147 protein-coding genes, 1 tRNA gene, 5 pseudogenes and 1 riboswitch (1 of these 154 running past the window's edge) are annotated in these 184,251 nt (G+C 60.9%); of the genes and pseudogenes, 54 read left to right on the plus strand and 99 right to left on the minus strand.

The genetic code is table 11. The annotated features are described in order from the left end of the window. Together HS101_18830 and HS101_18835 are read right to left on the minus strand one after the other, a co-directional pair. On the minus strand, positions 1–436 hold the start of the coding sequence (locus tag HS101_18830) for a matrixin family metalloprotease (GenBank protein MBE7508318.1). Its footprint begins 2,147 nt before the window's first position; only the first 436 of its 2,583 coding nucleotides appear in the window; it begins with the start codon at positions 434–436; its stop codon lies beyond the left edge, outside the window. A 1,230-nt stretch (positions 437–1,666) separates the two neighbouring features. Next, complete coding sequence (locus HS101_18835) at positions 1,667–3,022, minus strand: hypothetical protein (protein ID MBE7508319.1); 1,356 nt, start codon at positions 3,020–3,022, stop codon at positions 1,667–1,669. A gap of 176 nt (positions 3,023–3,198) precedes the next feature. On the opposite strand from HS101_18835, the gene HS101_18840 reads away from it, so the two are divergent. Next, the gene (locus tag HS101_18840; protein MBE7508320.1) at positions 3,199–4,485 is read left to right on the plus strand and encodes an IS256 family transposase; all 1,287 of its coding nucleotides are present in this window, start codon (positions 3,199–3,201) and stop codon (positions 4,483–4,485) included. A 28-nt stretch (positions 4,486–4,513) separates the two neighbouring features. Here HS101_18840 and HS101_18845 read toward each other — a convergent pair whose 3' ends face one another. Continuing rightward, positions 4,514–5,155: a hypothetical protein gene (locus tag HS101_18845; protein MBE7508321.1), complete on the minus strand. Its 642-nt coding sequence runs from the start codon at positions 5,153–5,155 to the stop codon at positions 4,514–4,516. A 951-nt stretch (positions 5,156–6,106) separates the two neighbouring features. On the opposite strand from HS101_18845, the gene HS101_18850 reads away from it, so the two are divergent. Beyond that, on the plus strand, positions 6,107–6,628 hold the full coding sequence (locus HS101_18850; protein ID MBE7508322.1) for a helix-turn-helix domain-containing protein: 522 nt from the start codon (positions 6,107–6,109) through the stop codon (positions 6,626–6,628). A 20-nt stretch (positions 6,629–6,648) separates the two neighbouring features. Further along, the gene (locus HS101_18855; GenBank protein MBE7508323.1) at positions 6,649–7,176 is read left to right on the plus strand and encodes an IS630 family transposase; all 528 of its coding nucleotides are present in this window, start codon (positions 6,649–6,651) and stop codon (positions 7,174–7,176) included. 18 nt (positions 7,177–7,194) lie between these two features. Here the strand turns inward: HS101_18855 and HS101_18860 are convergent, their stop codons facing one another. The 6 genes from HS101_18860 to HS101_18885 all read right to left on the minus strand — a co-directional run bounded on the left by HS101_18860 (position 7,195) and on the right by HS101_18885 (position 12,791). Then, entirely contained in the window at positions 7,195–7,893 is a 699-nt protein-coding gene (locus tag HS101_18860) for a hypothetical protein (GenBank protein MBE7508324.1), read from the minus strand. A gap of 79 nt (positions 7,894–7,972) precedes the next feature. Then, positions 7,973–8,827, minus strand: coding sequence for a hypothetical protein (locus HS101_18865; GenBank protein MBE7508325.1), 855 nt, complete (start codon positions 8,825–8,827; stop codon positions 7,973–7,975). A 23-nt stretch (positions 8,828–8,850) separates the two neighbouring features. Then, the gene (locus HS101_18870; protein ID MBE7508326.1) at positions 8,851–9,291 is read right to left on the minus strand and encodes a hypothetical protein; all 441 of its coding nucleotides are present in this window, start codon (positions 9,289–9,291) and stop codon (positions 8,851–8,853) included. 163 nt (positions 9,292–9,454) lie between these two features. Further along, positions 9,455–10,627, minus strand: a complete 1,173-nt coding sequence (locus HS101_18875; GenBank protein MBE7508327.1) for a cystathionine gamma-synthase — start codon at positions 10,625–10,627, stop codon at positions 9,455–9,457. 75 nt (positions 10,628–10,702) lie between these two features. Next, a complete protein-coding gene (locus HS101_18880) occupies positions 10,703–11,584 on the minus strand; it encodes an HDOD domain-containing protein (GenBank protein ID MBE7508328.1) in 882 nt (293 codons plus the stop codon). Between the two features lie 94 nt (positions 11,585–11,678). Next, positions 11,679–12,791 carry an N-acetylneuraminate synthase family protein gene (locus HS101_18885; GenBank protein MBE7508329.1) on the minus strand — a complete coding sequence of 371 codons (1,113 nt, stop codon included), beginning with the start codon at positions 12,789–12,791 and terminating at the stop codon, positions 11,679–11,681. Between the two features lie 102 nt (positions 12,792–12,893). On the opposite strand from HS101_18885, the gene HS101_18890 reads away from it, so the two are divergent. Continuing rightward, a complete protein-coding gene (locus HS101_18890; GenBank protein ID MBE7508330.1) occupies positions 12,894–14,024 on the plus strand; it encodes a cysteine desulfurase in 1,131 nt (376 codons plus the stop codon). Positions 14,025–14,050: 26 nt separating this feature from the next. Here HS101_18890 and thiC read toward each other — a convergent pair whose 3' ends face one another. The 8 genes from thiC to HS101_18930 all read right to left on the minus strand — a co-directional run bounded on the left by thiC (position 14,051) and on the right by HS101_18930 (position 20,512). After that, a complete protein-coding gene (gene thiC, locus HS101_18895) occupies positions 14,051–15,667 on the minus strand; it encodes a phosphomethylpyrimidine synthase ThiC (GenBank protein MBE7508331.1) in 1,617 nt (538 codons plus the stop codon). Positions 15,668–15,716: 49 nt separating this feature from the next. Further along, entirely contained in the window at positions 15,717–16,238 is a 522-nt protein-coding gene (locus HS101_18900; GenBank protein ID MBE7508332.1) for a hypothetical protein, read from the minus strand. A gap of 10 nt (positions 16,239–16,248) precedes the next feature. Continuing rightward, a complete protein-coding gene (locus HS101_18905) occupies positions 16,249–16,977 on the minus strand; it encodes a dienelactone hydrolase family protein (protein ID MBE7508333.1) in 729 nt (242 codons plus the stop codon). A 211-nt stretch (positions 16,978–17,188) separates the two neighbouring features. Continuing rightward, positions 17,189–17,641, minus strand: coding sequence for an IS200/IS605 family transposase (gene tnpA / locus HS101_18910; protein ID MBE7508334.1), 453 nt, complete (start codon positions 17,639–17,641; stop codon positions 17,189–17,191). A 170-nt stretch (positions 17,642–17,811) separates the two neighbouring features. Beyond that, positions 17,812–17,939: riboswitch (TPP riboswitch) on the minus strand. Positions 17,940–17,983: 44 nt separating this feature from the next. Further along, a complete protein-coding gene (locus HS101_18915) occupies positions 17,984–18,565 on the minus strand; it encodes a DinB family protein (GenBank protein MBE7508335.1) in 582 nt (193 codons plus the stop codon). A 109-nt stretch (positions 18,566–18,674) separates the two neighbouring features. Further along, positions 18,675–19,169, minus strand: a complete 495-nt coding sequence (locus tag HS101_18920; GenBank protein MBE7508336.1) for a DinB family protein — start codon at positions 19,167–19,169, stop codon at positions 18,675–18,677. Positions 19,170–19,191: 22 nt separating this feature from the next. After that, positions 19,192–19,425 carry a hypothetical protein gene (locus HS101_18925; protein ID MBE7508337.1) on the minus strand — a complete coding sequence of 78 codons (234 nt, stop codon included), beginning with the start codon at positions 19,423–19,425 and terminating at the stop codon, positions 19,192–19,194. 10 nt (positions 19,426–19,435) lie between these two features. Next, on the minus strand, positions 19,436–20,512 hold the full coding sequence (locus tag HS101_18930) for a DinB family protein (protein MBE7508338.1): 1,077 nt from the start codon (positions 20,510–20,512) through the stop codon (positions 19,436–19,438). Positions 20,513–20,593: 81 nt separating this feature from the next. Here HS101_18930 and HS101_18935 point away from each other — a divergent pair, with 81 nt between their 5' ends. Both HS101_18935 and HS101_18940 read left to right on the plus strand, forming a co-directional pair. After that, positions 20,594–20,977 (plus strand): NfeD family protein, encoded by a 384-nt coding sequence (locus HS101_18935; protein MBE7508339.1) that lies wholly within the window; start codon positions 20,594–20,596, stop codon positions 20,975–20,977. Between the two features lie 133 nt (positions 20,978–21,110). Beyond that, positions 21,111–22,430: an IS1380 family transposase gene (locus tag HS101_18940; protein MBE7508340.1), complete on the plus strand. Its 1,320-nt coding sequence runs from the start codon at positions 21,111–21,113 to the stop codon at positions 22,428–22,430. Between the two features lie 191 nt (positions 22,431–22,621). On the opposite strand, the gene HS101_18945 is transcribed toward HS101_18940, so the two are convergent. Both HS101_18945 and HS101_18950 read right to left on the minus strand, forming a co-directional pair. Continuing rightward, a complete protein-coding gene (locus HS101_18945; GenBank protein ID MBE7508341.1) occupies positions 22,622–23,113 on the minus strand; it encodes a beta-hydroxyacyl-ACP dehydratase in 492 nt (163 codons plus the stop codon). Positions 23,114–23,296: 183 nt separating this feature from the next. Continuing rightward, entirely contained in the window at positions 23,297–23,482 is a 186-nt protein-coding gene (locus tag HS101_18950; GenBank protein ID MBE7508342.1) for a histone H1, read from the minus strand. Positions 23,483–23,950: 468 nt separating this feature from the next. On the opposite strand from HS101_18950, the gene rpmH reads away from it, so the two are divergent. The 3 genes from rpmH (at position 23,951) to HS101_18965 (ending at position 26,838) form a co-directional block, all read left to right on the plus strand. Then, positions 23,951–24,094: a 50S ribosomal protein L34 gene (rpmH, locus tag HS101_18955; protein MBE7508343.1), complete on the plus strand. Its 144-nt coding sequence runs from the start codon at positions 23,951–23,953 to the stop codon at positions 24,092–24,094. A gap of 345 nt (positions 24,095–24,439) precedes the next feature. Next, entirely contained in the window at positions 24,440–25,684 is a 1,245-nt protein-coding gene (locus HS101_18960) for a cell division protein FtsW (protein MBE7508344.1), read from the plus strand. A gap of 32 nt (positions 25,685–25,716) precedes the next feature. Then, positions 25,717–26,838, plus strand: coding sequence for a UDP-N-acetylglucosamine--N-acetylmuramyl-(pentapeptide) pyrophosphoryl-undecaprenol N-acetylglucosamine transferase (locus HS101_18965; GenBank protein MBE7508345.1), 1,122 nt, complete (start codon positions 25,717–25,719; stop codon positions 26,836–26,838). Positions 26,839–26,866: 28 nt separating this feature from the next. Here the strand turns inward: HS101_18965 and HS101_18970 are convergent, their stop codons facing one another. The 6 genes from HS101_18970 to HS101_18995 all read right to left on the minus strand — a co-directional run bounded on the left by HS101_18970 (position 26,867) and on the right by HS101_18995 (position 32,463). Further along, positions 26,867–27,088 carry a NifU family protein gene (locus tag HS101_18970; GenBank protein MBE7508346.1) on the minus strand — a complete coding sequence of 74 codons (222 nt, stop codon included), beginning with the start codon at positions 27,086–27,088 and terminating at the stop codon, positions 26,867–26,869. Positions 27,089–27,153: 65 nt separating this feature from the next. Beyond that, complete coding sequence (locus HS101_18975; GenBank protein ID MBE7508347.1) at positions 27,154–28,131, minus strand: alpha/beta hydrolase; 978 nt, start codon at positions 28,129–28,131, stop codon at positions 27,154–27,156. 39 nt (positions 28,132–28,170) lie between these two features. Then, entirely contained in the window at positions 28,171–29,007 is an 837-nt protein-coding gene (locus tag HS101_18980; protein ID MBE7508348.1) for a hypothetical protein, read from the minus strand. 139 nt (positions 29,008–29,146) lie between these two features. After that, a complete protein-coding gene (locus HS101_18985) occupies positions 29,147–29,929 on the minus strand; it encodes a hypothetical protein (GenBank protein MBE7508349.1) in 783 nt (260 codons plus the stop codon). 12 nt (positions 29,930–29,941) lie between these two features. After that, positions 29,942–31,051, minus strand: coding sequence for a hypothetical protein (locus tag HS101_18990; GenBank protein ID MBE7508350.1), 1,110 nt, complete (start codon positions 31,049–31,051; stop codon positions 29,942–29,944). Then, positions 31,051–32,463 (minus strand): cytochrome c, encoded by a 1,413-nt coding sequence (locus HS101_18995; protein MBE7508351.1) that lies wholly within the window; start codon positions 32,461–32,463, stop codon positions 31,051–31,053. The genes HS101_18990 and HS101_18995 overlap by 1 nt, the downstream gene beginning before the upstream one ends. Positions 32,464–32,562: 99 nt before the next feature. On the opposite strand from HS101_18995, the gene HS101_19000 reads away from it, so the two are divergent. The 7 genes from HS101_19000 to hisH all read left to right on the plus strand — a co-directional run bounded on the left by HS101_19000 (position 32,563) and on the right by hisH (position 39,208). Next, positions 32,563–34,197, plus strand: coding sequence for a type I 3-dehydroquinate dehydratase (locus HS101_19000; GenBank protein ID MBE7508352.1), 1,635 nt, complete (start codon positions 32,563–32,565; stop codon positions 34,195–34,197). Between the two features lie 163 nt (positions 34,198–34,360). Then, the gene (locus HS101_19005; GenBank protein MBE7508353.1) at positions 34,361–35,215 is read left to right on the plus strand and encodes a metallophosphoesterase; all 855 of its coding nucleotides are present in this window, start codon (positions 34,361–34,363) and stop codon (positions 35,213–35,215) included. After that, a complete protein-coding gene (locus HS101_19010; GenBank protein ID MBE7508354.1) occupies positions 35,212–35,745 on the plus strand; it encodes a shikimate kinase in 534 nt (177 codons plus the stop codon). Before HS101_19005 ends, HS101_19010 begins: the two co-directional genes overlap by 4 nt. 24 nt (positions 35,746–35,769) lie before the next feature. After that, a complete protein-coding gene (locus tag HS101_19015; GenBank protein MBE7508355.1) occupies positions 35,770–37,209 on the plus strand; it encodes an A24 family peptidase in 1,440 nt (479 codons plus the stop codon). Positions 37,210–37,214: 5 nt separating this feature from the next. Next, complete coding sequence (locus tag HS101_19020) at positions 37,215–37,583, plus strand: hypothetical protein (protein MBE7508356.1); 369 nt, start codon at positions 37,215–37,217, stop codon at positions 37,581–37,583. 173 nt (positions 37,584–37,756) lie between these two features. Further along, entirely contained in the window at positions 37,757–38,455 is a 699-nt protein-coding gene (locus HS101_19025; GenBank protein MBE7508357.1) for an OmpA family protein, read from the plus strand. Positions 38,456–38,557: 102 nt separating this feature from the next. Then, complete coding sequence (gene hisH / locus HS101_19030) at positions 38,558–39,208, plus strand: imidazole glycerol phosphate synthase subunit HisH (protein MBE7508358.1); 651 nt, start codon at positions 38,558–38,560, stop codon at positions 39,206–39,208. Positions 39,209–39,267: 59 nt separating this feature from the next. On the opposite strand, the gene HS101_19035 is transcribed toward hisH, so the two are convergent. The 8 genes and pseudogenes from HS101_19035 to aceB form a co-directional block, all read right to left on the minus strand. Continuing rightward, a complete protein-coding gene (locus HS101_19035; GenBank protein MBE7508359.1) occupies positions 39,268–40,905 on the minus strand; it encodes a protein kinase in 1,638 nt (545 codons plus the stop codon). 138 nt (positions 40,906–41,043) lie between these two features. Beyond that, complete coding sequence (locus HS101_19040; GenBank protein ID MBE7508360.1) at positions 41,044–41,583, minus strand: hypothetical protein; 540 nt, start codon at positions 41,581–41,583, stop codon at positions 41,044–41,046. Positions 41,584–41,607: 24 nt separating this feature from the next. Next, entirely contained in the window at positions 41,608–43,008 is a 1,401-nt protein-coding gene (gene der / locus HS101_19045; protein ID MBE7508361.1) for a ribosome biogenesis GTPase Der, read from the minus strand. A gap of 85 nt (positions 43,009–43,093) precedes the next feature. Next, on the minus strand, positions 43,094–46,255 hold the full coding sequence (locus tag HS101_19050; protein MBE7508362.1) for an efflux RND transporter permease subunit: 3,162 nt from the start codon (positions 46,253–46,255) through the stop codon (positions 43,094–43,096). Between the two features lie 18 nt (positions 46,256–46,273). Then, positions 46,274–47,950, minus strand: a complete 1,677-nt coding sequence (locus HS101_19055) for an efflux RND transporter periplasmic adaptor subunit (GenBank protein ID MBE7508363.1) — start codon at positions 47,948–47,950, stop codon at positions 46,274–46,276. Between the two features lie 828 nt (positions 47,951–48,778). Continuing rightward, positions 48,779–48,859: pseudogene (locus HS101_19060) on the minus strand (50S ribosome-binding GTPase). Positions 48,860–49,316: 457 nt separating this feature from the next. Continuing rightward, positions 49,317–50,630, minus strand: a complete 1,314-nt coding sequence (gene aceA / locus HS101_19065; protein ID MBE7508364.1) for an isocitrate lyase — start codon at positions 50,628–50,630, stop codon at positions 49,317–49,319. 26 nt (positions 50,631–50,656) lie between these two features. Beyond that, the gene (gene aceB, locus HS101_19070; protein MBE7508365.1) at positions 50,657–52,264 is read right to left on the minus strand and encodes a malate synthase A; all 1,608 of its coding nucleotides are present in this window, start codon (positions 52,262–52,264) and stop codon (positions 50,657–50,659) included. Between the two features lie 175 nt (positions 52,265–52,439). Here aceB and HS101_19075 point away from each other — a divergent pair, with 175 nt between their 5' ends. Continuing rightward, positions 52,440–53,366, plus strand: a complete 927-nt coding sequence (locus HS101_19075) for a LysR family transcriptional regulator (protein ID MBE7508366.1) — start codon at positions 52,440–52,442, stop codon at positions 53,364–53,366. Positions 53,367–53,460: 94 nt separating this feature from the next. Next, entirely contained in the window at positions 53,461–54,354 is an 894-nt protein-coding gene (sucD, locus tag HS101_19080; GenBank protein ID MBE7508367.1) for a succinate--CoA ligase subunit alpha, read from the plus strand. A 43-nt stretch (positions 54,355–54,397) separates the two neighbouring features. On the opposite strand, the gene HS101_19085 is transcribed toward sucD, so the two are convergent. The 3 genes from HS101_19085 to HS101_19095 form a co-directional block, all read right to left on the minus strand. Further along, entirely contained in the window at positions 54,398–56,098 is a 1,701-nt protein-coding gene (locus tag HS101_19085) for an NAD(P)-binding protein (GenBank protein ID MBE7508368.1), read from the minus strand. A 276-nt stretch (positions 56,099–56,374) separates the two neighbouring features. Further along, positions 56,375–56,932 (minus strand): hypothetical protein, encoded by a 558-nt coding sequence (locus HS101_19090; protein MBE7508369.1) that lies wholly within the window; start codon positions 56,930–56,932, stop codon positions 56,375–56,377. A 112-nt stretch (positions 56,933–57,044) separates the two neighbouring features. After that, positions 57,045–57,764: a hypothetical protein gene (locus HS101_19095; protein ID MBE7508370.1), complete on the minus strand. Its 720-nt coding sequence runs from the start codon at positions 57,762–57,764 to the stop codon at positions 57,045–57,047. Between the two features lie 334 nt (positions 57,765–58,098). Between HS101_19095 and HS101_19100 the strand changes: the two genes are divergently transcribed. Beyond that, entirely contained in the window at positions 58,099–59,853 is a 1,755-nt protein-coding gene (locus tag HS101_19100; GenBank protein MBE7508371.1) for an acyl--CoA ligase, read from the plus strand. A 59-nt stretch (positions 59,854–59,912) separates the two neighbouring features. Continuing rightward, positions 59,913–60,395 carry a transposase gene (locus HS101_19105; GenBank protein ID MBE7508372.1) on the plus strand — a complete coding sequence of 161 codons (483 nt, stop codon included), beginning with the start codon at positions 59,913–59,915 and terminating at the stop codon, positions 60,393–60,395. Positions 60,396–60,471: 76 nt separating this feature from the next. Here HS101_19105 and HS101_19110 read toward each other — a convergent pair whose 3' ends face one another. From HS101_19110 to HS101_19135, 6 genes are all read right to left on the minus strand, one after another. After that, the gene (locus HS101_19110) at positions 60,472–61,797 is read right to left on the minus strand and encodes an ABC transporter permease (GenBank protein ID MBE7508373.1); all 1,326 of its coding nucleotides are present in this window, start codon (positions 61,795–61,797) and stop codon (positions 60,472–60,474) included. Next, positions 61,790–62,713, minus strand: a complete 924-nt coding sequence (locus HS101_19115) for an ATP-binding cassette domain-containing protein (protein MBE7508374.1) — start codon at positions 62,711–62,713, stop codon at positions 61,790–61,792. The genes HS101_19110 and HS101_19115 overlap by 8 nt, the downstream gene beginning before the upstream one ends. A 250-nt stretch (positions 62,714–62,963) precedes the next feature. Next, the gene (gene recQ, locus HS101_19120; GenBank protein MBE7508375.1) at positions 62,964–65,168 is read right to left on the minus strand and encodes a DNA helicase RecQ; all 2,205 of its coding nucleotides are present in this window, start codon (positions 65,166–65,168) and stop codon (positions 62,964–62,966) included. A gap of 95 nt (positions 65,169–65,263) precedes the next feature. Further along, on the minus strand, positions 65,264–65,851 hold the full coding sequence (locus tag HS101_19125) for a histidine phosphatase family protein (protein MBE7508376.1): 588 nt from the start codon (positions 65,849–65,851) through the stop codon (positions 65,264–65,266). Positions 65,852–65,945: 94 nt separating this feature from the next. Further along, entirely contained in the window at positions 65,946–67,190 is a 1,245-nt protein-coding gene (locus HS101_19130) for a phosphoglycerate kinase (protein ID MBE7508377.1), read from the minus strand. Next, positions 67,171–67,770, minus strand: coding sequence for a type II secretion system protein (locus HS101_19135; GenBank protein MBE7508378.1), 600 nt, complete (start codon positions 67,768–67,770; stop codon positions 67,171–67,173). The genes HS101_19130 and HS101_19135 overlap by 20 nt, the downstream gene beginning before the upstream one ends. Before the next feature lie 214 nt (positions 67,771–67,984). Here HS101_19135 and HS101_19140 point away from each other — a divergent pair, with 214 nt between their 5' ends. The 4 genes from HS101_19140 to HS101_19155 all read left to right on the plus strand — a co-directional run bounded on the left by HS101_19140 (position 67,985) and on the right by HS101_19155 (position 71,375). Beyond that, positions 67,985–68,683 (plus strand): hypothetical protein, encoded by a 699-nt coding sequence (locus tag HS101_19140; protein MBE7508379.1) that lies wholly within the window; start codon positions 67,985–67,987, stop codon positions 68,681–68,683. Between the two features lie 73 nt (positions 68,684–68,756). Beyond that, positions 68,757–69,764, plus strand: coding sequence for an ATP-binding cassette domain-containing protein (locus HS101_19145; protein ID MBE7508380.1), 1,008 nt, complete (start codon positions 68,757–68,759; stop codon positions 69,762–69,764). Beyond that, positions 69,761–70,570, plus strand: a complete 810-nt coding sequence (locus HS101_19150; protein ID MBE7508381.1) for an ABC-2 family transporter protein — start codon at positions 69,761–69,763, stop codon at positions 70,568–70,570. Before HS101_19145 ends, HS101_19150 begins: the two co-directional genes overlap by 4 nt. Before the next feature lies 1 nt (position 70,571). Next, positions 70,572–71,375 carry an ABC-2 family transporter protein gene (locus tag HS101_19155; protein ID MBE7508382.1) on the plus strand — a complete coding sequence of 268 codons (804 nt, stop codon included), beginning with the start codon at positions 70,572–70,574 and terminating at the stop codon, positions 71,373–71,375. 797 nt (positions 71,376–72,172) lie between these two features. On the opposite strand, the gene HS101_19160 is transcribed toward HS101_19155, so the two are convergent. From HS101_19160 to HS101_19190, 7 genes are all read right to left on the minus strand, one after another. After that, on the minus strand, positions 72,173–74,128 hold the full coding sequence (locus HS101_19160; GenBank protein ID MBE7508383.1) for a 1-deoxy-D-xylulose-5-phosphate synthase: 1,956 nt from the start codon (positions 74,126–74,128) through the stop codon (positions 72,173–72,175). 64 nt (positions 74,129–74,192) lie between these two features. Further along, on the minus strand, positions 74,193–75,089 hold the full coding sequence (locus HS101_19165) for a polyprenyl synthetase family protein (GenBank protein MBE7508384.1): 897 nt from the start codon (positions 75,087–75,089) through the stop codon (positions 74,193–74,195). Between the two features lie 177 nt (positions 75,090–75,266). Beyond that, a complete protein-coding gene (xseB, locus tag HS101_19170) occupies positions 75,267–75,503 on the minus strand; it encodes an exodeoxyribonuclease VII small subunit (protein ID MBE7508385.1) in 237 nt (78 codons plus the stop codon). A 19-nt stretch (positions 75,504–75,522) separates the two neighbouring features. Continuing rightward, the gene (xseA, locus tag HS101_19175; protein MBE7508386.1) at positions 75,523–77,148 is read right to left on the minus strand and encodes an exodeoxyribonuclease VII large subunit; all 1,626 of its coding nucleotides are present in this window, start codon (positions 77,146–77,148) and stop codon (positions 75,523–75,525) included. After that, positions 77,145–77,621, minus strand: a complete 477-nt coding sequence (locus HS101_19180) for a GNAT family N-acetyltransferase (GenBank protein MBE7508387.1) — start codon at positions 77,619–77,621, stop codon at positions 77,145–77,147. The genes xseA and HS101_19180 overlap by 4 nt, the downstream gene beginning before the upstream one ends. A gap of 19 nt (positions 77,622–77,640) precedes the next feature. Beyond that, positions 77,641–78,462 (minus strand): TIGR00282 family metallophosphoesterase, encoded by an 822-nt coding sequence (locus tag HS101_19185; GenBank protein MBE7508388.1) that lies wholly within the window; start codon positions 78,460–78,462, stop codon positions 77,641–77,643. A gap of 209 nt (positions 78,463–78,671) precedes the next feature. Next, positions 78,672–79,022, minus strand: coding sequence for an RNA-binding protein (locus HS101_19190; protein ID MBE7508389.1), 351 nt, complete (start codon positions 79,020–79,022; stop codon positions 78,672–78,674). Positions 79,023–79,379: 357 nt separating this feature from the next. On the opposite strand from HS101_19190, the gene HS101_19195 reads away from it, so the two are divergent. Next, positions 79,380–80,435, plus strand: a complete 1,056-nt coding sequence (locus tag HS101_19195; GenBank protein MBE7508390.1) for a TolB family protein — start codon at positions 79,380–79,382, stop codon at positions 80,433–80,435. Positions 80,436–80,446: 11 nt separating this feature from the next. Here the strand turns inward: HS101_19195 and HS101_19200 are convergent, their stop codons facing one another. After that, a complete protein-coding gene (locus tag HS101_19200) occupies positions 80,447–81,265 on the minus strand; it encodes a sulfite exporter TauE/SafE family protein (protein MBE7508391.1) in 819 nt (272 codons plus the stop codon). Between the two features lie 77 nt (positions 81,266–81,342). Between HS101_19200 and HS101_19205 the strand changes: the two genes are divergently transcribed. Continuing rightward, positions 81,343–82,695, plus strand: coding sequence for an HlyC/CorC family transporter (locus HS101_19205; GenBank protein ID MBE7508392.1), 1,353 nt, complete (start codon positions 81,343–81,345; stop codon positions 82,693–82,695). Further along, the gene (locus HS101_19210; GenBank protein ID MBE7508393.1) at positions 82,692–83,720 is read left to right on the plus strand and encodes a DUF21 domain-containing protein; all 1,029 of its coding nucleotides are present in this window, start codon (positions 82,692–82,694) and stop codon (positions 83,718–83,720) included. Before HS101_19205 ends, HS101_19210 begins: the two co-directional genes overlap by 4 nt. Positions 83,721–83,774: 54 nt before the next feature. Here the strand turns inward: HS101_19210 and HS101_19215 are convergent, their stop codons facing one another. After that, positions 83,775–84,824: a TlpA family protein disulfide reductase gene (locus HS101_19215; GenBank protein ID MBE7508394.1), complete on the minus strand. Its 1,050-nt coding sequence runs from the start codon at positions 84,822–84,824 to the stop codon at positions 83,775–83,777. A gap of 108 nt (positions 84,825–84,932) precedes the next feature. Between HS101_19215 and HS101_19220 the strand changes: the two genes are divergently transcribed. The 3 genes and pseudogenes from HS101_19220 to HS101_19230 all read left to right on the plus strand — a co-directional run bounded on the left by HS101_19220 (position 84,933) and on the right by HS101_19230 (position 88,229). Beyond that, positions 84,933–85,679, plus strand: coding sequence for an arginyltransferase (locus HS101_19220; protein ID MBE7508395.1), 747 nt, complete (start codon positions 84,933–84,935; stop codon positions 85,677–85,679). A 375-nt stretch (positions 85,680–86,054) separates the two neighbouring features. After that, entirely contained in the window at positions 86,055–86,999 is a 945-nt protein-coding gene (locus tag HS101_19225) for an HDOD domain-containing protein (GenBank protein ID MBE7508396.1), read from the plus strand. A 97-nt stretch (positions 87,000–87,096) separates the two neighbouring features. Next, positions 87,097–88,229 (plus strand): annotated as a pseudogene (locus tag HS101_19230) (IS630 family transposase). Positions 88,230–88,631: 402 nt separating this feature from the next. On the opposite strand, the gene HS101_19235 reads toward HS101_19230, so the two are convergent. Genes HS101_19235 through HS101_19255 form a run of 5 tightly spaced genes read right to left on the minus strand, consistent with a single transcriptional unit; the run spans position 88,632 to position 93,978 of the window. Further along, on the minus strand, positions 88,632–89,879 hold the full coding sequence (locus HS101_19235; protein MBE7508397.1) for a glutamate-5-semialdehyde dehydrogenase: 1,248 nt from the start codon (positions 89,877–89,879) through the stop codon (positions 88,632–88,634). Between the two features lie 9 nt (positions 89,880–89,888). Continuing rightward, positions 89,889–91,013 (minus strand): glutamate 5-kinase, encoded by a 1,125-nt coding sequence (proB, locus tag HS101_19240; protein ID MBE7508398.1) that lies wholly within the window; start codon positions 91,011–91,013, stop codon positions 89,889–89,891. Positions 91,014–91,018: 5 nt separating this feature from the next. Next, complete coding sequence (argH, locus tag HS101_19245; GenBank protein MBE7508399.1) at positions 91,019–92,329, minus strand: argininosuccinate lyase; 1,311 nt, start codon at positions 92,327–92,329, stop codon at positions 91,019–91,021. Next, the gene (locus HS101_19250) at positions 92,235–93,536 is read right to left on the minus strand and encodes an argininosuccinate synthase (protein MBE7508400.1); all 1,302 of its coding nucleotides are present in this window, start codon (positions 93,534–93,536) and stop codon (positions 92,235–92,237) included. Before HS101_19250 ends, argH begins: the two co-directional genes overlap by 95 nt. Then, a complete protein-coding gene (locus HS101_19255; GenBank protein MBE7508401.1) occupies positions 93,526–93,978 on the minus strand; it encodes an arginine repressor in 453 nt (150 codons plus the stop codon). Before HS101_19255 ends, HS101_19250 begins: the two co-directional genes overlap by 11 nt. 249 nt (positions 93,979–94,227) lie before the next feature. Here HS101_19255 and rpoN point away from each other — a divergent pair, with 249 nt between their 5' ends. The 3 genes from rpoN (at position 94,228) to HS101_19270 (ending at position 96,790) form a co-directional block, all read left to right on the plus strand. Continuing rightward, complete coding sequence (gene rpoN / locus HS101_19260) at positions 94,228–95,775, plus strand: RNA polymerase factor sigma-54 (GenBank protein ID MBE7508402.1); 1,548 nt, start codon at positions 94,228–94,230, stop codon at positions 95,773–95,775. Between the two features lie 127 nt (positions 95,776–95,902). Beyond that, positions 95,903–96,394 (plus strand): YfcE family phosphodiesterase, encoded by a 492-nt coding sequence (locus HS101_19265; protein MBE7508403.1) that lies wholly within the window; start codon positions 95,903–95,905, stop codon positions 96,392–96,394. A 72-nt stretch (positions 96,395–96,466) separates the two neighbouring features. Next, positions 96,467–96,790: a hypothetical protein gene (locus tag HS101_19270; protein ID MBE7508404.1), complete on the plus strand. Its 324-nt coding sequence runs from the start codon at positions 96,467–96,469 to the stop codon at positions 96,788–96,790. 45 nt (positions 96,791–96,835) lie between these two features. On the opposite strand, the gene HS101_19275 is transcribed toward HS101_19270, so the two are convergent. From HS101_19275 to HS101_19285, 3 genes are all read right to left on the minus strand, one after another. Further along, positions 96,836–98,170: a PQQ-like beta-propeller repeat protein gene (locus HS101_19275; protein ID MBE7508405.1), complete on the minus strand. Its 1,335-nt coding sequence runs from the start codon at positions 98,168–98,170 to the stop codon at positions 96,836–96,838. A 124-nt stretch (positions 98,171–98,294) separates the two neighbouring features. After that, complete coding sequence (locus tag HS101_19280; protein ID MBE7508406.1) at positions 98,295–99,416, minus strand: hypothetical protein; 1,122 nt, start codon at positions 99,414–99,416, stop codon at positions 98,295–98,297. A gap of 228 nt (positions 99,417–99,644) precedes the next feature. Further along, positions 99,645–100,940: a hypothetical protein gene (locus tag HS101_19285; protein ID MBE7508407.1), complete on the minus strand. Its 1,296-nt coding sequence runs from the start codon at positions 100,938–100,940 to the stop codon at positions 99,645–99,647. A gap of 478 nt (positions 100,941–101,418) precedes the next feature. Here HS101_19285 and nifJ point away from each other — a divergent pair, with 478 nt between their 5' ends. From nifJ to HS101_19320, 7 genes are all read left to right on the plus strand, one after another. Next, positions 101,419–105,048, plus strand: coding sequence for a pyruvate:ferredoxin (flavodoxin) oxidoreductase (gene nifJ / locus HS101_19290; GenBank protein ID MBE7508408.1), 3,630 nt, complete (start codon positions 101,419–101,421; stop codon positions 105,046–105,048). Between the two features lie 61 nt (positions 105,049–105,109). Next, entirely contained in the window at positions 105,110–106,102 is a 993-nt protein-coding gene (locus tag HS101_19295; GenBank protein ID MBE7508409.1) for a dihydroorotate dehydrogenase-like protein, read from the plus strand. Between the two features lie 160 nt (positions 106,103–106,262). Further along, positions 106,263–106,634 (plus strand): transposase, encoded by a 372-nt coding sequence (locus tag HS101_19300; GenBank protein MBE7508410.1) that lies wholly within the window; start codon positions 106,263–106,265, stop codon positions 106,632–106,634. Beyond that, positions 106,631–107,212, plus strand: a complete 582-nt coding sequence (locus HS101_19305) for an IS630 family transposase (GenBank protein ID MBE7508411.1) — start codon at positions 106,631–106,633, stop codon at positions 107,210–107,212. The genes HS101_19300 and HS101_19305 overlap by 4 nt, the downstream gene beginning before the upstream one ends. A gap of 67 nt (positions 107,213–107,279) precedes the next feature. Further along, on the plus strand, positions 107,280–107,990 hold the full coding sequence (locus tag HS101_19310; protein ID MBE7508412.1) for a cytidylate kinase-like family protein: 711 nt from the start codon (positions 107,280–107,282) through the stop codon (positions 107,988–107,990). A gap of 63 nt (positions 107,991–108,053) precedes the next feature. After that, positions 108,054–108,743, plus strand: a complete 690-nt coding sequence (locus tag HS101_19315) for a DUF4405 domain-containing protein (protein MBE7508413.1) — start codon at positions 108,054–108,056, stop codon at positions 108,741–108,743. After that, a complete protein-coding gene (locus HS101_19320; GenBank protein ID MBE7508414.1) occupies positions 108,740–110,074 on the plus strand; it encodes a PLP-dependent transferase in 1,335 nt (444 codons plus the stop codon). The genes HS101_19315 and HS101_19320 overlap by 4 nt, the downstream gene beginning before the upstream one ends. A gap of 232 nt (positions 110,075–110,306) precedes the next feature. On the opposite strand, the gene HS101_19325 is transcribed toward HS101_19320, so the two are convergent. Further along, positions 110,307–112,382 (minus strand): S46 family peptidase, encoded by a 2,076-nt coding sequence (locus HS101_19325; protein ID MBE7508415.1) that lies wholly within the window; start codon positions 112,380–112,382, stop codon positions 110,307–110,309. A gap of 134 nt (positions 112,383–112,516) precedes the next feature. Then, complete coding sequence (locus tag HS101_19330; protein ID MBE7508416.1) at positions 112,517–113,584, minus strand: metallophosphoesterase; 1,068 nt, start codon at positions 113,582–113,584, stop codon at positions 112,517–112,519. A 421-nt stretch (positions 113,585–114,005) separates the two neighbouring features. Between HS101_19330 and HS101_19335 the strand changes: the two genes are divergently transcribed. The 4 genes from HS101_19335 (at position 114,006) to HS101_19350 (ending at position 121,020) form a co-directional block, all read left to right on the plus strand. Continuing rightward, complete coding sequence (locus HS101_19335) at positions 114,006–115,154, plus strand: radical SAM protein (GenBank protein ID MBE7508417.1); 1,149 nt, start codon at positions 114,006–114,008, stop codon at positions 115,152–115,154. Between the two features lie 135 nt (positions 115,155–115,289). Then, the gene (locus HS101_19340; GenBank protein ID MBE7508418.1) at positions 115,290–116,378 is read left to right on the plus strand and encodes a hypothetical protein; all 1,089 of its coding nucleotides are present in this window, start codon (positions 115,290–115,292) and stop codon (positions 116,376–116,378) included. A 767-nt stretch (positions 116,379–117,145) separates the two neighbouring features. Further along, a complete protein-coding gene (locus HS101_19345; GenBank protein MBE7508419.1) occupies positions 117,146–118,423 on the plus strand; it encodes a DUF11 domain-containing protein in 1,278 nt (425 codons plus the stop codon). A gap of 1,256 nt (positions 118,424–119,679) precedes the next feature. Then, positions 119,680–121,020 (plus strand): phosphonate ABC transporter ATP-binding protein, encoded by a 1,341-nt coding sequence (locus HS101_19350; GenBank protein MBE7508420.1) that lies wholly within the window; start codon positions 119,680–119,682, stop codon positions 121,018–121,020. A 21-nt stretch (positions 121,021–121,041) separates the two neighbouring features. Here HS101_19350 and HS101_19355 read toward each other — a convergent pair whose 3' ends face one another. From HS101_19355 to HS101_19370, 4 genes are all read right to left on the minus strand, one after another. After that, a complete protein-coding gene (locus HS101_19355; GenBank protein MBE7508421.1) occupies positions 121,042–122,346 on the minus strand; it encodes a hypothetical protein in 1,305 nt (434 codons plus the stop codon). 28 nt (positions 122,347–122,374) lie between these two features. After that, positions 122,375–123,631, minus strand: coding sequence for a hypothetical protein (locus HS101_19360; GenBank protein MBE7508422.1), 1,257 nt, complete (start codon positions 123,629–123,631; stop codon positions 122,375–122,377). A gap of 29 nt (positions 123,632–123,660) precedes the next feature. Next, complete coding sequence (locus HS101_19365; protein ID MBE7508423.1) at positions 123,661–124,293, minus strand: NAD(P)H-dependent oxidoreductase subunit E; 633 nt, start codon at positions 124,291–124,293, stop codon at positions 123,661–123,663. A gap of 407 nt (positions 124,294–124,700) precedes the next feature. Next, positions 124,701–125,885: a PEP-CTERM sorting domain-containing protein gene (locus HS101_19370; GenBank protein ID MBE7508424.1), complete on the minus strand. Its 1,185-nt coding sequence runs from the start codon at positions 125,883–125,885 to the stop codon at positions 124,701–124,703. Between the two features lie 779 nt (positions 125,886–126,664). Between HS101_19370 and HS101_19375 the strand changes: the two genes are divergently transcribed. Next, the gene (locus HS101_19375; protein MBE7508425.1) at positions 126,665–127,372 is read left to right on the plus strand and encodes an NAD(P)H-dependent oxidoreductase; all 708 of its coding nucleotides are present in this window, start codon (positions 126,665–126,667) and stop codon (positions 127,370–127,372) included. Positions 127,373–127,413: 41 nt separating this feature from the next. Here the strand turns inward: HS101_19375 and murD are convergent, their stop codons facing one another. Beyond that, positions 127,414–128,802 (minus strand): UDP-N-acetylmuramoyl-L-alanine--D-glutamate ligase, encoded by a 1,389-nt coding sequence (murD, locus tag HS101_19380; protein MBE7508426.1) that lies wholly within the window; start codon positions 128,800–128,802, stop codon positions 127,414–127,416. Positions 128,803–128,846: 44 nt separating this feature from the next. Further along, entirely contained in the window at positions 128,847–130,196 is a 1,350-nt protein-coding gene (purD, locus tag HS101_19385) for a phosphoribosylamine--glycine ligase (GenBank protein ID MBE7508427.1), read from the minus strand. A 209-nt stretch (positions 130,197–130,405) separates the two neighbouring features. Here purD and HS101_19390 point away from each other — a divergent pair. After that, a tRNA-Met gene (locus HS101_19390) sits at positions 130,406–130,478 on the plus strand. A gap of 46 nt (positions 130,479–130,524) precedes the next feature. Here the strand turns inward: HS101_19390 and HS101_19395 are convergent. Continuing rightward, entirely contained in the window at positions 130,525–131,517 is a 993-nt protein-coding gene (locus HS101_19395) for an acyl-CoA desaturase (GenBank protein ID MBE7508428.1), read from the minus strand. A gap of 645 nt (positions 131,518–132,162) precedes the next feature. Between HS101_19395 and HS101_19400 the strand changes: the two genes are divergently transcribed. From HS101_19400 to HS101_19410, 3 genes are all read left to right on the plus strand, one after another. Then, a complete protein-coding gene (locus HS101_19400) occupies positions 132,163–134,256 on the plus strand; it encodes a tetratricopeptide repeat protein (GenBank protein MBE7508429.1) in 2,094 nt (697 codons plus the stop codon). A gap of 776 nt (positions 134,257–135,032) precedes the next feature. Continuing rightward, entirely contained in the window at positions 135,033–135,524 is a 492-nt protein-coding gene (locus HS101_19405; GenBank protein MBE7508430.1) for a hypothetical protein, read from the plus strand. 22 nt (positions 135,525–135,546) lie between these two features. Then, positions 135,547–136,158 carry a hypothetical protein gene (locus HS101_19410; protein ID MBE7508431.1) on the plus strand — a complete coding sequence of 204 codons (612 nt, stop codon included), beginning with the start codon at positions 135,547–135,549 and terminating at the stop codon, positions 136,156–136,158. Positions 136,159–136,173: 15 nt separating this feature from the next. Here the strand turns inward: HS101_19410 and HS101_19415 are convergent, their stop codons facing one another. The 6 genes from HS101_19415 to HS101_19440 form a co-directional block, all read right to left on the minus strand. After that, entirely contained in the window at positions 136,174–137,730 is a 1,557-nt protein-coding gene (locus HS101_19415) for an FG-GAP repeat protein (protein MBE7508432.1), read from the minus strand. Between the two features lie 18 nt (positions 137,731–137,748). Beyond that, positions 137,749–142,212 carry a tetratricopeptide repeat protein gene (locus HS101_19420; GenBank protein MBE7508433.1) on the minus strand — a complete coding sequence of 1,488 codons (4,464 nt, stop codon included), beginning with the start codon at positions 142,210–142,212 and terminating at the stop codon, positions 137,749–137,751. Positions 142,213–142,404: 192 nt separating this feature from the next. Further along, positions 142,405–143,247 carry a trypsin-like peptidase domain-containing protein gene (locus tag HS101_19425; protein MBE7508434.1) on the minus strand — a complete coding sequence of 281 codons (843 nt, stop codon included), beginning with the start codon at positions 143,245–143,247 and terminating at the stop codon, positions 142,405–142,407. 608 nt (positions 143,248–143,855) lie between these two features. After that, positions 143,856–144,542, minus strand: a complete 687-nt coding sequence (locus tag HS101_19430; protein MBE7508435.1) for a hypothetical protein — start codon at positions 144,540–144,542, stop codon at positions 143,856–143,858. 328 nt (positions 144,543–144,870) lie between these two features. Next, complete coding sequence (locus tag HS101_19435) at positions 144,871–145,536, minus strand: hypothetical protein (GenBank protein MBE7508436.1); 666 nt, start codon at positions 145,534–145,536, stop codon at positions 144,871–144,873. A 104-nt stretch (positions 145,537–145,640) separates the two neighbouring features. Further along, a complete protein-coding gene (locus HS101_19440) occupies positions 145,641–146,234 on the minus strand; it encodes a hypothetical protein (GenBank protein ID MBE7508437.1) in 594 nt (197 codons plus the stop codon). Positions 146,235–146,504: 270 nt separating this feature from the next. Between HS101_19440 and HS101_19445 the strand changes: the two genes are divergently transcribed. Together HS101_19445 and HS101_19450 are read left to right on the plus strand one after the other, a co-directional pair. Beyond that, entirely contained in the window at positions 146,505–149,429 is a 2,925-nt protein-coding gene (locus HS101_19445) for a hypothetical protein (protein MBE7508438.1), read from the plus strand. A gap of 238 nt (positions 149,430–149,667) precedes the next feature. Then, a pseudogene (locus tag HS101_19450) lies at positions 149,668–150,868 on the plus strand (transposase). Positions 150,869–150,912: 44 nt separating this feature from the next. On the opposite strand, the gene HS101_19455 reads toward HS101_19450, so the two are convergent. The 6 genes and pseudogenes from HS101_19455 to HS101_19480 form a co-directional block, all read right to left on the minus strand. Next, positions 150,913–152,937, minus strand: coding sequence for an alginate lyase family protein (locus HS101_19455; protein MBE7508439.1), 2,025 nt, complete (start codon positions 152,935–152,937; stop codon positions 150,913–150,915). A gap of 9 nt (positions 152,938–152,946) precedes the next feature. Then, positions 152,947–154,197, minus strand: coding sequence for a glycosyltransferase (locus tag HS101_19460; GenBank protein ID MBE7508440.1), 1,251 nt, complete (start codon positions 154,195–154,197; stop codon positions 152,947–152,949). An 18-nt stretch (positions 154,198–154,215) separates the two neighbouring features. Next, positions 154,216–155,351 (minus strand): IS630 family transposase gene (locus tag HS101_19465; GenBank protein MBE7508441.1). Its coding sequence is split into 2 segments (ribosomal slippage): positions 154,216–154,919 and positions 154,919–155,351, totalling 1,137 coding nucleotides; the frame shifts between segments, so codons are not numbered across the junction. 97 nt (positions 155,352–155,448) lie between these two features. After that, a complete protein-coding gene (locus HS101_19470) occupies positions 155,449–156,243 on the minus strand; it encodes a WecB/TagA/CpsF family glycosyltransferase (GenBank protein ID MBE7508442.1) in 795 nt (264 codons plus the stop codon). Between the two features lie 263 nt (positions 156,244–156,506). Then, positions 156,507–157,529, minus strand: a complete 1,023-nt coding sequence (locus HS101_19475; GenBank protein ID MBE7508443.1) for an IS630 family transposase — start codon at positions 157,527–157,529, stop codon at positions 156,507–156,509. 199 nt (positions 157,530–157,728) lie between these two features. Beyond that, positions 157,729–158,862, minus strand: a pseudogene (locus HS101_19480) (IS630 family transposase). A 153-nt stretch (positions 158,863–159,015) separates the two neighbouring features. Here HS101_19480 and HS101_19485 point away from each other — a divergent pair. Together HS101_19485 and HS101_19490 are read left to right on the plus strand one after the other, a co-directional pair. Next, a complete protein-coding gene (locus HS101_19485; protein MBE7508444.1) occupies positions 159,016–159,519 on the plus strand; it encodes a transposase in 504 nt (167 codons plus the stop codon). 13 nt (positions 159,520–159,532) lie between these two features. Beyond that, positions 159,533–160,000 carry a transposase gene (locus HS101_19490; GenBank protein MBE7508445.1) on the plus strand — a complete coding sequence of 156 codons (468 nt, stop codon included), beginning with the start codon at positions 159,533–159,535 and terminating at the stop codon, positions 159,998–160,000. A gap of 28 nt (positions 160,001–160,028) precedes the next feature. Here the strand turns inward: HS101_19490 and HS101_19495 are convergent. The 8 genes and pseudogenes from HS101_19495 to HS101_19530 form a co-directional block, all read right to left on the minus strand. After that, positions 160,029–161,312: pseudogene (locus HS101_19495) on the minus strand (IS256 family transposase). 1,665 nt (positions 161,313–162,977) lie between these two features. Beyond that, positions 162,978–164,045 (minus strand): IS630 family transposase, encoded by a 1,068-nt coding sequence (locus HS101_19500; GenBank protein MBE7508446.1) that lies wholly within the window; start codon positions 164,043–164,045, stop codon positions 162,978–162,980. A 149-nt stretch (positions 164,046–164,194) separates the two neighbouring features. After that, positions 164,195–165,205: a glycosyltransferase family 2 protein gene (locus HS101_19505; GenBank protein MBE7508447.1), complete on the minus strand. Its 1,011-nt coding sequence runs from the start codon at positions 165,203–165,205 to the stop codon at positions 164,195–164,197. Then, the gene (locus HS101_19510) at positions 165,160–166,545 is read right to left on the minus strand and encodes a hypothetical protein (GenBank protein MBE7508448.1); all 1,386 of its coding nucleotides are present in this window, start codon (positions 166,543–166,545) and stop codon (positions 165,160–165,162) included. Before HS101_19510 ends, HS101_19505 begins: the two co-directional genes overlap by 46 nt. A gap of 208 nt (positions 166,546–166,753) precedes the next feature. Continuing rightward, a complete protein-coding gene (locus HS101_19515; protein MBE7508449.1) occupies positions 166,754–168,040 on the minus strand; it encodes a Coenzyme F420 hydrogenase/dehydrogenase, beta subunit C-terminal domain in 1,287 nt (428 codons plus the stop codon). Between the two features lie 86 nt (positions 168,041–168,126). Beyond that, the gene (locus tag HS101_19520; GenBank protein ID MBE7508450.1) at positions 168,127–168,495 is read right to left on the minus strand and encodes a hypothetical protein; all 369 of its coding nucleotides are present in this window, start codon (positions 168,493–168,495) and stop codon (positions 168,127–168,129) included. A 355-nt stretch (positions 168,496–168,850) separates the two neighbouring features. Then, positions 168,851–170,332 carry an oligosaccharide flippase family protein gene (locus HS101_19525; protein MBE7508451.1) on the minus strand — a complete coding sequence of 494 codons (1,482 nt, stop codon included), beginning with the start codon at positions 170,330–170,332 and terminating at the stop codon, positions 168,851–168,853. Continuing rightward, the gene (locus HS101_19530; protein ID MBE7508452.1) at positions 170,287–171,681 is read right to left on the minus strand and encodes a polysaccharide pyruvyl transferase family protein; all 1,395 of its coding nucleotides are present in this window, start codon (positions 171,679–171,681) and stop codon (positions 170,287–170,289) included. Before HS101_19530 ends, HS101_19525 begins: the two co-directional genes overlap by 46 nt. Before the next feature lie 159 nt (positions 171,682–171,840). Between HS101_19530 and HS101_19535 the strand changes: the two genes are divergently transcribed. Beyond that, the gene (locus tag HS101_19535) at positions 171,841–172,272 is read left to right on the plus strand and encodes a hypothetical protein (GenBank protein ID MBE7508453.1); all 432 of its coding nucleotides are present in this window, start codon (positions 171,841–171,843) and stop codon (positions 172,270–172,272) included. Between the two features lie 119 nt (positions 172,273–172,391). Here the strand turns inward: HS101_19535 and epsI are convergent, their stop codons facing one another. From epsI to HS101_19590, 11 genes are all read right to left on the minus strand, one after another. After that, positions 172,392–173,132, minus strand: coding sequence for an EpsI family protein (gene epsI / locus HS101_19540; protein MBE7508454.1), 741 nt, complete (start codon positions 173,130–173,132; stop codon positions 172,392–172,394). Positions 173,133–173,169: 37 nt separating this feature from the next. Further along, positions 173,170–173,496: a helix-turn-helix transcriptional regulator gene (locus tag HS101_19545; GenBank protein ID MBE7508455.1), complete on the minus strand. Its 327-nt coding sequence runs from the start codon at positions 173,494–173,496 to the stop codon at positions 173,170–173,172. Between the two features lie 219 nt (positions 173,497–173,715). Next, the gene (locus tag HS101_19550) at positions 173,716–174,669 is read right to left on the minus strand and encodes an exosortase/archaeosortase family protein (protein MBE7508456.1); all 954 of its coding nucleotides are present in this window, start codon (positions 174,667–174,669) and stop codon (positions 173,716–173,718) included. Between the two features lie 67 nt (positions 174,670–174,736). After that, the gene (locus HS101_19555) at positions 174,737–174,970 is read right to left on the minus strand and encodes a hypothetical protein (GenBank protein ID MBE7508457.1); all 234 of its coding nucleotides are present in this window, start codon (positions 174,968–174,970) and stop codon (positions 174,737–174,739) included. A 72-nt stretch (positions 174,971–175,042) separates the two neighbouring features. Further along, entirely contained in the window at positions 175,043–175,807 is a 765-nt protein-coding gene (locus HS101_19560) for an NTP transferase domain-containing protein (protein MBE7508458.1), read from the minus strand. A 93-nt stretch (positions 175,808–175,900) separates the two neighbouring features. After that, positions 175,901–177,865: a sugar transferase gene (locus tag HS101_19565; protein MBE7508459.1), complete on the minus strand. Its 1,965-nt coding sequence runs from the start codon at positions 177,863–177,865 to the stop codon at positions 175,901–175,903. Between the two features lie 131 nt (positions 177,866–177,996). Beyond that, positions 177,997–180,267: an AAA family ATPase gene (locus HS101_19570; protein MBE7508460.1), complete on the minus strand. Its 2,271-nt coding sequence runs from the start codon at positions 180,265–180,267 to the stop codon at positions 177,997–177,999. Positions 180,268–180,312: 45 nt separating this feature from the next. Then, complete coding sequence (locus HS101_19575; protein ID MBE7508461.1) at positions 180,313–181,320, minus strand: NDP-sugar synthase; 1,008 nt, start codon at positions 181,318–181,320, stop codon at positions 180,313–180,315. Positions 181,321–181,323: 3 nt separating this feature from the next. Further along, the gene (locus HS101_19580; GenBank protein MBE7508462.1) at positions 181,324–181,785 is read right to left on the minus strand and encodes a hypothetical protein; all 462 of its coding nucleotides are present in this window, start codon (positions 181,783–181,785) and stop codon (positions 181,324–181,326) included. 340 nt (positions 181,786–182,125) lie between these two features. Beyond that, complete coding sequence (locus HS101_19585; GenBank protein MBE7508463.1) at positions 182,126–182,674, minus strand: hypothetical protein; 549 nt, start codon at positions 182,672–182,674, stop codon at positions 182,126–182,128. A gap of 623 nt (positions 182,675–183,297) precedes the next feature. Further along, positions 183,298–183,528 carry a hypothetical protein gene (locus HS101_19590; GenBank protein ID MBE7508464.1) on the minus strand — a complete coding sequence of 77 codons (231 nt, stop codon included), beginning with the start codon at positions 183,526–183,528 and terminating at the stop codon, positions 183,298–183,300. Between the last annotated feature and the right edge of the window lie 723 nt (positions 183,529–184,251).

Raw genomic sequence — 184,251 nt, forward strand, 5'->3', positions numbered from 1 at the left:
GGCTTGCGCCGCCCCATCGGCTGTTGTCGCTGAATTGATATCGCAGGAGCGGATTCAACTCTGGGACAAGCTCCCACACGCGCTGCATCGCCTCGGTCGACGTATCCGGCGCGAAGCAGAAAATCGGCGGCGACGTGTCCTTGTAAGGATTGCCGTCGACGATCCGCTTGAACCTGCTCGCCATGATCAGCGTCGCGTCGTCCGTCGGACCAGACAGCGCCGCGGCGCGATCCACGATGTCCTGATCGATCAGTTGATTGCGATCCGGCGCTGCCTCGACCGCTTGCGACGCGACGGCGACCGGGGCCTCCTCAGGTGCCAAGTCGCTGACACACGCCGTGGATTCACATGGGGCGACCGGCGCCAATGTATATAAAGAAGCCGCAACGCCAACGACCGCAATCGCCGTGACGCTCAAGATACGAAGCAATGACATCAGGGATTTCTCCTTGGCTAATCGGGGAAACGCCGGCGACCCGTCGCCGGGTAAACATTCAGCGCACAGGACTGCATCCCGCGACGCGCCTGCTCTGCTGTAAACTGGATCCCGTCAGCCTTGGGTCGGAAGGCTTTTTCCCACCCTCGATCAGTGGTTTTTCGGCGGGTTACTCCACGTACATTCTACTTTTTCGGGCCCATCGGGGTCAATGTGTCCATACGTACATGGGGATCGGTTTCTTCCGGGAATACCCTGATTTGCGGTGAATTGATCCGGTTTTTGGATTCTTCGCGGGCGGACCTGAGGAATTGTGGGTGATGCGGAGGGGGCAAGAAACGTCAAAACGCCAAGAATTCAAAACGTCAAGATCAATCCAATTCGCGGTGATCATTCGCTCCTCCGGCTTGAGATTCCAGGGATGAACGGCAGCAATTCGAAGGTGACAATAGGCGAAAAAAGTTTTGGGGAGCGCCGGCAAGTGCTTTGACGGGCATGGGTTGGGGTGGGGTGGGGCGAGATTTGGGTGGTTTTTGGAGGAGAAGACCTGAGGCCTGAGGCCTGAGGCTTGAGGCCTGAGGGGCGGAGGACTCGGAGAAGCGCGGGTGATGCAAGGGCAGCGACACTGGGCAGCGCGGCAGGTGGGCCATCGCCCACCCACTTCGCTGCGCTGCATGGGCGAGAGACAGGGGCCGAGGGATTGAGGGGCCGAGGTGCCGAGGGTGAAGACAAGCGCCGATCGCGCGCAAGTTTGGCGAAATCGAAGGTGACATATAGTGACACACGGGATTTTTTTCGCTTGCAACTCTTGCGGCGGGCATGGGTTGGGGCGGGGCGAGGTTTGGGTGGTTTTTTGGTGGAAACGGCGAAAAGTCGAAACGTCGAGATTTGGAAGACCTGAGACCGGAGGCCTGGGGCTTGAGGCTTGGGGCCTAATGGCTGGGGCTTGGGGCGGTGGAGTTGTGGATTTTGCATGGGTGGGATGGCCTCCAGTTGATAAGACTTGCTCACTGTGCGCGCCTTGGAGGAGGTGGGGCAGGCTGAAGGCACTGGGCTTGGGGCTGGAGGGACGGACGAAGACCATTGGAGGTCGAAACGAAGCTTGGGGGCCGATTCCGCCTCCATGTGATCTTACGATTCGAGATCGAGTTTTCGATCTTACATGTCAGGGAAAGAGTTCCCCTTTACGCATGCTTAAGATCGAAACGGTAGAATCTCCCCTATTACTTCCTAGTTCCCCTGCATCATCGCGTCTGCAAAGGGAATTACATCCTGCACGTCCAGCAGACGATCATGATTGAAGTCCGCTATGCAAACGGACCCGGCCAATCGAACGCCCGAGAGTACACTGTCAATAAAGATCTGAATGTCAGCGCCATTTGTGGACCCGTCGTGATTCAAGTCGCCATTGGGCCGTGCCCCACAACACGGAACAGTTAGGAGAGCCGGCTCACTGCTGGACGTCCCACAATTGTCGGAGACGCGAAGCGAGTATTCCCCCTCATCCGCAAGGTCTGCCGCAGCAATCGTTAACTTCGGACCGGTCGCCCCGGAGATGTTGCCGCCATCTTTGAGTTCTACGCCGTTTCGTAACCACTGATAAATGGCAGAACCGGTCGCTTCCGCCGTCCCACTAAATGCCGCTGTTCCACTTGGGCACACCCAACTCGAAGTCGGCTCACTCGTGAACCTGGGCCCCTGGGACTCCCATAACGAAAAACCGTGAGAGACTCGCCCTGAGAGCGAATCAAAAAAACCGGATCCGCACGCAAGACCACCTCGAAATGTGGTCATTGCGCTTGTCAGTCTATTGAGCCCATGACTCATCGGCAGCCAGGAAGACCCATTCCACATGGCGATGTTTTGAACACTTACCCCCCCTGCGCCGCTGAAGCTGCCTGCAACGACAAGATTCCCGTCGAAAAGTGCAAGACTATTGACCTGGGTGAAAAACTGATGAGTTACGCCTCCGCCGAGTCTCCGCCACGAAATCCCATCCCATTCGATGACGCCCGGAGTTGGACCGGACTCCCCGGAAATGAATACCTGTCCGGCCGCAACTAACTTTCCATCATACACGGCTAGTGCCCGAACCGGGTTTCCCTGAATGCCGGTACCGATTGGCATCCACCCATCAACAGTCAATTCGGCGACGCATTGATTGGATGTGGTCACAGTAAAGAGATCGCTGCCACCTGCGATCAGCTTTCCATCGAACACGGAGAGTGCGCTCACAAAGGGCCTTCGACTGGTAAACCCAACGTCTACGGGGTCCCATGCGCCATTATTCCAAACGCGAACACCGTAGCGTTCACTACCGACACCAGTCGGAAAGTTTCCGCCCGCGAAGAGTTTCCCGTCAAACTCGAGAAACGCAGTGGCAACTCCCGGGCCCATTTCACCCATCGCCGCCCAACCCTCACCGTCCCAACGGGCAACCCTCGAAACCGATACGTCGCCTGCCCTGTCGAATGAGCCAGAGACGATAAGATCGCCTTGGAATTCGACAATTCCGGAAACCGACGGGATGAAGCATCCATTTGTAGTAATACCTGAGAGACACTCGTTCCAAAGACCAGTTTCCATCGGCGCAAATTCGTCACCAGTCCACCGTACGATACCGTTGACACGACGTGTCCCCGCATGACTGAAGTTGAGCTATAACCGAATTTCGTTGATGGTGGCGGGATAAAAAAAGGCGGCGTACTCTCGGGACTTGTTCGAGGTTCCGAGCCGCCCACGATGGGCAGAGGAGTACGCCGATGCAGGAGAGTAACGAGTCGATCGAGACGATTCCAGTCCCCAGCCGAGACGTTTTGACGGAGATTCTGCGGGACGGGGCCCAACGGCTCCTGGGCCAGGCGATCGAGGCGGAGGTCGATGGCTGGATCGAAGGGCACGCCGATCTGCGCGATCCGCAAGGCCGCCGGCAGGTGGTCAAGAACGGCCATCATCCCACCCGGACCCTCGTCACCGGCGTCGGGCCGGTGGAGGTGACGCAGCCGCGGGTGTGGGACCGTCGGATCGTCGGCCGCGGCGAGGCCGGCGAAGCGTTGGATGCAAATGGCCAGGCCGTGGAGCGGTTCTGTTCGTCGATTTTGCCGCCGTACCTGCGGAAGACGAAGGCCATCGAGGAGTTGATCCCCTGGCTGTACCTCAAGGGCATCAGCACCGGAGACTTCAGCGAGGCCCTGCAGGCGCTGGTCGGTCCCCAGGCGGCGGGGCTCAGCGCCACGACGATCACGCGTTTGATGACGAGTTGGCAGGACGAGTACCAGTCATGGAATCGCCGCTCCCTGGAAGGCAAGCACTACGTGTACCTCTGGGCGGATGGGATTCACTTCAACATCCGCCTGGAGGAAGACCGGCAGTGCATTCTGGTGCTGATGGGCGCGAGGGCGGACGGCCGCAAGGAGCTGATCGCGGTGGTCGACGGCCATCGCGAGAGCGAGCAGTCGTGGTATTCGCTGCTGCTGGACTGCCAACAACGGGGCATGACGATCGACCCGAAGCTGGCCACGGCGGACGGAGCGCTGGGCTTCTGGGCGGCGCTGCCGAAGGTCTATTCGACGACCCGGGCGCAGCGCTGCTGGGTGCACAAGACGGCCAACGTGTTGGACAAGATGCCCAAGCGGGTGCAGACCGGCGCGAAGGCCAAGCTGCACGAGATCTGGATGGCGCCGACGCGGGAGAATGCGAACCAGGCGTTCGATCACTTCGTGGCCCACTACGCGGCCAAATACCCCGGCGCGGCCGAGTGCCTGGTGAAGGATCGCGAGGTGCTGCTGACGTTCTACGACTTCCCGGCCGAGCACTGGCGGCACCTGCGGACGACGAATCCGATCGAAAGTACGTTCGCCACGGTGCGGCTGCGTCACCGCCGGACCAAAGGCAACGGCAGTCGGATCGCGTGTCTGGCAATGGTGTTCAAGCTGTGCGAGTCCGCCGCGAACCACTGGCGGCTGCTCAATGGCGCGACGCTGCTTCCCGATGTCATCGCCGGTGTGAAGTTCGTCAATGGAGAAAAGGCCGAGAGAAACGCCGCCTGATTACCGCGTCATCAACGAAATTTGACCATTACTCCATGACATGCCACAAGTTGCCGTCCCAGCGGACTATACCTGGCGATGAATTGCCCCCGGTGGGCGGAAAAGCTCCGCCGCAAAAGAGGTCTCCATCGAATTCCGCAATGCACAAGTATGTTCCGAGCGGGTCCCCGTCGAAATCCGATAAAGGCTCCCAGTCGCTCCCAGACCAGCGCGCGATGTTTCGTGCACTGCCGGCTGCAAATTCCCCAATGATTATTAATTCTTCGCCACGAATGAAAAAGTCTATTACATAGCTGTTGGGGGCCATTGGAGGTCCAAACGGCTGCCACTGCCCATTCACTAGTTCGGCAACTGGTGTCGTCAAATCGCCAGTAACGGCGTAGCCACCCGCGAGAATTCGGCCTTCGAATTCAACGACTGACATCCCATACCCCAGGGCGTTCCCGATCGGTTGCCAGTTTGTTCCACTCCACTCGACGAAGCCATGTCGCCCTCCCTCCGCGTCCGTGAAGTCTCCGGCCGCCATCAAGCGATTACCGCACACTTTCAATCGATTTGTGTAACCGAACCAACCTTCGCCAAATGACCGCCATTTCATTCCGTCCCACACGGCAGTCATGTCGGTCATGGCCCCGCCAGCGACCGAGATTTCACCGCCGACGATGACCACTTCCGGTTCCGGCCCGGGTCCATCAGGGTCCCAATTGGTCATAGCGTAGACGGTTCCTTGGACTCCTGGGAATCCACGCCCCGGAGTCCAATCAATGGGGCACGCGCCCAAGGCAGGCGGCGACGAAACGACCGCCACGATAGAAAGTGAAAAAGCATACCAGTGCGCCGGACTGAGGTAACAATTCGGGTACGGTGATCGGTGATTATCGTCGGATCGCGACATGAACACCTCCTCAAAGGCCCATTTACCATCCCGACTGGGTGCTTCGAATCAGTCATGTAGCGCAAATGGACGGCGCGCACGCCGAGCGCTCATGATCAGAATCAAAACGGCTGAGCTTCAAGAAAAGCACAATAGCAATCTTTAAGCTCAATATCGTGATGTCTAGGAGTTCGAGAGTTGGCCGCGACTTTGGAGCAATCGGTCATTTGGACCGATCGTCAGAATAGATATAGAAAGAATTAATGGCAAATGGATGAGCGGCTCCAGTGTCGTAACCGAATCGAACGACCCTTACATCTCACACTACAAATAATACTCGACAGCCCTCTATTATCAAGTTAAACCCTCAATTTCGGTCGAAATTGATGAATTGCGCCAAACGGAGAACAATTCTGAGCTCCCATACGTCATCGAGGGCAAAGCGTCGATTACATGGGAACGGTCACATTGCAGATACCGTTATGTGAACGCCGATCCCAAGCCCCCAACGTACAATCGTCGCTCACCGACGTTTGCCCAACGCAATACCTACGGTTAAGCGCGATAATCCCAATGTAACCGTTCGGCACTATGTGGTTTGCAAGTAATTCACCCTCGCTTGCGCTTCGGGCTGGTATGGGGCGCATCGTCTGCGGCAAGTGGCTAAGTAGAAACGCAAAATGATTTACCCAATTGCCTGTCCTTTGTCGACTTACTTCTTAGCGGCGGAGCCGCTGGGAGGTTGGCATGGGACGCGGTATCAGACTGACTCCGGGAGAGTGGGAAGCCTTGGATGGTCTTCGATTCGGCGCGTCCTCGGCGGATGTGTTTCGCAACTGTTTGATCATCTTGATGTCGGATTCGGCCTCGACCATCGCGTCCATCGCCCGGACGCTGGGTTGCAGCCCCGAGACGGTCAAGCGGATTCGCAAGCTCTACCGCATCGGCGGGATCGATGCCCTGCAACCGATCAAGCCGCCTGGCCGCAAGACGCGGGCCACGCCGCGCTATCTGGAGGCCTTGAAGAAGGCCGTGCAGACCAACCCCCTCGACTTGGGATACGGCTTCTCGGTCTGGTCGTCGGGTCGGCTGGCGGCACACATGGTCAAGACCACGGGCGTGCCCTACAGCGACGATCAGCTCCGTCGGATTCTCAAGCAACAGGGCTTCTCCTTTCGTCGTCCCAAGCACACCCTGAAGGGCAAGCGCAACGAGGTGGCCTACGAAAAGGCCCGCCGGCAGTTGAATCGTCTAAAAAAAACGCCGTAAAGGACGATGCCACGGAGGCCGTGATCTATCAAGACGAGGTCGAAATTCATCGCCATCCAACCCTCACTCGGATGTGGGCCCCGATCGGCCAGCAGCCCGAGGTGCCCGCGCCCGGCAAGAATGAAAAGAAAGTTGTCTACGGTGGGGTGGACTATGCCACCGGCCGGATCGTTCACACCATCGCCGACACCAAGAGCGGCACGAACTTCCTGATATTTCTGACGGCGCTGGTCAGGGTCTATGCCGGCCGAAAGATTCGGCTGATCTGCGACAACGGAAGATTTCACCATACCCAGGCCGTCTACGAATGGCTGGCGGCCCACGCCGACCAGATCACCATCTACTGGCTGCCGCCGTACTGCCCGAGCCTCAATCTCATCGAACGGTTGTGGGGACATCTGAAACGGACGGTCATCGCCAATATCCTGTTTGCAACCGTCGATGATCTCGTAGATGCGTTCCGCCTCGGCATCGCCCGTGTCAATGGCCACCGCGACAAAATGGGATTCATGTACGATCATGACGAAGTTTACAAAAAGGCAGCGTAAAGGATTCTGCGTTTCTACTTAGGCCGGATCGCTGCCGCCCAGTTCCTTCAGCAGCTCCACAATCCGCGTCGTCGTGAATTCGTGGGCGATCTTGGCCCGGTCCACCGCTACCTGCGGGTCCCAGGGGCCGGGTTGGGCCCAGCGGGCGTCTACCTCGATGAACAACTGCCGCACGTCCTCGATCAGGGTCTCCACCTTCACCTCGGCCTGCCAGTTGGGCTTGTCCGGGCCGGGCAGCGGCGGCAGCAGGAGCTTGAGACCGACGGCGTGGACCGGGCGGCCGAGCGGGCTAAGCCGGGCGTCGAGGCCGAGGCAGCGCTGGCCGAGGAAGACGCGGGCGTCGTCGCCGGCGGACTGGGCGGTGAGGCGGATGATGATGCCGGTGGCGACGATCAGTCGCGGGTTGAAGACCGACGCGACCGTCTCCAGGGCGAGCTTGAGATTATCGAGATAGACATCGAAGGGGCCGATGGGGAAGAAATCCTCGAAGTTGAGCAGGTCGGGACTGACCGAAAGCTTGAGTTGGCTGCGCGGGTCGCCCTGCGACTGGGGGCTGACGAGGTGCCAGGCGTTGTCGGCGTATTCCTGCTTGCGCCAGTCGAAGCCTTCGCTGGCCTTGATCTGGAACTGCTGCTTGTGGGCCTTGTCGAGAACGGCGGCCGGGGCGAAACGGACGCCGACATGCAGGCCGCGGGTTTTGATGGTCTGTGGAAGCATTGGCGCACTTGTACCGCGAAGGGGGCGAGGCGGCAATGAGGCGGCGGAGCGGGCTGGAGCGGGCCGGGATGGGCGGCGATCAGCCTCCGGTGGCGGGCTGAGTCGTTGGGACGGCGGGCGGCGTGGGCGGGGTCTGGCCGGCCTCTTCACCGGGCAGGACGCGCACGGGAATCGTCTTGCCGTCAGTGCCAACGGCCTGGCCCGACTTGAGGTCGATGGTCTTCGACATGATCAGGGTCTGATCGTTGGTCGAGCCGGGGGTTGAAGAGGCGGGCGTCGATGAGGCGGCGCCCGGATCGGGCGCGGCAACGGTCAAGGCAGCCGGCGGGAACGAGACGGGCTTGGACCACTCATCGAGACCGGCGAGGCGAAACTTCGCCTGCTGGGGAAGGGGCGTGTTCTTGTAGGCGTCAGCCTCGGCGACCTTCTGGTAGTGCGCACGGGCCGCTGCGAAGTCGCCCTTGTTTTCGGCGAGAACGCCGAGAACGATCTCCGCCTGGCCGCGCGCGACGGCATCGGCGGGGCCGGCCAGGGCGGCGACCTTGGTGTAGGCCTCTTCGGCGGTCTTCTGCCAGTCGGTGGTGGAAGCGGTGGCCTTATCGTTGGCGACGATCTGCCCCATGGCGACTTCGCCGATGCGGCTCCACGCGGCGAGGACCAGGGCCGCATCGCTGCTGGTGGTGGCGACCTCCTTGTAGCGGAGGATGGCGCCGGATGGGTCGGCTGCCAGAGTGCTGTCACTCAGGCTCGCCCAGCCGTCCATGACCTTGGCGCGCTGGCCGGCAATGAACCAGTAGCCGCCGAGAACGACAACCAGGGCGATGCCCCCGCCGAGGAGGAGGTGAATCGCATTCTTGCGGACGTAGTCGCTGACCTGATCGATCTGCTGGGCCAGTTCGTTGGTATGTAATTCGCGCCTTCGTTCGGTCTTCATGATCGGTGGGTGCTCAAATGGTGCTAGTAGTTGGACTCAAGGTGAGGCGTCTTCACGGTGACGACGATCTGCGTGCTGGGTTTGAACAGCTTCGCGGGGATCTTCTCGATGCGAACTTCGCAGGCCTCTTCGAACTTCTTGTATTTCAGGGTGTACACGCCGGAAGCAAGCGTCTCATCGACGAGGCGCCACTGGCCGGAGGGCATCTTGTCGTAATAAAAGTTGCGGACAGACTGGAGATCCTGGCTGCCCATGTAAAAGTGCTTGATCTTGCGGCGACCCTCGGTGTAGCTGTGGTCTGACTTCTCGCGGTCGAGGTTGAAGCCCTTGGGGACCGGCACGTCGGCCACGAAGGGCTGAGCGCGCGATGGGAGAATCGTCGGCGCGCCGGTCTCTTTCTTGCATCCCGGGAGGATGAGGGCGAGCGCCGCAATGTAAAGCCAGGACTTCGATTGGCGGGTCATCGATCTGGACCTTGGCAAAAGGAGGTTGTCAGCTGGTGGACGGCGGCGCTTGCCACCGACAGGACCGCTGCTAACTCACGAGCAGGAAAAGGCTAATGGGATGACGGGCGCGTGTCAATTGCGACGGCGGGCCCTGCGATCATCCCGTAAACGCCCCGAAGGACTAAACGCGCGCCGGTGTCGGCCGGGCGGCGGCCAGCGGTCGGAATGCGGCCTCCAGGTCGGCAATCAGATCGTCAACATCCTCGATGCCGACGGAGAGGCGCAGCAGGCCGTCGGTGATGCCGCGGGCCTCGCGATCGGCCCGGGGAATGCTCGCATGGGTCATGGTGGCGGGATGGCCGATCAGGCTCTCAACGCCGCCGAGGCTTTCGGCGAGGGCGAAGAGATGCGTCTTTCCGGCGATGCTGCGGGCAGCGGCCTCTCCGCCCTTGATGACGAAGGACACCATGCCGCCGAAGCCGCGCATCTGGCGCTGGGCGAGGGCGTGCTGCTTGTGGGAGGTGAGGCCGGGGTAGATAACTTTTTCGACGGCGTCGTGACCCTCGAGCCAGCGGGCGATCTCCAGGGCGTTTTCGCAGTGGGCCTTCATGCGGACTGCCAACGTCTTGACACCCCTCATGACCAGCCAGGAATCGAAGGCGCCGGGCACGCCGCCGACGGCGTTCTGATGGTACTTGATGGTGGTGTAGAGTTTTTCGTCGCTGGTCATCATCGCCCCGCCGACGACGTCGCTGTGACCGCCGAGATACTTGGTGGTGCTGTGAACGACGATGTTGGCGCCCAGCTCGAGGGGCTGCTGGAGATATGGACTGGCGAAGGTGTTATCGACGACGGTGATGAGTTTGGAGGCCTTGCCGATCTCCGATATGGCGGCGATGTCCACGAGATTGAGCAGCGGATTCGTGGGCGTCTCGATCCAGAGCATTTTGGTGTTGGGGCGAATCGCCTTGCGGACGTTGTCCGGGTTGGTCATGTCGACCCAGGAGTATTCCATGCCGTAGCGCTTGAGGACGAGCTCGAAGAGACGGTAGGTGCCGCCGTAGACGTCGTCGGCGCAGACAACGTGGTCGCCCGAGGAGAGGAGGTTCATGACCGCGGCGCTGGCGGCTGTCCCGGAGGCGAACGCGAGGCCGTACTTGGCGCCTTCGAGCGAGGCGAGACAGGCTTCAAGAGCGGCACGGGTCGGATTGCCGGTGCGGGAGTATTCAAAGCCCTTGTGCTCGCCGATGCCCTGCTGGGTGTAGGTCGAGGTTTGAAAGATGGGGACGATGGTGGCGCCGGTGGAAGGGTCCGCTTCCTGGCCGACGTGGATCGCTCGCGTGGAAAATTGCATGGGTGCCTCCGGATAATTTCTTCCGGAGGTCATTGTAGCGATACGGCGAAGCGAGGCCAGCGATGGGGCCGGGGGTTAGTCGGAGAAGATCGACTCGGTGATAGCGACCTGTTCCGGCAACTGGGCGACGACTTCCTGCACCTTTTCCTGGTCGAGGTGGAGGAGTTCGAGCATCGCGTCGTCGTAGGTCTCGTTCACGGCGGTGCCGGAGAAGCCGAGTTGTGCCTGGCATGCCAGGACGTCGGCGACATGGACGAGGGCGCCGAGTTCGCGGGTTGCCGCGGCGAGTTCCATGGGCTTGTGGTGGTAACCGATGGCGGCGCAAAGGTGCATGGGGAATCGCCACTTATTGGCGAGGGCCATTCCGAAGGCCTGGTGGTCGGCGCCGATGATCTCCTGCTCGAGTTCGCAGAAGCTGCCGCCGTCGGCGCGATGGCGCGTGACGACGTCGGCCAACTGCTTCGGGAATACCTGGCGTTCGACAAGAATGCCGAGATCGTGGATGAGGCCGACGAGGAAGCTCTCTTCGACCGGCGGGTGTCCCTGTGCCTTGGCGAGCATTCGGCAGGCGACGCCGACGGCGACGCTGTGTCGCCAGAGTTCCGAACCGCTGAAGCCTTCGATGGAGCTGCCCGCGTTGAACAGGTGCGTCATCGAGGCGGCGATGGCGATGTTCTTCACCGCCGAAAGCCCGAGCAGCACGATGGCGCGATCGACGCTGGCGATCTGGCCGGGCAGTCCGTAGAAGGCCGAGTTGACGACCTTGAGGAGTCGTGCGGACAGGGCCGGATCGTTCTTGATGACTTCGTGGAGGTCGCGGGCGGTCGATTTGGGATTCTCGACGACCTGAATGATCTTGACGGTGACTTCGGGGAGCGTTGCGATCTCGCCGAGATCCGCGATCGCGGAGGCCACGAATTTATCCGTCTCGCTTTTGCCTTTGATCGCCGTAAGCATGACCGACCCTCTCTAGTTTCAGTTGTGCAGGTAAACCCGGTCTGCGGGCAACCTTGCTGCTCAGTATCGGCGCGGCAGCGAGCGACCTTCATTTCTAAACAGTACGATCCAACTGGGCGGGTCGGCACAAACGGCCGGATATTGGAGATTGGAGGTGGGAATACTGTAGAGGGGTTCCGGCGACAATATCGGTCGCTGCGGTGGCGCCGACGACAGCGTCCCAATCGGCGGGTGAGATTCCGTCGCCGGGGCGGCGGACGGTGAGCGAATCCGGACGAATGACGGACCCGGCCGGAATGTGCCGCGCAGCGACGATGCTGCCGCGAGACAGATTGCGGACTTCCACTTCCTTTTCCGTCGGCGCGACAACACCGGAGCCGCGGGCGGCGAATGCTTCCCGGGCGGCGGCCGTGTATTTTGCGAAGTCGTCGGGCGTCAGCGAGAAGAAGTGATCGGGGCCTTCGGCGCTGCGGTCCAGGGTCAGATGCTTTTCAAGGATTACCGCTCCGGCGGCGACGGCGAGCGCACTGAATTCGCGTTCGGCGGTATGGTCGCTGAAACCGACCGGGAGGTTGAACTCCTGAGACAACGCGGACATGCAACGGAGCCGAGTGTGGGAAACCGGCGTCGGATAGGCCGAGACGCAGTGCAGCAACATGAGTCGATCAGCGGCGCCGGCTCGGCGGAAGATGTCGACGGCTGCGCGGACCTCGTCCAAGTCTGCTGCGCCGGTGGAGGCGATGATCGGCAGGCCGGTTGAACCGACGGCGCGAAGGAGGGGGACGTTTACGATGTCGGGCGAGGCGATCTTGATCGCGGCGACGGGAAGCCGGGCGAGCGTGTCGACTTCGGCAACGCCGAAGGGAGTGCACAGGAAGTCGATGCCGAACTCGTCCGCGCGGGCTTTTAGCCGGTGGAAATCATCGGGCGGGAGCTCGAGCTTGCGCAGCATTTCCAGTTGCGAGGATGCGCCGTTGAGGTGAACTTTCTGGTATTGGCAGGTCGGGGCATCCGGCGAGGCGAGACGGTCGGCGGAGAAAAGCTGGAACTTCACGGCGTCGGCGCCCGATTGCGCGGCCGCCTCAATCAGCCTGCAGGCCGTCGCGAAGTCTCCGTTGTGATTGACGCCAGCCTCGGCAATGACGTAGACGGGATGATCGAGGTCGATCAACCGGGAACCGATCTGAGCCGAAGGGGTCTTCTCCATGCTGTTATCATCGGCTTCTGATCGGCAATGGGTTCGCTCCGTTCTGCGGTGATGGTATCATGAAATCGCCGGCGCGGACCGAGAGACTACGGGGATACCGCGATGATTTATCTCGACTACAACGCGACGACGCCGATTGACCCAGCCGTAGCGGATGCAATGCGGCCGTTTATTGAGACGCATTTCGGCAACCCGTCCAGCGGCCATGACCTCGGCAAGAAGGCCAAAGAGGCGGTCGCTTCGGCGCGGCGGTCGGTTGCCCGGCTGATCAATGCCGATACGTCGGAGATCATTTTTACCAGCGGCGGGACCGAGGCCGGCAACATGGCGATCAAGAGCGTCGCCGAGCTTAGCGCCTCGAAGGGACGGCACTTTGTCACGACGGCGGTCGAACACCCGGCGACGATTGAGCCGATGCGCCGGCTGGAGAAACGCGGTTACAGGTTTACGGCGGTGGGCGTCGATGCCACGGGTCGAGTTGATCCTGAGGAAATTCGGCGGGCCATCCGGCCGGAGACGATTCTCATCAGCGTGATGCACGCACAAAACGAGGTGGGCACGCTGGAGCCGATTGCGGAGATTGGCGCGATCGCCAAATCGGCGGGCGTGGCATTTCACGTCGATGCGGCGCAGTCAATGGGCAAGGCGCCGGTTGATGTGAAGGCCATGCAGGCGGATTTTGTCTCCATTGCCGGGCACAAGCTGTATGCGCCCAAGGGGATCGGGGCGCTGTACGTTCGCAGCGGTGTGGAGGTTGAGCCGCTGATTTGCGGCGCATCGCAGGAGTCCGGCCGTCGGGCGGGGACTGAAAACGTCATCATGTCGGTCGGGCTCGGCAAGGCGGCGGAGCTGGCGGCGGCGCACTTGAGTGATCCGACGATTGTGCGGCTGCGCGATCGACTGTGGGCGGGGTTGTCTGAGGCCTTCGGCGATCGAATCGTGCTCAATGGTCATAAGACCCTGCGTCTTTCGGGGACGCTCAACGTGAGCTTCCTCGGATTCGTCGGCGGCGAGCTGCTTGCGCGGGTCCCGGAGATTTGTGCTTCGACCGGGGCGGCGTGTCACTCCGGGGATGCCAAGCCGTCGGCCGTCTTGACGGCGATGGGGATTTCGCGGGAGCGAGCAATCGGCGCGGTGAGATTCTCCATCGGACGACCGACGACGGAGGACGAGATCGATCGCGCGATCGGGCTGATTGTCAGAGCCGCGAATTCAGATCGCCCCATTCATTGAACGCCGCTACCAACCATCACGGAGCGCTACGAATCTGATCGGCCGATCTGCACGTATTCGCGTTGGACGCGCTTGGCTTCTTCGACGTCTTCCACGTTTTCGCTGTGGCATGCATGCTTCTGTCCGCGGTGGGCGAGAAACTCAACCTGCTCCTGGGTGAGGCCGGGGCTCTTCGCGGCCGCCTTTTCTGGAGTGAAGCCTTCGGCCTTGCCGCTGGCCCACTCGGTGATCTCCTTGCTGATACGCATGCTGCACCAGTCGTGGCCGCACATGGCGCAGAAGTCGGTATCGACGTCGAGGTCTTCGTCGTGCAGGGCTCGCGCCGTCTCGCCGTCGAAGGCGATCTCGAACTGCTTCGGCCAGTTCAAGGCGGCGCGGGCGCGACTCATGTCGTCGTCCCACTGGCGGGCGCCCTGAATGCCGCGGGCGACGTCTCCGGCGTGTGCGGCGATCTTGTAGGCGATGCAGCCCTGCTTGACGTCGTCGGCCTTGGGCAGGCCCACGTGTTCCTTGGGCGTGACGTAACAGAGCATGGCCGCTCCGGCGCGGGCCGCCTCGGTGGCGCCGATGCAACTGGTGATGTGGTCGTAGCCGGGGAAGACGTCGGTCACGAGCGGGCCGAGGACGTAGAATGGGGCATCGTCGCAAATGCGCTGCTCGATCTGCATGTTCCAGGCGATCTCGTGGAGCGGGACGTGGCCCGGACCCTCGACCATGGTCTGCACGCCGATTTCGCGTGCGCGAAAGACCAACTCGCCGAGCGCTTCCAGTTCGGCGATCTGTGCCGCGTCGCCGGCATCGGCCAGACAGCCGGGCCGAACGCCGTCGCCGAGCGAATAGGTCACGTCGTACTCCGCCATGATGGCGCTGATCTCATCGAAGAGCGTGTACATGGGGTTTTCTTTGTTGTGGTAGATCATCCACTTGGCAAGGAGCGAGCCGCCGCGGGAGACGAGGCCGGTGATGCGCTTCTTGATGAGGTGCAGGTTGTCCTTGCGGACACCGGCGTGGATGGTGAAGTAGTCGACGCCCTGCCTGGCCTGGCGTTCGACTTCCTTGAGGATGTCGTCGTGGGAGAGGTCTTCGATGTTGCGGCCGATGATCATGCTGTAGATCGGGACGGTGCCGATGGGGATGGTGCTGTGGTCGATGATGGCCTGGCGACACTCGATGAGATTGCCGCCGGTGGAGAGGTCCATGAGGGTGTCGGCGCCGTACTTCTGGGCCCACATGAGCTTTTCGACTTCGAGCTTTGTATCACTGGCGACCGGGGATGCGCCGATGTTGGCGTTGATCTTGGTGGTGATCATGCGCCCGATGCCCATGGGGTCGAGGCGCTTGGGGGCGCGCTGGCCGCGGCAGTAGGCGGCGTCGTTAATGACGGTCCATCGCTGGGTGACGGACTGGTTGACCCAGAAGGAGGAGCCATCGCGGAAACCGGGGTGGCCGGTCGGGGAATCGGGGTGGTCCACGTCGACGACTTGCTGGCGATCGCCGTTGTGGCCGATCGATCGGGTCTTCGGCGCTTCGCCGGCGCTGCCCGCGAGGTGACGGACGTTTGCGGGAATGACGAGGCGGCCGCGGGCGACTTCGTCGCGGATGAACTCAGGCGTGGTGCACTCGCGCTGGGCGACGCGGATCATTTCGGGGGTGATGAGGCCCTTGCGGGCTGCTTTTAGTTGGGTCATTGAATTACCTTTCCACCATTGAAATCTGAATTGGATCGAACGGCTTTGCGCATTCCGGGCATCTTGGCTCCTTCAGCCCCACGAGGAAATAGCCGCAATAGGTACAAGCTCGCGGGTCCGGCGGGGCGCCGACTTGTCGCCAGAATCTGACAACGACAACGGTGCCGGCGGCCAGGATGTGATAGATCACGAAGGCAACTGTCCCGACCGGGCCGATCGACTGGAGCAGCGACCGGACATAGGGCGATGTGATCATCGTGGGCCCCATTCCGGCGGCGAGCATGAACGCAAGTGTTGCGAGAAAGGTCCCAACTACGGCGACACTGAAACGCGGATAGAGCGCTGCGAGTCCGACGATCACGCTTGGCAGGATCACATTGATGACGGCGAAGACGGCCAAGCCGGCTCGTCCAAACTGCGACGCGGCATAGGCCTTCATCGCAGGAAGGGCCAAACCCATTGCCGCCCCACTCAATGGATAGGCAATTAATACGGCCCTCCACCAGCTTGTCCTGACATAGGTCATCTTACCGTGCTCACATTGGACTCTTGCTGCGCAAATTCGCCGTGAAAAAACCGTCGATCTCCGCCCAGCCCTTTTTCGCCTGATCGGCGTTGTAGCCGCGCTTGTTGGTTTCATTGAGGAAGGCGTGGCCTGCGCCGGGGTAGATGTGGTGCGTTGCCTTTACGCCGGCCTCTTTGAGGGCTTTTTCAAACGGGGGCACTTCGATGCCGCGGTCGGTCGCGCCCCAGATGCCGAGCAGCGGGCCTTTGATCTTTTTGAGTTGGTCGACGTCGATGACGGGGCGGCCGTAGCACATGACGGTGCAGGCCAGCTTCGGTTCGGCGATGGCCAGCTTGAGTGCCAGCCCTCCGCCCATGCACCAGCCGATGATGCCGATGCGCTTCTTGTCCACCGACTTGTGCGTCGCCAGATAGTCGAAGGCTGATTTCATGTCGGCGATGGCGCGCTCGTCGGCGAGTCCGCGCATGAGTTCGTGGGCGTGCTCGCCGTCTTCGGCGACCTCGCCGTGATAAAGGTCCGGCGCAATGGCGACGTAGCCCTTGGCGGCGAAGCGATCGGCCTGCTGCTTGACCCAATCGTTGAGCCCCCACCACTCGTGGATGAGGATGATGGCGGGGCCGGGTTTGGCGGACTTTGGGATCGCCGTGTAGGCGGAGAACTTGTGCTCGCCGGAGCCGAGGGTGATTGTTTCTGTTTCGATTTCAGGCTTCGCATCGGACTTGGCTTCCTGCCGCGTCATGGAGCCGGGTTGAGCGCCTGCGTATTGCGGGGTGAGGCAGCAGACAATGAAAACGCATAATGCCTTCAACGGTGCTTGAATGATGGACGACTTGAAATTTGCCCCGAACGGGGCCGACGGCTCGTAGCCACGGGCGAAAGCCCGTGGAGAGTTCGCGTTGTGAACACTGAGCCCCAATGGGGGCGACAGAGCGCCCCGATTCGCGCACTCGTTAGTCCCAGAGGAATCGTTCGTCATAATCCACCTGATGTGCTTTCAAAAGATTCACATATTCATCCTGAAAGGACCGCCCGCGATGGTTGGCATCCTGGTTCGCGATGTATCGTTCCACCGTATCCTTCTGCGACTGGCTCACGGTGAACGCTCCGTATCCATCCTGCCATGCGAAGGCGGCCATGTCCGGGAAAGTCTCATGAACCCATCGCGACGAATTGCATTTCATGTCACGCATTAGATTCGAGAGCGATTCGTCCGTTCTCCAACGAAAAAGAAGATGGACATGGTCCGGCATGCCGCCGATGGCGTAGGAGATGCCGCCCTCACTGCGAACGATGCCGCCAAGGTATTCATGAATGCGGGGTGCGGTATCGGCCTTCATCATCATTTGTCGGCGCTTGGTGCTGAAGACGACGTGATAGAGCAATTTGGAATGCGTTCCGGGCATTCGATTGACTCCGCCGCCCCTTCAGGGCTAGGTCCTTTCGCAACGACTTGGTCCACGGGCTTACGCCCGCGGCTACGAGCCTGAGCCCCTATCGGGGCAAATGCAAGAACGGCTGCGCGCGGGGAACGTAGCGGAAGCAGCGGCCAAGGCTAACATTGTGGAGTACAAGACCGACATGTCGCCCGCTTCCCTACGCACCTCGTTCCGCATTTGCGGACATCGGTGATCAGGTTCTAAGGGTTCCGGCTCGCGCGGCCGGCTCTCAGTCCGTATCTGGCGGACACCCCTAGCGAACGAAATGATCCTAGTTTGAAGCGGCCGGGTTAGCAAGCGATGGCGAAATCAGCCGCTCACTGCGGCTGCGCGGCGAGATGCGCCATCGGCGTCCATTCTTGTGACCGGTGTTCGCAAGACGCCGAGGAACTCGCGCCAGGGGCCGACAGCTTCCTCGTACTGCGTGGCCATGCACTTGGCGATCTGGGCGATGTGGTTCAAATCGTGCGCGACCCAGGTCGAGAGCAGGTTACTCAGCGTGACCGATCCGAGGGCGGGGTGAACGCCTTTTCTGGTGAAGTCATTTTCGGCCAGACCCATTTTTGCGAGCGAGTCCAGATTGGATTTTCGCAGCCGCTCGAACTCATTGAGAAGTTGATCGAGCGATTTGCCCCGGCTGTCTTCGAATTGCGCATAGCGGTCGACGGGATCGAAGGGGCGCGACTCGCCATGTTCGAGGAGGACTTTTATGCGGTGGAGCCAGTCGTTTTTTTCGCCGGCGATGAGATGTCCGACAACGTCGAAGGGACTGAAGGTGTCCTTCCCGTAATTGCTGTGGGTCCACTCGCGGTCGAGGCCGGCGAGCATTGCGCGAAGGACGCCCGGTGTTCGTCGCAGGACTTCGATTGCCGATTTCAGATCGAACTGCATCAGGTTCTCCTGTGGGTCACAAGAAATCTACGATGTCGATGTGGGCGCCTTGCACGAGCAGATTCTGGGCCCGTGGGCGCTGCCCATCATCGAAACTTGTTGCCGCCGATCACGCAGGCTTTCGCACCGACATCATGTAATCCAGCTCGACAGCGGCACCGGCCGCGCGGCGGAGCATGTTGACGGCCTGGGCGCGGTGATGGGTCGAGTGCAGGATGGCCTGCATGATCATGTCGCCGAGGGTGGCCTTAAAGAGGCTGCCCTTGGAGTCGCGGTAGGTGATCGGGTTTTGCAGATCGCCGTCGGTCACTTTGGAGAGAAAGGTTGCCCGCTCTTCGTAGGTCCTCGCGAAGTGGGCGGCGATTTCGGCGACTGGCGTCTTTACGAGTTCATTGGGCCACGGGGTCTCGGTGCGGCCCTGCCAGCGCTGGAGCCAGACGTGCTCGCCGGCGTGAATATGAATCAAGGTGCGGCGCAGACAGCCCAGGCCCATGTCGAAGGGCTGATCGAGCTGGGCGTCGGTGAGTTTTTCGCTGTGCCGGAGGATTTCGCTATTTGCCCAGTTGCTGTACTTGAGGAATTCGGACAGGGTTGCAAGTTGCATGATCAATGCTCCCGTATTCGCGCTAATTGGGATTATCGTTGGAATCCTTGTCTTCCGGGATTGAATCGCGAAACCAGGTCTTCAGAAAGCTGAAAGCGCTGAATGCGAAGATAAGCAGACAAGTCGAGAAACGGGCAACCTCCCAACCGGTGCGATCCTCTCGGAAGAGGCCATTCCAAAACACGGTCGACATGATGCCGAAGAACAGGCACGCGAGAAGCTGAGCAACGTCAACGTAGTAGTGACGCGTAAACATCGTCGGTGCCTCAATTCCTGGGTAGTCTTGCCCAGCCGATCAGGTCCAGGGCCGGTGTCATCGCTCCGACATGCCGGAGCATGTTGAGGGCCTGGGCGCGATGGTGCATGCCGTGGCCGGCGACCTGAAGAATGACTTCGCCGAGCCGTAAGTACAGGCGAATTCCCTCCGCCCCGCCTGCGATAATTTCGCGGTGCAGCGATGCGTCGTCCAGCCCTTCGAGATACGCCCGGCGATCTTGCGTGGTTCGGTCGAACTCGGCCTTGATGTCGCTGACCGGCCTGCCGGGCCGGGGCGGGGCGATGACAATTTGAGCGCCGTCGCGCCAGTTTGCGAGCCAGCCTGACTCGGCGGCGACGATGTGGTGAAGCGTCTTGCGCAGCGAGCCACAGCCGAACTCGAACTCCTTGTCGAGGGCGGCGTCATCAAGCGCGCCTGCGATTGCAAAGATCTGCTCGTTGGCCCAGTCGCTGAAGTCGTGGAGGTATCGAAGCGTGCCGGCGCAGAGGAGGGCCGGGTCGCTGAGCGTCGTGCCGACGATACGCCCTTTGGCGGTGAGTGCGTCAATGGTTCGCTGGTCGGCGAGTCGCAGCGTCGGGCGCTCGATGCGCATGAAAATGTAATCGAGGTTGATAAGCGGCTTACCGATTTGCCGCAGCATGGCCATGACCTGAGCGCGGTGGTGGATGCCGTGGGTGCAGACGTGAAGGAGGATGTCGCAAAGCTTATTGGTGTAGGGATCGCCCTTCATGCTCTTGTAGTTGATGGGTTGGCGCACAGCCTCGTCGGAGAGCCCTGCGAGCCAGGCCGATCGGGCGTCGTCGAGTTTTTGCGAGGCGTCGATGAGCTGGGGAATCGCTGCAAGGTCGCGGGCGTGCGGCATGGCGGCGGCGTTGGCACCGCCGATGCGTTCGAACCAGATTCGATCGGCTCCGTAGATATGACGCAAAGTCTCACGGAGGGAGCCGGGGCCCATGTCGAACTTGCGGTCCAGGGCCTCGTCGGGCAGCTCCTTCGCGGCGGCGAGGATCCGATCATTGGCCCATCGACCATGGCAGAACCACTCGCGGATTGTTTCTACGCGCATATGATTGCACCCAATGGATTAAGTAAACTTGATTACATCGTAGCTAAGTAGAATACTTGCGGCAATTGACGGGTTCACACTATGAGCCAGCTTACCATTGCATGGGCGCTTCCACTGCTGATCGTTGCCATTGTGGCATACCTCATTTTTCGCTCGCGCGGTGGAAAACGGCTCACTTGCACAAAGTGCGGCTACGACCTTAACGAAAACGAGAACGGCCGGTGTCCTGAGTGCGGCGCGACCATTGCCAAACCGATCGGCGAAGTGGGACGCGTGACGATGGAAATCCGCGGCACGGCGATCGGCGAGGTGAAGGTGAACGGTCGAAGGTGGAAGGCAGGTCAGGCCGCGCCGATGATGCCGCTCACCAAGGGCACGAAGGTGCGCGTTGTCGCTTCGAAGGGCATGGTCCTATTGGTCGGTCCGACGAAGACGGGGCCGGGCGGCCGGGTGAGACAGGGCTAACCCGAATATTTCATCAGGTCGGCGTTGAATAGGAATAGAAAAAGCCTCGAAGCCCTGTAGACTGGGGTTTCGTAAGAACATTCCGGTCCATAGGCAGGGAGGCTTTTTCGTGACAGACTGTAACAGCAAACCGATGTTCTTTTCCAGTCTCGGCCGCAAGAAAATCGTGGCCGATTTCACAGGCGGAACGCTCACCTCAGACGCCGGGGGTCTGCTGCTTCGGGAGGTCGAGCGGCGTCTGGGCCTGGTCGATCAACTGGCCGGGGTCATCAACGACCCGCGTGATCCGGCCCGAATTCAACATGACCAGCGGGTCATGCTGGCCCAGCGCATCTTTGCCATTGCGATGGGCTACGAAGATCTCAACGACCATCAAGCCCTGCGGAGCGATCCCGTGCTGGCGGTCCTGACCGGGCGGCCGCCGAGCGCGGATGAGCCGCTGGCCAGCAGTCCGACCTTGTGCCGGCTGGAGAACCGCGTCACGCGCGGCGACCTGGCACGAATGTCGCGTGTGCTGGTGGAGCAGTTCATCGCGTCCTATGAATCGCCGCCGGAGGAATTGATCCTCGACTTCGACGCGACCGACGATCCGATCCACGGCAACCAGGAAGGCCGCTTCTTCCACGGCTATTACGACCACCACTGCTTCCTACCGCTGTATGTGTTCTGCGGCTCGCGGCTGCTGGTCTCCTACCTGCGGCCCAGCAACATCGACGGGGCCCATCACGCCTGGCCCATCCTGAAGCTGCTGGTGCAGCGCTTGCGACAGGCGTGGCCCGGGGTGCGGATCATCGTCCGCGGGGATTCCGGCTTCTGCCGCCGGCGAATGATGAAATGGTGCGACCGGCACGGCGTCAAGTACGTGCTGGGCCTGGCCCGCAACACCGTCCTGGAGAAAGCGGCCGAGTCCTTCATGCAGGCGGCCGAGGCCCAGTTCGCCACCACGCAGCAGAAGGTGCGGAACTTCCACGAGATCGAGTACGCGGCGCAGACCTGGGATCGCCCGCGCCGCGTGATCGTCAAGGCCGAGCGGCTGGTTCAGGGGCCCAACGTTCGATTCGTGGTGACCAACCTGACCGACCGCACGCCGAACGATATCTACGACGGTCTGTACACGGCCCGCGGCGACATGGAGAACCGCATCAAGGAGCAGCAGCTCGGGCTCTTCGCCGATCGCACCAGTTGCCACGCCTTCCTGGCCAATCAGTTCCGGCTGCTGTTGTCCTCGGCGGCCTACGTCCTGGTGGAAACGCTGCGCCGCACGGCCCTGGCCGGCACCGAACTGGCCGAGGCCCAGGTGAACACCATTCGCCTGAAACTCTTCAAGGTCGCCGCGCGGGTGGTCGTCTCCGTGCGCCGCGTCGTACTGCGACTGTCGAGCAGCTGCCCCCTGCAGGACCTGTGGCGATCCCTGGTTCCACGACTCCGCCTGATCCCGCCCGCCCCATCATGACCCGAAAAACAACCTGATCACCGCTTGGGGGTAAGGGGGCTCTGCGCGCCCCAACCTCCACCTTCATCCCTCCGCTCACGCACAAAGCCGAAAAACTCCGTCCATCACCATTCGAAGATCACTGATGAAATATGCGGGCTAATGCGATGTGACTTTTCGGCGAACCTGCCGACTTGAGAGATGAGGCTGAATCACAGGGCCATCTTGAGCGGCATACCGTAGATGCTGGCTTCGAAGACCATTTCGCCGTCCAAGTACGACTGCACGTCGCACACGAATCTGCGCTTGCGTGCCTCGGTCATCCGCCCCACCAGGATGATTTGTGCAGGTGGAATGACGCTTCCACGGAACTTGCATTTTTCGACGCCGCCGAATCCGAGGAAGTAGTCCGCCTCGAACGGCGCGAATTCGTGCTGTACGAAGCCGGCTAATTGCGCCGCACACTCCAGCATGAGGACGCCTGGAAAGATTGGATGGCCGGGCATGTGACCGCGACACCACCATTCATCGGGGCGCACGTTTCGAATGCCCGCCGCGTGGTGAAGCGTGGTATCGACGTGGATAATCCCATCGAGTTGGGCAAACTCGAAGCGCTGGGGCAAGTATTTATAGATTTTATCCCGGTCGTGCAGAATCCGGCCTGTATCAAGGGTCGACGGGTCGATGATGGGCGGGGGTGGCATGTCGGGGCGCTCTATTGGGGGGCACTCGATCTTGCCCGTCCGGTGATGATTCCTGGGCGTGAACCGTTGAAAGAGTCCCAGGACTGATCGCCGGGCGCGAGATCAGAATGGACCAACATCGCTCGGCCTTAGATCAATTGACCGGGGCAGAATCCACTACGGGCGACCCCGACGCTTCAATACTTATGACGCGGCGTCGTCCGTGGAACGCACTTCAAGAATCTTCTTGCGCACGTTCTGTGCGGCATTCTTGATATCCTGCATCGCCTTCCGAACGCGGGTTCCGGCCGCCTTGTTGCCGCCTTCGGCCTTGGCTACGTCATCCGCGCATGCTTCCACAAGTTGCTTGAGGGCTTCATATTCCTGCATGGATCGCTCTCCTGATCCTGTTGCGATGGGTTGTAAAGACCAGTTGCTGCTTCGGCACGGCCCATTGCCGGGCAGAAGTTGGGCAGAGTCTAACCGAGGCGTATTCCGAGTCAAACCCCCAAAACGTCGATTTTGGCATTATAAATGGGGTCCACTGGGCAGGATTGGGTGAAAAATGGCGGTTTTGGCGGTTTGCCAAGGGCGGATTCTCGGCCTCCAGGGCCATATTCCTGGTTCTCTCGGCCGACCTCATGTACTGCGTGTTGAGGCGTTTTGAAATATCAGGCTGAGGGAATTGTGCAAGAATGTCGCGCGGCGTCTCACGCGAGCTACCGTCTGCGGAGGCGCCGTTTGTGGCCCTCATCGGCGGCCTTGAAGGATCACTCGCCATCCAGTAGCATTTGGCGATCGGTGGCCGGTTGAGCCGCCTGGCTGTGAGAGAATCGGCTTCCGCAAAGGGATATTCCCGTGCATTATCCACATCGCAAGAGCTATCGTAAGCGACTTCGCAAACAGGGTTTCCGCGCCAGAATGCGAACCGCCGGCGGCCGAAAGGTTATTTCGCGAAAACGCGCTCGCGGCCGACAAGTCAACGTTCGGGCAAAGTACTAGCCCCGACAACTCCCCTGTTCTTATTTACCTCTCTGCCGCCACGGTCGTTTTTCGCCCGTGGACCCATGACTGTCTTGCTGTTTCTCAGATCGCGTTCCTTTGGGCTGGAGGAGACCACGGCGGCCGTCTCAGACGTTCACTTTCGAGCGACCTCCCAGATTTCGTGTGTCCTTCGCTACGGTCCTGCGGCGGCATATTCACTTGCGGAATCGCCCCCGCTGGGCTTGGGCGGGCGGACACGCCGATGTAGAATCATGCGCTGATCGCGCACGACCTGCCCCTTTTCGCGGGATTCCCAGAGGGGACTGGGCCCACGCTAACGATGGCGTTGCACGGAGGCGACCCATGATCTGGCTTGAGAGCAAACCATCCGCAGCGGGTACGACGGTCTCGATCGTCGCGGCGTCGCTCATGGGTCTTGGCGTGGTCATGGTCTTTAGTGCCGGGGCAAGCCTGACCGCCCCACCGATCACCGATCGAATTCTCTCCAATCCATCTTTCCGCCAGGCGACGTTCACCTTCGCTGCGCTGGTTACGATGCTCATGGTCGGATTATGCCCTTACCACTCGTGGCGGATTCGGCCGCGTACATGGTTTCAGCCGACCGTTTTCCTGGCGCTGATCACGATCGGCCTGTTGGTCGCGGCGCTGATTCCCGGCATCGGCGAGGAGCGCAATGGCGCGCGGCGCTGGCTTTCACTGGGCCCCGCGAACGCAGGCCTGAGCTTTCAGCCGTCCGAGCTTGCCAAGCTCTCGGTCATTTTGCTGATCGCGGGGATCTGCGGACAGATGGGCGATCGGATTCGCAAGTTCTTCACCGGCCTGTTGCCGCTCATGTTCATTCTGGGCATTTACGGCGCCTTGGTGGGAATCGAAGACTTTGGAACGGGCGCACTGCTCCTGCTCGTCGGCGGCTGCATGTTGCTCGGTGCCGGGGCAAAGGTCTGGCACCTGGCACTGACCTGTCTGCCGGCGGTGGCGGGGATGTGCTATCTCCTCGCGGCCAAGGCGTATCGGCTGGAGCGACTCAAGTCGTTCCTGGACCCGTTCGCGGATGCACAGGGCAGCGGCTATCACCAGGTGCAGTCGCTCATCACCATTGCGTCGGGCGGATGGTGGGGGCAGGGACTTGGCGCCGGCATTCAGAAATATGGCTATCTCCCCGAAGGCCGAACGGACTTTATCTTCGCGGTGATCTGCGAAGAGCTGGGGCTGGTCGGCGGGTTGGCGGTGCTTGGGCTTTTCGCCGTTCTGATCTGGAGCGGGCGAAAGGCGATGAACAATGCGGATACGGAGTTCGGCAGGCTCATCGCCCTTGGGGTCACGCTGACATTCGGGTTTCAGGCTGCTATCAACGTCGCCGTGGTCACGGTGTCGGTTCCGACCAAGGGAATCGGCCTTCCGCTTGTTTCCGCGGGCGGCACCGGGGTGATCCTTTACGGCCTGCTACTCGGGCTTCTCATTAACGTCGCGCGGCGTCGCATCGGAGCGACAGCGACCGAATTTTCCGGGCTGACAGCCGCCCCGGCGCGCGGCCAAGCAGATATGCGAGATTTCCCCAGTCACGCAGCGCTCTCCGCCCAGCTTTGATCCCGGGCCATCGGTGATATGCTGGAGGCGTCATGAGCGCGACACGACCCTGGTTTGTTATTGCGGGCGGCGGAACCGGCGGGCACCTTTTTCCCGGGCTGGCGGTTGCCGAAGCATTGCGCGCCATTCAGGAAGACTTCGAGATCACCGTCTTCGGTACAAAGCGGCCGATCGATGAGATGCTGACCACGCGTCGCGGGTATGAGCTTGTTCCTCAGCAGGTGCGCGCTTTCCCGGCGAAGATCTGGCAATGGCCTGGATTTCTTCGGGCGTGGCGTCAGTCGATGAAGTACGCCTGCCATCGTTTCAACGAGCGCACGCCGGCGGTCATTCTCGGCCTTGGCGGATACGGCTCGGGGCCGGCCATTACAGCGGGAGTGAAGCTGGGAATACCGACGGCTCTGTTCAATCCGGACGCCGTGCCCGGTCGGGCGAATCGCAGATTTGCGCCGAAGGTGAATCAGGTTTATGTGCAATGGTCGGACTCGCAGAATCAGTTCGGCGATGGGATCGACGTGCGCGTGACGGGCTGCCCGATCAGACCGGAGTTTGGGAAGACCAATCGCCAGGCGGGCTGCCGGGCGCTCAAGCTTGATCCGGAACGGCCGACGCTGCTGATTACGGGCGCGTCGCAGGGCGCGCGATCGATCAACGAGACGATGATCGAGCTGATGGACCTTTGGAGAGTTGCGACGGAATGGCAGATCGTGCATTTGACCGGGTCCGCGGATAAGGAATCAAGTGCCGCGAAGTACAAGGGGGCGGGGGTCAAGGCGACCGTGATCGCGTTCACGGAGCAGATGGCCCACTGCATGGCGGCGGCGGACATCGTCATTTCGCGGGCGGGCGCGTCGACCCTTGCGGAGATTACGGCGATGGGATTGCCGTCGGTGCTGCTGCCCTATCCGTTCGACCGGAAGCGCCATCAACACGCGAATGCGAAAGTGCTGGTGGATGCCGGCGCGGCGGAGATGATCGACGACACCAATGCGCCGAAGAAGAATGCCGCGAAACTTCGAGACTTGCTCCGTCAACTCATGCAGAGTGAACATCGGCGATCCCGGATGCGCCAGGCGGCGTCGGCGCTGGGGCGACAAACTGCGGCGGCTGAAATGGCGCACCTGCTGCACGAACTGGCGCGAACCGGGCGCTAGGCGAAGTGGATTTTACGTAGAGGATTGATTAGACGCAGACGACTTCCTTGATCTCGGGAAGCCGGTCCTTCAGGGATTGCTCGACGCCCATCTTGAGGGTCATGCCGCTGGACGGGCAGCCGATGCAGGCGCCGAGGAGCCGGACGCTCACCACGCCGTCGTCGCCGACATTGACCAACTCAATGTCGCCGCCGTCGCCCTGCACGAACGGGCGAAGCTCAGCGATGATCTTCGCGACTTCCTTGCTCAGGCTTTCATGTGTTCGGGCCGTTGGCGTCAAGAACTTATCTCCCATCAGAAGGGCCACCTTGGACATTATAACGACGGTGGAGTCGGTTCGCCAAGCGAGGCCGGTTTTTCCGTCAGGCGCTGCATGTGGGCGGGCGCTTCGCTCTTTAAGGGAAAGACGCGCCGCAGAAAGTCGATCATGACCGGTAATGTGCGCTGGCTCTCGATGCCGTTAAACCGCAGACCCCAGCCGTGCCCCGACCCCTTCGCCCGGACGATCTCGCAGGGGCCGTCGACTTTGCGGATCGCCTCGGCAAGCAGCTCAGCCTGCGAAAACGGCACGACTGTGTCCCGATCGCCGTGGACGATCAGGACCGGCGGCGCATCGTGTCGGACATAAGTGATCGGCGAGGCCGCGGCCCACTTGTCCGGGCAGTCATCTGGAAGGCAACCCAGAAAGCCCTCCCCGATTTTTCTGACCATCCAGCCGCCCTGACTGTAAAGCTCGGGCATGTTTGTGGGGCCGTAGATATCAATGGCTGCACAGACGTCGGAGCGCACGCCGGGATGGGAATCGTCGCCGAAGGCGGCATGATCTTGGGCAAGAGCAAGCAGGAGGGCCATGTGACCGCCGGCGGATTCACCGCAAGCGGCAATTCGATCGGGATCGATACCGTAGTCGCTTGCCTTCGAGCGGAGAAACTTCACGGCGGCGAGGGCGTCCTGCACCGGGGCCGGATAGACGTCGCCGTCGAGCCAGAGTCGGTAGTCGGCGGTCGCCGCGGTGTAGCCCATGGAGGCGAAAAAGGCGGCCATCTCTCGGTTGTAGCCGCGATCCCCCACCGCCCAGCCGCCGCCGTGAAAAATGAGAACGGCGGGTCGCGGGGTTGGGGCGTCGAGCGGAACAAAGATGTCCATGAGGATCGGCTTCTCGCCGCGCCGGACGAACTCGACGTTGTCAAAGGACTGAGTTTCGTAGAGGCCGAGGGGAGGCTTGGCGCAACCGACTGAGATTGTGCAGACGGCGAATGTTAGAAGTTGGAGATTCCGCAAGGCTTTTCTCATGGACCCTTCCTTGATGCTTGGGCAGATCGTGCCGCGATCTTAGGTTGCGGGAGTAGCATCCGGCAACGCGGCGCTTGTTTCAAGGAAGGGCGTGCCACATTCCGGGCATGCCCCCGAGCGGATCTGGTAAAGCGGGTAGCCGCATTTTTCGCAGTGTTCTTCCTCGATCTCAATGGTGATTTTGAGTCCGCAGCCGGTGCATGATGATCGGCCGGCGGAGAACTCCTGCGACCTATTGCAGCGCGGGCAGGTCATGCTGAATGATACCCCGGAGGTGAGCAGCACGGGAGTCACCTTTGCATTTCCAGTCTGATGCAAGATCGGAATCGTTACACACCCACACCCGCAGAGAATGGTAAGCGTGGCCATCAGTTGAAACCACGCATCAGGCAACCCGTAAAACTGAAGCGCCAATGTAGCCAGTTGAATTGTGAGCAACGCGGCTAGAATGAGCGTCGCGCGCCGTACCCACAACCACTGTCGCTTTAATCTTGCCAACGACGTTAACGCATTTAACACGAAGCAGCCGGATAGTGCCCATGCGCCAACCACGACCCCTTCCGGATTGTAATGATCGCGTGCCGGCCACGAATACCGCGGAATCCAGATGAGGAGAAGCGTGATCGCCACTGCGAATAGAATTGAAATATACGCAACATATCCTAGAGTGCGCCAACGATTGGTGAGCATGGGCATGGTCACGGCGACCGAGGCGACGACACCGACCCCTATTGCGAGAAGCGACTGGAGAGTCTGCTCGGATGTGGTTCTGAACGGCCCAAGAAGAATCACTGATGTCCCGAGAAAACCGATGGTGCAAATAAACAGAACGCGAACCAGGAAGAGCTGACGGAGTTTCTCAGCCGACAATTCCATAGCGCACCAATCGTTCCGTAATACCCATACGAAATCTCCATTCCCGGAACGCCGCTCAATTGATCCGCAGCCGCGAATCCATCGAAAATGGCGTCTTCCGCCCGCAAATGTCTGACTCGACGCTTAGGCCCATTGCGCCCTAGCGTTTGGTCGGGGCGGACGCCGTGACGATCGCGGGAGCGAGATAATCGCGTGCCCAATTGCGAGCCAGCCATCCAATGTGACCGCCGTCGTGGCCGGTTTTGATCCAGTCAAGCTCCCAGGCGATCTGCGTCAGGCCAGACGTTTCGCGCAGCTTTCCCTCACCATCCAGAAAGCCGACGTGCCCGGCGGATGATGTATTCTTGCGGTCGATGGTGCCGAATACCTGCGTGCCGACGCCGAGGATGAACCAGTCGGCGGCGCTGTAGAAGTTAATAACGCCATGACTACATCGAGAAAGGACGTGGGCGAGGTCATGATCGGGTGCGACCGCGGCGCCGATGAGGATCAATCGGTCGAGCGTAACGTCATTCGGCAGGACCTCGGCGGCCATGACAGCAAGACCGCCGCCACCGCTGAACCCGATCAAGGTGACCGGTTGATCGGGAAATTCCCGGTGATAGTCGGCGATGCGCGTGGCGATGCGCTGGGCTCGCTTCTGGTTCTCCGCGTAGTTGGTCAGGTTCTGGATCGAGTGCAGGGGCGGCGAGCCCCAGGGGATGATGTCGATCTCGCGGTCTAGCCCGGCGTCGCGCAGACCGTTTACAGTGCCGGTCAGTTGCCACTTGTTGCCCTCGACACCGGGGAGGATGACGACGAGGCCCCCGCCTGAAGCAGTCACCTGCGAGGGCTTGGGGTCGGCGCAACCGGTTGGTAGCAATACGGCTAGGACTCCGAAGAAAAGGAGGAAACAGTTGGCCCGACGATCGATCGCGCTCATGGTCGGTCCATTCTACGCCGGACCGCTGGTCGAGTGGGCCCGATTGCCGCGCGGGGAGACGAGTCGCAGGCACCAGGCGATCAGAATCGCATTTGCAATGAGGAAAACGAAGAAGACGATCATTCCACCCTTGCCCGCTGCCTCGGCATGCTGGGGGTAGAGCGGCTCCAAGTCGGTCGCGGCTAGGCGGATGGCCTCGCGGACCACGGACATACACGTAACGGTAAGTGCGACGCCCAATGTGATTGCCCAAAGCGATCGGCGACAGAACATTTGCTGGCGTCCCTGATCGACCCAGCCGACGATTTGTATCGCGAGTCCGATGATCGCGCATATCAGGAAGGGCCTGGCCAAAGGACCGGTGATCGCCTGCCGGGCGTGTTCGTTCATGCGGAGCCAGTAAAGCCACCCACAAGTGCCGCTGAGGATCATGCCCCATATCGCCAATCGGGACAGCATGCGCGTCTGCGATACGGCGATCACTTGCCCGCGGCGCTGGGCGACGCACAACTGCCATCCGACGAGCAGGCACATGGTTGGAATCGCCCCGACCGCCCACAGGCCCAGCCGTGGAAGCAACTGCGGATGAGAGTAGACCATGGACCCGGACTCATAAAGCCCGGGCCACGAGCCTGTATCGGTGCTGAGCAGGTGATTCTCCGTCCACGAGAGTCCGGTGAAGGCGAAGCACGCCAGCGCCCCCATGCTGATCGTTGCGAGCGCAAGAGTTGACTGCCGCGCGATCCATTTCGTTTTCAGCAGGTAGAGCAGATAGAACCCCACAATGAGGACGGGCAAGATTGCCATCCAGCGATGGAACAGGAGCAGGTTCGCCGTGTAGAAGTTCTTCTTGTAGAGAATCTGCACGAAGAGGAGCGGGGCCACGCCGGCGGTGATCGCGGCACTGGTCGCGAAGGTCATCCAGTCGGTCAGAATCGAACGCGCCGACATGGCGCCGGGGGTTTCCAGTTTCTTGCCGCGCGCGATGGAGGACACGGCCAGATAGCCTATGCCCGCGAGGACATAGTTCATGAACACGACGTGGATGATCAGCGTACCGACGTAAATCGCAAGGTAAAACGCCGTAGGGCCGGGAAAGCCGAGCGGAAAGAAGCGGTCCATCAGTTCACCTCCTTCACTGCGACCATTTCCGTCGAGGGGCGCGTCCCGGCTTCCTCCAGCCACTTGCGGATTTCGGGCAGGTTGGCCGGCGCCGCTTCAGCGGTCCACCGATCAGGCCTACCGGCATTCTGCCAGTCGAGGAATTGGACCAGCGACTCCAGCTCCCCCGGGGTCCCGGCGAACGGCGGCATGAACGGCTTGGTGCGCTGTAACTGGGCGATGTTCATCCGCTTCTGCACCGGCGTCCACGAACCGGTCAGGTGAGTCATACCGTTGACGCCGTCGATCGTGTGACAAACACTGCACTGGAAGCGAAAGACCTTTGCCCCGGTGCGAACCTGGTGCGTCGGATACGCGGCGGCGTCCTTTAAGGGAAAGGGGTCGCCCGCGGTGCATCCGACTTCGCGCAGGTATACCACCTCATCTTCGCGAATCGAATTGGAGTAGAGATACTCGCGAATGGTGAAAGGCTTGCGCACGCCTTCGCGGACGAACTCGCCGCCTGCCGTGGCCCCGAACGCCAGGGCGAGAAGCAGTGTCGCCGTCGCGCCGCTCACCAAGAGCTTCTGCCAGATCAGGCCGACCAGCGCGTAAAGCCCAATCAACAGGGACGCCCCGATCGCGAAGGCCATAAACATGGTCATGGCGGCGCTGCCGCCCAGCACCCACGAACGGCTGTCCTCGGGAATCACCTGCAAGAACCAGATTCCGAGAAACGGCATCAGCACCATGGGCGCGAGACAGACGGACACCCGATTGATCAGCTCCCGGCGCTGCTCGCGGCCGAGGCTCGTCATGGTGTTGATCAGCACGCACGCCACCAGGGAGGCAATCGTGATCGAGACGATGGTGCGGAAGATCAGCGAAGGCCAGAAGCTCGGATTGAAGAAACCCGACCAGACCGTCCGATCGGCGACCCACTGGCCGGGCGTCAACTGCCACGAGAGGATTCCATTGATCCAGAAAAGACTGAACCACGCCGCAATGGAATAGAGCACGAGAAGGGTCATCCTTGCCCGATCGGAGAGGTTCTTGCCGCAGCGGTAAAAGCTGTATCCCGCGACAATCTCCAGACAGAAAAACGTCCACTCCGTCGCCCAGATCCAGTGGAATTCGTCGACCATGACGCCGATGGTCCGCGGGCTGATCTGAATGGTCGTGAACCACATGCCGACGCCGGTCAGTGCGCCGACGACAAAACTGATGAGCACAAGAAACTTGAAATAGCCATCCAGAAAAGGTCTTGCCAGGGCACACCTGCCCGACTGGGCAAGCCACTGGAAGTAGCACATCAGCAGGCCGCCGCCAATCGCGAACTGCGCAAGAAAGACGTGAAGAATCCCGAGACTGCCGATGACCATCCCCTTGATAACCGGGCCGAAGTCGTTGACGGGATAGTACGGAACATCCATGTCAAGCGCGCTCCTGTTGACGGTTTCGAGACGAATTCGTCGAGCGATACCGGATGATAGCGACTGCCAACTGCCGTGCCATCACGCCGAGCATGACGCATGGAAATTCGCGGGTATTATGACGGCATGACCCTGTTAATCGCGCCGGTGTCCGGCGAACACATTGACGACGTTCGCGGGCAGGTCGAAGCGGCGATTGCCGGCGGAGCGGATGCCATTGAGCTGCGCCTCGATCTGATCGGCGAGCTATCGGCCGACGACCTGCGGACGCTGCGACTCAACACCCCGTATGAGGTGCCGTTCATCCTGACCATCCGCTCGGTTGACGAGGGCGGACAATGGGACGGCGGCGACGACGACCGTGTGAGCCGGATGATCGAGCTTGGGCCGTTCGTTGACTACATCGATGTCGAACTCGAATTGTGGCGGCGATCGGCCAATATCCGCCAGAAAATCGAACTCGCCCTGCATCGGGCCGATCCGGCGTACCAGAACGGCGGCGAGGACGCTTCGTCATTTGTCGCCCGTCGAAAGCTGATCCTATCCAGGCACGACTTCACCGGCCGCCCGGCGACACTTCAGAAAGACCTCGTGGAAATGCTGTCGGAGCCCGCCTGTGAGGTGCCGAAGATCGCCTGGCGGGCACGAACCGTCCGCGACAACTTCGAAGCGCTGGAGTTGACCCAGGGCTGCGCGAAGCCGCCGATGCTGATCTGCATGGGTAATGAAGGCGTATTGTCGCGCGTTGCGTCGCGTAAGTTTGGGGCGTTCGGCACGTTCGCGGCCGTGGGGAGGGGTCTTGGCACCGCAGCAGGCCAGCCGACGATAGAAGAGTTTACCTCGCTCTATCGCTGGGACTGCATCGATCGTGAGACGGCGTTGTACGGCGTAATCGGCGACCCGGTCGCCCATTCGCTGAGCCCCATGGTTCACAATGCCGCCTTTGCCGGCGCGGAGATCAACGCTGTTTATGTACCGCTTCGCGTCTTGCCGGGCTATGAGTCGTTTAAGGCATTCATGGTCGAAGTGCTGGCGCGACCCTGGCTGGGCTTTCGCGGCTTCTCGATCACCATTCCCCACAAAGAAAACGCGCTGAGATTTCTCCTCGAATCGGGCGGCGACGTCTCGGCCGATGCGCAGCGAATCGGGGCAGTCAACACGCTGCTTATCCATGACAACGGGCAAGTGAGCGGCAGCAACACCGATTATGACGGCGTCCTGTCATGTCTGCGCGAGATGATTGGAAGCGTGCCGGTGTCGAAGTCGCCATTGCGGGCGGCGGTGTTGGGGGCCGGGGGCGTCGCCCGTGCCGTCGTGGCGGCGCTTCGGCAAATTGAGGCAGAGATCACCATCTACAACCGGACGCCCGGAAGAGCCGCGAAGCTTGCCTCGGCATTCGCCTGTGGACACGCCCCGTGGGAAAAGCGGATGACGGCGGATTTCGACCTGCTCGTTAACTGCACAGCCGTCGGCCTGGCCCCGGATTCCGGCGACTCCCCCATGCCCGCGGAAGCTCTGTGGCCGCCGTTGATCGTGTTCGACACGGTCTATCGGCCAGTGCGGACGCGGCTCCTTCAAGACGCCGCACTGGCCGGGTGCCGGACGATCAGCGGCCTGGAGCTGTTCGTGCGGCAGGCCAAAGCACAATATCGAACGTGGACTGGGCGAGAGCCACGCGACGGCGACTATGACTCCGCGGCTATCGAGACTCTAAATGGAAACGCAGACACCTGACACCGGCGGCCCCAGGCTTACCCCGGCCCGTAACGCGGTGTGACGGATCATTCCACGGTCCTGAAAACGGGATTTGACCACCGGGGCGATTGCCTTCAAGATGCAGGATGATACGGAGGGTTGAGTTCGGGAAGCCCGCAGGTACCTTCAGGCCGACACGCTTATGGAGTTGTTATTCTGTTCAGACCTGCACGGCGACGAGGCCCATTACGGGCGCCTCCTCGCGCTAGGCGGGAGTCTTCGGCCTCAGGTCGTCATCCTCGGGGGCGACATGCTTCCGGATGATTCGGCCCTGGACCCCCGAACGATGGGCAGAGGGCAGCCCGCCTATGTGAGAGCGGGATTTCGTAATCACATCATCGCCCTGCGCGAGGCGACCGGCTGCAAACAGATATTTGTCATATTCGGCAACCACGACTGGGGCAGCAGCGTCACAGCCACCAAAGAGCTTGAAGCCGAGGGCCTTCTTTGCGTCCTGGAGCCAGACAAGCCCGCGAGCCTCGATGGGCTTAATTTCCTGGGATATTCCTATACACCGCCGACCCCGTGGTTTGTCAAAGATTTCGAACGGCTCGACATGCCCGGGGATACGCCGCCGCTACTGGGCGGGGCGCGATGGGATGCACGCTTTGGTCGGCCGTCGACGCACGGTGCGCCATTCCTCTATTCGGGTAACAAGACCATCGCCGACGACATGGCGGCCCTGAAGCCGCCGCCTGACCCGTGGGTGTTCGTGGCGCACGCTCCTCCGTATGCGAGCAAGCTGGATCGGTTTTATGATGATCAGGCCTGGGGGTCGAAGGCGATCCGGGCGGCGATTGAGAAGCATCAGCCCCTGTTATCGCTGCACGGTCATATTCACGAGTCACCCAACGTATCAGGAGACTATCAAGATCGACTCGGGCGCACGGTCGCGGTGAACCCCGGCCAGGGCCGCACCAAACTGCACTACGCCCAGATTCAAATCGACGTACCGAATTCCAAAGTTATCGCAGTCAAACACGGACAGTTCGCTTGAACCTCATACTGATCGGCTATCGGGGGGCTGGGAAGACGACGATCGGCGAGATACTTGCCCGGCGGATGGGGTGGCATTTCGTCGATCTGGACGACATGATCAGTCGTCGGGCAGGCAAGTCGATCGCCGAAGTTTTTGAAACCGAGGGGGAAAGCGGCTTTCGCCGTCGTGAACGCGAGACGTGTGAACTCCTACGAAAATCCCGGAATCAAGTCATCGCCTTGGGCGGGGGAACACTGGTTGAACCGGAAAATCGCAATCTGGTGAAGCGGATCGGCAAGGCCGTCTGGTTGAAGGCCCCGGCGGCCGTGCTCTGGTCTCGCATCAGCCGCGACAAATCCAGCGCCCTCCGACGACCCAACCTGACCGCCGGGGGCGGACTGGACGAGGTCGAAAAAACATTGCACGAGCGCGAAGCGGTATACGCAGCCGTCGCAGCTCATGTGGTCGAGACGACGGTGGACTCACCGGAAGCGGTGGCCGAGGCGATTGAGATGTGGTTCGCCGCCAACGATTCCGAATCCGGCTGATCCATTCCGCTCTCTACCTCGCGCATGCTGTCGGAGGTATTGCACGCCTTGCACCCTGCCGCATTTGTCAATCTTCTCGTCGGCCTGCTCGGGGCCATTGTCGGCAGTTTTCTAAACGTCGTTATTTACCGATTGCCGCGCGGCATGTCTGTGATGAAGCCGAGCCGGTCGTTTTGCCCCGACTGCTGGACGCCGATCCGTGCCCGACACAACATCCCCATCCTGAGTTGGTTGATGCTTCGGGGAAGATGCTTTTCGTGTCGGAGGCCGATTCCCCTGCGCTATCCCCTCGTCGAGGCCTGCTGCGCGCTGATCTTTGTCACCGTCTGGGACCAGCTATTCATCGCCGGGACACTGCCGGGCAAGATGAATCTTCCGCGCGACTGGCCGCTGCAGGTCGGCTATTTCACGCTGTTTGCCTGCCTCCTCGCTGCCTCGGTCATGGACATCGACACTTACACGCTCGATATCCGGGTGTGTGTGCTGGCGATGGTGGGCGGTGCGGCGGCGCACACGGCGCGGGGACTTTCATCGACGCCACTTGGCACGCTTCCGCCGGCGCTTTGCGCCATTGGAGCGGCCATGGGCCTCACCTGGCTGGTGGTATGGATCGCGGTCACGATGTTTTCTCGAAGGGCAACCAACGAGGCGGACGACGACCCACCGGTCGAGGAGCCGGAGTCAGGGCAGCACGCGGAGGCTTCGGCTGCGGAGTCGTTTGCACCGGCGCCGGTTATTCTGATGAGTGTGCTGATCGTCGCACTGGTCGGATGGCAGATTGTCGCACCGGACTGGCCGGCGGGACTGAGACTCTCCGGCGGCGGCATCAGAGGACTCGTGGCATTCATGGTCCTCTTCTTCATGCTGGTTCTCACCGGCTGGTCCGCGAAACCGGTCGATTCGGAGATTCTCGAGGAACTGGCGGAGACTCAACCCAGCGCGCGGCGCACCGCTTTCGCGGAGTTGCTATGGCTGATGCCATCTCTGACTGTCGGTATCGCCCTGTTCGCATGGTTACGCGGCGGAAATCTTCTGGGCGCCGACTGGAGCGACGTGACAAGGCAGCCCTGGCTGCCACACTGGCTGATGACCCACTTTGCCGGGTTGGTCTTTTCCGTGGGGTCGCTTGTCTGGGGCGCGGCATTGGGCTGGACGGTCCGGATTCTGGGGACTTTTGCATTCGGCAAGGAGGCATACGGCACCGGAGATATCTACCTCATGGCCGCCATCGCCGCGGTAGCGGGCATCTGGAATTGTTTTCTGGGCTTCTTCGCTGCCGCACTACTTGCACTTGTCGGGATCGCGGTCATCATGATCAAGCGGACACGGCGGGCGATTCCCTTCGGCCCATGGCTGGCCCTTGGTTCGTTCTTATTGCTGGTCCTGGAACGCCCCATGCTGGAGTTCTTTTCGGCAGCGGGTTCGACACTCTGGAACGTCATTCAGGGTCGCGGCCTGCATTGACAACCATGCCAAGCAAGTTCAAGCAAATCATTGTCTATGCGAAGGTTACTGGAATGTGCCTTGCGGGGGTCGCTGCGATCCTCGTCGTCTTTATGAATCGAAATTACGAGACCCGCTTCTGGCCGGGGGCGACCGACAGAGACCTCCCGGTACTTTGGCTGATGCTCGGCAGTGGGGTCTCGTCTGTGATTGCCTTTTGGCTGATTACCCGCATCCGCCGTGTGATGAAGGACGTTGCCGAGCTTGCGAGAGAGAAAAGGAAAGCCGAGGAAACGGCGGCGCAGGCTCGACGCGCCGCAGAACTTGAGAAGCAGGAAAAACGCATCGACGAGAAACTTACGAAGGCTCTTGAGGATCAGAAATCACAAGGCTGAACCGGCCGCCGATTGTCGTCAGCCCGAATCCCGCCCACGGAACGGGCGATTTTCGGGCAATTCTGATTGACGCCGGCGCAGGCATCTGATATAGAAACGGGCGCAAAAACTGCCCGTGCTTGCGCCCGGGCAAGAAAATAAGTTGCGACGTTCAACCATTGGAGGAACACACGATGACACGGATGTTGCGCACCGGCGCCCTTGGTATCGGATTCTGCACATTCGCACTGGCAATGGGCACCGTCGGATGTGGACCAGACGCCAAAGACCAGAAGATTGCCGACCTCACTTCCGAAAACGATCAGCTCAAGGGCGAGCTGGAAGACCGCGACCGCAAGTTCAACGATGCCCTGGTACGCCAGGGGGACTCACAGTCGACCATCGACGAGCTTAACCAGCAGCTTGCCAAACTCCGCGCCGGTCAGGGCAAGGAAGGCGACTGGGTCACGATGCCTTCCTTCGACATGATTTCGGTGCCGGGTTCGGTGCTGTTCGATTCGGGCAAGGCTGATTTGACGGCCACCGGACGTGCGAAGCTGGCTCAGATCTCTTCCGACATCCGATCCCGCTATTCGGATCGTGATATTTACGTCTTCGGCCACACCGACAACCAGCCGATCCGCAAGAGCAAGTGGAAGGATAACTGGGAGCTGGGCGCCCATCGCTCGCTTTCTGTCATCCGCGCCATGCGGGATATGGGCATTCCGAATGAGAGCCTGGTGCAGGCCAATTGCGGCGAGTATCGACCCAAGCTGGCCAACTCGAACGATCGAAACCGATTCGCCAATCGGCGTGTCGAGTTCTACGCTGTGAAGAAGGGCAGCTCGGCACTGGATGTCTCCACGGCTCTGCGGTCGACCAGTGATGAGTGAATCGCCTTTGGCTGAGTAGTTCCGGAAGTTAGCGCGCGAGGCCCGATGCAATCTTGTGATGAGTTGCATTGGGCCTTGTGCGTCTTATGATCAGTTCACTAGGTGGGTCGTTCCTGGGGTGGAGCAGGCTGGGTGATCGGGATTCTCGAATATGAGACGGCTGAGGCAGAGGCGGTGCAGACCGCTTTTTCGGCTGTTGGCGCGAATGCCCAACTCATCAATTCAATCGATCGCCTGGACCGCTGTTCCAAGGTGGTGCTCCCACCGACGTCTTCGTTTCGATCCGCGGTGCGATTCATCCGAGATCGTGGATTCGTTACGCCGCTCATGCGGGCGATCGATCAGCGTCGGCCGGTCCTGGGGATGGCGCAGGGCCTGCACCTTCTTTTCGACGTGAGTTACGAAGAAGGCCAGCACACCGGCTTGGGGGTCATTCCGGGAAAGGTTGCGCGCTTTGATTTCGAGGGGCATCCCGTCGAACAGAAGGCGACGTTGCCGCATCGTGGGTGGAATCAGGTCCACTGGTCGAGGGCTTGTCCCCTCTTTGAAGGCATCGAGTCCGGCGAAAGGTTCTACTTCGATCATTCTTTCCACGCCGAGCCGCTGGACATTCAACTGGTCGTCGGTCGAAGCAATCACGGCATCGACTTTTCGGCGGCGGTATGGAGCGGCTCGGTTGTTGGAACTCAGTTCCTGCCGGTTCAATCGGACAGCGCAGGCGCCAAGGTGCTCCGCAATTTCGCGGCGATCTGATTGGATCTTATTGACTGGTTTTGATGGTCTCCCGATGTGGCATTCGGGGTACTTGAAAGTTATTCCGCTTCGCCGGAACCGGCCATCATTTTCGAAGGGCGTGTTTCCACTTCGCGTGCACATCGCGGGCAAAGGCTGCGGCCCGCGTCCTTGGCTTCCGCCTCGGTCTTGAAGAGCAAGACGTTGGATGCACGAATCATCCGGCCGCAATCGGAACTGGGCAGGTGGTACACTTTTCCATGGACGCTGCCGACGAATTTGAATTGTGACGGGTCGATTAATTCAGGAACCTGCGGCCAGGGAACCTTCGCGTCTTTCAGGGAAGCGAACCGCGAAGTTGACGATGCAACCTGATCAGCCTTTGAAACCGGAGAGATCGCTGTCGGCGTCTGCTCCGGCTCCTCCTCGAAATCGGTCTGCGGACTGGCGTACTTTACGACGGGCATCTCGGCCTGGTTTTGCCGTTCGAGCAGGTCGAGGAAGTAATAGACAACCGTGCCCATCCCAATGACCACGCCGAAGATGGTCGCGACGAGCGCGATGGAAGCATGGCTCCGGCGCTGACGAGATTGCTCGTGCGGATCTTCTTCGGCGCAGGCGGTCAGTCGCTCCACCAGGGCCCGCGCCGACTTGAGGCGTTTGGCCGGATCAACCTGGAGGCAGTCTTCGAGGAGCGATCTGCCGGCGGGCGTAAGCCCTGCGATCTTGTCGAAATCCGGCTGCGGTGGGTCCTGATGCAGGGCGATGAGCTTTGAACGCGAGTTGGCGTGAATGAGCGGCTTACCCACGAGGGCATACAGCATCACCAAGCCCATCGAATAGACATCGCTGACCGGCTTGGTCCCCTTGCCCTTGGCGGTTTCGGGGGCGATCCAGCCCAATGAGCCGACGGCCCGGCCGCGCATTTTCTCGCTGGTTTCGTCGTCGCGAACATCGGCGAGGCCGAAGTCCATGAGCTTAAGATGTCCGTGGCTGTCGAACATCAGGTTGCCCGGCTTGATGTCTCGATGAATCACGCCCCGTTCGTGTGCGAGGGCGAGTGCTCGGGCGGGGCCGATCATCAGATAGAACAATTCACGCGGCCCCATCGGACCTTTTTGATCGACGTATTCTTTCAGGGTGCCGCCGTCCATCAACTCGAGGGCGAGAAACACCTGCCCCTTGTCCTCGGCAACCTCAAAGATGGATACAACGCCGGGATGCTGGAGCTTCGCAACGGCGCGGGCTTCCTGCATGAAGAGTTCCGTGCTGAGGGAGCCGACGCGGCCGGCGCCGCGCTTGGAACAGTTGAGAATCTTCAGCGCGACGTCGCGACGGAGCTTGTCATCGTGGCCGCGCCAGACGACGCCCATACCGCCCTGACCCAGCACCGAAAGAACTTTGTATCTTCCAAGTTGTTGGCCCGCCCATCGCGTGTCGATGGCGACGGAGTTTGCGCCTGCCGACGGGGGCAAATCAGAGCCGAATCGGCCTGACCCCGAGCCGGAGGAACCGGTCGCCGCGGCGGCGGGAGGATTTGCTCGAAGTTGATTAATGGCGGATGAATCGAGCTCGCGGGCGCGAAACTCTTCGCGGCAGTTTCGACAGACCAGCTTGCGGCCGAGTAGCCGCCCGGGAAGCCGATAACCCTGCTTGCATGATGGGCAGATGACCGCGACTTTGCGTTGTGGGTCACCTGCCTGATCTTTCGCGGTCATGTGGTCCATAAGCGAACGCAATTACCCCGTACCCGCGCACTACCCCTCAGTTCAATCATACCCCGCTCGCCCGCAATACCAACAGAATCTTGGTGGAATCCGGCCTATTGGGCCCTGGTCGGGGGGGCGATCGCGGGATCAGCCGAGCAAGGTGCGAAGCTGCTTGAGGAAGCCAAACAATACCGGTCGGGGCAGGGTCGGCATTCCGTAGGCCGCGAGGTCCTCTCCGGCCAGGTCGTCGAGTAAGGAAATCACAGCGGCACGGTGCGGCCGCAGTTCGCCCGCCACGGTATCCGCCGCCTCTAACCTTCCCTGGGACATGGCCTCCACATAACGGACAATCAAGGCTGCCAGTTGCTTCGATGAAGGCGGTGCAGCGGGGGTGGCAGGCGTACCGCGACGCAAGCCCGGTCGGCCCCTGCCGGCGCCTGGCTCGCCCGGGACGGATCTTTCGTGGAGCAGCCGCTGCTGAACGGCCGCGGCTTCGAGGGCGGCCCGGCGAGCCCGGGCCTCGGCCTCCTCGTCGAACGGCGCCAGCTCCAACTCGTCGGATTCCTGCAGGGGGCGACGGATGTAATTCACACCGCCGCAGTGCGGACACTTCCCCTGCTGACCGGCAACCTCGCTGGGCGCTTTGACGAGTTTGTTGCAGTGTTCGCAGCGGAACTCAATCGCCACGGCGTGCCTCCCTTGCGTCGGAGATTATTCCAGCGGCAAAGCATCCGCCCCTTTGTCTCGCGATGGGCTCCGGTTCACGGCCTCGGGACTTCGCTTCCCGGTATCGGGACCCGATCGCGCCCGCCAAAGCAATCGTACAGGTACCTCCTGGAAGGGTAAAGCTTCGCGGATGCGCTTCTCGACGAATCGACGATACTGCTCGCGAACGATTGCGGCATTATTGACGAAGAGCACAACCGACGGCGGACAAACGGAGACCTGCGTCGCATAGTATATCTTAGGCTGGGCGCCGTGCTTGCTCGACATGGGCTGCTGCGCGGCGACTGTGTCTTCGATGGCCCGATTCAACTGGCCTGTGCTGACGCGCATCCGGGCCTGATTAAACAGGCTCTGAGCCAGCTCGATGGTTCCCTGTATGTTGCGTCCGGTGAGGGCGGTCGTGAATGCCACCGGCGCGTAGCTGATCTGAGGCATGGTCTTGGAGAGATAATCCCCATAGTCCTCGGCCGAGGCGTTTCCCTTGGCCAGGTCCCATTTGTTGACCACGACGATGCAGGGCTTGAATTCGTCCACGACGTATCGGGCGAGCTTCTTGTCCACATCGGTAATCGGCGCGGTCGAATCAATGAGGAAGAGAACGACATCCGACCGGCGGATCGACGCGAGGGCCCGGTTATAGCCATAGAACTCGATGCTGTTGTTCGCCCTGCGCTTGGACTTGGAAACGCCTGCGGTGTCGATGGCCATGAAGGTCCTGCCGTCGATCTCAAACCGGACGTCGATCGAATCGCGCGTCGTGCCGGGCACTTCACTGACGATGACTCGTTCCTGGCCGGCGAGGGCGTTAATGAAAGTGCTTTTGCCGACATTTCGGCGGCCGACCAGTGTGATCTTCATCACCGGGTCAGGCGCTTCCAGAGGTGCGGTTTCGCCCAAGCGACCGACGACTAATTCCAACATTTCGCGGCGACCGCGACCATGCAGGGCGGAGATGCAAATCGGCTCACCGAAGCCGAGGGCTGTGAAAATGCTGGCCGACATCTTGTGCTGTTCGACGTCCGCCTTGTTGGCCACAAGCTGAACCGGGACGGTGACGGTTCGGAGCAGTTTTGCGACCTCCTGGTCGAGCGGCGTGATTTCCTCGCGCACATCGACCACGAAGAGGATCAGCGATGCGCCGGAAATGGCGAATTGAATCTGCTGTTCAACGTGCTCGGTGAGGTCGTCGGTATCCTCGATGCCGTAGCCGCCGGTGTCGATCAGCTCGAAATAGCGATCGTCAATCTCGCAGATGGCGCTGACCCGATCGCGCGTCACGCCCGCCGTCGGGTCGACGATGCTCACCCGCTTCCCGGCCAGCATGTTAAGCAGGGAACTCTTGCCGACATTCGGCCGACCAACAATTGCAACAATGGGCATCGCCATGTGCTACATTCTATCCGAATATCCGAACTCCGCACGTTCGTCAGCTCGCCCGATACGACGGCCCGCCACCGGTTCCCTTTCGCCCTTAGCCGGCCGAAATATCGTTCGTTGGCGATCCCTTCTTGCCGACGTACAGGAACAATGACGGGACGACGATCAGATTCAGACACGTCGAGGAGATCAAACCGCCGAGAATCACCATCGCCATCGGCGTGAGGATTTCCTTGCCGGCCTCCTGACCACCGAAGACCAGGGGCAACAGACCGCACCCGGAGGAAATCGCGGTCATTAAAATCGGCACCAGGCGCTCACTCGCCCCCCGCCGCACGGCCTCACGAAAGTCAGTTACGCCCTCACTTCCCTGCAGGTAGCGGATGTGCGATATCAGCATGATCCCGTTTCTCGTCGAGATCCCGAATACGGAGATGAACCCGATCAATGAGGCCACATTTAGAATGCCGCCCGATGCATAGACACCCGCGACGCCGCCGATCAGGGCCAACGGCAGGTTCAGTAAAATGAACAATGCATCCGCCGCTGAATGAAAGGCCATGTGCAGACAGAATCCCACTCCCACGATCACCACAATGGAAAGCCAGGTCAGTGTTCGTGTCGTCTGTTGGGCGCTCTCAAACTGGCCGCCGTATTCGACGAAATAGCCCGGCGGCATCGGAACCTCGTCGGCGATCCGGCCCTGCAATTCTTCGACCACCCCCGCCACATCGCGACCGGCCACATTGCACATCACCACGCCCTTCCGCTGAACGTTCTCCCGGTTGATGAAATTCGGCGACGCCTCTTCACGAATGTCCGCTACGGCCCCAAGCGGAACGTAGTATCCCTTGGGGGAACTGAGCGGCATCCGGTCCAGCTTGTCCTCCGACCACGCCTCCGGCCCTCCCAATTGAACGACACATTCAAACCCCACGCGCCCCTCAAATAGCCGCCCAGCGGGGATGCCCCGAAAGGAGGCCCGCAACGTTTCGGCAACATCAGCCGGACGCAGTTCGTGGCGGGCCATCGCCTTTCGATTGAATTCGTATCGAACGGTCGCCACATCGACTTGCTGCTCCTGGGCAAGGTCCACGACGCCATCGATCTGGGCGAGAACGAATTGAATCTGTGTCGCCAATTGACGAAGTCGGCTTAGGTCTTCGCCAAACACCTTCACGGCAATGCTCGCCTTCGTGCCGGACAACATGTGATCGATCCGATGGCCGATCGGCTGACCGATGGTCGCCCGAATACCGGGAATCATTGCCAAGTCAGAGCGAATCTCAGCCAGCAACTCGTCTCGACTTCGCGGCGTCCGGCCGACGCGCTTTGCGGCCTCCATATCGAGTGTGAGATCAATCTCGCTTGCCTCGACGCCCTGAACGTGCTCGTCAAGTTCGGCGCGACCGGTACGACGACCGATGGCAGCCACCTCCGGCTGGTTCATCAGTGTTTTTTCAACGATGGCCGCCAGCCGATCGCTCTCCTCCAACGACGTACCGGGCGCCGTAACCGTGCTGACCACCAAAGCGCCCTCGTTAAACGGCGGAAGAAAATCATGCCCAAAGCGAACCACGGCTATGATTGCGATTGCCGTAAGAACGAGTGCGACCGCCGCGACTCGGACTGGAGCATCAAGTGCCCAATGTAACGGGCGATCGTACCAGTCCATCATTCGGCCGCTGAATCCCGATGCGTGAGGCTTGACGATGGTCACACTGCCGGGCAGCAAATAAAAGCACAAGACCGGCGTAAGTGTCAGCGCGACGAAAAGCGATGCCGCCAGGGACACTGAAAACGCAACCCCCAGAGGCCGCAGCAACCTACCCTCAACCCCTGAGAGAAAGAAAATCGGCGTGAAGACGAGCAGAATGATGAGCGTCGCGAATGCAATCGAGTTTCTGACCTCTGCACTGGCCGAAAAAACGACCTCGATCGGCGAGCGTCGGGCCCCTTTTAAGACCGTGGCATTCTCACGAAGACGACGAACCACGTTTTCCACGTCGATGATCGCGTCGTCCACCACCATTCCGATGGCAATCGCCATCCCCCCGAGGGTCATGGTGTTGATCCCCGCTCCGATGTATCGAAGCACCAGGATCGCCGCCAGAAGCGAAAGCGGCATCGCAAGTAGCGTAATGAGGCTGGCCCTCATGCTCGCCAGAAACACCACCACCGTCAGGACGACGATGATACTGCCGTCGCGCACGGCCTCGCTTGTACTCGTCACTGCGCTCTCTATAAACCGAGACTGGCGAAACAAGTCCCGGTTGATGTGCATTCCTTCGGGCAATGAAGTCGCAATTTCATCCAGGGCGCGGTCAACCCGGGTCGTGAGTTCCAGGGTGTTGGCGCCGGGTTGCTTGTGAATGGCGATGACCACACCGGGCTCGGTGATGGGCGCCCAATCTTCAGCGCGGCGGGAGGACGAGCCCGTACCACGTTTGACGGCGGCACCGATCTGCACGACTCCGAGATCACCTACCGTAATCGGTCGACCGTCTCGGACCGCGACCACGGTCTCGCGAATATCGCGTTCGTCCTTGAACCTTCCGATTCCCTGAACGACGGACTCCTGCGCCTCCTGAATGAAGAATCCCGGCGATACATTTTCGTTGGAGGAATTAAGGGCATGCACGACGTCATTAACTGCGAGCCGATATGCCTGAATGCGGGTCGGCGAGAGTACCACCTGATACTGCTTCTCATCGCCGCCCAAGGCGATCACCTGCGAAACACCGCCGACGGCGAGCAGCCTTTGGCGGAGGTTCACGCCCGCAAATGTGCGCAACTCCATTGGGGAGTGCTTGTCCGAGGTCAGGGACATGAACATGATCTCGCCCATGATCGATGACGTGGGCACCATGACCGGCGTCGATACCTGAGGCGGCAGATTCCCCGACACCGTCGCGAGACGCTCGGTAACGGTTTGCCGGGCGCGATGGATCTCCGTCCCCCACTCGAACTCCACCCAGACGACGGCAATCCCGACGGCACTCGCGGAGCGGACGCGCCGAACGTCAGCCGCGCCGTTCAATGCCGTCTCAATAGGAAACGTCACCAGCAGCTCCATCTCCTCCGGCGCCAGGCTTTCTCCCTCCACCAGCAAAGTCACCGTGGGCGCGGTGAGGTCGGGAAAGACGTCAACCGGCATTGTTGTCGCTGAGTAGGTGCCGGCGCCGATCAGCAGCGCACTTAGAATGACCACGGCGAGCCGATTGTGGAGCGACCACTTGATCAGATTGTTCAACATAGCGGCGATCCTTGAGTCCTAGTGAACGTGCCCGTGTCCGATGCTCGCGGGGGAAGAGAGGCTCATCTTTAGGGCATTAGCGCCGCGCGTGACGACGCGCTCGCCCTCGCTCACTCCGTTTAACACCTGAACGTGATCACGATCACGCATCCCCAGTTCGACTTCGCGCTGCTCGAAGGACTCTCCGTCGATCAGCACAAACGCGTATCGCTTCCCGCCCTCGCGCACAACGGCTTCATCGGGAATCACCAGCGCCGACGGCGCAAGGCCGGTGCGGATGAACGAGTTCACCTGCATTCCCGGGCGCAGCTCTTGAGCCGGATCGGCGATCTCGTAGGTCAGCGCGATGGTCCGTGATGCAGAATCAACCTGTTTGCCCGTGTGGATGAGTTTCCCGCCGGAGGCCTGGACCTCGAAGACACGATCGGCCATTCCACACGCGGAAAAATGTGCCTCGGGGTTATCTGGGAGACGATGTAGATCGAACTCGGAAACGTGCGCAACCATCCAGAGTCGATGCGGATCGACAATGCGAAACACGGTTTCCAGTGCGTCGACAACCTCCCCATTTGCCGACGCAACCGCGACAATTTCGCCGCTCACGGGGGCTGTTAGCGGCATCAAAGAACTCATGCGACTCGCATGATCGGCTGGCTCGACCGACTCGGCGGTCGTGCCTAGTTCGGGGTAGCGCGAGACAGCCGAAGCGAACCACTCCTGAACCGCCGTCGCCGCGGTGACGTCGGCCTCGGCGATTGATCGCTCGCGCCGCGCCTCTCCGAGCTCTCGTTCGGACGCCGTATCGCTCGCAACGAGTCGCGCTACTCGATCAAATTCACTTTGCGCAAACAACAGTGCCGCCTTCGCGCGAGCCACCTCCTGAGCGATTCCATGTGCCTTTTGCCGAAGGTCGAGCGTTCGCTCGGCGACCTCCGCCGTCTCAAGCAGGGGCGCCTCTATCTGCGCAAGGACCTGTCCGGCCTCGACCCATTCACCCAGTTGCGGCAGTCGCCCGAGATTTGGCGGCAGAAGCCTGCCCGCCTTTGAAGATGCAACATGCGCCGACGCGTCCGGCGGAGACCCTAGCTCACCTGGAACTTCCAGCCACGTCGCCATATCGCGTCGCTCAGCCCGAGCGAGTCGCATGCCGATCTTCCACTGCTGCTCCATCAGGAAAGGAGCGGAGTCCACAATCGACGCATCCGCCTTCCCCGGTTGGATGTCGTGCTCGCCGGCCCATACCGTCAGCCGACCCGCAGAGAATTGATCTTCAACCTCAATGCCGGAAATCCTGAACCTCAGCTCGTATTCACCGGCAGTCGGAAGAGTCATGCGCGGTTTAAAGATGCCGTCCCGGATGGGACGCAGGCCCTCGACAATCACCGGCTCGCCGCGCGCTGGAGCAACGATGACGCTGAGCGACGAGAGGCGAATCGGCTCGCCGGTCTCAAGTATCGTGAAGTGACAGAGAAACTCGGCGGGGCGACCGGCAACGACAGGCGCGTATTCAGCGAAGAGCTCCACCGTTTCGGAAAAGACCGTCAGACGGACGGACTGCGTCTCGGCGCCACCGTGCTCATGCGCATCCTGCCGCGTCGTGGACGGCGACTCGGCCTCGCAGCCGGTAAGCGTCGCGCACAGACTGCAAAGGATGCAAATGCACCATCGCGAAAAACACTGCATATTCTCACCCATGGATTAGTCGTACCAGGCAGGCGCGGCGCCGGAATGCGGCCGAATGCCGTGCGTCAAGAAAAACCGTGAAAGAAAAAACGGCCTACGAGGATGGGGGGAGAATCAAATCAGAAATGTCTGGGAGGTCAGGAGTATGAAGCGCGCAGTGCCGCAACTCGCGTTCCACGGCGCCGGCATGGAATGATCGCTGATGCCGGTCAAAGGTGCGGAAGCGAGCAAGGGCGTACAAGAGACGGTCGCAAGCTGCGGACTTGACCTTTGAAGGTCGTCGGGCATGAGGTCGCAAGATCGACTTTGAGTGCAATGTAGATCGAACAGACGGCAAATTGATGGCTCCGGCGCATCTTCGCCGTGTCCACCGGGTAGCGAACCGCCGTGGAAACCCTCGACGTGGCCTTGCTTTTTCGTGGGTTGCAATGACTGACTGCTGCGCGTCCCGGCTGAGGCCGGGGCCTTGGTGTGTGACAGTCGATCGACTACGGAAACATGATGTACGTGCGGCGCTCCGTCGTGAGCGTGAACGAAGAATGATCGTGCTGACCAAGCGCCCCCCAACAACAAGAGGATCGCCGTCAGGACAATCGACAACGAATTGAAAATGGGCCGTGAACGCACGCTGAATTCTAACCCCGTTTATCGTCGGTACCTATACGTCGAGTACCCGAATGCGAATTCAGTCTACCACGTTTGCCAGCCTCACGTCAATTGTCACCGCCAAATACCCGGCATCCATCTGATGCTCGAACTCTCGGGCCTGCAATCGGGCATACGCCGTCATGCCTTCGGACTTGTAAGCCCTGGCCAATTTGAACATTGTCAGGTTAAGCGCGTGGAACCGGCCAGCATGTTAAGCAGGGAGCTCTTGCCGACATTCGGCCGACCTACAATCGCAACAATGGGCATCGCCATGCAGTACATTCTATCCGAATATTCGGGAACCGCATCTTTGTGCCTCCGGCCGGGCCCAAGCGCACTTTGACGCTCCAGGGCGCTACGAAACTCAAGGTGACATAAGGTGACACAAGCTTGCGCAGGCGACCGTAAGCGCTGTGGCGGGCATGCCTTGGGGCAGTGAGTAAAAAAGGCGAAAAACGGAGAAATCGCGCGTCGAAAGCTGAAAAGACCCGGAGCGTCGGGCGGGAGGTCTGTCGGCCATTGCGGCGATGTTTTCTTGTCATGCCAATATCAATATTTGCTCCATGACCGCGCCGAGCATTACCGCCGGCCGCAAGCAATGGCATTAAATAATCTCCTCATCCAGTATGAATCCACGAGAGCCCCGATCTTGGAAAAAATGCGGGATGATGCCCACCGACTTTGGCCGGTTGGGCACCATCCCTTGCAAACTCCACCCCTCCGAGGCTGCCTAGTGGGCGGCGGTCACTTTGCAGACGCCGAACTGCTCCGCTTCGGTCGATTCCGCCAGCGCCGCCGTCTCCTGCGAGCCACCGGTGATAATCTGATTCACCTCGTCGAAGTATCCGGTACCGACAAACCGCTGGTGCGTGACGGCGAGGTAGCCGGCACCCTTCTGCTCTTCAAACTCGCGGGCCTGCAACCGTGCGTAGGCCGTCATGCCTTCGGTCTTGTAGGCCTTGGCCAATTCGAACATCGTCAGGTTCAACGCGTGGAACCCGGCCAGCGTGATGAACTGGAACTTGTAGCCCATCGCTCCCAACTCGCGCTGGAATTTGGCGATGGTGGCGTCGTCCAACTGGCCCTTCCAGTTGAAGGACGGCGAGCAGTTGTAGGCAAGCAGTTTGCCGGGGTACTTCGCATGCATCGCCTCGGCGAACCGCTTCGCCTCGTTCAAATCGGGATGCGCGGTCTCGCACCAGATCAGATCAGCATAGGGTGCATAAGCCAATCCGCGGGCAATCGCGCAATCCAGACCGCCCTTGAGCCGGAAGAAGCCCTCGACTGTCCGCTCACCCGAGATGAACGGGTGGTCGCGTTCATCGCTGTCGGTGGTGAGCAGCTTGGCGCTGTCGGCATCGGTTCGTGCGACAATGACAGTCGGCACATCCATGATGTCGGCCGCGAGGCGTGCGGCGATCAGTTTCTCAATGGCGTGGCCGGTATGCACCAGCACCTTGCCGCCCATGTGGCCGCATTTTTTGGCGGACGACAGCTGGTCCTCGAAATGAACACCGGAAGCGCCCGCCTCGATCATGCCCTTCATCAACTCGAACGCGTTGAGATTTCCGCCAAAACCCGCCTCCGCGTCCGCGACTATCGGCGCGAACCAGTGGGTGCCGTCGGCCTTGCCTTCAGAATGGTGAATCTGATCGGCGCGATGCAGCGCGTTGTTGAGCCTGCGCACCAGCGCCGGAACGCTATCGGCGGGGTAGAGGCTCATGTCCGGATAGGTCTGACCGGAGAGATTGGCGTCGGCCGCAACCTGCCAGCCGCTCATGTAAATCGCCTTGAGGCCTGCGTGCACCATTTGGACGGCCTGATTGCCGGACATGGCGCCGAGGGCCGCCACGTACGGCTCGGAGTGCAGGAGCTTCCACAACCTCTCCGCGCCCATTCGGGCCAGCGTGTGCTCAATCCGCACGCTTCCACGCAGTCGCAGGACGTCCTTTGCGGAATAGGGTCGCGTGATGCCCTTCCACCGGGCATCTTTTTTCCAGGCGCTGTCGAGGTGGGTCACTTGGTCTCGTGGATCCAGAATCATCGCTCGCTCCTCTAAAAAAAATAGTCTTATGGAAGCAACTCATACGCAGGGAGCGTCAAGAACTCGACGAATTCATCGGTCGTTGAGATGTCATAGAAAATCTCGGCGGCCGATTTGAAATGCCCCCCCTGGTACCTCGTCTCACCCAGCGACGAGCGAATCTTCGTCAACTCCTCGCCGAGCATTTCTCGAAACAATTCCTTGGTGACGCGGCGGCCATCGTTAAGCACACCCGTGGGATGATGTATCCATTGCCAGACCTGGGTGCGCGAGATTTCCGCCGTCGCCGCGTCCTCCATCAAGTTGTAGAGCGGAACGCAGCCGTTTCCGCCGATCCATGACTCGATATACTGAAGGCCGACATTCAGGTTCGTGCGAAGTCCGCCTTCGGTGATGTCTCCCTTGGGTACGGCCAGCAATTGAGCCGCGGTCACGTGGACGTCTTCGCGCAGGCGTTTGACCTGATTGGGCGTTGGCATTTTGGCGTCAAAGACGTCCATCGCGACCGGCACGAGACCTGGGTGCGCCACCCAGGTGCCGTCATGACCGTCCGTGGCCTCTCGTTCCTTGTCCGCCCTGACCTTTGAAATGGCCGAGTCATTCGCGGCCGGATCGTTTTTGATCGGAATCTGTGCGGCCATGCCGCCCATGGCATGAGCGCCGCGGCGATGGCAGGTCCTAATGACGTGCAGCGAGTAATCGCGCATGAAGGGGACCGTCATCGTCACCTGAGACCGGTCGGGCAGGACGAACTCCGGCCGGCTGCGAAACTTCTTGATGAAGCTGAAGATGTAATCCCACCGGCCGCAGTTCAGACCGGCGGAGTGATCGCGCAGTTCGTAAAGGATCTCCTCGGTTTCGAAAGCGGCGAGGATCGTCTCTATCAGAACCGTCGCCTTGATCGTCCCGCGCGGAACACCCAGGGCATCCTGCGCCATGCAGAACACGTCGTTCCACAAGCGCGCCTCCAGGTGGCTCTCCAGCTTCGGCAGGTAAAAGTATGGACCGGTTCCGCGATTCAGCAGCTCCCGGGCGTTGTGAAAGAAGAAGAGACCGAAGTCGAGCAGCCCGCCGATCATCGGCTTGCCGTCGATCAGAATGTGCTTTTCCGGCAGGTGCCAGCCACGCGGGCGCACCATGAGCGTCGCCGGATTCTTATTGAGTGAGTACTTTTTCCCCTCAGGGCTTTCAAAGGTAATCGTCTTCCGCACGGCGTCGCGCAGATTGATATGCCCGCCGATGATGTTGTCCCAGGTCGGACTGTTCGAGTCCTCGAAGTCCGCCATGAACACCTTCGCGCCGCTGTTGAGCGCGTTGATGACCATCTTTCGATCGACGGGGCCGGTAATCTCCACACGCCGGTCCAGCAGGTCGTTCGGCACCGGGGCAATTTGCCAATTGCCTACTCGAATGCTTCGCGTCGATTCGAGAAAGTCCGGCATGGCCCCGTCATCGAGTTCGCGTTGCCGGTTCTTTCGCGCGGTGAGAAGGGAGTCGCGACGGTCCGCAAATTCGTGCTGCAACTGCGCGACAAAGTTCAGGGCCTCGGGCGTGAGAATCTCGCCGAATTCGGACGAAACATCCGCGAGAATCTGTATGCGATGCGATTTTGATGATGAAGTCGTTGTGGGCATTTGTCCGCCCCTTCGAGAAGAGATTACTCGGATTCTCGAAAGAGCGAGCCTTGCGGCGCAACAACACCGCCCCACTCCTTCGCCAACGCCATACCCTCTATAGGGCAAATCGCGATATTTGACTAATCAATAGTTTCAATACATCATATTGGTAATACTAATACATGGAGCCGCCATGCCCCCCGCGAATCGCCTTACGGCCTATAAGCAAAACCGTCTTCAGCAACTCCGCGGATTTTGCTACACCGCCCTGACCGGGAGCGTCTCCCGCGCCGCGGAAAAACTCCTGCTCAGCCAGCCCTCCGTCTCCCAGCAGATCAAGGCTCTGGAAAAAGAGTTCGGCGCCGCCCTCATCGAGCGGCACGGCCGCAGCATCAAGCTGACTTCCGAGGGAGAATTGCTCTACAAACTGGCCGAACCCCTGGTGCAGTCGGTGGACACGTTGCACCACGAGTTCTCCGCCCGCCGCGATCAGATCGAAGTCGGTAGACTCGACATCGCCGCGGGCGAATCGACCATCCTGTATATCCTTCCGAAGTACGTAAAGGCCTTTATCACCGCCCACCCCGGCATCGACCTCAAGTTGCACAACGTCACCGGCCGCGAGGGCCTGGCTATGCTTCGTTCCCGAGAGGCGGATCTCGCCATCGGCTCCATGATCGACCCGCACGACGACATGGAGTACGAGCCGATTTTCTCATTCGACCCCGTCCTGATTACCGCGAGGAATCATCCGCTGGCCAAGCGCAAGCGCGTCACGATGGAAGAGGTCGCGTCGTATCCGCTGATTCTTCCCCCGCGCAATCTCACGACGTTTCGCATCGTCGATGCCGCTTTTCGGCAGCGCGGACTAAAGTACGAAGTCCGCCTTGAGGCCGGCGGCTGGGAGGTGATCAAGAAATACGTCGAGCTGAACCTCGGCATCTCGCTGGTGACGAACATTTGCCTGACCGGCCGGGAGCGGCTCGCTGTCCTCCCCCTCGGTAAGCACCTTCCCCGCCGAACCTATGGCGTCGTTGTGGCGAGAAACGTACACCACTCCCCACAGGCGCGGCGGTTTATCGAATTGATGCACGACCGCCAGCTCACCCGGAAACGCTGATCGCCCGCTTTCCCGCCGCCGCCTCCCCCGCTACAATCGCCGCGCGAAAAGACCCATGAGACGGCCGACGGCCGCCAGCAGCAGAGAGAGCATCATGAGCATCATCGTCGATAAGAATACCCGCGTGATTACCCACGGCATTTCCGGCAAGGCCGGGGCCTTCCATACCCAGCAGTGTCTTGACTATGGCACGCAGATGGTCGGCGGCGTCGTCCCCGGCAAGGGCGGCACCAAGAGCGAGCACGGCCTGCCGATCTTCAACACCGTGGGCGAGGCTGTTAAGGCCGTCGGCGCGAACTGCTCCATGATCTTTGTCCCCGCAGCCTTCGCCGCCGACAGCGCGATGGAGGCCGCCGCAGCCGGCATCAAGACCATCGTCCTGATCACCGAGGGCATTCCCGCGCTTGATATGGTGAAGGCCAAGAGGTTCATCACCGAGTGCGGCGCCCTGCTGGTGGGCCCCAACTGCCCCGGCATCATCACGCCCGGCCAGGCGAAGATCGGCATCATGCCCGGCTACATCCACAAGCCGGCCAACGGATCGACCAAGAACATCGGCCTGATCTCGCGCAGCGGCACGCTGACTTATGAGGCCGTCTGGCAATGCACGACGCGCAACATCGCCCAGACCACGTGCGTCGGCATCGGCGGCGATCCGGTCAAGGGTCTGAACTTCATCGAGCTGCTCGGCATGTTTGAGAAGGACCCGCAGACTCACGCGATCATCATGATCGGCGAGATCGGCGGCACCGACGAAGAGAAGGCGGCGCAGTTTGTGAAAGAAAACGTGAAGAAGCCCGTCGTCGCGTTCATCGCGGGCCGCACAGCCCCGCCCGGTCGTCGCATGGGCCATGCCGGGGCCATCATCTCCGGCGGCGAGGGCACGGCCGAGAGCAAGATCGCGGCACTCAAGGGCGCCGGCATTCACGTCGCCGATTCTCCCGCCACGATCGGCGATACGATGGTCCGGGCGCTGAATCTCAACTGATCAAGATTCACCGGCAAGTAAGTCGACGCGCCGCCGAACACTTTCACCCCAATTCGCATGCGATTTGATCGGCGTAGAACTTCGCATCGAGCAGGGAGTTCTCCACGGCCGGCAGCCCCCAGTTATCCTGATTGACGAAGTAGATGCGCCCCTCGAACGGCCGACGGAGGTTGTCAACGACTCCATCGGCGATGAGCCGGGGACTGCAGATGGGTACGGGGTGGCCCCAACGGGTGAACCGTATCTGCTCGACACTGTCTGCAGAGAGGCCATAAAGGGCAAGGGCCGCACGGACATCGGGCGCTATGCGTTCGGCGTACTCAAGCCAAGACTCATCGGTATAGAGGCTGTAACGTCCCTGAAACCAGGGGAGCGGCCAGTACAGGGTAAGGACCGATCGCGGGCCGCGTCCATTGCGGGCGAAACTGCCGTTCACGACATCCACAAAATGCGAATTGGCCGCGAAGCTGTCGGGGGTCATCGGGAAGTTACCGTCGCGCAGCAGAAAGGTGTCATAGGGAACGTGCGGGATCGGCTGCTTCAGCAGGACGTTGGCCACAACGTATGCCATGGTGTCGATGTTGTGCATGGCCTCGAACTTGGCCGGATCGCGTTCGCCGAGTTCATGGATCATGTACTTCGCGATGTGCTTGCCGTTGGCCATGACAACCCGCCGGGCTCGGAGGGAACGGGTGACGCCTGCAGGATCGAGGTAGGTGACCAGGACGCGGTCGCCGGGAACCACGCGTACATCGAAGACCTGAGAGCCTGGTCGGAGAAGCGGAGGTCGATTGCGACGTTCAAGGGCAAGGAGCTTGCGCCACATGGCGTCGACCAGGAATGCATTTCCGCCGGGCAGAACCCAACGGCCGAACTCCTCGGCGGCGATGAAGTTCCATCCGCCGGCAGCGGAGAGGTTGTCCCATCCAATGCCGAATGAGGAATAGCAGTATCCCTGGATGGCCGCCGCGAGAAGGGGCGGGATGGGAAGGCCGTTCATCTTCTCCTCGATATCCTCGCGGAGGGTCTTGGCATCGAGGTCGATGATCCACTGATTGTCCTTGCCCTCGGGAAGCGGGATCTCGGGATAACTTTCGTCGGCGTAGTACTGGACGATTTCCGCGTACCGCTTGAATGCGAGGACGGTCTCGGGTGGCTGCCCCGCACCGTCCCAGAAGCCGTCGATGATCTTTCCGCCGAGTTCGACGGGGCTGTCGCCGGAATCGACGCGCGCGACGCGATCGAGTCCGAGCCGGCGATAGAAGCGATCGAGAAACGAACCCTCGTCCGGAGTAATAAAGTAAGCGCCGCCAAATGAAAACGGCGCGCCGCCCCAGATTTCCCCCCGAGCGTTGCCGCCGAACCGCGGCGCGAGCTCGAAGAGGACAGGACGAAGGTGGCGCAGAAGCAGAGCCGTCGAAAGCCCGGAGATGCCGCCGCCGATGATCGCGACGTCGACGTCTTCCTCCGGGGGCGGGGGACCGTTAGGCAGCGGCGGAATCGAGTGGAAGGGAATATTATCGTTTGGATAGCTGTCGCCGGTAAACCAGTCGGCAAAGGGGAGTTGATCAACGATGATCGAGGTCGGATGAAGGGGGACCGCCGCAAACGGGCGTGACTGGAGAAGCGGGCGACCGGCGGCGCCGGGGGAGTCAAAGGGCAATAGTCCGAGGGCTCGGCGCTGCGAAAGCCCTAGACAAACGGCGGAGAGTCCACCTTTGATGAAATCTCGACGATTGAACATGGTCGCCCTCCATCTGGGAAAAAACGGCACGCATGACTTCCCGGATCATCCCGCCCGGCTGCGCAGCCGTCTCTGAGTCCGACATTATACCAAGCATCCCTCGCTGACCATAAACCACATGGAAGTTTGCAGCCAGTAAAGGCGTCAAAGATTGGGAATAAGTCCCCAGTCCGCCGGATGCGTGACCCTCGCGAGTAAAAAGCATGGCAGGCAGAAACCTCCTGGCTCCTGCCTGCCAGATTGAACTCGACTGAACTTGCCCGATCGCTCAAACGGCTATCTGAAGAATCTCCGCGAAGGTGTCGATCGCGACCAGGTTCGGCCGGTCACCGTTCCGCGCGGGTCGCTTCGGCCGCCTGCCGTTGCTGCCGCGACGCTTCCGCCGGGCTGCGATCTTGCAAAGCCGCCGGCGTTGACCGAGCGAATCGGCGCCTGACTCGCGGTGCTGAGGCCGCCGGAGCTGGCGACGCTGCCGTCACGACCGATCGACACGTTGAACGTGCTGGCCGCTGCCGGAATGAATCGACCGCCGACCGCGTAGCTCACGGAGAAATCAAACCCGTCGCGATCGACGCCGTATGCAATGCCCTGCCCGAAGGAGACCGGGCCGCTTCGCGTGGTCGTCCGGGCCTGTCCGCGGCCGTCGCCGGTGTAGTTTGCGGAGGCTTCCGCCGTGCCCGGCAGGGAGCCGATTTGCGTGACGCCTGCCGAGGTCGAGGCCTCTCCGGCAAGAGCCTTGTTCGGGCTGCCCATGATCGCCGCCGCGAGGATCAGGGCGGGAAGGGTCAGTGTTCGACTCATGATCCGACTCATGTTGTTCATTTTCGTTTTCATCGGTGCATTCTCCGTTCTTTGTCTGCGATCCACTTTGGGATGTCTGGATACCTAGGGGTCCTTGAATCCCCCGGACCCTCCTCGACTCTGAAGAGGGCCGGGGGCGAAAGTGCTATCGTCTGATCTCAACGCTCACGCCGTTCGCACGGCTGCGGCCGAATCGCTCGGCCCGGCCGATGGCCGTCACGCGGGACACCGCTCGCTGACGCGGGCCGCTTACGCTGACGCCCAGGCCGTTGGCGCTGGCCGAGCCGAAGTTCCTGGCTCCGGCGTGGGCCCGAACGCTGCTGTCCGAGACGCCGCCGAAGGTGTCGGCCACGGAATCGCTGATGGCGACGGCTCGCCCACCGAAGAGACCGTCGGAGGTCGCCCGGCTGTCGCTGGTGGCGACGCCGAATCGGCTGAGGGCCAGTGACGACGAACGGCTATCGGCATGGGAGTTAAAGCGAGCGTCGGCCTCGGCGAGACTGTTCGAGATGGCCACGCCGCCGACGGTAACCGCGGTGCTGTCGCTGTTGGCGATGGAGCGGCCGCCCCAGAAGCCGCGAGCGTCTGCCCGCGAATTGCTGACGGCCAGTCCGCGATCGGCGATGGCGACGGAGTTGCTGTTGGCGATGCCCCATCCGCGGCCGATCGCCTCGGAGTTGGAGACCGCCCGTCCGCCGTTCGTGGCGGCCGAGTATGCCGTTGCGTTGGCATTACCGGATGCGACGGCGTTGGAGCTGGCGGATCCGCCGTTCGAGGCGATCGAGTACGCCGTGACCTCTCCGGCCTGCGCCGCTGAGACAAGACTGAGTGCGAGAACGACTGAGAGATTCGTGACGCGGTTCATGGGATCACTCCTTTCGTAAGAGTTATTGACCTGCGAAGCTCAAACCGGTCCGCGTTACCATCCCGGCCTTCACAGTGCGTTAGACACGTAGGCGGGGGCAGCGTTAGTCAGCGGCCGGGCCTTTGTTTGACCAAAGTCTGGCGCCATTGAGCGCGTCGGGCGCAATCCGGACGGGCAGGAATGAAATTGTGAGATTCCGCGTGAGCGCCTTGGACGCAGGCCGATATGGGTCCGGCCGCCCCACTTCCCCGGCGACGCCCCCAACGTTGACCCGCCGCACTTCGATGCCGACAATGCGAACCAGACACGCATCATCGAACAGGAGCCTGTCATCATGTCAAACGCCACGCCCGGTTTCGACCCCCTTTCCATGACGGCCGAGACGGCCAGCCACGTCGCGGCAGCACACCAATGCGAGCCGCTGCCGAGCCTCGCGGATGAGCTGCTGTTTCAGAACTTCGTCGAGATGTGGGAGTCGCTCGCATCGAATCATGCCGATCGCACGTGGATCAGCTACTACGCCTGTGCGGCGGATGATGAAACACCGACCGAGCATACCTTTCGCGATTTTTCCGACCTGATCGATCGGGTGGCGGGCCTGCTTTCGTCGCACTACGGCATTGCGGCGGGCGGATCGGTGGCAACGCTGACGATCAACCAGCCGCTGACGGTGGCCATTTATTTTGCCGCGTGGCGACTTGGTGCGCGCGTCGTGCCGGTGAACCCGGGCGAAACGGACGACCGCGTCGGATACATCGTGAAGAATTCCGACGCCACGCTGCTTGTGGCGCATGCGTCGTGTCGCGAGAGTTTTTCCGCCGTGGAAGCCGCGATCGGCAAGGATGTGCGTCGGGCCATCGTGCTGGACGGGGCCGTACGGGCGGACGCGGCGGACGCGGGGTGGGAAGACTTCGCCGCGGCTCTGACGGCGTATACCGGCAGCGCGAAGCTGCCGACGGCCAGCGAGGTGTCTTCTCACGCCGAAGCGCTTGTCGTCTATACCTCGGGCACCACCGGCAACCCCAAGGGCGTGATTCTGACGCAGCACCAGATGCTGGCCGATGCTTACGCCATCGCCAAATGGCACGGCATCGACTCGCGCACCGTGATGATGAACGTGCTGCCGATTCACCACGTGAACGGCACCGTCGTGACACTGCTCACGCCCGCCTTCGCCGCGGCCCAGGTGGTCATCAACAAGCGATTTCGCAGCGGCGGGTTCTGGCGAAAGCTCGCCAAACACGACGTGGCCATTGTCAGCGTCGTGCCTACGCTGCTTCAGTTTCTCATTGACGCCAACGAGGATCTGGAGCAGGAAACGATTCCCAATTTCCGCCATTTCATTTGCGGGGCGGGGCCGCTATCCGTTGAGCTGGCGCGCGATTTTCAGGACCGCTTCGGCCTGCGGATCGTCCACGGCTACGGCCTGTCCGAGACGGTTTGTTACTCGTGCTTTCTGCCGGTTGACCTCGAATGGGATGACCACACGCACTGGATGTACGACCATGGCTTTCCGTCCATCGGCTGCGCCATCGACGTTAACGAGATGTCGATTCACGACGAGAACGGACAGGCCGTGCCCGAGGGGCAAAAGGGCGAGATCGTCATTCGCGGGCACAACATCATGAGTGGTTACTTCCGCAACCCGGAGGCCAACGCGACGGCGTTCAAGTTCGGCTGGTTCCGCAGCGGCGATGAAGGCTTCAAGTTGCACGGACCCGGCGACCGGCAGTACTACTTCATCACCGGGCGGATCAAGGAACTCATCATCCGCGGCGGCGTGAACATTTCGCCGTTCGAGATTGACGAAGTCCTCTGCTCGATGCCGCAGATCCGCGTGGGCCTGGCCGTCGGATTCGACAATCGCTACTACGGCGAGGAAGTCGGGGCCTATGTTCAGGTGCAGAAGGACGCGAAGGTGACGGAGGCGGAGGTGATCGCCTACTGCAAGGAGCACCTGCCGTCGTCGAAGTGCCCAAAGGTGGTGCTGTTCGGGGATGACATCCCGGTGACATCGACGGGGAAGTACCAGCGCGGGAAGCTGAAGCACCTGTTTGAGGCGTATAAGGACAAGCAGTTTAAGGACTGAGCAAGCTGCGAAACAGGCTTTGGATACCAGCCCGAAGCGCAAGCGAGGGTGAAAGTGATATGGGCACGACTCCACTCGCCTATTTCCTGACATGGACCACCTACGGTTCGTGGCTTCACGGCGACCGCCGTGGCTCAGTGAGATCAGGAGAACGCGGGATTCAGCGTCCCGACATGAATTACGAGGAACTCGCAGTCCTTAGCATGAGCGAAAGCGAGATCGTGCTCTCGCCAGAGCAGCGAGTACTTGTCGATTCGACTATCCGCCGACACTGCGAAATCCGCAATTGGACGCTGTACGCGCAGAATGTCCGTTCAAATCATGTCCATGCCGTAATCTCCGCGCCTGTGTCGCCAGAGAAAGTCATGGCACAATTAAAAGCGTGGTGCTCCAGGAAACTCGGAGAATCCTGCAATCATTCGCGACGCCACTGGTGGACCGAACATGGGAGCACGCGGTGGATAAACGACGAGAAGCACCTCCGCGCGACCATTCAATATGTACTGGACCATCAGGGTCCGACGAGCTTCACGTCGGAATAAGACAAGTGGGCCAACGACTCACCCTCGCTTGCGCTTCGGGCTGGTATTGCGCCCGCAACGGTTGAATGCACTCTCGCTAACCCCGTACGACCCACTTGAGAATCTCCAACGGCTTCGGCGGTTTGCCCTGCATGAGCAGGCCGATACGGAAGATGCGGCCGGCGGCCCAGACGCAGATGAGCGTGGTGATGATCGTCCCCACGATGCCGACGGCGATCTGCCACATGGGCACGATCGGGGCCATCGACAGGCGGATCATCATCAGCATGGGCGTCGCCGGGGGGAAGAGAGACAACCAGACCGCAAACGAGCTCGATGGGTGCTGCAGGACCGTCCCGAAGGTGAACATGGGAATCAGCAGCACCAGCCAGATCGGCATGACCAGGTTCTGCGCCTCGCGGAGGTCGTTGCAACATGAGCCGGCGGCCAGGAACATCGAGCCAAACATGAAAATCGCCAGGCTGAGGAAAACGCCGAGCCAGCCGAGCAGGTGCATCGGGATCATGTCGGCGTGGCCGTAGTAGTTGGCCACGGTCCAGCCGCCGACGGCGTAGATGCCCACGAGGGTAACAGCCACGCCGACGAAGCCGACGAGCTTGCCCATCATGATTTCAAAGGGCCGGGCCGAGCCGAGCAGCACCTCGGAAATCTTCTGCATCTTCTCTTCGATGACGCCGCTGAGGATCGGCTGGGTGGTCATCATGAGGGCCATCCACATGAGCATGAGGATGGTGATGGGGACCAGAAAGGTGGCGGCGCGGTTGACCTTTTCCGCCTGTTTGATGGCGCCGGTGTCGGCGTCTCGCTCGTAGAGGCCAAGGTTTTCCAATTCGACAGGCTTCATCGCCTTGCCGACCAATTTGATGTCGAGACCGGCGGCCGCGAAACGTTCCGACCGGACCCGTTCATCGACGATGTAGGACAGCCAGCGGCGCAGGTCGTCGTAGGTCGGCTCGTTGGAGTAGTAATTCAGCCGGGCATCGCCGGAAGCGTAATCAAAGACGTCGCCGGTCACCTCGATGAAAGCGAAGTAAACCTTACTCCGAACCTGGTCCGACAATTCAACGCGCTGCTCGTCCGGCGAATCGGCCTGGATCGGGACGCGCTCGAAGACATACTTCGGCTTGACCTGCTCGCCCGTCTCGGGGTCGAGAATCCCGAAGTCGTCCGTCTTGGCCTTATTACGCGATTCCGACGCGGCGACGATGATGTCGAAGAGCCGTCCATTGGGGTCAAGGACGGCAACCTTCTTGGCATCGACATCGATCCGGTCCTCGGTGAGAGACTGAACGGCAAAGCCGCCGAGCATGAAGATCGGCATCAATACGATGGCGACGACGAAGGCCTTCGTGCGAACCGTGGTGCGGTATTCCCGCCTGGCGACGACCCACATCTTATTCATGTGTTATCTCCTGGGCCGCCGGCCCGGCGATGCGAACGAAAATGTCGTGCAGCGACGGCTGGGCAATCTCGAAATGCTGGACGCGACCACGGCCGGCCAGTTGCTGCAGGATTGCCTGCGGGTCGGCCTGCTTGTCGATGCGCAGCTCCTGAAACTGTCCGAAGTCATTGACGCGCTGAACGCCCGGAAGCTCGGTGAATTGAACCCCGTTGCCTTCCATTCGCACACGGAGTGTGTCGGAGCCGTATTTTTCTTTGATCGTGCCGAGCGTTCCGTCGAGGACCTTCTGGCCCTTGAAGATCATGAAGACGAAGTCGCACATTTTCTCGGCGACGTCCATATCGTGCGTGGAGAAGATCACCGTGGTGCCGCCGCGGCGCAGTTCGAGAATGGCGTCCTTGAGGACATCCATGTTCACCGGGTCCAGGCCGCTGAAAGGCTCGTCGAGGATGACCAGTTCGGGCTTGTGCAGAACGGTGGCGATGAACTGGATCTTCTGCGACATGCCCTTGGACATTGCCTCGACCTTTTTCCTGGCGACATCCTTCAATTGCAATCGATCCAGCCATCCGGCGATCAGGGGCTTTGCGTTCTTGACGCCCTTGAGGCCCGCGTAGAATTCCAGGACTTCACCGACGAGCATCTTTCTGTAGAGCCCGCGTTCCTCGGGCAGGTATCCGATGCGGTCATTGGCGGCGTCACCGGCGCTGGCATCCTCGCCGAGGACGCGAATCATTCCGCTGTCCGGGTGGATGATGCGCAGAATCATCCGCAGGGTCGTCGTCTTGCCGGAGCCGTTGGGGCCGATGAAGCCGTAAACGCTTCCGTTCGGCACGACCAGCGAAAGGTCCGCCACAGCCCGCGTGGAGCCGTAGGTCTTGTTGACATTCTGAATCTCAACCGCAGATGAAGTCATCCCAACTCCCTTGAATCGGGGAACCGATCCGTCGCGGCACGAAGTGTCGGACCCCGTGGCGCTACCACCCGGCAAATGCAAGAAGCCGATGTCCCGACCGCCGACGTCAGTCGGAATCAGCCGGACAATAGACGTGGAGGCTCGCCAAGTCTAATAGACAATTTCAAACGGCCCGCCGCCGAGCCGTTCACGCGGGAATTTGAAAACGACGATCCGCCCGCCCGAGAACTTTCACACGCAAGTCGCAGCCCTAGAGCGTCTGAACGCCGACCGCATCGATATGAGCGGCGACGATCCGGATCGTCTCGTAGGGAACCTCTCCGTTGAGCTTTTCGAAGATGGGCTTGAGCGGCGCCGGCCCCAGCTCGCAGACGGCCCGCGCGACCTTCTGATAGGTGGCATTGTCAACCCAGGCGTCCACCCGCTCGGGCCGTCGCTCGGCGATGAACTCCGCGAGATAGCCAGAGAGTGTGCCGGGCGCCCGCCTGACTGCGATGGCGACATCTTCCAGCGACTCATTCCGCGCAAACATTTCAAATGCCGCATCGCGCGCAGGCGATCGCGTTGGCTTCGCCCTCGGCACCGGCAGCGCATTCTCATCGGTTGATAGCCCGGCCCGTTCGCAGAAGGTGTTGATGCATTCGATCAGCGACCTGCCGAGGTCCGCCACCTTGCGATCGCCCAGGCCCTTGATACGGCGCAGGCCATCCAGGGTTGACGGCCGATGCCGCGCAAGGTCGCGCAGCGTCGCATCGCCACAGATGACGAAAGCGGGCACACCTCGACCCTGAGCGATCTCGTAGCGGAGCTTTCGCAGCGCCTCGAACAGGTCGCTATCGACGCCGGACCAGGCATCGTCGGCATAGCGAGACTTCTTGACGCCCTCGACCTTCGGCTGCTGCAAGCGTACCGACCGGTCGCCGCGCATCACTTCCCAGGAGGCGGCATTGAGCTTGAGAATCGGCCGATCGCCCGCCGAGCGATCCAGCACCTCGAGATCCACGAGTTGGTAGATGAGGTTGGACAGCGCCTTGCGGTCCATCCCTTTGAGCAGTCCGTAGGTGCTCAACTGGTCATGCTTGAACGAGCGGATCAACTCGGTGTTGGCCCCGACGAGCACGTCGGCGACGTGCTTCGCCCCGAATCGCTCCTCCACCCTCGCGACGCACGACAGAATCTTCTGTGCCAGCACCGTCGAATCCACGACTTCTTCCGTCTCGCCGAGGCAGACGTCGCAGGCCTCGCAATTGTCGCGCTGGCAAGTCTGACCGAAGTGCTCAACGAGCCGCTGATGCCGGCACTTCATCGAATTGGCATAGCGCTGCATGTGACCGAGCTGCTCTTTCATCGCCGCGATGACCTCATCCGGCCGCTCGGCCCCCTCGGCGCTCCGGGCGATCAAGTCTTCCCAGCGCATCACGTCCGATGCCGAATAGAACAGCACGCACTCGGACGGCAGGCCATCGCGTCCTGCCCGGCCGGTCTCCTGTTGATAGTGCTCGATGCTCTTGGGCAGGGCGGCATGAATGACGCAGCGGACGTTGCTTCGATCGATGCCCATGCCGAAGGCGACGGTGGCCACGACCACGTCCAGCCGCTCCTCGGCAAACGCATCCTGCGTACGGCGCCGGTCGGCGGGCTCCATCCCGGCGTGATAGTGCGCGGCGCGAACCCCGCTCGATGCAAGGTATGCCGCCATCGCCTCCGTATCCTTGCGGCTGATGCAATACACGATGACCGCCTCATTCTTGTGGCGCCGCACAACCTCCAGCGTCTGGGTGTAAAGGTCAACCCGCGGAAACACACGGTAGGTGAGATTCGGCCGGTCGAAGTCCCCCACCAGAATGGTCGGGTCCTTCAGACGAAGCTGCCGCACGATGTCGTCACGCACCCGCTGATTGGCCGTCGCGGTGAAGGCGTGGATGCCTGCCTTGGGGAAGTACTCGCGAATCTCGGCGAGACGACGATACTCCGGTCGAAAGTCGTGTCCCCAGTGGCTGATGCAGTGCGCTTCATCGATGGCAAAGGCGCTGACATCCGCCTCTCGGAGCATGCGCAGGCAGTACGAGCCCAAAAGCCGCTCGGGCGCGACAAAGATAAGCCGAAACTTTCCCGCAGCGATCCCCGCCTGGGCTTTCATCAGTTCCGATTGCGTCATGCCGCTGTTCAGGGCGACGGCCGGATACCCACACTGCCGCAGCCCGTCCACCTGATCTTTCATCAAGGCGATGAGCGGAGAAATGACGACGTCGGTGCGCTCGGCCAAAACCGGCGGCACCTGATAGCAGAGCGACTTGCCGCCGCCCGTCGGCATGACGAGCAGGCTGTCGCGCGCCGTCACGCCCGCCTCGATGGCCTGCGCCTGCAGCGGGCGCAACTGGTCGATGCCCCAGAAGTGCCGGGTGATTTCCGTGACCTGCTTCAAACCGCCGAAAACCGGTGTGGCCGTTTTCATGGCAGATAGTTTAGGGATGTGTTAGGAGACCGCAAGCGCAAAGCATTGAAGCGTGCATCAGCCCGTACAGCGCGAGGGTCGACGGTGAGTTCGCCTTACTCGACGGGCTTCTTTTTGCCCTTTGCGGGTTCGGCATCAAGCTCGCACCACCGGGCTTCTCCGTCGACGTAGTCCCAAAATTTCTCGTAATTCCCATCCTGAAGCGTGCAGCGGAGCACCGCCCAGGCGTATTGCCCGACGGCGACGGCCACGGTCTCGTCGGGATGACTCTTGACGATCCTTGAGATGCCGTCGGAGAGTCGCTTCGCTGCGTCGAGTAGCGACTCGCCACTAGGCGGCTCGACGGAGGTTGGGTCACTCCGCCATTGCCGATATACACGGCCGAACCTCTCCTTTAGGCTTTCGATGGTCAGCCCCTCCCAATGTCCGAGGTCGAGCTCCCGAAGCTCCTTGACGGTCTTAAGCTTGATGCCCAGACCGTGAGCGATGACGGTTCCCGTTTGCTTCGTCGCGTGCTCCGGGCCGCATCGAACCACGGTCGGCTTCAGCGCGGCGATGGCGTCGGCGTCGGCGACAGCCTGGCGATGCCCCACTTCCGTCAGCGGTAAGTCGGTATCTCCGGCGAGGCGCCCTTCCACCCGCCACTGCGTCTCTCCCGCTGATACAAGGGCAATGTGTGTCATGCCAGAAATTCAATTCGCGGCGCGGAGGCCAACATGGTGACGGTAAGCCAGTGAAACATCGCTCGGGGCATGTCGAATTGTGGTGGAATGGAATTCACGCATCATCCAGCAGCTCGATCGTGGCGAACGGCTTGCCCTCGAGAAACTCCAGGCTTGCCCCCCCGCCCGTCGAGATATGTGTCATCTCGTCCGCGAGCCCGGCCGCCTCCACCGCCGCCGACGAATCGCCGCCGCCGATGATGGTGATCGCGCCGCGTGCCGTTGCCTCGGCCAGCGCCTTGGCAATCGCCAGTGTTCCGGTGTCAAAGGGCGGCGTCTCAAACACCCCCATGGGCCCGTTCCAAACGATGGTCTTGGCCGTTTCGAGAACATCCCTGAAAGCGGACACGGTGCCCGGTCCGACGTCAAAACCCGCAAGACCCGACTCAATCTCGCCCGCGACGACCCGCGTCGACACGTTGGCCTCTAATTTCGCCGCACAGATGCTGTCGATCGGCAAGTGAATTTTCCCGGCGGACTTCTCCAGCAATGCCTTGGCAATCTCCAGCTTGTCGCGCTCACAAAGACTGTCTCCGACGCGCATGCCCTTGGAGGCCAGGAATGTATAGGCCATGGCTCCGCCGATCAGGATCGAATCCACCTTGGGGAGCAGGCTTTCGATGACGCCGATCTTGTCGCTGACCTTGGCGCCGCCGAGGATCGCGACGAACGGCCGCGCCGGTCGATTCAGGGCTTCTCCGAGAAACCGAAGCTCCTTCTCCACCAGCCGTCCACAACAACGTCTTCCCGCGCCTATCATCAGCGGCACGTCGTACATGCTGGCATGTTTCCGATGACAGGTTCCAAAGGCGTCGTTGCAGTACAAGTCCCCGTATCTCACCAGTTCCCGCGCGAATGCGTCGATGGATGCCCGCTGCTCGACGGTCGGCTTCTTATCCGGATTCTTTTTGGCCTTGTCGATCAGGGTCTCCGCCGCGTGAAAGCGCAAATTCTCAAGCAATACGACGCTGCCCGGCGTCATGGACTCCACGGCCCGATCGGCCGGCGAACCAACGCAGTCCTCGGCAAATGTCACCGGGCATCCCATGAGCGACGCCAGGTGAGTCGCGACCGGTCGCAGGCTGAATTCAGGCTCATGTCCCGTGCCTTTGGGCCGGCCCAGGTGGCTCATCAGAATGAGTTTGCCGCCGCGATCCACGACCGACTTGATGGAGGGCAGTGCCTGAACGAGGCGACGATCGTCGGTGATGCGATCGCCCTGCAGCGGCACGTTGAAATCCACGCGCATGAGCACCCGCTTGCCGCTCACTTCAACTTGATCAATCGTCCGTTTGGCCATGTTGTTCCGCCTCCATCGTCGTCGACGAATCGCGAATCAGGTCGTGCAGCCGAAACCCCTCGGGCCCTGGATCGTCGCTTCTCAGATTGTCGCCGATCCTGGAATCATCCTCCACTCCAAAGTCTCGATCCGGGCCGGCCGAGACAAAAATCGGCCGACCATTGTTGGCTCGCACCTGGAGGGACTCCTTCGGGTCGGACAGATATTTGAGCGGCGTTCCCCATGGATCGACGAGGTTCTTCCGCCCCGGCCCCTTCCACAATCCCGGAGGCAGTGCTTCGAGCAGTGGACGCGTTCGATCGAAATCCAACAGGGCCGTCGCCGCCCAGTTCGCTGCATTCGGACCGGAGCCTCGCGGATACTGACCGAAGGCGCGGTGATACCGGGACAACGCCTTGTCAAGATCGGAGAGCAATCGGATGGATAGGTCGCGGCGCGTGGCCTGACGCGTGGAGTTCATCCACCCGGAAAGGAAGAACAGCCCGATCCCGATCATCAATGTGGTGATGATCATTTCGACGAGTGTCATTCCCGTGGCGAACGCCGCGATGCGTCTTTCGCTGGCTCCGTGAATCGGCATTCGGCTGATCCTAAGGCGACCCATGGCTCGGTCAAGATCCGAGAAACTCGACGCCCTTTATCGGCGTGGAACATGGAAATGCGAAGGGCGCGTGATTTTCGGTCGCTGCGGGCCGGCTTGTCATTCATCCGGGGCAGGTCAATAATTGGTGGGTCACCGCTGCCAACCCGCCCTCCGCAAGGGTTCAATCGCTCATGGCCGGGAGTGTAAGTCGATGCCGATTACCGTCGGATGCAAATGCGGCAAGCAATTGAAGGTCAAGGACGAACTGGCCGGCAAGGCCGTTCGCTGCCCGGCCTGCAAATCCGCTTTGCGCATTCCCGGCGAACCCGCGGCGGCGGTTGGAAAGACCGGCAAGTCCTCCACCCCGGCGGTGGACGCGAAAGCGGCCCTGCTCAAATTCGAGGCGGCGAAAAAGAAGAAGCATCTCAGCGCCGAAGAAGAGGCCGCCTATCGGGAAGAACACAATAAACTCATCGCCAGTTACGACCAGCTTTCCGGCAAGGGCGCTACCAAGGACGGCAAGCCCGCTCCGCGCCCGACGCAGGTGCTTCCCAAGAAGCCGACGATTTTCACCAAGATCGCCGATGCCTTCGGCGTCGTGTTCGGCACCTTCACGGCCAAGTGGCTGGTGATCTTTCTGCTGCTGGGAGGCGGGGCTGTCGGCAGTGGGTTTCTCGTCAAGTACGTGACCTCCTACGTATCCGACGAGAGCGGGGCGAAGATGAGCAACGAGGAGCGGTCGAAGCTGCTCCTCAGTCAGGTCGCCGATGACATCAAGGCGAAGAAGTGGGATGACGCCAGGGACAAGCTCGACCAGATCATAAGACTCAACAAACGACTCGAGCTGCGCCGCGACTATCGCGACTTCCGCAAGCAGGTCAGCGAGGCTCTTGAGGGTGAGAAAAAATAAGACCCGTCTTGCCGGTTCTCCCCTCTCGCTGCGCTTGCGTGCCAAGCGGATTCGCTTCCATTAACATCCCGCCATGCCACAGATTGAAGTCAGCGCACTGACCAAGACCTTTCGTGTGCCCGAGCGCGAGGGCGGCTTCTGGGCGTCGGTGCGTTCCGTCGTTCGGCGCAGGTACAAGGAGGTCCGCGCCGTCGAGCAGGTCAGTTTCTCCGTTGAAAAGGGCGAGATCGTCGGTTTCCTCGGTCCCAACGGGGCGGGAAAGACGACGACGCTGAAGATGATGTCGGGGCTGTTGCACCCGACGTCGGGCACCTGCTCGGTCATGGGGCATGTTCCGTGGCGGCGCGAGTCGACCTATCTGCGCCGGATCAGCATGCTCATGGGCCAGCGCAGCCAGTTGAGCTGGGACCTGCCGGCGATGGACTCGTTCCTGGTCCACGCCGCGGTGTACGACCTGCCCAAACGAGCATATCAGGAGACCCTCGACGAGTTGGTCACACTGCTGGATATCCGCGACATCCTCAAGAAGCAGGTGCGCACCCTGTCGCTCGGCGAGCGCATGAAATGCGAGATCTGCGTCTCGCTGCTCCACCGGCCCGACGTGCTCTTTCTCGATGAACCGACGATCGGCGTCGATATCACCATGCAGGCGCGCATCCGCGACTTCATCGCCGATTACAACCGGCGCTACGGGGCCACGCTGATTCTCACCAGCCACTACATGGCCGACGTCACGGCGCTGTGCAAGCGGATCATCGTCATCGACCACGGGCGCATTCTCTTTGACGGCCTGCTCGGCGACCTGTCCGCGCGGCTGGCCCCGTTCAAGGTCATCAAGATCGATCTGGACCATCAGGCTGACGGCTACGACTTCGCGGCCCTCGGAGATGTCCTTCAGCGGCAGGAGCGGAAGATCATGCTCCGCGTCGCCAAGAAATCGGCCCCGGCTGTCACCGATCGACTTCTGCGCGACCTGCCGGTTCTCGACCTGACCATTGAGGACCCGCCGATCGAGGATGTCATCTCTCTGGCCTTCGGTCGAAAGGCGGATGAGCCTCAGCCGGCGGGAGTCTCGAAGTGAGAGTCGTCGTTCGCTCATTCGCCGCCTTCCTTCGGGCCGCCGTCGGCACGATGCTTCAGTATCGCGGGGAGATCATCCTCTGGGCCATCTGGGGGCTCATTAACCCCGCCGTTCTTTACGCCATCTGGAGCGCGGCCGCCGAGAGCAACGTCGATCAGACGCTTGCGGGCTTTAGTCGCGGGCAGTTCGCGGCGTACTACTTCTGCATCATGATCATCGGGCACTTCACGACCGCGTGGGATGCCTATGAACTCGGCTATCTCATTCGCAGCGGATCGCTTTCGCCGCAACTTCTTAGGCCCATTCTGCCCATCTGGGCTGCGCTGGCCGCCAACATGGCGTACAAGATCACCACGCTTGCCTTTGTGGGGCCGATGTGGGCCCTGTTCTTCTGGATCGTTCGTCCGACTTTCGACGCCGCGCTGTGGCAGATCGTGCTGGGCATCGTCGCCACGATGCTGGCGGGGGTTCTCAATTTTCTCCTGGGCTATGTGGTCGCGCTGGTCTCTTTCTGGTCGCCCAAGCTCGATGCGGTGGGCGAGGCCTACTTCGGCATCGGCATGATCTTCGGCGGCCGGTTCGCGCCGCTGGCCGCGCTGCCGGGGATTCTTTATCACGCCGCGTACATCCTTCCCTTTCGGTGGATGTACGCCTTTCCGGCGGAGCTGATGATGGGCAAGATCAAGACGCCGGCCGAGGCATTGTCCGGACTCACGATTCAACTTGTCTGGCTCCTGGGCATCGTTTTCGTCTTTCGCTTCGGGTGGAAGGCGGCGGTTCGGCACTATTCGGCGGTGAGCGGTTGATATGAACTTCATGCGCCCCATTCGACTGATCGCCCTGTTCACCAAGGTGAACGTGCAGAACCTCGCCGCCTATCGGTTTGACATGTACATGCGCATCGTCGTCTCGATTCTGCACCTGATCAGCGAACTGATCGGCGTCTATATCATCTTCTCCAACACGCAGGACGTTCGCGGGTGGAAGTGGCAGCACATGCTCGTCCTCGTCGGCGTCTATCGCACGGTCGCGGGCGGCATCCGCATCGCCATCGTTCCGAACATGCGCAAGCTTCTGGAGGACATCCGCGAGGGCACGCTCGATTTTGTGCTGCTCAAGCCCGTCAACGCGCAGTTCCTTGTCAGCATTCGCGAGATTGTGATCTATCGGGTGGTCGATGTACTGCTGGGGCTGAGCATTGCCGTATACGGCTGCGTCAAGCTGACCGGACACGTGCCTGTCGCGCAGGCGATCAATTTCGCCGCGACGCTGGCGGCGGGGTTCACGATCGTCTATGGCGTGTGGCTCATGCTCGGGACGATGTGCTTCTGGTTTGTTCGGGTGCAGAACATTGAGATGGTTTTCTGGAATGTCTTCGAGGCGGGCCGGTTCCCGATCGACATTTATCGCGAGAGCGTCCGCTGGACGCTGACGTACCTCGTCCCGCTCGCCTTTATCACGACGGTTCCCGCCCGGGCTCTGATCTCGGGCGATATGACGGCGGCGCCGACCACGGTGGCATGGGGCTTCGCCCTCGCTGCGGTGATGCTGGTGGTGTCGAACCGGTTTTGGAAATTCGGTCTTCGGCATTACAGCGGGGCCTCGGCGTAGGGCGATTTTTTGCGTGGCGGGCTGGGTTTGGGGGGCACAATCCAAGGTGACAATAGGCGAAAAAAGTTTTTGAAGGCGTTTGTAAGCGCTGTGGCGGGCACGTGTTGGGGCGCTTCGCGGAAAAGGTGAAAAAAGGGGCCAAGGGGAATGCAAAGGCGGTGACACATGGCGATGCGGGGGCCGCAGGTGGCCCGTCGCCAAACGGCAAGCCGCGTCCATGCTCGCGCGGGAAGCGAGGAAGCTAAAGTGACATAAGGTGACACAGCGGATTTTTTTCGGTTGCAAGTCTTGTGGCGGGCGTGTGTTGGGGTGGCGCGCGTTTTCGGTGAAAAACTGCGGAAACGGGTTGGCGGGCTGAGACAGCGCTATGGGGAGGCGCCGGATTTGTGTGTCGGGCATGTGGCACCGGTTGTTTTACGGATGCAATGGTCCCTCATATGAGGATATTTGCTCCGTGTTCGCGCCTGGGGATGAGGGCACGGGATCGCTTGATCGATCATGAGATGGAAATGGCAACCCAATGACGCAAGACATGGGAAGGGATTCCCATTCTAAGTGGGTGCGAGAAAGGAATCTCGCAGCAGCGGACCCCCGGTAATTGACCGGAGGTTAAATGTTAAAGGGGGGATGTGATTGTGCGAAAGACAGCGCCGACGACGAGGAGGAGGACCACGACGCCACCCACAAGGGGTGGCGCTACAGCATCGTGACGAGGATTGGCGAAACGGAATCAGAGCGCGGATGAGAGAGTCGCGGCGGCCCACGTGCGGCTCGCGGGCGAATGCGGTGATGATGGATTACGTCTCGTCGGCGGTGGGGACATATGCCAGGTCGCGGGCGCGTTGGAGGGCGGCGTCGGAGACGCTTGTTTTGGGCGCGCCCAGCGCTTCGCGGACTGAGGCGGCGATGCCGGCGGCGTCGATGCCGCACTCGGCGAGCTGGCCGATGCGGGGGCCGTGGGCCACGAAGCGGTCGGCGGGCATGCCGAGGATGATCACCTTGTCGGCGGCGAGGCCGAGGTCGCCGGCGGTCTCCAGAACGGCGGAACCGAAGCCGCCGCTGACGGAATGATCTTCGACCGTGAGGACCGGGACGCCGAGGGCCAGGGCCGAACCGACCATCTCCTGATCGACCGGCTTGGCGAAGCGGGCGTTGACGACGCGCGTCTCTATACCGTCGACCGAGAGCACCTCAGCCGCATCCAAGGCGGCGCGGCAGGTGGAGCCGTATGCCAGGATCACGGCATCGTCGCCTTCGCGCAGGGTGACGGAGCGGCCCAGCTCGAATGCGGGCGTCTGGCCGTCGGCGAAGAGCGGCTCGGGGATGGTGTCGCGCGGATAGCGGATGGCCGCGGGGGCATCCTGCGACAAGGCAAAGCGAAGGGCGGACTCGATCTCCGCGGCGTCGGCCGGGGCCATCAGGACCATCTTCGGGAAGACGCGGAGATAGGCGATGTCGGCGAAACCGTGATGGACGGGGCCGTCACCACCGACGAGGCCTGCGCGATCGAGGGCGAAGATGACCGGGAGCCCCTGCAGGACGACTTCCTGGAAGATCTGATCGAAGGCGCGCTGGAGGAATGTGGAGTAGATCGCGGTGACGGGACGCATGCCTGCCTTGCACATGCCTGCGGCGATGTCGACGGTGGCGCTTTCGGCGATGCCGCCGTCGAGGTAGCGCTCGGGAATCTGCTCCTGAAACTTGTTCAGCCCGGTGCCGTCGGGCATGGCCGCGGTGAGGGCAAAGACTCGCGAATCCTCGCGGGCGACCTTGATGAGGGCATCGGCGAAGGCGGAGGTATAGCTGACGCCGCCCTTTTGGATCTCGACGCGGCACCCTTCGACCTTGAAGGGCTTGGGGCTGTGGAACTTGGTGGGCTCGGCGAGGGCCCATTCGGCACCCTTGCCCTTTTGCGTGTGAACGTGGAGCAGGACGGGGTGCTGAACGTCCTTGAGGACACCGAGCAGCTCGATGAGATGCTCCAAGTCGTGGCCGTCGGTCGGGCCGACGTAGATGAAGCCCAGCTGCTCGAAGATCTGATGCGGAGAGACAGTGGCCTTGAGGCCCTCTTTCAAGTGATCGAGGGCCTGGAGGGCGGGCTTGCCGATGAGCGGAACGCTGGGCAGGTAGCGCTTCACGCCGCGCTTCAGGTCTTCGTAAACGGTGCTGACGCGGAACTTGGCGAGGTACTCGGCCATGCCGCCCTGGGTGGGGGCGATGCCCATCGAATTGTCGTTGAGCACGACGAGCAGTTGACGGCGCAGGGTGCCGGCCTGATTGAGCCCCTCGAAGGCGACGCCGTTGAAGATGCTGGCGTCGCCGACGACCGCGACGACGCGGCGGTCATCGCTCATGAGCGAAGCGCCGCGGGCCATGCCGACGGCGGTGGCAATGGCGGTGCCGGCGTGGCCGACGTTAAAAAGGTCGTATTCGCTTTCGTCGGTATTTGGAAAGCCGCTGATTCCGCCGGCCTTGCGCAGGGTGTCGAACCGAGCGTGGCGGCCGGTGAGCAGCTTGTGGACGTAGGCCTGGTGGCCGACATCCCAAAGCAAACGATCGTGCTTGAAGTCGAAGACGTGGTGCAAGGCCATTGTCAGTTCGACAACGCCGAGGTTGCTGGCGAGGTGACCTCCGTTCTTGCCGACGACCTGGATGATCCGCTCGCGAATCTCGGTCGCCAACTGGAGAAGCTCGGCCTGCGAAAATGCCCGCAGCGCATCGGGCGAACTCAGTGTGGGTAGGATATTATTCATTCCCGTCGTTCCATGCTCCATCGTTGCGGACGGCCTGTCACTTATCAGGCTGTCCCTCGCTACGTCAGCACTCCCTTGCCACTACGTATCGGGCGAGCGCGACCAGCTTTGCGGCGTGCTCGCCAAATGGTTTCAGTGAATCAATCGCCTTTTGCGTCAGATCATCCGCGAGGCGGCGACTGGCCTCTACTCCTACGACTCGTGGGTAAGTTTGTTTGCCGTTTTGATGGTCGCGGCGTACCGGCTTGCCCAGGGACTCTACAGCCCCGGTTTCATCGAGCAGATCGTCGGCCGCCTGGAAGGCGAGGCCGAGGTGGCGGCCATATCGGACCAGGGCGTCTTGCGTACGGGAATCGGCACGGGCGGCGATGGCGCCCATACGGCAACTCGCCTCGATGAGTCGGGCGGTTTTTGCGGCGTGGATTTGCTCGACGACTTCGACGGAGGGCGGCTGCTTTTCGCCTTCGATGTCGGCGGCCTCACCGCCGATCATTCCGCGCCAGCCGGTGGCGGCGGAGAGCTCGCGGACCATGGCGACGGCCGAGTCGGCGTCGGGGGTGTCGGTGGCGAGGATTTCAAACGCCAGTGCCAGAAGGCCGTCACCGGCGAGGATAGCGGTCGCCTCGCCGAAGGCCTTATGACTGGAAGGTCGGCCGCGGCGGATGTCGTCGTTGTCCAGAGCGGGAAGGTCGTCGTGGATGAGGCTGAAGGTGTGGACGCACTCGACGGCGAGGGCCGCGGGCATTGCCGCCGTCGGCGAACCGCCGCAAAGCTCGGCGGACCAGAGGACGAGGGCCGGTCGAAGGCGCTTGCCCCCCGCTTCCAGGCTGTAGCGCATCGCTTCGAGCAGCCTCAGCGGCGTATTTGCCGGGCCTTCGAGCCATCGACGCATCGCGGCGTCAACCTCGGATGCTGTGGTGCGTAGCGATGTGATGACGTCGTCAGCGATTGCCGTATCCATGCTCGAACTCAATATCAGCCGCCCGGACAAGGCAAACTCCCGTCACGGCCGAAGAAACCGCGATACATCCTAGCCGTTTTGCGGCGGTACGCACGAGGGATTCTGACTAAACTGAACTTTCAAAAAAAATGAGCAATTGCCCCCCGGATGGCAACTTACCCCTTATTCGGCGTCCTGCTACCTGGCGTTCGTCGAGCCGGGCACGACTTCGGCGCCATCGGCGCCGGCGGCCTGGAGGTGCTGAATCTTCAACTCGGCGTCTGACAGGACTCCCCGGCAGCGACGGATCAGGGCCATGCCTTCTTCGTACTGTTTGATCGACTCTTCGAGGCCGATCTTGCCCTGCTCAATGGCCTGGACGATTGTTTCCAGCCGCTTCATGGCTTCTTCGAATGTGGGTTCGGCTTTGGACATAGGCTCTCGTGCCGCCGGGTTAACTTTCGTCGTCCGACGATTCTACACGACTTCGGATTTCTCCGCCTGCCGTCTGGGTGACAATCTGCTCGCCGGCGTCGGTGTCGGCGGGGCTTCGGATCAGGCGACCGTCGGCCGATCGGGTGATGGTGTAGCCGCGTCGCAGGACGGCCTCGGAGCTTGCGGCGAGGATTCGGGCTTCGAGCGCGTCGAGCCCGTGCTGGCAATCCCGCAGGCGAGTTTGCTGGCCGCGAGTCAGGCGATCGGTCAGATGACCGAGGACGATGGCGCCCTGCTGCACGAGGCGGTTGGGCGATGAGACGCGAAGGCGGGATTCGACGGCGGCGAGTCGGCGTTCGAGTTTGAGGTTGAAGTGGCCTTGTGCCCAGCGGAGGCGGTGCTCGATTTCGCCGAGCAATTCGCGGCGGCGGCCTAGCTGGACCTCGGGCCGCACCTTTGCGAGTCTCATTTCGGATTCATGCAGGGCGGCGCTGCATGCGGACAATCGGCGCGAGATCGCCAGGCGCAGGCGGCCGGTGACTTCGTCCAACTGCTGTTGGCGATGGCCGATGCGGCCGAGCGGATCACGGAACCACTCGCAGCGCTCCAGCATGGACAAGCGCGAAGTCGCAGACTCCACGGCGCGCAGGGCGGCGCGGGAGAGGCGGTGGGTTTGCGTGTCGAGCCCTGCGATGAGGTCGGTCAATTGTGGGACGACGAGCTCGGCCGCCGCGGTCGGGGTTGCGGCGCGGAGGTCGGCGACGTAGTCGGCGATGGTGAAGTCGACTTCATGGCCGACGGCGCTGACGATTGGAATCTCGCTGTTGAAGATGGCGCGGGCGACGTGTTCCTCATTAAAGGCCCACAGGTCTTCGAGGGAGCCGCCGCCGCGACCGACGATCATGACGTCGATGCCGCCCAACTTCGCGCTGGATCGATTCACGCGGGCGATGGCGTCGGCGATTTCTTCCTTCGCGCCGTCGCCCTGCACTTTGACGGGGAAGACGTAGATCGACACGCAGGGGTAACGGCGCTCGATGGTTTGCAGGATGTCTCGGATGGCTGCGCCGGTCGGGCTGGTGATGACGGCGATCCGTCTGGGCACGGCGGGAATCGGGCGCTTGCGGGCCGGGTCGAAGAGACCCTCGCGCTCCAGTCGCTCCTTGAGCTGGCGAAAGGCGATCTCCAGCGCGCCGACGCCGCGCGGTTCCAAACGGCGGGCGTAAAGTTGATACTGTCCGCGCGGTTCGTAGACATCGACTTCGCCGGTGACGATGACTTCCATGCCGTCTTCGGGCGCGAAGCGCAACCGGGCCGCGTCGGAACGCCACATGACGCAGCGGACTTCGCTGGATGCGTCTTTCAAGGTGAAATAGACGTGCCCTCCCGACGGCCGGGACAGGTTGGACAATTCGCCGAGGACGCTGACGCTGCCGGGCAGTGCGGCGATGATGGCGGCTTTTACCATCCGGTTCAGGTCGCTGACGGTGTAGAGCTTTGGCGCGGGGGCGGGGAGTTGGGACGCGCCATCTTTGGGGGGCGATTTGGGTTCTTCCGGCGACGGGCCGAAGAGGCTGGGCTCGTCGTCGGGCTTTACCTTGCTTGGGTCGAAGGGCGGCCGGCCGGTTGGCTTTCGCTTGCTCACAGCGGCTCCTTCCAGAATCCGTACTCAAGCGCCTTGTCGGGATCGTCGCAGATGCGCTGCCCCTGCTGAGTGAATCCCAGCTTGAGATAGAGCTTATGGGCGTCGGGCAGCTTTACGTCGCTCCAGGCGATCATGCGATTGATGCCGGATTGACGGCCGTGGTCCATTGCCGTTTCCAGTAGGCGGCGGCCGAGCCGGCGTCCGCGATATTCCGGGAGCAGGTAGAGCCTGTGCAATTCGCACTCGGTCCCGTGAAGCGTCACGCCGACGCAGCCGACGACGCGGTCGGCGTCGAGAGCGATCCAGAACATGCCGCCGCCGCGCAGGTAGTAATCCTCGACGGTATAGAGATCGCGGTGATAGCCGTCGGCCTCCCAGGTGAAGCCGTACTCCTGATAGACGCGCTGGACGACGTCGATCATCGCGTCACGATCGCTCGCCGAATAGGGCACGATGCGAAGATGTTCGCCCATGCGATCCTCCGCCGCCGGCTCAGTCGTCATCGTGGTCCGCGATGGAGGTTCCGTCGGCGTCGACGCGGATTCGTTCGATGTGTGTCGCCTTTCCCGTGTCGCTGTCAACTTTCACCAGGGCCCCGCACATGCGGACGTCGTCGGTGGCGACGTCGAAGGGCGCGGGCAGGCCGGTCATCAGGTAGCGCATGATTCTGTCTTTTCGTCTACCGAGGACGCTGTCGTAGGGCCCGCTCATGCCGAGGTCGGTGATGTAGGCGGTTCCGCGGTCGAGGATGCGTTCGTCGGCGGTCTGGATGTGGGTGTGGGTGCCGAAGACCATGCTCGCGCGTCCATTGAGGTACCAGCCCATCGCCACTTTTTCGCTGGTGGCCTCGGCGTGCATGTCGACGATGACGATGTTGACGTCGCGCGGGAGCTTGGCGAAGACGCGATCGGCGGCGTGAAACGGGCAATCGCAGGGCGGCCGCATGTAGAGTCGTCCCATGATCGAGACGACGGCGACTTTCGGGCCCTTTGCGGTTTGAAAGACCGCGATTTCCTTGCCGACGGATTCGGAAGGATAATTCGCGGGGCGCACGGCGCAATCGGAGCGCTCCAGGACGGGCATGATCTCGCCCTTGCGGTAGATGTGGTCGCCAAGCGTCATGAGGTTGACGCCGTATCGGAGGAATTTGTTGTATAGGAGCTCGGTCAGTCCGGAGCCGGCAGCGGCGTTTTCGACGTTGGCGATGACGCAATCGATGCCGCGCTCCTTGACGAGTCGCGGGACGGCCTGCGAGACGATGGATCGGCCCGGTTTACCGACGACGTCCCCGATGCAGAGGATCGTGATTTCCACTTTTTCCTACCTTCTAGCCGCCCTCCGGCGGGAATGAGTCTTGCGAATAGTTGCGAAGATAATCGCTTCGGCCGTGTGGTGCAAAACGGGGCGACGGATTAATCGCGATGGGTAAAAAAGAAAGAGACCGCGATCGCTCGCGGCCCCTTCGTTCTTTTGGCAATCGAATCACCCGCGGCCGAAAATCGGCATCGGGTCATTCTCAATCCTTAGTAGCGATCGCGACCGCCGCCGCCGCCGCCGTAGCCGCCGCGACCACCGCCGCCGCCGCCAAAGCCGCGACCACCGCCGCCGCCGCCACCGCTACGATTCTCCTTCGGGCGAGCTTCATTGACGGTCAAAGCGCGACCGCCATTCTGCTGGCCGTTCAGGGCATCGATGGCCGCCTGGGCCTCGCTGTCCGAAGCCATTTCCACGAAACCGAAACCCTTGCTCCGGCCAGTCTCGCGATCGGAGATGACCTGGGCGCTGGTGACAGTGCCGTGTGCGGCGAAGAGCTGCTCAAGCTCCGAACCACTCATTGTGAAAGGAAGATTGCCGACATACAGTTTCTTGCCCATTAATCGTAACTCCTAAAAAAACACACAGGGCAATTCGACCCGATCTTTTGCTTTCAGGGTCGACATGAAAGGGTCGGACCTTTCCGACCAAAAGGTGGGATGGGCGAGCCGGCAATGAGTAGCGGAACCTTGCTGAGAAATGTCGCGGACCCTATCGCACGTTCGTTGAACCAAACCAACCGTCTAAATAATAATCTCGGCGATTGCAAGAGTAAAGCAGAAAAAGGACTCCGATTCCCAGGTCGGCCTCTGCCTTCGCGAACGTCGCCAAATGGCTCACTGCACCGCGATTTGCCCCCTTCGGGTTTCGAGGCTGTCCGGCTAACATTGCCGAGCTGACACCAGAAGGGAGTTCGTATGCAAACCCAGCAGGGTACACGGATTGCGATCATTGTTACCGTTATCTGCGGAGGCTGTGCAAAGCCGGCATTCGTGCTGAATCCTGACGCAACGCCAGAAGCGAACTGGGCGGAAAGCGAATCCCGCTACCTCTCCAACGTCCGCCAGCTCACTTTCACGGAAATGGGATTGGACCGTTCCGGCGAGGCGTATTTCAGCCCCGACATGCGGCGCATCATCTTCCAGGCGTATCCCAAAGGCGAGTCGAAATACCAGATGTTCACGCTGGAGCTCGATCAGAACGGCCACGCGCTGCCGGGCACGCTCAAGCAAGTCAGCCCCGGCGGCGGCGCGTGCACCTGCGGGTACTTTGCGCCGGACGGCAAGAGCATCATCTACGCCTCGAGCTATCTTCATCCCGACATGGAGAACCCAAATAAGTATCACCGCGAAGGCAGCACCTACACATGGGACATGCCCGGCGGGATGGACATATTGCGCGCTGACGTCGACGGCTCGAACCCGAAGCAAGTCACCGACACGCCGGGATACGACGCCGAGTGCGCCTTCAGCCCTGACGGGAAATTCATCGTCTTTTCCAGCGACCGCAACGGGAACCCCGACCTATACATCATGCGCGCCGACGGCACGCTTGTGCGCCGACTCACCGACAAACCGGGCTATGACGGCGGGCCGTTTTTTTCACCCGATGGCCAGCGCGTCATTTTCCGCGCCGATCGGAATCAGGACGATCACCTTCAGCTTTTTGTGATCAACGCCGACGGCACCGGCGAGCGGCAGCTCACGACGCACAGCGACATCGTCAATTGGGCCCCCTACTGGCTGCCGGACGGCAAGTCGGTTGTCTTCACGACGAGCATTCACGGGCACCGCAACTACGAGGTCTATTGGCTGAACATCGAAACGGGCGCGCAGCGACGCATCACTTACAGCCCACGCTTCGACGGGCTGCCGGTGATCAGCCCGGACGGCAGGAAGATGATGTGGACGAGCCAGCGCGGGCCGGACGGATCGAGCCAGATCTTCATTGCGGATTTTGACTCGCCCCAATAAACAATCGGCGGCTACCCGTGAGCCTGGGCCCAGCCTTTGGTCGCGAGCAGATATGCGCTGTAGAGCAAAAGTGCCACGAGGGCGTATCGAATGACGCGCACCGGCCAGCGGTGGACCTTCGCCGCGGTGAAGTATGAGGCGATCATCGCCGACGGCACGAGACACAGCGCCAGCATCAGCGACTCACGGATCGTGAATCCGTGCTCGGTCAGCCGGCTGTTCTTCGCAATCGCGCCGACGACGCTCGACCACAAGATCGTGCTGGCCGAATTGGCGATGGCGTTGGTCAGGGGAATGCGCAGGGCCACCTGCTGCGCGGGGACGGCCACCAGCCCCCCGCCGACGCCGAGCAGGCCGCCGAGCAGGCCGGACGGCAGGCCGACGGCGGCCACGATCAGCGACTTGGACAACTTCGCCGAGTCCGCCTCCGTCATCTTCTGAAAACGGTGACCCGATCCAAGCCTTATGAGGTTGTAGGCGATCACGTAAGCCAGAAACGCGGCGAACGTAATCTGCAAATACCCCTGACCGCTGCCGCGAAACATCGGCAGCTCGCTGACGAACACACCCAGCACCGCGCCGACGATCGCGCTGGGAATCATCCATCGAGTAACGGGCCGCAGCATCGCCCGCACCTGAGTGTGCCGCAGGACCGCCGGCCCGACGACGAAGAAGTTCACGATCATCGCCGCCGCTTGATAGAGATGCTGCTTGTCCGGTCCGAGCAGCAGGACCAACCCGGGGATCATCACCGCGGAGCCGCCGATACCCAGCAGCCCGCCGCTGGCGCCGCCCGCAAGTCCGATGATCACCAGCCAGAAATACGTCATGTGCTGTTCGTCGTTGGCAACAGTGTCTGCACCCGACTTCGACAGTAATCAGCCGTCGCCCTAAAATCAAAGGCTGGATGTCACCTCACCTGATCGACAGACTCATCGAGAATCTCCCCGCCTTTGCGCTTATCGGGACGCTGATCATCGCCAGCGCCATGGCCTCGGCGAGCGAGACCGCGCTCTTCGCGCTGACGCGCAAGCAACTTCAGGATCTGGCGGGGTTCAATACCGTCAGTGCTCGAAAAGTCGCCCAGCTTCGGGCCGATCCGCGCGGGCTTCTGTCCACGCTTCTGCTGACCAATACAGCGATCAACATGCTGTTGTATTCCGTCCTGGGGGTCACGTCGGTCCGGCTTTCCGGCGGATCGACGGCCGTGGCGACGGTCTTCGGCATTGGTGGTTTTGTGGTCACCGTGTTCGGGGCGGAAATCCTCCCCAAACAAATCGCACTGATACTCAGCGTCAAGCTCTCGCTGATGATCGCGCCCGCCATTCGGGGTCTGGTCATTGCAACGTCCCCCCTTCGCTGGCTGCTGGAGAACGTCTTCGTTGAGCCTCTGATTCGGCTGGTCAGCGGCACGACGCTGCCGGCCTCATCGATCGCCGCGGAAGAATTGCAGGAGCTTGTCAGCATCTGCGAGGACGGCGGGCTGATTGATGATCGAGAAAACAGAATCATTCATCACGTCTTCGAGCTGGCCGAAACGCGCGTCAGCGCCCTGATGGTGCCACGGGTGGACTTCAGCGCCTTCAATATTGCGCATGATCGCCACGACCTCGAAAAGCTGTTCAAGACCGCCCGGCTTCTGCGAATGCCCGTCTATGAAGGCACGATCGACAACATCATCGGAACCGTCGCCGCACGTGATACGTTTCTGTATCCGGACAAGCCGATCCGCGAGATGCTCAAGCCGGTTCAATTCGTACCCGAACAGGCGGGCGCCGAGTCGGTTCTCCAGCACTTTCGGCATACGGGCACGCAGATGGCCATCGTGGTGGATGAGTACGGCGGGCTCGCCGGGGTCATCGCCATGGAGGATATCGTCGAGGCCATCGTCGGAAATCTCTCGGCGCCGGGCGAGACGGGCGATGAACCGCGCCTCGTTCGATTAGGCCCCAACACGTTCACCGTCGATGCCGCCATGGACATTGACGACTTCCGCCGGGCCTTTGAGCTTCCCATCGAGGACACGCGATTCGAAACGGTGGGCGGCCTCATCGTCGAGTCATTCGGCAGGCTGCCGGAACCCGGCGACGAAGTGACGATCGGCCATGTGGTCTTGCGCGTCATGGTCATGCGGAAGCGGCGCGTATTTCGGGCCATGGTGACACTTCTCAAACCGACCGGGGAAAACGCCGACCTGTCGCTGCTGCTCGCCGCCGACGCCAAATCGACGGCCGATCGTCGGGAAGGAGGCGCCGCATGATCCTGGCCGAGTTGAGCCCAATGGAAGCCACGGTCGGATTTGCGTTCTGCGCCCTCTGCGTGATTTTCTCCGGCCTTTATAGCGGCGCCGAGACCGGGCTTTATTGTGTCAGCCGGCTGCGGCTGTCCGTCGCGGCATACCGAAAGAACAAGCGAGCGATGCTCTTGCAGGATCTCCTGCACCATCGGCCTGATTCCCTTGCCACCGTGCTGATCGGCACCAACATTGCGAACTATCTGGCCCCGCTCTCCCTGGCCTTTCTCATTTTGAAAAGCGCCTCCCCGAATCTCACCGAACGCCAGGCCGCCGGAAGCGCCGAGTTCTACACGACCGTCATCCTCACGCCGATGATCTTTATTTTTGGGGAAATCGTCCCCAAGAATCTATTCCAGCGACATGCCGATCGCTTCATGCCTCACATTGCCCCGATGCTTGTCTTTTCGCGAAGGCTCTTCCGGCTCGCCGGTTTGATCGGGCTTCAAAGATGGATCGGCACGCTTTTCCTCAAGCACAGCGCGTCGCCCGGCACCGGCACGTTTCTCGGGTCCAGGGCCCAGATGTATCAGCTTCTTCACGAGGGCGCGGCCGAGGGGAATCTGACGCGAACTCAGATCGACATGCTGGAAAGCGCCCACAAGCTGCGCGGGATTCCGGTCACGGCGGTCATGGTTCCGCTTTCCCGGATCGTCATGTTGCGAAGTGATATGGCCATGAAGGACATTCGCGGGGTGATACAGTCATCGCGGCATTCGCGACTGCCCGTCTATTCGGGTGAGCGCAAGCAAATCATCGGGGTGGCCCACCTGCTCGATTTGATCTACATGGGTGAAAACGATCGGCTCGATCGGGTCATCCGAGAGATCCCTCGCGTCACCGCCCAGACGACGGTTCTCGACACGCTCGCTGTTCTACAACTGAAGCGCCGGCGGATCGCCGCGATCGAGGACGCCGCGGGCCATTGCCTCGGGATCGTCACCGTCAAGGATCTGGCGGAGGAACTGATCGGAGAGATCACCGCGTGGTGAGTCTGTTCGCGTTTTCGGCGCCGTTTCGCGGTGCGGAGAGCGGATCAGGCCCGCCTATTTTGTCAGGGCCTTGGCGCTTTCCAGATAGCCGAGCACCTTCTTCATTGATTCCTTCGAGGATTCGTCGGCCAGGGCCACCGCCTCGCGCTGGGTGGCAATCGCCGCGTCGAGCATCCCGAGCTGGCACTGGACCTCGGCCAACGCCGTGAGGATGTCCACGTCGCGTCGCTTGGTCAGCTCCACGGCGCGCGATGCGCTGCGATACATGAGGCCCGCGTTGCGATCGGCGATGGGCTTCTGCAATTCGAACTCCACCAGATCGACCAGTGAATCCGGATGGTCCTGCATGGCCGCTTCGATTTTCTGGTCCCAGGCGGCTACCTGGTCCTGCATCTCGTACTCCGCCATCAACTGGCGGCGAATCAGGTAGGGTTGAAGTTCCTGCGGCTTGAGCGCGATCATCTCGTCGAGCGTCTTGAAGATCTTCTCCTTGTCGCCGTCGGTGTAGGCGGACTTCAACGTGTCCATCAGCTCTTCGTACTTCTCGGTGGTGGCGGCGGCCTTCTTGGCTACTTCGACGTTGTAGGTGCCGGCGAGGACCCCTTCGACCGCGTCATCCATCGCCGGATCGAGCGGGTTACCGGTCCAGATCACGATGCCCTTGCGATCCACGATGAAAGCGTGGGGAATCGACTCGATGTCGGCCATGTAGGTCGAGTTGGTCGCCATATCATCGTCCGATGCGACGTGGTAGGGCATCTCCAGCTTCTTGTTGGAGGCGTTCTTCTTCAGGAACTTTTCGATGGTCTCCGGTTCCTCGTTGCTCACGCTGATGATGACCAGGCCGTCCTTGCCGTGCTTGCGATGCAGCTCGCCCAGATGAGGAATGCTCTTGAGGCAGGGCGGGCACCATGTGGCCCAGAACTCCACGAGAAAGACGTGCTTCTCGCCGCCCTTTTCATTCGGCAGCGCGGGCGGAGCGGACGTCATCCACTTGCCCGCCTTTACCGCCGGGGCCTTGTCGCCGATCTTCAACCCCGCCTGCGCGGGAATCGTGACCGCCAATACCGCCACAACACACGCGCCCATCAGAAACCTGGTCATGCTGGACTCCCAATCGCAAGGGCGACCTGCGCCGCCGAGGGCAAATCAGCCCTTTATAGTAATTCCGGCCCCTGCCGGCGCCACGCGGCGCGGCGGAAGTCCGCTGCAATGGTTATTCTATCTGTCATGGACCCGCACGCCATGAGGGCTGTCCCACTGACCCAGCTACCCCTGCGACGCGGCCCGGTCCATGCCTGTCCCTACCTGCCGGGACGAACGGCCGTCAATGAGTATACGTTCGCGCCCCTGCTTCCGCCTCAAGACTATCTGGCCCTGATGGATCGCGGTTTTCGAAGGAGCGGGGAGTTCGTCTATCGTCCGGTCTGTGACGGATGCCGCGAATGCGTTCCAATTCGCGTTCCCGTGGCGAGATTCACGCCGAGCCGGTCGCAGCGTCGCGTTCTACGGCGTAATACCGACGTCCGGGTCGCATGGGGGACGCCGGAGCCCTCGACCGCGAAGTACGAGCTGTTTGTCCGTTACCTCCGTCATCAGCACGACGGGAGCATGAGCGAAGAGCGCGAGGACTTCGAGGATTTCCTTTATAAGTCCCCCACGCAATCGCTGGAGATGACCTACACGGTGCTCGACAGGATCATCGCGGTCGGCATCCTCGACCTCTGTCCGACCGCCATCTCCTCCGTCTATTTCTATTTCGATCCTGACGAGTCGTGGCGAAGCCCGGGCGTCTTCGGGGGTTTGTGCGAGATCGAGGAATGCCGGCGTCGCGCTCTGCCCTACTGGTATCTGGGGTTTTACGTCAATGACTGCGCGCGGATGAACTACAAGGCCGCGTTCCGGCCTCATCAACTGCTCGACTCTTCCATGCAATGGGTCGATCGATGTTCGGCGTAAGGCTGCACGCCGCAACCTGCCTCCAAAAATAACTCATCTGTAAAACGGCCGGACCGATAGTTCCTGTGCCGGGGACCGGCCAGCATGTTGACGACCCCATCCCGCAAGGATTGCGGGAAGCGTGCTTCGCAATTCAGGCTGCGAGGGCCTGGCGGAAAGCACCAACGGGCCGTCTGCGTGCCGCAATCATTATTAGGCGTATGGGGCCGCTTGGGGGGGCGGCCTCGTGCGTCATTTATCTCCGGCTTCTTTCCGCTCTCACTTCATCTCATGCCGACCCTGCCCTGCACCGATAAGTCAGTGCGTGGGACCCGCTCGCCATCAGCCCACGCGTACTCGCCATGCGAGAAACGCCTCGCCGATCAGGTGAACATCATGCTGCAAGTCGAGACACTCGAAGCGATCAAGCGGTCCGCCTCTATTCCGTCGATGCCGATGGTGGCGACGCGTTGCTATGAAATGACGCAGGATCCGCACTGCGACCTGAACAAGCTGGTCGAGCTCCTGGGCACCGACCCGGGGATCGCCGCGGTTGTCCTGCGGCTCTCCAACTCGTCGCTGTTCGGGTTGACCCGTCAGGTCTCTTCGCTGCACCAGGCGATGACGCTGCTGGGCATCAAGCGCGTTCGCGAACTGGTGCTCACGCGCTACCTGGTTCAGAAGACTCAGGAGATGACCACCGACCTCATCGACATCAACTACTACTGGCGGCGGTCGCTGGCCACGGCGATCCTGTCGGGCAAGTTTGCGGATGTCCTGTCGCCTACGCAGCGGGATGAGGCCTTTATCTGCGGATTGCTGGCCGATCTGGGCGTTATCGTGATGGCGCGGTGCATGCCGCAGGTTTACGCCCCCATCGTCGCGAACTACCGGCCGCACGGCACCGAGGACTGGATTCACGCCGAGTACAACGTCATGGGCGTTTCACACGGCGAAATCACGGCCCTCATCCTCGAACAGTGGAACCTGCCGGCCAGCGTGGTTGAAGGCGCGCGCTATCATCATGCCAGTCATGGCGACCTGCCCGCCAACTCGGCCGGCGCGAGGCTGGCCAGGATCATCGGCGCGGGCAGCATCATCGCCAAGACGCTGTGCGAGACGATGGACCCCGAGGTGGCCCTCAAGTCCTGCATCGAAGGCATGGAGCGCGTCAATCTCGATGTGTCGGTGCTGGCCAAGGCGCTCGACGGCCTGGAGCAGCAGATCGAGGACATGGCCAATCTGCTTCAGGTCGAAGTACTGTCCAGCCGGATCTTCTCTGTCATCAGCAAACTACTGACGCAGACGATCGACGCCGGTACGCCTGTGTCCGTCGGCTAGTGCTCCGTCATCGTTAGCTTTGCGGGTTATTTTTGGAAAGGGTCGATGTTCATGATTGGATGGCCGTGGATGGCCTGTTGATCATGGAGGATCGGCGATGAAACGGTATGTGGTTCGGCTGGAGGCGGTGGAGCGGCGGCGATTAAAGGAGTTGGTTTCGACGGGCAGGGCGGCGGCCTACAAAATTCGGCACGCGAACATTCTGCTTCAGGCGGATGAATCGAAGTCACGACCGGGCTGGCCCGATACGCGGATCGCAGAAGGCCTGGCGGTGTCGGTTCGGAGCATCGAGTACCTGCGGAAGCGGTTTGTAGAGGAAGGATTGAGGCCTGTTTGGCACCGAAGAAACGGCCCTTCCCGCCGGTGGCGCCAAAGTTCGACGGCCGCAAGGAGGCCAAACTTGTGGCCGTGGCCTGCTCGCAGCCGCCGAAGGGATACGAACGTTGGTCGCTCCGGCTGCTGGCCGACCGGGTGGTGGAATTGAAGATCGTGGACGCGGTGTCCCATGAGACGATCCGGCGTGTTCTTCAAAAACGAGTTGAAACCGTGGCAGAAGAAGATGTGGTGCATTCCGCCGGACCAGGATGCGGCGTTCGTCTGTGCGATGGAAAATGTTCTGAGGTTTATCACCGGCCCTATGATCCGAAACGCCCGGTGGTCTGTTTCGATGAGAAGTCCAAGCAACTGGTCTCGGAGGTACGTCGGCCGATGGCGGCGAAGCGGGGTCAGGCGGCGCGGTATGACTATGAATACGAGCGCAATGGGACGGCGAATTTGTTTGTCTTCGTGGAGCCGCTCAAAGGTTGGCGGCAGGTGACGGTGACGTCGCGGCGTTGCAAAACCGACTTTGCCGGCCAGATGCGGGCGCTGGTGGACCTCCACTACCGCCGTGCGGAGAAGATCACCGTGGTGATGGACAATCTCAACACCCACACCGTGTCGAGCCTTTATGCCGCCTTCCCTCCAGCCGAGGCAAGACGGCTGATGGACAAGCTGGACGTGGTGCATACGCCCAAGCATGGATCGTGGTTGAATATGGCGGAGATCGAGTTCAGCGTGATGGAAAAGCAGGCTCTCAACGGCCGCGTCCCCGATGAAAAGGCCCTAACAAAGCAAGTGAAGGCATGGGAATCAAATCGGAACCATCGATCCAAACGAATCAACTGGCAGTTCACCACCGATGATGCCCGCGTGAAGCTCCATCGGCTTTACCCGCAAATTGAAACATGACGGAGTACTAAAGCGGCTTGCGCATCTGCGTAGCGTCCGGCGCCTCTGCCGGACGTGAATCGCAAGGAACATTTCCTGATATACAACGCTGCATCAACGCGCAATCTGCCATAGAGGACCAAACGCCGTTGGCGTAATACTCGAAGACGACGTTTCCTGAATATGGCAAGAGGTAAACAAGCAAGCCCGCAGGGACTTCCATTCTGTTATATCCTTGTGAAACTCCGGCTTGGATTCGGAATAGTTGCGTCAACGAAATCGCAGATATGAAGAAGTAGGCCGCATCGGGTGTTGATGCCCGTGGCGCGCAGTCATTCTCGAACCGTCGATCATCATACTTGTGCTTGTTGCATGACGGACGCTCATTCGCCGGACAGCAAGGTCTTGCACCTGAAACCGGCATCATCGGCTGTGCCAATCCCCCTGCACCACGTAGCGCTGCGTGGTCAGTTCCTCGAGTCCCATCGGGCCATATGCGTGGATCTTGCTCGTGCTGATGCCGATCTCCGCGCCGAGGCCGAGTTGAAATCCGTCGTTAAACCGCGTCGAGGCGTTCACCAGCACGCAGGATGAATGCACCTCGTCAACGAAGCGCTTCTGATGCGCTGCGTTGTTCGAGAGAATCGCCTCGGTGTGATTCGACCCGTAGCGACGGATGTGCTCGATGGCCGCGGCGATGTCCGGCACGACGCGGCACGCAACAATCAAATCAAGGTATTCATGTCCCCAGTCCCCGTCGGTCGCCGCCGCGGCCGTCGGCGCGAGTCTCTGCACCGTTTCATCGCCGCGCAGCTCGACGCCGTCGGCGGCCAGTCGCCGGGCAAGCTGCGGAACAAAGTCGGCGGCGATCTTCTCGTGAACGAGCAGGGCCTCCACCGCATTGCACGTCGCCGGACCGCTGGTCTTGGCCGTCGCACAGATGTTCACGGCTCTCTCCAGGTCCGCCGACTCATCGACGAAGATGTGACAGACGCCGTGGAAATGCTGCACCATCGGGATGCGCGAGTGTTCGTGCACGAACCGGATCAGCTCCGTCCCGCCGCGCGGAATGACCAGGTCGATGTACTGATCGAGCCGCAGCAAGGCCTTGATCTCCTCCCGATCCGAGGTCGTCAGAAGTGTCACCGAATCGGCACTCACGTCATGCTTCGCAAGCGACTGCGTCGCCAGATTCGCCAGTATCCGATTCGAGTTTGCCGCCTCGCGGCCGCCCTTGAGGATGCAGGCGTTGCCGCTCTTGAAGCACAGGGCAAATGCGTCGATCGTCACGTTCGGCCGGGCCTCGTAGATCATCATGATCACGCCGATCGGGCATCGAACCTTGCGCACGCGAAGGCCGCTCGGCACCGCCGCGTCGCGCGTGACCTGGCCGACTGGGTCAGGTAGCGCGGCGACCTGTCTCAGGCCTTCGGCCAACTGCTGGATGCCCGCGTCGGTCAATGTCAGCCGGCGAATCTTGGCGTCGCCCAGTCCCGCCTCGCGCGCCGCACCCAGATCGAGGGCGTTGGCCTCCTTGATCGCAGCGGCATTAGTCTCGATGAGACCCGCCATTGTCGTGAGGCAGACGTTCTTCGTCGCCGTGGAAAGACCGGCAAGAGCCGCGGCCGCCGACCGGGCGCGCTGGGCGAGCTTTTCGATGTCTCTCTCCATGAGCGGTCCCTATTCCCTGAAGATCACCAGGTCGTCGCGGTTGATGATCTCTTTGATGTACTCATAACCAAGGATGTCCTTGACCTCCGCGTGCTTGCGCCCCTGAATCCGGCGCACTTCATGTGACGAGTACGACACAAGGCCGACGGCGAAGACGTGCCCTTCCTCATCACGGAGGTCCACCCGCGCCCCCATGGAGAAATCTCCCTCGACATGGCGGACTCCCGATGGCAGAAGGCTCGCGCCGCGCTCGATCACTGCCGCCTTGGCCCCGGCGTCGAGCGTCAACGATCCCAGGGAGCGAGAACGCATGGCGATCCACTGCTTGCGCGCGTTGAGCTTTCGCTCGCGCGGGACGAATACTGTTCCCAGCGGCTCGCCCTGCAGCAGCCGCGGCAAAATACCGGGCTCCAGACCGTGTGCGACAATCGTCGGCACGCCCCAGTGGCTGGCGAGATGTGCCGCGGAAACTTTCGCGTGCATCCCCCCGACGCCGGTTGTGCTCGTGTCATGGCCGATGTGCTCGTCAACCGCCGAGCCGACATCCACCTGCGGGATCACGTCGCCGTTGCCGCCGTTCGCATGAAGGCCCTTGGCAATGCTCAGGATGACCAGCAGCTCAGCGGACACGAGGCCGGTCACGAGCGCGGACAAATGGTCGTTGTCGCCGACCTTGTTCTCGTCGTCGGAAAGGGCGTCGTTTTCGTTGATGATCGGGACGATTCCGCCATCGACAAGCTTCTGAATCGTGTGCCGCGCGGAAAGAAAGCGGCGGCGGTTTTCAATATCTTCGGCGGTCATCAAGAGCTGCGCGACGTGAATGCGATGCCGCTTAAACGCCTTCGCCATGACGCCCATGAGCCGATGCTGTCCGACCGACGCCGCAGCCTGTCGCTCAACGACGTCCTCCGGCGGCGAGGCCAAGCCCATCGGGGCATATCCCGCGGCGACGGCCCCCGAAACGACCATGATCACTTCGTAGCCCTGATGGCGCAGGACCATCACATCATGGGCGATGTCGGCGATCACCTTGGGGCGAAGTCGCCCTTTGCCGGCGATGACGGCGCTGCCGACCTTGACGACGACGCGTCGAATTTTTCCAAGCTGACGTCTCCCACTTACGGGCGATTCCATGATGATCAACTCTTGAGCCCTCTGACTTCCCCCAATATCTCCCCAGCCATCCTTCGCGTCTCGGCCGGCGACGCGCCGCCGATCGTCTGGTACAAGTCGGCCCGATCCGCCCACACGTCGGCGTCGGCGTTGCCGGCAGCGGACTTCAACTCTTCCGCCACGCCGTGATGGGCCTCTCGAAGCGGTATTCCCTCGGCAACCTTTGCTTCCATGCGCAAGGTCGCCCCAATCCCTCCCTGTTTGCAGGATGCTGCCAGGCGCTCGGCACTAAATTGCATCCCCCGGCAGAAGGCGATCGTCATCTCCATCAGCATCGCCAGCCTCGCTGCCGCCTGATGCACGATCGGCTTGAGACACTGCAGGTCTCTATTGTAACCACTGGGCAGCCCCTTCAGCGTCAAAATGGCCTGGGAATGGGCCGCCTGCACCATGCAGGCCTCGCCGCGCAAAAGCTCCATCGCGTCGGGATTCGATTTGTTCGGCATCATCGAGGAGCCTGTGGCGAATTCCTTCGGATACACCGTCCAGCCAAGCGGCGTCTGAGAAAACATGATGATGTCCGTCGCCAACGCCTGAAGATGAAGAGCCGTCTGCGCCGCCACCGCCAGCCATTCCACAATCTCATCGCGGCACGACGTCGATTCCAGCGCATTACGGGACGGCCGGACAAACCCCAGTTCCTTCGCCTGAATGTGGCGGTCGATCGGAATCGACGAGCCGGCCACCGCCCCACTCCCCAGCGGGCAGAATTCCGCCCACTCGCTGACCAGAAAGCCCGCATGTCGCCGAATGCGGTCCATCGAAGCGGCGTACCGCAAGGCCCAAAAGCCGACGTTCCCGGGCGCGGCGAATTGCGCGTGGGTCTGCAACGGAAATATCATCTCGCTCCACTCGACGGCTCGCTCACACATCGCCTCGACCAGCAAACGCGAATCCGACGCGAGCCGCTTACCTGCGTCGATGACGAACATCTTCAGCAGGGTCGCCACCTGATCGTTGCGCGACCGGGCCGTGTGAATCTTTCGCCCGGCATCCCCTGCCTGGGCAGTGAGCTGCTGCTCAACCCAAGTATGCAGATCCTCCGCGTCGGAGTCGGGACACGGAGCATGGTCGAACTTTCGCTCGATGTCCGTAAGCGCCGAGTCGATGGCCGCCTGCTCGCGCTGCGAAAGGATTCCAGCGACGGTTAGTGCAACGGCATGGGCACGCTGGAGTCTCAATTCATACGGCAACAGAAACCAGTCCGCTTCGAGGCAGCGGTTGATCGATGCAAAGGTAGGATGAAGAGTCTGCTCCTGTTTCCAAAGCGCTGCCATCGGCATCCTCCACGCATCGCGGGCCCACCTGCGACAGCCAGCTCAGCTTGACAAAGCCCGCCGCATCCTGATGGGAAAAGTCGCTTTGCTCGAACGTCGCCAGGTCCTTGCGAAAAATCGCTGCGGGTGCGTCGATCTTCGAAACATGAGTCGTCGGCGTGAGCTGAACCGTGACCTCGCCCGTCAGATGGGCCATCACCGCGCCAGCCGAAGCCTGGAGCAGCGCGCGCTGATCCGAGAAGTACTCTCCCCGATACATCATCGTACCAAACTGACGGCCCAGTTCGCAGTAAGCGTCGTAGGTCGGCTTGTTCAGCGTGCATCGAGCCAGGGCGTCGACCGCGACATGCAGCAGCTTCGCCGCGGGGTTGATGTATAGCCCGCGCGATTTGATGCCGGTGAAGCGGTTCTCAATGACCATGTCCCACGCCCAGGCAGCGCTGCGGTACGTACGATTCAGCCGGGCCACAATCTGCGGCAGGCTGACCGGCAGACCATCAATGCTGACGGGAACTCCCCGGTCGAATCCGACGCGAACCTGCTGCGGGGCCGTTTCGGCAGAGGGGCCGCCCGAGAACCTGCCGCTCACGGCGCGAAGCACCTTGTTCACATCAACGAGTGCGGCGGGATCCTCAAGCTCGCTTCCCTCGACGCTCAGGTGCCAAAGGTTCTCATCGAGGCTGTAGTCCTTGGTGACCGAGAAGTCATCCTTCACGCCGTGCGCGTGAAGGTAGGCGATCATGTCCGCGCGTCCGGAAAGTTCCCAGCACTTCCACGGCGCCAGGATCGGGCACTCCGGCGCAAGGGAGTGATAGGCATATTCAAAGCGGATCTGATCGTTGCCTTTTCCCGTAGCGCCGTGAACCAGCGTCGCCTCGCCGAGGGCCTTGGCCAGTCGCACTTGCTCCAGGGCGATGAACGGACGGGCCAGCGCCGTGCCAAGGCGATAGTTGCCTTCGTAAGTGGCGCCAAGTCCAATGGCCAGCGGAATGACGGACTCGAACATGGCCGGCTTCGCATCGCGAATGATCGCCGACTTCGCACCGTGACGAAGCGCCTTCTCGCAAAGCGCCTCCATGTCTTCCTGTTGACCCACGTCGACGAGCACCGCGTGAACGTCGTAGCCGCGTTCGCGAAGCCATATGACGATCGTGGTCGTATCCAGCCCGCCTGAGTAAGCCAGGACGCACTTCTTGCTATCGCTCATGCTTGTCTCCAAACCATTGTTCCAGTCGCCGCAGTGCGACGACCTGAGTTCGCCGCGTCTTGGTTGCCACGAAAATCGCATCGTCCCCGGCAATCGTTGCCAGTATCACAGGCTCCGCGTGCTGATCGATCAGCGACGCCACGCCCTGGGCCTGACCCGTCGCCGTCCGAATGACGATCAAATTCGGACCGCAAATCGTGAAGCCCAGCACCACACCGGACAGATCAACGAGATCAGGCCCCGAGTCGGCCTCGGCCTGCTGGAAGACGTAACTTCCACCGGCCTTGCGAATGCCCATCTCCAGGAGGTCGCGACTCAGCGTCGATTGGTTCACCACAATGCCGCGCGCCCGCAGGGCCTTGCGCAGGTCTGCCTGCGTGCCGACACCCAACTCCCGAACGATTCCGCGAATCGCCTCCCATCGTTCGTGTTTCGCATCCATCAGGATTCATAATAGCATACTATGCACACATATGCAACATATATTCAGGGATGGGATCCGAACGCATGAAACGACCGGCTCGGCGGCGTCGCGGCAGGCAAATCCCGTGCCGCGAACTTGATTCTCCCGACCGCAAATCGGATATTCGTGTATAATCTTGTTGAGCCGACGAGCCCTTCGGCCGAAAAGTCCATCGTCCGGGTCTGCGTCTAAACCGCTACCGGAAAGGCGCTTAGAGAGCTCTTCTTGATGTCTCAATATCTCTCCATGATACCCTCGCAGCAAATGCGACTGGAACAGCGGCTCAGTCCGCAGCTTGTTCAGTCCATGGAGATTCTGCAGCTTCCACTCCTCGCGCTGGAGGCTCGCGTGCGCGAAGAAATGGAAATGAACCCCGTTCTGGAAGAACCGGAAACGGAACCCACCTCCCCGACGGAAGACGTTCGCGAGGAGCCCCCCACGTCCGAGAAAAGCCAGGCCGAGGCCGAAAGCTTTGAGCGACTAGATCAACTTGGCCGGGAATACGAATTCGACCCCGGCGACCTCCCGTATAGCCGAGGCGCAGGCAACGGCGATGGCGAGCGCAACGCCAAAATGGATGCCATGGCCAACACCGCCTCGCGCGGCGAAGGCCTTCGCGAACTGATGGTCCGCCAATGGGCCCTGATCGATTGCGATCCCGCCACTCGCACGGCAGGCGAAGCCATCATCGACTGGATGGACGAGGACGGCTATCTCCGACGCGAAGTCGAGCATCACGCCCCCGGCGACAACGGCGACGGCGTCGAGACGACTCCCCTCATCATTCGCAGGACCGACGAGGAGCGGCGGCGGTTGCTTGAGGAGATCGCCCTGTCGCGTACGCCTCCACTGGAGATTGACGCCATGGAGTCCGCGCTCTGCGTCGTCCAGACATTGGAGCCGATCGGCGTGGCCTCAAGGGATCTGACCGAGTGCCTGCTGATTCAGCTCGCCGCCAAGAATGAAACAGATCCCTTTTACGCCGAACTGGTCAGCAATCACCTCAGCGATCTCGGAAAAAACCAGTATCCTCAGGTCGCCAAGGCCACCGGCCGCTCCATCGAAGACATCAAGGCGGCCCTGCTGGTCATCGGAAAGTTGAATCACCATCCCGGCCTGCTCGTTCAGCCGAATGACGTCCCGCGAATCTCGCCGGACATTCTCATCGACTACTCCGATGACGGGGACGGCTACACGGTTCGCCTCGCGCGCGGCAATACTCAGCGCCTGCGAATCTCCGCTCAGTATCGAGAGATGCTCCAGGACAAGATGCTCGACAAAGAGACCCGCGCCTTCATCAAACAGCGCGTCGAGTCCGCCGGCGTCCTGATCGACGCCATCCAATACCGCCGCGACCGGCTGCTGGAAATCGCCAAGGTCCTGGTGGACCGACAGCGCGAGTTCTTCGACTTCGGGCCGCAGTTCATGAAGGTCCTGCGCATGCGCGACCTCGCCGAGGAGTTCGGCTGCGACCCCTCCACCATCAGCCGCACCGTGGACGGTAAATACGTCCAGACGCCGCGCGGCCTCTTCCCGGTTCGACAGTTCTTCTCCGGCGGGACCACCGACTCGACCGGCGAGACCGTCAGTTGGAACAGCATCAAAGCCAAGGTCAAGGAAATCATCGACGGCGAGGACAAATCCAACCCGCTCACCGACGACGAGATCATGAAACTCGTCAACGCACAGACCACCGTACCGATCGCCCGTCGAACCGTCGCCAAATACCGCTCCCAGCTCGGCATTCCCTCGCAGCGCGAGCGCAAGGCCTACTGATACTCCTTACGTTCCATCAATCGGCTGCTCGCCGGCTCCCCTGCCCACACATTGAAGCAATTCTGGTACCATGCCTGCGATCAGTGAATGAGTGCGTCAGCTCGGAAACGGGAGTGAACCGACCAACATGCTCATCGGAATCATGTCGGACAGCCACGGCGACGCCGCCGCCACCGCCCGGGCGATCAAGACCTTGACCGATCGCGGAGCCGAGTACTTCATTCACTGCGGCGATATCTGCGGTGACAACGTCCTCGCCGAGTTGGCCGGCCGCCCCTGCACCTTCGTCTGGGGAAACTGCGACGACCCCACGCCACTGGTGAAAAAATATGTCCAATCGCTTGGCCTTCCCTGGCCCCAGCAGCCCGTGCGCATCGAGCTGGCGGGTAAGACCATCGCCGTCTATCACGGTCACGAGAGAGGCTTCGCCGTCGCCACGGAAATAGACCACGACTTTGACTACCTTTTCCATGGTCACACGCACAAGCGCGCCGACCGCCGCGTCGGAGAATGTCGAATCATCAACCCCGGCGCGCTCTATCGGGCGAACCCAAGAACGTGCGCACTACTGAACCTGGTCACAGATAAATTGGATTTCTTGAAACTTGACGAGGCTTGATGACATCAGCGGGCTCGTACACCGAGTCGTCACCCGCCAACGGATTGAAGGCCTTCACACGGGAGCAATGACATGAGCGTTCAAAACATTCGGATTTCCGCCCTGATCCTGACAACCGCCGGCCTCGGCCTGTTCGCATATGGCTGCGAAAAGTCCGCCCCCGCCAATGCTGACGCATCGACCATTGAGGCCCGGCTGGCGAAGGCGGATGCGGTCGATGGAAAGACCGACAAGGTCGTCACCAAGTGCGCCGGCTGCGCCCTCGGCATGGACGGCAAGGCCGAACACTCACTCACGGCGCACGGCTACACCCTGCACCTGTGCTCAGAACATTGCAAGGAAGACTTCGGCAAGGATGTCGACAAGTCCCTCATGGCCATGGAACTGCCTGAATAAGCAGCGCCAACCCGGCAAGCGGATCGACTCAGCCGCCGGCGACCCTCAGCGCACCGATACGGCCGTCTTCTTGCCGTCGCTGACGTCGAAGGCCTTAAGGACCTTGCGATCCCGCACGTAAAGGGTGCCGTCCACGAGCGTGGGGACGGTCCATGCGATCTTGGTGCAGGCCTCGCACTTCGAGAGGATCTTCATCTTCTTCGGACTGACCCTCGCCAGATTCAGTCGCCCGTCCTCATCGAGGACGATCAGCTTCTTGTCGCCATAGACACACGTGGCCTTGGTGATGCCGCGCTTCTTGAAGCCGAACTCGCCCGTATGAATATTCACGGACGCGAAGAAGGCCGGGCCGAAGTCGCCGCTGGAGCCGTACACATAGTCGCCAATCACCACCGCGTTACCGTGGTGAATCTTCATCTTCGCGTTGTACCACAACTCCTCCGCCGACCATTTGCCGTCCTTCTTGCTGATCTTCATTCCCCGGGCCCCGTTCCCGTAGGCCGACGAGACGAAGAGGATGTTGTCCTTGCACCAGACCGGCGTGCAGATGTTCGCGTCCCACTGCGTCTTGTGTGGGGCATTCCAAATGAGCGAGCCGTCGGCGGGATTAAGTCCGCTCGCGCCGCTGTCGGCGAAAATCACGACATGTTGCTCCCCGTCAATATCAATGAGGAGCGGCGAAGCATGGGTGCCGTTGGAATCCTGATTCTTCCAGACGAGCGTGCCGTCGGACTGCTTCAGGGCGATAACGCCCCTGCCTTCGCCGCCGACCGGCAGAATAATCGTATCCTTATATGCCAACGGGCTGGCACTATAGCCGAAGGCCAGGGTGCCGGCCTCGTATTCCTTGCGGAGGTCCTTCGACCAGATCAATTCGCCGGTGTTCTTGTCGAGACAGTTGAGCATGCACATGCACCCGACGGCGAACAGTCGGTCGCCAACGATGAGCGGCGTGGAATGCGGCCCGAGGCCGAAGTCCATCTGCATGTCCTTTTCCCAGTTGGCGTCGTAGGTGTACTCCCAGCGCGTCTTGCCGGTCGCGGCGTCGAGCGCGATGATCGCTTCCTTGCCTTCCAGGTCCCACTTCTTCTCCTCAAGCTGCTTTCGCTTCGTCGTCATGGCGTAAAGCAACTTGCCATCAGATGAAACGGCGGAGTATCCATCCCCGAGCTCGATCTCCCAGAGCTTCTGCGGACCGTCCTTGGGCCACTTCTTGGCCAGATTGTCGCAGTCAACCTTAAAGTCGCGGCTGGGGCCGCCCCATTGCATCCAGTCGCCCTCACCGCGAGCCTCGCCGCTGCTTCCCATCAACGCAGAGGCAGCAACAATAAAGGTGAGCCGAGAAACGCAAACAAAACCACCATGGGCCATCTTGAACATATCAATCACTCCGATTCCAGGCTCACCAACCGAACGACAGGCAGCGTCGCCTCAATGAAAGCCATCGCGACGAATCCGGGCCACCGCACCAAACTCGTCCGCTCGGCCATCAGCCCGAGTCTGATTACTCGCCGTCGCTGTCATCATCATCTTCGTCGTCGTCCTCCTCATCTTCGGCCTCTTCTTCCGCCTGGGCCTTCTTGCGAGCGGCGATCTTCTGTGCCGCCTCTTCCTTCTGCTTGTTTCTGTCAGCCTCCGAGATCATCCGCGTGTTGGACTTGACGGCGATGCTGATCTTCATCGTGCCTTCCCCACCACCCACCTCCGATAGCGACATCCTGATATCCGACTTGCTATCGGTCTCATTGCTGACGATCACGCCCAGCTCGATGTCATATATCGCCTTCCCTTTGCCGGAGCCCTTAACCTTTGTGCCGCTACCCTTCTTTTCCCCCTTCGCGTCGTCGGCCTTCTTATCCACGTCGCCGCCCTCGCTTGATTCGTCAATTGTGTAGCTGATGAAGGCGACCTTTCGTCCATTTTCCGTGCCGATGCGATCGAGCTTATAGGTGACATTTTCCACGACAGTGCCCGTCCGGGGGCGTTCCTGTTTGGAAGTGGCCGACCATGTATCTCCCACGGCGACTTCCTTGCCGGGGTAAATCATGAGCGGATCCTCGGCATACTGGCGGCGTCCCACCTTGTCCGTGAACTCACTCTTCATCTCCGTCCAGAACATGTTCATGGTCGCCTTGGCATCGATCTTTTTGGCGATCTCATCCATGCCGGAAAAGTTCAGCACCTTTCCATCGCGCCCCACTTCATACTTGATGGACTCACCAACCATGGGCCCGAAGATGGTTGCCAACAGCGGCGCGGCCTCCTCGTTCTCAGCATCGTCGGAATCGAACTCAAGAGTGCCGCCCATCATGGGCATGTCGAAGATCTGCACCGCGCGCTCGAAGGTAGCTGTGACCTCCTTCTTGCCCATCGCCCCATCCTTCACCTGCTCGCGACGGCAAAGCACGGTGTCGAATTGCATTTTCATCGACTCGCCCTTCGGAACGTTGGGTATGCCGCTCATGACACGTGTCGCATGAATCTTCGATTCAAAAAGATAGGACGACCCGGCCTCAAACTTGCGCTTGATGACGACCGACTCCGCCATGGCGGTACTGACGGTCAGGGCCGCAAGTAATCCGAGAAGACTGACTCGACGAAATCTGAAATCTCTGACACGAAGCATAAGAATTCTCCATTGACTGAATTTACTGATTGCGCGGCAAAAACGCCGTCCGGCCGTGATTCTGCGACTATTGTTCTGTTAAATGGCTCGCGGCACAAGTGCGCGGAGGCCCACGCTTCTCCCGCGATCTCTCTGGCATCATTCAAAACGGGATTCAGCCGAAACGCTCACTCCCCAATCACGCCGACATGGGGCAACCAGGAGACCCGCATATCCACCCGGAACCGATCATTCACCGCACAGATCCTCGGCAATCGCGCTGAGAAACTCTCCTGCCCCCGCGCGACTCACCGGTCCGACGATGTACGTGGCCATCAAGTGAAGGCAGCCGCGATACTGGTTTACCTGTAACGTCACACCGGGCGGAGAAAGCGCCGAGTTGAGCGTATAGACCAGGCTGGTCGGCTGTCCGCAAAAGGTCTCCAGATCGGCGATGACCGGACCGAGAAACCCAAATCCGAAAGTGGCCGGCTGCTTCTCTGCCTGGTCGCGAATGTGACGCTCCAGCAGTTTCTCGCGCGGAGCAAGCCACGACATCATCTGCAAATTGCCAAGCTCGATGGAACGCCGAATCTGGTCCCGCATCGAATCGTGCAGCAGCTTCGAAGCCCGGTCGCGGTCTTCAAGCGCCTGCCGCCGAATCTCCAACTGAATGAACGACATGAAGTTTCGAAAGATCGGATCCGCTCGCCCCGGTGCGCGAAGGTTGAGCGGCACGTCCGTTCTGAAGATCGATCCCGGCTTCTGCGGATGCCGTGATAGTCGGGCCACGACCCGAAAGGCACTGGCCAGAATGAGCGGCGTCAGATTGACGAATCCGCATATCGCCCTGGCCCGTCGCTCAACCTGACGCGTCTGCTCCGCAGAAAGCGCATGCACCTCGATGCCGTACGGCTCACAACCCCACGCCATTTGATCCGGCGGCGTCATGATGATCGGCTTGCCGGGCAGTCGAATATTCTGCCGGATAACGGACAGCGCCGCCTTGATTCGCCTGTTTCGCGGGTATCGAAAAAGGTGCTCGGACATCTCATCTCTCGGACGAGCGTCAATCGATTCTGCGGGCCCCGCGCCTTCCGATGCAACTGCCTCATGGCAACGGCTCAACTCCCTCAGGACGAACTCCGGCGCCTTGCCATCCATCAAAACGTGGCTGAAGTGAAGGATGAACACGTCGCGACCACCCGGCTGACGCAGCAGATGAAACGAAATCGGCGCATCCCGGTCCAGGTCCATCGGAGTCACAAACAACTTTTCCCCATAGGCCCGGGCCTCGGCGGGGTCATCAGTAGGGAGTGCGGCCCGTTGCAGTCGAGGCACGCGTTGAGGATCAAAGCGCCACCTGGGAACCCCGTTGTTCGAGCCCTCCTCAAGGCGGCCGGTGATAACGGGAAATGACGCCGCCAAACGCCCGATGGCCTCGCCCAGTCGCTCGGCGTCGATCCTCCCGGCGAGCCAAACGTGGCTCTGGCACTGAAAGCCGCCGTGCCCGACGCCGCGCATGGCTCGATGGGCGATCAGCATGAGCCGATCCGCCGAGTTAAGCGGCTGACTCCCGGAGTGCGTTAGGTTTGGATCAATGTCAGCAACCGGCACGGATTGAGACCCTGGAAGCCATTGGGCGCCATCCAGCCGCCGCCCGATTTATCTCCGAGACCAGACCACGGGCCATCGGCACCCTGGGGTTTAGTAAACCCCTGGGACTCTGTCAATTAGCGCCATCCCGCCCCCGCCGCGAATCCGAAAAGTACGGGATAGATGCGGAAAAATGCCCTAAAACGCAACCCGATCATCGCGAATTGCTCGCAAAGTCGACGACCGGCCTCTGGAACGCTCGTTGCTACATGACTTCGCGGCAGTCGTGCCGGTAATTGGAATTTGTCATTCAGGTCCAGCCATCGGAGTCTCCGTGTCGCCGGGCCGGTCTGAGTTTCGGCCTGCATCGGCATTTGCAGCGTTTCAGCAGGCGCCACCTGGCCCAGACCTCGGAGGACCATTCGCGATGGAAACACCACAAACTGTGACCCTGGACGGAAACGAGGCAGTCGCCTCCGTCGCGCATCGCATTAACGAAGTCATCGCCATCTATCCCATCACCCCGTCCTCCCCCATGGGCGAGTTCGCCGACGAATGGGCAACCAGGGGCGTTAAGAACATCTGGGGCGTCGTCCCTTCGATCACCGCAATGCAATCCGAAGGCGGCGCCGCGGGCGCGATTCACGGGGCACTGCAGGCCGGCGCCCTGGCGACAACCTTCACCGCCTCGCAGGGCCTCCTGCTCATGATCCCCAACATGTACAAGATCGCCGGCGAGTTGACCGGCTTCTGCATGCACGTCGCCGCCCGGACTCTCGCCACCCACGCCCTGTCCATCTTCGGCGACCACTCCGACATCATGGCCTGCCGCCAGACCGGCTTCGCCATGTTGGGCGCGGCCTCGGTTCAGGAAGCCCACGACATGGCGTGCATCGCCACCGCCGCGTCGCTGGAGAGCCGCATTTCCTTCCTCCACTTCTTCGACGGCTTCCGCACCTCGCACGAGGTCGCCAAGATCGACCTGCTCAGCGATGACGACCTGAGAGCCATGATCCGCGACGAGTTCGTAAAGGCCCATCGCGATCGAGCGCTCACGCCGGATCGCCCGGTCATTCGGGGTACGGCCCAGAATCCTGACACTTTCTTCCAGGCCCGCGAGGCGTGCAACTCCTATTACGACGCCTGCCCGGCCATCGTCCAGACAACCATGGATCGCTTTGCCGAGCTCACCGGCCGCACCTACCGGTTATTCGACTACTTCGGCCACCCCGAGGCCGAGCGCGTCATCGTCATGATGGGCAGCGGCGCGGAGGCCTGTCGTGAGCTGGTTGAGGAGCGCGTCAAGTCCGGCGACAAGATCGGCCTCGTCGTCGTCAGGCTCTATCGCCCCTTCCCGCTCGCGGCATTTCTCGACTGCCTGCCGAAGACCACCCAATCGATCGCTGTTCTCGACCGCACCAAGGAGCCGGGCGCACTCGGCGAGCCGCTGCTCTTGGACGTGATCACGGCATTTCACGAAGCGCAAGCGCAAGGCCAACTGCCCATGCCCGCCATGCCGCGGATCATCGGCGGGCGATATGGCCTGTCGAGCAAGGAATTCACCCCGGCATGTGTCCAGGCCGTTTACGACGAGTTGGCGAGTTCAAACCCCAGGCGGCGTTTCACCGTCGGCATCGTCGACGACGTGACCCATCTGTCACTTGACGTTGACCCCGAGATGGACATCGAGCCGGACGACGTATTCCGCGCCGTGTTCTTCGGGCTCGGCGCAGACGGTACGGTCGGCGCCAACAAGAACTCCATCAAGATCATCGGCGAAGAGACCCCAAACTATGCCCAGGGCTACTTCGTCTACGACTCCAAGAAATCCGGCGCCATCACCATCTCCCACCTGCGTTTCGGACCGCGGCCGATCCGCTCGACTTATCTCATCAAGCGCGCCCAGTTCGTCGCCTGTCACCAGTTCAACTTCCTCGATCAATACGACGTCTTGGAATACGCCCGCCCCGGTGCCGTGTTCCTTCTCAATGCCCCAGTCGACAAGGACGCAGTCTGGTCGCGCCTCCCCGCAGAAGTCCAGCAGACCATTCTCGAAAAGAAGCTCAAAATGTTCGTCATCGATGCGAACAGCGTCGCCCAGGCCACCGGCATGGGCACCCGCATCAACACTATCATGCAGGTCTGCTTCTTCGGCATATCCGGCGTGTTGCCCCCCGATGAGGCCATCGCTCACATCAAGACGTCGATCAAGAAAACTTACGGCAAAAAGGGCGACGAAGTCGTCCGCAGAAACTGGGAGGCCGTCGACGAAACACTCAAGCACCTTCACGAAGTCCCTATTCCAGGCTCCGTGACGGTTTCTCGAAGCAGGCCCGCCACCGTGGCTGCGCAGGCCCCGGACTTCGTCAAACGCGTCACCGCCATGATGATGAAGGGCAAGGGCGATCTCCTTCCCGTCAGTGCGTTTCCGATCGACGGAACCTGGCCGACCGCCACCTGCCAATGGGAAAAGCGAAACATCGCCCTCGAGATTCCCGTCTGGGACGAGAAGCTCTGCATTCAATGCAACAAGTGCGCCATGGTCTGCCCTCACGCGGCCATTCGCGCCAAAGTCTACGAACCCGAGCACCTCGCAAACGCCCCCGACACGTTCAAGAGCACCGACTGGAAGACAAAGGACTTCGCAGGCGCCAAGTTCACGATCCAGGTCGCTCCCGAAGATTGCACCGGCTGCAAGGTATGCGTGTCCGTCTGCCCGGCAAAGGACAAGTCGAATCCTCGCCACAAGGCGATCGACATGCACCCGCAGGCCCCGCTCAGGGAGCCCGAGCGCGAGAACTACGACTTCTTCCTGAAACTCCCCAATCCCGACCGCACACGAATCGAGCGCCTCGACGTCAAAGGCTCTCAGTTGCTCCTTCCCCTCTTTGAATACTCCGGCGCCTGCGCCGGCTGCGGTGAGACGCCCTACGTCAAGCTGCTCACCCAGCTCTTCGGCGATCGCCTGCTCATCGCCAATGCCACCGGCTGTTCATCCATCTACGGCGGAAACCTGCCCTCGACGCCATATACCGTCAACGAAGATGGCCGCGGCCCGGCCTGGTCGAACTCACTCTTCGAGGACAATGCCGAATTCGGTTTCGGCTTCCGCCTCGCCGTTGATGCCCATCGCGGCTTTGCCCGCCATTTGCTGATATCCCTGGCGGGCTCGCTGGGAGATGAACTGGTCAACTCGATCCTCAACGCCGAGCAGGACGACGACGCATCCATTCTCGCTCAGCGACAGCGTGTGGCCGTGCTTCAAGAGAAGCTCGCAACGATTGATCGTCCGGAGGCCAGGCTGCTTCAGTCCCTCGCGGATTATCTCGTAAGAAAAAGCGTCTGGTGCGTCGGCGGCGACGGCTGGGCATACGACATCGGATATGGCGGGCTCGATCACATTCTCTCGACCGACAAAGACATCAACGTCCTCGTGCTGGATACGGAGGTCTATTCCAACACGGGTGGCCAGCAGTCCAAGGCGACTCCGATCGGCGCGGCGGCCAAGTTCGCATCAGCCGGCAAGTCCACCAACAAGAAAGACCTGGGGCTCATGGCCATGGCCTACGGGCACGTCTACGTCGCCAGCATCGCCTTTGGCGCCAAGGACAATCACACCGTTCAGGCCTTTCGCGAAGCCGAGGACTACCACGGCCCCTCACTCATCATCGCTTACAGCCACTGCATTGCTCACGGTTATGACATGCAGTACGGAGCCGACCAGCAAAAACGCGCCGTCGATTCCGGCATCTGGCCGCTCTATCGATACGACCCGCGACGAGCCGCCGCCGGCGAAGCGCCGCTGATCGTCGATGCCCCGGCCGGCAAAATCCCGGTCAACGAATACATGAGAAACGAAACCCGATTCCGCATGGTCGAGAAAATCGATCCGGTGCGCTTCAAGTGGCTCGCTGCCGAAGCGCAGAAAGCCGCCCAGCGACGAATCGCCGTCTATCAGCACATGGCCGGCCTTCGGGTTCCCGGTTCCGGCAATGGCGACGGGCAATCGCAATCCGCCCCGGCCGCGCCTCAAGAACCGGCGGTGGCCGATGTGTGAGACAGTCACCATAGGGAGTTAGTTCCATGCAACCTACCCACTGCTGCCTGGAGTTATGGATATGAACCTCGAAACCCAGTACCTCGGATTCACCCTGCCTCACCCGCTGGTGCTCGGGGCAGGCCCTCTGTCCGATACCCTGGACGGAATTCGTCAGGCTGAAGATGCGGGCGTGGCGGCGGTCGTCCTGCGATCTCTCTTTGAAGAGCAGATTTCGGCCGAGTCCATGGCCACCCATCGATCGGTCGACTATCACGCCAACTCGTTCGGCGAAGCCCTGTCGTTCCTGCCCTCGCCCGAGGACTACATGCTCGGTCCCGCGGAATACATCGAGCACGTTCAGCGCGCCCGCCATGCCGTGCAGATCCCGGTCATCGCATCGCTCAATGGCAGCACGCTCGGCCGATGGCTGGAGTACGCCCAGTTAATCGAGCAGGCCGGCGCCAGTGCCCTCGAACTGAATGTATTTCAAATCCCAACGTCCCCGGATGAATCCGCCGTCGCCATTGAAGAACGAACGGCACAGGTGGTCCTGGAAGTCCGACGCATCACGAAGATCCCCCTGGCCATCAAACTGTCCCCATTCTACACAGCCCCCGCTCACTTTGCGGCGCGACTCGAAGAAGTCGGTGCCAGCGGGTTCGTCCTCTTCAACCGATTCTTCGAGCCCGACATCTCACTCGAAGATCTGGAATACACTTCGCACCTGCACCTTTCTCACGCCTCCGAACTGCTGCTGCGCTTGCGCTGGCTCGCCATCCTTTCCGGCCATGTAGGAGGCTCCCTCGCCGTGACCGGTGGCGCCCATTCCGGCATCGACGCGGTCAAGGCCATCATGAGCGGCGCCAACGCCGTGCAGATCGTCTCCGCTGTCCTGAAGCACGGCATCGGCCACATCGGGCACATGCTCCAGGAGATCAAAACATGGATGGAAGTGCATGAATACGAGTCGATCCAGCAAATGTGCGGAAGCATGAATCTGCTTCGCTGTCCGGACCCGTCATCCCTGTTACGTGGAAATTACATCCACATGCTCCAGACCTGGCAGCCGTGAAGCGGGGTTTATCCCCCCATAGTGCCAGATGGGTACGCGTAGACGGCGGCCATTTGCTCTCCGGCTACATATGATCTTTTGACATTTAGAGCGGATTGCGCGTTCCTCTAGCGCCATAGTGCACTAGGGGTTAGGCTCATTGCCAAAGGAGTACTTTGGCATGGAAGCCTATTCGATGGATTTGCGCAGGCGGGTGCTGGCAGCGTGCGATGCCGGGCACGGGACTACTCCGGTTGCAAAGTCGTTCGATGTGTCGCCAGCCTGGGTTCGACGACTCAAGCAGCGGCGTCGCGAGTTGGGGACGATCGCGCCGCTTCCGCATCGCACGGGACCGATCCCCCGACTAAATGAATCTCGGAAAAAGCGACTCCGCAAGCTGGTGGAGGCGCAACCTGATGCGACGTTGGCGGAACTCCGCGACCGGCTGGGCCTGAAGATCACCCTGGGACATCTCTGCCGCTCGCTCCGCAAGATGAAGCTGTCGCTAAAAAAAAGTCGCTCTTCGCGGATGAGCAGAACCGCCCGGATGTGAGAATTCAGCGTGAACACTGGCGTCGGCAATTAGGAGGCCTCGATCCCGATCGCCTTGTATTCATTGACGAAAGTTCAGCGAAGACCAATCTGACGCGCCTGCGCGGCCGAGCGCTGCGCGGTCAGCGGGTCAAAGCCCACGCCCCTTATGGACGATGGCAAACCACGACCATGCTCTGCGGATTGCGCCTTCGCGGCGCCATTGCCCCGATGATCTTGTCCGGTGCCATCGACAGCGCCTCATTCACCGAATACGTCCGCCAGGTTCTGGCTCCGGCCCTGCAGCCCGGCGACATTGTGGTCATGGACAATCTGGCATCTCATCAGGCCGTCGGTGCACACGAAGCCATCGCTGCCGTCGGCGCGCACGTGGCATTCCTGCCCCCGTACTCGCCCGACTTCAACCCGATCGAGATGATGTGGTCAAAGGCCAAACAGATTCTGCGCACCGCGGCCGCCAGAAACTTTGAGGAACTATGCACCGGAATGGCAAAGGCCATCGCCGCGATCAGCCCCTCAGATGCATTGGGCTACTTCACGCACTGCGGAGTCGCTACAGAAAAGCGCAAAACGCTCTAGGCCCCTTGGGAACCACCTTATCGCGTCAGGCACGAGATTTGCTGTCCCCATCCTGCGGAGGTACGTCATGGCCGGTTCAGTACATCATCAGTCTCCCGGTATCGACCGGATTGTCGAACGCCAAATGCGAAACTGGGAGCTTGCCCAGACTCGGCGGGGCGTTGTGCCACTATCGGGCGATCGACAGGTCGCCGACTTCATCGCCATCTCTCGCGCGGTCGGCCTGCCCGGTCGCGAGGTGGCCACGCTCCTCAGCCTGAAGCTCGGTTGGCCCTTGTTCGACCGGGAAATCCTCCAGGCCATGGCGGGCAACGACGATTGCCGCCGTCAGCTCTACGAGTCCATGGATGAACGGGACCTCAACTGGCTGGAAAGCCTCATAGAAGGCATGAGCGGCGGACGCGGCGTTCTGGACGACTATTTCAACAGGCTTTCAGAGACGATTCTCTCGCTGGCGAGAAAGGGACACGCAATCTTCCTCGGACGGGCAGCGGACTTGATTCTACCGCAGCAAGTCGGCCTGCGTGTCAGAATACAAGCCGGAAGAGATTTCTGCGTCACCTCGTATGCAAAATCAAAGCAGGTCTCTCTTGAACGCGCGGCCCGAATAATCGAGGAAATCGAGCATGAGCGGGCCCGGTTCATCCGGCATCACTTCGGCAAGGAAGTTAACGATCCGGCTCGCTGCGACATCTTCCTGAACATGGAGCGCTTCACCGTTCAGCAGGCCGCCGACCTGATTCTGTCGGCCCTGCGCGTCAAGGGGACAATCAGTTAAAGCCGCGCCCCGTTCGACGCCCTCGCTCTTGCTTGTGTCGGTGCGCGGCCGAGAAGGTATCCCATGCATCGCGGAAAAGTCAACTACATCGTGGATTTACTGACCCTCGCCGTTATCCTCGCGATGACAGCCACGGGCCTCATCCTGCGCTTCGCCCTTCCACCGGGCAGCAGAGGTCGCGTACTGTGGGACTGGACGCGACATGATTGGGGGGACCTGCACTTCTGGCTCGCCGCCGGACTCTTTGCCATCATCGTCCTTCATATCGCACTCCACTGGGCATGGGTCTGCGGACTCACGCAGAGACTGCTCAGTTCCAATCCGTCGAGCCGTCCCACCTCCGCCGTCAAACGAAATCTGGTGGGCCTTGCCTTTCTTGGCGGTATCGCCGTGGTGCTCGCCGGTTTGACATGGTGGGCATCACAGATGGTGAGTGATGGCCCTTTGACCCGTGGAGGCCAAAATGGACAACGGGATTCTGTCGCCCGCGCCGTTGAAGACCACAAACCGGCCGCCGGACAACGCACCCCTGATTTGCAAATTCGGGGTTCCATGACGCTTGGACAACTCGCGGAATCCGCGAAAATTCCGGTTGAGTTGCTGCGTGATCGGCTGGGGCTTCCGTCGTCGGTCGCGGCCGACACCCGTCTGGGACATCTTCGCCACGAGTACGGGGTCCGAATGTCGGACGTCCGCCAAGCTGCCTATGCCCCGCTGGCCAGTGCAAATGACGAAGAGGAACGGTCCCCATGATGAAAGAAGAATTCGGACATACGAATGAACCCGACGCCAAGTCCTATCCGCTCGAATCCGATCGCGCCGTCCGCACGCGGCTGATTCACGGCATTGGCCGCTCGCGAAAGTGGGATTACGACCACCACGTGGTTCCCCCGATGACCTCCAGTGCAACCTTTCGCCTCGATTCGGCGAGCCGCGGCGCCCAGGGCTTCGTCGAGTTCGGCCACCTCTCCCCCGACAGCAAAGAGCGCGGCCCCATTTACATCTACGACCGCCTCGATGAGCCCACGCGCGGCATGCTGGAGGAAAATCTCGCCGTCGCCGAGCGAGCCGAGTGCGCCGTCTGTTTCGCAACGGGTATGGCCGCCATCAGCGCGGCCCTCGGCATCCTCGCTCCCGCCGGCGCCCACATCCTCAGCCATCGAACGATCTACGGATGCACCTATTCCCTGATGACCAACTGGCTCCCGCGAATCAACGTCGAAACGTCCTTTGCAGACTTCGTCGATCCTCAGTCCATCGCCAATAACATTCGCGAAAACACCCGCATCCTCTATTTTGAAACGCCGGTCAATCCCGATATGCAGCTCATCGACATCGCCGCGGCACGGCGGACCCTCGACGAAATCAACCGCCATCGCCCCGCCGAACATCGTGTCTGGATGGTGGTCGACAACACCTTCGCCAGCCCATTCTGCCAAAGGCCCGTGACCCTCGGCGCCGACGTCGTCGTCGAGTCGCTCACCAAGGCCATTGGTGGTTTCGGCACCGACTTGGGCGGCGTCGTTGCCGGGCCCAAGTCTTTGCACGATTCGCTCGTCATGTACCGCAAGGACTTCGGCGCCTCGCTGTCGCCTAAGAGCGCCTGGCCTCCCCTTGTGTACGGCCTGCCCTCACTGGCTGCCCGCATGGCAAATTACCAGAAGACGGCGCATCACATCGCCCGCTTCCTGGAGAATCATCCGAAGGTCGAATACGTCAGATACCCCGGACTGGCAAACTTCCCGCAGTTCGAACTCGCCAAGAAACAGATGGTCGACGAGGGAGGCCACTTCGCCCCCGGCTCGATGATCTACTTCGTCCTTCGCCGGAAATCTGACAATGACAATCCCGGCGAGCGACTCATCGACTGGATCGCCGCCAATTCCTACTGCATCACCCTGGCTGTTTCACTGGGTCAGATCAAGACGCTCATCGAGTGCCCATACAGCATGACCCACGCCGCCCTGCCGCCGCAGCGCAAGGCAGAACACGGTCTCGTACCCGGCGGAGTGCGCCTAAGCGTGGGCCTCGAGGATTGGCACGATCTGATGTCGGAGCTTTCCGAAGCGCTCGACCACATTTGAAGCCGGCGCGACGTTGCGGGATTTGATGCGGCGGGTCATTCCCTGGCGCAGCGGTTTCGCCCCATAGGGTGGCATGGGCCTCCGGCCCGTGCGTATTGTCTAATCATGTGTGAACAAGAGTGAACCGTTCGCACGAAACGCGCCCAAATCTCAAAGATGGTTCAAGACCGCTGGACGCAAGTCACCGGAGCGGAACGACTGATCAGTATGAATGCGTCGACGACTCGGGAGCTTATTTCCCGAGAATCTCGCTCACCAGCGAATCCGCCTCGTATACCTTCTGAAGCGCCTCAATAATCGCCCGGCTGTGAACGCCGACCGCCCGGGCGCGCTTCTGATCAAACTGGAAATCCCACACCAGTCCGTAGATGTTCCCGTCAAACACGATGCCGACAATCTCCGCGTTCTTGTTGAAGATCGGGCTGCCGCTGTTGCCGCCGATGATGTCGTTCGTGCAGACGAAGTTAAACGGCACCGACAGGTCGAGCGCATCCTTCTTCTCCACCCATCGGGGCGGAAGATCGTACGGCGGCTGGTTCTCCTTTTGCGCCGCCAGTTTGAAAAGCCCGCGCAGGGTCGTCATCGCCGGGACTGTTCGGCCCGGCTCCTCATAGCCCATCACCGTGCCCAGCGCCAGACGAAGCGTGAACGTGGCGTCCGGATACACCTTGTCGCCGTGCATATCGAAAAGCGCCTGGGCGATCTTGGCATAGGCCCCCGTCTCCGTGCTCTCGTAGCCGTCCTCGTAACGCTTGCGCGTCTTGCGAATGATCGGGTCCATCTCGCGAGCCAGCTTGATCATCGTGTCATCGCTCTCCGAAATCGCCTTCGCCCCGCCCTCATAAAGTCGCTTGCGATACCCCACGTCCTTCAGCTTGCTCCCGGCCAACAGCGCCGCCGCGCGACCCTGGGCATCAATCCCCCCCAGTGCCGTCTTGACGGCCGGGTGCTCTCCACCCAGCACCCGGGCAAGCCGGATCATGCCGTCCGCAAATCGAAACTGCTCCAGCGCCGCGTAAATCGGCGCCTCGGAAAACAGATCGAGCTCCAGCGATGGCAGATTCGCATCGCGATATTCTTCCAGTCGTTCGCCGTCCGGCTTGCCGCGCTCTTCGGCGCTTTGCACCAGCTTCAGCGCGATCGAAAAGTGCCGGCAAAGCGAGGCCCGGCGATTGGCCAGCAGAAAATACTCCGGGTAATAGCTGCGAAGTTCGTCCAGCGCCTTCGCCAGATCGGTATGCGCGCTGCCGTAACTCTTCTGGCGCGCCGGGCTCTCATGGATGAACTTACTCAGCGCCGCCTGCGCTGCCTCTTTCATGCTCATGAGTTGTTGGTCGATCAAACCTTCGAAAATGCCGTTGTATGCCTTGCGCCCGTTCTGGATGCCGAAGAGATCGTCACGCCCGATCCGATTGTTCTCCGGGCTCCGGCCGCAAAACTGATTCAGCGCGACTTCCCGCTCGTTATAGGCATTTAGGATCAGCGGAACGTGAACGTCGCGCAGAAACCTCAGATGCTCGACGGTGTAAAGTCGCTGCGTCCGCCCCGGATGACCGGCGATGAGAGTGAGTTCGCCCTCCTTGGGACCCACGGGGCTCCACTTGAGATAGTCCGGCGTCTCCGCAGGCTTCCCATTTTCATAAGCACGAAGAAAACTGACGTCGAGGTTGTATCGAGGGTATTCAAAGTTCTCCAGATCGCCGCCGAAGAAAGCGATCCCCGACTCCGGCGCAAAGACCAGCCGGACATCGGTGTAGCGCTTGTAGAGATACAGATCAAAACGAGCTCCGTGGTAAAGCTCAACGACCTCCGGTGTCAGCCCCGTGCGATCCTTCGCCTCCTTCTCAATCTCGGCCTTCGCCTTCTTGCGAAGCGCCTGGGCTTCCGTCGCCGAAGTCGTCGGCGTAACGGCCGCGTTGACCTTGTCCGTCACCGACTCGATCGACATCAACACGTCCAGCTCTGCGTGAGGAATCTTGAGCTCCGCGTCGCGCGTCGCGGCATAGAAGCCGTTCTTGATGTAATCGTGCGACTCGTCGCTCAGGTCGGAGATGTAATCCGACGCGACGTGATGATTCGTCATCAGGAGACCGTCCCGCGAGACAAACGACGCCGAGCCGCCCGCCCCGACGCGCACGCACGATCGCCGCACGTGATCCACCCACGCCTCGCTCGGCTCGAAGGTGTAAGTCTCCTTCAACTGCTCGCGCGGCAGGTGATTCAGCGGCCACATTCCCTCGTCCGCGAGGCTCGCCATCGTGAGTGACAAGACAATTCCTCCCACCGCAATCAGTGTATTCGTCTTCATGCCTTCGCCTCGTGATTGTGTCGTGACCGGGGCTGCCCCCGACGATCATTCATTCCAATTCGGGCAGTATAACGGGGAGCGATGTCCGATGCATAAGCGCGGCATCATCGGCCTTCCCCCCAAAGACCGGACGCCTATCGATCCGCGTGCGCCACCGCGGCCGGCCGATTCAAAACCGTCAGAATTGAGAACTCCGGCGGACATAGGAAGCGGATACGCGGCGCCTGACCGCGCTCGTGCCCAACGCCCCTGCTCACATAAATCTGGTTGCCGGACATCTCGTGCAGCCCACCCGCTGCAACTTCCCGCGGAACATCACTCAATGTGATGAGCGGCCCCACAAACGGAAAACAAACCTGCCCGCCATGCGTATGTCCGGCCACAATCAGATCGATCCGCGAATCCTGGCTGAGTTCAAACGCAACATCCGGGCGATGAGCCAATAGAATGCGCAAATCGTCCGAGCCAGGCGCCGTCTCCAATTCCGCAATGACCCGCCTCGACCCCTCGTCGGCATAATTGAGTCTGATCCCACCGAGCGTGACATTCCGATCGCCCACCCGAAGGCGCACAATCTGGTCCGTCAGCGGCCGGACGCGCGTGCCATCCAGCGCCCGCCGAACCTGATCCTCCCTCCACCAGTCGACGTCCCCCATCACAAAGAAAACGCCGCCCGGCGCGTCAAGCGGCGTCAGCATCTCCCTGATCGCGGACATCTGCCCTTCAAACTCATCCCGAGATCCCTGAAATAAATCCCCGGCTATGAGAATGAGGTCGGGGCGATGAAGCATCAGCCGGGAAACAGCCGCCCGTTCATATTCACCGACGTGATCGGTCTGAATGTCCGCAAGGACGCCGATGTCGATCGGCGAATCTCCCCCGCGTGCGTCCGACACAAGAATGTCGCGTTGCAATTCCTCCAACCGATACGGCTCGATAAGACTGGAGAAAACCGCGATAGGCGCCGCCGACAAAGCCAGGAGACAAATGATCCGAAGCGTCCGCGAGATTCGGAATCCCGCGTTTTTCCCGACCGACGCGAGAATCAGAATTACCGCCGCCGTACCCGGAACGACAATCGCAAGGTCCAGGTACAGCAGATTCAGCATCCCGAAGGCGTTCACCCCGAGCAGCCGGGAACACGGAATCTTGATCACGAACACGATCCCCAGAATCAAACCCATCGCAATCGCATGTCTCATGCCATATGGCGAACGTTCAACTCGATGATCCCGCCGCAATGCGACACCCAATACCGAACAGACGATCAAGACGTCGATCAGCACTGAGCCGAATTGAATGATTGAAAATGGCATCGATGGCTCCGCAACCCGACCTTCATGGTGTCTACGCTGGGACTATCGGCAGGTTCTCCAGCGGGTCAACCCGACGCCGCTGACAACCCCCGCCGCGCTTCGGCAAGTCCTGCGCATCTGCCTACAAATACGTCATCTTCCGGCAGCCAAACTCGCAAAGCGGCCTCAACGATTGAATAGATCAGCCCGCACCGCACTGTCCACCGATATTCCTGTTAACCGCCGTCGTTTTCGTCGTCACGCGGCGTGCGTCACAGTGACGTCGTAGCGCTGCCGGAGGCTGTTGTAACCGCCGATGTCCAAACGCGTGTTCCGTGAATTAACCACGCCCTTCCTGCGCGACAAGCTTCTCGATCTCAAGCTGCGCTTCGGCGAAGAGTCCGGCCAGTTCCAGGCCCTTTCTCGTCAATACGCTCGCACGGAACAAGAAGACATCGGCACCTCCGAAGCCAACCTGCGCCACTACGAAGCCGAGGTCGACATCGGCTCCCACGCGCACCCCATCCCCGGCATCGAACGTCTCTATCGCCGAACGCTCGTCATCGAACCCACCCTGGCCTGCGCGGCTCACTGTCGCTACTGCATCCGCGCCAACTATCCTCGACACAACCTGTCCGAATCCGAGCTGACCGAAATCGCCCGCTACTGCGGCAGCCCGTCGCAGCGCGATGATCTTCGCGAGGTCCTCATCACCGGCGGCGATGTTCTGCTCGTCCCGGATCGCGTGGACTATCTCCTTCGCGCCCTCATCGAACACGCGCCGAACATCAGGATCGCCCGCGTCGCCACGCGCATTCCGACTCAGGACCCGCGCCGCATCGACGATCGCGTATTGAACATCTTCCGCAATAAATCCTCGCTCCGCCTGGAGCTCGCCACGCAGATCAATCACGCCGTCGAGTTCTGCCCGGAGGTCGCCGACGCCTTTCGAAAAATCACGGCCGAAGGCGTACGCGTCTATGCCCAAAACGTCCTGCTTCGCGGCGTCAATGACAACCTCGAAAGCCTGATCGACCTCTACGATGTCCTGCGAAATGAAGGCATCGAGTCTCACTACCTCTTCCACTGCGTCCCGCTCCAGGGAATGGCCCATCTGCGAACCAGTCTCGACGAGGCCGTCGTCCTCGCACGCGGCCTGGGCAGCAGCGGTCGAATCTCCGGCCGCGCCAAGCCATTGGTCGCCGCGATGACCGACATCGGGAAGATCGTCCTCTACGACGGCGTCATCATCGCTCGTCGCGCCGGACGTATTCTCCTCCGCAGCGAGTGCACCCTGGCCCAGCGACGACAATGGAACCCGAACTGGAGGATGCCCGACACCGCTGAGTGTGATGCCGACCGAAAGCTTATGGTCTGGTACTTGGACGGCGGAGCGCACCTCCCGGAAGCGGACGATTTCCCCGCGGAAAAGAGCCTTGCCGACCGAGGCTCCCTGGCCCTTCCCGTCTTCCAGTGACCCTGATCGCGCAACAACGAATCCGAACCGAGCTATTCAAGCCGCATGGATCGCAGATTCCCTCCCATTTCACTCTCGGCAGTCCGATATTATCCATATTGTGCAAGCCTGATTCAGGAAGTTTGGAGCCCCCCCATGTTCAGGGCTGACGGATCACACCGAATTTGCCGCCTCCCGATTCTGGCAGCCGGATTGTTCGGTCTCTTGGCTCAATCGTCTCAGGCCCAGCAGTATTCCTCGCATCCCGAGAATGACCCCTGGCGAACGTCCGCCCCCGATCCGTCGCGCCGCGTTACTTCCGAGCCATTGGCGTTGCATGAATCGCCCGAAGACGAGCAGCCGACAGGCCCCAGAGTTTTTGTCGACGAATCAAAATCCTCCAACTCTGCCGCCGAGCCGGAGCCCCTGCTGTGGAAGGGCTTCCTCTATGGAAATCCGAACTTTCGAGATAAGCCGCGACCGGTGGGCTCGCCGCTGTACTTTGAAGACCCGTTCATCAATTCCGACGTTCGCTTCGTCTATTTCTATAACAAGTTCCCGAAGGGCTCGGCGCTCAAGGGCGGCGATCTGAATGTCTACCTCCTCCAGCTTCGGTTGGCTCTGACGGAGCGCCTGCAGTTCATGGTCACCGGCGATGGCTACTCGCACCTGGAGAGTCCCATCCTTGAAGACGACAGCGGCTGGAATGACCTCGCCCTCGGCCTCAAGTATGCCCTTTACGCCGATCCCGAGAATGACTTTCTTCTCTCCACCGGGCTCAGGTGGCGGCTGTCGAACGGCCACGCCGGAACGCTAAATGGCAACGTGGACGAATTGACGCCCTTCATCACCGCCTACAAAGGCTGGGGCAAGTGGCACTTCATCGCCGACGTGGCCGGCCGCATCGCCATGGACGAGCACCAGGGCAATTATCTACTCAGTTACAACCTGAGCACGAGTTACGAACTACTCGAAAACGTCTTCTTCCCGCTGATCGAGTTCCACGGGGTCCACTACCTGAGCAACGGCGACCGCCTGCCCTTCGACATCGGCGGTCTGGACTACGCCAACATCGGCTCGAGCAAGGTCGCCGGCCACGCCGCCTTCTGGGGCGGCATCGGCGCGCGCTGGAACATCGTCGAGCACGTCTCCTGGGGCGCCGTGTGGGAATTCCCCATGCAGTCCACGTCGAACAACGACATCTTCGAACACCGGGTCACGACGAATCTGATCTTCACCTTCTAGATAGACCTCCTCTGAAAAAACTTTCGCAGCCCGACGCGAAAATGTGCCCCGACCCGCAAGAAGGGCCCCGGTCTTCAGCCCGGGCGGTTCGGCATCGACCAGTTGCTCCGGATTTCGACCGACACGCATCAAAACCCAAGGTGACATAAGGTGACACAAACCTCGCGGGGATTGTGCCAACGCTTGTGCCGGGCATGTGTTGGGGCAATTCGAAAATCCGGCGGTTTTTGGGTGAAAACGGCCTGACACCGGGAGGAGCTAAGGGTTTAAGGGACGAAGGGGGCGAGGGCTTGGAAGTGGACATCGCGCGCTCCCTCGCGAGGCATAAGGGGATTGAACTCCATTCGTGAATGCTTGCTCCGTGTGCGCGCCTTGGGTGGGAGCTTGAATTGTTTGATTCATCGTGAGACATGATTGGCGTGAAGTGTTGGACGAGGCTGATCGCACGATTGCACTGAGCATGGGAGAGGCCTTCAAAAAGTGGCATGTCCGCAATGCCGCCAGTAGCATGTCCCGGATACCCCCAGCCAATTTCGAGCGGTACCGATAACTTTGAAAATCGGATGAACGTTGTTCATAACCCGGAGGGTCAGGCGGTATGATGGTGGAATGTCGCGCATCGGCGTAGACGGCCAAAGGCCACCTGGGAAATCTCGGAGAAAAAAACAGTGGCCTTACAGGGGCGCCCGTTGCCATCGATGATGGTCAAGAATGACCGCCCGTATCGGGAACACCTGACGGATCGGACGCCAGCACAGGAGAACCGCATGCAGCGCATTGACGCCTCACATTTGTTCGAGAGACCTTTTTCAGTCCTGCGGGGCCCATCCTGTGCGGCGGCCATTGCGGTCTTCGTATTGTCGGCAGCATCAGGCGTTCGGGCGCAGTCCGCCGACATCTTCCCGAGTCAGACCATCGATCCGGCCGACGTGGTCTGCGGCGATACCGTCCAGTATACGCTGACGGCCACAAACAACGGTCCGGACAATGCGTCCACAGTCGTCATGACGAACGATCTGCCGGATTGTGTCGCCTTCGCTGGTTTTGTCAGCATTACTCAGGGCAGCGCGAGTCAAGGCGCCGGCGTCATCACGACGAACTTCGGCACGATCAACACGGGGGCCAGCGCCAGCCTGGTCTTCAACGTGACCGTTTCGGTCGGCTGCACGCCGTCGTATGAGAATGTCGTCAGCGCCACCACCACCACGAATGACCCCAACCCGGGTAACAACGTCTCCACACTTGGCACGCTGGTCGGGTGCGGCGATCTGACGGTGGAAAAAATTGGCCCCGCGGACGGCGTCTGCGGCGACAGCGTCATTTATCTGCTCATCGTTCGGCAGGCCGGGCCGGGGGCCGCCGGCGAGGTTATGCTGGTCGATGACCTGCCTGACTGTCTCACGGAGGTCTCGTGCTTCTCCAGCCAGGGAACCTGTACGGTCGGCGCGGGGAATGTCGTAACGGTCGAGCTGGGAACAATCGACGCAGATGCATCGGCGATCGTGGGCATCAGCGCAACGCTTGGTGCAGCGTGTGCGCCGTCAATCAACAATTCCGCAGAGGTCAGCACGCCGGCGCCGGAGCCGAACCCGGCCAACAACACATCCGCGCCCGTGACCACCAACGTGATCTGCGAGATCGGCGCCTGCTGCCGGCCGGATGCGCCGTGCGACCTGCGCACTCAGACTGACTGCGAGACACTCGGCGGGACCTTTCAGGGCGTGCTGACGGACTGCGCGGATTTCGACAGCGACAACGACGGAATCTGTGACGCGTTCGACAACTGTCCCAACGCATCCAACGCAGACCAGGCGGATACCGACGCCGACGGAGTCGGCGATGTGTGCGACGGCTGCCCGAACGACCCGGGCAAAAGCGCGCCCGGCGTCTGCGGCTGCGGTGTCGTCGACAGCAACAACATGGGCGACCCGTGCGGCGGAGCGGCAGCACAACCCCTTCCGTGCGGCGCTTGCGGCGTGGGAATTCAACCGGCTATGATGTTGATGTTGCCGATCCTTCTTCGCCGAAGGCGTCGATGCAATTGAGTTGAGCCCGTAATCGAGGCGGGTTGCCGGGCTGGTCGATTCTCCGCTCAGGCGAAAGCTCGCCCATGCGCGGGATATGCTACGGAAAGGCACGGCGCATGGTCGAGGGTCACCGGGTGGCATGGCCGCGACTTTAGGCGGCCATGCTCGTGAACGAGCACGTCGTGAATAACGCGAATTGCAGCCCGAGAAGCGAAGAGACCCCCCGACTCCTGGGCCCAAGATTACTTGCCCGCCTAAGCTGGCTTCAAGTGGCCGCTGTCATTCTTCTCTGGGCAGCCAGCTCGCAGAGATACTTGGCAATCTGTGTCGGGCAATTAACGATTCTTGCTTTCAACGGTTTGCTTTCGGTCGACATCTGGGCATCAAGTGCCGTCAATCCTTATCCAAGAGGGGTTTATTGTTCGCAAGAAGCACTCGGCCTTGAGCTCGCCATTCAAAACACGCTAGACGTTGGGATCTCTGTGTCGAAGAGCTTAAACCAAAATTCCGTGACGATTCCAACATTATGTATGGGAGCTATTGGTATCGTTGGAGTCGTCCTTGCAAAGGTATGGGCGAATCGGCGTTTGCCCCAAGCGCGATGTCGGCGGTGCAGCTACGATTTGCGAGGAAATACGTCTGGCATTTGTCCAGAGTGTGGCACCGCGATTCCAACATCGCGATTGTGGACTAAGCGATAATCATGCCAACAGAGTTCGAGACTTATTCCGCCGAATTGGCAATAATTCGCCGTGATCGACGCCGCAGTTTCTTGCTCCTTTTCGTGACTCCGCTCGCGGCCTTCTTGACTGAAATCGCTTCCGGCCTGAGCCGAACGAATCTTCAGTGGGTCATGGCGGTGCTCTTGCTCGCTGGCTTCGGCGGGGCCTTCGCTTATGGCGTCAAGTTTTCGTGGAGCAGGTGTCCACGTTGCCGCAATCAATTCTTTATGAAGGGAATTCTCCGGTCCAACGGATTCGCCCGTAAGTGCGTGCACTGCGGCCTGCCACTCTCATAGGGGGAATTAGGGATATTCTACTCTTCCTGGGTCGCTACCTTCAGCTTCCAGGCCCGCCCCATCTACGAGCAAAACGGTTACCGCGTCTTCGGCGTTCTGCCCGATTACCCCACCGGGCACGATCGCTATTTCCTGTCCAAAGCCCTGACCCCGTCCCGAGGCGCGGATCAGGCGGCACCATGACGTGCAACCGACGATCGCTTTGTGCTAGAATCGGCTTGGTTGTCCGTCCACGAAATGCTCCCGGAGTGAAACTGTGCGTAAACTTTCATACCTCCCCCTGGTCGCCGTGTGTCTCGCGGCGTCGTTCTTCAATGTCGCTGCCGCCATCGGCGCGACCGTCACCTTCCGCGTCACGGTCCCGGCATGGACTCCGGAGAGCGACACGGTCTATATCGCCGGGAACTTTCAGGGGTGGAATCCCGGTGGCCCGGCTCATGCGCTGACCGAGCTTCCCGACGGGCGATGGGAGATCACGCTCAGCCTGCCGGACAGCGTGCAGATTCAATACAAGTTCACGCGCGGAAGCTGGGGGACCGTCGAGAAAGGACCCAACGGCGAGGAGATCGCCAATCGCACGCATACGCCGCTGGGCGTGCAGACGCTCAACCTCGTCGTCGCGAACTGGGCCGATCCGCAACCCACGATCGTCGGGCATGTGGAGTCGTTTACGTACGCCCCGTTCCTCGCTGGCCGGCGCTGCTGGGTCTATCTGCCGCCGGGCTACTTCGAGAGCACGAAGTCTTACCCCGTGCTGTACATGCACGACGGGCAGAACCTCTTCGATCAGAACACCAGCTTCGCCGGCGAATGGAAAGTGGACGAGACCTGCGAGATGCTCATCGGCAACGGCGAGATCGAGCCGATCATCGTCGTCGGCATCGAGAACAACGCCGCAAGGTGCACCGAATATACGCCGTGGCCCGCCATTCCCGCTGGCAACCCCTGCGCGGGCGGCGGCGCCAATACCTATCTTCACGCGATACGCGACGTGCTCATCCCCGAGGTGAACAATCGCTACCGCACGCGCACCGGGCCGGCGAACACTTACATGGCGGGCTCGTCGCTGGGAGGACTGGTCACAGTGTATGCGGGTTACGCGTACGGCAACGTGTGGGGACGCATCGCGGGCGTGTCACCCTCCTATTGGTGGGCGAATCAGGCGATGCTCAACTATGCCGCGGCCAACCCGCCGCCGGCGACGCTGACCCACTTCTATCAGGACATGGGCACGTCTGAATCCGGCATCAGCAATCTTCGAGCGATGCGAGACATCGCGATCGGACAGGGATTTGTCTTGGGCGACGACCTGCTTTCCATCGAGGCCTCGGGCCACTCGCATAACGAGTTCTATTGGGCACTTCGACTGCCCGACACGCTGCGCTTCCTCATCAATGCGCCGACGTCTCCGGGCGACATGAACTGCGACGGCGATGTCGACGTGGATAACGACCTGCCGCTCTTCGTGGATGCCCTGCTGGACCCGATCAGCTACGTCCCGCCCATCGGCTGCGGCATCGATCAGGCGGATCTCAACGATGACCAGAGCTACGACGGGCTGGACATCGCGGGGTTCGTCGGCGCCGCGATTCCTTAAGCGGAATGCGGGACGGCATGATTATGGCCCGCCGCCGGTCATCGCGAGGTTGGGGACCAGCGTCTGAAAGTAGAGCAGGCTCCACGCGATGCAACCGATCGTGAACCAGCCGCGCCAGCCGCCGCGCGAATACGGCGCGATGATCGCCAGCCAGATCGGCAGAAAATCCAGGGCAAATCGGTTCCACCCCGGCTGGATAAAGCCGGTCCCGTGGTAACAAAGCAGTCCCACCATCACCGGCAGCGTGCCCAGCGCCAGCAACCGCCGCCGCGCATCGCGATACCACTTCCTCGCGTCGATCAAAAAGAGCAGCAGCAGCGGCGTCGTCAGCCAGATGCTCACGCCGTGCTGATGCGGGGCGACGATGTGAACGCGCGTCGTCGAGACCTCGTCAATCCTCGGCGGGGCCAAGTGCATGTAATAGAAGTTGTCGGGCAAGAAGTGCGGCGAGAAGACGCCATGCTCCCTGCACCGCTCGGCCAGCTCCTCCGAATCGCGATTGACGTAGATATGGCGATAGCCGAAGTCCAGCGGGCTGCCGAACTTCAACTGATTGAGCGTCAGCAGCGGCGCGGCGATGACGGCGAGGCCGATGAGGCACATCGCGATTCGGCGCTGCTTTGCCGCGACAATGAGCAGCGGCAGCGCATAGAGACAGGTCATCTGCCGAGTCCACACGGAGATCGCTAAACCGAGTAGCGCGGGCCAGATGCGCTGTTTGCCGAGAAGATCGGCGGCGAAGATCAGCAGGCCGACCTGCGATGCGACGTGGTTCATCTGGGCCAGTTGGCCGCAGCCCGCGTCGGCGAGCTCGGGCAACAGCGCCGTTCCGCCCATCCAGCCAACGGTGAGCAGCGCGGCCCACGCGGGGTCGCCGGTCTGTTTTAGAAAGACGAGAAATCCGACGATCGGCACCGGCCAGAAGAAGAGCAGCACCATCGGTGTCTGCAGCCAGACGTCGGCGCCGTCGAGCATGAGGCGGTGAAGCGGCGAGAGGATGACCGTGAGGAAGCCGACCAGCGGCGGAAAGACGTTGAACACCTTCCCGTCGTAATAGGCCGTATCGTGCATGCGCGTGTGCGAAGGGTCGGCGCCCTGGTTCGGCAGGTCGAGCCGCCCATCAAGCCAGGCGACACCTTCGAGCACGCCGGCGTTTTCATCGGCGCGAACGTTCCACTGCGACAGGCGAATCTTGGGGCCCATCACCAGTTGGATCGCCACGAGCATGAGCACGAAACAGGCGATCGTCCGCCACCGCGACGCGCGATCGCCGTTTGCGATGGGCGGCGAGGCCGGGTCGGTCGGTGATGAGTGTGCGTGCGTCATGGAGCCTTGCCGGTGCGACGACGAAATTTCAGGCGGCGTACATGCCGGTGACGATGTTAAAGTAAAGCGCCGACCACGCCATCGCCGCGATTGTCACGCCCTTGCGACGCGCGCCCTCCTCGCATCGGCTCGCGATCACCACCAGCCACGCCGGGATGAAATCGAGCGCGAATCGGTAATAGCCGGGCTGGATGTAGCCGGTGCCGTGAAACATGAGCAGGCCCGCAATGATCGGCAGCGTCGAGAGCACGATCGCCCGCTGCGAGGGGATCGCCCACCACCGCCGGGCATCAATCAAGATGAACACCAGCAGGGGCATGGTCATCCAGATGCTCGCCCCGTGCGGACTGACGTCGGGCCGCAGGCCGAAGCCGCCGAGCTGCCACGAGGGAGTTTCGCAGTTCATGTACCACGCGTTGCGCGGGAGGAATTCGGTGCTGAACAGGGCGCGCTGTCCGGCACGGGCCAGTTCATCGACGCGACCTTCGTAGAGATACTTGTAGCCGCTGTCGAGCGGCGTGCCGAACTTGGCCCAGCTCAGCCCCATCGGCAAGGCCAGCGAGACTGCGACGGCGAGGGCCAGGCCAATGTAGCGTCCCCTGCCGGAGGCGGACGGGTGCCGCCGGTATGACATCGCCAGGCCCAGCGCATAAAAAATCGCCAACGGGCGCGACCACGCCGCGATGACCAGCCCGACCCATGCCGGCCATTGCCGCCTGCCCGCGATCATCGAACCGGCGATCAGCATGATGCCGGTTTGCGAGAGCAGATGATTGATCTGGCTGATCCCGCCATTTCGGGCCGAGACGAGGCACGGGAGAATCGGCGTGCCGACGATCCAGAAGAAGGTGAAGCACGCCGCCCACGCAGCGCGCGCCCCCGCCTTCCTGAAGGCCCAGTAGCCGGCGAAGGGCAGCGGCAGTGCCACCAGCATGACATACCACGGCGTGTAGATCTGGCCCGCCGCCGTGCCGAGCGACTTACCCAGCCCAAGCGCCGCATAGGACAGAAGCGTGAAGAGCGGCGGGAAGACGTTGTAGATGCGCCCCTCGAAGAGCGCCGTATCGTGCAGGCGGGTCGGCAGCGTAAGTCGGCCATCGTGCCAGGCGACGGCCTCGGCCACGGCGGAGTTGGAGTCTGCCGCAGCGGTCCATCGCGATAACTCAACAAGCGGCGAGCCGACGAGATGCAAAGCGACGAGCAGGAGCAGAAAGCAGCCCACGACCGCAGCGGTGGATTCGCGGGAGGCCGATCCACCACCGGAAAGCTCGGGAGTCTCGGGCATAAGGTCGCTTCCGAAAAATCAGATGCGAATCAGGCGTCCTGCATTTCCTTGACGTCCGACGTCTTCGGCAGGTCGTCCGGGTCGGCCGCCTTCGCGGGAGGCTTCGAGAAAAGCTCGCTCCGCGGGAAGGCGATCTGGTCGTTCTTCGCATCCTTTAAGAGCTTGGCGACCTGCTCCGGCTTGACGCACTTATGCAGCTTTTCGTTGATGAGCAGACAGGGCCCATGATCGCAGGCCGCGAGACACTCTTCCGTGAGCAAACTGTAAGTACCGTCGGGCGTTGTGTGATGTTCCTCGATGCCCAGCTCGTCCTTGACCGCCTGAAGGACCGCATCGCTGCCGAGCAGATTGCAACTGAGGCTGCGACAGGCGACGACGACCTTTACGCCCTTGGGATGATCCCAGAAGTGCGTGTAGAAACTCATCGTGTCCATGACCTGGCTCGGCGGGATCTCCAGCACCTCGGCGATTTCCTTCATCGCCTGATAGCCGACGTGGCCGAGCGTCTCCTGCACGATGTGCAGCGCCGGAAGAAGGGCTGCCCGCTTGGTCTCGTATCGCGGGAAGAAACCGCGAATCTTCTCGCGGACCGCCTCGCTCAGAACGGGCGGGGCTTTCTCATCTATGACCGGTATCGTTCGATCGATTGCCTGCCAAGCCATGCTCGGTGTGCTCCTGGTTAATAGAGGAGGCCATGATAGACCGATACCCGCGCGATTGCCAACGGCCGCACCGACGACCGCGATGCCCAACGGCTACGCCGACGACGGGTCCTTTCGCCCGGCAGGGCGCACGATGGTTGCCAGTGATTTCAATCACTGGACCCATGCGTCCCCAAACGAATCCCCGTCCGGAGGACGGACGAACGCATCCCGCTTCATACTTGACCCCCGGTCAATGTGCGCGGGTAGATGTTTGAAAAATCAAAGATGGCTGGCCAGGTGCAAGGTGCTTACTCGATTGAATCCAACTGAAGACACTGGGACGCCAGTAGAACCTTTTCTCGGTGAAATCCGTGTATTCGACCTTTATATGCGGAATTCGTAGGTTCAATTGGGAGCGCAGCCCATTAGAGTCGGGGCGGGCGTGAACGACGGCGTGGGCGGAGCATTGCAATTGCTGCGAGAGTTAGGAAGGCGGTGGCTGGCTCGGGGATGACGGCGCGGAAGGCCTCTTGTTCGCCTTGGGGGTTGATGCCTACTCCTACGATGGTGTTGCCGTCGGAGGAAATGGCAAAGGCATCCGTGAGCAGCCAGCCGGTGAGATTTAGGCCAAAGTCACTAACCAGCCACTCTCTCAAGTTCCGGAGTCCGTTTGCCCCATCCCAGATTACGGCTTTTTGTGGTCCTGATCCTTGGCTTGCTCCGACGATGCGGGTCCCAACATCGCTAACCTCTCTTGCAATACTTGCGAAATCTCCAGGCAGGATTCCGAGGTCTTGGTACCCGAAGCCATCACGCCAAACAAAGGCTTGGTCTTCGCCGGTCGGCTTCCGAGAAAACCCAACAATCTTAGAACCGTCAGCCGAGAGGTCTTCAACGAATGCTGCATTGGACCCATTGGAAGGCAGCCCCAAAGACACAGCGCCTGTAGCGTTTGTCCACCGAAACGGGCGACGAAGGCTCCCAGAATGCCCTGCAATCACCTCACCATCTGCGGATAAATCGATAGCCTGAGAACGGGAAATGCCAAGCCCCATCATCCCACCTTGCGCGGTCCACCTGAATGCTTCACTGTTCGGTAGGTCAGAGACACTAAATCCAACAACGACGGAACCATCGGCAGAAACGTTTGTTGCGCTGCTGAAATAGTTACCACCGGGAAGATCCCCCAAGCTCACAAGGCCCGTGGACTCTGTCCAACGAAACGCCTCAGCATTTCCATTTGAAAGCGTAGAGGTTCCACGCCCTACCACAACAGAGCCGTCTGCTGAAGTCGCGATTGCCGAACTGTCAAAACCGCCGCCATCAAAATCACCAAGCGTGACTAGACCGGTATCCTCCGTCCAACGAAACGCGATGAATTGGCCGTTGCCGGTGTTGTTTTGGCAGCGGCCGACGACGGTGGAGCCGTTGGAGGAGACGCCGAAGGCGACGGTGGGAAAGCGGCAGGTCGAGGTTGTGCCGAGGCCCATGAAGCTCGGTGTCGTAGCGGCCGAGGCGATGCCAGCCGTTGACGCGAGCGCCACCAGCGCCGTCGTCACACAAAACAGGTCCCTTCGGATTCTCGAAGGTGCTCCATTCAACTCTTTCACGGTGATCCCCTCGTACGGGCGGCCCGGCGGCACTCCTGCCCCCTCGCCCCCCATTATACCGCCCACCGGCCGTCGTCTTCAACCGACGCCAAGCCCTCGCCCGGCAGGGCGTACGATGGTTGCCAGTGATTTCAATCACTGGACCAATAAGCCCCCAAACGAATCCCCGTCCGGAGGACGGACGACCTTGGATGACCAGCCCGCGTCCGCCCTTGCGGGCGGTGAAGAAAAAGAAGAGGAGTTGGATGCCCGCTACCCAGTGGCTCGAAGCCACTGGCAACCATCGTTGGCCCTGCGGGCCGGGGTTGCAGTCGGCTCAGTCGCTCTCGAATGAAATCAAACGGCGCGCACGGCGAGCAAGTGTAGACATGCGGGAGGCGATACCGGCATGCTCGGCACGCAGATAACAAATCCACGAAATGCAGATTCCGATTCTCACGCGCACTTTCCAAAAAACCACCTAAAAGTCGCACCACCCCAACACATGACCGCCACAAGAGTTGCAACCGAAAAAAATCGCGTGTGTCACCGTATGTCACCTTCGACTTTGCAGGACTTGCGCGCGATCAGCGCGCTGGTCTTCACCCTGGACCCCTCTGCCCCTCGATCCCTCGGCCCCTTTTTTTTCGCCTATTGTCACCTTCGATTTTGCAAGAGTTGCGCGCGTGCAATGCTCTCGTCATTACCCTCGGCCCCTTGGCCCCTTGGCCCCTCCGCCCCTCGGCCCCTTCTCATGGCCTTCGCCATCCCGGTTTCGGCGGCCCCATCAGCGTGCTATCATGCCCCTCTTCCCGCCCCGATGGCGGGAAAACTCTCAACCCACGGAGGTCCATCGCGTGCAACCGGCAACCCCCCAGGCTCTCGTTCAGCAGCTCAGTTGGCGATACGCCGTCAAGCGATTCGACCCGACGAAAAAGATTCCCGCCGACACCTGGGCGGCCCTGGAAAAGGCCCTCGTCCTCACACCGTCGTCCTTCGGCCTCCAGCCGTGGCGGTTTGTCGTCGTGGTCGATCAGGCTACCCGGGAGAAGCTCGTGCCCCTGAGTTGGAAGCAGACCCAGCCCGCCGACTGCTCGCACTTTGTCGTGTTCGCGGCGCGCGAAACGATGACCGAGGCGGATATCGATCGTCTGTTGGAGCGCACGGCCGAGCTGCGCGGCGTCGGCGTCGAGACGCTCGCCGGCTATCGCAAGGTGATGATCGGCACACTGGTGACCCCGGCCGCGAACTTCAACGTCAAGCACTGGGCCGCCTTGCAGACCTACATCGCCCTCGGCAACTTCATGACCGCCGCGGCTATGATCGGCGTGGACACCTGCCCCATGGAGGGCATCGAGCCGGCGAAATACGACGAGCTGCTGGGACTGCCGAAGGAGGGCTACTCCACCATCGTGGCCTGCGCCGCCGGCTACCGCGCAGCCGACGACAAGTACGCAAAGCAGCCGAAAGTCCGCTTCCGCGACGAGGAGGTCATCCGCCGCATATGAACCGGCAGACTCGCCGAAGCCCCCTCAACGATGTGCGACGATTACTGTCCAGCCAGCCGGCGAAACTGCTCGCCACGGTCCTCATAGTTCTTGAACCAGTCGTAGCTGGCGCAGCCGGGTGACAGCAGGATGACATCTCCGCCGCGGGCATGGCTTCGGGCCAGCACAAGCGCCGATGGAAAGTCGGACGCGCGCTCGACGACAGCGCCGGCTCCGGCGGATTTGCATCGCTCGATTTCGTCGGCCAGCCGGGGGCCGGTCTGCCCGATGCAGATGGCGGCCTTCGCGCGATGGGCCACGGCGCGGGCCAGTTCATCGAAGGGACTTCCCTTGTCCGAGCCGCCGACCACGAGAATGACCGGGGATTCAAACGCCGCAAGTGAAGTCATGGCCGCCTCAGGGGTCGTGGCCTTGGAGTCGTTGTAGTATTTGATCCCCGCGAATTCGCCGACAAACTCCAAGCGATGCGGGAGTCCGCCGAACTCGGAAAGGGCCTGGCACGATATATCGTCGCTGACACCAAGCAGCCGCGCGACGGAGACCGCGGCGGCCGCGTTCATCAGATTGTGCAGGCCGGGCACAGTCAACTTCGCGGCGAGTTCATGCAGTTCGCCATGCGAGTCGGCGGAACGAGAGAATCGCATCGCCCGCAGTTCTCGATTCACCCCGTACCAACGCAGATTCTCCCGAGTTCGCCACTGGCCGGGAAACGCCGACAGGTCTTCGTCCAGCGGCATGAGCAGATGGTCGGACGGTTTCTGATGGCGGAAGATATTAGACTTCGCCTCCGCATACTCAGCCATGGTGCCGTGCCGATCGAGGTGATTGTCGCGAAGATTGGTGATGACGGCGATGTGCGGGCTGCGACGAATCCCAACGGCGTCCTCCAACTGAAAGCTGGAGAGCTCGAGCACGACGACGTCATTCGCGGCGATGTTCGGCAGGTCATCGAGCAGCGACTTTCCGATGTTTCCCCCGAGCCATACTTTCCCGTTGCCCCAGTCGGAGGAGCGAGCCGCCGAGTCGAGGATCGTGCCGATCATGGCCGTGGTCGTGCTCTTGCCGACGGTGCCGGTGATTCCCACGAGCGTGCCGCGACAACGCTCGAGGAACAGGTTCATCTCGCTCGTCCACGGAATGCCGCGGTCGATCGCCGACTGAAAGAAGGCTGACTTTTTCTTGTCGACGGCCGGACTGACGACGAGCAGGTCGCAGTGGTCCAGGTCAGCCAGGTCGTGGCCGCCGAGGCGGCGCGTGAATTCGAGACCGTCGAGCAACTGGAGGCTTTCGGCGAGCTTGTCTTCAGAGGCCATGTCGGTCACGAGCACTTTCGCGCCCTGCTCGCAGAGCCAGCGCGTGACGCCGATGCCGCCGCCGAATCGGCCCAGCCCCATGACGATCGCACGCTTGCCGTGAAACTCGCCGGACATCCGCGACTCCCTTCGCGCTACTTTCTAACCCACTACTCGTGAACTCATCTGCTGGACGCCTGCATGGCGATGTCACCCCGAAAGTGAGCACCCTTGAATTGAATCAGATTGGTCGCGGCATACGCCTTTGCCCGTGCGAGGTTGATTGTGTCGCCCAATGCCGTCACACCGAGGACACGGCCTCCGGATGTCACGACCTCGCCCTCCAAGTGTGTCGTCCCGCTGTGAAAGACCTGCACATCAGAGAGCGCCGCAGCTTCCTTGATCCCGGAAATGGCATCGCCTTTTTCATAGGTGCCGGGATATCCACCCGCCGCCATCACCACGCACACGGCGGCACGACGATTCCAACGGAGCTCGATCTGATCGAGCCGGCCATCCACGGTCGCCTCGATGGCCTCCAATAGATCGCTCTCCAACCGCATCAAGATGGGCTGGGTTTCAGGGTCACCCAGTCGGCAGTTGAACTCCAGCACCTTGGGGCCGCCGGCGGTCATGATGATGCCGGCGTAGAGTACGCCGCGGTATTCGATGTCGTTTCGTCGCATGGCATCGACAATCGGCACCATGATGTCGCGCTCGATGAGGGACAAGTCCGACTCCGTCAGGTGGGTGGAGGGACTGAACGCGCCCATGCCGCCGGTGTTGGGGCCGGTGTCGCTCTCGCCGAGACGCTTATGATCCGAAGCGGATTCGAGCATGTAGATGTTGCTGCCGTCGACGAGGGCCAACACGCTGACTTCCGGCCCTTTTAGCAATTCCTCGATGACGATCCGATCGCCGGCCTCGCCCAACTCGCGGCGCACCATCAGCCGGTCGAGCGTCTCCATGGCTTCCTTGGGATCATGATGAACAAAAACGCCTTTGCCCTTGGCCAGGCCGCTCGCCTTGACGACGATGCCTTCGTCTCGCGTCTCGACGTAGGTACGGGCCATGTCGATGCCGCGCTGGAACCAATCGCCGATGGGTTCGTCGGAGCTTTTTCCGGCCTGGCGGGCCTGAGCGAGTTCCTGTGAGGTCGGGCCGAAAATGCGCGCCTCGGCGGTGGGGATGCCTGACTCGCGCATGAGTTGTTTCGCGAAGGACTTGTCGCCTTCGAGTCTCGCCGCACTCGCTGTGGGGCCGAAGATGCGAAGCCCTGCCGCCTGGAATTTGTCGACGATGCCCGCGCAAAGCGGCTCCTCCGGTCCAACGATGGTCAGGTCGATAGAATTCTTCCTGGCAAAGGCGAGAAGGCCGGCAATATCGTCGGCGGGAATGGGCACATTTGTCGCCAGCGATTCGGTCCCCGCGTTGCCGGGTGCGCAGAAGAGCTGTGGTCGCCGTGGCGACTTCGAGAGTTTCCAACAGAGGGCGTGCTCACGACCCCCACCGCCGACGACAAGCAATTTCATATCGATTCGCCTACAGTCATGGCCACAACCTCCGCTCCGTCCTCTTTTCGCCTTGCAAACTCGATGACGAGACAAACGAACCAGCGCCGCGTTAAGGCGTCGTCATCTGCGCCCAGTATGCATGACTTGAGAGCCCTACGCCAGCGGCCCGTCGGGCTTGACCTTGGCCGACGTAACCCCTATAAAAATGGTGCGTTAGGAACCCCCACAGCGGCGTAGCTCAGTTGGTAGAGCAAGGGATTCATAAGCCCTGGGTCGCCGGTTCAAGTCCGGCCGCCGCTAGTCTTCTCAATCGGGCAAATTCCAAGACATGGTCATGGGTGAGGATTTACGCCCGGGCCACGAGGACGGGGGCAAACTCGACATTTGGCATCCCCATGCGCCTGAGCCAGCGAAAGTGCGAGGCCACGCCGGCGCGAAAAGTCCTGTTTGACTTATAGGTCAGCCCGAACTCAGCGCACAGCTCCTCGACAACCTTAGCCAGCGCCGGATAGTGGATGTGGCATATCTGAGGAAAGAGGTGGTGCTCGATCTGATAATTCAGCCCGCCGACGAGCCATGCGAGCGGCCGATTGCGCGGCGCAAAATCCACGGTCGTCGCGATCTGGTGCACGGCCCAATTGGACTCGATTCGCCCGGTGTCGGGACACGGCTGTGGAAAGGCGGCTTCCTCGACGCAGTGTGCCATCTGAAAGACGACGCTCAGGGTCACGCCCTGCACCCATGAGGCAATGCCGTAGATCGCCAGAACGCACCACCACGGATGCAGCAGCATGGGCACACCGAACGCAAGTGAGAAGAAGAGGGTCTTGCCTCCGAGGAAGGTCACCAGGTCCCAATTGCGCGGCCTTGGAAAGCGGTAGCTGCCGATTCGCCCGACGATGACGTCGCGGAAATCATCATAAAGGTGCCACTTGACCGGCAAAAACCCATAGAGCGCCCAGAGATAAAAGTGCTGCACGCGGTGCAGCTTCAATCGCCTCTGGTGAGGTGACAAACGCCCGAGCAGGCCGACGTCGATGTCATCGTCGTGTCCCGCGACGTTTGTGTAGCTGTGGTGAATCGTGTTGTGCTTTCGCGCCCAGACGTATGAACTGCCGCCCAGCATGTCCAATGTCATGGACGCCAGTTTGTTGATCCATCGGTGCTCCGAATAGGCGCCGTGATTGCCGTCGTGCTGAATACTGAAGCCGACCGCGGCGACGGCCAGTCCCAGGGACACCGCCAAGGGAACGGCGAGCCACCACGTGAAATGGGCAAAGAGCAGCAGGCCGAACGACAGCGCGAGCCAGGCAAGGATCGCAGCCGTCTTCAGGTACATTCGCGGACAGTCTCGTCGGTTGAGCCCTGTCTTTTCGAAGTAGCGGTCGACGCGTCGCTTCAATTCTGGTTGAAACTCGCTACGCGGGCCGAACTTCAGAGGGCTATGCGCAATCCTGGAAGGATGTAATCCAATCTGCGCGTCGCAATCATCAGACATGTTTCATCCATTCCCCAGGCGAGCGGCTGCGCGATCGGCCATGAAAATCTCAGTTTCCCGACGGCGTCGCGTCACTTATGCGATTCCGAGGAGCCGGCCAACGATGCTCGGGCCGGGGATTGTAGCCGAGAAGCATCAATCGCATAGGGTGGAATCGAACCAAGAAGAGAAACCCCCATAATTTGGACCTGGAACGTGTCTTTTTAGTTATTGAAAGGCAAGTTGGTACTCGGCGAAATGTTTCACTCAAAGTGAGACCTTTCAATTCCCTCGGGGCCAGATATCCCTAGGCGCTGTGCGGCCGAACCGATTGGTAATGGACGCGCCATCGCCCAAAGGGGGTCTTCACCTCATTGAGTACTTAGAAGGTATTGACATTCAGCAGCTCATATTTCTGCGCACGCATTTACGTTAGAATGATCTTCGGTCGAGGCAGGCGGCTTGCTCCTGCCGGAAACTTGGCTATTTCCGCACCGATGTCGTGGCATGGCTCCATCGCCCGCAATCCCCGAATCCTCGCCCGCGCCGGCCCGGCGGCTTCCCATCTGGAAAAAGGCGGGCCTCGGTCTCACTGTGCTTGCGATCTTTCTCGCCTTGCTCGAGGGCGTCCTCGCCCTTTGTGGTTTCACGCCTGACGCCGCCGATCGCGATCCCTTCGTCGGCTTCAGCGCCACCAGCCCGCACTTCATCCCTGTCGCTGATCCATTGGGCCATCGGTTCATTGAGACCGCCCCCGCTCGCCTCAAGCACTTCAATATCCAGCGCTTTCCCGCCGACAAACCCGCAAACGCCTTCCGGATCATCTCCCTGGGCGGCTCGACCACCTACGGTCGTCCGTTCTTCGACGATTCATCTTTCTCCGGCTGGCTCAGATCGATTCTTGCCGCCGCGAGCTCTTCGACAGTTTATGAAGTGATCAATGCCGGCGGCATCAGCTATGGCAGCTACCGCGTCGCCAATGTCATGAGCGAATTGTGCGTCTATTCTCCCGATCTTTTTATCATCTACGTCGGCCACAACGAGTTCCTCGAACGGCGAACGTACTCCGACATTCTCAACGTTCCGCCGATTCTCAGAGACCTTGCAGCCGCTCTCCGTAGAACCCACATCGGCGCCGCCGCGGACCAGCTCGTCGCCCGGCTCAAACCGGCTTCCGGGGCCCAGAACGTGCTTGCCGACGATGTCGAAGGCATCCCCATCAATGTGGTTGGTCCTTCGGCCTATCACCGCGACGACGCGAACGCCGCTGGCGTCCTCGCCCACTTCCAATTCACCTTGAACCGTTTCGTCGATATGGCTGAATCAGTTTCTGCTCGGATCGTTTTCGTGGTTCCAGCGTCCAACCTTCGCGACTTCGCCCCCTTCAAGAGCGAAAACGATCCCCGCATTTCGCCGGAGAATTTGGCCCGCTGGAAGGACGCTTACGCGCGAGGCGTCACCGCGATGCGGCTCGGCAATTATGACGAGGCGCTAGAACTACTTCGCAACGCCGAGTCGCTCGACCCACGCCACGCCGACACCCTCTTTCAGCTTGCCCGGACTCTCACAAAAAAGGGGCTCTACGCAGAGGCGCTGGCTCGCTACGTCGCCGCCCGCGACGAAGACATCTGTCCCCTCCGCGCCTCCTCCAAGATCCAGCAGATCGTCCGCACCGTCGCCGCCGAGCGAAGTGTTCCACTCGTTGACTTTGACAATCTCCTCCGCGAGTCGTCACCACACGGTCTTCCAGGGGCCGATTTCTTCGTCGATCACGTCCACCCCAACCTGAAGGCCAATCGCCTTCTCGCCATCGAAATCGCCCGCGTACTCACCGAGGAATCAATCGTCGCTCTGCCCGTCGATTGGCGCACGTCTGTCCTTCCCCGGGCCGAGCAGTCCGTCAACGCCGCCATCGATCCCAGGCGTCATGCCGGTGAGCTGCGGACCCTTTCCCGGATGCTCGACTGGCTCGGCCGGCCTGATCAAGCGATCGCCCGCGCCATGGAGGCCATCGATCTCGATCCGTCCAGCGCTGAGACCCTGGCCTGGCTCGGGGAGCTGCAGTGCCGTCGGGGTGACGCTTACACTGCCGCCGATTCGCTTCGCCGGGCCGTCGCTATCAACCCGGACTCGGATGTCTTCCACTGTCAGTTGGCCGCCGCCCTTTCTCTTGCCGGCCGCGATGACGATGCGAAGGTGCACCTCGCAAAGAGCCTCGCGCTGAACCCAACGAACGCCGACGCCCACGCCGCCCTGGGAATGCTCCTGGCCCGCCGCGACGATCCTGACGCCGCAACCGTCCACCTCGAGAAGGCCCTCGCCCTTCGCCCCGCCGACCCCCTATTCCACGAACAATTCGCCCTCCTCCTCGAATCCCGGGGCCGCCTCGATGAGGCTCTCTCGCATTTTCGCGAGGCCGTCCGCATTAATCCTGGCCAGCTCGGCGCGCGCCGCGGGCTCGCTCGAATCCATGAAATCAAGGGTGAGTTTGGAGATGCGATCCGCGAACTCGAGCGGGTCCATGAACTCGACCCGTTCGCGGAAGATGTGAGTGAGAAACTAGGCGTGCTTAAAGAACTAAGGGGAGGCCATTCAGACTAATGTCCGGCCTATCCGATTGAAAGAGAGCATCAAAGGCATCATCCTGAAGTGACGAGCGCGTCGGACCTCACCCGGCGACTTAGGACGATCCAGCTTCGTGAGTATTCAAGGCGTCGCCAGTAGTAGCGCTTCGATAAAGGCCGTCAGATCGACGAGCCCGATTGTCTTGTCGCCGTCGAAGCCACCGCGGCGGATCAGGTCAGCGCGATGTTTGGGGATGCAATGAGCCATGCGGTGCAGACATCGGTGCTTCCGCGAACCAGACGCCCGACCGCCCTCGGATTGGCGTGAGCCGCCGTTCCGGCCAAGCACGCCGGATCGAGCTATCCGCATGAAGGGCCACATGGCGGCCGTTCGCAGATGACCCGGGTGAGAAAGGCGCATGAATCATTCCAGAAGTCCACGCAACAGTACGGCGCGAGCCGGCGCACGGCTGCGCAGCAGACTGGGTCCTCACATCCCGGCGCCACACGACCGAGAAAACAATCTCCCTCGGCGGGACAGTTGGTCCCAGGCGTTCCTGCACTTGGAGTCGGGCCCTCATCGGCAGCTACATCTGCACTGATTGGGGTGGATAAGAGCATCGGCAACACAAGCCAACCACTGCCCGTGGTGCTTCCCAGCACCTTGCCAGGTTCCGAATAACAGTTACCGCTCCATGACGGCAGCTTAGGTCGTGCCTAGAACCGGGTGCACTGCTTGTAAATCATGTGCGGGAGTCGTAAAATCCCAAGTATCAGTGCAGCCAGCGAGTTGTCCTCTCGGGTACAAGGGCCATGCCGCAGCCTGCGAAAACATCGCGTACCGTTCTGCTTGCCGTCCTTTGCGACGGTGTAGCGGCGTTTGTCGTCTATTTAGCCGCCGATGTCCTCCGCAGTTTCCTCTACATGCGCACCGCGTGGCCCGAACACGTCGAAGGCCAGGGCAGTATGTTCACCATGCACCTCACCGTTGCCGCCCTCCTGGCCGTCGCCTGGCCGGTGCTGCTGGCGTGGCACCGTTGGTACCGCCCCATTGAAATGCCCCGCTCGTGGATCCTGTCTCGAATGCTCTTCGCCACGTTTCTTGCCGCCATGTTTATCGGCGCCGCCTCGCTCCTTTATGAGCGCGACGTCTACCCTCGCGCCCAAATTGTCTTCGTGGCCGTCTTGCTTCCACTGGTGACGCTCGCCGTCCGCCGCTTCACCGCCCCGCGATTCATCCGCAAGCAGATCCGCGGTAAAACCCCGCCGACCGTCCGGCCGCCCGTTCAACTGGTTCACCGGTGACCCCGTGGCTCAGGAGCGCTCCATGACCCGACAAGTCGCCGATTTCGTCAAGTCCGTCGCCTTGTTCGTCGTGTACGCCGTCTTCCTGCTGATCTCGTCCATCTTCGTCCTTATCGTCTTCATAGGCGAGCAGTTTCTTCCCCCCCGCTCTGATCACCACGCCGACCGATACGCCGGCTGGATGCCCGGCCGCGCCGGAATGATCGCCATGGATGTTGCCGCCATCATCCTTGCCTACCTCGCCGCCGACTATGCCCGCTGCGCCTTTTACATGCACACCGCCTGGCCCGAGCAGGTCGAAGGCTACGGCAGCACCCTGGGCATCCACCTCCGGATGCTTGCCGCTGTCGTCGTCGTCTGGCCTATCGTTCTCTCCGTCGTCGGCTGGTACCGGCCCGCCCGCCGCTCGCACTCCTGGCGCATCCGGCGAACTCTTTCGTCGATGCTCATCGTTGGCCTCACCATGTCGGCGGTCGCCCTCATCATTCAGCGCAGCCTCTTCCCGCGCGCCCAGATTGCTTTCGTGCTGATCGCCCTCCCCTTCGCCACCGCGCTTGTCCGCTCACTTACCCTTGCCGTCGGCCAACTCATCCGCCTGCAGACCGCCCGCAGTCGCTCCGTCGATTGGGTATGACGGCTCCCGCCGTCGTCAGTTTCCCATCAGCGCTGCCGTGTACCCCTGCACGTCCCGGCCGTCGATCAGCCCGTCATAGGTGAAGTCCGACTTGCAACGATCGACCGGATTCAGATTTGTTCCAAGGAGCACCGTCGCGAACGTTGGGATGCCGATCAGCGCCTGGCATCCGTCCGGCACGCTGTCCGTATCACAATCCCGGCACTTCCAGTCATTCGCGCAAAGTGCGATTTCGCAGACGTCGCCCGTGAAATCGCCGTCGCAGTCGGCCTGGTCGGGGTTGGCGATCGCTACGCAGTTGTCGCAGGGGTCGCCCCAGCCGTCTGCGTCGGTATCCTCGCTCCCCTGCTCGATCGCATACGCCGTACCCGCGGACGTCTGCCCATTGGGGCTGTCGAGATACGCCCCTACGGCGCAAGTCAGCCCGCTGATCGCTACCGAAGCTCCAAACAGCATCTCGCTCGCGGGCGTCGTCGGCGTGAGTTGTTCCGTTTGGGTCCACTTGCTTCCCAACCGGCGAAAGACGCACGCCGAACCTCCGTTTACTTCGGGAGTGTCGTCGAGATACGCCCCGACAATCGCATGCTCTGCGCTCACCCCCACGGCGTAGCCGAATTCGTCCCCGGCCACAGCATCTAACGCCGTAAGCTTTGCCTGCTGGAGCCATACTCCCGCGCTCCGCACAAAGATGTAGGCCGCGCCGGTATTTTCCCCGCCGGCGTCATGCTCCTTCGCCCCAGCGATGATCGTGTCCCCGCTGATCCCCACCGAATGCCCGAATAAGTCTCCCGCCGCCGCGTCATCCGCCGTCAGCTTGGCCTGTTCGCTCCAGACATTTCCCGCTCGTGTAAAGACGTAAGCTGCTCCTGCGTTTTCGTCGATTTCGGTTTCAAACGGCGCCCCTAATACCGCCGTATCTCCCGAGAGTGAGCACGACCAGCCCAGTTGATCATCCGCGCCGGCGTCCGAGGCCGTCAGCTTTCCCTGCTGCGCCCACGACGTACCATTTCGAACAAACACGTACCCTGCCCCCGCGCTGGCCGCCATGCCCCCGTGATTCCGCGCCCCGATCAGCGCGCTGTCGCCGTCCACCGCCACCGAAATGCCGAAGCTGTCGAACGCCGCCCCATCCGCCGGGTGCAACTTCAACTGCTCAATCCATACTCCGTTGTCGAGGACGTATACATAAGCAGAACCGCGGTCCGTTCCCCCGTCATCGTCGAAGGGTGCGCCAACGACAATCGTCTCACCGCTGATCGCTACGCTGTACCCGAAGAAGTCGCCCGCCGCGCCGTCGCCCGGCGAGATCTTGGCCGTCTGTGTCCAGCCGCCTTTTCCCCGCGAAAAGACATACGCCGACCCGGACAAGACCCCCGCCGGCTCGTCACCAATGGCCCCGGTGACCAGTGTGTCGCCGCCGACCGCCACCGACCAGCCCAGCCAGTCGTCCGTCGCCCCATCACCGGCCGCCAGCCGTGTGCTCGACGGCAACTGGCATTCCCCACCAACCACGCGTCCACCGCCGGTCAGCATCTGAGCGATCAACAGCGCCAAAATGATTCTGCGATTCATTTGCGATATCCCCACGGACTAATGCGACCCGCTCGTCAACTCTCGCGTCATTTCATCCACCTCTTCCAGCTCTTTCTGATTCAGCGGCGTCCCCACCGAAGCCAACCGTAGCGCCGAATCGATCCGCTTGGCTGTCTCCAGGTGTCCGATCGCCTCCTCCTTCGAGCCAAGCTCCTTGCACACCTTCGCCAACTTGAGTAGCGCTCGCGCCTTTTCCGGCGATGTCGCCGGCCACAGGTTCGCCGCCTCCGCGAACTGCGCCCGCGCCTCGGTCGGCCGATTCCCCTGCGCCAAAAGCACTTCGCCCAGCGTGTCCCGATAGGTCGGGTCCTTGGGACTCTGCGCCACTGCACGCACCGCCAGTGCCTCCGCCTCCTTCGGGTCCTTGTAGTCCTGCAGCAGGATCCAGGCCAGGTTGTTCAGCGCCTCGTCTCGATCCGGGTCGATCGCCAGCACCTCGCGGTACAGCTTCACCATTTCCTCCGTTCGCCCCGCGTGCGCGTGGATCAGCGCCAGCGCCAGTCGCGACGGCACCGCCTTGGGCTGCTTCGCGATCAGCGCCTCGTGCAGCTTTGCCGCCTCTTCCATCGTGGCGCCGTCGCCCGCCGAGACCAGGTACTGCGCCGCGTGCATGACAAACATCTGCCGCTCGTTCTCGCCGACCTTGTCGGCCTCGATCATTGCCCGCGCCAGCGCCGCCACCTCGTCATGCCGTCCCTGCGCTCCGACCAGGTCCAGTCGCGCCACCTTGACGCCGAGGTCCTCGCTGTGTCCCTGCTCCACCAGCGAAAGCGCCTTCTCCGCCTCGTCGTACTGCCTGGCGTCGCACCGCAGGTTCGCCAGCGTCAGCAGCAGTCCGGGGTCCTGCTCTTTGTCCTTGACGCCCTCCAGGTAGGCTGACAGTCCCGACGCTGCTTCGGTCGATCGCCCTAGCCGTTGCAGGATCCTCGCCCACGCCAGCCGAAGCCGCGTCGATGTCGGCGCCGCTTGGATTGCCTGATCCGCGTACGTCGCGAACTCCCCCAGAAACGCTGGGTCTCCGACCATGGGCGCGATGACCAGCGCGAGTTCGTAAATGTCCGCAATCGTCACATCCTGCCCTGCCGCCTTTCGCAGCGGCGCCAAGGCGGCTGCCGCCTCGCCCCGGAACATCAGCAGCATCGCCTCTGCCGTCAGCAGCAACGGTTCGTTTGCTCCGTGTTCCCGCATCGCCGCGTTGAGCAGTCGCTCCGCGATCGATTTATTTCCCGACCGAAGCGCCAGTCCGATCAGTCCGGAATAAGTGTCCACCGTCCCCTGCGGGTCCTTCGCCGCTGCCTCCAAGATCGCGCTCACTCTGCGTCCCGCCTCTGGTCCGCCCGTCAATTCCGCGATCACCGCCTCTACGAACAAAATGCCGGTGTCTCGCTCACTGGTGCTTATGCTGTCGATCACTCTCGCTGCCTGCTCCAGATCGCCCGGCGCGCGCCGCACCACCAGTGCTTTCGCCATGCCCCGCTTCAGGTCACCCGAGTCGGGGAACTTCTCAAGACCTGCCTGGGAGGCCGCGATCGATTCCGAAAATCTGCCCTGGTCCGCGTAAAACTGTCCGAGGTAGGCAAAGCCCCTCGCATCCGTCGCCAGTCCATTGAGGGCCAGGTAGTCGCGCTCGGCCGCCTTCTTGTCTCCGATGGACGCCAGAAAGCTGCCCCGCAGCACACGCGCGTCAAACGACTCCTTATTCTCGACCAATTCATCCAGCGCCTTCCGCGCATCTTCCAGCCGGTTCGCGCTCCGCAGGATTCGAACCCACGCCGCCGCAACCATCACCGGGTCTGCCCCTTCCTTTTTCGCCTCGCCCAGTGCTCGCTCCGCCGCGCCCACGTCATGGGTTCTCGCGTAATGCACTGTTGCGGCGAGTACCCTTGCCCGGGGATCGATCGTTCCCGACGCCCCCTGCAATGCCAGTTGCGACTCGATCAGTCCGAGGTCCTTCGTCGACGCCGCGAGGGCGAGTCGGCGCGAAGAGAAGGCCGACGACCCCAGAACCGTCGCATAGCGATCCATCACATCAATGGCGTCCTTGAACCGCCGGTCTCGCTCCAGAAGCCTGATCAGCCGATCGGCCACTACCTCCGTCGGCGCCGCCTCCATCGATTTTCGATACAGCCGCTCCGACGCCTCGGTCTCATTCAGGTACTCGTAGAGCCCCCCCAGCACCATGACCGGTGCCGGCCATGTCGCGTCCGCCTCGATGCAGTAGCCAAGCATCGTTTCAGCCTGAGCCCGGGCCGCCGCGTCGGACTCCCCACCCGCCGTGACGATCTCCCTCGCCGCCAGTTGCCCCGCGTGCAGATGCCAGCGAAGTCCGCGCTCTCCCTCCACCGCTTTGATCTCGTCGACCAGCCGCTGCGCCAGCGCCCGCTCCTTCTGAACCTCATCGATCCCCAAGAGCAGCGATCGCGTCTCCAGGTCTTTCGGGTCGCTTTCCGCCAACCTGCTTAGCCGCCTGATTCCCGCCTCCCGCGTCTTGGAGTCTGCCGCTTCCATCGCCCCCAAACGCCGCGTAATCATCGGCCGCGAAGTTGCAGCGACCGCGCCCAGTGCAGTTTCCAAGAGCGCCCTCGCCGCGGCCTGCTTTCCTTCTCGTGTCAGAAGCTCAGCCGAAGCCAGCCATACATCAGCCGCTTCAGCGTGCGCCTTGCGGGCATCTTCCAGCACCTGCGCCGCGGCATCCCCCCGATCGCGAAGCAAGTAAAACCCGGCCAACTCAATTTTGGCCTCCGCCGAGTCAGGTAGCGCTGCCACCGTGCCCTTGAGAATCTGCTCCGCGGACTCCATCTGGCCACTTGCCGCGAGCAGGCTCGCCAGCCGCGTCTGCACCCGCAATTCCCTGGGGTGAGCCGCTGCCAGTTCGCGAAGCACGGCGATCGCCGAGTTCCGCGCAGAGCTCGCTGCTTCCTCCGACGCCGTGCTCCCCAGCGCCAACTCCGCCTCGATCCGCAGCACTTTCAGCGACACGTCCTCTGGATCTCGCCGCTCCAGGTCCGCGATCGCAGCTCGCGCCCGCTCCACCTGACCCGCCGCCAGAAGCGCCTGCACCGAGGCCAGGGCCGCGCTTCGATTCATCAACTCCCCCGGCGAGGCCGACCGATAAAGCGCCGCCACCCGACCCTGCTGCCCCGTCGATTGGTACGCCCCGGCAAGAAGGTCTCTCATCCGTGATGTGAAGACGCTTATATCTTGCAGCGGTTCCAGAAGTTCTATCGTCCCGTACGCGTCGCCTTCGGCCATCAGCACCACCGCCCGGGCCTGCGCCTTCAGCGCCTCGTCCTCCGACCGTCCGCCGCCGATCAGCGGAAGGTATTCCTCCAGCTTCTCACGCGCCAGTTTCACATTCGAATTCGCCGCCGCCAGTTCCATGGCCACCGGAAGCAGCGTCCGCCGATGCTGCGGCGACGTGATCTCCACCAACGCCTGCTCCGCCTTCGCCAGTGCCGCCCCGATGTCATTCTCCGCCGCCAGCAGTAGGATCTTCTGCAGCCATTGGTCCAGCCGCCAGTCCGTCGCGTCCAGATACGTCGCACGCACCTGCGCCTCGGACACCTCCGCCAGCTTTGCCACCTGGGCCTTTGTCCGATCCAGTTCACCGTGCACCCGCAACTCGTCACACAGCGCGAGCCGCGCCAGGATCGACATTGCCGACGCCTTCTCCGCTGCTGCAAGGTCCGCCGCCGCCGCGCTCAGCAATCGATCCCGCTCCCCGCCAAGCTGTGCACCGGCCATCTGCCTAAGCAGCCGCGCCCGTGCTACGCGCGCGCTCGCCGCGCCCGGCTCTCGCGCCAACGCCCGGTCCATCCACGTCCGTGCCTCCTCCAGTGCCGCCGGACCTGCCAGCGTCGCCGCCGTCAGGCACGCCTCGACATAGACCTCGTCGTTGCCCGGTTTGCCGTCCAGCCGCGCCAGCAGCTTTTCGATGAGTTTTGTCGACCTTGCTGCGTCCTGCTTTCCCGCCGCCGCCTGCGCCAGCCAGAACTCCGCCCGTGCGTCCCCAGGCTCCTGTTCCGCAACCAGCTTGGCAACGTACTCCAGCTCCGCCGGGTCCCCCGTCGCCAGATAAAGCATCGCCAGTCGATCGCAGATCGCCCGGTCATACCCCCCGTCCCGCAAAAGCCGCCGATAGGTCGACACCGCCGCCCGGACATACTTCAGCTCCAGCGGCTGCGTCGAGAGCAGTGCCTCCGCGAACTTCTTGCACACGGCCGCCACTTCCGGGTCCTGGCATTCATCGATCCGTCGCCCGACATACCGGCCCAGGAGCCGCCCCGCCTCCGCCCAGTCCTCTTTTTCATAGGCGGCCAGACCGTCCGTCAAGGCGCTTTCAACCTGCCGCTCGCGCTGCCACTGCCGTATTCCGTACGCCGAAGCGCCGACAACAAGAAACCCCACGCCGACAAACCCGAGCACGCGCAGCCGTACGGCCGCGGTTCTTCGCGTCCTCATTGTTCTTCTCCGATTCTGACTAAGAGTTAAACACGGCCCGTTTTCGACTTTTCAATTCTCACGGCCGAAATGGCCCAGAGCCTTCTATCCGGCTGCCGAGAGACGGCAAGCAGTGCTTTCGATTGCCTTGAACCTTGTGTCTCGATCTTTGTTGTCGTTCCAGTCGCTGGGCCTTCGCCGCAACGTAATTTCTTAACGCGCTGCCCAAGGTATTCCAATGAGTAGTGCTGCAAACCCCTCAAGGTCATCCGGCGTGAGCATCGAATCGCCGTTCATATCTCCTCGACAGATCTCGGTCGCGCTGGCCTCACCGAAGATTGCCACAACGAATGTCGCGATATCTTGCCCGTCCGTCACCCCGTCCGTATTGAGATCCCCCGCCATATCACATCCATGACAAGGCGCGGTCTGCGCGCCAATCATTTGGAGCGTCGGCGCTAGATCGGTGAGGATCGCTGACATGGGTATTGCGTGCCCCGGCTCGCACGGGGGCCCGCAATGGCATAGCCCGACCACGCAGTGATTTGCTGCGTCGAAGATCGGCGCCCCCGATGCGCCGCCTGTCGCGATCACATCCACCCCGATCGATATCGCAATTGAGCCGCCGCCGCACGCCCCGGGTATGTCCACCGAGGTCATCATGCCCTCGTCGTACCCCTTCACCCACCCGTTGCCGTGATGGATCTCATATACCGGCGTCCCGACAATTGGCAACTGGTAGGAGACCGGGGCGACACCCCAGTTTGAGGCAGGATCGCCTTCGAGTCGCAGCAGGGCATAATCTAATTCATCGCTCTCACGGACAACTTCCACGACCGCGTAACGCTCGGTTGGACGAGGAAAAGAGCTAATGTCGCAGTCCGCGCACTCGTAATTGAATTCGACCCTTATCTGGCTAATGTCGGACCCCACGCAATGCCTTGCGGTCAGCACCAGGTTCGGCGCTGCGATCAACCACGCCGTGCAGAATGGAGTGTCAAAATAAAATAGTCGCCCGACCGGTCGACGACTTGCATGTTGCGCCGTGCCCGCCATGCAGCCAATACCAACTTTGCCGCACGCTGTCTGGCACGGAGGACGTTTGCACAAGTTGATCGCCAGGTCAGAACAGGCCGTGCTCCAGCCATCTGAACAACAAAATGGCGCGACTGAACAAATCTGTTCACAGCATGCAGGGTCATTGCAGCCCGGAAGCCCGTGTGCCCAGTAACAATTCTCCGCGCCTGGACAAGTAGGGTTGCTTGTTCCCGTCTCAGAACGCGGCACGTCACCGGCTGTTCGCTGATACGTCCAGAGCGAGAGCATGATTGCAAGTAAGGTAGCCGCGCACCCCGCTGACCTTCCCGAAGAACTTCGGGTCGCCGCCATTCCCATCCCTCCTGACTGCCCGCCGACTGTCAAATCAGCGATCAACGCGCCAGGCCTGCTTCCCTTGGCACCGGCGTGTCCTTCTGACAGCGCACGAGCCAAACGTCCGGGCTCCCCAACGCCCCAATGTCCGAAGCCGTCTGACGCTTCACGGCCCTCAGGCGCGCTGACAAAACCAACCGCAAACCGCCTGATGCGGTTCTCAGTCCATTGTATCAAATAGGGAGGAGGCGCCTGAGAGAGAGTGTGAGGGAATTTTTGGCCGATCGCTAATATTATACACGGTAGTAGCGGCCTAAGCTGACTATCGCCCCCAGCCCAATCAGCCCCAGAAGCACGGCCTGCGGTGCCGGTATTGCCGTCGGCAGGAACAGCATATCATTCTGTGCCCCTGCGTAAGTGCCCGTGGCAGCGTCGTAGGTATCCCAGAGTTGCATCACCCTCACAGCACCGATGTCCGTCCAACCCGACGCGATTGCATGCATGAATAGCGAATTAGCCACCCCGCCGCTCTCGTTCTCCAGCCGCCAGATAGCCTGCTGAAGCTGACTTATCGCCCGCAGCCGCTGCTCATCCGTTCCCGTGAAGCTCGCCGACGATGTCACGAAGGGATTAAGCGCACTTGGGTTGGTTCGCAACGTCGTGTAAAGGTAAGCCGTACCCGGCGAGATCGGATCAGGCTCTTGTCCACCGGCTCCTCCATTGTCAGCCGCTGTCTCGATCCGCACAAAAAAAGTGCCGTCCACTGGCGGCGCCGTCGTCTCGAGGCAGAACGTCTCAAAACTGGCATCGTCGCCGAGCCGCGCGCCGCCTGTGCTCGCGTCGAAGGCGACGAATGCCGCCGTGTTGGCGCCACCCGCTCGCTGTGGGTTGATGTTCTGGATCGTCGTCATCAGCGCCCCCTGCGCTGCCGACGCCGCGATGGCCCATGCCCCGAATTGTACGAAAAATTTATTCATCATGTTTCCGCAGCTTGGCCTTTGAGCGACTTTCCGATGCCGCTCCCAGAAATTGGGTCCATTCTACGTCGCGGCCTTGCCGCGCTGTGACTCTCCTCGACCCATCCGGTTCCTCCGACCAGCCGCCCTCAATGTGCATCATTGTGCGCGGCGATTCGGAGTTTTCTTCGCGCCGGGCCTTGCGCCCAGCCGCTCTCCGGGGTTCCGGGCCCCGGCCGCTAGGTGTTGCCCAACAGCCGAAGCCCGCCCCGATATCTCACTAGCAATTGAGCCACGCTCACCTGTTCTACTGCTCAACCTTCTCCTAGCGAGAAGCTCCAGCACGGTCTCATTAGATCATGCTCCGTCGTCGCTTGATCCAACCAACCGCACTGAGGCCGAGCATGCCGAGCAACACCGCACCAGGAGCTGGGATGATGGTAAGCAAATCTTGGTGGTTCTGTGTGTGCGCAGCATCGCCCCACAGATTCATCACGCGCACATTGCCAATGCTCGTCCAGCCGGCATTAGTTGCACAGGTCACGAGGCCGTTATTTGATCCGCCTTCTTGCTCAATCCACCAAATCGCGTCCTGGAGCTGAGCGGTGGCAAGCTTGCGGTCAGCCACGTTACCTCCCTGAGCATTTGTCTTGAAAGAGCCGCTGCTCAAACAGCTATCCAACGCACTCGCGTTTGTTCTGTAGGTGTGATAGAGGTAAGCAGTCTTGAAGTCGAGCGGATCAGGGTTGCCACCACCCACGCCCCCATCGACCGCAGCTGTATTGATCGTGACAAAATATGTGCTGCCGAGACCTAAGAATTCATTCGTCTCAATGCAAAATGTACCAAACACAAGATCGTCAGGCAAGCTGCCCGCCGGCGTGCTCGCATCTGTCGCCGTAAATACGCCGCCACTTGAAGCCCTATCAGGGTGATTGCTTACAGTTACCTTTAAGGCGGCTGCTGCCGGCGACACGACAATCGCCACGAGCGCTGCGATCAATAAAATCTTTTGCATGATTAATTCACTCCGATTCATTCCGGTATTTCAAGAACCCGGAAAAAGACCAAGATCAAAAAAGTCCAAAAGCAAACTGTTGAAAAGTGAAAAGGGTGGACGTCTTACTTGGTCGTGATCGGAGGGGCCCGCTGTCCGACGTTGCGAAGGACATCTTGAAGCTGAAGGAGAACGGGAGAGATCTCCCCTTCAAAACATTGGCTTCGAACGGGCGCCGCGGTGTGCGGCGTTTCGAAAATGCATGGAATGAGATCGCCGCCCGCCAGGTCCAGCGGCGTCGCGTGGCAGACCTGTACCGGTCCACCCGAGTGATACCAGTCCGGTACGCCGACGTGCAACTGCTTCATCGACCGCGTGAGCTGCCATGCCCCGGCCGACAGCACCGCGCTGAGCACAAGTTGCAGGCTCCCCGGCGGCGGCGGCATCCGAATCACCGCTCCGTCCGACAGGTCTACGCCGCCTACTTCGTCTGCGCCCGTCGTTCTGAATTCGCCCGAATACCGCCGAACGCTCGCCCCCAGGCACCCGCGATCGTCGACACCGGATTCGCCGGCCATTGTCGCGCTCTTCACCAAATCAGTCGCCGTCGGCGAGTGCCAGACTGGTGTCACCACCTCCGTCAGGCTCGCACGTGCAGCGCCGGCGTACGTGAGGCACGCAACCGCGATGGCAATCAGACTTGTGCGGATTTGCTTCATAGAGTGCCCGAGTCCTCTTTCAGATAACCCTAATTTAAATCAGCCGGTCCGGGAAATCAATCATTTTTCAAAATAATTCGTGTTTTTTTTGGGCCTTCCCAGCCCTGCGCACGTCAGCATGTTCGCCGGGATCGACTTGAGTCCTATCGATCGTGATAGGTATTAGGCAATTCCGCGTTCTTCGTTTCACATTTTCGTGATTCGAATCGTACGCTTCTATCCGGTGCCGAACAGAGGCCCATTGGGGGGAAATGGTTGGGAGCTATCGTTATGGTCAGGTCAGCCCATTGGCAATGCATCCTCTTATCCATCGCGCAGCCGCGTTCCCGCGATCATTCTGCCCGCAATGGCGATGCCGTTAGGCCTGGTTCTCCAGCCCGCCTTCTCTCATTCTTTCTGTTCACCGTCTTACTTGCGGTCCCAAATCTCGCTTGCGACCAGGCAGGATCCGAAATCCTCAATCTCCCAGGCCAGGGCCCCGCAGACTTCGCGACCATCGAAAACCAATCTCTTTCGATAACCTTTAGCGATCTGCCCGAGGGTGCCAACAATGCCTCGCGTACCGTCAACCCTGCCCCCCAGCACGGCAGCCTGCAGATGCCCGATTCCGCCCGCGATGGGGCCCTCGCTGTCACTTATATTCCCGATCCCGGCTTCGTCGGCACGGATAGCTTCTCCATCGAACTTCGCGATAGCGAAAACGCCCTGCACACCATCACCGCCGGTGTGATCGTCTACCCGGAGGTCCGTTTCGAGGTTGACATCCTCTCCGAATCGCCCATGCTACTCGTGGAGGGCAGAGCCTTCTGTCCATCGGGCCACGCGTTGCCCGAGGGCACCTACCAATGGGGCTTCGACGGGGTGGTCGAAAGCGGGACGGGAAGCACGCACATGATCAGACAGCACGCCTTTTCCTCGAGCGGTACGCATATCGTCACGCTGACGCTCGCCCTGACTTCCTTCGGCAATTATCAGTGCTCCAAGGGGCCCACCGGCGAACAAAAACAGGCCGAAGTCGCCTCTGCCAATTCCCAGCCAACCAACCCGGGTACGCTGTCCGTCAACCCCTCCGGCGCATTCGCCGCAAGCGGCACCCAGGGCGGCCCCTTTTCGCCCTCCAGCAACGCCTACACGCTCACCAATCCCGGCGATCAGCCGATTGTCTGGGCTGCCTCGAAGACTCAGAGTTGGGTCACTCTTTCCAGTAGCGGCGCCACCCTCGCTCCAGGGGGCACCGGGACGCTGACCGTCTTCATCAATGCCACCGCCAATGCACTCCTGCCGGGCACTTACAACGACACGGTGACGATAACCAACACCACCAACGGCTTCGGCACCACCACCCGTAATGTCACGCTCACCGTCAACCCCTTTGGCGCCCTCGCCGTCACCCCAGGCACGAATTTCACGACCAATGGCTCTATCGGTGGGCCCTTTTTGCCGTCCTCGACTGATTACGTCCTTTCCAACACCGGCAGCACCGCGATCAACTGGACCGCCTCCGCCACCGGCAACTGGGTTACCCTCTCCAGCGCCGGCGGAACGTTGAACGCCTTTGCCTCCACCACGCTCACCGTCACCATCGACGCCGACGCAAACGCCCTTGCCGAAGGGAACTACAGCAGCACCGTCACCATCAGCACCAACAGCACTGGCAGCACGACCCGCACTATCAGCCTCTCTGCCGCCACCACCTCTCCCGCGATTGCCGTGTGGGCCTTCCCGGACGGCGCAACCTTGACGGGCACGTCGCACTTGGGTGTCGTTGCTTATCACGCGAGTGGTATCTCCCGAATAGATTTCCAGGTCGACGGCGCTCCGGCGATCTCCGTAGACTCCGAAACTGTAAATCCCTCAACGGGTGAATTCGAATATGTACTTTCCCTGGATACGACCGCCTTCACCGACGGCCCTCACACCGTGTCTGCAAACGCTGTACCGACTGCGGGTGCCTCTCATGCTCTGGCACCCTTGGCGGTTAGTATCGCCAATAGCCAAATCTTCGACACTTGGTACGTGGATGCAGCACTTGGCAACGACACAACCGGCACCGGATCAAGCGCCGCTCCATACGCGACACTCCGCAAGGCATGCTTGGCCGCTGACAGCGGCGATACTATCCTTGCCCGCAATGGGGTTTACGATCTCCCCGATGAGTCGGGCTATGGCTTCAATCAGTATGTAACGATCAAACCGGCCCTGGGGCACAGTGTTACGATTTCGGCACAAACGATTCCAAACCTGACTCTTCGATCGTCCTACATCAAATTTGAAGGCATCAGATTCGACCTGAATAACCCCGCGGCCGTCAAACGATCGGTAATCTCCAGTGCCGCGACCCACTTCTGGTTCATCAACTGCGAGTTCATTGGCTGGGGCCGCACTCAGGCCAACAATAACGAAAGCGCCTTGCGCTTTTACGCTGGGTCACGGTTTATTCTTGTTGAGGGCTGCGACTTTCACGACGTGTCCCTAGGGGTCACGGCAACGGCGGGTGATTGCATTCTCCGGCAGAATCAGATGTACGACCTCACCGCCGATGGATTTGATTGGGATGGCGAAAACGTCTTGGCGACGGGTAATGTAATATTCAACAATAAACTACCTGTTGGAGGTACTCAGCACTGCGATTTCTGGGCCAGCAATACTTGGGGCAACTTCGCCATCATTCGGAACAATAAGGCATTTGACGGCGACCACCAGGGCCAAAAGTTTGGCGGATACAACGCTGCTGGATTTGGTAAAGCCGGAGCAGTTTATCAGGAGTATTCAAATATCGCGATAATCAATAATCTACTTGCGCTTGGAACCGGGGGTTCAGTCAATCTGCGATTCGAGGGACTTTCCAAATTCAAGAAATTCAGTAATGTCCTGGTTGAACACAATACTTTTTATGCTGGCAGTAGCACACTCGTTATAGAGCCCGACCTATCAGCAGTGGACTTGTGTATTCGCAATAACTTGTTTTACGCCGCCTCCGCGGCCCTAAATGGCCCTCCCGCCGGGGTCGTTGCAACGAATAATGTGCTGCCCACTGATCCTGATCCGTTGTTTATTTCTCCCGCAACTTGGGATTTTCGCCTCCAGCCTCTGAGTCCTTACCTTGACCGGGCGCCTCAGAGCGTCATTCACCATGACCAAGACTGGGCGCCGCGCTTGGGGAGCGCAGATTTGGGCGCGTTTGAGCGTCAATGACTACTTGTCTCGGCGGGATGCGGAATTGGAGTCAAGCAACTCTTGTCGGGGAGATCAACGAGCGCGGTTCTCTTGTGGACGCCCGTAATTCTGTTTTCTTAACTGCGTAGCGGCAGGGGCCGATCTGATCAGAGCTAAAACCGAGTTTCGTTGATGGTGGCTGAATAAAAAATGGCGGCGTAGTCTCGGGACTTGTTCGAGGTTCCGAGCCGCCCACGATGGGCAGAGGAGTACGCCGATGCACGAGAGTAGCGAGAAGGTCGCAGCGATTCCCGCCCCCAGTCGGGACGTTTTGACGGAGGTTTTTCGAGACTGGGCCCAGCGCCTCTTGGGCCAGGCCGTCGAAGCCGAGGTCGATGCCTGGATCGAACGCTACGCGGAGGTGCGCGATCACCGCGGTCGGCAGTAGGTGGTCAGGAACGGCCATCACCCCAGCCGAACGCTGTTGACTGGCATCGCGCCGGTGGACCTGACGCAGCCACGGGTGTGGGACCGTCGGATCGTCGGCCGCACCGAGGCCGGCGAGAAGGTGGATGCAAAGGGCGAGCCGGCAGAACGGTTCTGTTCGTCCATCCTGCCGCCGTATCTTCGGAAGACGAAGGCCATCGAGGAATTGATTCCATGACTGTGTCTCAAAGGCGTGAGCACCGGCGACTTCAGCGGAGCCTTGCAGGCGTTGGTTGATCCACAGGCCTCGGGCCTCAGCGCAGCGACCGTCACGCGGCTGATGGTGGGCTGGCAAGAGGAGTACCGCGCGTGGCATCGTCGCTCGCTGGCGGCCAGGCATTATGTGTACCTCTGAGCCGACGGCATTCACTTCAACATTCGCCTGGAGGAAGACCGGCAATGCATCCTGGTGCTGATGGGGGCGACGGCGGAGCGCCGCAAGGAGCTGATCGCAGTGGTCGACGGCCGATGGGGCGCTGGGCTTCTGGGCGGCGTTGCCGAAGGTCTATTCACAAACCCGCGAGCAGCGATGCTGGGTCCACAATACGGTCAACGTACTGGACAAAATGCCCAAGCGGGTGCAGACCGGGGCCAAGGCCAAGCTGCACGAGATCTGGATGGCGCCGACGCGAGAGGATGCGGACACGGCGTTCGATCACTTTGCGGCGCACTACGAGGCGAAGTTCCCTGAGGCCGTGGCATGTCTGACCAAAGACCGCGACGTGCTGCTGGCGTTCTACGACTTCCCGGCCGAGCACAGGTGGCATCTGCGGACGACCAACCCGATCGAGAGCACGTTCACGACGGTGCGACTGCGTCACCGGCGGACCAAGGGCAACGGCAGCCGTGTGGCCTGCCTGGCGATGGTGTTCAAGCTCTGCGCGTTGGCCGCGAAACACTGGCGGCTGCTCAACGGCGCGACGCTGCTCCCGGAGGTCATCGCCGGCGTGAAGTTCGTCAATGGAGAAAAGGCCGAGAAGAACGTCGCCTGATTACCGCGCCATCAACGAGATTTGACAATTACTCCAACGTCTGATCACCGCTGCTTCCCAACTGATATAAAAGTAGAAACGTCTATCGAGTTAATCCATTCCGCGAACACACGCAAACAGGGCACACTGGTTCGCCGGTGGTAGCTACGGCTAAGCCAACCGGGTCCAGGCCCTTCTTCCGCCGAAACGAGCACTGCTGGCTCCGAGAACTCTAATCCAATCTCGACAGGCAAACTCGCGACTAGCACTCTGTATGAAGTTTTGCTGCAAGCTACAATATCGCAGTCTTCAGAAAAGTGATACATCACAGCGGTTCGGTGCATTCCTTGGCCGCGAAGCCGATCCAGACAATGAATCCTCCGAACTTGGCCTAGGACGCGCACTTCCCGCTCGTGAATCACTGGGACTCTACCCTTCTGGTATCCATCGTGCCGTCCAATCACCTTACCCCCGTTGGCCTCAGGTGACCAATCCATGCAGGTTGACCTCGCCCGTCGGCCCCACAGAAATGGGCCCAATATCTCTGACTGATTCGCACCATCTACGACCACAGTGTTATGTGCTTCCGTGCTCCTAAAGTAATCTCGCCAATCCGGATAGGAAAAGTAATCATACGTTCCAGGGTCCACGAGTACGTCAATTCCACCAACTCTAAGCGTGATGCTCAAGGCATCTGCATGTCCGTGCGCAGCTAGCGGCCCGAACCCGAGTTCCCCACAGTCGAATTCTACCGAGATTGAGTCTGCGTTCCCACGGCGTCCACATTGAATCAGGTATCGCCCGCTGTCAGGAAACGCATGACACCTGAGTACTTCGTCGCGGTAGGTCCCGTTCCCTTCTTCAGAAGCCTCGATGTCTGGGCCCAGCAACCAGAATGCCCGCTCACTAATTGAGTCTTCTATCGCGATCCCTGTGTCGCCAAGAACGCGACCTCCAGCATCAAGCAGACTCTTTACCGCATCACCTCGCCCACCGAGTTCGAGGACATACCCGTCGTCACAATCACCGAAATACGTAGGACTTCCCCCCGCCTCGCAATGGGCTGAGACGAATCGGAACATCATTCGCAGTCGCTCCCAATAACTTTCTTGAAAGTCATTGCCGGTATTCCGCGCCACCAATCCAGCCAGCAGAAAAAACTCCATGACGAAGAGCTGGTAGCCCATCGCTTGTTCGCGATGGCCCCCATCTGGGTAGGTCTGAGCCTCAATCTCCCGCGCCAAGATTTCTTGGCTGAGTCCTCGCCATTTCTCGCTTCCGCGCAGATTACCAAAATACGAGCTGGCAATAAACACGCCAGCAGCCTCTCCGATGACATGGTTGTTGGCAGACGAATAGTGAGAGTACTTGCGCGAGATTTCCCACATATGCAAGTGCACGATGCGGAGTAATCTTTCTAAGAACGCCGTGCTCAGCGCTCCAGACGGTTGGATTAGTTCCAACGCCCAGACCCAGTTGATTAGTCGGATGCCCAGTTCCAAGGGGCTTCGCCAGTTCATTCCATGACCAAAGGGCGACTGACGCATCCACGATTCGATTTGCTTCACGATCTCAACAGCGAATCTCAAGTCGCCGGTTACCCGATATGCCCTTCCAAGTACAACGAGGTGATGGTGCCGGTTTAGTTCCCACACAAATTTGCAGTCCCCGGTTACCGAATAGGATCTGTAATCGACTGCGTCAGACGCCTCCAGAGGTGTTTGGACGCCGGCCTTGTACTCGTAGTTCCAATTGATTTCCTTGCCGAGGTCGCAATCGGCAAGATCGAAGAGCGTAATGCGGTGCGAGAGGATTTTTTCAACCCGTGTCAATATCGCCTGCCGCCAGCAAGGAGAATAATGCCCTGCGAGCTCATCCTTTCCAAGTCCCATATGCGCGCCGAGTGCGTGCGAGCTTACCGCGCTTGCGTCCTTGTCTTCGATAATTACATTCGTAACACTGAGTTCATGCCGTCCGACAGCTCTGAGCACTCGCTCAGAAAGCCGTCTAAGCTCTTGTCGCGATCGCCAGGCGATCTCCGGCAGGGACATCGACCGAAGGCGCTTGAAATACCATTGAGAAGTTGGCATCTTCGACCACTAACGTCTGCCCGGAATCGAGCGGATTTCCTCTACAAGACGCGCAGTGACTGACTCCCAAGTGCACCCTCGTACCCGATCCTGTCTTTTTGCAATGGCGCCCGCGCCGTCGTGTTCGAGGGACTCACTAATTGCCTTTGCGAAAGCCTCCGGAGTTTCCGCCACTGCTACGCACTCGTCATATCTTCCCAGGTGATGAAAGGGGGTGGAAACAACTGGCAGTCCGAGGGCAAGGTATTCCTTAAGCTTCACCGGGTTGCAATAGTGAATCCATCGATTTCGCCGCCATGTCATGATTGCCACACGAAAGGCCGCCCCGTAGGAGGGGATCAACTCGTAGGGACGTTGCCCGACAAGGGTTACGTTTGGCTGCCGTGCCAGCGATGATACGTCTGTCGACGCATGACCCACGAAAACGAACGACAATTGCGGAAGCAATTGCACGACCCGAGTCGCAAATGGCACATCGAAGGTATGATCGTCAATCGCTCCAAAAAAACCCACCATCGGTTCTCGAACATGTTTAATGTCTTCTGGTACGACACGGTCGCGTGCCGCCTTGGCGAACCGAGCAAAGTCAACGCCATGGTCCGAAAGGAAGGCACGCCGCACCGATTGCTTTTCATCCTCAAAAAGCGCGCCGCTCGCATAGACCACAAGGTCGCTCTCTCGACGCAGTCGGTCGTCGTATTGAGAAATCTGAACATCGATATAACCTCCTTCCTCGGAGCGAAACTCCTCATGTCGATCCGTTCGCTGATACACCAGTGCACTTCGCGAAAGCCTAAGCGCGATGTCACAAGCGGCCGGACATTCGACCCATACAAGAGGCGACGTCATCTTGAGGCGCCACGCCGCCCAGCGGACTTGTGCAAGAACACCGAGGCAATTTGCGACCCGCCCGAATTCGCGATGGTGAAGCGGTACGCTGATCGGAGAGAAGGCGTAAAACCTATTCTCAACGTGCTGAAGGCCACGCCGAATACTCTGCAGCTTACGTGCAATCTTTCGAAACAACTTTTTGCCCTCTGACCAGCGCGGTCGTTGCATAACGATCGAATTCACGAACAGCACCGGCACGCATCGTGCGAGACGCCGCATGACCTGCATGTCGAAATGACCGCGATTGTGGTACCACCAATCCTCACCCGCGAAGCAGATGACGCCACGATCAAGGACTCCGTCTGGCGTCGCGCCGGGCGCTGACACTTCATTAAGCGCCTCGCTTGAATAGTCCGAAGCAGCGTTCACAAGGATCCTAGTACTCCGTCATGTTTCAATTTGCGGGTAAAGCCGATGGAGCTTCACGCGGGCATCATCGGTGGTGAACTGCCAGTTGATTCGTTTGGATCGATGGTTCCGATTTGATTCCCATGCCTTCACTTGCTTTGTTAGGGCCTTTTCATCGGGGACGCGGCCGTTGAGAGCCTGCTTTTCCATCACGCTGAACTCGATCTCCGCCATATTCAACCACGATCCATGCTTGGGCGTATGCACCACGTCCAGCTTGTCCATCAGCCGTCTTGCCTCGGCTGGAGGGAAGGCGGCATAAAGGCTCGACACGGTGTGGGTGTTGAGATTGTCCATCACCACGGTGATCTTCTCCGCACGGCGGTAGTGGAGGTCCACCAGCGCCCGCATCTGGCCGGCAAAGTCGGTTTTGCAACGCCGCGACGTCACCGTCACCTGCCGCCAACCTTTGAGCGGCTCCACGAAGACAAACAAATTCGCCGTCCCATTGCGCTCGTATTCATAGTCATACCGCGCCGCCTGACCCCGCTTCGCCGCCATCGGCCGACGTACCTCCGAGACCAGTTGCTTGGACTTCTCATCGAAACAGACCACCGGGCGTTTCGGATCATAGGGCCGGTGATAAACCTCCAGAACATTTTCCATCGCACAGACGAACGCCGCATCCTGGTCCGGCGGAATGCACCACATCTTCTTCTGCCACGGTTTCAACTCGTTTTTTGAAGAACACGCCGGATCGTCTCATGGGACACCGCGTCCACGATCTTCAATTCCACCACCCGGTCGGCCAGCAGCCGGAGCGACCAACGTTCGTATCCCTTCGGCGGCTGCGAGCAGGCCACGGCCACAAGTTTGGCCTCCTTGCGGCCGTCGAACTTTGGCGCCACCGGCGGGAAGGGCCGTTTCTTCGGTGCCAAACAGGCCTCCAATCCTTCCTCTACAAACCGCTTCCGCAGGTACTCGATGCTCCGAACCGACACCGCCAGGCCTTCTGCGATCCGCGTATCGGGCCAGCCCGGTCGTGACTTCGATTCATCCGCCTGAAGCAGAATGTTCGCGTGCCGAATTTTGTAGGCCGCCGCCCTGCCCGTCGAAACCAACTCCTTTAATCGCCGCCGCTCCACCGCCTCCAGCCGAACCACATACCGTTTCATCGCCGATCCTCCATGATCAACAGGCCATCCACGGCCATCCAATCATGAACATCGACCCTTTCCAAAAATAACCCGCAAAGCTAACGATGACGGAGCACTAGTCGGCTGCAGGGTGCTTCCTTCGCCAAGTTGATTGGACGCTTAACGCAACCTCCCGCAGCAGCATGACTGCAAATGCACAGTTCGTAACGAGGTAGCGCCTCCAAAGCCTGCGCGGCTCTTGCAGCGCCCGATGCAGCCATTCGAGGCCCGATTTCTGCCATGACAGCGGCGCTCGAGTGACGAGCCCGGCGTAGACATCAAAGGATCCCCCGACCCCGTGGCAAACGCAGACATTTAACTTGCTCCCCCATCGCTTGAGAAATACCTCTTTCTTCGGCGAACTCATCGCCACAAATAGGATATCGGGATGTGCGTCTCGGATCTTCTCGGCCACAAACCGTTCCTCGTCCTCCTTGTAGTAACCGTCGCAGCTCCCCGCGATGAGCACGCTTGGCCTCTCGCGGCGCGCCCGATTCACTACCTTTTGTAGGACCGCGGGTCGCGCACCAAGAAAGTAGACCGAGGCGCGCCGCTCATTGGCGAGATCTAGGAGCTTTTCGAATAGGTCGATTCCGGCTACGCGTTCAGGCAGCGGTTGCCCGAGTAGTCGCGCCGCCCAGACCACGCCCGCACCATCCGCAAGAACCAGATCTGCGCTTGACACCGACTCGTGAAGCGCTCGATCCCGGCGCATGGCTACGAGCTTCGCTACATTGACCACCCCGATCGACAGTTGCTCTTTTTGAATTATCGCCTCGCCGCAGAGCGCGAGTGTCTGACTCATGGTTACCGCATGGACAGAGATGCCAAAGAGCTCTCGCCGCGGGATCTCACTAATTGCTTCCTTCATTAAATATCCTCCTAGTCCAAACGGTTTTCAGTGTTGCCCGAATAGAGCACCGACTCTCGCTCGTTAGCACCTCAGAGGCCCCACGGCACGGCATGCGCGGAGTTCCGTGACCATCGCTCGGATGATTGAATCTGACGGCAGTCCAGCTACGCAGCGTTCCGCCCGACGCGACCGCCGATTGAACTCCGGCAACAGACGGTTACCCTGGACAGGCACCTAGTGCCGTTTCCAGTAGGTCAGTTTCGTGATCATGGTACAGCGCTCTATGCCGCATGACGGTGGGCGACTCGGGTACGTTTCCGTGGTTGGAGGCTGATGTGTCGGCGGCCGTTGCGCCATGCCAGGTAACTCTGGATGGCCGCCTGTTGTTCTTCGTGGCTTCGATAGTCGGTGTTGTCCAGGGCGAACTTGCGCAGGGCGGTGAAGTGACACTCGATGCGATTGAGCCACGAGGCCCCGGTGGGCGTCCAATAGAACCGAATGTCGTGCCTCCGGGCGTAGGCCAGAACCGTGGCCTTGCGATGATACCCCACGTTGTCCAGCACGATGTGCAGCGTGCCCGCCTTGGCGTAGCGCCTGCGAACCCACTTCAGGAAGGACAGGAACGTCCTCCAGTTTTTTCGCTCGGTGAAGCGGCCGACGAGCCGGTCGCGCTCCAGGTCATAGACGCTGAAAAAGTGCCGGACCCCGCCGGTGCGATGATAGGTCGCCCGCAGCCGATCTACATGCCCGCTGCGGGCCCAGTGGCGGCCGTGCCGGGGCTGGAGATTGAGCGGGCCGAATTTATCGACGCACAGCCGCACCCCGCCGGCCGGGCGACGCGCATACAGCCGTTTGAGCCTGCGGTATTTGGTCCAGAACTGCGGGTCGGTGGATTCCTTCCAGGTCTTGGTGTGCCGCCAGCGGATGCGTCGGCGCCGAAGAAGTTGGCGCAGCCACTCCAGCGAGATGGAGGCCACGATCTTCTGCTCGATCAGATAGGCCCGCAGCTTGGCCAGCGACCAGACGCTCATGCCGATGAGCTTCTGCGGGGGCGAGAGGGCCACCTCGGCGATTTCTTCGACCACCGCGGCCATGAACTTGCGTGGGCCGAACGGGCGGCAGAACCAGGGATACCACACGATGGCGTCGATCCCGCCGTCGTTGAAATAGTGGATGACCTTCCGCACCCAGGTCGGCGTGCAGCCTGCCCGCTCGGCGATTTCGCGGTTGCCAACGCCGCCGGTCGAGAGCAGAATGATCCGCGCGTGCCGGCTGTTGACCGCGCTGGCCAGTTGCCGCTTCATGCGATGCAACTCCTCGCGTTCCGCCGGCTGCGGCCTCCGTGCCACAACCCTGTCCATGTTTTGTTCTCCACTTCACACGGGTGGCGGCAATCACCCGAAGTGGAGAACATTTTTGCACACAAACCGCCGCCGCAACAGCGATTACGATTCAACCCCGCCAAAACGAAACTCTCTCAGTGGAAGAGGCACTAGTACTCCGTCATGTTTCAATTTGCGGGTAAAGCCGATGGAGCTTCACGCGGGCATCATCGGTGGTGAACTGCCAGTTGATTCGTTTGGATCGATGGTTCCGATTTGATTCCCATGCCTTCACTTGCTTTGTTAGGGCCTTTTCATCGGGGACGCGGCCGTTGAGAGCCTGCTTTTCCATCACGCTGAACTCGATCTCCGCCATATTCAACCACGATCCATGCTTGGGCGTATGCACCACGTCCAGCTTGTCCATCAGCCGTCTTGCCTCGGCTGGAGGGAAGGCGGCATAAAGGCTCGACACGGTGTGGGTGTTGAGATTGTCCATCACCACGGTGATCTTCTCCGCACGGCGGTAGTGGAGGTCCACCAGCCGCCCGCATCTGGCCGGCAAAGTCGGTTTTGCAACGCCGCGACGTCACCGTCACCTGCCGCCAACCTTTGAGCGGCTCCACGAAGACAAACAAATTCGCCGTCCCATTGCGCTCGTATTCATAGTCATACCGCGCCGCCTGACCCCGCTTCGCCGCCATCGGCCGACGTACCTCCGAGACCAGTTGCTTGACTTCTCATCGAAACAGACCACCGGGCGTTTCGGATCATAGGGCCGGTGATAAACCTCCAGAACATTTTCCATCGCACAGACGAACGCCGCATCCTGGTCCGGCGGAATGCACCACATCTTCTTCTGCCACGGTTTCAACTCGTTTTTGAAGAACACGCCGGATCGTCTCATGGGACACCGCGTCCACGATCTTCAATTCCACCACCCGGTCGGCCAGCAGCCGGAGCGACCAACGTTCGTATCCCTTCGGCGGCTGCGAGCAGGCCACGGCCACAAGTTTGGCCTCCTTGCGGCCGTCGAACTTTGGCGCCACCGGCGGAAGGGCCGTTTCTTCGGTGCCAAACAGGCCTCCAATCCTTCCTCTACAAACCGCTTCCGCAGGTACTCGATGCTCCGAACCGACACCGCCAGGCCTTCTGCGATCCGCGTATCGGGCCAGCCCGGTCGTGACTTCGATTCATCCGCCTGAAGCAGAATGTTCGCGTGCCGAATTTTGTAGGCCGCCGCCCTGCCCGTCGAAACCAACTCCTTTAATCGCCGCCGCTCCACCGCCTCCAGCCGAACCACATACCGTTTCATCGCCGATCCTCCATGATCAACAGGCCATCCACGGCCATCCAATCATGAACATCGACCCTTTCCAAAAATAACCCGCAAAGCTAACGATGACGGAGCACTAGTGATTCCTGTATGGATAAACAAATATGTTGAGTTATGCCGATAGTATTGAGCATGAGAACGCATGGGAGCCCAGCGGAGCTGGAGCGCCGGCGGCGACAAGCGATTGCGTGGGTTCGGCAGGGTCTATCCAAGGCCGAAGCCGCGCGGCGAGTGGGCGCGACGCGGTCCAGCGTGACCAAATGGTGGCAGGCTTATCAAGAGCGCGGCGAAGAGGGGATCCGCGCGATTGTTCACCCCGGTCCGACGCCGAAGTTAAACAAGCGGCGGCGGCAGTGGTTGATCCAGCGGTTGCTGAAGGGCGCGAAAGCCAACGGCTTTCCGACCGACCTCTGGACCTGTCCGCGCATCGTCGAGGTGATTCAAAGGCAATACGGCGTCCGCTATCACGTGGACCATATTCCACGATTGATGGCGTCGCTGGGTTGGTCGTGTCAGAAGCCCGAACGGCGGGCCATCGAGCGCGACGAGCCGGCGATCGGGCGGTGGGTTGCGAAGGACTGGCCGCGCATAAAAAAACGCCGCACGACGCCAAGCCCACATCGTCCTGCTCGATGAGGCCGGTTTTCTCATGCATCCGACGGTCCGGCGGACTTGGGCGCCTCGAGGACAGACGCCCGTTCTTCGCCAGCGCGGCCGAAGTCACCAAAAGGTCTCCAGCATCGCGGCCCTCTCGATTTCTCCGCGGCGACGGCGACTGGGTTTGCACGCCCACTGGCACCCGGACGCCAACATTGGCTCGGACGAAGTCATTACCTTCCTGTCGGCCCTGCTTCGTCACCTGCGCGGAAACGTCATTCTGGTCTGGGATCGGCTCAACGCCCATCGCGCCGTCGCGGTGCGGGAGTGGCGGACGATCTACCCTCGCCTGGATATGGAGTGGCTCCCGGCCTACGCCCCGGAACTCAATCCGGTCGAATACCTGTGGGGTTACCTCAAGTACCATCGATTGGCCAATCATGGACTTTGCGAACTCGATTCGCTGCACGCCACCGCCTGCATCGAATTCCGCCGCCTGGCTGGTCGCCAATCCGAGTAATGGTCAAATTTCGTTGATGACGCGGTAATCAGGCGGCGTTTCTCTCGGCCTTTTCTCCATTGACGAACTTCACACCGGCGATGACATCGGGAAGCAGCGTCGCGCCATTGAGCAGCCGCCAGTGGTTCGCGGCGGACTCGCACAGCTTGAACACCATTGCCAGACACGCGATCCGACTGCCGTTGCCTTTGGTCCGGCGGTGACGCAGCCGCACCGTGGCGAACGTACTTTCGATCGGATTCGTCGTCCGCAGGTGCCGCCAGTGCTCGGCCGGGAAGTCGTAGAACGTCAGCAGCACCTCGCGATCCTTCACCAGGCACTCGGCCGCGCCGGGGTATTTGGCCGCGTAGTGGGCCACGAAGTGATCGAACGCCTGGTTCGCATTCTCCCGCGTCGGCGCCATCCAGATCTCGTGCAGCTTGGCCTTTCGCGCCGGTCTGCACCTGCTTGGGCATCTTGTCCAACACGTTGGCCGTCTTGTGCACCCAGCAGCGCTGCGCCGGGTCGTCGAATAGACCTTCGGCGCGCCGCCCAGAAGCCAGCTGCTCCGTCCGCCGTGGCCAGCTTCGGGTCGATCGTCATGCCCCGTTGTTGGCAGTCCAGCAGCAGCGAATACCACGACTGCTCGCTCTCGCGATGGCCGTCGACCACCGCGATCAGCTCCTTGCGGCCGTCCGCCCTCGCGCCCATCAGCACCAGAATGCACTGCCGGTCTTCCTCCAGGCGGATGTTGAAGTGAATCCCATCCGCCCAGAGGTACACGTAGTGCTTGCCTTCCAGGGAGCGGCGATTCCATGACTGGTACTCGTCCTGCCAACTCGTCATCAAACGCGTGATCGTCGTGGCGCTGAGCCCCGCCGCCTGGGGACCGACCAGCGCTGCAGGGCCTCGCTGAAGTCTCCGGTGCTGATGCCCTTGAGGTACAGCCAGGGATCAACTCCTCGATGGCCTTCGTCTTCCGCAGGTACGGCGGCAAAATCGACGAACAGAACCGCTCCACGGCCTGGCCATTTGCATCCAACGCTTCGCCGGCCTCGCCGCGGCCGACGATCCGACGGTCCCACACCCGCGGCTGCGTCACCTCCACCGGCCCGACGCCGGTGACGAGGGTCCAGGTGGGATGATGGCCGTTCTTGACCACCTGCCGGCGGCCTTGCGGATCGCGCAGATCGGCGTGCCCTTCGATCCAGCCATCGACCTCCGCCTCGATCGCCTGGCCCAGGAGCCGTTGGGCCCCGTCCCGCAGAATCTCCGTCAAAACGTCTCGGCTGGGGACTGGAATCGTCTCGATCGACTCGTTACTCTCCTGCATCGGCGTACTCCTCTGCCCATCGTGGGCGGCTCGGAACCTCGAACAAGTCCCGAGAGTACGCCGCCTTTTTTTATCCCGCCACCATCAACGAAATTCGGTTATAGCTCCGCCAATCCCTGCTTCGCTCCTTCGTTCATGCGGCCAAACTTCCCATACGGCTCAAATGAGGAAACGTGTCTTTGTCTATACAGGATTCAATAGTTGGATCGGACAGAGAGTTGAGTCACCGCGGGGGATTGGGAGGAATCAAGGTCAATTGGCCGAGCCATGTGGTAATTCGGCAGCAGCCGGCGCGTGCGATGCGGTGCCCGTCTCCTGATTCCCTTGCGCCTCAAGACTGGCCAAGCCACGCATAAAGTATCCACCCGAGATGGTAAGGCCGATCCTCATGATCAACTTGCCCCGGCGGAAAAGCTGCGTCGAGAAATCCGAGCCGTGCACTCGGCAGGAAGTACGAGACCACCGCACGTACTCTGCGAACAGTCTTGGCCGGATCACTTCGTCGAACACTTCGCCAGATGAGCATCGAGTCCTCCTTAACAAGACTCGATTCGGTTTCTTGCTTCTCTTCCAGCCATCTCAGTCCCAGGTCTATGGCGCTCCGATGATCTGGACCGCCGGCCTCGTAAAGCTCAAAAGGCCCATTGGAGCCATCGAATCCTGATGCACGGTATACACCGGATAGCCCTCGATCACGGAACCCTGCCGCACATCATAATGCCACCACCATTGCCCTTCCGGCCCTTGAAGCCGCACGATTTGATCGGCGCACTCCGCCGCAATTTCCAGCGCGACTGTATCTCCGTTGCCGAATAATAGCGCGACAGGGCCTGAATCGAGTAGATCTGATCTGCAAAACACCCGACGTGAGATCGATACCAGGGCGCAGCATCGGCGGAAGTCCAGTGTCGGAATAGTTTACCGGGACGTGAGTACCCGGCCACCAATCGTTCGAAAGCGATCCTCAGCTCGTCGTGGCCGGCACCAGCCGTAAGCGACGCCGCCAGTGCCGAAATGCTCCATGCCGCGTCGACGGTGGTCAAAGCACGATCGCGCACGACAGCCTCGCGCAGCTTCTTTGAGCGCCAGTTTCGCCAAGAACGCCAAGTTCGGCCGAGGCCCAAGTGTAAAGTGCGCAGTCACCGGTTCCGTGACATCCAGCTGTTTCCGCCGACGTCTGCTTACAAAACTCGCGGGCGCTCTCTCCTTGAAAAGAAATCGTTGCGCAGCCTCAGGCAACAGGCGTGAGCCAAGTAGCACAATGCATGTGTAGCGAAAGCTTTTTCCGTCTGACACGAGCGATGGCCCCTTTGCTCTTCGCGCAAAGGCAAAACCTCGACCCTCTCGTGCAGCCATCGTTGGAAGCCCCCGCAACGCAACGTACAGACACCGCTCCGCAGTATTCCTTTGAGCGCTTTCTGCGATCCTCGGCGACTTTTCGAACAATTCGCGACATTTTGCCCCCTCGCGCCACTCACTCGCGAGACCACACAACTCCTCGTTTTTACCGACGGTTTCCTGAGTCAAGTCGCCACCCTTTATTAAGACACAAACACAACGGCGCGTCTATCGCCCTCGCCCATTTTCTCGGCTGAGTACTGCGGACAACCAAAACCATTCCTGTTCGACCGAATTACTTCTGACTAAGTAGAAACGCAGAATCCTTTACGCTGCCTTTTTGTAAACTTCGTCATGATCGTACATGAATCCCATTTTGTCGCGGTGGCCATTGACACGGGCGATGCCGAGGCGGAACGCATCTACGAGATCATCGACGGTTGCAAACAGGATATTGGCGATGACCGTCCGTTTCAGATGTCCCCACAACCGTTCGATGAGATTGAGGCTCGGGCAGTACGGCGGCAGCCAGTAGATGGTGATCTGGTCGGCGTGGGCCGCCAGCCATTCGTAGACGGCCTGGGTATGGTGAAATCTTCCGTTGTCGCAGATCAGCCGAATCTTTCGGCCGGCATAGACCCTGACCAGCGCCGTCAGAAATATCAGGAAGTTCGTGCCGCTCTTGGTGTCGGCGATGGTGTGAACGATCCGGCCGGTGGCATAGTCCACCCCACCGTAGACAACTTTCTTTTCATTCTTGCCGGGCGCGGGCACCTCGGGCTGCTGGCCGATCGGGGCCCACATCCGAGTGAGGGTTGGATGGCGATGAATTTCGACCTCGTCTTGATAGATCACGGCCTCCGTGGCATCGTCCTTTACGGCGTTTTTTAGACGATTCAACTGCCGGCGGGCCTTTTCGTAGGCCACCTCGTTGCGCTTGCCCTTCAGGGTGTGCTTGGGACGACGAAAGGAGAAGCCCTGTTGCTTGAGAATCCGACGGAGCTGATCGTCGCTGTAGGGCACGCCCGTGGTCTTGACCATGTGTGCCGCCAGCCGACCCGACGACCAGACCGAGAAGCCGTATCCCAAGTCGAGGGGGTTGGTCTGCACGGCCTTCTTCAAGGCCTCCAGATAGCGCGGCGTGGCCCGCGTCTTGCGGCCAGGCGGCTTGATCGGTTGCAGGGCATCGATCCCGCCGATGCGGTAGAGCTTGCGAATCCGCTTGACCGTCTCGGGGCTGCAACCCAGCGTCCGGGCGATGGACGCGATGGTCGAGGCCGAATCCGACATCAAGATGATCAAACAGTTGCGAAACACATCCGCCGAGGACGCGCCGAATCGAAGACCATCCAAGGCTTCCCACTCTCCCGGAGTCAGTCTGATACCGCGTCCCATGCCAACCTCCCAGCGGCTCCGCCGCTAAGAAGTAAGTCGACAAAGGACAGGCAATTGGGTAAATCATTTTGCGTTTCTACTTAGCTTTGAGAGGATCAACCGGGAGTCCTCCAGTACCTGCGGCCAGCGAGCACATTTCAGCAGAGGATTCACGCCCCTGGCCCTTGCAGCCGCGATGCGTCCGGCACCCCCGTGCAGCGACCAGTCCACTCGCGCCGTCTCGATAGAATGCCCCTCCAGGAACCAAGTTTGGAACGCAACGATGGAAAAAGAATGCTTCCCGCCGCGAAACCGACGACCCTCGTAGCGGCCCAGACATCGAGGCTCATCACCCCCAGTACGCCCTTGAGTCCCGCCCAGTGCTTTCGAAACAACCTGGCCTTCGCCGCGAACAGTCGCACATACTTATCTTCGACAATCGATTCCGATGCGCCTCCGTAGTGAACGATTCGCGCATTCGCATCTACCACACACTTTTCTCCTATTGCGGCGGCGCGAAGGCACAGATCAGTCTCTTCAGCGTACATTCGGAAGCGGCAGTCAAAACCTCCCAACCGCCGCCAGAGTTCCTTTCGAATGAGGAAAAAACAGCCGCTAACAACATCGACGGCTTGCTGACCCCCGGCGACCCGATACCCAATCATCTCAGGGTCGAATACTCGGTTTCCCTTGAATAATGCCGAAATGCCAATCCCGCGGCACCATGCGCTCCAGAGTGTAGGCTGTTGAAAACAAAACTTGGGATTAAGCGTCCCGTCGGGAAACAGGGTCTTGCCTCCGAAAATGCTGACGTCGGGTCGCTGGTTTGCAGTTTCGATCAGCCGATCGATTGCCTGATCGAGAATAACCGTATCCGGGTTTAGGAGTAGCAGATACTCGCCGCGCGCATGCTCGGCTCCAATATTATTGGCCCGTGCAAATCCCTCATTCTGACGCAACGAGAAAACCCTGACTGCCTCAAATTCAGCCATAATGGCTTCTGCCGATCCATCGCTGGACGCATTATCGACGACCAAGACCTCAAAGGGGTGTATCCTCGTTTCCCGCAGCACAGATTTCAGGCACGCCAGAGTTAGCTCTCGGGTGTTGAAACTGACAATGACAATTGAGACTGTCACTTTGCGATCAGTACCTTCCGCATCGCGCCCGCCTTTGCCCATTTCGTTGGAGCAGTGATCACTCGACAGGTCTGCCGCGCATGGCAAGTACGGGCTTCCAGGCTCGCAAGCGTCGCCAGTTGCAGCCCCCAGATCATCAGCATCTGGCCGAAATACGACAACCCGAGAAAATTGGCTAGATGGATAAAGATGGCCACTCCCAGAGCCCATGCCATTTGTAGCTTCCCAACCGAGTGGCCATACCACCGGCATAGCCTACCTGCAGCGCGAAACGCAATAACGAGCACCGCGACAAAGAGTATCAGCGAGGCAAGACCACCTTCGACTGCCTCATAGACGTACTGATTACAGACATCCGTTAGTCCATACCCCCAATGTGCCGTGCTCAATGTCCCGAGCATCCACCACTCATCAACTCGCCGGATAGCATTGTCAATTAGCAGGAACCTATGGTATCCCGTCGAGCCGCCCACAAGGTCAATCCGTGAGATCAAATGCCAGACAGGAGCCTTCATAACCAGATGGAGTGCCAACAGCATAACCAGGCAGGTCCGCCGCAGCAATTGCATGTGATTTCGTACGTGATAACTCAGTCCGCCCAAGGCACCCGCACCAACGGCTGCCATCGGTGTGCTGGAGCTACATGTGAAGATGATGACGAACGCCGCAGCGAGACCTGCAGGCACCCAGAACATTGAACCATGTCGTATCGATCGAAGTGATACGATTGCTGGAAGAAGGCTTGCCCAGAAGCATCCCGCCACAATCGGATGCGCAAAAGCACCCTGGCATCGGAGCTTCCCATCCCGCACCACTGTTATCTCCGGAACTCCGCCGAATAATGAAAACAGATTGTGGCTGGTTTGTCGTTCCCAAACGAATGCCAGTGCGACAGGCAAACCAAGGACGATCAGCCCTTTCACTGTTGCGATGACGTCTTCCCAATCCTGAACCAGACATCGGAAAGCGAAATACAAACCGAGCCCATCAAACGCCTCGCCCGCCGAACTGATCCACTCGTTGCTCGAACTGCACAAAAGGCCATGCAGCAGGAATCTGCAGCTTCCCCAGAAGAATACAAACATATCGAATTGGCTGATCTGAAACGTTGCTGTTTCACGACGTATCAGGAGTCGGCCCACACCGACCAGAACCATGAGGCGCATGAAATTGAAATCCAGCCCCAATACAACCACTCGCTGTGCAGGCGCGATGAAGCAGGCAATAATGGAAAATGGAAGCACAGCCCAGCGTCGTGGCAATACGAGGAGCAGGCCCGCCGCTACGCAAAGCAACAGGAACCCGAGAGGATTCACAGTGGTTTGATTCGACCATTCGTGTTCGAAGTACGATGCGTTGAGTTCGATGGATTCAGTATTCACAGGCTTTGCAATATGATTGAGTGCTCAGGTTCGTCCGGATGTCGTGGGAACCGGCCCATGCCGCGACCTGACACCAGCTTAATTGCTTTTACTTCGCTAGTGAGCAATGTGTGCTTTGCACAAGACTGAGTTGCATCAACTGATTTCTTGAAATGAGGGACCTTCCTCGCTCCGCAATGGCGCTCCGCGGAGCGAAGAATCCCATTACTCAATCAAGAGAATAATCTTGCCCTATCTTGACGACCGATACTCCCGACGAAGATGCATTCAGTGTATCTCCGAAACAGTTTGTCGATGATACAATTCTGCTCGCCCCATATATGCCACCAATTGGAATAACTGCGCGCCGAGTTCGCAAACTGCGCCGTTTGACTCGGAATATCGCCCCTACTATCGATGCGACTTTTTCTCTTAGAGACTGCGTCCGCAGCCAGGTCTTGAACATAGGCATTCCCTGATACTTCGGTATCGAGATACCGGCCAGCCGCAGCCCGAAGAGCCGCCCCCACACCGCCCCCCGCGTCTTAAGGAGGTTTTTTTGCGACGCCGGCAGCTTCCATGCCTCCGCATGCTCCAGCTTGATCGCCTGCTGCCCCATCGCGCTGCGGATGACCTCTCGTCCTCGCTCTGTCCGCGCCAGCACCAGCGATTGCCCCGCCTCGCCCGCCGGAATCTTCCGATACCAGGGGTCCCCCACTGCGATGTCAGCAAATTCGCCAGTGTGATCAGGACAGAGATTGCACCGCCATTGTTTGTTTCTCGCCAGAATGCCCCACGACTCCTCGTAGCTCAAGTTCCGCTCCTGAATCTCCCCCGCCTCATCGCGAAACGTCACCGTCCACTTCCCAGGCCACCCGTTCCCCCGGTATCGCAGGCCCTCAACCTTGGAGGGGTCGGTCACCCCGACGTGACGCAGTAGCTCCAGGGTCGCCTTCGTCGTCGGCGTCCCCGCGCAGAAAAATGCGACCGTCAGGCCGATCTTTTCGTCAAGCCGGGGCCGCAGCTTTCTTGCCTTCCACACCGCCGCCACGTCGCACGGCTTCCCAATGAACACGCACGGCCCCGGTGCATCCTCGATCATCTGCAGTCCGTCGCAGGGGCTCGCCGGCGCATATCGCGATCCCGTCCGCGCCAGAAGTTCCTCCCGGCTCCGGCTCATCACCGTCTCGTTTAGGAGTGGTACGTCCTTCCTCGCGGCGATATGTAGCACACCGTAATAGCCAAGCTTCTCAATGCAGTAGAGCGCCAGCGCTGTCGCAGCCCCGCCGCTCGACCCGGCGAAACGAATCTCCCCGTCCGCCGCGTAGCCCTCCCACATCTCACGGATCGGCCCCCATTCGCGAACGAGTTCCTTAATCAATCCTGGATCGCGCCGTTCAAACTCGTGCGCCAGCCCCTGCCCGGGGCACGCCGCCATTGCCTCGCTCAATTGGCCGCTGTGCTCGTTCCCCTGCTTCACGAGAGGCCGCCGACCGTATTCCAGCGTGTCGACCATCTCGATGGAGTTCGCGGCTAGATACCCGCAGGCCCCACATCCACAGCAGAGCTGATACTCCGCCACGTCGCGGATGCTGTTCACCTTCAGGCGCAAACTGGTTCTCCGTGTCTGCTCATTTCGGCGACCTTGCTTAGGAGAGGATGTGTCGGCGCCTCGCCGATCGGCTGAATCATGTCCGGCATGTACTCACTGAGATCGTAGATCGACCTCTCCCACCATCGGCTGGCCAGGAGTTTTCCAATCGCGTCACGCCCGAATCGATATCGAATCAGCCGAGCGGGGTTTCCGCCGACAATGGCGAAGTCGGGAACATCGCGGGTAACCACGCTACATGCCGCAACGACCGCCCCGATGCCGACCCGGCTGCACTTCGCCGTGATGAATGAGTTAGCCCCAATCCATGCATCATGGCCGATCTCAATCGCCCCACTCGGTATATTGTCTTCTCTCACGAATCCAAGCTTCGAGTTATAGAAAAATGGGTGCATCGAGAGCCGTTCGATCGGGTGGTTTCGATGTGCATACTGAACGCCAGCGGCCATTGAAACGTACCTTCCTATGACCACGCCCGGCGGGAATGCCCCGATAGCAAAACAGGACCCGTAGGAGTACGCACCAATCTCAACCCCGCAGTATTGTTGGATGATCTCGCGCGCGGTTCGCGAGAAATAGGGCCCGCCTTCCGTTCGCAGTGCCAGTCTCACCGCTCTCGCTCGCGCCCTTGAGATCGCTGCGATCGCTGTGATCGCCGGAGCAAGCACGCTTGTCCGAAGTTCGCTGTCTTGTTTTGCGTTCAAATCTGTGTTTTCAGTAAGACAGGCCTGTATGCAGGAGAGCATATGCTGCCCGTCGGAATTCGCTGCGGCTTTCATCGAACGCGCTCATGCCGAGCAACAAAACGCATCCGATGACCAACAGGGCAATGATCAGCTTCGCAATCGATTGACTCACGAGTGGCTCCAAGAAGAATGCGCCAGCGATACATGCGGCCGTTACCAAGGCTGGACCAATCGCAATTCCTACCCGAAGCGATTGTTTCCGCTGCAATCGACTGAGTGAATAAATTAGCCCGAGCAGCTCTCCTGCCGCGCCGGCGACCGCGATCCAGAAAATGGGCAAGTGAAACCATGCGGCCAGGAGTGCCAGCGGTAGCGCGGCGATTCTGAATAAGTTCGCCATCATCGAGTTGCTTGTGTCGCTTCGCGCCATCGCTGCCACAGTCGGAACAATACGAAGCAACCTCGCTCCCTGCATAATTGCCAGCGCCGCAATGATCGTTCCAGCATCCTCATACGCCGACCCAAAAAAGAGTACGAGCAGTGGCTGACCAGCCAGGATGAAGCCAACGGCAGTGAGGCCGGACAGTCCTGAAAAGAGCTGCACGCTGAGTCGGTAGCGACGACAAAGTCGCTCGGGAGCGTCCTGAACCTCCGAAAACAGTGGTAAAAGAAGTGAGGTGCTCAAGCTCGCTAAGACCATTGTGGGAGTCATGGTCAGCGCCGCCGCGACCGAATACAATCCAAGGTCGTGCATCGAATACATCGATCCCACCACCAGCCGGTCCCCCTGCAGGATGCCGAACATGAGAAGTCCGTTCACCAATAGCGGCCACCCGAAGGTTACTAAGCGATGGGCGCTCCGCCGGTCCCAGGCCCAACGGTACCGCCGGAGAGCAAAGGCGTGCGAAATGATGGCAAACGATCCCGCCTGCAGGATCACCAGCCAGAGCATGGCCGAGTAGTCCCCCAGCCACGCCGCCAGCGGCCACGCCGACAGAGTCGCCACCAGTTGCGATCCGGCCTCTGCCGCCACCTGCGGTCCGAATCGCATCCCCCGCTGCAAGCGGATGGGATCCAAGTGAGCCAGGCCCCGCATCAGCGGAACCAGCCCGAGCACCACGAATGCCCACTGCGCCTCCGGCACATCGAAGAGTCGTGAGATCGGCTTGGCCAGGCCCGCAATGAAGATCGCCGCCATCAGTCCCCGCACGAAAAGCCACGACTGCGCCGTCGCCTGCAGCAGTTCGTTGTCCCCGTCCTTCGCCTGGATAATCAGTTTATCCGACCCCAGATCGCTGATCATCTCAAAGACGGAAACGGTGATCGCAAACGTCGCCGCAATGCCGAAGTCCTCCGGGGTCACCAGCCGCGCCACGATGAGATTCCGGACAAACGAAAGAATGCGACCCAGTCCCTGGCCCGTGCTAAGGATCGCCGCTCCCTTAAAGACGTTCTTCCGCAGGCTCAGCGCATCACCCCTTCCGCAAGAAGACTTTGAGATCGCTCGCACGGACTCGTCTGGAGCTCCCGTGTGAACCCCCGCGCCCGGTCCACCGCATCGGCTGCCCCCAGACAGTTCGCCGCCGTCGCCGCCCGTCGCTGCCACCGCTCCCACAACAGATTTGCAACCGCTTCACTCCCCATTGACCGTGGGTCGATCACGCTTTCCCCCTCCCCGCACGTCTCAAAGACTCCCATCGTCTTGATGCTGTAGGCGATCGCCGCCGTCGGCACCCCGCTCGACAGGCCCGCAATGCACGCGTGCATTCGCGTCCCGCAGAACCAGTCGCAACGCCCGATCACCCACTTCATCTCTCGGGGGTCGTTGATTCCCATGGGAATCTGTTCTACCCGCTCGCTCGCCGCCCGCCGCACCCGCGCATCCCCATCGTCGGCCAGTGCCGCCATCACCGCCTCGTTCGCCCCGGGGTCGCTCTCATAGTGCCCCGGCGCTGTCATCACATGTGGGATCAGCAAGATGTTCGCGTCGCCTCCGACGAGTGCCTGCCGCAGGAATCCCAGCACCGCCTCGCGATAGTCTGCTTTGAAGCCATACCGCGACCGCATCGCCGCCGGGTCGTGCCAGATGAGCCCGCTCACATTGAAGCCGATCGTCTCGGCCTTTCTCTGTTTGCTCAGCCAGGTCGCCACCGACCCCGGCAATTGCATAGTTGGCGCGCATGTCTCAAGCGCAAAGGCCACGTCCACCCCACACTTGTGCCGCGCCGGGTCGAAGTCGCGCCCCGCCAGTTCCTTCAGCGTCGCGTAGCTGCGTTCGTCACGTGCCCATGCCACGGCCGACCGCCGCACGATTTCCGCCGCCTTGTCGCGCGTTCGCTTCTCGTTAAAGGGTCCATACGTCTGCGGCAACAGCACCAGCGGTTTGCCCATCTCCAGTGCCAGTTCCTTCGCCATACTCACCGACGCGAACCGCCGCGAACCGTACAGATCCGTAAAGCTGTCGCCCCCGCTGATATCGAAGACTACATCCGCCTCGCGAAGCACTCTCACCGCTTCGTTCCCCAGGCCACCCAGCCGGTGCGACCAGCGGATGTTCCAGAATGTCTCCCGCTGCCAGTACCGGCGGGACAGCTTCGCTCCCACCCGCTTGTATGTATGGCGCCCCTCCGCGGATTCAAATGTCTCCTGTCGCCCCCCGCGTCCATAGTCGAAGACCGTGATCTCGTGACGCGGGTCATCCCGGAACATCTCCTGCAAGACCGAGATGCATAGCGCCGACACGCCCAGGTTTGCCGTGTCCGGCGCCGCCCCGAAGTACGCCACCTTCAGCGGCCGCCCCTCGCGCTCACCAGCCGTGGCCGAAATATTCGATTGGAAGTTTGTTGCCGTTGCTGTCACGTCGTTCTCATCCGTTCATCCGCGTCGGCTTCGATTCCAGCTCTGGGCGTGGCTCCCCTGACTTCCGCGTAGCAGCCGGCCCCCGCGCCGGCCGAGGAGACAAAAGAACGCAGCCGACCAGGTAACGCCCCGCGAACCCGCGGATTCGAAACGCCCGGTTTGCCCCGCCCGCAATCCCCCGTCACAATCGTCGTCGTGCCGTACACCGTCGCGCTTACTGAATCCTCGTGGCCCGCGTGGCTTGTTAACTTCGTCCACAGTCTGCGGAGCGTCTTTGCCTGGTTCGCCGACCACAATCTTTTCGGCATCCCCCTCGACTGGCCCGCCCGCTTTGTTCTTATCGCCGCTCTCTACGCCCTTTGTCGCCTTCGACTGTCCCCGCGAGGTGCCGCCGTCGTGGCAGTCACCGTCCTCCTCGCCAAGGAGCTCTTCGACATCTTCGCCCACCTCGACCTCTTCCGCCCTCGCGCGCCGGACTGGGGCGACGCGGCCGACATCGCCAGCGGCCTTGCCGGGCTCTGTCTCGCCCGCCTGATTGATCGTCGTCTCACACGTCGCTCCAGAGCAGTTGCCGATGCTCCGGACGATTAAACGCTCGCCGGAACGGTTGAAAAAACGGTCCGTGTCTTGCCAATGTCATGAGCCGCGGCCCGATGGAGCCAAGCTGTCGCGACTCGACGCCTTCCTCCTCGAGGGTCGTACGTGCGTGTTCATGGCCCGCCGTGATCGCCGCTCTTCGGCAGCAGTTCCAATATCTCTCCCAGCGTCGCCTCCGCAAATTGCGTCACCCGTCGCCGTGCCGGCCCGTTGTCTATGTCCGCGTTCGTTGCGATCTGCACCTGTGCCACGTAATGCCCAGCGTCCCGCGCGAGGTTGGGCGATCGCCACTCGACTCCCCAGAAGCTGTCCTCATCCACCGTCACGTCTCCGCCCAGCACGTAGTAGTTGAGCACCACCGTCCGCACATCAACTGCCCCCGGCTTCATGAACGAATGTACCAAGGCCGGTGAAGTCGTCGCTCCTGCCCTTAGCTGGATCTCCTCCGTGCCAAGGTGGCTGTGCCCCGAGTTCGGAAAGCACACCGTCGGCCGGTGCCGCAGCATCGTCCTGGGTCGCCCGGTGTACGCAACATAGAGGTTCACCGCCTCCCGCGTTCCGCTCCGCCGGTAGATCCGGTTTATATAGTCGTCGTTCCCCGCGATCTTCTGCACCCCTTCCGACAGCGGCACCTCTTCGCCCACCCACTCGCCAAATTCCATCGGCAATGACTTGATGGGCCTGGGCAGCTCGACGCGCTCCGCCAGCGCTGCGTCCAGTGCCGAGGCCGCTGCACGATACCCGGCTCCAGTCGCCACCAGAAAGATCGCCGCGAAGGCCGCGACCCGCGCGATTCCCTTCCGCGCCGCATGGGCCCTGCCGGAATGATTCAAGTCTGTCACTTCACTCACCATGGTGCTGCTCCAATCTGACTCGGTTCGTATTCCCGGCTCACACCGTCGCCTCTGGCGTTGCGATTCTCCAAACCTGCAGCAGCACTTCCCCCTTGTCACATGTACCCAGTTTCTTGTACAGGTTTTGCAGGTGGAAACGAACAGTCGGCATGGTCAGCCCTAGCTCGTACGCCATGGACCCGTTCTTCAGTCCGCGGCAGATCAATTCCACGATCTGATTCTCCCGCCGAGTCAGGCGATTGCGTTTGGCCAGTTCGCGGATCGCCTCCTCCGCCCCGGGCGGCAATCTGTCGTCTCCACTTGTTGGCAGGCTTAGCTGCCGCTGGTTCTGTTCGCAATGCTCGATGGCTTGTCGCTGGCCCATGGCTCCATCACCTCTGGCTCACCTGTCTTGACCTACCACTTCCTTATCTGCTCTCCTCTTCGCATACGCTCCATTCCCGGGGCCGTGAAACCAGCGTTTCACGCCTGCACGGCCCCGGGAAGGGCGAAAGGAGAAAGAGGCCTATTTAAGAAACTCGTTCGCGGCGGACTCCGAACTCACTTGCGCCGGCGCCGTGATCTTAAGAAATCGATCCCCCAGTTACGCCGTTGCCTCCCTCTGTGATCGCCACAAGACGTCCATGAGCTTCAGCAACCCGATCGACATCGCCAGCGCCAGCGGCATCATGGCCCATCCTGCTATGTCATGGATGCCTTGCCGTACAACGGTACTCCCCGAATAGTGCGTCAGTGCCGCCGTAACAAATCCCCGAAGTCCGTTTGACGCAACCGCCACGGGGATGCTCAGCGCAAGCAGCGTCGCCCGTTGCCACCTTGGTCGTTCGACCACGAAAGCCAGAACCGCCGCGATGAATACGAAAGCCGTCATCATCCGCAGCCCGCTGCACGCCTCTGTCACCGCCACCGTCGTTTGTTCGTCCAGCCGAAGCACGTTTCCTTCGCGCACCACGAAGAATCCAAACGTCTCCAATCCGAACACCGTTGCCGACGTCGCTGCGTCCTGCAGCGGTAGTGCGATTGCTTCGTGGATTCGAGCCGGCAGTGGGACCATGAGCAACAGGAACACCAGCACCCACGCCAAGCGACGCGTCATCGCCGGCCCGACGAAGAGCAGTGTCAATCCCGCTATGCAGATCACCAACGCGTATCGGTCACCTGATCCAATCCCGAAGTAAAGTCCGAGCAACCGAACTGCTTCTGCGAAAGCCAGCACGCCGACTCCCGCGAGGCACGGCCGGATAGGCACCTTCGCCAGTTCTTCACGCCTTCGCCAAACCAGGTACGCTGCCACCGGAAGCACCAGCATTCCGATGGAGTAGTCCTCATTGCGAAACCAGAAGACGACCAGTTCGGTGATCGTGCTCCAGTAGCTCCACGTCAGGCAGACCAGCACGCCCACGACCGCGCTCGCGGTCCGCGCATCGACGCGAGCCAGGATCGGAGCCTGCGCCTCTCCGTGACTGCGCCGGCCCCGCGCACGCGACGGGCGTCGCCGCGTCGACTCGCCGATCGGCTTTAGCACGCTGCGACTCATGCGCCGGGCTCGGTCCATTCAAAGGGCCGCACGCCTCCCGCCCGCATGTCGCGTTGTCTATCAAGTCTCACTTCGCCGAAGCCTCCACCATCTCACCTTCGAATGCCCCATAATGCATCTCGTAATACCGGTGGTACTCAACGGACATGATCGATTGCCACCATGCCTCATTCTCGGCAAACCACTGAATCGTCTCCGCCAGCCCCGAGGAAAAGCCCACCTGCGGCCGCCATCCCAGCTCGGTCTGCAGCTTCGTCGAACTGACTGCGTATCGCCGATCGTGCGCCGGCCTGTCCTGCACCCGCCGGACGAAATTGGAGCCGAACTAACCCGCCCCACCAGTAATCAGCATCCGGTTCATGAATGGCCCCACTTAGAAAAGCACCGCCTGTGCGCTGTGCTGCGGCTCGACGTGGTTGGCTCCGCCGTCGGCCACCAGATTACTCGCCCGGTGCAGCGATTCGAACGTCCCCGCGTCCGTCCACCAGCCTTCAAGGATCTCGTGTTCGAGTGTTCCCTGGTCGAGGTAGAAGTTGTTGACGTCCGTGATTTCCAGTTCGCCCCGAGCCGAGGGTTCCAGTCGCGAGATAAAGTCGAACACCTGCTCGTCATACATATAGATGCCGGTCACCGCCATCCTGCTCGGCGCGCTTGTGGGCTTCTCGATGATCCGCACAATACGTCCGCCTTTGTCAAACGCCGCCACGCCGAATCGCTCCGGATCGGCCACTTCCTTAAGGTAGACTCTCGCTCCCCGCCTTTGCGATGCAAAGTTCTCCACGCCCGTCCGAATGCTTTTTTCAATGATGTTGTCGCCCAGCACGACCACGATCCTGTCTCCCCGTGCGAAGTCCTCCGCCAGGCTCAGCGCGTCGGCGATCCCGCCTTCGCCCTGCTGATATGTGTAGTGCAGTTCGCGGAGTCCCAGCTCCTTCCCGTTGCCGAGCAGTTGCAGAAAATCACCGGCATGATTGCCCCCCGTCACCAGCAGCACCTCGCTGATCCCCGCGTTGATCAGGCATTGCAGCGGATAGAAGATCATCGGCCGGTCGTACACCGGCATCAGGTGCTTGTTCGTCACCTTCGTCAGCGGCATCAGGCGCGAGCCGAGCCCGCCCGCGAGTATTACACCCTTCATTGTGATTTACCTTCCTCTCCTTGGTTGCCAATGAGTACCAGGCACACGCACAACGATCATCTTCCACGACGGACAGAGACCCTTCGACCTGCGTCATCGGCTCGCCGACTGCGCCGCGTTGCCGACGGCGTCCGGCTTGGACCACCACGCCGCTTCCCGCGCGGCCTCGAGGTCGCCGCTTAGACGCGTGCCGTCCGTCCCCCCCGCCTCAACACCGTACGTCTCGCCGACCATCTCACAGATTGAATCCCACTCTTCGGCGTTCGCCGTTTGTGGAACTGCGCCAAGGTCCGCCCCGGTTACCGGCGTGGGCAATCGTTTCGTTTTCGGTCTGATCAACCAGGTCACCGGCATCCCGAATCGCCCGCTCAGCGTCAACAGCGTCGACAACAGAATCTTGACATCCAGAAGAACCGACCAGTTTTCCACGTACAGCATGTCGTAGTGAATCCACTGGTGAAAATCACCCGCCGAGCGATCGTGCCGGCACACCTGCCAGAGCCCCGTGATGCCCGGCCGCACCGAAAGTCGCGCCCGGCGCCATGGCACGCAGATCTGGTTCTCCCGAAATGGCGATGGCCGCGGCCCCACCAGACTCATCTCACCGCGCATCACGTTGATCAACTGTGGAAGTTCGTCAATGTTCGTCACCCGGAGGACTCTGCCCAGCCACGTGATCCGCGGATCCTTGCTGATCTTGAACTGAGGTCCGTCCACTTCGCTCTGCTGATACAGCTTTCGCTGCTTGGCATGCGCGTCCTCGCACATTGTGCGAAACTTCAGACAGCGAAATTCTTTGCCGCCCTTGCCTTCCCGCATGTGCCCGAAGAGCACCGGCCCGCGCGAGGTCAGCTTCACCAGAGCCGCCACCACCGCGAAGACCGGCGACAGCATCACCAGGCCAATCGCAGCCGTCGCGATGTCCATCCCGCTCTTCAGCCGCGCTTCGATCTGTCTGGCGCGCGGTTTGCCCTTATCGTGCAATCGGCTCCCGGCGCCATTCCCTCGAGCGTCTCGATGTTTGGCGCGTTGGTCGGCATCCGTTGTTGGTCTCGCCGTCGGCTGGCGTTGGCAGTTCTCCTCCGCCTCGCCGGCGATAATCCGATCGCAGACGATTTCCCCATCGCCGATCCTCGCGAAGTCGTCGAGGATCGCCCCCGCAACCAGCGCCCCCTCGCCGATGCGCGATTCTTTGCCGATCACGACCGGCCCCACGATCACAGCGCGGGCTCCAATCGTGGTCCCGTCCCCGATCACCGCCGGCCCGTAGATCCGCGCCGTCTCATCGATCTGCACACCGTCACCGCAGTGAATGTCATCTTTGCGCTGGGTCTCGGCATCCTTCTGGCTCGCCCCCTCTCGCGACCCTTCCAGCAGCAGATTGTTCAGGAGCAGCATCTGCTCAGTCTCGCGCAGGTCGAGCGTACCGCCACCGACCGTGATGTCGTTGTTGGGAATCCCATGCATCGCCAGTTCACCCCGCAGATGACGGGGAACCACACCGAATGAGCCGTTCAGGATCCGCAGCGATGAAACCGGCACGTAGGATGCGAACACCCCGCAGGCCTGAACGTTGGTGATTCCTCCGTAGTACCGCTGGATCGTGCGAACCCGTTGTCGGTCATCAAAGATGACATGCTCCTCGGCATGACCGGCATCCGTGGCCAGCGCGATGATGTGCGTCGCCAGCCTTGCCTTCCTCACCGTCTCCGGCAAGCCCGCTGCTCGAATCCCCTGAATTGGAATGTCCGCCGGATCGACGAACAGCACCCAGTCCGACGGCTCCAGGTCAAAAAGCATCTCGTGCAGGCTCGCCAACTCCAGCACGCGGGCCCCAGGGCACCGATGTTGGACATCCGCCGCGTAGCCGTGTTCCGCCTGGAATGTCGGCGCGATCGTCACAGCACACTCACCGAGTTCTTGCGCCAGTTCGTCGACGAGATAATCCAAGAGACTCGTTCTTCCCAGCGGCAGCGTCAACAGCGATCGACCGCTCCGCGCCAAGAAACTCGGCCGGTGATCGACGATGACAATGACATGGTCGGATGCGTGGTCCATTTTTTCTTGTCCCCTCGTTACGAGCTCCGCGAATGCGGCCCCTTTGCTTGCGGGAAGCCCCTGCTCTCGTCGACAACTGCATCGCCGCCGTTCCGCTGGCGGCGCGCGAACTGTCAACTGCCGTCGACCGGCTATTTCGCCAAAGCTGCCTCTTTCTCGCTGTATGCGCTGTAATCACTCCGATTGCCGGAGCTCACGAATACGATGCCCGTCAGCCTGCCGCCCACGGCCGCGATCTGTGCCAGCGCCTTGCTCACGATCGTTCGATCGCAGTGTCCCTCGCGGATCAACACGATCGACCCATCCACCTGCTGCGCCAGCATCGACCCGTCGGCAATCGGCAGGATGGGGCTGCTGTCCAACAGGATCAGGTCATACGCATTTCGCCACTCCTCCAGGCGCCCGCCGAGAACCCCATTGGCCAAGAGCTCCGATGCCTGAGAATCCTTCCCTCTGCCCGCGGTAATGAGATGCAGCCCCGACTTCGTCTTGAAGCGGACCTGATCGTGCATCAGGCTCGTGTCCTTCAGCATGTCCGCGAGGCCGATCGCCTCCCCCTGGTTCATTCGGCGCGAGAGCGAGGCCCGTCGCATGTCCGCGTCCACGACCAGTACCCGTTTGCCGCACGATGCAAAGCTCTTCGCCAGCATCAGCGTGAAAGTCGTCTTGCCCGTGCCGGACCCCGCACTGGTGATCTGCAGCGTCCGGCCCGTCGCCGTTCCCAACATCGGCATCAGCGATGTCCGGATCGAACGAACAGATTCCATCCGATTGCCGATCGCCGCCGGATTCGATTTCAGTTCCTCATCGCCGATCAGCAACATATGTCCCAGCACCGGGCTGGGGCCGAGATCGACTTCGGTCAGTTCATACACTTTTGGTGAAAGTCGGTATCGAAGGAACCCGGCCCCCGCGCCCGCGGCGATCGCCCCGAATAGACCCGCCAGCGCCATCTTCGGCCGCTTGTCCGTATCCGGCTCATCAGGTTCAAACGCCTCGCCGATGCGGCGAATGTGCGCCGGCGCCTTGCGCAACTGCTCGATTTCGAAGATCCGCTGCTCGATCCGCGCCAGCACCTCACGCCGATCCTTCACCAGCCCCCGGGCCTTGCTGAAATCCTGGTAGAGCCGCCAGGTAGCGTTGAAAGAATCCGACTTCGATTGAATCTCCCGTGCCGTCGCCGCTCGCCGCGCCTGCAGTTCGCTCAACCGCTGGCTCAGGAACAGAGGGTCCCGCGGCGACAGCGGCGACGAGAGGGCCGCGGCGTGCACGGGTTCACGATCTGGGGCCGCCCCCGCCTCGAGCTGCTTTTCTCGCTCGGTTCGTTGCTTCTCGAGTCTTTCAATCTGCCGGTGGATGCTGGTCACCAGCCGGTGTCGCTCGCCGAACTGCGATTTCTTGTCCGCCAATTCCGCCTGTGCCGCCCTGATTTCATCGCTGATCTTGCGCCATTTGCCGTCGATCTCAAAGTTGGAGCCGGCCGCCGCGGAGCCCTCCCCGTCATTCTTGCCGCCGCTCACGTCCTTCAGATCCTTCTCCACGATCTGGATCTCAAGGTCCAGCGAATTGAGCGATGTCTTCAGTACTTCCAATGTCTGCTTCCGTGCCGAGATCAGCGTTTCCAGGTCGGGCGATTGCAGCTCCGGGTTGTTCTTGAGCGCCGCCTCCTGCGCCTCAAGACCTTCGAGTTCGCTCTTGGTGTCTCCGCGCATTTTGGTCAGTGATTGCAGCGATTCACTGTCCTGCTGGTATCGTGTCTCCGTCACATATTTCGTGTACTCGTCCGCCACCGCCTCCACCAGTTTCTTTGCCTCTCCTCGAAAGGCACATTCGTGCGCAATCTGCAGGATTTGTTTGTACTTCGGAACGTCGACGGTCAGCTCTGCCCGCAGCCGATCCAGCGGCGGCGACTTCGACTGGAATCGCGCCAATGGTGTCGCCGGGACTCCCTGATACCAGTTTGTTTTCTTGATCTCGCTGCGATCCAGTACGCGGTTGAGTACCGCGTTGCTCGTGGCGAAGTCCGCCTGCGTTGCGAGGTACTGCTGGTAGAACGGCAGGGGACCGGTGTCTTCCGTCTCATCCAGCAGCCGCGGGATGATCGGCTGAACTTCAATCAGGGCCGTCGCCCGATACGCCGGAACCATCAGCGTCCACACCGCCGCCTCCGCCGCGATCAGCGTCAGGATCGATACATAAATGATCGTCTTCTTGTATCGAAGAATCCCCCGGACGGACAGCGTCCGCCCCCGCGATGCGCTCATCGGCAGCCCGTCGACCCCGCCTGCTGAGTAGAGGTCAAGTGACGGGTGGGCGTCACCGCCCATGGTCGCCCGGTTGATGATCGCCGCGTTTCGACCGTGATCCATGCCTGACTCGAACTGCGAAATTCGTTCGCTCATCGGTTCCTGTTGCGCCGTATCGTCGTCACGGCGCTTGCGAATGCCCTAATTCAAGCGCCTCGATCGAAACTCCCCAAACTCAGTGAAGACCCCCCCGTCCACCCGCGTCTTCGGCATCACATCGCTCCGATCCCAGAGCACGCTGCGCCGGACCACACTCCCGGCCGCAATGCGGCAATCCCGCCCGATCACCGTCGGACCAATAATGATCGCGCCGTCTTCGACCTTCGTGCCCCGACCGATCAGACAGGGACCTTCAATCCGGGCCCCCGTGGCCACCTGCGCCGTCGATTCAATCAGGGTGTCACCCTGCCATGCCGAGCGCCCGTTGGCGCTTCGATTCGCCCGCATCCGCGCCAGCGTCCACAGATTCAGCTCGATATACGAGCCAATGTCCTGGCACCGTGGCCCCTGATACGGTGTCTGCACCGTCGCCACGTGCATGTTCTGTTTGTACAAACGCGGTATCAGGCCTTCCTTCAAGTCTTCATACCCGTTCCGCGAACTGCACAGCATCGCGCGGCGGCCAAACACGTAGACCCCGCTGGGTCGCTGAGCCGACACACCCGGCCGTGTCCCCGCGACGGGCCCGACGGCTATCGTGCCCTCCGCCGATTCCTGCTGGTGTCGCGCAAGGAGCCCCTTCAATGCCACACTCGGGATCATGTTCGCTTCGACGACCACATAATGCCCCGCGGGAAATGGTTGCGCCGCATCCCGCGCACATCCCGCGGGACCTCGCGGCATCCGGTCTTCGTGGTAATAGAGGTCCATATCGATGAACCGGCCATCGCCCAGTAGCCCTCGCAGGGCCTGACCCCCGCGATTAACACAGATAATCGCAGTTCGAATCCCTGCCGCCCGAAGCCAATGAAGGATGTGCAGAATCAGCGGCACGTTGACGACGGGCGCGAGCGGGCGTGGCAGGAGCATCTCGAATCCGCCATTCTGCCATGTATGCGTCCCCGCCAATATCACGCCGATGATCGCATCGTTCGCGGTGTCCTTGGCTGTCTTCGTTGACGTTTGTGCCGTCTGAGTGCCCGTAGACATGGTTTATGCCTCTCGCGTTCCGCGCTTGCCGGCGGCCCTCGTCCTCTCACCCGTCAGAAACCCGATCCGTAGCCCCAGGCCCACGACGACGAGCAAGCTGACCGCGCCGATTGCTACCATTTGTTTCCAGCCGAATCCCATTCCCCGGTGCAGCGTGAACATGTCGGCGCTGAGTGCCAGCACCAGCAACATTCCACCCGCCATTGCCACCAGGTCGATCCGCAACACTGCCCCGAAGAAAATGGCGACCGCTGCCAACACGATGCCCATCTGCTGTACGTAGCCGATCCCCTGATGTGTCCCCTCGAATCCCGGGATGTAATCGCCGAACATCACGACAATCCCGAGTAGGGCCCCCAGCGAGATCAGCAGCAGACCGAGGCCGCCTCTGCTTCGCCCTTGGCGCGCCGAAATCAGGCTTGTCTTCGGGTCATCGACGCATAACAGGCAAAGATGACTCATCACCGGCTGCCCTTCAAAGTAGCCCGAAAGCACACTGACTCTCGAGGCAGCTATTCCGCAAACTTCGCATCGATGGTGCTCGCCGGGCATTCCAACGCCGCCAGAATCTTCCGCCGTTTTGGAACTACCTTCGGCAACTGTTTTTTTAGGCTGCTCGCTCATTGCCCGAGATACTTGCGATCCGCCTGGCTTTTTTTGTGATATGGCGATCTGCTGTGGTAACCAGGGATGCCTCGACCGTGGCTCTCAGAGTCATCCAAAGGGGTGCTTCCTCGTGAAGCGCGGACTCCGTCTCCGTCGACTCGCGGTCGATTATTCTTCTAAAATGGCTATTTACTTGTACTTACGACCCGAGAAGCGTCCCACTAGGGATATCGATCGGCTCAAGCCACGCCGCGTCAATCTCAAGAGTCGCGGACAGACCGAGCGTTGTTACCGAAACGTAGAACTTCCGCTTCCGCCGAGTGCCGATCACCACACCGCAGATTCCTTTCAGCGGGCCGACCGTCACTCGGCAGTGCGAACCAGTCTTCAGACTGGGGTACAGCGAAACCGCCTCCCCACTGTCCAAGAGTCTGTGAATCTGCCGTAGTTCGAAGCGAAGCCTGAATTGATCGTGCACCGGAATCGTCGCGGCCACCCGGTTGGTCTTCAGCGCAGCCTCGCGATCCGAAGGACTTGCGAAGAGAAAGACGTAGCTGGGGAAGAGCGGCAGCTCGACGGTGACACGCTTGCGGCAGTAGGCTCGGTTCGCCCGAACGAGAGGCAGGAAGTAGAGAATCCGCTGCCTCTTCAGATCATCTGCAAGCACCTTCTCCTGCCGCGGCTTCGTGTGAACCACCCACCACGAGCGCAAATCAAATTGCGCCGCGTCGGATAGTGCACCGTCCAAACCCATCGTTTCAGTTAGGGAATTGAGACTCTTGTTTGCTTCACAGTGCGCAATCAAAGGCTCAGTGCCCGATTCATGACCCTCTAAATTGTTCATTGCACCCAGGCCCAATGCTCAGAGATTTGGATTGAGTTCAAGCCCCTCCATGGCTTCCTCACGCTTGTTATTTAACCAAAACTGTAGAGTGAACACAAGAACTTTCCGCAAAAAACCTGTCTCTGGCAATGGCTGTCGTCCTGCTTGACATCGTGAAGGATCTCCCAATGAGAACGCAGAATGAATCATATATTCTCTTCGAATAAATGGCCCTGGCGCTGCTAAAAAGAGGGTTTTCCGGCCCTTAAGGCGAACAAGAGACTTTTCGTTTTTGCCTGGTCACATCGATAACGCCTGCACGCCAAGCCGGCACCGAATACCTATCGATAGTGCTAGGGCGCTATTTATCAGTCAAAACCAGCCAGTGATTATCACTTGAATGCCGGCCACGTTGAAGAGTCGTTCGTTCGTCCTGCCCCCCCTCTCTAACGGTTTATACCAGTTGGTGTGTCAAAGCGGTTTTCACATGCGCTTGTACCCAAAGTTGATCTATTCTCAGGGGTTGTTTCAAAACGCTCATGGCACACCTAGTTTCCTGGCGAGGATGAGTGCGGCGTAAGTCCGTGGAAGGCTTGAAAATAGGCGCCGGTTAGCTCGTAGCGCTGTTTGATGCGCCGGAAGCTGCCGAACCAGGCCATGCAGCCTTCGACAACATACTGGAGAACGCCCCGGCCGCTGCCGTGTTCGCAGCCCGGCCGGGCGAACACGGGAGCGATGCTGCGCCGGTGACGCCAGGGGGCGGCTCGATCTCGTTCCAAAGTTCGTCGGAAACCAAGGTAAATGCCATGGCGTCGCCACTATACGATCCGCGGCAACACACGGTTCATCGGCAGTTCAAACGGCTCTGTAATCGCCCCGTAGAGCCGAATCGAAACGTGGATAAGGGCGCGAGCGCAGAGCAAGTGTTTCCTTTGGTATGCGAAGACCCACACCCATCCCGCGCCCGCGCTGGGCCCCGAAGCGGCTTGCAGTTTGGCGATCGACCATCAGCGGCTCCCGCACCGCAATATGTCACCGCCTTCGCATTCACGCAGGACGGCCTCCGGCGTCTCTGTGTCACCTTCCCGAAGCGTTTTTCAAGGACTTACAAACGATCTTTCCCGGAATTTGCCGTGCATGTTCGGGCATAGACCGGTCTTGTTTCACCCTAAGCGTTTTCACTCAAAACCGCCCAATTCGCGAAGCGCCCCAACACATGCCCGCCACAAGCGTTGGCACAATTCCCCGAGCCCTTGTGTCACCTTATGTCACCTTCGATTTCACAAGACTTACGCGAACGCCGTCGCCCCCCGATCCGAGCCGCGCGCGTCAGCAAGCGGTACCAGAAAATCCGGACCCCCAATCAAATTCAACACCAACCGCCGACCCAATCAGTACCGCCGCCTCTGCATTCTCCTGGACCCTCTCGAATGCCCCCGCGCAACCCCGCCGCCGCTCAAAATTTCGACGTTTCGACGTTTCGACTTTTCGACGTTTCCGCC

The organism is Planctomycetia bacterium, assembly GCA_015075745.1.
Lineage (GTDB): Bacteria > Planctomycetota > Phycisphaerae > UBA1845 > UTPLA1 > UTPLA1.

What these genes read in the sequence shown, in the direction of transcription:
- HS101_18835 (MBE7508319.1), bottom strand. Translation starts at nt 3,022, where the DNA reads ATGGAAACTGGTCTTTGGAACGAGTGTCTCTCAGGTATTACTACAAAT.
- HS101_18840 (MBE7508320.1), top strand. Translation starts at nt 3,199, where the DNA reads ATGCAGGAGAGTAACGAGTCGATCGAGACGATTCCAGTCCCCAGCCGA.
- HS101_18850 (MBE7508322.1), top strand. Translation starts at nt 6,107, where the DNA reads ATGGGACGCGGTATCAGACTGACTCCGGGAGAGTGGGAAGCCTTGGAT.
- HS101_18860 (MBE7508324.1), bottom strand. Translation starts at nt 7,893, where the DNA reads ATGCTTCCACAGACCATCAAAACCCGCGGCCTGCATGTCGGCGTCCGT.
- HS101_18865 (MBE7508325.1), bottom strand. Translation starts at nt 8,827, where the DNA reads ATGAAGACCGAACGAAGGCGCGAATTACATACCAACGAACTGGCCCAG.
- HS101_18870 (MBE7508326.1), bottom strand. Translation starts at nt 9,291, where the DNA reads ATGACCCGCCAATCGAAGTCCTGGCTTTACATTGCGGCGCTCGCCCTC.
- HS101_18875 (MBE7508327.1), bottom strand. Translation starts at nt 10,627, where the DNA reads ATGCAATTTTCCACGCGAGCGATCCACGTCGGCCAGGAAGCGGACCCT.
- HS101_18880 (MBE7508328.1), bottom strand. Translation starts at nt 11,584, where the DNA reads ATGCTTACGGCGATCAAAGGCAAAAGCGAGACGGATAAATTCGTGGCC.
- HS101_18885 (MBE7508329.1), bottom strand. Translation starts at nt 12,791, where the DNA reads ATGGAGAAGACCCCTTCGGCTCAGATCGGTTCCCGGTTGATCGACCTC.
- HS101_18890 (MBE7508330.1), top strand. Translation starts at nt 12,894, where the DNA reads ATGATTTATCTCGACTACAACGCGACGACGCCGATTGACCCAGCCGTA.
- thiC (MBE7508331.1), bottom strand. Translation starts at nt 15,667, where the DNA reads ATGATCCGCGTCGCCCAGCGCGAGTGCACCACGCCTGAGTTCATCCGC.
- HS101_18900 (MBE7508332.1), bottom strand. Translation starts at nt 16,238, where the DNA reads ATGACCTATGTCAGGACAAGCTGGTGGAGGGCCGTATTAATTGCCTAT.
- HS101_18905 (MBE7508333.1), bottom strand. Translation starts at nt 16,977, where the DNA reads ATGACGCGGCAGGAAGCCAAGTCCGATGCGAAGCCTGAAATCGAAACA.
- tnpA (MBE7508334.1), bottom strand. Translation starts at nt 17,641, where the DNA reads ATGCCCGGAACGCATTCCAAATTGCTCTATCACGTCGTCTTCAGCACC.
- HS101_18915 (MBE7508335.1), bottom strand. Translation starts at nt 18,565, where the DNA reads ATGCAGTTCGATCTGAAATCGGCAATCGAAGTCCTGCGACGAACACCG.
- HS101_18920 (MBE7508336.1), bottom strand. Translation starts at nt 19,169, where the DNA reads ATGCAACTTGCAACCCTGTCCGAATTCCTCAAGTACAGCAACTGGGCA.
- HS101_18925 (MBE7508337.1), bottom strand. Translation starts at nt 19,425, where the DNA reads ATGTTTACGCGTCACTACTACGTTGACGTTGCTCAGCTTCTCGCGTGC.
- HS101_18930 (MBE7508338.1), bottom strand. Translation starts at nt 20,512, where the DNA reads ATGCGCGTAGAAACAATCCGCGAGTGGTTCTGCCATGGTCGATGGGCC.
- HS101_18935 (MBE7508339.1), top strand. Translation starts at nt 20,594, where the DNA reads ATGAGCCAGCTTACCATTGCATGGGCGCTTCCACTGCTGATCGTTGCC.
- HS101_18940 (MBE7508340.1), top strand. Translation starts at nt 21,111, where the DNA reads ATGTTCTTTTCCAGTCTCGGCCGCAAGAAAATCGTGGCCGATTTCACA.
- HS101_18945 (MBE7508341.1), bottom strand. Translation starts at nt 23,113, where the DNA reads ATGCCACCCCCGCCCATCATCGACCCGTCGACCCTTGATACAGGCCGG.
- HS101_18950 (MBE7508342.1), bottom strand. Translation starts at nt 23,482, where the DNA reads ATGCAGGAATATGAAGCCCTCAAGCAACTTGTGGAAGCATGCGCGGAT.
- HS101_18960 (MBE7508344.1), top strand. Translation starts at nt 24,440, where the DNA reads ATGATCTGGCTTGAGAGCAAACCATCCGCAGCGGGTACGACGGTCTCG.
- HS101_18965 (MBE7508345.1), top strand. Translation starts at nt 25,717, where the DNA reads ATGAGCGCGACACGACCCTGGTTTGTTATTGCGGGCGGCGGAACCGGC.
- HS101_18975 (MBE7508347.1), bottom strand. Translation starts at nt 28,131, where the DNA reads ATGAGAAAAGCCTTGCGGAATCTCCAACTTCTAACATTCGCCGTCTGC.
- HS101_18980 (MBE7508348.1), bottom strand. Translation starts at nt 29,007, where the DNA reads ATGGAATTGTCGGCTGAGAAACTCCGTCAGCTCTTCCTGGTTCGCGTT.
- HS101_18985 (MBE7508349.1), bottom strand. Translation starts at nt 29,929, where the DNA reads ATGAGCGCGATCGATCGTCGGGCCAACTGTTTCCTCCTTTTCTTCGGA.
- HS101_18990 (MBE7508350.1), bottom strand. Translation starts at nt 31,051, where the DNA reads ATGGACCGCTTCTTTCCGCTCGGCTTTCCCGGCCCTACGGCGTTTTAC.
- HS101_18995 (MBE7508351.1), bottom strand. Translation starts at nt 32,463, where the DNA reads ATGGATGTTCCGTACTATCCCGTCAACGACTTCGGCCCGGTTATCAAG.
- HS101_19000 (MBE7508352.1), top strand. Translation starts at nt 32,563, where the DNA reads ATGGAAATTCGCGGGTATTATGACGGCATGACCCTGTTAATCGCGCCG.
- HS101_19005 (MBE7508353.1), top strand. Translation starts at nt 34,361, where the DNA reads ATGGAGTTGTTATTCTGTTCAGACCTGCACGGCGACGAGGCCCATTAC.
- HS101_19015 (MBE7508355.1), top strand. Translation starts at nt 35,770, where the DNA reads ATGCTGTCGGAGGTATTGCACGCCTTGCACCCTGCCGCATTTGTCAAT.
- HS101_19020 (MBE7508356.1), top strand. Translation starts at nt 37,215, where the DNA reads ATGCCAAGCAAGTTCAAGCAAATCATTGTCTATGCGAAGGTTACTGGA.
- HS101_19025 (MBE7508357.1), top strand. Translation starts at nt 37,757, where the DNA reads ATGACACGGATGTTGCGCACCGGCGCCCTTGGTATCGGATTCTGCACA.
- HS101_19035 (MBE7508359.1), bottom strand. Translation starts at nt 40,905, where the DNA reads ATGACCGCGAAAGATCAGGCAGGTGACCCACAACGCAAAGTCGCGGTC.
- der (MBE7508361.1), bottom strand. Translation starts at nt 43,008, where the DNA reads ATGGCGATGCCCATTGTTGCAATTGTTGGTCGGCCGAATGTCGGCAAG.
- HS101_19050 (MBE7508362.1), bottom strand. Translation starts at nt 46,255, where the DNA reads ATGTTGAACAATCTGATCAAGTGGTCGCTCCACAATCGGCTCGCCGTG.
- HS101_19055 (MBE7508363.1), bottom strand. Translation starts at nt 47,950, where the DNA reads ATGGGTGAGAATATGCAGTGTTTTTCGCGATGGTGCATTTGCATCCTT.
- aceA (MBE7508364.1), bottom strand. Translation starts at nt 50,630, where the DNA reads ATGATTCTGGATCCACGAGACCAAGTGACCCACCTCGACAGCGCCTGG.
- aceB (MBE7508365.1), bottom strand. Translation starts at nt 52,264, where the DNA reads ATGCCCACAACGACTTCATCATCAAAATCGCATCGCATACAGATTCTC.
- HS101_19075 (MBE7508366.1), top strand. Translation starts at nt 52,440, where the DNA reads ATGCCCCCCGCGAATCGCCTTACGGCCTATAAGCAAAACCGTCTTCAG.
- sucD (MBE7508367.1), top strand. Translation starts at nt 53,461, where the DNA reads ATGAGCATCATCGTCGATAAGAATACCCGCGTGATTACCCACGGCATT.
- HS101_19085 (MBE7508368.1), bottom strand. Translation starts at nt 56,098, where the DNA reads ATGTTCAATCGTCGAGATTTCATCAAAGGTGGACTCTCCGCCGTTTGT.
- HS101_19090 (MBE7508369.1), bottom strand. Translation starts at nt 56,932, where the DNA reads ATGAAAACGAAAATGAACAACATGAGTCGGATCATGAGTCGAACACTG.
- HS101_19095 (MBE7508370.1), bottom strand. Translation starts at nt 57,764, where the DNA reads ATGAACCGCGTCACGAATCTCTCAGTCGTTCTCGCACTCAGTCTTGTC.
- HS101_19100 (MBE7508371.1), top strand. Translation starts at nt 58,099, where the DNA reads ATGTCAAACGCCACGCCCGGTTTCGACCCCCTTTCCATGACGGCCGAG.
- HS101_19105 (MBE7508372.1), top strand. Translation starts at nt 59,913, where the DNA reads ATGGGCACGACTCCACTCGCCTATTTCCTGACATGGACCACCTACGGT.
- HS101_19110 (MBE7508373.1), bottom strand. Translation starts at nt 61,797, where the DNA reads ATGAATAAGATGTGGGTCGTCGCCAGGCGGGAATACCGCACCACGGTT.
- HS101_19115 (MBE7508374.1), bottom strand. Translation starts at nt 62,713, where the DNA reads ATGACTTCATCTGCGGTTGAGATTCAGAATGTCAACAAGACCTACGGC.
- recQ (MBE7508375.1), bottom strand. Translation starts at nt 65,168, where the DNA reads ATGAAAACGGCCACACCGGTTTTCGGCGGTTTGAAGCAGGTCACGGAA.
- HS101_19125 (MBE7508376.1), bottom strand. Translation starts at nt 65,851, where the DNA reads ATGACACACATTGCCCTTGTATCAGCGGGAGAGACGCAGTGGCGGGTG.
- HS101_19130 (MBE7508377.1), bottom strand. Translation starts at nt 67,190, where the DNA reads ATGGCCAAACGGACGATTGATCAAGTTGAAGTGAGCGGCAAGCGGGTG.
- HS101_19135 (MBE7508378.1), bottom strand. Translation starts at nt 67,770, where the DNA reads ATGCCGATTCACGGAGCCAGCGAAAGACGCATCGCGGCGTTCGCCACG.
- HS101_19140 (MBE7508379.1), top strand. Translation starts at nt 67,985, where the DNA reads ATGCCGATTACCGTCGGATGCAAATGCGGCAAGCAATTGAAGGTCAAG.
- HS101_19145 (MBE7508380.1), top strand. Translation starts at nt 68,757, where the DNA reads ATGCCACAGATTGAAGTCAGCGCACTGACCAAGACCTTTCGTGTGCCC.
- HS101_19155 (MBE7508382.1), top strand. Translation starts at nt 70,572, where the DNA reads ATGAACTTCATGCGCCCCATTCGACTGATCGCCCTGTTCACCAAGGTG.
- HS101_19160 (MBE7508383.1), bottom strand. Translation starts at nt 74,128, where the DNA reads ATGAATAATATCCTACCCACACTGAGTTCGCCCGATGCGCTGCGGGCA.
- HS101_19165 (MBE7508384.1), bottom strand. Translation starts at nt 75,089, where the DNA reads ATGGATACGGCAATCGCTGACGACGTCATCACATCGCTACGCACCACA.
- xseB (MBE7508385.1), bottom strand. Translation starts at nt 75,503, where the DNA reads ATGTCCAAAGCCGAACCCACATTCGAAGAAGCCATGAAGCGGCTGGAA.
- HS101_19180 (MBE7508387.1), bottom strand. Translation starts at nt 77,621, where the DNA reads ATGGGCGAACATCTTCGCATCGTGCCCTATTCGGCGAGCGATCGTGAC.
- HS101_19190 (MBE7508389.1), bottom strand. Translation starts at nt 79,022, where the DNA reads ATGGGCAAGAAACTGTATGTCGGCAATCTTCCTTTCACAATGAGTGGT.
- HS101_19195 (MBE7508390.1), top strand. Translation starts at nt 79,380, where the DNA reads ATGCAAACCCAGCAGGGTACACGGATTGCGATCATTGTTACCGTTATC.
- HS101_19200 (MBE7508391.1), bottom strand. Translation starts at nt 81,265, where the DNA reads ATGACGTATTTCTGGCTGGTGATCATCGGACTTGCGGGCGGCGCCAGC.
- HS101_19205 (MBE7508392.1), top strand. Translation starts at nt 81,343, where the DNA reads ATGTCACCTCACCTGATCGACAGACTCATCGAGAATCTCCCCGCCTTT.
- HS101_19210 (MBE7508393.1), top strand. Translation starts at nt 82,692, where the DNA reads ATGATCCTGGCCGAGTTGAGCCCAATGGAAGCCACGGTCGGATTTGCG.
- HS101_19215 (MBE7508394.1), bottom strand. Translation starts at nt 84,824, where the DNA reads ATGACCAGGTTTCTGATGGGCGCGTGTGTTGTGGCGGTATTGGCGGTC.
- HS101_19220 (MBE7508395.1), top strand. Translation starts at nt 84,933, where the DNA reads ATGGTTATTCTATCTGTCATGGACCCGCACGCCATGAGGGCTGTCCCA.
- HS101_19225 (MBE7508396.1), top strand. Translation starts at nt 86,055, where the DNA reads ATGCTGCAAGTCGAGACACTCGAAGCGATCAAGCGGTCCGCCTCTATT.
- HS101_19235 (MBE7508397.1), bottom strand. Translation starts at nt 89,879, where the DNA reads ATGGAGAGAGACATCGAAAAGCTCGCCCAGCGCGCCCGGTCGGCGGCC.
- proB (MBE7508398.1), bottom strand. Translation starts at nt 91,013, where the DNA reads ATGGAATCGCCCGTAAGTGGGAGACGTCAGCTTGGAAAAATTCGACGC.
- argH (MBE7508399.1), bottom strand. Translation starts at nt 92,329, where the DNA reads ATGGCAGCGCTTTGGAAACAGGAGCAGACTCTTCATCCTACCTTTGCA.
- HS101_19250 (MBE7508400.1), bottom strand. Translation starts at nt 93,536, where the DNA reads ATGAGCGATAGCAAGAAGTGCGTCCTGGCTTACTCAGGCGGGCTGGAT.
- HS101_19255 (MBE7508401.1), bottom strand. Translation starts at nt 93,978, where the DNA reads ATGGATGCGAAACACGAACGATGGGAGGCGATTCGCGGAATCGTTCGG.
- rpoN (MBE7508402.1), top strand. Translation starts at nt 94,228, where the DNA reads ATGTCTCAATATCTCTCCATGATACCCTCGCAGCAAATGCGACTGGAA.
- HS101_19265 (MBE7508403.1), top strand. Translation starts at nt 95,903, where the DNA reads ATGCTCATCGGAATCATGTCGGACAGCCACGGCGACGCCGCCGCCACC.
- HS101_19270 (MBE7508404.1), top strand. Translation starts at nt 96,467, where the DNA reads ATGAGCGTTCAAAACATTCGGATTTCCGCCCTGATCCTGACAACCGCC.
- HS101_19275 (MBE7508405.1), bottom strand. Translation starts at nt 98,170, where the DNA reads ATGTTCAAGATGGCCCATGGTGGTTTTGTTTGCGTTTCTCGGCTCACC.
- HS101_19280 (MBE7508406.1), bottom strand. Translation starts at nt 99,416, where the DNA reads ATGCTTCGTGTCAGAGATTTCAGATTTCGTCGAGTCAGTCTTCTCGGA.
- HS101_19285 (MBE7508407.1), bottom strand. Translation starts at nt 100,940, where the DNA reads ATGCTGATCGCCCATCGAGCCATGCGCGGCGTCGGGCACGGCGGCTTT.
- nifJ (MBE7508408.1), top strand. Translation starts at nt 101,419, where the DNA reads ATGGAAACACCACAAACTGTGACCCTGGACGGAAACGAGGCAGTCGCC.
- HS101_19295 (MBE7508409.1), top strand. Translation starts at nt 105,110, where the DNA reads ATGAACCTCGAAACCCAGTACCTCGGATTCACCCTGCCTCACCCGCTG.
- HS101_19300 (MBE7508410.1), top strand. Translation starts at nt 106,263, where the DNA reads ATGGAAGCCTATTCGATGGATTTGCGCAGGCGGGTGCTGGCAGCGTGC.
- HS101_19310 (MBE7508412.1), top strand. Translation starts at nt 107,280, where the DNA reads ATGGCCGGTTCAGTACATCATCAGTCTCCCGGTATCGACCGGATTGTC.
- HS101_19315 (MBE7508413.1), top strand. Translation starts at nt 108,054, where the DNA reads ATGCATCGCGGAAAAGTCAACTACATCGTGGATTTACTGACCCTCGCC.
- HS101_19320 (MBE7508414.1), top strand. Translation starts at nt 108,740, where the DNA reads ATGATGAAAGAAGAATTCGGACATACGAATGAACCCGACGCCAAGTCC.
- HS101_19325 (MBE7508415.1), bottom strand. Translation starts at nt 112,382, where the DNA reads ATGAAGACGAATACACTGATTGCGGTGGGAGGAATTGTCTTGTCACTC.
- HS101_19330 (MBE7508416.1), bottom strand. Translation starts at nt 113,584, where the DNA reads ATGAGACATGCGATTGCGATGGGTTTGATTCTGGGGATCGTGTTCGTG.
- HS101_19340 (MBE7508418.1), top strand. Translation starts at nt 115,290, where the DNA reads ATGTTCAGGGCTGACGGATCACACCGAATTTGCCGCCTCCCGATTCTG.
- HS101_19345 (MBE7508419.1), top strand. Translation starts at nt 117,146, where the DNA reads ATGCAGCGCATTGACGCCTCACATTTGTTCGAGAGACCTTTTTCAGTC.
- HS101_19355 (MBE7508421.1), bottom strand. Translation starts at nt 122,346, where the DNA reads ATGACGCACGCACACTCATCACCGACCGACCCGGCCTCGCCGCCCATC.
- HS101_19360 (MBE7508422.1), bottom strand. Translation starts at nt 123,631, where the DNA reads ATGCCCGAGACTCCCGAGCTTTCCGGTGGTGGATCGGCCTCCCGCGAA.
- HS101_19365 (MBE7508423.1), bottom strand. Translation starts at nt 124,293, where the DNA reads ATGGCTTGGCAGGCAATCGATCGAACGATACCGGTCATAGATGAGAAA.
- HS101_19375 (MBE7508425.1), top strand. Translation starts at nt 126,665, where the DNA reads ATGCCCCTCTTCCCGCCCCGATGGCGGGAAAACTCTCAACCCACGGAG.
- murD (MBE7508426.1), bottom strand. Translation starts at nt 128,802, where the DNA reads ATGTCCGGCGAGTTTCACGGCAAGCGTGCGATCGTCATGGGGCTGGGC.
- purD (MBE7508427.1), bottom strand. Translation starts at nt 130,196, where the DNA reads ATGAAATTGCTTGTCGTCGGCGGTGGGGGTCGTGAGCACGCCCTCTGT.
- HS101_19395 (MBE7508428.1), bottom strand. Translation starts at nt 131,517, where the DNA reads ATGTACCTGAAGACGGCTGCGATCCTTGCCTGGCTCGCGCTGTCGTTC.
- HS101_19400 (MBE7508429.1), top strand. Translation starts at nt 132,163, where the DNA reads ATGGCTCCATCGCCCGCAATCCCCGAATCCTCGCCCGCGCCGGCCCGG.
- HS101_19405 (MBE7508430.1), top strand. Translation starts at nt 135,033, where the DNA reads ATGCCGCAGCCTGCGAAAACATCGCGTACCGTTCTGCTTGCCGTCCTT.
- HS101_19410 (MBE7508431.1), top strand. Translation starts at nt 135,547, where the DNA reads ATGACCCGACAAGTCGCCGATTTCGTCAAGTCCGTCGCCTTGTTCGTC.
- HS101_19415 (MBE7508432.1), bottom strand. Translation starts at nt 137,730, where the DNA reads ATGAATCGCAGAATCATTTTGGCGCTGTTGATCGCTCAGATGCTGACC.
- HS101_19420 (MBE7508433.1), bottom strand. Translation starts at nt 142,212, where the DNA reads ATGAGGACGCGAAGAACCGCGGCCGTACGGCTGCGCGTGCTCGGGTTT.
- HS101_19425 (MBE7508434.1), bottom strand. Translation starts at nt 143,247, where the DNA reads ATGGCGGGCACGGCGCAACATGCAAGTCGTCGACCGGTCGGGCGACTA.
- HS101_19430 (MBE7508435.1), bottom strand. Translation starts at nt 144,542, where the DNA reads ATGATGAATAAATTTTTCGTACAATTCGGGGCATGGGCCATCGCGGCG.
- HS101_19435 (MBE7508436.1), bottom strand. Translation starts at nt 145,536, where the DNA reads ATGCAAAAGATTTTATTGATCGCAGCGCTCGTGGCGATTGTCGTGTCG.
- HS101_19440 (MBE7508437.1), bottom strand. Translation starts at nt 146,234, where the DNA reads ATGAAGCAAATCCGCACAAGTCTGATTGCCATCGCGGTTGCGTGCCTC.
- HS101_19445 (MBE7508438.1), top strand. Translation starts at nt 146,505, where the DNA reads ATGGTCAGGTCAGCCCATTGGCAATGCATCCTCTTATCCATCGCGCAG.
- HS101_19455 (MBE7508439.1), bottom strand. Translation starts at nt 152,937, where the DNA reads ATGCCAACTTCTCAATGGTATTTCAAGCGCCTTCGGTCGATGTCCCTG.
- HS101_19470 (MBE7508442.1), bottom strand. Translation starts at nt 156,243, where the DNA reads ATGAAGGAAGCAATTAGTGAGATCCCGCGGCGAGAGCTCTTTGGCATC.
- HS101_19475 (MBE7508443.1), bottom strand. Translation starts at nt 157,529, where the DNA reads ATGAAGCGGCAACTGGCCAGCGCGGTCAACAGCCGGCACGCGCGGATC.
- HS101_19485 (MBE7508444.1), top strand. Translation starts at nt 159,016, where the DNA reads ATGAGAACGCATGGGAGCCCAGCGGAGCTGGAGCGCCGGCGGCGACAA.
- HS101_19490 (MBE7508445.1), top strand. Translation starts at nt 159,533, where the DNA reads ATGCATCCGACGGTCCGGCGGACTTGGGCGCCTCGAGGACAGACGCCC.
- HS101_19500 (MBE7508446.1), bottom strand. Translation starts at nt 164,045, where the DNA reads ATGGGACGCGGTATCAGACTGACTCCGGGAGAGTGGGAAGCCTTGGAT.
- HS101_19505 (MBE7508447.1), bottom strand. Translation starts at nt 165,205, where the DNA reads ATGGGCAAAGGCGGGCGCGATGCGGAAGGTACTGATCGCAAAGTGACA.
- HS101_19515 (MBE7508449.1), bottom strand. Translation starts at nt 168,040, where the DNA reads ATGGTCGACACGCTGGAATACGGTCGGCGGCCTCTCGTGAAGCAGGGG.
- epsI (MBE7508454.1), bottom strand. Translation starts at nt 173,132, where the DNA reads ATGGTGAGTGAAGTGACAGACTTGAATCATTCCGGCAGGGCCCATGCG.
- HS101_19545 (MBE7508455.1), bottom strand. Translation starts at nt 173,496, where the DNA reads ATGGGCCAGCGACAAGCCATCGAGCATTGCGAACAGAACCAGCGGCAG.
- HS101_19550 (MBE7508456.1), bottom strand. Translation starts at nt 174,669, where the DNA reads ATGAGTCGCAGCGTGCTAAAGCCGATCGGCGAGTCGACGCGGCGACGC.
- HS101_19560 (MBE7508458.1), bottom strand. Translation starts at nt 175,807, where the DNA reads ATGAAGGGTGTAATACTCGCGGGCGGGCTCGGCTCGCGCCTGATGCCG.
- HS101_19565 (MBE7508459.1), bottom strand. Translation starts at nt 177,865, where the DNA reads ATGGACCACGCATCCGACCATGTCATTGTCATCGTCGATCACCGGCCG.
- HS101_19570 (MBE7508460.1), bottom strand. Translation starts at nt 180,267, where the DNA reads ATGAGCGAACGAATTTCGCAGTTCGAGTCAGGCATGGATCACGGTCGA.
- HS101_19575 (MBE7508461.1), bottom strand. Translation starts at nt 181,320, where the DNA reads ATGTCTACGGGCACTCAGACGGCACAAACGTCAACGAAGACAGCCAAG.